The sequence below is a fragment of the Acidovorax sp. LjRoot118 genome (assembly GCF_964253575.1).
In the GTDB taxonomy this organism is placed as follows: Bacteria; Pseudomonadota; Gammaproteobacteria; order Burkholderiales; family Burkholderiaceae_C; genus Acidovorax.
This window is the reverse complement of record NZ_CAXURB020000001.1, coordinates 223,881-442,047: the sequence shown is the minus strand read 5'-3', so window position 1 is coordinate 442,047 and position 218,167 is coordinate 223,881. Positions and strand designations below refer to the sequence as shown.

The following is a 218,167-nucleotide window of genomic DNA, read 5'->3' as shown; positions in this document are numbered from 1 at the left end:
CATGCGTTCGCTGTAGCCCACGGCCAGGTCCAGCGACAGGTCTTCGAGCCCCTGCTCCAGCTCGCGCGAGCTCATGGACAGCACCACCGGCAGGATGCCCGGGTGCTGGGCCTGCAGCAGCGCTGCAAAGCGCGAGAGCATGGGGATCGCCGTGGGCGTGGCCGCCATGCGCAGCCTGCCGCGGGGTGCAGCCTCGGTGCTGCGCAACTCCTGGCGCAGCACCTCGTTGTCGCGCAGCATGCGCTGCGCCGTGGCCAGCACCGCTTCGCCTTCGTGCGTGAGGCCCGCATAGGTGCGCGCACGTTGCACGATGACCACACCGAACTCATCCTCCAGGGCCCGCAGGGCATTGGACAGGGCGGGCTGCGTGATGTGGCAGGCCTGCGCGGCCCGCCCGAAGTGGCGGTGCTCGTCGAGCGACACCAGGTAGCGCATGGCGGCCAGCAGGTTCATCGGATCAAGCGCCCTTCTCTATAGGAGTGGACCCGAAGATAACCGACCCCTGCACCCCGGCACACAGGCGCCTGAATCCTTCCCGCCCAAAAGGCCATTCAGGCAGCGGCCACGGCAAGTGTCAGGTGTCCTTGCTGACCGAGATGCTGGGGAACTTGGACGAAAAGTCCTTGGACTGCTGGGCGATCTTCACGGCCACGGTGCGCGCCACCTGCTTGTATATCTGCGCCACGTCGCCATCGGGGTCGGCCACCACGGTGGGCTTGCCGCTGTCGGCCTGCAGGCGGATCTGCATGTCCAGCGGCAGCGCGCCCAGGTAGTCCATGCCGTAGTCGGCCGCCATCTTCTTGCCGCCATCGGCCCCGAAGATATGCTCCACATGGCCGCAGTTGGTGCACACGTGCACGGCCATGTTCTCCACGATGCCCAGGATGGGCACGCCCACCTTCTCGAACATCTTGATGCCCTTCTTGGCGTCGAGTAGGGCGATGTCCTGCGGTGTGGTGACGATCACGGCACCCGTCATGGGCACGCGCTGAGACAGCGTGAGCTGGATGTCGCCGGTGCCGGGCGGCATGTCGATGATGAGGTAGTCGAGGTCCTTCCAGTTGGTCTGGCGCAGCAGCTGCTCCAGTGCCTGCGTGGCCATGGGGCCGCGCCAGATCATGGCCTCGTCCTGGTCGACCAGAAAGCCGATGGACATGACCTGCACGCCGTAGTTCTCCAGCGGCTCCATGGTCTTGCCGTCTTCGCTCTCGGGGCGGCGGCTGATGCCCAGCATCATGGGCTGGCTCGGGCCGTAGATGTCGGCGTCGAGCACACCGACGCTGGCGCCCTCGGCGGCCAGGGCCAGGGCCAGGTTGGCGGCGGTGGTGCTCTTGCCCACCCCGCCCTTGCCCGATGCCACGGCAATGATGTTCTTCACCTGGGGCAGCAGTTGCACGCCGCGCTGCACCGCATGGGCCACCACCTTGGTGGTGATGTTCACGGAGACGTTGTCCACCCCGGCCACGCCCTTGGCTGCGGCCACGAGGCTGCGGCGCAGCTCGGGCACCAGGCTCTTGGCCGGGTAGCCCAGCTCCACGTCGAACGCCACGTCGCCGCCGTTGATCTGCACATTGCGCAGCGCCCGCGTGCTGACGTAGTCCTTGCCCGTGTGCGGGTCTTGTACGCTGGAAAGTGCGGCCAGAAGGCCTTGTTCGGTGACTGCCATGCATTTAACTCCTGTGGGACGGGTAGTCTATCCAACGGACCCCGCCCTGCGTAAGTGCGGGACAATGCGCGTCGCCCACCCGCTTCCCTCCCGTTACAGACTCCCGAAAGACGCCCCGTGAAATTCAAGATGGCCGAGAAATCCCTGTTCGCCGTGCTGCTGCGCTCGCCCTGGTGGGTCAGCTTCCTGGTGGTGGGAGTGATCGCACTGGCGGCCGGCGCGCTGCTGCCGCGCGAGTACGCCTATGTCGGCGCCGTGGGCACGCTGCCGATCTTCGTGGTGGGCTGCATTGCGGCCTGGCGCCAGCTCAGGGCCCCGAGCCCCGCCAAGGTCGAGGAAATGCTGGGCGCCATCAACAGCATGCCCTGGCGCACCTTCTGCGATGCGCTGGAGGCCGCCTGGGTGCGCGATGGCTGCACGGTGGAAAAGCCCCGGTCCGGCCCCGTGGACCTGCGCGTGGCCAAGGGCGGCCAGGCCACCCTGGTCAGCGCCAAACGCTGGAAGGCCGCGACCCATGGCGTCGAGCCGATGCGCGAACTGCAGGCCGCCATGCAGGCGCAAGGGGCCTCGGCAGGGATCTATGTGATGACCCAGGGACAGCTCTCCGACAACGCCCGCCTGTTTGCGCGCGACAACGGCATCACCGTGCTGCAGGGCCCGGGCGTCGCCGCCCTCCTTCTCGCAAAGGCCTGATCTGGCCGCCCGCCATGCGGGTTTCCCCAAGTGGCGGCCTGCGGGCAACGCAGCACACTGGGCCCTGACGCCACACACCCCGTCCACCGATGCAATCACCCGACAGCCCCGCCGCGCCCGCCCCCCTTGCCACGGGCCTTCTGCTGACGGGCGGCGGCGCCCGGGCGGCCTACCAGGTGGGGGTGCTCGAAGCCATTGCCGATCTGCGCCTGGCCTGCGGCGCGGGTGACGAGCCCAACCCCTTTCCCATCATCACCGGCACCTCGGCCGGGGCCATCAATGCGGCGGCGCTGGCCTGCGGGGCCGACAACTTCGACCGGGCCGTGCGCCGCATAGCCCGCGTATGGCGCGACTTCCATGCGCAGCAGGTGTACCGGGCCGACTCGCTGAGCGTGCTGCGCAGCGGCGCGCGCTGGCTCTCGCTGCTGTCGCTGGGCTGGGCCCTGGCGCGCTGGCGGCGCATGCGCCCGCGCTCGCTGCTGGACAACGCGCCGCTCGAGAAGCTGCTGGTCAAGATGGTGCCGCTGGTGCGCCTGCCGCGCCTTTTGAAAAAGGGCCACCTCAAGGCCCTGGCCGTCACGGCGTCGAGCTACAGCTCGGGCGAGCACGTGACCTTCTTCGAGACCGATGCCCCGCTGCAGCCCTGGGTGCGCTCGCAGCGCAAGGCGGCACGCGACCGCATCACGCACGAGCACCTGCTGGCCTCCTCGGCCATCCCCTTCGTGTTCCCGGCCAAGGCCATCAGCATCGGGGACCACATGGAGTTCTTCGGCGACGGCTCCATGCGCCAGTCGGCACCGATTGCGCCGGCCATCCACCTGGGGGCCGAGCGCATCCTGGTGGTGGGCGCCGGCCGCATGCACGAGCCCAAGGGTGACGCGGCCGCCAACCCCACGCCCACCTACCCCTCGCTGGCGCAGATCGCAGGGCACGCACTCTCCAATATCTTCCTCGATGCGCTGTCGGTCGACGTGGAGCGCGTGCTGCGCGTGAACCAGACGCTGTCGCTCATTCCGCCCGAGGTGCGCGCCAAGAGCGCGCTGCGCCCCATCGAGCTCTTGGTGATCGCGCCCTCCCAGCGGCTGGACGCGGTGGCCGCGCGCCATGTGGGCAACCTGCCCACACCCGTGCGCGCCATGCTCGGCGCCCTGGGCGTCACCTCCAACATGGCCGACGTGCGCGGCGCGGCGCTGGCCAGCTACCTGCTGTTCGAGTCGGGCTACACGCGCGAACTCATGGCCCTGGGCCGTGAGGACACCCTGGCCATGCGCGCCGAGGTCTGCAAGTTCTTTGGCTGGACGGACACCGGCGCCGAAGTGAAAACACTCCAGCACGCCTGAGTTCTGCCAGGGTTGGCCCTGTGCGGCGGCGGTAGTTCAGCGTGCCCTAAAATTAGCGGTTCCGCCTGAAAGTGCCCGCAGAGAAAGCCGCCCCATGTCGTCGCCCGTACGCAAACTGTTCGTCACCACCGCCCTGCCCTACGCCAATGGCAATTTCCACATTGGCCACATCATGGAATACATCCAGGCCGACATCTGGGTGCGGTTCCAGCGCATGCAGGGCAACGCGGTCAACTTCGTCGGTGCCGACGACACGCACGGCGCGCCCATCATGATCGCGGCCGAGAAGGCGGGCAAGACGCCCCAGCAGTTCGTCGCCGACATCGCCGCCGGCCGCAAGCAGTACCTCGATGGCTTTCACATCAGCTTCGACAACTGGCACAGCACCGACGGCCCGGAAAACCACGAGCTGGCGCGCCAGATCTACCGCGACCTGCGCGACCGCGCCGACGGCTCGCTGATCGAGACCCGCACCATCGAGCAGTTCTTCGACCCCGAGAAGAACATGTTCCTGCCCGACCGCTTCATCAAGGGCGAGTGCCCCAAGTGCCACGCCAAGGACCAATACGGCGACAACTGCGAGGTCTGCGGCTCGGTCTACGCGCCCACCGACCTGATCAACCCGTTCTCGGCCCTGTCGGGCGTCAAGCCCGAGCTCAAGAGCTCGGAGCACTTCTTCTTCAAGCTCTCGGACCCGCGCTGCGTGGAGTTCCTGGAACGCTGGACGCAGGACGGCAAGCTCCAGCCCGAGGTGGCCAACAAGATCAAGGAGTGGTTCACCGTGCGCACCAACCCGGACGGCACGACCAGCGAGGGCCTGGGCGACTGGGACATCTCGCGCGATGCGCCCTACTTCGGCATCGAGATCCCCGACGCACCGGGCAAGTACTTCTACGTCTGGCTCGACGCGCCCGTGGGCTACCTGGCTTCACTCAAGAACCTGCTGGAAAAGCGCGGCGAGAGCTACGACGCCTACATGGCCGACCCGGCCCTGGAGCAGTACCACTTCATCGGCAAGGACATCGTCACCTTCCACACGCTGTTCTGGCCCGCGATGCTGCATTTCAGTGGCCGCAAGACGCCCGACAACGTGTTCGTGCACGGCTTCCTCACCGTGAACAACGGCGAGAAGATGAGCAAGAGCCGCGGCACCGGGCTCGATCCGCTCAAGTACCTGGGCCTGGGCATGAACCCCGAGTGGCTGCGTTACTACCTGGCGGCCAAGCTGTCCAACCGCAATGAGGACATCGACTTCAACGCCGACGACTTCATGGCCCGCGTGAACAGCGACCTGATCGGCAAGTTCGTCAACATCGCCAGCCGTGCAGCAGGCTTTTTGACCAAGCGCTTCGACGGCAAGCTCACCACGCAGTTCAGCACCGATGGCGCCGCCCTGCTGGCCGACGTGCGCAGCGCGGGCGACGGCCTGGCCCAGCTGTACGAGGCGCGCGAGTTCGGCAAGGCCACGCGCGAGATCATGCTGCTGGCCGACAAGGTCAACGCCTACGTGGACCAGAACAAGCCCTGGGACCTGGCCAAGGACGCCGCCAACAACGAAGCCCTGCACCAGGTGTGCTCGGTGCTGATCAACACCTTTGCCATGCTCACGCGCTACCTGGCCCCCGTGCTGCCAGGCCTGGCCCGCGCGGTGGAAGGCTTTGTCGGCAGCGACATGCAGCGCTGGGCCGTGGCCGGCGACCTGCAGGCCATCGCCCCCTACCAGCACCTGATGCAGCGCGTGGCGCCCGAGCAGCTCGACGCGCTGTTCGAAGCCCCGGCCCAGCCCGTGGAGGCTGCGCCTGAAGTGGCAGCGCCCGGCGGCGAGGAACTGGCGCCCACGATCACCATCGACGACTTCACCAAGATCGACCTGCGCATCGCGCTGATCGTGAACTGCGAACCCGTGGAAGGCTCGACCAAGCTGCTGCGCCTGACGCTGGACGTGGGCGAGGGCCGCACGCGCAACGTGTTCAGCGGCATCGCCAGCGCCTACCAGCCGGCCGACCTGATCGGCAAGCACACGGTGATGGTGGCCAACCTGGCACCGCGCAAGATGAAGTTCGGCGTCTCCGAGGGCATGGTGCTGGCCGCCAGCCATGGCGACGAGAAGGCCAACCCCGGCATCTACGTGCTCAACCCCTGGCCGGGCGCCACGCCTGGCATGCGGGTGCGCTGAGCATTGCAGCGGCGCGGGCGACCTGGATGACGCCACCGCGCCGCTCCATTGGCCGCCAGTGGTCCTACCTGCGGCAGCTGTGCTTTTCGGGGCTGGACAGCCGCATGATGGTGCCGGAAATCCTGCGCACGGTGAACCACATCGTTCCCAACGACGCGGGCTCGTTCTTCTGGACCACAGCGCAGGGTATTCCCACCGACATCTTCCACGAGCATTCGCCACCCGAAGTACAGCACCTGTTCCTCAACCACTTTGAGGAGCTGTTCATCGGACCCACCGAGCTGAACGTGCATTCGCTCATCCACCGGGGGCAAAAACTCGGGCAGTTGCTCGCGCCTCCGGCGTTCTACTTTGCCTCCAACACGCACCACTTGCTCGTCCGTGGCTCGGGGCATGAGCACACGCTGGACGCCCGCATCGACGCGCATGGCGCCACCGTGGGGGAGTTGATGCTGTTCCGGGGGCCCGGGCGGCAGTTCACTCAGGACGATTGCGACAACCTCGCCAAGGTGGTGCGGTACATCGAATTTGCGGTCGCCAATGAGAACACCCAGCCCGACACGTTCAGAGCGGTGCAAGACAATGCCACGATTGTCATGGACACCGATGACAGGCCTTTGTGGATGACGGACCCGGCCCGTCGGTTGCTGCAGCAAGCGTTGCAGGCGGGCAACAGCTGGGTGGACCTGCCAAAGTCCGGTCTGCTGCCGCCGTTTTGCCGGCACGTATGCCACCTGTTGCGGGGTGACCACGGCATTCCCGAAGTGACCTTCTCCGTTCCCCATGGCCGCCTGTGTGCGCGCGCGAGCTGGCTTACAGCGGCGGCCGCAGACACACCGGCGGGCAGGCCGCTGATCGCCATCCACCTGCAGCTGCAGGTGTCGCACAACCTGCGGCTGCTGCAGGCCGTGCGGGACCTGCCCGCCAGCCCCATGCAGCAGCAGGTGGCCTACATCCTGGCCACAGGGGCCTCGCGAGCACAGGCGCGTGAGCGCCTGAACCTGAGCGAATCGGCACTCAAGGAGCATCTGGGCCAGCTGTACCAGAAGCTTGGAATCGACTCGCTCGCGGCGCTGCAGCAGTTGCTCACCGCTGCCGCCAACGGCACGGGCTGAGGCGGTGTCTACCCCCCGGCCGGGGGGTATTTTTGGCGAAACGCATTTCTAGAATGGGCCGTGGACTCCATTACCTCCAAAAGAAAGAGCGCCCGCATGATCGGCCGCAAAACACTCGGCCTCGCAGGGCTCGCTGTTGCCCTGGCGTGCATCAGCGGTTGCGGCGACAAGCCAAGCCCTGCGCAAGCTGACAGCACCGCCCTGCGGATGGCCACGGTCAATGGCCTGCAGGCAGTGCAGATCCGCAGCTACCTGTCCCGGGCCGAGGAAACACCGGCCGCCAGGCTTGCCGTCACCTGGCACCCCTCGGTGGTCCAGGTGGACCGCGAAAGCGCCATGCGCTCGCTGCGGGGGGTAGACCGCAGCGGCTCCCACTTCGTGTTCGCCGCCAGCGAGCCCGCGCTGGCACAGCTGCAGCCCGGCAGCATCCTGTTCGTCTGGGGCATTGCCATCCGCCGTGTCACCGCCCTCAGGACAAAAGGCGACTATGTACTGGTACAAACCCGGCCGGTGGCACTGAACGAGGCGCTGAGCCAGGCCAGCATCGCCTTCGACACCCCGTTGGGTCTGGACCGGGCCTTCGTCTCCACCCATGCCGCGCGCACCCCGCCCGTACAGACCAGCCAATGGGGCGCACCTGGCAGCATCGTGCGCGTGAGCGACGAACTACCCCCAGGCATGATGGAAGAAGGCAGCAATCCTGGCGAAGAGCCCCTGGCCGACGTGGAGGCAACGCCCCAGTCCAGCTTCGCCGGCAAGGTCAGGGGCTTTGACTACGAGGTGGCGTACACCGTCGCGGGAACGAAGCTGCAGTTCGATCTGGAAGCGCGCAAGTCCGCCAATGATGGCGAGGATGACAGCGCCAAGGCCGTGCAGAAGATGTCGGCCAGGAACGCCGCCGTGGCGAAATCCGCCGGCGGCCTGGCGAAGGGGCTTTTTGACCAGGGCTATGACGACGTGGACATTCGCCTGAAGGTCAAGGGCCAGCTCGACGGCCTGTCGGAAAACGGCGCCATGCGGCTGGGAGGCAGGATCGAGATCGTCGACTCGAAGCTGCAACTGCTCAACACCGATTTCAAGAACCTGAGCGGCACGGCCAGCGTCGATGCGATCGCGCGGCTGGGCAGTGAGCGCGGCGTGTTCAACCACAATTTCAAGGTGCTGGACGTGCCGGTCACCTTCAACATTCCCATCATCCTGGCCGGCATTCCGCTGGTGGTGGAAGTGGGCTTCAACTTCCTCGTGCAGATCGGGCTCAATGGCAAGCACGCGGCGCTGCACACCTCGGGCGCAGTGCAGTTCCAGGGCAACGGCTCCACCACCTTCAGCGAAGGCCAGGTGCATAACGAGGGCGAGGTGCAGGGTGAGCCGCAACTGGGCGAGAAATCCGCCATCAGCCCCGGGGTCTCGGGCTTCGTGGTGGCCGTGCAGGTGCCCAAGGTGGGCCTGGGAGTGGGCATCACCAACGCCAGCATCATGTCCTACATCGACCATGTGAGCGTGGTCTCCATCGCCAACACGGCGGCACTGGGCTCAATTGTCCAATGCGCCCGCTACACACTGTCCTCCACGGCCCACGTGGGAGTGACGGCCAATTTCAGTCCGCTGCCCATTCCTGGCCTCGGGACGAAAAAGGATCTCTATGCCAAGGAGATCTTCAGCCGCCAGCAGCTCGTGGGCGTGCCTCCCACCAAGGCGTGCCAGTCATGAAGCGGCAGCACACCCGCAGCCCGCTGGCGATGTGCCTGTTGCTGCTCGCCGGCATTGGCACCGCCCATGCCGAAGACAGACCCCGCATTCTTCTGCGCCCGGGCGTATGGCAGCACAGCGCGCTGGACGCGCAGGGACGACCGGACCCCGCAGGCATGCTGACCGTCTGCGAATCCAGTCCGTCGCATGCCGACCTGTGGCGCTCCATCGCCAGAGAAGAACAGGGCGAGGGCTGCGGCCCACGCCGTATGGGCTGGCGCAACGGCCAGATCACGGTGGAGCAGACCTGCACGGAGGATGCCGACACCGTCGTGACACGCACCACCATGGCCCCCGTCAAAGCCGAGGACGGCAGCTGGACCGCCTACCGCACGACCAGCACCCGGACGGTCAGGAATCGCCAGGGGCGCACGCTGGCAACCGCCACCGAGGTGTCGCTGCACGCATGGCTGCGCACCTGCGCACTGCGCGACGAGGGCCAGACCGCCCTGCCCACCACCCACACACCCGAAGCGAAGACAAGATGAACCTGCGCCCCTGCCTGATTCCTGTCCTGTGGGCCTGCCTTGCAGGCGCCGCACATTGCGCAGCCACCACGCCCGACTGGTGGCCGCGCCCCGCACCGGGCCTGTGGAAGGCGGAGACCACCCTGAGGAGTGCGCGCACCGTCACCACGACCCAGTGCATCGACACCGCCACCCAGAAGGCCGCCGAGGCCGAGGCGCAAAAGCAGACCCAAGGCTGCAAACCCTCGGTGCACCAGCGCAACGGCAATATCTTCACCTCCGAGACGGTCTGCGGCGATACGACCACGCAGGTCAGGCTCACCGTCACCGACAACCAGAGCTACACCTCGGAAGTGAAAAGCCTGACCCATGGCAAGCCGTCCATGGTGGTGGTGCAAAAGCAGACACGCCTGGGAGATTGCGCCAGTGCCCAGTCCCCGGACGCATCCCTTCGGGTGAGCCCTGCAAAGTAGGCTGCGGCTGTCAAGCTGCGTTCCGGGAACGACCTCCTCAGGGCCTGCAGCGCAGATACCATTGCGCCGCCAGCAGGTTGGGCACCCAGCACAGCCAGGCAATGAGGGGGCAGGAGAGCGGCATCGTCGATGCCCGCAGCCATGCTGGCGCCCAGGTAGAAGCGCAGCGTGATTGCGGCGGCCGTGAGCGCAAAGCTGCGCAGCATCCAGCGCCGCTGCAGGGCGCGCGCCAGGCCCATGCCGGTCACCACGATCCACGCCAGGCCCAGCGCAAGAAAGCCGAGCGCAGCCACCCACCCCTCATGGCATGCAGAGCCAGGGCAGCGCACTGCGGAATGGGAAGGTGCACCCTTGCCACGAGACCTATCGCGCCACCATCGCGTGCCCAACTCGGCGTGAACCAGCAGGCCGGCGTGCGTATGGGCTGCACCCGCAGTGGTTTTTCGTGGACGTGGGTAGCACGCGCATGGGCCGTTCCATCAAGAACAGTTCACTGGCCACCGATCAAACCCGCCCGCAGTGACGGCCGACTACCTGTACAGGTTCTGACCGGCAAAGTCTCAGTGCCCCACGTAGCGCCCAGGCCGGTGGCTGATCCACAGAAAGCCGCTCATCACCAGCACCGCCAGCACCGAGTACGCCACCCGGTCGACGGGCACGATGAACAGTGCCAGCAGCACCACGGCGCAGTCGATGCCCATCTGCACCTTGCCGGCGCGAATGCCGTAGCGGTCCTGCATGTACAGCGAAAGCACCGTGGCACCGCCCAGGCTGGAGCGGTGCCGCGCCAGGAACAGGCAGCCCGTGCCCAGCAGCAGGCCACCGAGCAGCGAGGCGAACAGGGGGTTGAGGTAGTCCACATGCATGACATGGGGGAACAGCTCGGTCAGCCCCGACAGCAGCGCCACCGAGACAAAGGTCTTGATGGTGAACTCGCGCCCCATGCGCGTCCAGGCGAACCAGTAGAACGGCAGGTTGACCAGGAAGAACAGCTTGCCGAACGAAACGCCGGTGACGTAGTGCAGCAAAAAGGCGATGCCCGCCGTGCCGCCCACCAGCAGGCCCGCCTGGTTGAACAGCATGAGCGCCATCGCCACGAACAAGGTGCCGGCGAAGATGGCCTGGGCGTCCTCATAGGTGCCATGGCGCAACGACGGGGGGGTGTCGGTTTCGGTGGTCGGGGCGGGGGTGTCAGGCATGGTCGGTTCGTCAGGATACAGCGGCAACCCACCGTGGGGCATGCATTTGTACAAGCAAGCACTGCACCAGAAGGGTGGCGCAAGCTCCGGCACAGGACATGCTTGCATTCTCGGCGCACCCCACACCCGTCTGGCCCAGCGACCCATGGTTGCGCTCACCGGCCTGGGGAATACACTGGAACCCACCGCCCCATGCAGCTGTCCTTCGCCTTCCACCCCCGGCTGATCGATGCCCTGAGCGGCTACAACCGCAGCCGCTGCCTGGCCGATGTGGGCGCGGGCATCACCGTGGGCATCGTAGCCCTGCCCCTGGCCATGGCGTTTGCCATTGCCAGCGGCCTGCCACCGGGGGCGGGGCTGTGGACGGCCATCATCGCCGGCTTCCTGATCTCGGCCCTGGGCGGCACCAATGCGCAGATCGGCGGGCCGGCAGGGGCCTTCATCGTCATCGTCTACGGCATCGTCGAGCGCTATGGCGTGGCCAACCTGCTGATTTCCACCGCCTGCGCCGGGGTTTTGCTGGTGCTGCTGGGCCTGTTCCGCCTGGGCACGCTGGTGCGCTTCGTTCCAGTGAGCATTGTCATCGGCTTCACCAACGGCATCGCCGTGCTGATCGCGCTGTCGCAGGTCAAGGACTGGCTGGGCCTGTCCATCGCGCGCATGCCGGGCAACTTCTTCTCGCAGGTGGGCACGGTGGCGCAGCACATCGGCAGCTTCAATCCTTATGCCTTCGGCCTCGGCGCCGTGTGCCTGGTGGGGCTGTTCGTCTGGCCGCGCCTGTTCATGAGCGGCTCGCCGGTGATCAAACTCATGGACGGCTACCGGGTACGCAGCTTTGCACGGGTGCCGGCCCCTGTCGTGGCACTGGTCACGCTGAGCCTGCTGGCCTGGGGCCTGGAATTCCCGGTGGAGACCATAGGCTCTCGCTTTGGGGGCATTCCGCAGGGCCTGCCGGCCTTCGCGCTGCCCGACTTCTCATGGGAGACCGTGCGCCTGCTGGTCACGCCCACGCTCACCATCGCCCTGCTGGGCGCCATCGAATCGCTGCTGTGTGCCCGGGTGGCCGACCAGCTGGCCACCGACCCCCACCACCGCAAGCACGACCCCAACCAGGAACTCATGGCCCAGGGCCTGGCCAATCTGGTCGTGCCCTTCTTCGGCGGCATGCCGGCCACGGGCACCATTGCGCGCACCGTGACCAACATCCGCTCGGGCGCCACCTCCCCCGTCGCAGGCATCGTGCACGCGCTGACGCTGGCGGTGATCGTGCTGGCTGCAGCGCCGCTGGCACTGCACATTCCACTGGCCGTGCTGGCGGGCATCCTGCTGTTCGTGGCCTGGAACATGGGCGAGTGGCACGAGTTCGTGCGCCTGCGCCACTTCAGCAACCACTACCGGCTGCTGATGCTGGGCACCTTTTTCCTCACGGTGGTGTTCGACCTGACGGTGGCGGTGGAGGTGGGCCTGTTCATGGCCTGCGCACTGTTCGTGCGGCGCATGAGCCGGCTGTTCCGGGTGGAGCTGCAGCCCGAGGCTTCGGGGCCCCCGGCTGGCGGGCACCCCCGCATGACCTGGCGCCTGCACGGCGCGCTGTTCTTTGGCGCAGCCGGCAAGATCGACCCCATCGTGCAGGCGGTGGAGACCGGCCCTGCGGGCGTGGACGTGGTGCTTGATGCCAGCGAACTCGTGGCCCTGGACACCACGGGCCTGGATGCCCTCACGCAAATCCTCAAGGCGGTGGCCCAGCGCGGTGGGCGCCTGTACCTCGTGCACCTGCACGAGCAGCCGCGCTCGCTGATGGAGCGCTCTGGCTTTGCCGACCGCCTGGCCGCCCAGGGCGGTACGGGCGTGAACGTGTAAGCGCCGTTATTTGCCGCCCTTGAACTCCGGGGCATCCAGATCGGGCCCGGTCTCGGTGCGCAGCACCTGGGCGCCCGGCCCCTGGACCACGGTGAACACCTGCGGCTCGTTGCGCGCGTTGGCAAAGCGCCACTGCACATGGGTTTCACCCTTGAGCGGGTAGGGCACCACCTTGGCAGCCTTGCCCAGCAGGCGGCGCACGGCATCCATGCCCATGCCGGGCTGGACCTTGGCGAAGTTCTCGGGCGTGAGCACCTGGCGCACGGCGACCAGCTTGCCGTCTGGCCCGATGGCGATCATGTAGTTGACCAGGCCGGCGGGCTGGCGGTTGTACTCGAAGGTGCGGGTGCCGTCGGCCTCGTTCCAGGTGTTTTCGGGCACGCCGAAGCGGTCGCGCACGTCCGCCTCGGTGGACACGCCGGGCTGCAGTTCGCTGATGCGCTGGGGGTCGCAGCCAGCGGCGGCGAGCAGCGCCAGGGTGGTGATGGCGGCGGCCGCGGCACGAAAAAATGAGGGCATGGGGTCATCCCGGTAAAATCAAGGAAAAGAGGTTACCAGTCCATGTCCATTTTCCGCCGCCCCGATTACCAATCCGACACCACGCAGTTCATCAACCAGCTCAAGGCGAGCCGGCCCGAGCTGGACGCCCAGCAGGTGGCAGGCCGCGCCCTGCTGTGGGACAAGCAGGTGGACCGCAAGATCTGGGGCGAGTACCGCGAAGGCCAGGTCGAGCAAAAGCCCTACGTCTACCAGACCAACGCAGACTGAGCGATTTATCGGCATGAAAATGGCATCCAGCGCTTTCCTGAAAAGCGTTTGAAGCTCTCTATTTCATAGCAATTGATGAGCAGCGTGAGCGAAGCCGATGCGGCGGGCCAGAACCAGGGCATGCCCGACGTGGTGGACCAGGTCGCCCTGGCGCGCCTGTATGGCGAGCCCTTGTTCGCGCTGCCCACCGACCTGTACATACCGCCGGATGCGCTCGAAGTCTTCCTCGAAGCCTTCGAAGGGCCGCTAGATTTGCTGCTGTACCTGATCAGAAAGCAGAACTTCAACATCCTCGATATCCCCATGGTGGGGGTCACGAAACAGTACCTGGCGTATGTGGACGAGATCCGCAGCCGCAACCTGGAGCTGGCCGCCGAGTACCTGCTGATGGCGGCGATGCTGATCGAGATCAAGTCGCGCATGCTGCTGCCGCCCAAGAAGCAGGCCGAGGGCGAAGATCCCGTGGACCCCCGGGCCGAGCTGGTGCGCCGCCTGCTCGAATACGAGCAGATGAAGATGGCCGGCATGCGCCTGTCGCAGCTGCCGCAGTACGGACGCGACTTCCTCAAGGCCCAGGTCTACATCGAGCAGAGCCTGCAGCCGCGCTTCCCCGACGTGCACGTGGTGGAGCTCCAGGAGGCCTGGCGCGACATCATGAAGCGCGCCAAGCTGGTGCAGCACCACAAGATCACGCGCGAGGAACTCTCGGTGCGCGAGTACATGAGCATGGTGCTCAAGACGCTGCAGGGCCGCCGCTTCGTGGAGTTCGAGGAGCTGTTCGAGCCCGAGAGGGGCAGCACCGTGCTGGTGGTGACCTTCATCGCCCTCTTGGAACTGGCCAAAGAGACGCTGATCGAGATCACCCAGGCCGAGGCCTTCGCGCCGATCTACGTGCGACTGGCGTACACGCCCGCCTGAACACCGCCGCCTGATTTCTGGCCATGGCGGGCGGCCATGGTCCCACCACCTCTCCATCCCAGCAAGCCATGGCATCTCACGACTTCGACGTTCTCATCGTAGGCAGCGGCCTTGCCGGGCTTTCGGCCGCGCTGCACTTGGCGCCCACGCACCGCGTGGCGGTGATAACCAAGCGCCAGTTGCACGATGGTGCCAGCGCCTGGGCCCAGGGCGGCATTGCCGCCGTGCTGGCCGACGGGGACAGCTTTGGCGCGCATGTGGAAGACACCCTGGTGGCCGGGGCCGGCCTGTGCGACCTGGCCGCCACCCGCTTCGTGGTGGAGAACGCGCCCGATGCCATTGCCTGGCTGCAGCAGCTGGGCGTGCCCTTTTCGCTGGAAGACGGCGCCTTGCACCTCACGCGCGAGGGCGGCCACAGTGCGCGGCGCATCGTGCATTCCACCGACGCCACCGGTGCGGCCGTGCAGCGCACGCTGATCGACGTGGTGCGCGCCACACAGGGCATCACGCTGTTCGAGCAGCACACGCTGGTGGACCTGATCACGGCACGCAAGCTGGGTGCCAAGGGCTCCGACCGCTGTCTGGGCCTGTACGCGCTGGACGAAGCCACCGACGAGGTCCTCACCTTCCGCGCGCCGCAGACCATCCTGGCCACGGGCGGCGCGGGCAAGGTCTACCTGTACACCACCAACCCCGACACGGCCACGGGCGACGGCATCGCGGCCGCCTGGCGCGCGGGCTGCCGCGTGGCGAACCTGGAGTTCATCCAGTTCCACCCGACCTGCCTGTACCACCCGCACGCCAAGTCGTTTCTGATCACCGAGGCCGTGCGCGGCGAGGGTGGCCTGCTCAAGCTGCCTGCATCGGTCGGCGGCACGCGCTTCATGCCGCAGCACGACGAGCGCGCCGAACTGGCGCCGCGCGACGTGGTGGCCCGCGCCATCGACTACGAGATGAAGAAGCGCGGCCTCGATTGCGTGCACCTCGATATCTCGCACCAGAGCCCGGCGTTTTTGCAGGAGCATTTCCCCAACATCCTCGCGCGCTGTGCAGAACTGGGCATCGACATCACCAAGGAGCCCATCCCCGTGGTGCCGGCCGCCCACTACACCTGCGGCGGCGTGCTCACCGACCTGGCGGGCCGCACCGACCTGCCGGGCCTGTTCGCCATCGGCGAGACGGCCTGCACGGGCCTGCACGGCGCCAACCGGCTGGCCAGCAACTCGCTGGTGGAGTGCATGGTGTTCGCGCGAGCGGCCGCCCAGGCCATCGCCGCAGCACCGGCCGTGGAGTTGCCCGAGCTGCCCCAGTGGGACGACAGCCGCGTGACCGATGCCGACGAATGCGTGGTCATCTCGCACAACTGGGACGAGCTGCGCCGCTTCATGTGGGACTACGTGGGCATCGTGCGCACCAACAAGCGGCTCGAACGCGCGGCCCACCGCATTGCGCTGCTGCAGGGCGAGATCCACGAGTTCTACTCGCACTTCCACGTCACGCGCGACCTGCTGGAGCTGCGCAACCTGGTGCAGGTGGCCGAGCTCATCGTGCGCAGCGCGCAAATTCGCCGCGAGAGCCGGGGCCTGCACTTCAGCCGCGACTACCCCGAGCTGGCCGCCCCGGCCGCGCCCACCATCCTCGTGCCCCCAGTGGCCTGACAAGGTATGACCTATAGCGTCAAGGAAATTTTCTACACCCTGCAGGGCGAAGGCGGGCAGGCAGGCATGCCCGCCGTGTTCTGCCGCTTTGCCGGCTGCAACCTCTGGAGTGGCCGCGAGGCCGACCGCGCCAGCGCCATCTGCCGCTTCTGCGACACCGACTTCGTGGGCACCGACGGCACCCTGGGCGGCAAGTTCACCACGGCCGATGCCCTGGCGGAACGCATTGCGGCCCAGTGGCCGGCCCACGATGCAGATCACCGCCTGGTGGTGCTCACGGGTGGCGAGCCCTTGCTGCAGGTCGATGCGGCCCTGATCGAGGCCCTGCACGCACGGCAGTTCCGCATTGCCGTGGAGACCAATGGCACGGTGGCCGCACCGCCGGGCATCGACTGGCTGTGCGTGAGCCCCAAGGCTGGCGCGCCCTGGGTGCAGCAGCAGGGCCAGGAGCTCAAGCTCGTCTGGCCCCAGGTCGGCATGGACCTGGCAGCCATCGCCGCCACCGGGCAGTTCGCCCACCGATTTTTGCAACCCATGGACGGGCCTGACCAGGCCGCCCACATCGCCCTGTGCATCGCCACCTGCATGGAGCAGCCGGCCTGGCGGCTGAGCCTGCAGACCCACAAGATCAGCGGCATCCGCTAGTTCCACCGCGCCACCGCGTCCCGCCATGCAGTTCACCATTTCCCAGCGCTTCTTCTTCGACGCGGCCCACACCCTGCGCCGCGAGATCGAGGCCGAAGGCAGCCGCCGCATCCACGGCCATACCTACCACGCCGAGGTCTCGCTCAGCGGCCCGCGCGACCCCGCCACCGGCATGGTGCTGGACCTGGGCCTGCTGCGCCGGGGGCTGGAGGTGGTGCGCGAACAGCTCGACCACCACATGCTCGACGAGGTGCCCGGGCTGGGCATTCCCACGCTCGAAAACCTGTGCCTCTTCATCGCGCAGGCCCTGCCTGCCGAACTGCGCCCGCGCGTGAGCCGCGTGCGCGTGTGGCGCGAGGCGCTGGGCGACAGCTGCGCGCTCGACTTCACGCTGCAGTGATGGCGTTCACCACCGCACCCAAGACGGCCAGGAAAGACCTGGTCGCCCGCAGCCTGGCCCATGTCTGGCACCCCTGCACGCAGATGAAGCGGCACGAGGCCCAGCCGCCCGTGGCCATTGCCCGCGCGCAAGGCCCCTGGCTGTACGGCACCGATGGCCGGCGCTACCTTGATGGCATCAGCTCCTGGTGGGTCAACCTGTTCGGCCACAGCCACCCGCACATCAAGGCCGCCCTCGCCGACCAGATGGAGCGGCTCGACCATGTGATGCTGGCCGGCTTCACCCATGCGCCGGTGGTCGAGCTGTCGGAGCGCCTGGGTGTGCTCACGGGCCTGGGCCACGCGTTCTACGGCAGCGATGGCGCGGCCGCCACCGAGATCTCGCTCAAGATGAGCGCCCACTACTGGCGCAACACGGGCCGCCCGGGCAAGAGCCGCTTCGTGGGCCTGGCTGGTGGCTACCACGGCGAGACCGTGGGGGCATTGGCGGTGACCGACATCGCGCTGTTCCGCGAGGCCTACGCCCCGCTGGTGCGCCTGGCCGCCACCGTGCCCAGCCCCGATGCGCGCCAGGCTGCGCCGGGAGAATCCCCCGAGGACGTGGCGCGGCGCAGCGCCGCCGCGCTCGGGGCCTGGCTGGCCGAACACCATGCCGACACCGCCGCGCTGATCGTGGAGCCCCTGGTGCAGTGCGCGGCCGGCATGGCCATGCACGACCCGGAATACCTGCGCCTGGCGCGCGCGCTGTGCGACCGCTACGAGGTGCACCTGGTGGTGGACGAGATCGCCACGGGCTTCGGCCGCACGGGCAGCATGTTCGCGCACCAGCAAGCGGGCATACGGCCCGACTTCATCTGCCTGTCCAAGGGCCTCACGGGTGGCACCCTGCCGCTGTCGGCGGTGCTGACCACGGACATGGTGTACCAGGCCTTCTATGCCGACGAGGTGGCGCGCGGCTTTTTGCACTCGCACTCGTACACCGGCAACCCGCTGGCCTGCCGCGCAGCCCTGGCCACGCTGGAGCTGTTCGACCAGTTGGATGCGCTCACGGCCAATGTGGCACTGGCGCAGCGCATCGACGCGGCTTGCACACCCCTCACCCAGCACACGCGTGTGCGCCACGCCCGCCGCCTGGGCATGGTCTGGGCCTGGGACATCGACACCACCCTGCCCGATTTTTCGCGCCGCTACCACCAGCAGGCCATGGCGCGGGGGCTGGTGCTGCGCCCCATCGGCAACACGCTGTATGCCATGCCACCCTATGTGCTCGACGGCGAGGCGGTTGACTGCCTGGCCAGCGGCGCGCTCGACGCGCTGAACGCCACCCTGCAAGAGGAAACCTGTTGATGATTGGATGTTTTGTGACCGGCACCGATACCGGCGTGGGCAAGACGCTGGTGTCCGCCGGCCTGCTGCGTGCGCTGGCGCCGCACCACCGCCGCGTGGTCGGCATGAAGCCGGTGGCGGCAGGCGTTGTGCCCTGGGGCGAGGACTGGGCCAGCGAAGACGCCATCGCGCTGCGCGCCGCATCGACTGTGGCGGTGCCGGCCGCGCTGGACAACCCGGTGCTGCTGCCCGACCCGCTCTCGCCCCACATCGCGGCGGCCCGCGCCGGTGTGCAGATCGACATCGCCGCCATCGTGCACTGCTACCAGGCCCTGGCGGCCCTGGCCGACGCGGTGGTGGTGGAAGGTGCGGGCGGCTTTCACGTACCGCTGTCGGACACCACGACCGGCGCCGACCTGGCCCAGGCCCTGGCCCTGCCCGTGGTGCTGGTGGTGGGCCTGCGCCTGGGCTGCCTGAACCATGCACTGCTGACGGCCGAGGCGATCCGCGCGCGCGGCCTCACGCTGGCCGGCTGGGTGGCCAACCAGGTAGACCCCGCGATGCAAGCCGTGGAGGAAAACAAGGCCTACCTGGGTGCGCGCCTGGGAGCTCCCCTGCTCGCCGACGTACCTTACCAGGCCTTGCCGGAAGCGCGCGGCTTGGTCTTCGAACTGCCTGCCCACTGGCTATGACGACCCCTTTCGCCCCCTCTTCCCCACCCTCCTGGCTCGACGAGATTCCGGCACGCCTAGCCGACATCGAGCGCGCCCATCTGCTGCGCCGCCGCCGCGTGGTGCAGCCCGCAGGCGGCGCCCACCTGCTGGTGGACGGGCAGCCCATGCTGGCCTTCTGCAGCAACGACTACCTGGGCCTGGCCAGCCACCCGGCGCTGGCCGCAGCTGCGCGCGAGGCCACGCACACCTTTGGCGTGGGCTCGGGCGGCTCGCCCCTGGTCAGCGGGCACAGCGCCGCCAACGATGCGCTGGAGCATGAGCTGGCGACCTTCGTGCAACTGCCCCGGGCCCTGTACTTCTACGCCGGCTATGCCACCAACACCGGCATCATCCCGGCGCTGGTGGGCGAAGGCGATGCGCTGTTCTCGGACGCGCTCAACCACGCCTGCCTGATCGACGGTGCGCGCCTGTCGCGCGCCACCATCCACCGCTACCCGCACGCCGACCTGGCCGCGTTGGAGGCGGCCCTGGCCGCCAGCACAGCGCGGCGCAAACTCGTGGTCAGCGATGCCGTGTTCAGCATGGACGGCGACCTCATCGATATCCCGGCCCTGCTGGCCCTGTGCGAACGCTTCGATGCCCTGCTGCTGCTGGACGACGCCCATGGCTTTGGCGTGCTGGGCCCCCAGGGGCGTGGCAGCCTCGCCGAGGCAGGCCTCACGGGTGCCACCGCATCGCGCCGGGTGCTCTACATGGCCACGCTGGGCAAGGCCGCCGGGGTGGCGGGTGCCTTCGTGGCGGGCGATGGCGCGCTCATCGAATGGCTGCTGCAAAAGACGCGCACCTACATCTTCGCCACCGCCGCCCCACCGCTGCTGGCCAGTGCACTGCGCAAGAGCCTGGAGCTGATCGCGGCTGCGGACGACCGGCGCCAGCAGCTTGACGCCCGGATCGCGCAACTGCGCGCCGGGCTTGCAGCCCTGCCTGACGCACTGGGCTGGCGCCTGCTGCCCTCGCACACCGCCGTGCAGGCGCTGGTGATCGGCAGCAACGAGGCCGCACTGGCGGTGATGGAAAGCCTGCGCACAGAGGGCTTGTGGGTGCCCGCGATCCGCCCGCCGACGGTGCCGGCCGGCACTGCCCGGCTGCGCATTGCGCTGTCGTCAGCGCACACCGCCGAGGACGTCGACCAACTGCTGCAGGCATTGCACCGGCACGCGGCGCACGCACCCGCCGTGGCTTGAGTCCGTGCAGCCAGTGGCTGCACGGATCTTCCTGTCAAATCAGGTGCTCTCTTTGACCACGCGCCCATGCAGCGGTTGCAGCGGCCGCGCATTGGCGCTGTAAACCTTGCGGAACGACTGGATCTGCTGCGCGCTGAGCTTGACGGGCTCCTTGAGCACCATCCACTGCACGCCTTCGGAGCAGGGTGGCGTGGTCAGCGAACCTTCGAAGCTGTAGTAACCGTGCTTTTCCGGCAGCAGGGCGGCGGGATGCAGCGCCAGGCCATCGACCGTGACCTGCTCGCCTACGCGCGGCAGGTGCGCGAAGATGGGCTCCCAGGCCTGGTTCTTCTTGCCCGGCTGGATCAGCACGGCCACCACGCCCAGGCCGCCGTCCTCGGCCTTGTGCACGAAGTGGGCGACCATCGCGGCGCGCTTGCCGCCCACGGCCTCCTCGCTGGGCGTATGGAAGTGGAACTGCAGCAGCTCCAGCGCCCGGCCGCCCACCACCAGCTTGCTGCCGGCCGGCACGTTGACCTGCACCGTGTGGCCGTTGTTGACCAGGGTGGGTGCCCCGGATGCGTACTGGAAGTCGAGCGCCGGCAAGGCCTCCTTGACCGTCTTGCGGATGTCGACAGGGCTCTGGGCCGTGCCGCGGGCGCAGGCTTCGAAGCCCTCTTCCAGCGCGCCCCAATGGGCGGCGCCATGCTTGCCCTTGTACTCCCAATGCGCGTGCGGGCCCTGGGCATTCGCCAGGGTGGCACACAGCGCCAGGCAGGCAAAGGTCACGCGTCGGATCAATTTCTGTTGTGTCATGGTTATATTGAAGGCGAGAGTGGGAAATACCGCTGCTGCCCGAAGCAAAAAACATGCGCGCACGCACATCCGGCATCGTTCAGGGGTGGCGGGGGCAGGCAGTCGGACGAAGTAGGTCAACAACGCAAAGAGGCGTGCGCAGCCAGCCTGGGGACCATCCCAGACTGCCGCGATTCTGTACAGCAATGCCCGGTTTGCGGCCCCTGGGGACGAGAGCCCCTTGGCCCATGTCAACCATACGCCAGCGCTCCGGCCCACACGCCCCCAGTGCCAGCCCGGCCCCGGCTTGCCACACAATCCGCACCATGCCCCAACTGCTGCTGGTGGACGACCACCCCCTGTTCTGCGTCGGCTTTGCCCATGCGCTGGCCCATGCCTGGCCGGGCGCCCGCGTGGACACGGCCTGCACTCTGGAGGAGGGTCTGCTGGCTGCCGCCGGCCAGCCGGGGCTGGACATCGTGCTGCTCGACCAGCGCCTGGGGGCCCACACGGGGCTGCAGGGCCTGGCGCTTTTTGCCCGGCAGTTCCCGCTGGTGGCCCGGGTGCTGATCTCGGGGGATGAAGACCCGGCCCTGCAGGCGGCGGCGCGTGGCGCGGGCGCCAGCGGCTTTCTCGGCAAGTCGCAGTCCGTGCAGGCCATGGCCGCTGCACTGGGCACCATCGCAGCAGGTGGCATGGCATTCGACATGCCGCCTGCGGCAGTGCCAGGTGAGGTGCCAGGCGCAGTGGCAGGCCCCACGGCCCGGCAGATGGAAGTGCTGCTGCTGGTGGCCCAGGGCCAGCCCAACAAGCGCATCGCCCAGGTGCTGGGCATCGCCGAGCGCACCGTCAAGCTGCACGTCACGGCACTGCTCGGTGCGCTGCAGGCGCGCAACCGCACGCACCTGGTGGCGGCGGCGCGCGAAAAAGGGCTGCTGTAGATGGCTGCATCGGCCAGCGCCGCGCCCGACGCACAGGCCCTGGACACCCTGTACCGGGGAGCGCCCCTGTCGGCACTGGTGGGGGTGGTGGAGGCCTTCTTCCTGAGCGTGCTGTTCTGGCGCGATGTGCCGGCCACCGCCATCGCCCTGTGGCTGGCGGCGTTTGCAGCCTTGCGCTGCCTGCGCATCGGCCTGGGCATGGCCTACCGCCGCAGCGCTGCCGCACCCGGCACGCGCGCTGCATTCTGGGCGCGCTGGGTGGTGGTCAGCGCACTGGCGCAGGCCCTGGCCTGGGGCGTCGGCAGTTGGGTGCTGTGGGCGCCCGCCAACCTGGTGGCCGAGATGGCGCTGCACATCGGCCTGGCCGCCGTGGTGCTGGGCAGCGTGGCCCACCTGGCGCACCACCTGCCCGCACTGGGCGCCTATGCGGTCGGCGTTTTCGGCCCGCTGGCCGCGCGCGACCTGCTGGTGGGAGAACCGCTGCACACCCTGCTGGCACTGGCGTCGGTGCTGATGGCACTGTACGTCTGGCATGCCGGCCGGGCCCAGGCGCGCACCATCGCGCAGGCCGCAGAGCAGCAGCGCGAGCGGCAGGAGCTGATTGCCGCGCTGCAGCGCGAGAACCAGGCCACCCGGCTGGCGCGCCAGGAGGCCGAGGCAGCCCATGCCTCCAAGGCGCAGTTCCTTGCCGCCGTGGGCCATGACCTGCGCCAGCCGCTCAATGCCATGCAGCTGCTGGCGTACACGCTGCAGCAGCCCGCATCGCGCGAGCGGGTGGACTACCTCGCGGCCACCCTCATGGAATGCGCCGAGAGCATGGGCTCGCTGGTGGAAGGGCTGCTGGAGCTGTCGCGGCTGGACGCCCGCTCCATCACGCCCCGCCCCACGCGCTTTGCGCTGCAGGCACTGTTCGACGAAATGGCCGGCACCTTCGGCGTGCAGGCCCAGGCCAAGGGCCTGGCGTTCACGGTGGAGCCCACCACCGCCCATGTGGAGGGCGACCGCGCGCTGCTGGCGCGCGTGCTGTCCAACCTGGTCGCCAACGCCATTCGCTATACGCCAGCAGGCTTTGTGCGGCTGGGCGCCCGCGAGCAGGGCGCCGAGGTGGAGTTTTGTGTGCACGACTCGGGCGTGGGCATCGATGCCACCGAGCTGCCGCGCATCTTTGACGAGCACTACCAGATCGGCCATCCGGAGCGCGACCGCAACCAGGGGCTGGGCCTGGGGCTGGCAACCGCCCGGCGCCTGTGCGACTTGCTGGGGCTGGAACTCACCGTGCAATCGCAACCGGGTCAGGGCAGCCGCTTTGCGCTGTGCCTGCCGCTGGCCGCGCCGGAGCCCGGTGCCGCAGGCGCCGCCGTCACCACCACAGTGGAAGAAAATGCGACGCCGCAGCCAGGGCCACCGGCGCAGCGGGTGCTGGTACTGGAAGACGATGCCGGCTCGCGCCGCGCGCTGACCGAGGTCCTGCAGGGCTGGGGCTGCGAAGTCATCGCGGCGGCCAGTCTGCAGGAGGCGATGCAGCCATGGCCAGGGCAGGCGCGGCCCGATGCCCTGGTGGTGGACTGGCACCTGCCGCACGGCGTACAAGGCCCCGAGGCGGTCGCGGCCCTGCGCAGCGCCTTCGGCTGTGCCGTGCCGGCCCTGCTGGTCACCGCCGAGGCGACACCCGAGCTGCAGGCCCGTGCCGCAGCGGCCGGCCTGCCGCTGTTGCCCAAGCCGATTGCGCCCATGAAACTGCGCGCCTTTCTGCAAAGCCAACCGACCGGGTGAACGCAGCATGGGAGGGCAAAGCAGCCACCCGACCTGCCCTTTGGTGCTATTGGCAACAGGCCACGGGCTTTCTAAGCTCGGCGGGATTCCTTCATCCGGTTCGCACCCTTCCTGAACATGCCTCCACCTTTCACCATTGCGGCGGCCACGCTGGCCACCCTGGCCCTGCTGCTCACGGCCCTGTCCCTGCATGTCTCGCGCCTGCGCATGCGCCACCGCCAGACCTGGGGCGATGGCGGGCACAAGGACCTGGCCGTGGCGGTGCGCACGCACGGCAACACGCTGGAGCAGTCGCTGCTGTTCGGCCTGCTCGTGCTGGCACAGTCAGGCGGCACGGCGGCCACGGCACTGGCAGCCGTCTGCTGCACCTTTGTCCTGGCCCGCATCGTCTACTGCACAGCCGCTTTCGGCCGCCGCCTGCCCTGGCGCCAGGCGGCCCATGCACTCACGCTGCTGTGCCAGTTGGCGGCCACCCTGCTCCTGGTGCGAGCGGCATGGACCAGCTGACCCCCGCCCTGCAGCGCTGGCACGACCAGGGCCAGTTCGCTACCGTGCGCGGCCAGCGCCTCTTCGTTGCCGAGGCGGGCCAAGGCAGCACCCTGCTGCTGGTGCATGGCTACCCCACCAGCTCCTATGACTGGCATGGCGTGTGGAACGCCCTGGCGGCCCGCTACCGCGTGATCGCCCCTGACCTGCTGGGCATGGGCTTTTCGGACAAGCCGGTGGCGCACGCCTACCGCATACAGGACCATGCCGATCTGCTCGATGCCCTGCTCGCGCAACGGGGCGTGCACCGCTGCCACATCGTCGCCCACGACCTGGGCGTGAGCATTGCGCAGGAGATGCTGGCACGCCGGGTGGAGCGGCCAGAGGCGGGGTGCCGCATCGAAACGCTGCTGTTGCTCAATGGCGGCGTGTGCCCCGAAGCGTATGCGCCGCGCCCCATACAGCACCTGCTGTCGTCCCCACTGGGACGGTGGATAGGCCCGCGCATTCCGCGGCGGGCGTTCGAGCGCACGGTGGCAGGCCTGTTCGGCGCGCGCACGCAGCCCACGGCCGGGCTGCTCGATGATTTCTGGGCCCTGCTCAACCACGGCAACGGGCGGCGCATCTCGCACCAGGTGGGGCGCTTCTACATCGAGCGCATGGCCCTGCGTGATCGCCTGGTGGCACCGCTGGTGGCCGGGGCGGTGCCGGTGCGCCTCGTCAACGGCAGCGCCGACCCCAACTCGGGCGCCCACATGGCACAGCGCTACCGCGAGGTGGTGCCGCATGCGGACGTGGTCGCGCTCGATGGCATCGGCCACTGGCCACAGATCGAGGCCCCCATGGCCATGCTGCGGGCGGTGCATGGCTTTGTTCAGTCCATCGACGCGCCGACGCAGGCGGCGCAGGCCAATGCCGGCACCACCACGATAAGCCGATAAACTGGTGGGCCCTGCGCCGCGCACCCCGTGGCGCCTTCGCCCACCGCACCGGCCCTCTGCCGGGTGCACCGATTTTTCGTGGAACCGCCATGCCCCATCTCATCGTCGAGTACTCCGGCAACCTGCCGCACTACCCCGAGGCCGAAGCGCTGACCGCGCTCAACGCCGCGCTGTGCGCCCACCCCCAGGTGCTGGACGAGCTGGACCTCAAGACCCGCTTCGTGGTGGCCGACAGTTTCGAAATCGGCACCGCACCGGCGCAGCGCGCCTTCGTGCACGCGCAGCTGCGCGTGCTCTCGGGCCGCACGCCCGAGGCCAAGAAAGAGCTGTCGGATCTGATCGCCGGCGTGCTGCGTGAACTCACCCCCAAGCCGCAGGGAGTGCTGGTGCAGCTGAGCGTGGAGATCGTGGACATGGACCGCGGCTCGTACGCCAAGGAAAAGCTATAAAAATCTGCCTGGCAGGCAGTCCCCAATGACAAAGCCGCCCTGGGCACTGCCCTGGGCGGCTTTGTCATTGCGGTAACGCAGGAAAGTCCGTGCTGCGCCCCCCTCGCATCCCCACCAGGTGGAAGGCGCACAGCACGGCCTCAAGGCCAGGGCACCCGCTGCAACAGGTGCCCCGGCCCGTCCGCCATCAGAACGTGTGGCGCACGCCGAACTCGTAGCCCGTCACGTCGTTGCCGGCGCCGACCGTAGGGCTACCCAGCGACGAGGATGAGACGGCCAGACCGCGCGTGGCGGCGCCGTCGTTGCTGATGCGCGCCACGGTGGCGTACAGTTGCGTGCGCTTGGACAGGTTGTGCCCGTAGCCAATGGCGAACTTCTGCGAGTCGGCGTTGTTCACGTCCTTGCGCTTGAAGTTGGTGTACGACACGCGCAGCTCGCCCACGCCCAGCGGCACGGTGGCGCCCAGACCAAACATGTCCACGCGGCGGCCGTTGCCGCGCTCGGTGGCGAACAAGGCCATGGGCTTGACCACGCCGAAGCTGTAGGACATGCCCACGTTGCTGGCCTTGTAGTCGACCGAGTTGGCGGTGGCGGCGCCGCCGCGCGTCTCGCCGAAGGCCACGGCCACGTTCAGGGGGCCGTTGGCGTAGCCAGCGCGCAGGGCCAGCGAGTTGCCCATGCGGTCGTTGACCTGGTTGGACAGCTGCTCGCCCAGCGCGTACTGCAACTGGCCGTAGAAGCCGCCCAGTTCGGGCAGCAGGTAGTTCAGGCCGTTGCTGGTGCGCTTGGGAGCACTGCCTTCGGGCGTGCCGGCGGCCGAGGTGGCGCTGCCGACCAGGTTGGCGCCGTTGATGCCGCCCACGCCGGAGTCGCCGAAGGGATCGAATGTTTCGATGTTCAGGTAGGCGGGCGACTTGTCGCGGCCCAGGCGTACTTCACCGAAACCGCCCGAAATGCTCACGGTGGAACGGCGGTCGAAGCGGAATCCGGCGGCGGTGCCGTTGTCGGCGGCCAGGCCACCCTCCAACCAGAAGCCGGCCTTCAGGCCACCACCGAGGTCTTCCACGCCGCGAAAGCCCAGGCGGCTGCTGGACTGACCGCCGCTGGACAGGCCGGTGACGCTGTTGGTGTTGCTGGACATGTGGACCACCGAGGCGTCGACCACGCCAAAGAGGGTGACGCTGGACTGCGCGTGGGCGCCGGCGGCAAGGGTCAGGGCTGCGAGGGCAAGGAGCTTGAGTTTCATGGAGTTCACTTCTTCGAAATGGGCAGATCACCGGGACATGGGCATGCCGCAGGGCAGGCGTCTTACCGGTCGGCACCCCATGGTGGGGCGCTGGGCTCATTAGAAAAAAGCTGTGTGACAGTGCTGGGGTAAACCCTTGCATGCCAGTGCGGAAAATAAGCATGCATAGCGACCCCCTCGCAGCTTGGTGTATACGCACAGGCAAGCGCCCGAGCGCAAAGGCGAGTGCACAGTGCACGCAAGCGCGTGCAGCCCTGCGGCTCAGGCCACCAATTGCGCGGCCAGCCAGCCGCGCAGGCTGTTGATGAAGGCCCAGCCATCGACACGCGGCAGGTCGTCGAGCCGCACCACGGCCTCTGCCACGCGGCCCTCGCGCAGGGCCACCGCACGCCCCACGCCAGGCAGCAGGCCGCAGGCCAGCGGCGGCGTGACCCAGCGGTCATCGAGCCGCAGCGCCAGGTTGCCGAAGGTGCCCTCGGTGATCTCGCCGGCACGGTTCCACAGCACCGTATCGAACACGCCGGGCGCGGTGGGCGCAAAGGCCGCGTAGTGCGCGCGGCGCGTGGTCTTGTGGCGCACGAATTCGCTGTCGGCCTCGTCGAAGGCGCGGCCGGCGAGCTGCAGGCGCACAGGCACCTGCGTGGGCTGCAGCGCAAAGGCTTCGGCGCGGGGTGCGCCCCAGCTGTCCAGCAGCAGGCGCACGCGCCATGCACCACTGGCGTGCTGCGCGGCCAGTGCCTGCAGGCAGGCATGAACGCGGGCGGCATCCCACCCGTAGCCGAAGTGCGCGGCGGCCCCGGCCATGCGCGCCAGGTGCTCGCCCAGGTGGCGCAACTGCCCTCCCTCGAGCGCCAGGGTTTCGAGCAGGTCGAACGGAGCGCTGGCGCGCTCCACGAAGGCGCGCTTGTGGCGCCATTCATGCCATTCGGCCTCGGCCTCGGCACCCGAGGTGATGCCGCTGCCGATGCCGCAGGTGGCCTGCACCGTGCCATCGCGCGCCTGCAGCACCAGGGTGCGGATGGGCACGTTGAAGGTCGCGGCCACGCCGCCCTGGCCCGGTGGCCCGTGCGGGCGTACCACGCCCACGGCGCCGCAGTACACGCCGCGCGGCGCGGGCTCCAGATCGCGGATCAGCTGCATGGCACGCACCTTGGGCGCGCCCGTGACCGAGCCGCAGGGGAACAGTGCTGCGAACACGTCGCTCAGCGTGGTTCCTGGGCGCGTTCGCGCCTGCACGTCGGACGTCATTTGCCACACGGTGGGCAGGGCCTGGGTGTGGAACAGCCGGGGCACGCGCACGCTGTGCGGCTGCGCGATGCGCGAGATATCGTTGCGCAGCAGGTCCACGACCATCACGTTCTCGGCCCGCTCCTTGGGCGCCGTGCGCAGGTGCTCGGCCTGGGCGGCATCGGCGTCGGGCGTGGCGCCACGCGGGGCCGTGCCCTTCATCGGGCGAGCAAGGATGTCGCCGCCCGCCGCATCGGTGGTCCAGTCGAAGAACAGCTCGGGCGAGACCGACAGCACCTGGGTGTCGCCCGCGTCGATGTGCGCGCAGTAGCCCTCGGGCTGGGTGCGGTGCAGCGCCTCGAACAGCGCCTGGGCGCTGCCCTGCGCACGGCCCTGCAGGGGTGCGGTGTAGTTGACCTGGTAGACCTCGCCATCGCGGATGGCCTGGTGGATGCGGGCCAGCGAGGCATCGAAGTCGGCACGCGGCAGGCCATCGGCCCATGTCACTTCGGCGCTTGCGTCAGGCTGTGGTCCATCCGGCCAGGGCAGGGCTTCATCGTGCACCGAAAACCAAGCCAACGGGCCCTGCGCCGTGTGGGTCTGCAGGGCGGTGTCAAAGGCCGCCGCAGCCTCGTAGCGTACATAGCCCACGCACCAGGCCCCGCCCTGTGCGGCGGCGTGCACCGCATCGAGCACGCCGCGCACCTCGTGCAGCGCATGGGCCACCAGCACCTCGCGCGGCGGGCCGAAAGCGTGGCGCAGGCGCGGTGTGCCGGGCTCCTGCGGCTGGGTGAAATCGATGCGCGAATGGACAGTTGTGGTCACAGGAAGGAATCTCGCCACCCGGTTCTGCGGGCAGCCGTGTCTGCAGGTTCAGGCCGCGCCCAGGTGCGGCACCAGCCCCGCGGCGGGATGGCCGCCCTTGAGCGCGGCCGTGAAGGCCAGCATGCGGTCGATGGGCTGGCGGGCGCGCGGGATCAGCGCCGGGTCGACGTGGACCGCATTCGCACCCGTTTCCAGCACGCGCGCCACGTCGGCCAGGCCGTTCATCGCCATCCAGGGGCAGTGCGCGCAGCTCTTGCAGGTGGCGCTGTTGCCGGCGGTGGGGGCTTCGTAAAAGGTCTTGCCGGGGTTGAGGGTGCGCAGCTTGTGCATCATGCCGTTGTCGGTGGCGACGATGAATTCGCGCGCATCCATCTCGCGCGCGGCCTTGAGGATGGCCGAGGTGGAGCCCACCGCATCGGCCAGCGCCACCACGTCGGCGGGGCTCTCCGGGTGCACCAGCACCTTGGCCCCAGGGTGCGCCTGCTTGAGCGCCTCCAGCTCGAAGGCCTTGAACTCGTCGTGCACGATGCAGGCGCCGTTCCAGAACAGCATGTCGGCGCCGGTCTCGCGCTGGATGTAGGCGCCCAGGTGGCGGTCGGGCGCCCACAGAATCTTGTGGCCCGCCGCCTTGAGGGCGCCGACGATCTCGAGCGCGCAGCTCGACGTCACGAGCCAGTCCGCCCGCGCCTTCACGGCCGCACTGGTGTTGGCATACACCACCACGGTGCGGTCCGGGTGGGCGTCGCAGAAGGCACTGAATTCGTCGACCGGACAGCCCAGGTCGAGCGAGCAGGTGGCATCGAGGTCGGGCATGAGCACGGTCTTCTCGGGCGAGAGGATCTTCGCCGTCTCGCCCATGAAACGCACGCCCGAGACCACCAGGGTCTGCGCCGCATGGTCGCGGCCAAAGCGCGCCATCTCCAGCGAATCGCTGACCAGGCCGCCGGTTTCCTCGGCCAGGTCCTGCAGGTCGGGGTGCACGTAGTAGTGCGAGACCATGACCGCATTCTTCTCCTTGAGCAGGCGGCGGATGCGGTCCTTGAGCGCTGCGCGCTCGGCCTGCGAGGGCTCGGGCGGCACGCGGGCCCAGGCGTGCTTCGTCGAGCAGACAGCGCCGCCGTCCTCCAGCACCGCAAGCGGCTGGTCGTACTCGACGTCGATGCGGTTCAGCGTGGCCGTGTTGCTCATGACAGTTCCTGCAGCCGCATCGAAAAATCGGTGGCCTTCACGTCCTTGGTCAGCGTGCCGATGGAGATGCGGTCCACGCCGGTCTCGGCCAGTTCGCGCAGGCCATCGAGCGTGACGCCGCCCGAGATTTCGAGGATGGCGCGGCCGGCATTGGTGCGCACGGCCTCGCGCAGCAGGGGCAGGGGCATGTTGTCGAGCAGCACCATGGTGGCGCCTGCGTCGAGCGCCTCGGTCAGTTGTGCGAGCGTCTCGACCTCGATCTCGATGAAGGCGGCCTGCGCAGCCACCTGCTGCGCGGCGCGCAGCACGGCTGTGACGCCACCGGCGGCGACGATGTGGTTTTCCTTGATCAGCACGGCATCGTGCAGGCCGATGCGGTGGTTGGTGCCGCCGCCCACGCGCACGGCGTACTTCTGCGCCAGACGCAGGCCGGGCAGGGTCTTGCGCGTGTCCACGATGCGCGCGCGCGTGCCGGCGACCACGTCGGCATAGGTGGCCGTCTTGGTGGCCACAGCCGACAGCAGCTGCAAAAAGTTGAGCGCCGTGCGCTCGGCGCTGAGCAGCGCACGCGCGCTGCCCTCGATCTCCAGCACCACCTGATCGGGCGCGCAGCGCTGGCCTTCGGCCACCTGCCAGGTGAGCTGCACGTCCGGGTCGAGGGCACGCAGGGCGGCCTCCACCCAGGGCGTGCCGCAGATCACGGCGGCCTCGCGCGCAAGGATGCGCGCGCGGGCGCGGCGTGCGGGGTCGATCAGGCCGGCAGTCAGGTCACCGCTGCCCACGTCTTCTGCCAGGGCGCGGGCCACGTCGGCACGGGCCAGGGCGGCCACGTCGGCACTTTTTTCATCGTCGCTGGGATGGGTCATGGGGCGCGAGCATAGCGGCTTCTGGGAACGGGTTTTGGGACACCGCTGTCCCGGCTGCATACCCCCTACACTCGCGCCATTTTGTTCAGGGGAGCCCCATGACCGATCCAACGCCTTCCGCCACGCCCTACGGCACGCTGCCACCGGCCTCGCCCCTGCCCCAGCGCCGCCCCATGAGCCTGCCGCGCCTGGCACAGATGCGGGATGCGGGCGAGAAGATATGCATGCTCACGGCCTACGACGCCACCTTTGCAGCCGTCGCCGATGCCGCGGGCGTGGAGTGCATCCTCGTCGGCGATTCGCTGGGCATGGTCTGCCAGGGCCTGCCCAGCACCGTGGGCGTAACGCTGGACAGCATGGCCTACCACACGGCCAGCGTGGCGCGCGGCCTGCACCGGGTGCAGGGCACGGCCTGGCTGGTGGCCGACCTGCCTTACGGCACCTATGCCGAGAGCCGCGAGCAGGCCTTGCGCAGCGCCTGCGTGCTGATGCAGGCCGGCGCGCACATGGTCAAGCTCGAAGGCGGCGGCTGGACCACGCCCACGGTGGAGTTCCTGGTGCAGCGCGGCGTGCCGGTGTGCGCGCACCTGGGCCTGACGCCGCAAACGGTACACGCCCTGGGCGGCTACCGCGTGCAGGGCCGCAGCGACGACGCAGCGCGCACCTTGCGCAAGCATGCGCACGAGCTGCAGGACGCCGGCGCCGCCATGCTGGTGCTGGAGATGGTGCCCGCCGTGCTGGCCGCCGACCTCACCGGGGAACTGGCGCACTGCCACACCATCGGCATCGGCGCAGGCAACGGCACGGCCGGCCAGGTGCTGGTGTTGCACGACATGCTGGGCATGAACCTGGGCAAGAACCCGAAGTTCGTCCACAACTTCATGCAGGACGCCGGCAGCGTGCGCGGCGCCATCGAGGCCTATGTACTGGCCGTCAAAGAGGGGCGTTTTCCCGACAACGCCCTGCATGCCTGGTAGCCGGGCGTACACGCTTTTCCCCTTGCTCTTTTCTTTCTTCTTTCTTGCTTGCTGATTCGCCATGCTGATTGCCCACACCATCGACGACCTGCGCCAGGCCCTGGCGCCCTACCGCCGCCCGGCCTTCGTGCCCACCATGGGCAACCTGCACGACGGCCACATCGCGCTGGTGGAGCAGGCGCTGCCCCTGGGCGACGTCACTGTGGCCAGCATCTTCGTGAACCGCCTGCAGTTCTTGCCGCACGAGGATTTCGACAGCTACCCACGCACCTGGGAGGCCGACTGCAACCGCCTGCAGGCCGCAGGCTGCAAAGTGCTCTTCGCCCCGCGCGAGGCCGACCTGTATCCCGAGCCCCAGACCTTCAAGGTGCACCCCGACCCGGCCCTGGCCGACCTGCTGGAAGGCCATTTTCGCCCCGGTTTCTTCACCGGGGTGGCGACGGTGGTGATGAAGCTTTTTGCCTGCGTGCTAGGCCAGAGCGGCGGCACGGCGGTGTTCGGCAAGAAGGACTACCAGCAACTCCTGGTGATCCGCCAGATGGTGCGCCAGTTCGCACTGCCCATCACCGTGGTCGCCGGCGAGACCTGCCGCGCGCCCGACGGCCTGGCCCTGAGTTCGCGCAATGGCTACCTCAGCCTGCAGGAGCGGCAGGAGGCGGTGGCCTTGTCGCAGGCCTTGCGCCAGCTGGCTGTGCGCTGGGGACAGCAGCCAGGGGTGGAGTGGGAGCATCAGGCGATGGATGGGTTGCGGGCGCGGGGGTGGCAGCCGGACTATCTGACGGTAAGGCGGCGGGTGGATTTGCAGCCGGCCACGGCTGGGGATGCTGTGGGGGCGTTGTTGGTGTTGGGGGCGGCGCGGTTGGGGGCTACGAGATTGATTGACAACTTGGAGTTCTGACTCTTTGTTGGGGTGGCATGCTTGATTGAAGGGCGGAGGCCGGGGTGTGCGCCCGGCGGCGCACCTACCTTCTTTTGCGTCGCCAAAAGAAGGTAGGCCAAGAAAAGGCGACCCCGCTGCCCGTGTCCCCCTCGCACTGCGTACGAGGGGGCAGCCTGCGATGCTCGAAGCTGGGGTGCGCCTCGGAACTCGCTGCGTTCTTCGAACTCCGCTCAAACATCTGCGGCGAGCCAGATCACGAAGCGCGTGTGTCCTGCGGCACACGCGCCACCCCAGCTTCTGCGCTTCTCGGCACGGTCAGAAGGGGGTGGGAGCGGGCTCCACACGGGCCATTGCTTCGCTCGGCCTGTGGTCCTTCGCTGCGCTCGGCTCGCCAGAGCGATTGCGCCCGCACCGTCGGCAGCGCGTAACCGACCCCAGGCGCAGCTGCGAAGCAGCAGCCGTGTGGTACCCGCTCCCCACCCCTGCTGGCTGCGCCGAGAAGCGCAGGGCCTGGGGTGGGTGCGTGTGCCGAAGGACACACGCACTTCGTGATCTGGCTTGCCGATGCTGTCTGAGCGGAGTTCGAAGAACGCAGCGAGTTCATCGGCACCACCCCAGGACCGAGCATCGCAGGTTGCCCCCATCGCCCACCGGGCGATGGGGGACGCAGACTGGGGGCCGCCTTCTCTTTGGTGACTTTCTCTTGGCGGCCAAGAGAAAGTTACTGCGCCGCCGGGCGCACATCCCGGCTCCCTCCCTCAATCCAGGCATGCACCTACCACCACCAAACAGACGAACAGACGAACAGACGAACATCCCATCAAACCAACCGCCCAAGCCTCTCCGTCAAATCATCAGCCTCCAACCCCAAAGCCTCCACCATCCACCCCACCTCCTCCAACGCCGCCCGGTACAACGGCAACACCAGGCTCACACTGAACGGCACCGAAAACCCCATCCTGCGCACCACCACCCCCTGCTCCGCCACGGCCAGCGCCGTGAGCGGATTGACAACAGCCACCCCCAGCCCGCGCTGCACCATCGCGCACACCGCCACCGCGCTGTGCGTCTCCATGCGCATCAGCCGCTGTACGCCGGCTTCGGCGAACAGGGCGTCGATCTGGCGGCGGTAGGGGTCATCCGCTGAAAGGCTCACGAACGGCTGGTCGGCAAAATCCGCCAGCTGCAGCACCGGCCGCGCGGCCAACGCATGGCCTTCGGGCAGCACGGCCACCTCGTCCAGGGTCAGCAACAGCTGCGAGCGCGTGCCGGGCGGGTTGGAGATCTGCTCGCTCAAGCCCATGTCGAAGCGCTGGGCAGTCATCCACTCCTCCAGCAAAGGCGGCTCCTGGGGTGTGACGGAGACGCGGGCGCCCGGGTGGGCGGCGAGCATGCGCGCGGCCGCGCCGGGCAGCAGGGCATGGCTAAGGGCTGGCAGGCACAGCACCGACAGGGACTGCGCGGCGTCCGCAGAGCGCCCCAAGGCCAAGGCCCGGTCCACCACACGATCCAGGCCCTGCCAGGAGCGCTGCACCTCGTCCCACAGTGCCAATGCCCGGGCATGGGGGCGCAGCCGACCCTGCACGCGGTCGAACAGGGTGTAGCCCAGCAGGGACTCCAGGCGCGCCAGCTCGCGGCTCACCGTCGGTTGCGAGGTGTGCAGCAGCTCGGCGGCACCGGTCACGCTGCCGGCCACCATGACGGCACGAAAGATCTCGATGTGGCGGTGGGTGATGCGAAGGGCGTTGTCGTCGCTGGAGTTCATGACCAAGAAGCATATCTAAAATGAATGGATATGAAAAACAAGGCATTGGACTGAATGACTTCAGCGGGGCATGATTCTGCCCAGCCGTTCTCCCCTTCCCACTTTTTGAGCCTGGAGCCTGCCCGCCATGTCCAACCCTTTCTCGCCTGAACAACTGTGGTCCCTGGCCGACCAGTTCGGCACCCCGCTGTGGGTTTACGACGCCGCCACCATCCGCCAGCGCATCGCCCAGGTGTCCAACTTCGACACCGTGCGCTTCGCGCAGAAGGCCTGCTCCAACATCCACATCCTCAAGCTCATGCGCGAGCAGGGCGTGAAGGTGGACGCGGTCTCGCGCGGCGAGATCTTGCGCGCGCTGGCGGCCGGCTACCAAGCCGGTGGCGAGCCCTCGGAGATCGTGTTCACGGCCGACCTGTTCGATGCCGACACCCTGGCCTGCGTGGTCGAGCATGGCGTGCCGGTCAACGCTGGCTCCATCGACATGCTGCACCAGCTGGGCCAAGCCTCGCCGGGCCACGCGGTGTGGCTGCGCATCAACCCCGGCTTCGGCCATGGCCACAGCAACAAGACCAACACCGGCGGCGAGCACAGCAAGCACGGTATCTGGCACACCGACCTGCCCGCGGCGCTGGCCGCCATAAGGCAGCACGGCCTGGCGCTCACGGGCCTGCACATGCACATCGGCTCGGGCGTGGACTACGTCCACCTGGCTGAAGTCTGCGGCGCCATGGTGGAGCTGGTGCGCACGGCGCATGCGGCCGGACACGACCTGCACGCCATCTCGGCGGGCGGCGGCCTGTCCATCCCGTACCGCAGCGGCGACCCGGTGATCGACACGCAGCACTACCATGGCCTGTGGGACACGGCGCGCCAGCAGGCCGAGGCCATCGTCGGCCACAAGCTCGGGCTGGAGATCGAGCCCGGGCGCTTCCTGGTGGCCGAGTCGGGGGTTCTGCTGGGCGAGGTGCGCGCCACCAAGAACGCGGGCAACAACCACTTCGTTCTGGTGGACACGGGCTTCAACGAGCTGATGCGCCCCTCCATGTACGGCAGCTACCACGCCATGCAGGTACTGCGCCGCGATGGCGGCACGGCAGCCGCGCGCCCCACGGTGGTGGCTGGCCCGCTGTGCGAGTCGGGCGACGTGTTCACCCAGGGCGATGGCGGCGTGGTGCTGCCGCGCGACCTGCCGGCGGCCCAGGTGGGCGACCTGCTGGTGATCCATGACACGGGCGCCTACGGCGCCTCCATGTCCTCCAACTACAACACGCGCCCGCTGATCGCCGAAGTGCTGGTAGACGGGGGCCAGGCCAGGCTGATCCGCCGGCGCCAGACCGTGCAGGAGCTGCTGGCACTGGAAGAAGGTCTGTAAACACGGCGCGCAGGCATGGCGCCGCCCCCTGCAAGGCCGGTAGGCTCGGACCTACGCAGGGGTGCCGCGTTGGAGGACAGGCGAGTCCAGGAGGCGGGAATACAGTGGAGTCACTTATCCACTTCCACCCGTTTCCAAGGAGATCACCATGCCCATCATTCTCTGGCTGCTCGGCGTCCCACTGTCCCTCGTCCTGTTGTTGATGCTGTTCGGGGTGCTTTGATCCCGTGCCCCACGGGGCATCGTGCCCACCGCACAAAGCCGTATCCGCCTCCCAAGGGCGGATGCGGCTTTTTTGCTGTGCAGCACCGTTTGCGCAGGCCACTTCACCATTGATCGCCACCTGCGTTTTAATGTTTGCCGATGGCCCCCGTCGCCGCTACGCTGGTTGCTTCCATGCCCTGGTCTACGCCTTTCGGCGCGTCAGACAAGGTACATGGAGACACCGAAAGGAGCCTGCCATGCAAGTGGAAGAACGGACCATCTTCGAACTGGAATACCCGGGCGAGTACCTGAGCCGCCTGGGCACTACCGAGACCAAGACCTGCAAGATCCGCCTGTCGCGCAAGGGCCAGGGCCTTTTGGCGCGCATGTACGCCAGCAGGGGCTACAAAATGCAGGCCACACTGACGCACGACTTCGACCTGAGCAGCCTGGTTGTGCAGATCGATGGTCAGCCCGCAGGCACCATCTCCGTGCGGCTCGATGACGGAGACCTGGCTGCGGCAGAGCAGTTTCCCGAATTCATCGGCGAGTTGCGCGCGCGCGGCGCCCGCATCTGCGAGATCGGCAAGCTCGCCATGGACCCGGGCGTGCGCTCCAAGCAGGTGCTGGGCGCCATCTTCCACATCGCCTTCATCGTGGCCTTCCGCGCACGCCGGGCGACCGATATCGTGATCGAGGTGAACCCGCGCCATGCACCGTTCTACATGCGCATGCTGCGCTTCGACCCGGTGGGATCGGCGCGCCTGTGCCAGCGCGTGGGCGCCCCGGCCGTGCTGCTGCACATGGATGGCAACAAGGGGCGCCGCCTGATCGACCAGTTCGGCGGCCGTCCCGGCCTGTCGGCGCAGGAGCGCAGCTTCTATCCCTATTTCTTCCACCCCGATGACGAGGAGGGGCTGCTGCGCCGCCTCTCGGCGGGCAATTGATCAAATTTCTTCGCGCGGGCCGCGGCCCATGAGCTGCGCGACCGCCTCTGCAGGCTGCAGCCGGCCATCGAGCAGGGCTACCACGGCATCGGTGATGGGCATGTCCACGCCCAGCAGCCGGGCGCGCTGGGCCACCGTGCGCGCACTGTAGACGCCTTCGGCCACGTGGCCGAGCGATTCCACGGCCTGCGCCAGGGTCTGGCCCTGGGCCAGCAGCAGGCCCACGCGGCGATTGCGCGAAAGATCGCCCGTGGCGGTCAGCACGAGGTCACCCAGGCCCGACAGGCCCATGAAGGTATCGGCCCGCGCGCCCAGCGCCAGGCCCAGCCGCGTCATCTCGGCCAGGCCGCGCGTGATGAGCGCAGCGCGGGCGTTCAAGCCCAGCTCCAGCCCGTCGCACAGGCCGGTGGCGATGGACAGCACATTTTTTACTGCCCCGCCGACTTCCACGCCCACGATGTCCTCGTTGGCATAGACGCGCACGCTGGGGCTGTGGAATGCATCCACCAGGGCATCGCGCACGCTGGCGTGCTCGCTGGCCGCCACCAGGGCCGTGGGCTGGCCGCGCGCCACTTCCTGGGCAAAGCTCGGGCCACTCAGGGCCCCAGCCTTGAGCTGGGGTGCGACCTCGGCCCGTACTTCGTGGGCCAGCAGGCCGAAACGGCCAGGCGCGTCGCCGGCCACCGATTCAAAGCCCTTGCACAGCCAGGCCACGGGTGCCGAACAGTCGCGCAGCGCCTGCAGCATGCCACGCAGGGCCGACATGGGCGTGGCCACAATGACCAGATCGGCCGCGCCTGCGGGCGCGGCAAAGTCCCCGCCGGCCAGCGCCAGCGTCGGGGGAAAGGCCATGCCGGGAAGGTAGCGCGCATTCTCGCGGCCCGCCTGCATGCCGGCCAGTTGCGCGGCGTCGCGCGCCCACAGCGTAACGGCATGGCCGGCAGGGTGCTGCGCGGCGCCCATGGCCACGGCAGAGCCCCAGGCGCCAGCGCCCAGAACAAGGATTTTCATCGCGATAGGGAGATCAAGCGGCGGGGACGGCATGCTGCGTCCCCGCGAACCACGCTTACTGCGTGATGATGGGCGACGGATTGCCCGCAGCCGCAGCCTGTTGCTGTTCGAACATGGCCTGGAAGTTGATTTCGGCCAGGTGCACAGGCGGGAAGCCGGCGCGGTTGATCAGATCGGCCACGTTGCCGCGCAGGTAGGGGTACACGATCTGCGGGCAGGCGATGCCCATGATGGCGCCCATCTGGTCTTCAGGAATGTTGCGGATCTCGAAGATGCCGGCCTGCTTGGCTTCGACCAGGAACACGGTCTTGTCTTTGACCTTGGTCTGCACCGTGGCGGTCACGGCCACTTCGAAGATGCCTTCGGCCACGGGAGTGGCTTCCACGCCCAGCTGGATGTCCACGCTGGGTTGTTCCTGCTCCAGCAGGATGCCGGGCGAGTTCGGTTGTTCCAGCGACATGTCCTTGAGGTAGACGCGCTGGATCTGGAAAACGGGGTTCTCTTGGTCGGCCATGGTTGACAAGTCTCTTGTGCTCAGAACGAGCGTGTGTGGCAAAACAAAACCCGCCGGGGAAGAGCTCCCGCAGCGGGCACATGGGGCTGCATTATGCAGCGCCCGGGAACGGGCCTAAGCGATCACTGCGCACCCAGCAATGGCATCAGGCCACCGCGCCCATCCAGCGCCACCAGGTCATCGTGGCCGCCGACATGGGTGTCGCCAATGAAAATCTGGGGCACGGTACGGCGCCCGGTGATCTCCATCATGGTGTTGCGGGCCGCTGGGTCGGTGTCGATGCGGATCTCCTCGATCTGCTCCACGCCCTTGGACTTGAGGATCTGCTTGGCGCGGATGCAGTAGGGGCAGACGGCGGTGGTGTACATCTTCACGGGTTGCATGGCGGGCATCTTTCGTAGAGGGGCTGCGGCGGCGGAGGGGGGCGCCAGGCGCCCATGCCTTTTATCTAGGGGCTTCTCAGGCCTTTTCAACCGGCATGCTGGCTTCGCGCCAGGCCTTGAGGCCACCGGCCAGGGCCTGGACGTTCTCGTAGCCGAGCTTCTTGGCGATGCCCACGGCGCGGTTGGCGCGCGCGCCCGTGGCGCATACCAGCACCAGCGGCAGGGCCTTGTTCTTCACCGTGGTCGGCAGGCGCTCTTCGAGCTGGTTCAGGGGGACGTTCTTGGCACCACCCACGTGGCCGGCCGCGAATTCCTCGGTCTCGCAGACGTCGATGACGACGGCTTTTTCGCGGTTGATGAGCTGCACGGCACCAGCGGGCGAAAGCGTGCCACCACTGGCGTTCTTGAGCAAAGGCCACATCAGCATGCCGCCCGAAGCCAGTGCAACGAAGAACAGATACCAGTTGTCGATAATGAATTTCACGGGGATTCCTTGGGTTGGCGAACAGCGCAATTTTAGAATGTATGGTTTTGACCCGCTTCTCCAAGGGAAACCATGCACAAACTCGTACTGATCCGCCACGGCGAATCCACCTGGAACCTTGAAAACCGCTTCACCGGCTGGACCGACGTGGACCTGACCCCCACCGGCGTGGACCAGGCCAAGAACGCCGGGCGCCTGCTCAAGGCCGAGGGGTACGAGTTCGACGTGGCCTACACCAGCGTGCTCAAGCGCGCCACGCGCACCCTGTGGCACACATTGGATGAAATGGACCGCACCTGGCTGCCCGTGGTGCACAGCTGGCGCCTGAACGAGCGCCATTACGGCGCGCTGCAGGGCCTGAACAAGGCCGACATGGCCAAGCAGTACGGTGACGCGCAGGTGCTGGTGTGGCGCCGCAGCTATGACACGCCGCCACCGGCGCTGGAAGCCACGGACCCGCGCAGCGAGCGCAGCGACGTGCGCTACGCCCGCCTGGATGCCGGCCAGGTGCCGCTGACCGAATGCCTCAAGGACACCGTGGCGCGCGTGCTGCCCTTCTGGAGCGAATCCATCGCTCCGGCCATCCAGGGCGGCAAGCGCGTGGTGGTGGCGGCGCACGGCAACTCGATCCGCGCCCTGGTCAAGTACCTGGACAACATCTCGGACGATGCGATCGTGGGCCTGAACATTCCCAACGGGATTCCACTGGTATACGAGCTCGATGCCGACCTCAAGCCCATACGCCACTACTATCTGGGTGACGCTGAAGCGGCGGCCAAGGCCGCTGCGGCAGTCGCTTCGCAAGGCAAGGCGTAAGAAAGGGCGTGAAGCGGGTGTAAAGCCCGCTGATAAAACCCTTAAAACGCCTGAAAGCGAGTCCCGGCGCGGAACTGCGGCGGGTTTGGCCCTTCCAAGGTGTATATTGACGCGGCAAAAGGTGTTCTATGGGCCAAAAACTCAAAATTGCAGGATGGGTATCGGTAGGCGTGGTGGCCGGAGCGCTCACCACGGTGTCATTGCAGACCGTCGCGCGCGGCGCCATGACCCCACTGCCTCTGGAAGAAATCCAGCAACTCTCGGCCGTGTTCGGCCTGGTCAAGACCGACTATGTCGAGCCGGTGGACGACAAGAAGCTCATCACCGATGCCATCTCCGGCATGGTGGCCAGCCTGGACCCGCACTCGCAGTATTTCGACAAGAAGTCCTTCAAGGAATTCCGCGAAGGTACGTCGGGCCGCTTCGTCGGCGTGGGCATCGAGATCACGCAGGAGGATGGGCTCATCAAGGTGGTCTCCCCCATCGAAGGCTCGCCCGCGTTCCGCGCTGGCCTCAAGCCCAACGACCTGATCACCCAGATCGATGAAACGGCCGTGAAGGGCCTGGCGCTCAACGACGCCGTCAAGCGCATGCGCGGCGAGCCCAACACCAAGGTCACGCTCACCATCTTCCGCAAGGACGAGAGCCGCACCTTCCCGGTGACCATCACGCGCGAAGAGATCAAGACCCAGTCCGTCAAGGGCAAGGTGATCGAACCCGGCTACGCGTGGATCCGCCTGTCGCAGTTCCAGGAACGCACGGTCGACGACTTCGTGCGCAAGATGGAAGAGATGTACAAGCAGGACCCCAACATCAAGGGCCTGGTGCTGGACCTGCGCAACGACCCGGGTGGCCTGCTCGACGCGGCCGTGGCCATCTCCGCCGCCTTCCTGCCCGACAACGTCACGGTGGTCACCACCAATGGCCAGTTGGCCGAGAGCAAGTCCACCTACAAGGCAGCGCCCGAGTACTACCAGCGCCGCAGCGGCGGCGACCCGCTGCGCCGCCTGCCCGCCTCCATCAAGTCGGTGCCCATGGTGGTGCTGGTGAATGAAGGCTCGGCCTCGGCCAGCGAAATCGTGGCCGGCGCGCTGCAGGACCACAAGCGTGCCACCATCATGGGCAGCCAGACCTTCGGCAAGGGCTCGGTGCAGACCGTGCGCCCCCTGGGTCCGGACACGGGCATCAAGCTGACCACGGCGCGCTACTACACGCCGAGCGGCAAGTCGATCCAGGCCAAGGGCATCGTGCCCGACGTGATGATCGACGAGTCCGAGGAAGGCAACGTGTTCGCCGCCCTGCGCATGCGCGAAGCCGACCTGGACAAGCACCTGGGCAGCGGCCAGGGCGAGGAAAAGAAAGACGCCGCCCGTGAAAAGGCCCGCGAAGAAGCCCGCAAACGCCTGGAAGAAGAGGCCAAGAAGCCGGCCGCCGACCGCAAGGCGCCCGAGTTCGGCACCGACAAGGACTTCCAGCTCGTGCAGGCCCTGAACCAGCTCAAGGGCCGCCCCGTGCTGGTCAGCAAGACGCTGACCGAGCGCAAGGAAGACAAGAAGGAAAACTGAGCTCTTCGCTGAGCGCAGCCCAAACCCGCACAAGGCCGGCCTCCCCAGGGAGTCCGGCCTTTTTCACGCCTGCCATCGCGCGCAGGCAATCTCCCGCACAATCGCAGCCCGACCTGCAGCACCCAACCTCGCCCCATGACCGACGACCAACTCCTGCGCTATTCGCGCCACATCCTGCTCGACGAGATCGGCATCGAGGGGCAGGAGCGCGTGCTGGCCGCCCATGCCGTCATCATCGGCGCCGGGGGCCTGGGCTCGCCTGCGGCGCTGTACCTGGGCTCCGCCGGCGTGGGCCGCATCACGCTGGTGGACGATGACACGGTGGACCTGACCAACCTGCAGCGCCAGATCGCGCACACCACGGCGCGCGTGGGCACGCCCAAGGTGCAGTCGGCCGCGCAGGCGGTGGCGGCCATCAACCCCGAAGTCCAGGTCCGGGCCATCAAGGCCCGCGCCGATGCGGCCCTGCTCAACGAACTGCTGCCCGGCGCCAGCGTGGTGCTGGACTGCAGCGACAACTACGCCACCCGCCATGCGGTCAACGCAGCCTGCGTGCGCCACGGCGTGCCGCTGGTGGCGGGGGCGGCGATCCGCTTCGATGGCCAGATCACGGTGATCGACCCGCGCAACGGCAAGGCACCCTGCTACGCCTGCATCTTCCCGCCGGACGCGCAGTTCGAGGAGGTCAGCTGCGCGCTCATGGGGGTGTTCGCGCCCCTGGTCGGCATCATCGGGACCATGCAGGCGGCTGAGGCGCTGAAGCTGATCACCGGGGTGGGCACCACGCTGGCCGGGCGGCTGATGATGCTGGATGGCCGCTCGATGGAATGGAGCACCATGCACGTGGAGCGAGCACCCGGATGTGTTGTGTGTGCGTCACCGTAGGAGCACTCCTACACAGCCTGCGTGCAGCCGCTGTCAGAATGTAAGAGGCACTTCGGTTAAATTCAGAACCGGGCCAACGCTTGGCTGCACCGACCGTCACCTGGATCCGTAGTGAAACTCCGCACGTACATCGTTGAAGACAATGCCACCATCCGCGAGAACCTCATCGGTACTCTGGAAGAACTGGCATCCGTCGAGGCGGTGGGGGTGGCGGAAACCGAAGACGAAGGCAAGGGCTGGCTCACCGGCCACCAGGAACAGTGGGACTTGGCCATCGTGGACCTGTTCCTGCGCCAAGGCAGTGGCCTGGGCGTGCTGGCCGCCTGCCGCGACCGCAGGCCCCACCAGAAGATGGTGGTGCTGAGCAACTATGCCACCCCCGACATCCGCATGCGCTGCGCCCAACTGGGCGTGGATGCGGTGTTCGACAAATCCAACGAAATCGATGCCCTGGTGGACTACTGCATAGAGCATGGCAGCGTACACCCCTCCCCCGACGCCCGCACGCCCGTGCGCGGCACGCCTTGAGCGCGCTGGCGCACCGCCAGCACGCACTCTAGCCTTGATGAAGAAGCGCGCCTGCCTGGGCAGGGCAAGGGCGGCGCGGAAGCTGCGGCCCCCTTGCAGCCAGGTGGCCTTGCGCTCAATCGATCAGGCGGTTCTTGAGCGCGTAGTAGGTCAGGTCGCTGTTGGACGACAGGCTCATCTTTTCCATCAGGCGCGTGCGGTAGGTGCTTACCGTCTTCACGCTCAGCGACAGCGACTTGGCGATGTCACCGGCCGTCTCGCCCTTGGCCAGCTTGAGGAACACCTGGAACTCGCGCTCCGACAACTGCTCGTGCGGCGGGGCGTCGTCCTTGCGGTTGAGCTGCTGGGCCAGCAGGTCCGCCACGGCGGGCGTGAGGTAGCGTTTGCCCAGGGCGATGATGCGGATGGCTTCCACGATCTCGGAGGGGTCGCATTCCTTGTTCAGGTAGCCGCTGGCCCCCTGGCGGATGAGATTGATGGCGTAATGCTCCTCCGGGTAGCCGCTGAGGATCAAAATACCCATGTCGGGCGCCTTGGCGCGCAGCATGGCCAGCGCATCCAGGCCGCTCTGGCCGGGCATGGACAGATCCATCAGCAGCACGTCGATTTCGTGGGTGCGCACCAGGTCGATGGCTTCGCGGCCGTTGGAGGCCTCGCCTTCCACGCGCAGGTCCACGTGCTCGGACAGGAACTGGCGAAGTCCGGAGCGAACAATTGCATGGTCATCCACAATGCCGATCTTGATCATTGAGCGTTCTTTCGGGGAGAAGGCTTGCCCCTCCCAATCTTTGTTGAATGCACCTGCGTTCAGATCACCCGCCATTTGGCAGCGCCGTCAGCTGGTCTGTGGACATTATCCAGAATAACGCATATGAATTTGCATGAGATCTCCAAGGACTTGCTTCCCAAAGTCCGCAAAATGGCCCTGAGCCTGCCGATGGCACTGCTCGCGGCCATGGTGCTGGTGGGGATCAACGAGGTCGGCCACATGCGATCGCAGGGCGCCGTCACGCAGATGGCCCATGGCCAGGTGACGCACGGGGCCTTGAACCGGCTGCTGCAGAGCATGCTCGATGCCGAGACCGGGCAGCGTGGCTACCTGCTCACCGGCAACGACCGCTACCTCGAACCCTACGACAAGGCGCTGGCCAGCGTGCAGCAGGACCTCGACAACCTGCGCAACCAGTTCCTCGACTCGCCCGACGACATGCAGGAGCTGTCGCTGCTGTCGCGCCAGATCTCGCGCAAGCTCGCCGAGATGGAGCTCAGCCTCAAACTGCGCCGCCAGGGCAACGAAGATGCCTGGAAGTTCATCCTGCACACCGACGTGGGCATGGAGAACATGGAGGCCATCCGCAAGCATGCACAGGCCCTCATCGACCGCAGCGCCGTCGTTGTCAAGCAGGGGCAGGCGCAGGTGCTGCGCTCGCTGATGCTCTCGCGCATCGGCATCGCCACCGTCACCGCCATCGGGCTGCTGGCGTTCTTCATGTACCTGCGCCAGGCCACCGCGCTGCAGCAGTTCAGCCTGCGCGAGCAACTGCTGCTGGAGCGCGAGCGCGACCGGCTCGAAGGCCTGGTGCGCGAGCGCACGGCCACGCTGTCCGAGCTGGCCAGCCACCTGCAGCAGGTGCGCGAAGACGAACGGGGGCACCTGGCGCGCGAACTGCACGACGAACTGGGCGCCCTGCTCACGGCGGCCAAGCTCGACGTGGCGCGCCTCAAATCCAAGATCGACATCCAGGTGCCCGAGATCGCCGAGCGCCTGCGCCACCTGACCGAGACACTCAACAGCGGCATTGCGCTCAAGCGCCGCATCATCGAAGACCTGCGCCCCTCGTCGCTGTCCAACCTGGGGCTGACGGCCGCCATCGAGATCCTTGCGCGCGAGTACGGCGAACGCGCCGGCATCGAGGTGGAAACCAGCCTGGAGCCTGTGCAGCTGCCAGACACCACACAACTGACCGTCTACCGGCTGGTGCAGGAATCGCTCACCAACATCGGCAAATACGCCAAGGCGCAGAAGGTGCTGGTCTCTGTGCACAGCCACCCCAAGCACGTGGCCGTGCAGGTGCGCGACGATGGCCAGGGGTTCGACCCGGCCAGCGTGAACCCGTCCTCCCATGGCCTGGCCGGCATGCGCCACCGCGTGGAGGCGGCCGGCGGGCGCCTGACCATCACCTCGCGGCCTGGCAATGGCGCGCTGGTCTCGGCCATTCTGCCGCTGCAGCACAGCCCCGCCTGACCGGCGCGCAGCAGGCGCACCTGCCCCGTCCTGAAAGCCTTTTCCCCTGCCGCAACAGCAGGACTGGGGAAAGGGCAATCCCCCGGTTCGCCAGCCCACGACCCGCCCGGCTCCATCCAGCAAGCCGCTGTCCTACAAGGCGGGCGTCCAGCCACCGACAAAACGGCGCGCCGGCCACCGGCATCCTGCCCGACACCGGCCACCTACATTGGAGTCAGGCGCCAACGAAAGGCGCTAACTGAACCTCTCGCCGGATGTCCGGCCCCAATGGAGAAGCACATGCTGCACTACGCCGTCGTTTTTCTGGTCATCGCACTGATCGCAGCCCTCTTCGGCTTCGGCGGCATTGCCGCAGGTGCCGTGGGTATCGCCAAGATCCTGTTCTTCGTGTTCGTGATCATGGCCGTTGTCACCTTCGTCGTGGGCCTGCTGCGAAGGGGCTGAAAAGCCCCCTCCCAGCTTGCCGACCATCCCATCGTCTACACCAAGGAGTGAACCAATGACCATCCAATCCGCCACCAACAAGGTTGCCGAAAGCGCCCGCACCCTGACCGACGACGTGCTGCAAAGCGCCCAGGATGCAGTGCAAAGCACGCGCAACCTCGCCAATGGATCACTGGACAAGGCAGAAAGCAAGGTCCGTGCGCTGCGCCGGGAAGCCGACCCTGCCATCGACGATCTGGCCGCACGCGCCCAGGAACTGGCCAGCCGCAGCATCGACTACGCGGCCGAAGCCAGCGCCCGCGCCCGCCGCCAGGTGCAGGACGTGGCCGATGCGACCAGCAAGTACGTGGCCGAGCAGCCCGGCAAGTCGATCGTCATCGCTGCCGGCGTGGGGGCCCTGACCGCCAGCCTGATCCTGTGGGCATCGCGCCGCCGCAGCTATTGAATCCAGCCGGCGGGCAAGCAACCGCCGACGAACCCGAAATTTACTGGGACAGGGGCCACAGGCCAGTGTTCCAGAACCTACAGTCAGCCGGTCATGGAGGGTGCAAAAGACCGGTTGATTGAAATTGCCAAAGCACCCGCGTTCCCAATACCACTGAAGAAGGAAAAACCATGAAATACGCACGTGCCCTCGCCTTTGCCGCAGTTGCCGGCCTCACCATCGTCACCGCCACGGGCTGCTCGGTGGCACGCGACCAGCAAACTGTGGGCTCCTACGTCGATGACGCAGGCATCACCACCGCCGTGAAGGCCAAGATGGCTGAAGACAAGTCCGTTTCCGCCACCTCGATCAGCGTGGAAACGCTCAACGGCACGGTACAGCTGTCGGGCTTCGCCAAGTCCGCCTCCGAGAAGAACCAGGCTGAAAACATTGCCCGCAACACCAAGCATGTGCGCGAAGTGCGCAACAGCATCGTCGTTCGTCCCTGAACGACGCCCGCCATCGGCCGGTGAAAACCGCTGATGGCCCAAAAGCAGGCTCCGGCTTCACCGCCGGGCCTGCTTTTGCCATTGCGGCATGGCTTGGAGCCCCATTTGCATGGAAGACCCTCCATTGAGTCCACTGTCGCACGGCGTCTGGGTTTAAGCTCAGCCCATGCGGGTATTCAATTGCGACCACTGCGGTCATCTGGTGTTTTTCGATAGCGTGCAATGCCTGCACTGTGGCAGCGCGCTGGCCTTTCTGCCCGACCAGCAGACGATGGCGGCGCTGACGCCGGCCCCCCAGGATGGCCCGGACCTGTGGCGGCGCCTGGGTGAGCGGGGTACAGCGCAGTACAGCGGCCGGCTGTATCGCATGTGCCACAACCACACCACCTACGACGCATGCAACTTCGCCGTGCCGTCCAACGACTATGCCCAGCTGTGCGTGTCGTGCCGGCAGACGCGCCTGCTGCCCGATCTGTCGGACATGGCCAACCTGCGCCGCTGGAAACAGATCGAGGGCGCCAAGCGCCAGCTGTTCTACACCCTCGCCCGCCTGGGGCTGGAGCCGGCCCCAGGCCGCTACGGGCCGGTGTTCGAGTTCCTGGCCGATATGCTGGGGGGCCCCGCCATCCTCACCGGCCACCAGGGCGGCACCATCACCCTCAACGTGGCCGAAGCCGATGACGACGAGCGTGCACGCCGGCGCATCGCGCTGGGCGAACCTTACCGCACCCTGATCGGCCACCTGCGCCATGAGTCCGGCCATTTCTACTGGGACCAGCTGGTGCGCGATGGCCACCGGCTGGACGCGTTCCGCGCAGTGTTCGGTGACGAGCGGCAGGACTACGCCGCCGCGCTCGATGCGCACTATGCCAAGGGCAGCAATGGCAACGACTGGTTCCTGAACCATGTCAGCGCCTATGCCGCCGCCCACCCATGGGAAGACTGGGCCGAAACCTGGGCCCACTACCTGCACATGGTGGACCTGCTGGAAACCGCTGCCAGCTACCAGACCGCAGTGACCGTGCCCGACCCGCACATGGCCATGCGCCACCATGTGACCGACCCGTTCGTGGCCAACCACCCGGACTTTCACGACATGGTGCGCCAATGGGTGCCGCTGACCTTGCTGCTCAACAGCCTCAACCGCAGCCTCGGGCAGGACGATGCCTACCCGTTTGCCCTGTCTTCCGGGGCCATGGTCAAGCTGCGCTTCGTGCACGACATCGTGCAGGGAGCACAGTCCAGCGGCAGCAGCAACGCGCCATCCCACCCGGCCACCAGCGCTGTGGGATGAGCGGCAGGAAGGCCCCGCCCCTGCGCTGTCCCTGATGATGACGACCCCGACGACGATGACTGCCATGACGACCAATCCGCCTCCCAGCCCTGCTCCGCAACTGCTGCTGATTCCAGGCTTGGCGGGCGACGCGACCATGTGGCGCTTTCAGCGCGCGGTACTGCCAGCGGCCTTGCGCCCGGAGATCACCGAAGTGCACACCCGGCCCGAAGCCACGACCGTGCAGGCCATGGCGGCCCTGTTGCTCGCGCAATACCCCGGCCCCCTGCTGCTGTGCGGCGCCTCGATGGGCGGCATGATCGCCATGGAAGCAGCCCGGCAGGCACCGGGCCGAGTGGTCGGGCTGGCCCTGCTGGGCACCACCGCCCGACCGGAGACCCCCGAGATGCAGGCGCTGCGCGAAGCGGCCATCGCGCTGTTCGAGCAGGGGCGCGTGCGCGAGGTGATCGAGCCCAACGTGGCCTTCGCCTTTCACCCCAGCGGCGCGGCGCGGGCCGACCTGGTGCAGGACTACCTGGATTTCGTGCTGCGCGCAGGCGCCGAGCAACTGGTGCGCCAGAACCGCGCCGTCATCGTGCGCCCGGACGCCCGCCTGCACCTTCCCCAGGTGAAATGCCCCGTGCTGGTGGTCTGCGGCGAAGCGGACCAGCTCACGCCGCTGGTCTGCTCCGAGGAGATCGCGGGCCTGGTCCCTGGCGCCGAATTCGAGGTGGTGGCCGACTGCGGCCACATGCTGACCATGGAGCGGCCCGAGGTGGTCAACACGCTGCTCACCCAGTGGCTGCAGCGCGGCGGCTGGACGGGCTGACCCCTCAGGTCTGGGGCGCCAGGCTGCGCACCTTCACGGCCAGACGCTCCTGCACCGAGGGCGAGACGAACTTGGTCACCTCGCCGCCCAGCACCGCGATTTCGCGCACAAAGGTGCTGCTGATGAACTGGTACTTGTCGCTGGGGGTCAGGAAAACGGTTTCCACCTGGGGCATCAGGCTGCGGTTCATGCCGGCGAGCTGAAACTCGTAGTCGAAGTCGGTCACGGCGCGCAGGCCGCGCACCATGGCCTTGCCGCCGCGCGACACGACGAAGTCGCGCAGCAGGCCCGAAAAACTTTCCACCTGCACCTGGGGGTAGCCCTTGACCGCCTCGCGCACCATGTCGATGCGCTCTTCCAGGCTGAACAAGGTCTTCTTGTGGTGGCCGGCCGCCACGGCGACGATCACGCGTTCGAACAACTGGGTGGCCCTGCGCACCACGTCTTCATGGCCCAGGGTGATGGGGTCAAAGGTTCCGGGATAGACGGCGAGCACGTTCTGGGCCATGGCGGGTTGTCTCCTGTACGGCGGAATTGGCACTGGCCCCGGCCTCTTGTGGGCCTGCCGGGCCGCTTGGGCGCATTATGCAGTGCACTGCAACATGGAGCCTGGCTACAGCCTTTTCGGCGCTGCGTCGGAGCGAAATCGGGAGGGGTGGATGCTGCGGGTGCGCCGCATGGGCTACGCTCGTTCAAACAGCCGGAGCGTTCAATCGCCGATTTCGCCCCGACCCTTCGGGCAAGTGCCTTGCCGGGCGGTCTGCGGCGTTGCGGCGCTTGCCAATAGCCGCGCTATTGGCTGCGCACCGCGCCTAGCATCCCATCCCGGCAAGGCACATGCGCAGCGCCGAAAAGGCTGTAGCCAGGCTCTCGCCCCACCAGTTGACACATCAAGGCGCGCGCCAGCGCGAACGAAGCTCAGCCGGCCTCTCCAGGCACAGCCGCGGCGCCCACGGGCCGCAGCAGGTGGGCGTGCACCGCACCGGCCTTGAGGTGGCGGTAGACCACCAGGCCGCTGGCGGCCAGGCCTTCATCGGTCCAGGCGACCGGGGCCTCCAGGTACACGTAGCCGCTGGCGGCCACGGCCTTGCCAGCCGCCTCCAGCGCCGATTCGAACAGCTTGCTGTCGAAAGGCGGGTCGATCAGCACCAAGTCCAGGCTGCCGGGGGCGGCCTGGCGCAGCGCGGCAATGCCGTCGCCGCGCTGCACGCGCACGGCCCTGGCCTCCAGGCGCTGCTGCAGGGTGTGCAGTTGCGCCACCAGCGCGGCATCGCTCTCCACCAGTTGCACGGCCGCCGCGCCGCGCGAGGCGGCCTCCAGGCCCAGGGCGCCGGTGCCGGCAAAGGCATCCAGGCAGCGCCAGCCCGTCAGGTCCTGGCCCAGCCAGTTGAACAGGGTCTCGCGCACCCGGTCGGGCGTGGGCCGCAGGCCCGGGCGCTGGGCCACTGGCAGGCGGGTGCGCTTCCATTGCCCGCCAATGATGCGGATTTCGCCCGCACCCTTGGGCGCAGCCGCAGCGGCTGCCTTGTCCTTGGTGGCAGCGCCTTGCTTGGCGTTCTTGGCCGTGGGCGCGACAGCGGCTGCGGCCTGGGCCTTGCGGATCTCTGCGCTGATGGCGCCTGTGCGCAGTATGGAGCGGCTCATGGCTTGCCTCCCACCACCACGGTCACCATGCGCTCAGGCTGCAGCTTGCGCTGCATGGCGGCGCGGATGTCGGCCACGGTGAGGGCGTCAACGCGCTCGGTCCAGCGGTCCAGGTAGTCGAGCGGCAGGTCGTTCCAGGCGATGTTGGCCACATTGCCCAAGAGTTTCTTGTTGCTGTCGATGCGCAGCGCGAAGCCGCCGATCAGGTTGTCCTTGGCGGCGCGCAGCTCGGCTGCGGTGGGGCCATCGGCCACGAAGCGGGCGAGCACGTCGCGCGAGACCTTCACAGCCTGGGCCGCCTGGTCGGGCCGCGTCTGCAGGCCGATGGTGAAGGCCCCGGAGTGCAGGCCGCCCGCGAAGTAGCTGTACACGCTGTAGCTCAGGCCGCGCTTTTCACGCACCTCGTTGGTCAGGCGCGAGACGAAGCCGCCACCGCCCAGGATGTGGTTGCCCACCAGCAGTGCGATGAAATCGGGGTCGCGGCGCGGAAAGCCGGGTTGCCCGATCAGCACGTGCGCCTGTGCGGAGGCGAAGGGGATGGTCTTCTCCACCGGTGCGGTCAGCGCAGCAATCTCACCCACGGCAGGCAGAGGTGCGCAGGACGCCGATGCAGGCAGGCGCGACAGCAGCGTGGCCACCAGCGTCTGCGCCTGGGCCCGCGTCACAGCGCCGACGATGCTCACCTTGGCGCGGCAGGCCTCGATGGCGCTGGCATGGAAGGCCTGCATGTCCGGCACGGTGATGCGCGACAGCGTCTCTTCCGTCGTGCGCACGCCATACGGGTGGCTGCCGTACACCGCCGCGCCGAAGGCGTTCTCGGCCACGGTGGCGGGGCGCGTGTTCGACTCCTTGATGCTCGCGCTCCAGCGGGCGCGGTCGCGCTCCCAGATGTCGGCGGGCCAGCTGGGCTCGGCGATCTGGCGTGCGGCCAGGCGCGCGGCCTTGTCCAGCAGCGGCGGGTCGGTCAGCGAACGCAGCGAATAGTGCGTGGCATCGTTGTCGGCACCGGCCCCGAAGCTGGCGCCCAGGTCGGCCCAGGCCTCGCCCAGGGCGTTCTCGTCCAGGGCGGGCTCGGCGCCCTGCGCCTTCACGCCCTTGGAGGCCATGGAGGCCGTGGCGCTGGCCAGGCCGGACTGGCCGGCCGGGTCGCGGCGGCTGCCGGCGTCGAAGTCGATCTGCACGTCCACCATGGGGATGACCGGGCTTTCGACCAGCCACACCCGGGCGCCGTTGGCCTCGGTCCATTGCTGGATGGGCAGCAGCGCCCAGGCCGGGCTGGCGAGCAGTGCGCAGGTGCTGGCCAGCAAGGCGCTGGCCGCGAATTTCTTGAACTTGATCATGGAAGGGGACCCAGCTTTCTCAATGAACGGCAGCGCCGGGGGCGATGGCCGGGCGGGGACGGGCATTGGCGGCCAGCGGCTGGGGCAGCAGCGTCGCCACGGTCAGCTGATCGTCGCCGAAGTACTTGGCGGCCACGGCCTGCACCTGGGCCGGCGTCACCGTGCGCAGCAGCTCCAGCAGGCGCTCCTGCACGTCGAGCGGGTAGCCCTGTATCCAGTTGCCGCCCAGCTCCTGGGCCTGGCTGTGCACCGAATCGCGCTCGTACACGGTGGAGGCGATCCACTGCGTCTTCACGCGCGCCAGTTCGGCCTCGCTCACGCCTTCGCTGGCCAGGCGCGCCACTTCGGCGCGCAGGCCGTCCTCGACCTGCCGGGCGGTCTTGCCGTCGGCCGGCACCCCGGTCAGCATGAACAGCGAGGGACCGCGCCCGGTGAGCATGGCAGAGCTGTCGGCGCTGTCGGCCACGCGCTTGTCGCCCTGGCTCAGGGCCCGTTCAAGGCGCGCCCCGTCGTAGCCGCTGAGCACCGCCGACAGCACCATCAGCGACAGCGCGTCGCGGTCGGATTCCTGCAGGTTCTCCACACGGGAGAGGCCCGGCACGCGAAACGCCAGGGCCACGTAGGCCTGCTCGGCGGGGGCCTTCACCTCCAGCCGGCGCATGCCTTTCTGCTCGGGCTCGGTGCGCGGCTTGCGCTCGGGCAGCGCGTGCGTGGGCAGCTTGCCGTAGTATTTTTCGGCCAGGGCGCGGACCTTGGCAGGGTCCACGTCGCCCGCGACCACCACCACCGCATTCGTGGGCGTGTACCACTGGCGGTGGAAGGCGCGCACGTCGCCGGGTGTCATGGAGTCGAGGTCGCTCATCCAGCCGATGATGGGCCGGCGGTAGGGCGAGGCGTTGAAGGTGGCGGCAAACAGCTGCTCGGCCAGCACGGCGTGGGGCTGGTCCTCGGTGCGCATGCGGCGCTCCTCCTTGATGACCTCGATTTCCTTCTTGAACTCGGCGTCGGGCCACTGGTTATTGGCGAAACGGTCGGATTCGAGGCGCATCACGTCCTCCAGCCGGTTGGCCGGGATCTGCTGGTAGTAGCCCGTGTAGTCACGGCTGGTAAAGGCGTTCTCGCGCCCGCCCAGGGCCGCCACGCGGCGCGAGAAGTCGCCGGGCGGCACCTTCTTCGACCCCTTGAACATCATGTGCTCCAGGGCATGGGCCACGCCGGAGGTGCCGTCCACCTCGTCGATGGAGCCCACCCGCACCCAGACCATGTGCACCGCCGTGGGAGCCCGGTGGTCGGGCTGCACGATGAGCTGCATGCCGTTGGCCAGCGTGAATTGCTGCGCGCCGGAGGCCGTGGCACGCGGCCCGGCACCTCCCGGCCCCGGCGGCGCCACGACGGCCCCGCCCGCTGCAGACGATGGATGGGAACCCGGAGAAACCACGGTGGTGGTGGCTCCGGCGCCGAGGCAGGCCAGCAGGCCCAGTAGGGTGAAAGCGCGTTTCATAGAATGGCTGATTCTAAGAACCCGCCAATGTTCAGTTTTTTCAAGAAAAAGCCCCCCACCTCGCCCGCCCCTGCCGATGAGCCCTCATCTGCGGCCGCGCCCGGAGTCCTTGCACCCGTGGCCCAGCCCGAGCCTCCCGCGCCGCAACCTGCCTCGGCCCCAGCGCCCGCACCGGCCATACCCGGCCTGGGCTGGCTGCGCAATCCCTTTGGCGGGAAGGCGGAGCCCGCGCCAGCGCCGCCGATCGCCCCGGCACCTGCCGTACCCGCCCCGGCCACTGCCCCCTTGGCAGCGCCAGTGCCTGGGGCACCCGCACCCTGGACACCGCCTGTCACCATTGCGCCGGCGCCCGCCACGGCTGTGCCGCCGTCCACGCCAGCCCCCACGCCGGCAGCACCTGTCGCCTGGGTGCCCTCCCCCGAGCCGCGCCCGGTTGCGGCACCTGTGGCGGCCTCTGCACCGGTGGTGCCCCCCCCGGTGCCGATTCCCGCACCGCCGCCCGTGGTGGCCCCGGTGCCTGCTGCCCCCGTAGTGGCCGAGCGCAAGGGCTGGCTCGACCGGCTCAAGCTCGGCCTGCGCAAGACCGGCAGCAGCATCGCCACGGTGTTCACCGGCACGCAGATCGACGATGCGCTGTACGAGGAGCTCGAAGAGGCCCTGCTCATGGCCGACACCGGCGTCAAGGCCACGCAGCACCTGCTGGCCGACCTCAAGCGCCGCGTCAAGGACAGCAAGACCACCGACCCGGCCCTGGTCAAGGGCCTGCTGGCCGACGCCCTGGCCGATCTGCTGCGCCCGCTGGAAAAAGCGCTGGTCATCGGCCAGTACACGCCCACCGTGATCATGGTGGCGGGGGTCAACGGGGCGGGCAAGACCACGTCCATCGGCAAACTGACCAGGCACCTGTCTGGCGAAGGCGCGGCGGTGCTGCTGGCGGCGGCCGACACCTTCCGCGCAGCGGCGCGCGAGCAGCTCGGCGTCTGGGCCGACCGCAACACCGTGGAGATCGTCAGCCAGGAGGGCGGTGATCCCGCCGCCGTGAGCTTTGACGCCGTCACGGCAGGCAAGGCCCGCGGCAAGGATGTGGTGCTGGTCGATACCGCCGGGCGCCTGCCCACGCAGCTGCACCTGATGGAAGAGCTCAAGAAGATCCGCCGCGTGGTGACCAAGGCCGACGCCACCGCCCCACACGAGGTGCTGCTGGTGATCGACGGCAACACCGGCCAGAACGCCCTGGCCCAGGTGCGCGCCTTCGACGATGCGCTGCAGCTCACCGGCCTCATCGTCACCAAGCTCGACGGCACCGCCAAGGGCGGGGTGCTGGCCGCCATCGCGCAGGAGCGCCCGATTCCCGTGTACTTCATCGGCGTGGGCGAGAAGCTCGAAGACCTCGAAACCTTCAACGCGCGCGAGTTCGCCCAGGCGCTGCTGACCTGATCGGGGCGCCGGGAGGCGTAAACCCCACCAAATTTGCATTTACCGCTGGCAGCAATTGCCACATGATGGAACGTCGCCACAGGCTACGGGGAGGTTCCTTGTTCGTCGAACTGGTCAAAGGCGCAGCCCTGCTGCTCGCCCTATGCTTTCTGCACGGGGCCAACCTGCGGCTGTGGCGCAGGCAGCCACGGGTGGGCAAAGCTTTCTCGGGCTTGCTGTTTGGCGGCATCTGCATCGTGGGCATGCTCTCGCCCCTGACCATTGCCCCGGGCGTCATCATCGATGCACGCTCAGTGGTGCTGTGCATGGCGGGCCTGTTCGGCGGCACCACAGTGGCCCTGGTGGCCGGGGCCATGGCGGCCGGCTGGCGGCTGTGGCTGGGCGGCGCAGGGGCCTTCATCGGGGTGCTGACCATCACCACCTGCGTGGCCGCCGGCCTGGCCTACCGCTATGCGCGCCACCGCTGGCACCTGGGCGTGGGCATCTGGCCCCTGCTGGTCTTTGGCGTGCTGCTGCACCTGGCCGTGGTGGGGCTGTTCCAGGGGCTGCCGGCCGAGGTGGCGGCGCGCATCAACGACACCGTCGCCGTTCCCTACCTGATGATCTTTCCGGTCGCCACCGCCCTGCTGGGTGTGCTGCTGCGCGACGTGGAGCAGCGCCAGGCCACCGACTTCGCCCTGGCCGGCAGTGCTGCCCGCCTGCGGGCCATCACCCTGGCGATTCCCGATGCACTGATGGTGCTCGACAGCAAGGGCCGCTGCATGGAGCTGTTCTCGCGCAACGACGGCGTGCATGCTGCGGGGGCCCCCCAGCGTGTCGGGCAGCGCATGCACGATGTACTGCCCTCGAGTGAGGCGCAGCGGCTGGTGCAGCTGCTGCAGGACACGCTGGCTGCGGGCGTGCCGCGCAAGCTCGAGTACACGGTGTACACCGCATCGGGCATTCGGTACTTCGAAGGGCGGGCGCAGCCCCTGGGCACGAAGGTGGATGGCCAGGCAGCCGCCCTCTTTCTGGCGCGCGACATCACCGAGCGCTGGCAGGCGCAGCAGGCGCTGCACGAATCGGAGCTGCGCTTTCGCTCGCTGCTGCTGGGCATCCCCTCGGTGTCGGTGCAGGGCTACCGGGCAGACGGCACCACCACGTACTGGAACAAGGCGTCGGAAGAACTGTACGGCTACACCGAACAGGAGGCCCTGGGCAGGAACCTGCTGGAGCTGATCATCCCCGCTCCCATGCACGATGCCGTGACGGCCCAGGTCGCGCACATGTTCAGCTCGGGCGAGCCCATCCCCGCAGGCGAGCTGCGCCTGCAGCGCAAGGATGGCTCACCGGTGGATGTGTTTTCAAGCCACGCCTATGTGCACGTGCCAGGCCAGGAGCCAGAGATGTTCTGCATCGACATCGACATCTCCCGGCGCAAGGCGGCCGAGGAGGAGGCGCGCCACCTGGCCCTGTACGACACACTCACCCAGTTGCCCAACCGTCGCCTGCTGACCGACCGCCTGGAGCAGGTGATGGCCGCCAGCAGCCGCAGCGGCCAGATCGCCGCCACCCTGTTCGTGGACCTGGACCATTTCAAGGCCCTGAACGACAGCCGCGGCCACGCCATGGGTGACCTGCTGCTGCGCGAGGTGGCCACGCGCCTGCGCACCTGCGTGCGCGAGCAGGACACCGTGGCCCGCCTGGGCGGGGACGAATTTGTCGTGCTGCTGCAAAGCCTGGGCAAGGAAGCCCCCGAGGCCACGGCCAAGGCACGGGCGGTGGGCGAAAACATGCTGGCAGCGCTGCGCGAACCGTACGCGCTTGCAGGCGAGCCCTACCACTGCGAAGCCAGCATCGGGGTGAGCCTGGTGTCCGGCCACACCCAGACGGTGGACGAGGTGCTGCGCCAGGCCGACAACGCGATGTACCAGGCCAAGACCATGGGGCGCAACCGGCTGTATGTGTACCTGGCTGATGCGGGCTGATCTGCGCGCGCATCCTAGCTGATCCGATGCACCTCGCCGTTGTGCGGCATGGCGCTTTCATGGAACAGATCGGCCAGGTACTGGGCCAGCTCATCCGCCTCGATGAAGTCGGGCACCACCCAGCCCGCCGGTGCGCGCTTGCCGTCCATGCCGATCAGATAGGACTGCCACTGCGCGCCCTGGCGCTGCACTTCGACGATGCGGCCGAAGACGTTGAAGCGGGGGTGGTGGGACATCGGCTCCTCCAGAAAAACGTCGCGACCAGAGCGCAGGCCGTCCGGGGGTTGTAGCAGGTTCTTGGTGGAGCAACCCTCACCAGCCCAGCAGCGCCTCCAGGTTGATGGCCTGGGCCATGGCCCGGTAGCCCGCATCGCCCGGGTGCAGGTGGTCGCCGGAGTCCATGGCCGCGCGCAGGTGCGAGGGACGGGCCGGGTCGCGCAGCAGCGCGTCGAAATCCACCACCGCGTCGAAGGCGCCGGCCTCGCGGATCCAGCGGTTCACGGCCTGGCGCACGGCGTCCTTTTCGGGCGAGTAGTGGCCTGCCAGCGGCGTGCCGGCCAGCGCATCGCCGAACGGCGGGATGGTGCCGCCCACCGCACGCACGTTGTGGGTGCGGGCCATGGCGATGAGCTGGCGGTAGCCCTGCACCAGTTCGTCGGCGCGCACGGCACGCTCTTCGGGCGCGAAGGGGCCGCCGGGCCAGCCGATGTCGTTGGTACCCAGCAGCACGATGAGGGCGCGCACGCCCGGCTGGCCGAACACGTCCTGCGCGGCGCGCGTGAGGCCGGCGCGGCCCATGCCGTCGCGCAGCAGGCGCCCGCCCGAGATGCCGGCATTGAGCACGGCCACGCCCTGCCCCGCCAGGCGCTCGGCCAGCACATCGGGCCAGCGCACGTGGGCACCGGGCGTGGCGCCGTTGCCATCGGTGAGCGAGTCGCCCAGCACGACCACGGCTGCCGGCGGCGTGGCGGTCTGCACCACCAGGCCGATCACGTAGGCGCGGGTGCTCCACTCGGTGGCCGATTCGGGCAATTGCAGGGCCGCCGTGTGGTCGCCATTGGCCACATAGGCCGTCTGCCGCGCATCGAAGTGAAAGCCCGCAGGCTGGCTGGGCCGTGGCAGGTACAGCGATACTGCGACCTCGGCCAGCGCGGGCAGGGGCAGGTCCACCGGGTCGCTGACCCAGAGCGCACCGGGCGGCACCACGGTGGCGGCCTGGCCGCCGAAGAGCAGCGGGCGGTCAGTGCCCGGCACGGTGGCAGATCCCCGGGCATGGCGCGCCACGCGGGCCGCGCCGATGTACAGCGGCACCGCGCTGCCCTCGTTGCTCAGCACCACGCGCAACTGCGTGCCGCCCACGCTCAGGCGCACCACCTGGCGGATGGTCTGCTGCTGGTACTGCAAGGGCAGGCCCAGCGACAGGATGAAGTCGCCGCCCCACAGCGGCTGGGTGGCAGCCATCCAGCTCGGGCTCCAGTGTTCGGCGGCTGCGGGCAGCGTGACGGCAGCCATGGCCAGTGCCAGGACGGCGCGGCGCAGGTGCGCGGTGAGATTCCAGGGCTTGTTCATGTCGGTCGATCCTCGTGGGGGCTGAAAGAAGGGCCCACTGTCTTGCATTCCGCGATCCATGAACAGACGGCAAAATGGCATTCCACCCATTCGATATCGGAATACCCATGGACACCCTGCGCGCGCTTGCCGCCTTCGTTCACAGCGTGGAGCTGGGCAGCCTGTCGGGCGCGGCGCGCGCCATGGACACCACCCAGCCCACGGTGAGCAAGCTGGTGGCCGGACTGGAACAGTCGCTGTGCGTGCGCCTGCTGCGCCGCGCCCCGGCGGGGCTGAGCCTGACGGAAGAAGGCCAGCGCTTTCACGAGCATGCGCGGCGCATGCTGGAGGGCTACGACGAGGCGGTGGCCGACGTGCGCCAGCGCACCACACACCCCCGCGGCCTGCTGCGCGTGAGCGCACCGGTGGCGCTGGGCCAGTGCCGGCTCAATGCCATGGCCGGTGAGTTCCTCGCCACCTACCCTGACGTTTCGCTGGAGCTGGTGCTGGACGACCGCTTCATCCACCCGCTGGAGGAGCGCATCGACGTCTCGCTGCGCCTGGGCGGCCCCCTGCCCCCGGACCTGGTCGCCCGCCACCTGGGCACCTGGCCGCGCGTGCTGGTGGCCTCGCCCGCCTACCTGGCTGCACACGGCAGGCCGCGCCAGCCGCAGGACCTGCTGGCGCACGGCTACCTGCGCTATGCGGCCGGTGACGACGGCGTGCTGCTGCAGGGCCCTGCCGGCCCCGTGAGCGTGCCGGTGCACAGCCGCTACCGCGTGAACCACGCCGTGGCCCTGCTCGACAGCGTGCTGGCCGGTGCCGGCATCTCGCTGCAGCCCACCTGGATGGTGGCAGACCTGCTGGCCGATGGCCGCCTGGTGCGCGTGCTGCCCAGGTACACGGGCCCGGCGCAGCAGGCCCACCTGCTCTACGCCGCGCGCCCCTACCAGCCTCAGCGCGTGCGCGTACTGGTGGAGTTTCTGAGCGAGCGCGTGGCGCGGCTACCGGGCAAGGCCAAGGCAGCGCCCTAACGAAGTCCAAGCCGCGCCAGCTTCTTGATCAGCCCCACGCGCGAAATGCCCAGGCGCCGCGCCGCTTCGGACTGGTTGCCGCTGGCCGACTGCATGGCATCGCGCACCAGCCGGCGCTCCAGCTCGGCCAGCGCTGCGTCGAGCGGCCCCAGCCCTTCCAGCGGGGCTGCGGATTCGGTGGCGCCATGCTCCTCGTCCGCCTCGCCTGCGGCCAGCCGGAGCAGCGGTGCATCGACCTCGCTCTGGTCCTTGAGCAGCAGCGCGCCTGCGGCCTCGACCAGGGCCTTGAGCTCGCGCACATTGCCCGGCCACTCGCGCGCGGCCAGCCAGGCCAGGGCATTGCCCGACAGGCCGGCACGCGGCGCCACGCGGTGCAGGAAGCGGGTGGCCAGCAGCGGCACGTCGGCCGGCCGCTCGCTGAGCGCGGGGGTGCGCAGCACCACGCCCTTGAGGCGGTAGTACAGGTCTTCGCGAAAGCTGCCGTCGCGCACCATGGCTTCCAGGTCGCGGTGGGTGGCGGCCACCACGCGCACCTCGGCCTTCTTCTGGCTGCGCCCGCCCACGGGCACGAAGCTGCCCTCCTGCAGAAAGCGCAGCAGCTTGACCTGCATGGGCGGGGGCATCTCGCCCACCTCGTCGAGGAACAGGGTGCCGCCATGGGCCACCTCGACCAGGCCCGGCTGGTCGCGGTAGGCCCCGGTGAAGCTGCCCTTGAGGTGGCCGAAGAGCTCGCTCTCCAGCAGCTCGGCCGACAGCGCGCCGCAGTGGATGGCGACGAAGGCGCTGGCCGACTGCGGGCTGCAGGCATGCAGGGCGCGCGCCACCAGCTCCTTGCCGCTGCCGGTGGGCCCCAGCACCAGCACACTGACCCGCGTGGGCCCCACGCGCCGCACCATGGCGCGCAGCTGCACGGTGGCATGGGCCTGGCCGGCCAGGCCCATGTCGTCGTCGCCGGCCTGCGCTGCGCGCAGGCTGCGCAGCTCGGCGTCGAGCTTGGCCTTGCGCATGGCGCGCGCGATGACGAAGCGCAGCATGTCCGGGTCGATGGGCTTGGTCAGGAAGTCCCAGGCGCCCAGTTCGGCCGCGCGCAGGGCCAGCTCGTGGTCGCCGTGGCCGGACCAGACGATCACCGGCACCCGCGCGAAGCGGGGCACCAGCGCCAGCCCGGCCTCGGGGTCCATCGATGGCGGCATGGCCAGGTCCAGCAGCACCAGATCGGGCGCCGGTTGCGAGGCGAAGGCGGCCAGGGCCTGCTCGGCGTCGCCGGCAACCACCACCTCGTGGCCCAACCCGCGCAAAAAGTTGGCGCCCAGGCGCTGGAAGGCCGGCTCGTCGTCGACCAGCAGGATGCGGCCACGGTCTGCAGCGTCAGGAGGGGTTTGCATCTTTGAGGGGGAAGGTCAGAGTGAAGCAGGTGGTCCACGGCGGCCGCTGTGTGAGCGCCACCGAGCCCCCATGGGCGGCCAGGGTGCGCGCCACGATGGCCAGGCCCAGGCCGGTGCCACCGGGGCTGCGCGAGGCGAAGGGCTCGAACAGCCGGTGGCGAATTTCCTCGGGCACGCCCTGCCCGTCGTCGCAGACATGCAGCAGCACGGCATCGGCGCGCTGCTCGGCGTCGATGTGCACGGCGACCGGGGTGTCGGCACCGGATGCGGCGCGCGCGTTTTCCAGCAGGTTGGTCAGTGCCTGCTCCACGCGCCGCGAGTCGCCGTCGATCAGCAGCGGCGCCTGCAGCGCGGCCCCCAGCGTGCAGTGCGGCAGTCGGCCGGCGGCGGCGCGCACCTGGGCCGCCAGGTCGTAGCGCTGGGGCACCAGCTTCCAGGGCTTGGCGTAGTCCAGCAGGTCGCTGCTCAGGTGCGCGATGCGGCCCACCTGGCCGGCCACCTCGCGGCGCACGTCGGGCGAGGCCGTGGCCACCGCCATGGCGATGATGTTCAGCGGGTTGCGGATGTCGTGCGCCACGGTGGCTGCCAGCGAGCCGAGCTCGGCCAGACGCGCCTGCAGTTGGCGCTCGCGTTCGCGCGCGGCGATCTGCTCGCCCTGGGCCACGCGCTCGGCGGCATCGGCCACCACGGTGCCGAAGAGCTCGGCCACGCGCCGCGGCCCAGGGGGCGCGGCCTCCCAGCCGTGCAGCGTGATCGTCCACCCCTGGCTGGAGGGCGCGCCCAGCAGGCAGGGCGCGGCCGCCGGGGGCTGCACGCCCTCAGCGCCCAGCAGCACCCGTACCTCGGTGCCCGTGCGGCGGCTGAGCAGGGTGCTGGCTTCGCTTTCCAGCGCCGCCATGCTGTCGGCCGATTGCAGCGCCTGGCGCCAGACTTGCAGGTCGCCGGCCGAGACCGCACCGCCCGGGTACACCAGGCGCTCGGCGAACTGGCGCACGGGCCCGTTGAGCGCGATGCAGCTGATGGCCACCACGAAGCCGCCGATCCAGCGCGACTCGATGGGCAGCAGCGGCGTCAGCGCCACCACCACCGCCCCCAGCGCCAGCAGCAGGGCCCAGGCCAGCGCGCGGCGCGCCCAGGCGTTGGACACAAACACGCCATAGCGCAGGATGCCGTAGACCAGGATCACCGGGTAGAGCGGCATGCCCAGCAGGGGGAAGGGGTAGAGCGGCAAGTCGAGCACCACGATGCCGTAGCCCGACAGGCAGCCCACGCCCCACAGGCAGGACGCGGTGACCGCCGCGATCTGGTTGAAGGCCGGGCGCCGGGCGCGCGCCAGCGCTGTGAGCAGCACGGCGATGCCGCCCAGGCCCAGCAGCACCCAGGCCATGCTGGCGACCATGCCCACGGTGTTGGCGATGGCGATGAGACCCACGTGCTCGCGCCAGACCAGGGCGCCCGGCGTCAGCAGCTGCACGGCCAGGGTGGCCGAGCCCCCCAGCAGGTACGCCGCCACCACGCCCCAGCGCGGCAGCCGCACACCGCAGAACACCACGCAGAAGTGAAAGAAGAACGCCGACGTCAGCGGCGAGAAGCCGATCATCGCCATGGCGATGTCGCCGCTGCCTGGCCCCAGCCAGTTGGGCAGCTCGTTGCCCGCCATCCACAGCGCAATGCCGCTCAGGAAGGCGGCCAGCAGCCGGGCGCCGGCCACCCGGTCGGCCCACCACAGCAGCATGCCCGCCAGGGCCAGGGTTTCGATGATGGAGAAGCCGAGGACGGCGCGGATAAGCATGGGATGAAAAGCGGTGCCGGCGAGGGGGTGACCTGTTGCCAGCGTTGACAACATAGCCTGCGCGCACTGTAAACGAAGTATGCAGGCCATTGGTGAAAAGTCCAATGAATCAACGACTTGCAGTGGTGTGGAGGGTTGGCCCGGTTTTCGCAGAAGAGGGATCAAGCAACCCACAGGAAACCCGCCATGCCCTCCACCGCCCTGACCTCCTTCGCCCCCGCAGCCGACGCCGCCCGCCACCTCGACCTGGCCGACTACGTGGGCGCCGCGGGCTGGGCCCGCCTGCCGGCCGCCGTGCGCCGACGCTTCGGTGCAGGCCACCCGGACGTGGACTACGCCGGCCGCATGGACCTGCGCTGCTCCGCCATCGGCCGCATCTACGCCAGCCTGTCGCGCGCCTTCGGCAGCCCGCTCACCAGCCTGCAGGCCCGGGGCCTGGCGGCCACCGTGCGGGTGCGCGGCAATGGCCAGGGCGGGGTGGTGTGGGAGCGGGTGTTCGGCGAGGCCGCCAATGGCGCCACCGGGGCGGCCATCGTGCGCTCGACCAAGGAGCCCGGAGCAGAAGGCCAGTTGACCGAGCGCACGGACGGCGGTCTGGCCATGGCGCTCGATGTGTTCGAGGAGAACGGCACGCTGGTCTTCCAGAGCCGCCGCTTCTTCCTGGCGCTGGGGCCGCTGCGCATCCCCGTCCCGCAGTGGCTGTCGCCCGGCCAGTGCCGCGTGACCCACACCGACCTGGGCGGTGGCGACTTCCGCTTCACGCTGTCGATGCGGCACCCGCTGTGGGGAGAGACCTTCCACCAGTCGGGCATCTTCACCGATCCCCTCCAAGTCGAATGACCACCATGCAGGCCGTTTTCATCCTCATGTCCGTCCAGTCGGTGCTGGGCGCCTTCGACAACCTCTGGCACCACGAGTGGCAGGCCCGCCTGCCGCAGCGCGTTTCGGCCCGCCACGAGCTGGCGCTGCATGCGGCGCGCGAGGCGCTGTACGGCCTGGTTTTCCTGGGCCTGGCCTGGTTCGAATGGCGCGGCGCCATGGCCGGCGTGCTGGCGCTGGTCCTGGCGGCGGAAATAGGGGTCACGCTGGCCGACTTTCTGGAAGAAGACCGCACGCGCCGGCTGCCGCCGCTCGAACGCCTGCTGCACACGGTGCTGACCATCAGCTACGGGGGCTTCGTGGCGCTGATGGTGCCGGTGCTGCATGATTGGGCCTCCATGAACACCGCATTGCACTTTCGCCCGCATGGCTGGATCTCCTGGCTTTTCACGCTGTATGGCCTGGGCGTGCTTGCCTGGAGCGTGCGCAATGTGCGCGCCGTGCGTCGGCTGGCGCAGTCTGCCGCGCTGCAGGAGTCATCGCCCTCCCTTATGGCCAATACACCGTCCCGGGGGCCGACGGTGCTGGTCACCGGCGCCACCGGCTTTGTGGGCAGTGCCCTGGTGCGGCAGTTGCAGGCCGATGGCCGGCGCGTCATCGCCCTGTCGCGCGACGCACGGCAGGCGCAGGCCCTGTTCGGCAAGGGCGTGTGGGTGGTGGAGAGCCTGGACCAGATTCCGTCCGAGACGCGCATCGACGCCGTGGTTCACCTTGCCGGGGCGCGGGTGGTAGGCCGGCCCTGGACGGCGGCACGGCGGCGTGAGTTGCTGGACAGCCGGGTGAAGGTGGCTCAGGCCCTGGTGCAGCTGATGCGGCGGCTGCAGCAGGTGCCCGAGGTGCTGGTCAGCGCATCGGCGGTGGGCTACTACGGTGCGGCCAACCTTCTGTCTGGCGAGGCACTCACCGAGGATGGCCCGCCCCAGCCTGGCCAGTTCCAGTCCGACCTGTGCGTGGCCATCGAGCACGAGGCCCGGCGCGCCGAGGCCCTGGGCGTGCGCGTGGTCCGGCTGCGCCTGGGCGTGGTGCTCGGCCGGGGCGATGGGGCCTACCCCATGCTGGCCCTGGCGGCCCGGTTGGGCATGGGCTCCGTGCTCGGCTCCGGCCGGCAACCGGCCCCGTGGATCCACCTCGACGATGCACTGGGGCTGATCCGCTTCGGTTTGGAACACCAGGCGCTGGCGGGTGCGGTCAACGCCGTGGCGCCGGACACCCCGTCGCAGGAGGGCTTCAGCCGCGCCCTCGCGCAGTCCTTCGGCGGCAGGGTTTTCCTGCGCATGCCCGGGGCGCCACTGCGCTGGCTCATGGGCGAAATGGCCACGCTGCTGCTGGACGGGCAGAACCTGGTGCCCAGAGCTGCGCTGGACGCCGGCTACCGGTTCCAGCACCCGACCCTGGCCGGGGCGCTGCGCGACCTGGCCGGGTGAGGGCACAGAGGCTGGGAATGTTTTGACCGTGCCCGGAAGGCGCGTCACAACGCCCCGGATCTAGGCGCGAAGCACAGCCATAGCTCGGGCTATGGCGAGCATTTGCAACGACGAGCCGGGGTGTTTTGGCGTGCAAGGCGGACATGGACGAAATATTCTCAGCCTCTTAGGCGCGTGCTGCGCGTGCACGGCCGCGCTGGTTCGACACCACGACGTTGTCCTTGGCCAGGGCCTGCCCATCGCGCACCGCAGCCAGCCAGCCCTCAGTGCTGGCCACCGCCGCGAAATTGCTCTGGAAGACGACGCTGAAGACCCGGTGGATCTCCTCGGCGCTGGCGTAGCCGGCCTCGTTCTCGTACGGCAACGCGCCCGTGGCGTCCGACAGGAACTCCACCGCCAGCCCGCGGTGCATGGCCTCGAATGTGGTGGACGCATCGCAGTTGTGCGTCATGTAGCCGGCAATGCTGAGCGTGTCGATGCCGTTGTCGGCGACCCACTGCGCCAGGTCGGTGCCCGTGAACGCGCTGGGCGTGGCCTTGGTGATCAGGTGGTCGCGGTGGCGGCGCGCCACTTCGGGGTGCAGCTGGCCATTGTGCGCATCGGCCTGGAACACCGGCGCGCCCTTGGGCGCATGGTGCTGCACGACCACCACACTCACGCCGGCCGCATGGGCCTCGTCCATAGCGCGCAGGATGTTGGGCAGGCTTTGCGCCACGGGCGGGTATTCGATGGGCAGCAGGCCGCCTTCGAAGTATTCGTTCTGCACATCGATGACGATGAGGGCGCGGCGGGGTGGGTTGGACATGGTCGGTGTTTCCATTGGGTTGCGATGGATTGGATCTTAGGCAGCGACACGCCTGGCCGATAGCGGCCCGAATGCCAATCATCGATAGAATCGGGCCATGATCGCCCGCCAGCCCGAAACCGTCGCCGTGGTCGCCTTCGACGGCATCAGCCCCTTCCACCTGTCGGTGCCCTGCCTGGTCTTCGGTGAGGACCGCGACGAGGACCGCCGCCACCGCTTCGCGCTCTCGGTCTGCGCCGCGGTGCCCGGCGCGCTGCGCACCAACGCGGGCTTTGCGATCCATGTCGCGCATGGGCTCGAGATACTGCGCCGGGCGCAGATCATCGTCGTGCCCTCGTGGTTCGACGACACCCGGGCGGCACCCGTAGAGTTGCTGGACGCGCTGCGCCGTGCCCACCGCCGCGGCGCCACCATCGTGGGCCTGTGCCTGGGGGCCTTCGTGCTGGCCGAGGCGGGCCTGCTGGAGGGGCGTACGGCCACCACCCACTGGTACCTGGCCGGGAGATTTGCCGAGCGCTACCCGCAGGTGGTGCTGCAGCCCGAGGTGCTGTACGTGGACCACGGCGACGTGCTCACGTCCGCAGGCACCGCTGCCGGCATCGACTGCTGCCTGCACCTGCTGCGTATGCGCCACGGTGCGGATGCGGCCAACCGAGCAGCCCGCCGCATGGTCGTGGCCCCGCACCGCCAGGGTGGCCAGGCACAGTACATAGAGACCCCGGTGCGCGCCGCGCCCGAACGCGACCGCCTGAGTCCCGTGGTCGATTGGATGCTGCAGAACCTGCAGCAGCCGCACGACCTGGACGCCCTGGCACAGCGCGCCCTCATGAGTCGCCGGAGCTTCACCCGCAATTTCCGCGAGGCCATGGGCACCACCGTCGGCCAGTGGCTGCTGCACCAGCGCCTGGCCCTGGCCCAGCGCCTGCTGGAGACCACCGAGGAATCCATCGACGCGGTGGCCGACCAGGCAGGCTTTGGCACCCCGGCCTCGCTGCGCCAGCATTTTGCTGCGGCCATGAAGGTCTCCCCCCTGGCGTACCGCAGGCAGTTCCGCACGACCTGAGGGTGGGGAGCCGCGGGAACGGCTGGGTAGCGAGCGCCATCAGCCTCTGGTTCACCACAATCGTCCGGCCTCGGCTCCTACAGGTGACACGAATCGACCCGCCTAGACTCATTGGCTAGTGCAAAGGTCCGATCAAGGGACAGCCAGTACCTGGCCCCGGCCAGAGACGGTCAGGGCATCGAAATCCCTGCCAAAGCACCCAGAAAAAGCAGGGGGAACTTCGGCCTTAGCACTCACTCCAAGAGAGTGCTAATATCATGCCTTAGAGGAAAGGATTCCCGGAATGAACATTCAATCTGGAACCGCTACGACGACTTTGGCGCCCGCAAACCCGTGGGCGCTGGTGCCCCCGCTGGGCAACCTGGACGCCTATATTTCGGCCGTCAACCGCCTGCCCCTGCTCACCCACGAGGAAGAGCAGTCCTATGCACGCGCGCTCAAGGACAACAACGATCTGGACGCCGCCGGCCGGCTGGTGATGTCGCACCTGCGCCTGGTGGTCTCCATCTCGCGCCAGTACCTGGGCTATGGCCTGCCGCATGGCGACCTGATCCAGGAAGGCAACGTGGGCCTGATGAAGGCCGTCAAGCGCTTCGATCCCGACCAGGGCGTGCGCTTGGTGAGCTACGCCATGCACTGGATCAAGGCCGAGATCCACGAGTACATCCTCAAGAACTGGCGCATGGTCAAGGTGGCGACCACCAAGGCCCAGCGCAAGCTGTTCTTCAATCTGCGGTCCATGAAGCAGGGTTTCAAGGCCGACGCGGCCGCTGCCGACGCTGCGACGCACCGCGACACCCTCTCCGAGAGCGAAATCGACTCGGTCGCGCAGCAGCTGAACGTCAAGCGCGAAGAAGTCATCGAGATGGAAACCCGCATGTCGGGCGGCGACGTGCTGCTCGACCCGGCCCCTTCGGATGACGGCGAGCAGGCCTTCGGCCCCATCGCCTACCTGGCCGATGCCGCGCACGAACCCACGGCCATGATCGAGTCGCGCCAGCGCGATTCCCTGGCCACCGATGGCATCGCCACCGCCCTGTCCAGCCTGGACGAGCGCAGCCGCCGCATCGTGGAGGAGCGCTGGCTCAAGGTGAACGACGATGGTTCGGGCGGCATGACGCTGCACGAACTGGCAGCCGTGTACGGCGTGAGCGCCGAGCGCATCCGCCAGATCGAGGTCGCCGCGATGAAGAAGATGAAGAAGACGCTGGCCGAATACGCATAAGCAGCGCCACGCTTTGGCACAGAGGCCGCGTTAACATCGCTGCTTCGCGGCTGAAGTACCTTCGAGAAAGGGCCCCGTCGGGGCCCTTTTCTTTTGCCCTTCCGCCTCCGGACGATAAATTCCAAGGAGATGCTCTTGTCACGCCCTGTTGTTCCCCGCCGTGCCGCGCTTGCGCTCGCGCTCGCTGCCCTGTCGTCGCCCTGGGCCATTGCCCAACAGACCCCGCAAAAAGCCCCGGCAGCCAAACCTGTCGGCGCCGCGCCAGCAGCAGCGGCAGCCCCCCTGGCCTGGCCGACCAAGCCGGTGCGCATCATCGTCGGCTTCCCGGCCGGCTCGTCGCCCGACCTCACGGCGCGCACCATCGCCGAGCCCCTGTCCAAGGCGCTGGGCCAACCGGTGATCGTCGAGAACAAGGTGGGTGCGGGTGGCAACATCGGCGCCGACGCCGTGGCCAAGGCGCGCGACGACCACACCATCGGCCTGATGATCAACGGCAACATGACCATCGCCAAGATGCTCAACCCCGCCGTGCCCTACGACCCCATCAAGGACCTGGCACCGTTGAGCCTGATCGGCACCTCGCCCCTGGTGCTGACCGCGCCCGTGAGCCAGCCCGGCGTATCGGCCACGGCCGATGCGCGCGAGTTCTTCGTGGCCGCGCGCAACGGCGGCGACAAGTGGAGCTATGGCACCCCCGGCGTGGGCACCGTGGGCCACATCGGCACCGAACTGCTCAAGTCGCGCAGCAACATCAACCCCGTGCATGTGCCCTACCCTGGCTACCCCCAGGTGGCCACGGCCATGCTGGGTGGCCAGCTGCAGATGGCGCTGCTGCCGCCGGCCCTGGCCCAGGCCCAGATCAAGGCGGGCAAGCTGCGCGCCATTGGCGTCACCTCCGCCGGCCGCAGCCCGCTGGTGCCCGACGTGCCGAGCCTGGCAGAGGCCGGCATCACCAACTACAACCTGGAAATCTGGAACGCCTTCGCCGCCCCGGTCACCATGCCCAAGCCCATCCAGGCCAAGGTGGCGGCACTGATCAGCGAGATCGCGCGCAGCCCCGACGTGCGCAGCAAGCTGTTCCAGCAGGGCTGGCAGGTGGTGGGCACTTCACCCGAGGGCCTGGCCAACCGCATCAAGGCGGACACCAACCTGCTGGGCGGCGTGATCGCCATGCGCGGGATCAAGGCGGAATAAGCCCACCGGCCCCAACGGCCCTCCCCACGCCTGCAACGGCGACGGAGGGCTTTTTTGTGGGTGCGTTCAGGCGGCGCTCAGCAGCGCGCGCACATCCTCGGTCAGGGCCTGGGCGCCGCTGCCATAGCGGCTGTAGATGCGCAGGCGCCCGGCCGGGTCGTAGATGTAGCTGCCGGCCGAATGGTCCATGCTGTAGCTGGTGGGGGTCTTGCCCTCGACCTTCTTGTAGTAGATCTTGAAGTCCTTGGCCACGGCGGCCAGTTGTTCGGGCGTGCCGCGCAGCGCGAGGAAGGTGGGGTCGAAGTTGGCCATGTAGGCCTTGAGCACCTCGGGGGTGTCGCGGTCCGGGTCAACGGTGACGAAAATGCCCTGCAGGCGCTCGCCGTCCTTGCCCAGGGCCTTCTTGACTTCGGCCAGCTCCTGCATGGAGGTCGGGCAGACGTCGGGGCACTGGGTGAAACCGAAGAACACCACCACCACCTTGCCCGCAAAGTCCTTGAGGCTGCGTGCCTGGCCGTTGTGGTCGGTCAGCGGCAGGTCGCGGGCGTAGTCGGCGCCGGTGACGTCCACGCCACGGAACTCCAGCTTCTTTTCGGAGCAGGCACCCAGCAGCGCACTGCCAGCGAGCGCGGTTGCGCCCATGGCGATCATTCGGAGAGCATGTCGTTTGTGCATGGTGTGGTCGTTCAGAGCACGTAGTGGTCCACCAGCAGCGCGGCGAACAGCACGCTCAGGTGGATGAGGGAAAAGCGGAAGGTCTTGCGCGCCAGCGCGTCCGAGTAGTTGCGCCACAGCGCGAAGCCATAGCCGCAGAAGCCCGCGGAGAGCACCACAGCCGCCACCAGGTAGATCCACGAGCTCATGCCGTAGATGAAGGGCATCAGGCAGCCGGCGAACAGGATCAGCGTGTAGAGAAACACCTGCAGCCGCGTGAACTCGTTGCCGTGCGTCACAGGCAGCATGGGCAGGCCTGACTTGCGGTAGTCCTCGACCCGGTACAGCGCCAGGGCCCAGAAGTGCGGCGGCGTCCACAAAAAGATGATGAGGAACAGGATCAGCGCCTCGGGGCCCACGTCGCCCGTCATCGACGCCCAGCCCAGCACCGGCGGCATGGCGCCCGAGGCCCCGCCGATCACGATGTTCTGCGGCGTGAGCGGTTTGAGGATGACGGTGTAGACCACGGCGTAGCCGACAAAGGTGGCGAAGGTGAGCCACATGGTCAGCGGGTTGACGGCAAAGTACAGCAAGGCCGAGCCGGCGCCGCACAGCACGGCCGAGAACAGCAGGGTCTGCGAGTTGGACAGCTCGCCCTTGGCGGTGGGGCGCCAGGCCGTGCGCTTCATCTTGGCGTCGATGCCTTGCTCGACGATGCAGTTGAACGCGGCAGCGGCACCGGCCACCAGCCACACGCCCACGCAGGCGATCACCATCAGGCCGAACTGCGGCGCGGTGGGCATGCCGGGCACGGCCAGCACCATGCCTATGAGCGCGCAGAACACGATGAGCTGCACCACGCGCGGCTTGGTGAGGGCATAGAACTGGGCCACGCGCGAGGGCGGCGAGGAAAGGGCGGGGGCGACACTCATGCGGACACTCTTCTCGATGCGCGCGAAGGCGCTGGGGTTTCGTCTCGTTGCGGTGCGGTGGCCGCGCGGCTGGCCGCCAGCGCCCAGGTCAGCACCACCACCATGGCGGCCGCACCGCCGGTGTGCAGCACGGCGGCCAGCAGGGGCCAGCCGAGCACCACGTTCGACAGGCCAGTGGCCAGCTGTGCCAGCGCCAGCGCCAGCAGCCAGCGCGCCTGTACCGGTAGCACGGCTGCCTTGTAGAGGCGCCAGACCAACGCCAGCAGCGCGGCCAGCACCACATAGGCCATCAGCCGGTGCACGTAATGGATGGCCGTGAGGCCGGCAAAGCTGATGTGGCTACCGTCCTGCAGCAGGCCCAGCTGGCGCCAGACCTGGAAGCCCTGGGCAAAGTCCATGGCCGGCCACCAACTGCCCTGGCAGGTCGGAAAGCTGGTGCACGCCAGCACCGCGTAGTTGGTGCTCACCCAGCCGCCCAGCACGATCTGCACGGTGACCAGCACGGTGGCCCACACCAGGCCCTGGCGCAGTGCGGGCGCGATGCGCTCGGCCACCCTGCCCTGCGCCCAGTGGGCATGGCGCACGGCCTGCACGCACAGCAGGGCCAGCAGCACCAGGCCGCCGATCAGGTGCAGGGTGACGATGGCCGGGAAGAGCTTCATGGTGACCGTGAGCGCTCCGAACGCGCCCTGCAGGCACACCCAGAACAGCGTGAAGGTGGGCCACCAGGGGCTGATGGGTGGCTCGGCCACGCCCTGGCGCCTGGCCTGTCGGCGCTGCACCCAGGAGGACACCGTGATCACGATGATGAGCACGCCCACGCCCGTGGCCAGGTAGCGGTGCACCATCTCCACCCAGGCCTTGCCGTGGGTGACCGGGCCCGTGGGCATGGCGTCCTGCGCGGCCGCGATGTCGGCGTGCGCGCCCACCGGGCTGGCGTTGCCGTAGCAGCCCGGCCAGTCGGGGCAGCCCAGGCCCGAATCGGTGAGCCGGGTGAAGGCGCCGAACAGCACCAGGTCGAAGGTGAGGAACAGCGTGAGCACGGTGAGCGCCTGCAGGCGCTTGAGCGGCGTGCTGTTGCGGTTGCGCAGCCAGACCCAGACCAGCGGGCCGAGGGCGATGAGCACGCCCAGCAGCATGAGCCGGGCCAGCGGCGCCAGGTCGTACAGGGGCTGTGCGTCGGTCATGGCTTGGCGGGCCGGCCGGCCTCATCCCACGAGGAGGACGCACGCAGCAGGCGATCCAGGTCGCGCTTGGCCTTGGCCGCGCCGCTGCTGTCCATCGCAGCGGGAAAGCGCATCATCCAGTTGCCCATGGGGTCGACCACGTAGAGGTGGTCCTGCAGCGCATGGCCTTCGGCGGGGGCCAGCCAGGCCGCTACGCCCTCGGGGGGCAGGCGCAGCACGGTGGCCTGCTGCAGGGCCGGGGCCAGCAGCGGGGGCGGCAGGGCGGCATCGTTGACGAGCCAGACCCATTCCACGCGGTCCTTTTCCTTGCCCAGGGTTTCGCGCAGCTGGCGCTGCAGGTACAGGTGCTTCTGGCAGGCGTCGTTGCAGTCGCCGCCGGCCACGCTCACCAGCAGCCATTGGCCCTTGAGCGAGGCCAGGAGCGCGGGCTTGCCGTCCAGCGCGGTGCCCACCAGCTCGGGCATGGGGCGCTGGGGGTTGACCAGTTCACCGTAGACGCGGCGGCCCTCGGGGCGGATGACGTAGTAGGTGAAGTACGAGGCGACCACGGGCGCCGCGCAGATCAGCAGCACGCCCAGCATCTTCAGCCGGCCATGGCGGGTGCGCTGCGTGCCGGCCACGGCATCGCGCGCCTCGGGCAGGCTGTGCACGGTAAGGCCCAGCGGGTGGGCCCCGCCGTTGCTGTGCTGCTCAGGTGCCTGGCTGGCTGCGTGGGCGAATGAAGCGTCGGACGATTTGGAACCAGACATAGAGAAGTGCAATCAGGCCGCAGAGCCCGAACCATTGAAATGCGTAACCGTAGTGTTTGTCGACGCCCGCGCCGATGACGGGCCAGTCGCGCGACAGCCCTTCCGCAGCATCCCCGGTCTGCAAGACCGTGAGGGGCGCCAGCGCCAGGCCCGTCTCTGCCCGAAAGGCAGCCAGGTCGAGATTTTGCCGGATGCGGGAAGACCCCTTGGCGCTATCGCCGCCCTCGAACTCGTACAGGCGCGAAGGCGGCAGCGCTACGCGGCCCGCGACCTGCACCGTGCCATCCGGTGTCTGCACTGGCGGCAGCTGCATGCGGTCCTGGAAATTGCGTGGCGCCCAGCCGCGCTGCACCAGCACCACCGCATTGGAATCGACCAGTTGCAAGGGGGTGAGCACGAAGAAGCCGGGGCGGCCCTGCATCTGCCGGTTGTCCAGGTACACCGTGTGCTGGGGCAGCCAGCGGCCTTGCAGCGCGACGGAGCGGTGTACCAGCGCTTGCTGCGCCTCGGGCCCGGCCGGGGCCAGCAGCGAGCGGCCGTCGATGGCCGGCTGGCGCGTGCGCTCGTCAATGCGGGCCTGCAGCGCCTCCTTCTCGGCGGCGCGCGCCAGTTGCCAGCGCCCGAGCGAGGCCGTGGCCAGCATGGAGGCCAGGGCCGCGATCAGAATCAGCCAGAAAAGCGGGCCCAGGGCGCGTCGCGTGCTTGTCACAGGATAATGTGCTCCATGAAATACCTCGTTGTGCTGGCCTTCATCGCCATTCTGGCCAGCCTGGCCTCGGCCCTGTTCTTCATGATGCGTGGCGGCAAGGATGCCGGCGCCGACAAGGCCAAGGGCCACCGCATGGCGTGGGCGCTGGCCATACGGGTGGGGCTTTCCATCGCGCTGTTCCTGTGCATTCTCGTCGCATGGCAACTGGGCTATATCCAGCCCACCGGCCTGCCTGCCGCCTCGCGCTGAAGCCCCGACGGAACGGAACGCCTTCGCGGGCTTCGGCCGGCACAAAAAAAGCGCCTCGCGGCGCTTTTTTCTTTGGAGGCCGCGCCGGATTACATCCAGTAGACCAGAACGTACAGGCCGAGCCAGACCACGTCCACGAAGTGCCAGTACCAGGCGGCGCCTTCGAAGCCGAAGTGCTTTTCGGGGGTGAAATGGCCCTTTTGCAGGCGCAGGGTGATGAACAGCAGCATCAGCATGCCCAGGAACACGTGGAAGCCGTGGAACCCGGTCAGCATGAAGAAGGTGGAGCCGAACACGCCGGAGCTGAGCTTCAGGTTCAGGTCGGTGTACAGGTGGTAGTACTCGTAGCCCTGCACGCACAGGAAGACGAAGCCCAGCAATACCGTGGCCCACATGAAGGCGATGGTCTTGCCGCGGTGGTTTTCGCGCAGGGCGTGGTGGGCGATGGTCAGCGTCACGCCCGAGGTCAGCAGCAGCGCGGTGTTGATGGTGGGCAGCCAGAAGGGGCCCACGGTCTGGAAGGGCTCGACGATGCCGGCGGGCGATGCCGTGACGCCGGCGGCAAGGCTGGGCCACACGGCCTTGAAGTCGGGCCACAGCAGCGCGTTGTCCAGGCTGCCCAGGGCCGGCACCGAGTGCGCGCGCGCCCACCACAGGGCCGAGAAGAAGGCGCCGAAGAACATCACTTCGGAGAAGATGAACCAGCTCATGCTCCAGCGGTACGACAGGTCGATCTTGTGGCCGTACAGGCCGCCCTGGCTTTCGCGGATGGCGTCGCCGAACCACTGGTACAGCACGAACAGCCACCAGACCATGCCCAGCAGCAGGGAGTACTTGCCCCAGTCGTGGCCGTTGATCCACTGGCCCGCGCCCAGGATCACGAAGAACAGGCCAATGGCCGCCATCACCGGGTGGCGCGACTCGGCGGGCACGTAGTAGTACGGGGTCGTTCCGTGGGTCGATGCACTCATTTCAGCTCCTGAATCTCAAAATCTTTTGTTATCGTAATCGCGGGAACACTTGGCTGGCAGCGTCAGACAATGACGTTCACCAGCGTGATCAATGAAATCACCAGCAGGAACACCGCCACCAGCCCGACCACGATGATGTGCACCGGGTTGAGCTTCTCGACGTCCTGCGCATATTCGCTGCCCTTGCGCAGCCCGATGAACGACCAGGCCACCGCACGGATGGTGCGCAGCAGCGAACCCTTGCGCTGCACCGGCGAGGGTGCCACGGGCTCAGCGGGGTGCGGTAGAGGCTTGTCGGTCATGATCCGGCTCCTTCGACGGCAGGGTGCTGCAGCGCGGGCGCTGCAGCCGTGGATTCGGGCGCCGCAGGCGTCTTGCCACCCACCTCGAAGAAGGTGTAGGACAGCGTGATCGTCGTGACGTCCTTGGACAGGCGCGGGTCGATCACGAAGGCCACGGGCCATTCCTTCTTCTCGCCGGGCTCCAGCACATACTGGTTGAAGCAGAAGCACTCCAGCTTGTTGAAGTGCGCTGCCGCCTGGCGCGGTGCGTAGCTGGGGATGGCCTGGGCGGCCATGCGGCGGTTCTGCACGTTCTGGAACTCGTACATCACCGTCGTCAGCTCGCCAGGGTGCACCTGCACCGAGCGCTGCGCGGGCTTGAAGTCCCACGGCCCGCGCGAATTGGCGTCGAACTCGACGGTGATGGTGCGGCTCTTGTCCACTTGCGTGTTGGCGGGCACCTTCACGTCCTTGCCGGCCACGCCGTTGCCGGGCACCTGGCGCTCGGACAGCGACAGGATGTTGATCCCCGTCATCTCGCAGATGTGCTTGTAGATGGGGATCAGCACGTAGCCAAAGGCGAACATGCCGGCCGCAATCACCAGCAGCTTGCCCACCATTTTGGCGTTTTCGTGGCGCAGGTTCATGGCATGGAGCCCTGTGTCTTCTCTTCAGCGCGAGGACAGGAGGACCATCTTGACCATGAACCCGATGAAGAACACCGCAGCCACGGAGGCCAGGATCAGGCCCAGGCGCAGGTTGCTCTTCTTTTGTTCGGGGGTCATGGGCATGGTGTTCAGCCGATCACGCGGGTTGCCGTGGCGTCCAGCTTGGGTGGGGTCTCGAAGGTGTGGAACGGTGCGGGCGATGGCACTTCCCATTCCAGGCCTTCGGCGCCGTCCCATGGCTTGGCGGGGGCAGCAGGGCCCTTGCCCATCATGGCAGGCAGCACCACGGCCAGGAAGAAATACACCTGCATCAGCCCGAAGCCGAAGGCGCCCACCGAAGCGATGGCGTTGAAGTCGGCAAACTGCATGGGGTAGTCGGCATAGCGGCGGGGCATGCCGGCCAGGCCCAGGAAGTGCATCGGGAAGAAGGTCACGTTGAAGGTGATCAGCGAGCCCCAGAAGTGGATCTGGCCGCGCGTTTCGGAGTACATGTGGCCGGTCCACTTGGGCAGCCAGTAGTACACGCCTGCGAACATCGAGAACAGCGAGCCGGCCACCAGCACGTAGTGGAAGTGGGCCACCACGTAGTAGGTGTCCTGCAGCTGGATGTCGATGGGCGCCATGGCCAGGATCAGGCCGGTGAAACCACCCATGGTGAACACGAAGATGAAACCCACGGCGAACAGCATGGGGGTCTCGAACGTCATGGAGCCGCGCCACATGGTGGCGATCCAGTTGAAGATCTTCACGGCCGTGGGCACGGAGATCAGCATGGTGGCGTACATGAAGAACAACTGGCCGGTCACGGGCATGCCGGTCGTGAACATGTGGTGGGCCCACACGATGAACGACAGGATGGCGATGGACGAGGTGGCATACACCATGGAGGCGTAGCCGAACAGCTTCTTGCGCGCGAAGGCGGGCACGATCTGGCTGACGATGCCGAAGGCCGGCAAGATCATGATGTACACCTCGGGGTGGCCGAAGAACCAGAAGATGTGCTGGTACATCACCGGGTCGCCGCCGCCGGCGGGGTTGAAGAAGCTGGTGCCGAAGTGGCGGTCCGTCAGCGTCATGGTGATGGCGCCGGCCAGCACGGGCATCACGGCGATCAGCAGGTAGGCGGTGATCAGCCAGGTCCAGGCGAACATGGGCATCTTCATCAGCGTCATGCCGGGGGCGCGCATGTTCAGGATGGTGACGATGATGTTGATCGAGCCCATGATGGACGAGGCGCCCAGGATGTGCATGGCGAAGATGCCGGCATCCATGGAGGGGCCCATCTGCAGGGTCAGCGGTGCGTACAGCGTCCAGCCGGCAGCAGGGGCGCCGCCGGGCATGAAGAACGAACTCACCAGCATCAGCGCTGCCGGGATCATCAGCCAGAAGCTGAAGTTGTTCATGCGCGCAAAGGCCATGTCGGATGCGCCGATCTGCAGCGGGATCATCCAGTTCGCGAAGCCCACGAAGGCCGGCATGATGGCGCCGAACACCATGATCAGGCCGTGCATGGTGGTCAGCTGGTTGAACAGCTCGGGGTTCACCAGCTGCAGGCCGGGCTGGAACAGCTCGGCGCGGATCAAGAGGGCCAGGATGCCGCCGACCATGAGCATGGTGAAGGCGAACAGCAGGTACAGGGTACCGATGTCCTTGTGGTTGGTGGCGTACACCCAGCGGCGCCAGCCGGTGGGGCCGTGGTGGCCATGGTCGTCGTGTGCGTGGTCGCCTGCGTGCCCATGCTTGTCGTCGAGAACTGCGCTCATTTTGTACTCCTCAATGCGATGGGGCGGTGATTACTTGCCACGCTGGGCCAGGACTTCAGCAGGCTGCACCAGCTGACCGGTCTTGTTGGACCAGTTGTTCTTGGTGTAGCTGACCACGGCGGCGATGTCCGTGTCGCTCAGTTGCGCCCACGAAGGCATGGCGCCGTTGGCCGCGCCCTTGAGCAGGATCTGGATCTGCTTGGCATGGTCGGTGTCGAGCACGATGGCCGAGCCGTCCAGGGGCTTGATCGGGCCGGCACCCTTGCCGTTGGCCTGGTGGCAGGCGGCGCAGTTGGCCGCGTAGACCTTCTCGCCACGCTTGGTGATATCTTCCAGCGTCCAGACCTTGGTCGGGTCGTCAAGCTTGGCGGCGGCCTTCTTCTTCTGGGCAGCAACCCAGGTGGTGTAGTCCTCGGCGGACACGACCTTCACATGGATGGGCATGTAGGCGTGCTCCTTGCCGCACAGCTCGGCGCACTGGCCGTAGTAGTCGCCGATCTTCTCGGCGCGGAACCAGGTGTCACGCACGAAGCCGGGGATCGCATCCTGCTTGATGCCGAAGGCGGGCACCATGAAGGCGTGGATCACATCGTTGGCGGTGGTGATGATGCGGATCTTCTTGTTGACTGGCACCACCATCGGGTTGTCCACCTTGAGCAGGTAGTCGGCGGGCGCGTCCTTGACGTTGCCGCTGTCGGACATCACGCGGTGGCTGCTGTCCAGCGTGGAGATGAAGGCCAGGCCCTCACCCTCGCCGGTGATGTAGTCGTAGCCCCACTTCCACTGGTAGCCCGTGGTCTTGATGGTCAGGTCGGCATTGGTCGTGTCCTTCTGGGCCACCAGCACCTTGGTGGCGGGCAGGGCCATGAGGATCACGATGATGAAGGGGATGATGGTCCAGACCACTTCCACGGTCACGGACTCATGGAAATTGGCCGCCTTGGCGCCTTTGGACTTGCGATGCTTCCAGATGGAATAGAACATCACGGCGAAGACGGCTACGAAGATCACCGTGCAGATGACCAGCATCATCCAGTGCAGGAAATGCTGCTCCTCTGCAATCCTGGTGACAGGGGGGTGCAGATTGAGCTGGTTGACTGCGGGACCGCCAGGCAGGTCTTGAACGGCATGGGCCACGCCGCCCACCCATGCACCGGCGATCAGGAGCAGAGAAGCCAGCTTGTTGGAAATGCTCTTCATAGTTCTCATTTACTTCTAAGCCTCAAATTAACCAATCCCTGCTGGCGCGCCTGCGTGGGGTCAGGCTGCGCGCAAGGCCATGCGTATCTCCGATGCCAGGGCCGGCCGAAGCTCGGGGCGCACGTAGCGCCCCACTTCCACCGATCGGCCCTGTGCAGACAAGGTGATCAACGACCGGTCGCCGGTCTTGGGTTCCACGCGAACCCAGCTCCGGTCGAATTCGGCGCGCTCGAGCTTGCCTGCTGTCTCCAACTCCACCACCAGGCGCGAGCCCTGCAGTGAAATCCTCTCGCCATCGGCCGCATGACGTCCGTACATGGCGAATGCCAACCCAACCACCACCATCTCCAGCCATGCGAAGGGCATGACCAGACGGGCCCCGAGCATCCAGAAGAACGTTGCAATGCCCAGTGAAACCGAACACAGCGACAGGTACATCCAGCCCATCTGCGCGGGGGTGACCGAGCAGTTGCGGGCCAGGCGCCAATCGATGCGCTGACCCGAGACAGTGGCAAAACGAAAAACCAAGCCTGTCACCGGAGGTGCCCACAAGACTGCCGGCTGCAGACCACACCAGAAAAGCCACTGGCGCGGTATGCGCAGCCCGCTACGTTGCGCGGGAAGATGCCCGAAATCCCAATAACCCTGAATTGTAGCGTGCCTTGTTCCATGTCATTGACACGAGCCTACCCGGTACTTCTACCTGTACCTGTGGCCAGCATGGCCCGCATGTCCTGCAGCGAAACGGCACTGCTGGCGCTCATTTTCAGGCGCGGCGCAGGTTTGAAGGCATGGCCGTAGATGATCTCGAAAGTCAGTGCCAACTGTCCGTTCTGCGCAGGGTCGGCCAGGTGCTCCACCAGCGCCGCATGCAGGCGCTCGCGCCAGCCGCGCCCGCGCAAGGCGCCAAAGCGGTCAGGGTGCAGGTTGCAGCCGAGCTCACGCAGCTCCTGCAGCAGGCGCTCGGGCGTGGCGAAGGTGAGCGTGATGCGCTCCATGTCCATCACCGGCTCGGCAAAGCCGGCGTGCACCAGCATGTCGCCCCAGTCGTGCATGTCGGTGAAGGCATGGCCGGCCGGCGGCCAGCCCATCGCGGCATACACGCCGTGCAGCTCGCGCGCGGTGTCGGGCCCCAGGCAGGAGAACATCAGGTAGCCGTCGGTCGCCAGCGCGCGGTGCCACTGGCCGATGAGGGCCTGCGGGTCGGCCGCCGTGTGCAGCGCCATGTTGGCCCAGAGCATCTGCACGCTGGCATCGGGCGGCAGGCCGAACTGCGGCGCCGGGCCGCTCCAGCGTGCCGGGCTCCACCAGGGCCGGGCCAGCGCCTGCTCGGCCACCGGCACGCAGTGAGCGGCGGTCTCGGCCACCTGGCAGGCGGCCTTGGGATAGCGGGCACTCACCAGCGCATGGCCCTGCAGGCCGCCGCGCACAGGATCCCAGTGGCACCAGGACGCGGGGGCCTGGCGTATCCACTGCAGGCGGTCCTCCATGCGGCGGGCCACCTCTTCGTGGAGCCAGGGGGCCATGGCAGGCGCGGCGGCATGCCAGCGGGCAGCAGCAAGGGGATCGATCGTGGGGGGGCGCTCTGTGGGCATGTCGTAGGAACCGGGCCCCACGCAGGAACCGGGGGCCCAACGAGTATATTGACTCATGCAGTTCAAGGCGTTCACAGGGCTATCGGGGGTGGGGCGCAGGCTCAGGGCGCTGGCCGGCGCCCTGCCCAGCCAGTGCGCCGTCTGTCATGCCTGGCCTGCCACGCGCGTGTGCAAGGCCTGTACGGCCCGCTTCGCCCAGCCGGTGTCGCGCTGCACCCACTGTGCCCTGCGTGTGCCCGAGGGAGTCACGGTGTGCGGCGCCTGCCTGCGCGCGCCACCGGTCTTCGAGCGCTGCCTCGCCGCCGTGGACTACGCCTACCCCTGGTCCGGCGTGCTGGCCGATTTCAAGTTCCGCGCCGACCCCGGCTGGGCCGCCACACTGGCAGCGCTGATGCGCGGCAGCCCTGGGCTGGCGCAGGCACTCGACGCGGCCGACCTGGTGCTGCCCATTCCCTTGTCGCCCGAGCGGTTGCGGGAGCGGGGCTTCAACCAGGCCCTGCTGCTGGCCCGGCAGTTGTCACCCCACAAGGCACACCCCGCCATGCTGCTGCGGCTGCAGGCGGGCGATACCAAGGTACACCAGGCGCAACTGACGCGCGCCGAGCGGCTGCGCAACCTGCGCGGCGCCTTTGCCGTGGAGCCCGCCCGGGCCGCCGGCCTGCGGGGCCAGCGCATCGTGCTCATCGACGATGTGATGACCACCGGCGCCACCTTGCATGCCGCCGCCACCACGTTGCGCGAGGCGGGCGTGGCATCCATCAGCGCCCTGGTGTTGGCCCGCACGGAACCGCACCGGGACCACACCGCAAGCCTCCCATGATTTGTTACAAAGCCCGGCCGCAAAGGACCAGGTTCGCAGCAAAATACCGCCCATGTTCCATATCGTCCTGGTCGAGCCCGAGATTCCGCCCAACACCGGCAATGTGATCCGGCTGGCGGCCAACACGGGGTGCACCCTGCACCTCATCGAGCCGCTGGGCTTTTCCATGGAAGACCGGCTGATGCGCCGCGCCGGCCTGGACTACCACGAGTACACGGCCGTGCTGCGCCATGCGGGCTGGACGGCCTTCCTGCGCGATGCGCAGCCCGACCCGGCGCGCATGTTCGCCATGACCACGCATGGATCGCAGGACCTGTTCGACAACTGCTTTCTGCCAGGCGACTGGCTGGTGTTCGGCGCCGAGACGCGCGGCCTGCCGCCCGAACTGCGCGAGACCTTCCCTCCCGCCCAGCGGCTGCGCCTGCCCATGATCGCCGGGCAGCGCAGCCTGAACCTGTCGAACGCGGTGGCGGTGTCGGTATTCGAGGCCTGGCGCCAGAACAGCTTCGGCGCCGCTGGCGCTGTAGCCGCCCCCTCTCCAAGCGAACTGGCGCAGCTTCAGCCGGGGTGATACCTTTGGTCCGCAATGGCCTGGGGCCCCTGCTCGGACATGAAGTCCAGGAACACTTTGGTGCGCGCGGGCAGCATGCGACCCGAGGGCAGCGCGGCATACACCGTGTAGCGCGAAACGATCCACTCGGGCAGCACATGCACCAGCTCGCCGCTGGCCAATTGCTCCTCGATCAACAGGCGCGCGGTGACCGCCACGCCCGCGCCATCGATGGCCGCGCGCAGCAGCACGCCATTGCTGTCCGACTGCAGTACCGGCGGCGCATCCACCTCCTGCGAGGGCGCATCGCCCGTGGCCGGGTACAGGCGCAGCTTGCGCCCGCCGCCCATTTCCGAGCGTGCGGGTGCGCCCGTATCGCGCAGGTACTCGTGCTGCAGCAGGTCCATCGGCACCTGGGGCACGCCCTTGCGCGCCAGGTACTCGGGCGACGCCACGACGATGGCCTCGCCATGCAGGAGAGCGCGGGCCACGATGTTGGCATCGAAGTCCTCGCCCGCCACCATGATGGTCACGTCGAACTCGTCGATGCGGCGCAGGGCCAGCGAATCCACGCTGATGTCCAGCATCAACTTGGGGTAGCGCGCATGCCACAGCGCCGTCAGCGGCGCGAGGAAGTTGGTGGTGAGCACCGGCGGCGCCACGATGCGGATGGTGCCGCGCAGGTCGCGCGTGCTGGCCACGGCCTCGGCCTCGGCATCGTCGATCTCGTTGAGGATGCTGCGCACCCGCTGCAGGTAGACCTCGCCGGCATCGGTGAGCGCCACCTTGCGCGTGGTGCGCTGCAGCAGCCGCGTGCCCAGGTGCTGCTCCAGCTCGGCCACCATGCGCGTGACCACGGGGGGCGACATGTCGAGCGCGCGGGCGGCGGCGGCAAAGCCGCCCTCGTCGACCACGCGGTCGAAGACTTTCATGGCTTGCAGGCGGTCCATCGTTCAGCCCTCCTGCCAAATGTGAAAGAGCGCCGGGTGAAAGGGCGCCGGGCGCCCTGCCCTCAAGGCTTGGCGCCGTAGTTGCGGGCCAGCGACTCGGCCACGCACACGGGCTTGTCGCCACCCTCGCGCTCCACGGTCACCAGCCAGGTCATCTGCATGCCGTCCGGCGCCAGCGGCTCTGCGGCCTGCAGGGTCAGGCGTGCCCGCACGCGGCTGCCCACCGGCACCGGCGAGGTGAACCGCACCTTGTTCAGGCCATAGTTGACGCCCATGCGCGCGCCCTCGATGGCAATGCCCGACTCGAAGAAGCGCGGAATCAGCGACAGCGTGAGAAAGCCATGCGCAATCGGCGCGCCGAAGGGCCCGGCCTTGGCACGCTCGGGATCCACATGGATCCACTGGTGGTCGCCAGTAGCCTCGGCGAACAGGTTGACCTGTTCCTGCGTGATGGTGATCCAGTCGGTCACGGCGACCTCCTGGCCCACGCAGGCGCTGACTTCGGAGTAGGAGCGGAAGATTTTCATGGCACCAATGTAGCGCTGCGCCACAGCCCGCCTTGTCGGCCGGGTGACAGGTAATAACCCTCAGGCGAGCAGCGCTCATGCGTCGAGCCACTCGCAGATACCCTGCCACTGCTCCAGGTCGCGCGCCACGCGGCCCGGTGCCACGTCGAACAGCGTGAGCCCGTGCGCCGCCAGGTGGATGTAGTTCTGCGTGTCGCGCAGGTAGCCCAGCACCGGAAACCCCAGGTTGTCCACGAACTGGTGCAGTTGGTCGGCGGCACGTGTGCGCGCATCCACGCGCATGCCCACAATGCCCACCTGTACCCCGGCGGAGCGCTTGTGCTCGGCCAACTGGTCCAGAAATTCGCGCGTGGCGAAGATGTCGAACACGCTGGGCTGCAGCGGCACGATGATCTTGTCGGCCACCTTGAGCACGTCGTTCAGGCGCCAGCCGTGCAGGCCGGCCGAGGTGTCGAGCACCGCATGCGTCGTGCCCTTGGGCGGCTTGCTGATCACGTCGGAGTTGACGTCCCACACGCCGATGGGCCGCGCTGCCGGCGGGCGCAGGCCCAGCCACAGGCGCGCGGATTGCTGGCGGTCGGTATCGCCCAACAGCACGGGGTGGCCGTGGCTGGCGTAGTAGCCCGCCACATTGGTCGACAGCGTGGACTTGCCCACGCCCCCCTTCGGGTTGGCAACGACGATCACTGGCATCACGAAACTCCTTGCGTTGGGTCTGGCAATGAAATCGGCTGGAAAGACAAAGGCAGGCGCTGGCTCCGACTCGCCCGGTCATGCTACCCAATCGATAGCAAGACGCAAGCCCGTCATGCGTGCTGGCCGCCGCGCTTGACGAAGAAGAGCCCGGCGCCCACGGCCATCAACAGCCCGCCGAAGACCCGATTCTGCACACGCAGGGCCCGGGCGCTGCGCATCAGGCGGCGCATGGCGCTGGCGCCGGCGGCGTAGCCGTGCATCACGGTCACGTCCACGGCCACCGTGGTGGCGGCCATCACCAGCAGCTGCGTCCACAGCGGGCGCGTGTCGGTCATGAACTGCGGCAGCACGGCCACCATGAAGATGATGCCCTTGGGGTTGGTGGCATTGGTCAGAAAGCCGGTGAGGCAGCGCTTTTGCCATGTGCCCGCAGGCACCTCGTCGTCGCCCTGCAGCGGCGAGGCATCGCCCGAGCGCCACTGGCAAAAGCCCACATAGATCAGGTAGCCGGCGCCCAGCACCTTGACCACGCTGAAGGCCAGCTCGGACGCCAGCAGCAGCGAGCCCACGCCCGCCCCCGCCACCAGCAGGATCAGCAGCAGGCCCAGTTGCAGCCCGAGGATGGTGGCGCCCGTCTTGCGCACGCCGAACGACAGGCCATGGCTCATCGACAGCACCGCGCCCGAACCGGGGGACACCGCAATCAGGCACGAGGCCGCGAAAAAAGCCAACCAGGTCTGGAAATCCATGGAGCAACCACCACACAAAAGCAAGGGCGCGTATCTTATCAACCATGGTCGGCCCGCACAGCATGTCGGCCTATTGCGCTACCAAAAACAGAGCAAAGCGCAGCGATGCCAAAATGTACACGCCGAGGGAACACACATCCCCAACACAACAGACCACCCCCGGCCCGACCTGCCCCCATGGAACACGCACCCACCTGGCTCACCTACGGCTTTCTGTACCTCACGGCCGCCGTATTGGCCGTGCCCATCGCCAAGGCCCTGGGCCTGGGCGCCATCATCGGCTACCTGGCGGCCGGCATCGCCATCGGGCCCTGGGGCCTGGCCTTGGTGAGCAATGTGCAGGACATATTGCATTTCGCCGAGTTCGGCGTGGTGCTGATGCTCTTTCTCGTCGGGCTGGAGTTGCAGCCCAGCCGGCTGTGGGCGCTGCGCCGCCCCATCTTCGGCATGGGCAGCGCCCAGGTGCTGGGCTGCGCGGCGGTGCTCTTCGTGCTGGCCAGCCTGGTGGGCCTGCCCTGGCGCGTGGGCCTGGTCGGGGCGCTGGGGCTGGCACTGTCGTCCACGGCCATCGCCCTGCAAAGCCTGGCCGAGCGCAACCTGATGCGCACCAGCAGCGGGCAGGCAGGCTTTTCGATTTTGCTGTTCCAGGACGTGGCGGCCATCCCCATTCTGGCGCTGCTGCCGCTGCTGGGCGCCGCAGCCGGCGCGGGCACCAGCCACTCGCCGGGCGAGGTGGCGCTGGAGGTGGCCAAGATCGTCGGCGTGATCGCCGCCATCATCCTCGGCGGGCGCCTGCTGCTGCGGCCCGTGCTGCGCTGGATCGCCAAGAGCAAGACGCCCGAGGTCTTCACCGCCGCCGCGCTGCTGCTGGTGGTGGGCATCGCCATGCTGATGGTGATGGTCGGGCTGTCGATGGCGCTCGGCGCCTTTCTGGCCGGCGTGCTGCTGGCCGACAGCGAGTACCGGCGCGAGCTGGAGGCCGACATCGAGCCCTTCAAGGGCCTGCTGCTGGGCCTGTTCTTCATTGCCGTGGGCATGAGCATCGACTTCGGCGTGCTCATGCGCTCACCCTGGCTCATGGCGGGCATCCTCTTCGGCTTTCTGGCCTGCAAGGCGGTGGTGATCTATGCGCTGGCGCGCGCGGTGAACATCCCCTACCAGGAGCGCCCCGTGTTCACGTTGCTGCTGGCACAGGGCGGCGAGTTCGCCTTCGTGGTGTTCCAGGCCGCCGCCGGCGCCCAGGTGTTCCCCGCCGAAACCGCCTCGCTGCTCATCGGTGCGGTGGCGCTGTCGATGCTGCTGAGCCCCTTGCTGCTGGTGGTGCTGGACCGCGTGCTGCTGCGCCGCTATGCGCACGTCAAGGCGCCCGAGGCCGACGAGATCTCGGAGCCGCAGGAGGCGCCCATCGTGATCGCAGGCTTCGGCCGCTACGGCCAGATCGTGGCGCGCGTGATGCTGATGCAGGGCATACGCACCACCGTGCTCGACCACAGCGTGGAAATGCTGGAGGTGGCGCGCACCTTCGGCTACCGGGTGCACTACGGCGACGCCACCCGGCTCGACCTGCTGCGCATCGCGGGTGCCGGGCAGGCGCGCATCCTGGTGATCGCCGTGGACGACCCCGAGCAGTCCGTCAAGATCGCCGTGCTGGCGCGCAAGCACTTCCCGCACCTGCAGGTGGTGGCCCGCGCGCGCGACCTCACGCACTGGAACAATCTGCGCGACGCCGGCGTGACCCTGGTGCAGCGCGAGCTGTTCGAATCGAGCATGCACAGCGCCCGCACGGTGCTCGAACTCATGGGCCTGCCACCAGAAGAGGCCCATGAGATGACCCGGCGCTTCAGGGAACACAACATCGCCCTGTCCGACCGCATGTACCCGCACCACCGCGACCGCGCCAAGATGATCGCCGTAGCGCGCGAAGGGCGCAGCCAGTTGGCAGAGCAGATGGCGCGGGAGCGGCAGGAGGCTGCGGCGGCGGGGGAGGACGGGGCATACCCCGGGTATGCGGGGCCAGACACCAACGCCCCTGCGGGCGGTGAAGAGCGCTGAGACAAGCGACCAAAGACGCCGCGGTGGATCGGCACTTGCAGGGATGGAATGGGTCCCGCCGAAATGGGCCGATGAAATCCAGCGAGCCCCGGCCGACACACTGAAAGCAGTACGCGAGAGGACGAACCCAACCGTCTTTGCAAATCTTCGCAAACAAGATTCATTCGCATTACAATCCATACCCTCACGCAAGCCAAGTGTCCCGTCAGGATGCCCGCCAGCGCCCGCTGCTCCTACTGTCTCGGACTCTTTCCATGCACCCCCTGCCCCAACGCGCTGCGCTGCGCCTGCGCACGCCTGCCCTTTCGCCCGCCCGCACCGCCGGCCTGTTCGCCCTGACCCCGCTGGCCCTGTGCCTGGCGCAGTCCGCCTTTGCACAAGCTGCCGCCGATGCCCCGGCCACCACTGCGCCCCAGCTGCAGGAAGTGCGCATCAACGCCAGCACCGAAAAGGACATGGGCTTTGCGCCTGTGGAGGCCCAGACGGCCGGCAAGGCGCCCATGCGGCGGTTGGAAACCCCGCAGTCCGTCAGTGTGGTGACGCGCGAGCAGATGGAGTCGCGCCAGATCACCAACGTGCAGCAGGCGCTGCAGACGGTGGCGGGGGTGAGCCCTGTGAACTTCGGGCGCCGGGGCTTTGACGACCTCAACATCCGCGGCTTTCGCTCCACCGAATCGATCCTGGTCGACGGCCTGGTGCAGAGCCCCGGCATGTGGGCCAAGCTGCAGCCCTATGGCTACGAGCGCTTCGAGGTGCTCAAGGGCTCGGCCTCGGTGCTGTATGGCCAGGTGCAGCCGGGCGGCATCGTCAACGCCGTGAGCAAGCGCCCGCGCAAGGAGCCGCTGAACGAGGTGGGCATCGAGGTGGGCAGCTTCGGCCAGCGCACGCTGCAGGCCGACGTGAACCGGCCGCTGTCCGAATCGGGCAAGACAGCGCTGCGCATCAATGCGCAGGTGACGGATGCCGACGACCCGACGCAGTTCATCTACCGCAAGGACCGCTGGTTCGCGCCGTCCCTCTCCATCGACCTGGGGGCGCAGACCGACTTGGTGCTCTTCGCCACCTACAGCCGCAGCGAGTGGATGCGCCAGCAGGGCATCACACCCTATGGCACGCTGCTGCCCAACCGCAACGGCACACTGTCACGCACGCTGTTCACCGGCGAGCCCGCGTTTGGCGTGTACGACGTGGAGAGCACCACGCTGGGCTACGCGCTGGAGCACCAGGTCTCGCCGACGATGACGTTCCGCCAGAACGTGCGCTACGAGACCGAGAAGGGCACGGGCAACTTCGTCTCGAACCAGGCGCTGCAGGCCAACCAGCGGCTGCAGAACCGCAGCGCCTCGCGCCAGTACATGGACTATGACCTGCTGGCCACCGACACCTCGCTGCTCACGCGCTTCGAGGCACTGGGCGCAAAGCACCAGTTGGTCACGGGCCTGGATGTGCGCAGCGGCCACAGCCTGCTGGCCAGCCGCACCTGCTCCATTGCCGCGCTGGACCTGTTCGCGCCGGCCTACGGCGTGCAGGCCAACTGCCCTGCGGCGCTGACCAGCGACGCGCCCGGCAAGCTCACGGTGGCGGGCCTGTATGCGCAGGACCAGATCAAGTTCGGCCAGGGCTGGACGGCCCTGGTGGGCCTGCGCCGCGACTGGTCCACCAACGACATCGACAACCGCGTCACGCGCGTGCAGACGCAGCAAAAGGACAGTGCCACCACGCTGTCGGCCGGCCTGGTGTACGAGTTCACACCCGGCTGGGCCGCTTACGGCAGCTACGGCGAGTCCTTTTTGCCGACCTCGGGCCTGGCGTTCAACGGCACGCCCTTTGTGCCCGAGACCGGCAAGCAGTGGGAAGCCGGCCTGAAGTACGAGGCCCCGGGCGGCCAGCTCACGGGTGCACTGGCCCTGTTCGACCTGGTGCGCGAGAACGTGACCACGGCCGACCCGGTAAACACCGGCTTCAGCGTGCAGACCGGCCAGCAGCGGGCGCGCGGCCTGGAGGTGGAGCTGGGCGCCGACATGAAGAACGGCTGGAAGCTGACCAGCGCCTACACCTATACGCAGACCAAGGTCACGCGCGACAACAACGCCGCCATCGTGGGCCTGCCGCTCAACCTCACGCCGCGCCACACGCTCACGGCCTGGGCCACCTACAAGCTGCCGCAGTACCAGCGCGTCACGCTGGGCCTGGGCGGGCGCTATGTGAGCGAGCAGATCGGCTCGTACCCGTTCACGCTGCCCTCGTACGTGGTGGCCGATGCCTCCATCAGCTACGCGGGCGAGAACTACCGCCTGACCGCCGGGGTGAAGAACCTGTTCAACAAGGCGTACTACGACGGCGCGATCAACGCCAACGTGGTCTCGCCCGCGCTACCGCGCAACTTCAGCCTGGGGCTGACGTACTTCTTCTGACCTGGCCTTTGCACTGCCAGCCACCACCATGACCAGCCAGCGCACGCTGAACCGCCTGTTCGTCCTGCACTCGTGGGCGGGCATCGTCACGGGGCTGTTGATGTTCATCGTCTGCTTCTCGGGCGCGGTGGTGGTGTTCAAGAACGAGATCGACCTGTGGGCCAACCCGTCGCTGGCGGGGTTGCCGCGCACCGAGCCGCCCGCGCCGCTGGCCACCGTGCTGGCGCAGTTGCAGGCGCACTACCCGGGCGCCACGGTGGAGACCATCGCGTTGCCCGACGCAACCAACCCCAGCTACTTCGCCCATGTGCGCGAGCGCGGCGCCCCCGCCAGCCAGCGCACCAAGGTGGCCCTGCGCTCGGACACGGGCGCCGTGATGGGCCCGGTGGACAGCCAGCTCGGCCAGTACCTGCGCATGCTGCACGTGTCTCTGTTCTTCGGGCCGCGCTGGATCGTGGGCTTTCTCGGCGCGGCCATGCTGGTGCTGATCGGCACGGGCATCGTGATCCACCGCAAGATATTGGCTGAGCTGTTCACCCAGCGCTGGGGCCGCAGCTTTCGCGTGGTGATGTCGGACCTGCACAAGTCCGCCGGCATCTGGGGGCTGGGCTTTCACGTCCTGATCGCGGCCACGGGGGCCTGGCTGGGGTTGGCGCCGCTGTTCGAGCAGGGATACAAATACGTGATGGCGGGCGCGCCAGCCGCCAGCGCCGCGCGCAAGCCACCACCGGCCGCCGAGCCCGCGGCAATGCAGTCCCTCGACACCCTGTACCGCAGCGCGCAACAGGCCGTGCCGGGGCTTCAGGCACGCTATGTGTCGCTGCGCCGCTGGGGCACCACGGCGGCAGAGGCCAGTTTCACCGGCACCCTGTCTGGCCACCTGGCCAGCACGGCCAGGGTGGACATGAACGCCACCACGGGTGAGCCCAAAAAGGCGCTGGACCCGCGCACGGCCGGCTTCTGGTCGCTGGTCAACGGGCTCATGGAGCCGCTGCACTTCGGCGACTTCGGTGGGCTGGCATTGAAGTGGCTCTACTTCATCCTGGGCATGACGCCGGCGTTTTTGTCCATCTCGGGCACGCTGATCTGGCTGGACTCGCGCCAGCAGCGGCGGCGCGAGGCGCAGCAACAGGCGGGCGTTCCGCCGGGGCTGCAGGCATGACAAAACTTGCCACAGGCCCTTCCGCCTCCTTCATGGCGCGCTGGTTCCTGGCGCTGCACGCCACCTTGCCCGCTGCGGTGCTGGTGGCCGTGCTCGTGCACTTGTGGCCCCCGGCCGGCCTGCCGCCGCTGGCGCAGCGCCCGGTATGGGCCGTGTGGACGCTGATCGCCACCTGGCTCGCCGCCTCGCTGCTGGCAGCCTGGGCGCTGCGCCACATAGCGCTGTGGCGTGTGTCGCTGGGCGCGGCCGGCGTGCTGCTGGCGCTGGCCGGCGCGGCGGGCCTGGTGTTGGGCACGCCGCTGCAGTGGCCCATGCTGGTCAGCCTGGTAACGCTGGGCGCCGTGCTGGCGGGGCTGGCCGCCTTCATCGGCCCGGCGCGGGTGCAGGCGAATCGCCGCCGCGACAACGGCAACCACCCACCGCGCCGCGCCGCGCGCGGGGGATGGCGCTGGCCCGCCATGCCCTCCACGCAGACCCTTTCTTTCTGGCTGGCGGGCCTGCTGGCCATCGAGTCGTTTCGCATCGCGCACATCGTGGCGGCCGAGCCGGCGCGCTCGGCCGGCATGCTGGGCCTGCTGGTGGCCTTCTTCCTGGTGCTGCCGGCCGCCACGCTGCAGGCCTGGTGGCCGCGCGCCGCAGCGGTGCTGGCAGCGCTGGCCGCAGCGGCCCTGGCGGGGCTGGCCTGGCGATCGGGCATGGCAGTGTGGGGCGGGGCTGCGGCCCTGTGCCTGGCCATGGGCATCGCGGTGCTGCACCGCATGCATCGCCAATCGCGCCACCGCGCAGCATCGGCGCCCGGCACCGAGCCTGCGCAGCGCGCGGAGCCTGCGGCATGACCGACACCCTGGCCCTGGCCTGCGCGGCCGCCGCCTGCCTGCTGGCCCTGGTGCACTGGGCGCAGGCCATGCCCACGCGGGCCTGGGGCGATGCCCCCGCCGGCGCGCCCACGCAGCGCCGCGCCTGGGGCCTGGCGCTGGCCACGCTGGCGCTGCAGTGCGCGGCCGCAACCATGGCTGCCGGCCTGGCGGCCGGTGTGGCGATTGCGCTGGCATCGTGGATGGTGCTGGGCTGGGGCCTGGTGCTGGCCATGAACCAGTGGCCAGAGGGCAGCCTGCGCTGGGCGCGCCGCATTGGCGCGGTGGGCTGGGCTGGCTGCGTACTGGGCCTGCTTATTCACGCACTGGCCTGGTGACAGGTCGCGCGGCACAATCGCCGCCATGGACCTGCTCGACGCCCCCTGGATTCAGACGCTGCGCTTTTTTCTCGAAGTGGCGGCGACCATCGCCTTCGCGCTGTCGGGCGTGATCGCTGCGGCGCGCAAGCGCATGGACGTGGTGGGCGTGTGCGTGGTGGCCTTTGTCGCGGCGTTCGGCGGCGGCACGCTGCGTGACCTACTGCTGGACCAACGGCCCTTCTTCTGGATACGCCACACCGGCTTCATCTGGGGGCTGCTGGCGCTGTGCGTGTGCGCCATGCTGTTCATGCGCCAGCGGCATTTTCAGCCCACCGAGCGCGCCATGCTGCTGCCCGACGCCATCGGCCTGGGCCTGTTTGCCGCCGTGGGCATCGACACCGCCACCGCCGTGGGCATGCCGCCCATCATCGCCGTGATGATGGGCGTGACCACCGGCGTCTTCGGCGGCGTGCTGCGCGACGTGCTGTGCAACGAGGTGCCCCAGGCCTTCAGCGACCACCGGCCCTACGCCCTGTGCGCGTTTGCCGGCGGCTGGATCGACGTGGCCCTGCGCCAGCTGGATGCGCCGGGCTGGGCACCGCTGCTGGCCTGCGTGGTGGCCACCGCCGGGCTGCGCGGCCTGGCGCTGTGGCGCAATTGGGAGCTGCCGGCGTGGCGGGTGTGATGCTCCGGCCACGCGGCAGCTCCATCGCCATCAACGACGATCCACCATGACCCCAACGCCCCCCACCGCCGTCCTCCGCCTGGCCTTCTCCCTGCTCGCACTCGCCGCCATCGGCTGGCAACTTTGGCTGCATGTGGGGCTGGGCTACAGCGCGCTCAACTTCTTCAGCTACTTCACCAACCTGTCGAACCTGTTGGCCGCTGGCGTCTTGATCGCTGGTGCATGCCGCCAATGGATGCACGCGCGGCCCTCGGCCGCTTTCGAATCGCTGCGCGCCGTGGCCGCAACCTGCATGCTGGTGGTCGGCGTGGTGTTCGCGCTGCTGCTGCGCGACGTGGATCTGGGCGCGCTGAGGCCTTGGGTGAACTCGGTGCTGCACCATGTGATGCCCGTCGTGGTGCTGCTTGACTGGCTGCTGTGGCCGCCGCGCCCGGCCGTGGGCGTACGGCCGCTGCGCTGGGTGGTGGCGTTTGCGGGCTTGTACCTCGCGTATTCAATGGTGCGCGGCGCTGCCGTTGGGTGGTATCCCTACCCCTTCCTGAATCCAGCAAAGGTGGGCGGGTACGGCGGCGTGGCGGTGTATGCAGTGGGAATCGCGGTCGTCGTCGTGGTCGCAGGGTGGGCGCTGCTGGCCTGGGCACGCCGGCGTGAAAGAGTACAAACGTAGTGTGGGACAGGTCGAATCCTGTCCAAAACCCCATCTCTGCGAAGTTGAGTGCCCGACAGCGATCAAAATCCGCAATGGCCCGTCACGACACTGCCATCATCCCCGGCACCACCAGGATGCACGCCCCGAACGCCAGCCCCTGCAGCCGGATGGTGGTCTCGGCGGACATTACGGTAGGGCGTTTGATCAAACCCTTTGCCTCGGACGTGCCCAACAACTACAGTTGATTGGCTGTTGGCAGAAACATCGGATTGGCGCATCACCTGAACGGGTGGGCCCGCCACGGCCCGGCGCGCGCCCTGTTGTAACAGGTAGAAACTGAGCACCAGCCTCAGTGATAATGATTTTCCGATTGCCACCACCCGTCCCTGGACACCCCCAAGCCTCCCATGCTCTGCGCCGTTGTTCTATGTATCGCAGCCCTGGTTGGGGGCCAGCAACCACCAGCGCAACCGCAGCAACGGCCCGTTTCATCGGATGGCTGGTTCACGCTGAGCGGTGACCGCGCCGAGGCGGGCAAGAACCTGATCGAGATCCTGCCCGAGCCCATCGGGGTGGACCAGCGCGTGGTGCTCGACCTGCGCGTCTCGCGCGACCAGCAGCGCACCTCGTTCCGCGGGCAGAAATACCGCTCCTATTACGCCAAGGTGGTAGTGGACTGCCCCACCCGCAAGGCCTGGTACCTGTGGCTCTCGTACTACGCGCAGCCCGAGTGGGGCGGCCCCATCGTCGGCCGCGAGGAGTACAAGGAAGGCGAGGCGCCGGTGCTGTTCAAGGACATGTCGGGCGAATGGTCGCGGCGCATGATTTCGGCGGCGTGCAAGGTGCGCAATCTCTAGCCAGGCTCCCCCATCGCCCGCACCATGAACTCGATGAAGCGCGCCAGCTTGGGTAACTGGCGCCGGTCTGGCGCATAGACGAGATGCACCGGGCGCGCTGCCGGCACGCAGCGGGTGAGCACGGGCACCAGCCGCCCCTCGCGGATCTCTTCGGCCAGCAGCACCTCGGGCTGCATGATGAGGCCCAGGCCGCGCAGCGCGGCCTGGCGCAGGCCGTCGCCCTGGTTGCAGGTGAAGCGCGCCAGTTCCGGCCACTGGAAGGCCTTGCCGCCATCGTCGTACAGCGTCCACTCCACGCGCCGCTGCCAGACCGAATGGCTCAGGCACTGGTGCTGCGCCAGGTCGGCCACGCGCTCGGGGTGGCCGTGGCGCGCCAGATAACCGGGCGTGGCGGCGATCACCATGCGGTAGGGCTTGAGTGGCCGGGCCACCAGGCCCTCGTCGGCAATGGCGCCGATGCGCACGGCGGCGTCGAAGCCCTCGCCCGCCATGTCGACCACGCTGTCGGTCAGTTGCAGCTCCACACGCACCTGCGGGTGGGCGAGCAGAAAATCAGCCACCAGCGGCGCGATCACCTGGTTGCCCAGCGTGAAGGGTGCGCTCACGCGCAGCAGGCCCTGGGGCACGGCGCGGTTGCGCTCCACCGCCGATTCGGCCCAGCGCACCTGCTCGAGCACGCGCCTGCAGTCCTCGTAGAACGCGGCGCCCACCTCGGTCAGGCTGTTCTGGCGCGTGCTGCGCTGAAACAGGCGCGCAGCCAGGTGCTCCTCCAGCTGGCGGATGTGCTTGCCCACCATCACGGCCGAAATGTCGAGTTGGCGCGCGGCGCCTGCAAAGCTGCCGGCTTCGACCACGGCCACCATGATCTCCATGTTGCGCAGCTTGTCCATGCGATTGCAAACCCTGGGTTAGTTCAAGAAGAACTTCACTGTACTTTATGCGCTGATTGATTCACAAAACAATCCAGGCTTCTTCAACGCTTTCGGGTAACACCCGCAAAAGGAACAAGCCATGTCCTCCACCAGCAAGGTTCTTCTCATCGGAGCCAGCGGCACCATCGGCCAGGCCGTTCTGGTCAATCTTTCGGCACGCCACGAGGTCATCACCGTGGGCCGCACCAGCGGCACGCACCGTGCGGACTTCTCGCAATCAGGATCGGTGGCGGCCTTGTTCAAGGCGGTCGGCAAGGTGGATGCCATCGTCAGCACCGCCGGCAACCTGCACTTCGGCCCGCTGGCCGAGATGACGCCCGCGCAGTTCAACCTGGGACTGCAGGACAAGCTGCTGGGCCAGGTGCAGCTGGCGCTGCTGGGCCAGCATTACCTGAACGATGGCGGCTCGATCACGCTGACCAGTGGCATCGTGGGGATCGAGCCCATCCGCAACGGGGCCAACGCCACGGCGGTGAACGCCGCCATCGACGGCTTCGTGGCGGCTGCCGCCATCGAGCTGCCGCGCGGGCTGCGCATCAACGCCGTGAGCCCCACCATCCTGACCGAATCGGTGGGCAGCTACGGCCCCTTCTTCCCGGGCTTCGAAACCGTGCCCGCCGTGCGCGCCGCCCTGGCCTACCAGCGCAGCGTGGAAGGCGGGCAGACCGCGCGGGTGTACCGCGTGCACTGAGAGGCTGAGAACATGATGTGTGCAAAGCCCCGCTGGCCGGCCCCTGCCAGCGAGGGCTTTTTGTCGATCAGTCGAGGCTAGCGCCCGACTCCTGAACGACCTTGCCCCACTTCACACTCTCCGTCTTGATGAAGGCGGCGAACTGCTCGGGCGTTTCGCTATACGTCTCGGCGCCTTGCTCGTTGATCTTCTTCTTCACCTCGGCCTGGTTGAGCACCTTGACCAGGGCGGTGTTGAGCTTGGCGAGCACCGGCGCGGGCGTGCCGGCCGGGGCGAACATGCCGAACCACGAGGTGGCCTCGTAGCCGGGCACGCCGGCTTCGGCGATGGTGGGCACGTTGGGCAGCTCGGGCGAGCGCTTGGCGGTGGTCACGGCGATGGGCACGAGCTTGCCCGAGCGCACGTGCTGGATGGCCGAGGGCATGTTGTCGAACATGATGCCGATCTGGTTGCCCAGCAGGTCGGTCACAGCGGGGGCGCTGCCCTTGTAGGGCACGTGCACCATGTCGACCTTGGCCAGCGACTTGAACAGCTCGCCCGACAGGTGGATGGAGCTGCCGTTGCCCGACGAGCCGAAGTTCACCTTGCCGGGGTTGGCCTTGGCGTAGGCAATCAGTTCCTTCACGCTCTTGTAGGGCTGGGCCGGGTTGGCCACCAGCAGGTTGGGCACGTTGGCCACGCGCGTGAGGGGCGCAAAGTCCTTGACCGGGTCGAAGGGCATCTTCTTGTACAGGCTGGCGTTGATGGCGTGGGTGCCCACCGTGCCCATGAACAGGGTGTAGCCGTCGGCCGGGGCCTTGGCGGCCAGGGCGCCGCCGATGTTGCCGCCCGCGCCTGCGCGGTTGTCCACGACGACCGGCTGGCCCAGCTCGCTGGTCAGGGCCTGGCCGATGATGCGCGCCAGGATGTCGGTGGTGCCGCCCGCCGCAAACGGCACGACGATGGTCACGGGCTTGCTGGGGTAGGCGGCTTGTGCCAGGGCGCCGGCAGGGATCGCAGCGCCGACAGCGGCGGTGGCCAGTGCAGCCAGCAGGGTGCGGCGGGTGGAGGGAAAGCGGATGGGGTTCATGTGTCTCCTAGAACAACGGTTGCATGGAAAAGGGATAGAGGGATGGCGGCTTCACAAAGCACGCCCTGCAGATTTGCATTCAGCCGGATAACTAGGCGGGGAGCCGCAGACAGTGCTGTTGCACGGCAAGGCTCCCCAACGACGTTAGCCGGTTGAAGGCAAATCTGCGTCAGACGCCAGCGACGCCGACGGTCATGCCGCCACAGACATAGAGGACTTGCCCGGTCACAAAGCCGCTGCGCGCGTCGAGCAAATAGGACACGGCATGCGCCACGTCGTCCGGCGTGCCCACGCGCTTGACGGGCACGGATTCGATGATGGCGCGCGTGCGCGGTGCGTCGGGCGGGTTGGCGCGGTCGAACAGCTCGGTGCGGATGGGGCCGGGGCCGATGGCGTTGGCCGTGACGCCGTGGCGCCCCAGCTCCAGCGCCCACACGCGCGTCATGCCGATCAGGCCGGCCTTGGTGGCCGAGTACGCGGTGCGCAGCTCCTTGCCCAGCGCGGCGCGCGAAGACATGTTGACGATGCGCCCGAACCCCGCCTCTTTCATGCCGGGCAGCAGGGCCTGCATGCACTGCAGGCTGCAGCGCAGGTTCAGCGCCACGGCCAGATCGAACTCGTCCAGCGTCTGGTGCTCGGCATCGGCCGGCACCACCACGCCCACGTTGTTCACCAGCCGCGTGATGGGGCCGCCGGCCAGCGCCTGCTGCAGCGCGCGCGCCGTGTCGGCCGTGTTCGACAGGTCGGCCTGTATGCCGCCGGGCACGTGGTCGACCACGCGGTCGATGACCACGGGCTCGTAGCCGTCGGCCCGGCAGCGCTCGGCCGTGGCCGCGCCGATGCCGGCACCACCGCCGGTGATGAGAACGCGCTCGCGCTGGGTGCTGGGGTGGGTCATGGGGATTCTTCCTTCACAGATTCAAGGGGCGGCCAGGGTTGCGCCCAGCCAGCGGGCGCCACATGCGCCATTCGGCGCGGTGGCGGGGGCGGCGTGTTCCGGTGCTCAGGCCACGAAGGCGGCCAGCGCGGCGTCGAATTCGGCCGGGGCTTCCAGGTTGGACAGGTGCGATGCCGGCAGCTGCACCAGCTGCGCGCCGGGGATCGCGACCTGCATGGCCTGGGCGTCGGCCACGGTGGTCACGGGGTCGGCCGCGCCGGCAATCAGCAGGGTGGGCACGGCGATGCGCGCGATGCTGCTGCGCAGGTCAGCCCGGGCCAGGGCCTCGCAGCAGGCGGCATAGCCCTCGGGGGCGATGCCGGCGATCCAGCCCTGCGCCTGGCGCACCAGCGCGGGCTGCGCAGCCACAAAGGCCTCGGTGAACCAGCGGCCGGGCGACGATGCGGCCAGCTCGGCCATGGCGGCGGCGCCCTTCTCGCGCACCAGGGCGGCTCGGGCGCGCCAGCCCTCTTCGGTGCCGATCTTGGCGGCGCTGTTGGCCACCACCAGGTGGTTCAGCCGGTGGCCGGCATGCACGCCCAGCCACAGGCCGGTGAAGCCGCCCATGGAGATGCCGCAGAAGCTGGCGCGCTCGACCTGCAGGGCGTCGAGCAAGGCCAGCACATCACCGCCCAGTTGCTCGAAGCGGTAGGGGCCAGGCGGCACCACGCTGCCGCCGTGGCCGCGCGTGTCGTAGCGCACCACGCGGTGGCTGGTGGCAAGGCGCGCGGCCTGCGCGTCCCACATCTCCAGGGTGGTGCCCAGGGAGTTGGAGAGCACCAGCACGGGCGCGCCCTCGGGGCCGTCGATGGCGACGCGAAAGGCCCCGGCGGGGGTCTGCAACAAGGTAGGGGTGGGCGTGGGCACGGCCTGGCTCCCGGGGTCAGACGCGTTCGAGAATGATGGCGATGCCCTGGCCCACGCCGATGCACATGGTGCACAGCGCGTACTGGCCGGCGTGCTCGTGCAGGCGGTTGACGGCGGTGGTCACCAGGCGCGCACCGCTGGCACCCAGCGGGTGGCCCAGGGCAATGGCGCCGCCCCAGGCGTTCACACGGGCATCGTCGTCCTTCAAACCCAGGGCGCGCAGCACCGCCAAGCCCTGTGCGGCGAAGGCTTCGTTGAGCTCGATCACGTCCATGTGGTCGATGGTCAGGCCGGTTTGCGCCAGCACCTTCAGGGTGGCGGGCGTGGGGCCAAAGCCCATGATGCGCGGCGCCACGCCGGCCGTGGCCATGCCCACCACGCGGGCGCGGGGCTTGAGGCCGTACTTGCCGGCGCTGGCCTCATCGGCCAGCAGCAGGGCGCAGGCGCCGTCGTTCACGCCGCTGGCGTTGCCGGCGGTCACCGAGCCGTCAGGCCGCACCACGCCCTTGAGCTTGGCCAGCGCTTCCAGGCTGGTTTCGCGCGGATGTTCGTCGGTGTCGACCACGATGGCATCGCCCTTTTTCTGGGGGATGGTGACGGGCGTAATCTCGCGCGCCAGGTGGCCGGCCTTCTGCGCGGCCACGGCGTTGAGCTGGCTGGCCAGGGCCATGCGGTCTTGCGCCTCGCGCTCGATGCCGAACTCGGTGGCCACGTTCTCGGCCGTCTCGGGCATCGAATCCACGCCGTACTTTTCCTTCATCAGCTTGTTGATGAAGCGCCAGCCGATGGTGGTGTCGTACACCGCGTTGTTGCGGCTGAAGGCTGTCTCGGCCTTGGGCATCACGAAGGGGGCGCGGCTCATGCTCTCCACGCCGCCGGCGATCATCAGGCCCGCCTCGCCGGCCTTGATGGCGCGCGCGGCCGAGCCCACGGCGTCCAGCCCCGAACCGCACAGGCGGTTGATGGTGGCGCCGGGCACCTCGATGGGCAGGCCCGCCAGCAGGCTCGACATGTGCGCCACGTTGCGGTTGTCTTCGCCGGCCTGGTTGGCGCAGCCGTACAGCACGTCGGTCACCGCCGCCCAGTCCACGCCGGGGTTGCGCGCCATCAGCGCCTTGAGGGGGATGGCACCCAGGTCATCGGTGCGCACGCTGGACAGCGCGCCGCCGTAGCGGCCGAAGGGGGTGCGAATCGCGTCGCAGATGAAGGCTTGCTGGCTCATGGTCTTGTCTCCTGAGGATGGTTGTGAAGCGTCTATTGAAAAGGGGTCAGGCTGCGAGCAAGGGCAAGCCCACCAGGCGTTCGAGCTCGGCATGCGTGAGCCCGTCCACCGTGTCGATGACCTGCAGGCCCGCTGGCGTGCAGGCCAGTGTGCACAGATCGGTGTAGATGCGCTTGACGCAGGCGACACCGGTGAGCGGGTAGCTGCACTGCGCCACCACCTTGCTGGCGCCCTGCTTGGTCAGCAGGTCCATCATCACCCAGGTCTGCTTGGCGCCGATGGCCAGGTCCATGGCGCCGCCCACGGCGGGGATGGCGCCGGGCTCGCCCGTGCTCCAGTTGGCCAGGTCGCCCGTGGCCGAGACCTGGAAGGCGCCCAGCACACAGATGTCGAGGTGGCCGCCGCGCATCATGGCAAAGCTGTCGGCATGGTGAAAATACGCGCCGCCGGGCAGCAAGGTCACGGGCTGCTTGCCGGCGTTGATGAGGTCATAGTCTTCCGCGCCTGCAGCCGGCGCCGGGCCCATGCCCAGGATGCCGTTCTCGCTTTGCAGGATGACCTCGCGGCCCGCGGGGATGTGGTTGGCGACCAGGGTCGGCTGGCCGATGCCCAGGTTCACGTAGGCGCCGTCGTGGATGTCCTGCGCCACGCGGCGGGCCAGGTCGTCCTTGCTTCGTTTTTGGTAGCTGGTGGTGGTCATGGTGGTGTGCACTCGGTCCGCTGGGTTCAGGCTGTCTTCTTGATACCGCCGGCTTGCGTGGCAACCCGGTCGATGCGCACCACGTGCGTGACGTGGATTCCGGGCGTGACGATGGCCTCGGGGTCCAGCGCGCCCAGCTCCACCACCTCGTGCACGGTGGCGATGGTGGTCTTGGCCGCCGTTGCCATCACGGGCCCGAAGTTGCGTGCCGACATGCGGTAGGTCAGGTTGCCCCAGCGGTCGCCCTTCTCGGCCTTGATCAGCGCCACGTCGCCGTGGATGGGGTACTCCAACACGTAGTGCTTGCCATTGATCTCGCGCGTCTCCTTGCCTGCGGCCAGTTCGGTGCCATGGGCCGTGGGGCAGAAGAAGGCGCCGATGCCGGCCCCTGCGGCGCGCAGGCGCTCGGCCAGGTTGCCCTGGGGGACCAGTTCGAGTTCGAGCTTGCCGCTGCGGTACAGCTCGTCAAAAACGTAGCTGTCCACCTGGCGCGGAAAGCTGCAGATGATCTTGCGCACCTGGCCGGCCTTGAGCAACGCGGCCAGCCCATGGTCGGCATTGCCGGCGTTGTTGTTGACCACGGTGAGGTCGCGCGCGCCCTGGGCGATGAGCCCATCGATCAGCTCGCCAGGGATGCCGGCCGTGCCGAAGCCACCGATCAGCACCGTGGCGCCGTCCTTCACGCCAGCCAGCGCCTGGGCCACCGACTCTGCAATCTTGTTGATCATCGATCTGCTTTCCTGAGAATGGAGGGAAGCTGCGGCGGGTTTGTCTCACACCTGCAACTTCTTCTTGATTTTGTTCGCCTAAAGAACAAATGTTCGCTAAAAGAATTATAGTCACACCGTCCATGAACACCCAAATTGCGCCCGCCAAAGACCCCAAGCCCAGCGACAGCTACGTGCAATCCTTTGCGCGTGGGCTGGAGGTGATTCGCTCGTTCAGCGCCAGCGCGCCGCAGCAGACGCTGAGCGAGGTGGCTGCGCAAACCGGCCTCACACGCGCCGGGGCCCGCCGCATATTGCTCACGCTGCAGACACTCGGTTATGTGGAGACCGATGGCCGGCAGTTCCGCCTCACGCCGCGCATCCTGGACCTGGGGTTTGCCTACCTGTCGTCGCTGCCCATCTGGAACCTGGCCGAGCCGGTGATGGAAGACCTGGTGGAAGAGGTGCGCGAGTCGTCATCGGCCGCCGTGCTCGACGGCCTCGACATCGTCTACGTGCTGCGCGTGCCCACGCACAAGATCATGCGCACCAACCTGGGCGTGGGCTCGCGCCTGCCCGCATGCTGGACATCGATGGGCCGCATGCTGCTGGCCGCCCTGCCCGACGACGAACTGCAGGCGCGCCTCGAAGCCCACCCCCTGCAGCGCTGGACCGAGCACACCGCCACCGATGTGCCCACCCTGCTCACCCGCATCCGCCAGGCGCGCCAGCAGGGCTGGTGCCTGGTGAACCAGGAGCTGGAGGAGGGCTTGATCTCGATTGCCGCGCCGCTCACCAACCGCACCGGCCAGACCGTGGCCGCGCTCAACATCAGCGGCCAAGCCAACCGCACCAGTGCCGAGGTGATGCAGGAGGCGATGCTGCCGGCGCTGCTCAAGGCGGCCAAATTGATTTCCAGAATGATGGGCGCACCCCGGACCTGATTCGTCCGATTTGTCACGGAAACCGGCGCCACATGGGCGACGTGGTGCGTGCGGCGCGTTGGCCTGCGTCTATCGTGCGGCTCTGCCCACTCCAGAGCACGCGATGACCATGACCAAGAACCTTGCCCCTGCACCCGCGCACCGCCGCCCCTGTCAGCGCCCGCTGCTCGGCATTCTGTGCGCACTGGCCCTGCTGCCCTTGGCTGTACCCACCCAGGCCCAGCCGGAGCAAACGCAGGCGCCCGCACAGACCCCGCAGCGCTTTCGAGTGATGCCCACGCCGCAAGCTCTGACACCGGCAGAGGTGGCGCAGGTACAGGTACACGCACAGGAAGTCCTGGCGAGAATGAAAGCCGCGCAGGCGCAGACGCAACCGCAGAGACTGCTTCCACGCGTCCTCACTTGGCAGACACCCGCAGCAGCCACGCCCATCGAGCTACGCCGCCTCGACGTGCAGGCCACCATCGTCGGGCGCACGGCGGCCACGCGCATCGAGCTGGAGCTGTTCAACCCCAATGGGCGCCAGCTGGAGGCACAGCTGCAGTTCCCGCTGGCCGAGGGGCAGAGCGTGACCGGCTTTGCGCTCGACATCGACGGCGAGCTGCGGCCCGCAGTGCCTGTGGAAAAAGCCAAGGGCCGCCAGGTCTTCGAGGACATCACACGCGCCCGCGTGGACCCGGCCCTGCTCGAATCGGTGGGCGGCAACCACCACCGCCTGCGCGTCTACCCACTGCCCGCCCAGGGCAGCCGGCGCGTCGTGCTGGAGCTGAGCGAGGTGCTGCCCAACGCCGCCGCGCCCGTGTGGCGCCTGCCCGTGGGTCTGCAGGCGCCGGCCACTCGGCTCGATGTGTCGGTGCGCGTGGCGGGCGTGGCGCCGGGCGGCGTGTCGGCCCAACTGGGCACGCTGCGCATGCCGGCCCGCGCCGAGGGGGCCGACACGCACATCGCACTGGTGGGCGCGCAGCACAGCCGGGGCGAAGAGCTGCGCGTGGAGCTGCCGGCGCAGGCATCCACCTGGTTCTCCAGGCCCCAGCCCCTGGTGACCACGCAGCGCTTTGAGGGCGCCAGCTACTTTTATGCCGAGGTGCCCGTAGCAGCGCGCAGCGCCGAGCGCGCACGGCCCGAGCGCGTGGGCCTGGTGTGGGACGCCTCGGGCTCGGGCGCAGCCCGCGACCATGCGCGCGAGCTTGCGCTGCTGGACGGCTGGCTGCGCCGCCTGGGCACGGTGGAGGTGCTGCTGCAGCCCGTGCGCGACGTGGCCGGGCCGGTGGAGCGCTTCAGCGTGCAGGCCGGCAACTGGACTGCGCTGCGCGACCGGCTCAAGGGCATGGCCTACGACGGCGCCACCCAGGCCGCCGCGCTGCGCGCCCCCGATGGAGTGCAGATGGCCCTGGTCTTCAGCGACGGGCTGGGCAACTGGGGCAGCGGACCCGACGCCGCTGCCCTGCCCGCGCAACCCGTGCCGACGTATGCCGTGACCGCCAGCGCCGGCAGCAACGCAGCCGGGCTGCGCCGCATGGCCGATGCCAGCGGCGGCGGCTACCTGGACCTGCTGGCCGTGTCCACCACCCAAGCGCTCGACGCACTGGCCCAGCAGGCGCCGCGCATGGAAGTGGCCGCCAGCGAGGGGGCCGAGGATGTGGAGCTGGCCTCGGCCCTGCCTGAGCAAGGCCGCATCGCACTGGCCGGGCGCTTCACCGGGCCCGAGGCGGTGGTCACCCTGCAATGGCCGCAGCCCGGCGGCAAGAGCGAAACCCGCACGCTTCGCATCGCAGCGCCCGCAGCCGACGCCACCACCGACCCGACCCCCGGCGTGGCCGCCCACCGCTGGGCCGCGCTGCGCATGGCGCGGCTCGAATCCGAGGGCGAGCGCCAGCGCGCCGCCGTGCGCCGCCTGGGGCAGGCGTTTCGCATCGCCGGCCGCGAGACCTCGCTGATCGTGCTGGACACCGTGCAGGACTATGCACGCCACGACATCGAACCACCGCCTGCGCTGCGTGCCCGCTGGGCCCAGCTGCGCACCGACACTGCCAGCCGCGAGGCGGCCACCCGCGCCCAGCACCTGGACCGCATCGCGCGCCAGTTCGACGAGAAGCTGGCCTGGTGGGACAAGGACTTCCCCAAGGACGAGGCGCCGCCCAAGCTGAAGGAGCAGGCGCGCGGAGGTGCGGTGGGCATGTCGGCGGCACCGCCACCGCCTGCGCCTGCAGCGCTCCCCAAGCTGGAGTTCGCCCAGCAGCGCACCAGCCCGATCGCGCCCACCGGCACCCGCGGCCTGAGGCGAGAGGCAATGCCCTTCGCGCCCGGTGCAGACGCCCTGGCCGCAGCCCCTGCGCGGTCTGCTGGCGCACCACCATCAGCCTCCATCCAGCTGCGCGCCTGGCAGCCCGACGCGCCCTACCTGCGCCGCCTGCGCGCGGCCAGCTTGGTGCACGACCTGGAGGCCATCTACCTCGACGAGCGGCCCTCACACACCAACAGCACGGCCTTCTTCCTCGACGTGGCCGACCTGCTGTACGAGCGCGGCCATAGTGCCCTCGCGCGCCGAGTGCTGTCGAACCTGGCGGAGATGGAGCTGGAAAACCGCCATGTGCTGCGCATCCTGGCCTACCGCCTGCTGCAGGCGGGCGACACCGCCGTGGCCCTGCCCGTGCTGCGCAGCGTGCTGGCGCTGGCGCCCGACGAGCCCCAGTCCTGGCGCGACCTGGGCCTGGCCCTGGCCAAGGCGGGGCAGCCCCAGGCGGCGGTGGACCAGCTGTGGCAGGTGGTGGCCAAACCCTGGGCCGGGCGCTTCCCCGGCGTGGAGCTGATCGCGCTGGCCGAGCTCAACGCCATCGCCGCGCAGGCCCAGGCCGCAGGCCAGCCGGTGAACACCAGCGCCGTGGACCCGCGACTGCTGCGCAACCTGCCGCTGGACCTGCGCGCCGTGCTGTCATGGGATGCAGACAACACCGACATCGACCTGCACGTGCTGGACCCCAATGGCGAAGAGGCCTACTACGCCCACCGCCTCACCTACCAGGGCGGGCGCATGTCGGCCGACTTCACCGGCGGCTACGGCCCCGAGGAGTTTTCACTGAAAAATGCCAAGCCCGGCACCTACACCGTGCGCGCCCGCTTCTACGGCCACCGCCAGCAGGTGGTGGCCCCGGCCACCACGCTGATGCTGCGCCTGAGCACCGGCTTCGGCACCCCCGCGCAGAAGGACGAGGACGTGGTGCTGCGGCTGACGGGCCAGGGGGATATGGTGACGGTGGGGAGTTTCACGATCGGGCCGCGGCCGTGAGGGGCAGGCACGGCGCTGCTGGCGCCACAGGGGGCTGAGTGCACTCCATGCTTTCAGCCCGGTCCCTCACCACCGGATAGTCTCGGAAAGACCTCCACACCGATCAATACACCCAGCTGGGCTGCGAGCAACGCAGTTTCCGGCCGCATGCTGCTTCCAATGTTGGCACCCCCATGCAACTGGGCAACGACATGCAACTCGCCTCCACCCAGCTTCAGGCGATCCAGAAAGGCACTGCGCTCTTGCAACCACACAAGCACATCGTGAACCTCACCAAAGAAGTCCCTCTCCCCTTTTGTCCAGGTCACGGAGCACCACATGGAGGCAGGATATTTTTCGAGTTCGCCAAGCTCGCGTGAATAGTCAGGCGCCCTGTCCAAGGCTGCACTGATTTCTTCCACTGGCAACTGAGATTGGTTGACCCAGACTCTGATGCTGTAAGCGTATTGGCTTTCGTCGGACGACAATCCCTTTTCACCCTCACCCATCGCTGTGCTCCTCACTGTTTTTTTTGGACAGCAATCGTGTCCACCCGCCATCAGCCGTGCTTCATGAAAACTCGCGCTCATGCTGCCCTATGGCCTCCTCCAGCGAGTCGAACCATGTGCAGCGTTCATGCGGCGGAACTTCGATGAAGAGTTCAGCAAATTGCCTTGCAAACCCCTCGTTCGGATTCACCCCCAGGGGCCGCCGGAAAAAATCCGCGCTCTGAACGGCAAATTGGCCAGTTTTCAGATCACGCAGGCAGGAATACCGGACAGCCGACGCATTGTCCACAGCCTTCCAGATCATGATTTCCATATATAGATCGCCCATGCCCTACCCCGTTGAACGCAACGCAACGATTGTGGCGGTCACGGAGGCCTTTCGCCCCCCGCCACCTGGGCCCGGACGCGGGTGGCCAACAAAAAGCCATGCGCCCGCCGCTGGCGGACGCATGGCGCCGAGCGAAGGGAGCGGGCCGCGCCTCAGCTACGGCGCCGAAATCCCAGCACCAGCACCACCGCGCCCAGCGCCATGGCGCCCACGCTCAGCCACTGGGGCACGTTGACGGACTCTTTCTCCTGCACCTTGAGCTCCAGCGGGCCGAGCTTGGCCTGGGTGGTTTCCTTGGTGAAGCTGAAGCCGCCGGTGAAGAAGCCGGCCAGGCCGACGACGAGCAGCAGGGCTCCGATGATGCGCATTGCGTTGTTGTTCATGGCAGTTTCCTTTGATGGATGGTGGTGACTTGAATTGTTCTGGGATGTACCGTGCGGTGACAAGCTGTGTCTCCTGCGGCTCAAATGTAGGTGCGCCCCCCGGGCAACTGCGTAGGACAGATTCGCCCCGCCCTGTGCAGCAAATTCGCCAGCCAGGACACCGATACCGCGCCGGGCGCCCTGGGCCGCATACCCCCGCGCCCCACCCCGGCACACCGTGCGTGCTACGCTGCTGCCCCATCATGTTCAACCCGTCCCAAGCCGACGTGCGCCGCTTTCTCTGCGGCGTGCACGCCAAGTCCCAGAGCGGCGCCCCCATGGAGGCCATCGAGACGCTGGCCAGCCTGTGGATCGCCGAGCACCCCGAGTACCACGCCGATTTCTCCGATGCCGAGGCCGCCGTGGCCCGCAACTACGACGAGACGCCGGACCGCACCAACCCCTTTCTGCACCTGTCGATGCACCTGTCGATCAGCGAGCAGTGCAGCATCGACCAGCCGCGCGGCATCCGCCAGGCGGTGGAGCTGCTGGCCAAGCGCCTCGATTCGCTGCACGATGCCCACCACGCCACCATGGAGTGCCTGGGCCAGATGCTGTGGGAGAGCCAGCGCTCTGGCCGCCCGCCCGATGGCGATGCCTACATCGCCGCCGTGCAACGCAGAGCCACCCGAGACTGAGACTGAATCGCCCATCAAAAAAGCCCGCAGCTGCGGGCTTCTTGCTTTGAGGGCTGGCCCGGCAAAGGGCCTGCACATCAACGGAAGGGCGATTGGCGCACCGTGTGCAGGTCGCCTTCCAGGCTGCCCAGGTAACCGGCCAGTGCCTTCAGTTCGTTGTTGGTGAACTGCTTGGCCACGCCGGCCATGATGGCGTTGTTGCGGCCCAGGTTGGGGTTCTTCTCGGCCTTGTACGACTTGAGCGCCACGAACAGGTAGTCGGCGTGCTGGCCGGCGATGTGCGGGTACGAGGGGTCGATGGGCTTGGCGAAGTTGTCGCCGTGGCAGGACACGCAGGCGCCCTTCTTGAGCAGCTCGGCCACCTGCACGCTGGGCTCGCGCTTGGGCTTGGCGGGCAGCTCGGCGGCGCCGGCCTTGCCGTGCTGCGCGTAGTAGGCCGACACGTCGGCGATGTCCTGGTCGGACAGCGAATCGGCAATGCCGCGCATGGTGGGGTGCTTGCGGTCGCCCTTGCGGTAGGCATCAAGCGCTGCGGAGATGTAGGCACCGCTCTGGCCCGAGATCATGGGCACCTTGTGGATTTCAGGAAAGCTGGCCTGGTAGCCCACAATGCCATGGCAGCCGATGCACATGGCGATCTTCTTTTCCCCCGCTTTCACATCGCCCTTGACTTCCTGAGCGTGGGAGAAGGCGGTCACGGAAGCGACAGCCAGGGCAAATATCGTGGTCAACGTCTTGTTCATTTTGCGCGCACAATCTCGTGGAAGTTCAGCCTGAGGGCTCTGCTTAACCGGGCAATTATAGCCAGCGCCTGTCAAGCCCATTCATCAACGATCCGGTGTTTTCCCTGCCATGAAATTCCAAGGTTCCCAGAACTACGTTGCGACCCAAGACCTGATGCTGGCCGTGAACGCTGCCATCACCCTGCAACGCCCGCTGCTCATCAAGGGCGAGCCGGGCACCGGCAAGACCATGCTGGCCGAGGAAGTGGCCCAGGCGCTGGGCATGCCGCTGCTGCAATGGCACATCAAGTCCACCACCAAGGCGCAGCAGGGCCTGTACGAGTACGACGCGGTGAGCCGCCTGCGCGACAGCCAGCTCAACGATGGCGACAGCAGCCAGCGCGTGAAGGACATCCGCAACTACATCATCCAGGGCGTGCTGTGGCAGGCCTTCACGGCCGACCGGCCCGTGGCGCTGTTGATCGACGAGATCGACAAGGCCGACATCGAGTTCCCGAACGACCTGCTGCGCGAAATCGACCGCATGGAGTTCTACTGCTACGAGACGCGCGAGCTCATCAAGGCCAAGCACCGCCCGCTGGTGTTCATCACCTCCAACAACGAAAAAGAGCTGCCCGACGCGTTTTTGCGCCGCTGCTTCTTTCACTTCATCAAGTTCCCTGAAGCCGACACCATGCGCCAGATCGTGGCGGTGCACTTCCCCACGCTCAAGGCCGACCTGCTCAGCGTGGCGATGAAGACCTTCTACGACGTGCGCAACCTGCCGGGCCTGAAGAAGAAGCCCTCCACCAGCGAACTGCTCGACTGGCTCAAGCTGCTGGTGGCCGAAGACATTCCGCTATCAGCCCTGCAAAGCGCCGACAACAAGGTGGCCGTGCCCCCGCTGGTGGGCGCGCTGCTCAAGAACGAGCAGGACGTGAGCCTGTTCGAAAAGCTGGTGTTCATGAACCAGAGGAACCGCTGAAAAACTGTTGACCCCACGCCGCGCCGCCCTGGGGCGGCGCGGCGGCGGGCCGTACCGCGGATCTCCACACGAACCACTCACCCACCCATGACCCAAGCAAACACCCCCTCGCTGATCGACGGCGTAGCCGACGCCATCGGCTTTCTCGGCGGCGCGCTGGCCGGCTTCTGGCTGGGCCAGTGGATGGGCCTGGACATCTTTGCACCCGGCTACGGCGCCACCACGCTGGGCGGCATTGCCCTGGTGAGTGTGGGCGGCGGCCTGGGCCTGCACGCCGCACGGCGCTGGCAGCTGCAACGCCGGCAAAAGCAGGCTGCTGCTGCAGCAGCACAACCCCCCAAGGAATAGGCCGCATGTCGATGTTGTTCGTGCAACCCGTCACCCTGCGCGACAAGGGCCTGCGCCTGGAGCCTCTGGCCCTGCACCATGAAGCCGGCCTGCAAGCCGCCGCAGCCGACGGCCAGCTGTGGACCTTGCGCGTGACCTCGGTGCCCGAGCCGCAGGACACGCGCGCCTACATCGAGACGGCCCTGGCCACGCGCGACCGCTTTGCGTTTGCCGTGGTCGACGATGCCAGCGGCACCGTGCTGGGCAGCACCAGCTACCACGACATTTTGCCCGCCGTGAAGCGCGTGGAGATCGGCTACACCTGGTACCGCCAGAGCGTGCAGCGCAGCCACGTCAACACCACCTGCAAGCTGTTGATGCTGGGCCACGCCTTCGACACCCTGGGCTGCAACGTGGTGGGCTGGCGCACCGACAACTACAACTTCGCATCGCAGCGCGCCATAGAGCGCCTGGGCGCGCACAAGGACGGCGTGCTGCGCGGCCACGCGCTGCGCCGCGACGGCACCATCCGCGACACGGTGATGTACAGCATGCGCGCCGGCGAATGGCCCGAGGCCCGCGCCCAACTCATCTACCTGCGCGCGCGCCGCGACACCGCGGCCTGACACCGCCCGACGACGACCCTGCTGCCCGAGGAGGCACCCCACCATGCTCATCGACTTTTTCTACACCCTGCGCGCGGCCAAGCTGCCCGTGTCGGTCAAGGAATACCTCACCCTGCTGGAGGCGCTGGAAGCCGGCGTGGTGGGCCCGCGCTCCGACGACTCGTGGAGCCTGGACGATTTTTACAACCTCTCGCGCCTGACCCTGGTCAAGGACGAGAAGCACTACGACAAGTTCGACCGTGCCTTCGGCGCCTACTTCAAGGGCGTGGAAATGCTGGCCGACTTCACCAAGGAAGTGCCCGCCGACTGGCTGCGCAAGATCCTGGAAAACGAGCTGACCCCCGAGCAAAAGGCCGCCATCGAGAAGATGGGCTGGGACGAGCTGATGGAGACGCTGAAAAAGCGCCTCGAAGAGCAGAAAGAGCGCCACGAGGGCGGCAGCAAGTGGATCGGCACGGGCGGCACCAGCCCCTTTGGCCACGGCGGCTACAACCCGCAGGGCGTGCGCATTGGCGGCGCCGGCAAGAACAAAAGCGCCGTGAAAGTGTGGGAGCAGCGCGCCTACAAGGACTACGACGACCAGCAGGAGCTGGGCACCCGCAACATCAAGGTCGCCCTGCGCCGCTTGCGCAAGTTTGCGCGCGAAGGCAACGAGCTGGAACTGGACCTGCCCGACACCATCCGCAGCACCGCGGCCAACGCCGGCTACCTGGACATCAAGATGGTGCCCGAGCGCCACAACAACGTGAAGGTGCTGCTGCTGATGGACGTGGGCGGCACCATGGACGAACACATCCAGCGCGTGGAAGAACTGTTCAGCGCTGTGAAGACGGAGTTCAAGCACCTGGAGTTCTATTACTTCCACAACTGCGTCTACGACTTCATGTGGAAGAACAACCGCCGCCGCTTTGCCGAGAAGTTCCCCACCTGGGACATCATCCGCAAGTACAACAAGGACTACAAACTCATCTTCGTGGGCGACGCCACCATGAGCCCCTATGAGATTTTGCAGCCCGGCGGCAGCGTGGAGTACAACAACGAAGAACCGGGTGCCGAGTGGATCCAGCGCCTGACCCACGCCTTCCCCAAGTTCGCGTGGATCAACCCAGAGCCCCAGGGCGTGTGGCAGTACCGCCAGAGCATCAGCATCGTGCAGCAGCTGATCGGGAATCGGATGTTTCCGTTGTCGTTGAAGGGGTTGGAAGAGACGATGCGGTTGTTGTCGAAGTGAGGGGTGGGGGGGCTATAGTGCTTTGACACGTGCTTGCCCAAGGGGTCTCGTGGGCGACCTAAATCTCCCTCGCCATTCTCAAAAATACTATGGAAAAACGCTACCAAGTCTTTATCAGCTCGACCTTCGCCGATCTACAAGAAGAGAGGCAAGAGGTGATGCAAGCGCTCCTGGAACTTGACTGTATTCCTGCAGGCATGGAGCTTTTCCCGGCAGCTAATGAAGACCAGTGGACACTTATCAAAAAGGTGATAGACGACTGTGACTATTACATGGTCATCGCGGCTGGTCGTTATGGTTCAATTGGACCTGGAGGGTTGAGCTATACCGAGATGGAGTATCGATACGCGGTTGATTCAGGAAAACCTGTAATTGGCTTCGTGCACCGCAACCCTGGAAGCTTAGCAGCGGACCGCTGCGAAAGTACTGACGAAGGTAAGGCCAAGTTAGCTACATTTCGGGAATTGATCCAAGCGAAAATGTGTCGCTTCTGGGAAAGTCCGGCTGACTTAGGAAGTCAAGTAAGTCGTAGTCTTGTCAAGCTCATCAAAACCCACCCCGGCATTGGCTGGGTACGAGGTGACATGGTCCCCGAACAAGGCGCGACAGAAGAAATACTAAAACTGAGAAAGCGAATTGAGGAGCTTGAGGCAGAGGCCCAGGCGACGCGCGTTACCGGCCCCGCTGGTTCAGAAATCCTTGCGCAAGGGGAGGATGACTATAACCTTCAATTCTCATTTGTGGCGTCTCCTAACGAATATCGCCGCTACGGCACGAATTACCGCCATAACGCGAACCTCACGTGGGATGAAATATTTGCATCGATTTCTCCACTGCTGATTAGTGAAGCTTCAGAGGAGCAATTGCAAGAAGGGTTGAACGTCCTTGCACGCGACAGTGCGATCCAAGAACTTCGTCAGAAAAAGGACTTAAAGGATCAACACCTAATGGATTTCGAGGTGTTTCGCGATGACTTTCAAACGGTCAAAGTCCAACTGCGCGCTTTGGGCCTGATTGCAAAGAGCATGAAAAGCCGGAGCGTCAAGGACAACAACACCTATTGGGCTCTCACACCGTACGGCGACACCGTTATGACTAAGCTTCGTGCTATTCGGCGAGGATCGGAGGCTATCGGAACGAAGGCTGCTGAAGAAACGCCTACCACTTCGAAGAGTGAAGTTTAGGTGAGACGTGTCCGTAGCTAGCTGTTCTGGGCAACATGGGGATCACCATCAATCACTGATACTGTTATGGCGCAGCCATCCTCAGCACAGGATGAGCTCGAGGTGCTCCTCCACCGGCATATGCGGAAAACAAAACGTGATCCCCGATCGCCAGCTTGGGCAGCGGACCAAAGACGCTATCCATGTGAAAAAATACTTGCTTGCCTTCTGAGGTGATGAAACCCCAGGCACCATATTCGACCCGGCTCACTAAACCTTCTACCCGCTGCGAAACGGTGTAGCAGAGCGCCCCACAGCGAGCGACAAGCTCGTCTGCAGTTGGGCGTGCGGACGGATCTTTCTGCATACAGGCGTATGCCATTTCAAGCAGTTCGCTCGCCAAGGGCGAGAACTGAGGATTCTGCAGCACGAAGGACGGAGGTTCTGGCCTCGTTGCCTCCATGATTTTTTGCACGGCCCGAAGGCCCGTCCCGAATGGCTGCGCTCCGGTTTGCAAATGAAAAATCATTGCGCCCAGTGACCAGACGTCCGCTGCCCTTGTGACTGATTTTGGGGTATCGATAGCTTCTGGAGCCATGTAAGGCAATGCACCAACCGCCGTCTGCGAAGTCGAGAGCGTTTGCTCACCGCCCTCAGCCGCTTCTACAAGTTCATCTTCGGCCATCTTCGCAATCCCAAAATCAGTAATTTTGATTTCGGAGGCCGAATATCCACCAATCATCATTACGTTTGTCGGCTTCAAGTCGCGATGGATGACACCTGCATGGTGCGCGGCGGCTAGGCCCTTGGCCATGTGGTGGAATATTTTGGCGACCAGATAGGGGTCGAGAAATGAAGTCTTCCGCAGCAATGCTTTGCTAAGGTCAGCCCCGTTTATAAACTCCTCAATCAAGTAGCGCTTATCGCCTTCTCGAACATAGTCCAGCGTTTTGGCGACATTGGGATGATTGACCTTTGCGGCGACCACCGCGCTGCGCCGAAACCGTTTGGTGGCAGAGTTATTTTTGGGTGTTTTTAATGCGACCACTCGATCGGCGAGCTTGTCCTTAGCTGCGTAGACAAATTGCATCCCCCCTTCGTCGATATAGCTCTCGATCTCATATCGATTGCCGATCACATCGCCCACATTCAGTGGTCCAGTCATAAAACGATCTCCGGGTGCGAGATATCGAAAGTGATGAATCGACGTTCAATTGCTCGTCGATTTGGCGCGCCAAGTGCAATCACACATGCACCTGGCAGAACAGCCCCCGTGGTCACGGGCTGATAGTTGATCTGCACCTCTCCTGATACGCTGACCACAACGAACGAAAGACCGTTGTACTGAATTTCAATCGAACCGATCGTTCCTAGGGCGAGCTTGACAGAACGGTTGGCAGCGCTGATTACGGACGCTCGCGAATTGTGGACAAGCAAAGCACGGTGCTGGTCAAAAAGGATGTGGCGTCCCAACGCATCACGGATTTCGCGCATAGCAGGGCGAAATGTCGCAATAGGGTGCATGCAGGAGTTTAGAAGCTCGGCGAACTCAAGGGCTGTCCCCGCCGGCAAAAGGTGGGAATAGCCCGTCAAAGCTGTTCTCGGCGGCTGTTCAAGCAATTCAGCCGGGAGTCCACCAGTTGCGAGAAAAATAGCCGTCGCTCCGAAAGCGTAAGTATCGACTGCGTTGGTGAATGCAAAAGGCCGATCGTAGAGCTCAGGTGCGGCAAAACCCCGTGTTCCAACGAATCCCTGCGTCATGGCACCCGGCCCATCGTCTCGAGCCAGTCCAAAATCGAAGATTTTGATGACCTGCTCTGGGTCTGTCTTCATGTTATTCGGCTTAATATCTCGATGAATAACTCCGAGCTCATGGATATCTGTAAGCCCAGACGCAATCTGCCAAAGCTGCTTGTAATAAGCTGTCAATGATACGGGTGGAGCATAGGACTCAAAAAGGTCCTGCCCGTTTATAAACTCTTGAACGAGGCCTATTTCATTGGCAGAAGATCGAAGCACATCATAGACCTGCACGACGTGTTTGGAACGCAGCTTCAACAGAGCAGCGACTTCGTCAGCCATCCTATGCCTGTGAGCAGCGCTGCTGACAAACTTAATTGCAACTGAACGCTCGAGAACTGTATCTGTGCAGACGATGACACTACCCATGCCTCCCGCCATATGATGGCCGACGGGAATGTAGCGAGGAGGCAAGGCGCTCATGGTCAGAACTTCTTGTTAGGGAATTCGATGAACAATTGCAGATCATCAACTTCTTTGCGCTCCTCAACGTCGGCAGCGCCTTGTTGTATCTTCTTCCTAGGGCTTCTCGCCTTTTTCTGATGACCCTTACCCTTCGCCGCACTACGCTCATCGATAGGAGGTGCCTGGGGTTCAGTTGCAGGCGTAACTCTTTTCCCGGGGCTTGTGGGTGGAGACAAAGACGAAGCGGAGGACTGCTTAGGTGATTGAGCCGCAGGTGCTTTCTGCGGAGAAGCAGCGGCATATCGACGCGGCCCACGCTCAAACATTACTTGTAGCTCGCCGAATGGATCCCACACTTCGCAGACATCATGTATTTGCGTCTCTTCATTGACCGCAATGGCGTCGAGGCTCAGCGCTGCTACTGTCGCGTTATCGGGCCCACCTAACATCTTTGCCAATTCAGTCAAGCGCCGAACGCAAAAACCAAGGTCAGGGGCATGATGAACAACCTTAGCCAAATATTCGGCGTCGATGAAATGCACACCATCGGAGGTCAGAAGCATTGACCCACTGGAACTGTCGATTGCTGCAATGTGCGGTTCGAGAGCATCGCCGATACCGACAAACTGTAAAAGGTCACGACGGCGACCTCCATCAGATTTCCCAAGCTGTCCGTCAATAGTGTCATCGAGGGAAAGCTGGCTCAGCTTTCCGCTCTCAGCTTGATAAACTCTGCTGTCACCGATACTCAGCCAGTGTGGCGGGCATCCCTTTACCAACAGCGCGGCTACCAAAGTTGAACCGCCTTCGCCGGCAAACTTGGTGTGAACTGCCCGATTTGCGCGGTGCGCGCCGTTCAAGAGCCAACCGCCAGGGTCTCGAGAAAGCTGAGCGTCGCTAACAACTGATTCGATAAGGGTGCCGAGCGTCACAGCCGCGCATTCGGCGCCTTGTTTCATGCCACCGATGCCATCGGCTAGAGCTGCAAGCATGAAGTTAGCTCCGGTGCGGTCACGCCCACGGACAAGCGCCACTCGATCTTGGTTCTCCTCGCGCACGGAGCCAACATCTGTTGCCACAGCTCCGTTGAGTTGCGCAACGCGACGCACTCCAATGCTAGGAGTGCGCCTCATCAACCATGCCGTAAGCATCGCCGCAGGTGTGGTAGGGCTGAAATTCATCCGTCGATTTCTTTGATTCAGAATGCTATTGGAACAATAGTAGCGCGTCCTTTACGCAAGCCCTAGTACGTATTCACAAGTCCGTGCCTACTGCAACCAAGCGTCCTGCCGCAGCAGATCGCCCAAACCCCACCCCAAGTGACCCCCATCACCACCCCTCCCCTCCCCTCCACCACAATGGCTGGCACAAACCCGAGATAGTGAGAGGCGAGGCCATGAAGACAAACGCCATCACGGCATGCCCAGACAAGGGCTCTCAAACACGCCATTGGAGTAACCCGAATCGTCTTCAGGCAGGCTGATTCGAGCCTGCCAACATCTGCATGCAATGGATCTTGGGGCGCAATTGCCGGCAGAGGCCGAAGCAGAGCGGCGGATTCTCTTGAAGCGCGCGTAGAGGCTGCGCGCATGACAGCGCCCCACAAGGCATCCCCTCTGACACGCGCCCCCGATTTCATCGTGACAATGGCCCCTGGGTGCCGGCCGTTGGCGCCCCTCTACCCACTGGTTCAATCAACGCTGGAAGGATGGACTGACCGCGCATGGACAGCAGCACCGCATGGATCACCGAAACCCTCACCCACCCCCTGGCCTGGGCCACCGTGCGCGCCCAGGCCCTGGACGCAAGGGACTGGCTGGTGCTCGCCGGCATCCTCGTCTTCCAGCGCCTGTGCGTACACATCGGCATGTGGTCGTACTGCCTGGCGGTGCTGCCGGGCACTGCGCTGCATGAGGCCATGCACTGGGTCGTGGCGGCGCTGCTGGGCGCCCGGCCCACCATGCCCAACCTGGTGCCGGTGCGTACGCACGGGGGCTGGCGGCTGGGGTCGGTGCGGTTCCAGGCGGGGTACTTGCGCTCGCTGCCCATCGCGCTGGCACCGGTGGCGCTGGCACCCTTGAGCTTCTGGTGGGCCACCACCTTCATGCCCGGAGCCGGGTCGGGGCTCATCTACGGGCTGCATGCCTGGCTGGCCGCATCGGCATTCGGGGCCAGTGTGCCGTCCACGCAGGACTGGTCGGTGGCCGCGCCGGCCTTGCTGGTGGGCGCGGTGGTGGCCGTGACCTTGTGGGTGGTGTTCTGATCGGGCGGCCTGCCTGCCAATCATTGATCGCTCTCGCCAAAGGCTGCGGGTACCATGCCCGCCATGTCGAGCCAGCCTGAACCCCTCAAAGCCAACCCCCTCGGTGCGGGTGTCTTCACCATCGATGGTTTCTTGTCGCCCCAGGAGTGCGCCCAGTACATCGCCGACAGCGAGGGCCTGGGGTACGAAGAGGCGGCGATCCGCACGGACGATGGCGAACTGCTGTACAAGGATGCGCGCAACAACGACCGCGTGATCTTCGAACGGCGTGAGCTGGCCGCCAAGCTGTTCGAGCGGGCGCGCCCGCTGCTGCCGGCGGAGCTGAAAGGCCTGCTGCTGAGCGGGCTCAACGAGCGGTTTCGCTACTACCGGTATGAGAAGGAACAGAAGTTCACCTGGCACCAGGACGGCACCGTGCGCGTGGGGACGGACCAGGAGAGCCTGCTCACCTTCATGGTGTACCTGAACGCCGATTTCGAGGGCGGCAGCACCGACTTTGGCTGGGAGCGCGTGCAGCCCGCGCAGGGCACGGCGCTGGTGTTTCCGCACCGGCTGCGGCACCAGGGATCGGTGGTGACGGGTGGGGTGAAGTACGTGCTGCGCACGGATGTGATGTACCGCGACCCACAGGCCTGACCCAGTTGCCCCTGGTGGCCCGCGCACGGCGGCCCCTACCCGAGCCAGACACACCCCGATACGCTGCGGGAATCTGTCTTACAAGGAAACGCGGGTTTTGCGGCGATAGTGTGGCATCGCTGGCAGGCCTCCTGCGCCCTGTGCATGCCTTTGCACCCCACGGTGCCGCTGTGCCTGCCGTGTGTGCCCAGTGCCGTACCATGAAATCGTCCATCCCAACCGAAGCTGTTTGCCGTGTCCCGTAGCCCCCTCTCGCACACTGCCCTTTTTTCAACGCCGGCCCGATGGTCGGCGTTGCTGCTTTTCAGTGCCGCCTCGTCGCTGCTGCTGCAGGGCTGCAGCCTGCTGCCCGGGCGGGGGGGTGAGGAGGCGCCGCGCGATGCGGCGTCGAGCCCCATCGAGGCGGACAGCGATGGCAGCCCCTCGTTTGCGGTGGAGGTGCGCGGGCCGGACTCGGTGCGAGAGACGCTGGAGCGGCACCTGGAGCTGCAGCGATTTCGCCAGTTGCCCGACCTGCAGGCCAGCGAGCTGCAGCGCCTGCTGGGCGCTGCCGATGCCAATGCGCGCGAGCTGCTGGGCACGCTGGGCTACTTTGCACCCACCATCACGGTGGAGCTGACCGAGACGCCCGATGCCAAGCTGGCACCGCGCACCGTGGTGATCACGGTGGACCCAGGCCCGCAGACGCACATTGCCAAGGCCGATATCACCTTTGCCGAGGCGGTGAGCAACGCGCAGGACGGCGAGGGCCGCGCGCGCCAGCTGAGGCGGGTGCAGAACGGCTGGGGGTTGCCGCCGGGCAAGGCCTTCACCCAGTCGGCGTGGGACGGTGCCAAGAACGATGGCCTGCGCCAGCTGCAGGTGCGCCGCTACCCCACGGCGCGCATCACCAACAGCCGTGCCGAGGTGGATGCCGACAAGCACGAGGCCAACCTGAGCGTGGCCTATGACACCGGGCCGCTATACCGCTTTGGCCCGCTGCGCGTGGATGGCAACCAGCGCTACGACCCCGATGGCGCGCGCCGCCTGGCGCGCCTGCCCACGGGCGCCATTTACGACGAGACGGAGTTGCTGGATGCACAACTGCGCCTGGCCAGCAGCGGCTACTACGACGCGGTGTTTTTGACGCTGGACACCGAGGGCACCGACCCGCTGGCCGTGCCGGTGGTGGCCCAGGTGCGCGAGGCGCAGTTGCAAAAAGTGGTGTTTGGTGCAGGCCTGTCGACCGACAGCGGGCCGCGCCTGACCGTCGACCACATCCACAACCAGATGCCCTTGCTGGGCTGGCGCGCGGTGAGCAAGCTGTCGCTCGACCGCAAGAACAAGCTGCTCAGCACCGAGTGGACCGATCTGCCCGGCGAGAACGGCTGGCGCTGGTTTGCCGGCGGCCAGGTGCAGCGCGAGGACACAGGCGACTACGAGACCAACAGCGCCCGGCTGCGCGGCGGGCGCAGCAAGAGCACCAAGAACATCGACCGCAATTACTTTCTGCAGTACGACTACGCCAAGAGCCAGGGGCTGAACGCCCCGCCCTCGGGCACGGCGCTGAGCGTGAACTACGGCTGGACGGGCCGCTACTTCAACAACAACACCGCCCCCACGCGGGGCCACGGCATTGCGGCCGAACTGGGCGTGGGCACCACCCTCACGCCCGAGCGCGACCCCTTTGTGCGCACGCTGCTGCGCTGGCAGAGCTTCATCGCCGCGGGGCGTGTGGAGGCAGACGACGGTGCATCGCGCGCAGCGCGGCTGTCGGTTCGGGCCGAGGGCGGGGCGGTGTTTGCACGCGAGGGCGCGCAGTTGCCGGTGACGCAGCTCTTTTTGACCGGTGGCGACACCACGGTGCGCGGCTATGGCTACCGCAAGATCGGTGCTCGCACCGACAACGGCCAGCTCTACGGCGGGCGCTACATGGCCGTGGGCAGCCTGGAGTGGCAGCGCCCCATCGTCTACAAGGGCAGCATGACGGACTGGGAGAGCACCCTGTTCGTGGATGCCGGCGCCGTGGCCGACAAGGTGGGTGACCTGGACCCGCGCGTGGGCGTGGGTGCCGGTGTGCGCTGGCGCAGCCCGGTGGGCCCGCTGCAGGCCGACCTGGCCTATGGCGTGCAGGCCAAGGAGCTGCGGCTGCACCTGCGGCTGGGCTTCAGCTTCTGACCGGACCCTTCTCTTTTTACCCCTCACCGCCCGCCTGATCCTCTGACCGATTGATTGATGTCCGCACGCAACCCGCCTTCCTCCGCCACTGCCAACCGCTCGCCCGATTTCAGCGCCGGGTCGTCGGCACCGCCGCCACCGCCGCGCAGGCGCCGCAGTTGGCTGCGGCTGCTGGCCTGGCTGGTGCTGGGCCTGCTGGCGCTGGTGCTGGCCGTGGGCGGGGGCGCGTGGTGGTGGGCGGGCAGCAACACATCGCTGGCCCTGGCGCTGGCGCGGGCCGCGCAGTACTTGCCGGCGGACCAGAAGCTGGAGAGCCGCGACGTGAGCGGATCGCTGCGCGCGGGCGGCAACATTGGCTGGCTGCGCTGGAGCAGCCCTGCCATGGTGGTGGAGGTGGACGGCGCGCGCATCGGCTGGCAACTGGCCCCGCTGCTCAGCCGCAAGGTGGAGCTGGGCGAGGTACATGCCGCGCGCGTGCGCATCACCCCCCAGGCCACGGCGCCCAGCAGCACCGAGCCCCTGAAACCGCTGGAGCAGCTGGTGCTGCCGGTGCAGGTGAGCGTGCCCTTCAAGGTGGACAGCCTGGAGTGGGCGGGCTCGCCCGAGCAGCAGATCAGCCTGGCCGGCCAACCGCCGCAGCAGGAAGGGCGGGCCGGCCGGCCCGCCGTGCAGGCCCAGAACCTGGCCGGCGACTACCGCTACGACGGCAGCGAGCACCACCTGAAGATTGACAATGTGGAGCTGGCCCAGGGCCGCTACAGCGCCCGCGTGAAGCTGCAGGCCCAGGCCCCCATGGCCATCGACGCCACGGTGGACGGCACGGTGCAGACCACGCCCCCGGGCGGCGGCAACCCGCTGCAGGTGGGCGCGCACGCCACGCTGCAGGGCACGCTGGCCACGGCGGCGGCGCAGCTGGAGCTGGCAGCGCGGCTGCAGCCGGTGGCGGTGGCGGCGCAGGCGGCGGCCTCGTCCGCATCGGCACCCGCCGCTGCACCGCGCAAGAACGCGCCCGCAACTGCCGCCAAGGCAAGTGCACCTACAGCCCCCGCCGAGCCCATGCAAGCCGATGTGCAGGCCACCATCCTCCCCTGGGTGCCCCAGCCGCTCAAGCAGGCTGCCGCCACCCTCAAGGCGTTGGACCTGGCGGCCCTGTGGCCCCAGGCGCCACGCACCCTGCTGCATGGCACGGTGAAGGTGGACCCGGTGGCGGCTACGGCTGCTGCCCCTGCTGCCCCTGCCGCCCCTGCCGCACCCTCGGCCCCGGCATCCAGCCCCCCCTCGCCCGCTGCGGCCCCGTCGCTTGCCGGTGTGGGCTGGAACATCGAGGCCGACCTGCGCAACGACCTGCCCGGCCCCTGGGACACCAAACACCTGCCCCTGGCCGCGCTGCAGGCCCGCGCGGGCTTTGACGGCGCGCGCTGGGATGTGCCCGCCGCCACCGCCACCATCGGCACCGGCAAGGCCGCGGGCACCATCGCCCTCAAGGGCCAGTTCACCCCCGCCACCGGCGCGGCCGAAGGCCAGGCCGAGCTGCGCAACCTGCGGCCTGACGCGCTGCACACCGCGCTGGCCGCAGCGCCGCTGGGCGGGCGCATCACGGCCCAGGGCCAGGCAGACCAGGCCGTGCGCTTTACGGCTGATATCCGCGCCACGGGGCCTGCCCCTGCGCAAGCCCCCGTGCAGGCTGCGGGCAAGAAAGGCGCCCCGCTGTTGCGCATCAACACCTTCACCGCGCAGGGCCAGTACCTGGCGCAGACCGGCGGCGGCACGGTGCAACTGGACCGCCTGCTGCTCGACGCCCTGCAGGCCAAGGTCGAGGCCACGCAGTTGCGCGTGGCCATTGGCGAGCAGTCGGCCCAGGGCCAGCTGCGCGCCACGGTGCCGGGCGCCACGGCCAGCGCCAATGGCCAGATCGCACCCACCAAGGGCGCGGGCGAGCTGCAGCTGCAGCTCGCCGATGCCGAGCGCACGCAGGCCTGGCTGGCCAGCCTGCCAGGCCTGGGCGATGCCATGAAAGGTGCCACGGCCAAGGGCCAGGCGCAGATCAATGCGCGCTGGACCGGGGGCTGGCAGACGGCTGCGAGCCAGATCGAAGCCCTGGCGGCCGGCAAGGCCCTGCCAGCAAGCGGCAAAGACGCGAACAACTTCACCCTGCAGGCCCGCGTGAACGCACCCCAGCTCGACGTGGCCCTGCCACCGGGCAAGGGCACTGCAGGGGGTGCAAGCCCCATGTCCGCGATCCAGCTGCGCGGGGTGAATGCCGAGGTGGCGGGCTCGCTCGCCCAGGCCACGTTGGCGCTGGATGGCGAGGCCCGCACCGGCACGCAGTGCGCCACGGTGCGCACGCGCCTGTCGGGCGGCATGGGCGGCGCCAATGAGTGGCAGGCCCAGGTGACCGAGTTGCGCCTGCAGGCGCAGGACACGCAACTGCCCGGCCCCTGGGCTGTGCAGTTGGCCGAGCCGGTGACCGTGAAGCTGCGCATGGGTGCGGCCCCTGCTGCCGCGGCCCCTTCGGCATCGGGCACCACCGCTGCCAGCCCCGGTGCAGCCCTGTCGGTGCAGGCCACGGCCGGCCAGGCGCGCATCACCGGGCCGGTGCCGGGCACCGCCACGCTGCGCTGGCAGCCCATCACCTACGCCGGTGGCGGCGGCAGCCCGCTGCGCCTGCAAACGCAGGGCAGCTTGCAGGGCCTGCCCATGGCCTGGGTGGATGCCTTTGGCGGTGGCAGCGATGCTGCCGGCAAGCCCGCCCAGCCCCTGCTGGCCCGCCTGGGTCTGGCGGGCAACATCGTGTTCGACGGGCAGTGGAACGTGGACACCACCAATGCATTGCGCGCCAGCGCCAGCGTGCGCCGCGCCTCGGGCGACCTGCGCATTCTGGCTGGCGACAGCACGGCCGCCATCACCACCGTGCAGAGCAGCGGCCAGGGCACCGGCGCGGGCAGCCCCAAGGCCACCGTGACCGAAGAGCCCGGCAGCGGCAGCAATGCCGGCGTGCGCCAGGCCGAGCTGAGCCTGGAGGCTGAGGGCGATGCCCTACGCGCCAAGCTGGTGTGGGCCAGCGACCGCGCCGGCGAGGTGGACGCCACGGCCAGCACCCGCCTCACCCTGGGCAGCACCCTGGCACAGACCACGCTGGCGCCCGACGCACCGCTGGCCGCCACCCTGCGCGCTCGCCTGCCCGACGTGGGCGTGTGGTCGGCCCTGGCGCCGCCGGGCTGGCGCGTGCGCGGCACGCTGGATGCCAACGCCACCTTGTCGGGTACCCGCGCCGCGCCGCGCTGGGCCGGCACGCTGGGGGCCGACGAGCTGGCCGTGCGCTCCGTGCTCGACGGGGTGGATCTGCAGGGCGGGCGCCTGCGCGCCGCGCTCAACGGCAACCAGCTCGATATCACCGAGTTTCGCTTGAAGGGCGGCAGCGGCAGCAAGGCGCGCATCCCCGGCTACAGCGGCAACCGCACGGCGGCCCCGCAGGACGGTGGCAGCCTCACCGGCACGGGCCGTGTGACCTGGGGCGATGCGGCAGCCAACAACAACAGTGGCATGTCGGGCCTGGCCATGAGTTTTCAGGCCGAGGCCAAGGCCCTGCAGGTGCTGGGCCGGGCCGACCGGCAGGTCAGCGTGTCGGGCAAGGTGCAGGCGCAGTTGCAGCAGGGCCAGTTCAGCGTGCGCGGGCAGCTGACCACCGACCGCGCCACCATCATCCTGCCCGACGAGACCGCGCCCAGCCTGGGCAGCGACGTGGTGGTGCGGTCCGCCGCCAAGGACCGCGAGGCCCAGGCCAAGGCCCAGGCAGTGGCCAAGGCGACGCAGGCCGCCGCGCAGCCCGCCACCGGCACCACACCCACCACGGCCAAGCCGCCCGACATCGCCATCACGCTGAACCTGGGGCGCGACTTCGCGCTGCAGGGCCAGGGCATCACCACGCGCCTGACAGGCGAACTCGACATCCGCAGCAGCTCCGTGCCCGGCGCGCCCCCGCGCGTGATCGGCGAGGTGCGCACCGAGCAGGGCCGCTACCGCGCCTGGGGCCAGGTGCTGGACGTGGAGACGGGGCTCATCCGCTTCAGCGGCCCGTACAACAACCCCTCGCTCGACATTTTGGCGCTGCGCCCCAACATCAGCGTGCGCGCCGGCGTGCAGGTCAGCGGCTCGGCCCTGGCGCCGCGCGTGCGCCTGTATTCGGACCCCGACCTGCCCGACGCCGAAAAACTCTCGTGGGTGGTGCTGGGCCGCGACGCCGCCGCCGGCGGCGCCGAAGCCGCCGTGCTGCAACAAGCCGCCCTGGCCCTGCTCGGCCGCAAGGGCGGCGGCGGCACCGCCAACGTGGCCAGCCGCCTGGGCCTGGACGAGATCGGCTTCAAGGGCCCGGGTTCGGGCGACGACGCCACCGGCGCGGCGCTGACCTTCGGCAAGCGCCTGTCCACCGACCTGTATGTGACGTACGAGCGCAGCCTGTCGGGCACGCTGGGCACGCTGTACATCTTTTATGACCTGTCGCGCCGCCTGACCCTGCGCGGGCAGACGGGGGCGCAGAGTGCGGTGGACATCATTTACACGCTGAAGTACGACTGATGCGGCTGTGCCTTCAACCGCCTGGCGTCGTTGGTTCGCCTTGCCGTGCAAAGGCACTGTCTGCAGCTTCCCGCCTAGCCATGCGGCTGAAGGCAAAACCGCATGCGGGGGGCCGTTCCATGGCATTGCACGGCGCAAAAGGAAGGCATTGCCGGGACCACCTCGCACTGCCCCTACAATCGCCCGCTGCGTCCTCCTCGTAGTTCACGGAGTCGCTATAGAGGGCGAACAGTCACTCCGTATCAATTTCGTATCACCGGACCGCAGCGCTCGAACGTGACCCCTCGATCCGCTCAGGATTAGAAGTAGAAGCAAAACAACTGTATATTTGCCCAGTGTTTTGCGAAGTCACCCAACTCCGAAAAGACGGGATGCGTCTGCGTCCCGAGGAGTGGCCCGCGCCTGTGCGGGGTGAACTGCAGATGAACTACTGGGACGGCACGCGCAACAGCTCAAGGCGCACGCTGCGGGATGTTGCCTTGATGGTGAGATGGGGCACCAGCACCGTGCCCAACATCCGCATGGCAGATCCCGAATGGATCGACGTGGTTGGCGGCGCGCTGTTGATGCGGGGGATGGGCCTGCACATGGTGGACGGGCGCGTGTACGAGCACGAGGAGGTGTGGCTGATACGGGCCCTGGAGTCGCTGCAGAGCCCACCCCTGCCGCCGTTTGATGCACGCCCCTGGCTCAAGGCCAATCGCCTGCCGGTGGGCGACCCGCCGGCGGTGTACACCTCGGCCCAAGAGCATGCCAAGATTTCAAAGGAGCCACGCTGATGACGCCCCCGACCATCCTGCGCCTGCCCCAGTGGTTTGGCGAGCCAGAACAGATCCTGCTACCGCTGCCGGCGGCCGAGTACCAGGTGCAGCAGGAGCACCCAGACTGGTGGCGCGTGGTGGCCAGGCCGACAGGGCAGACGGTATATTCGGGGTTGGGGCCAATTTGCCTTGAACCGACCAGAGGCGCATCCCCTATACGTTCGTGCGATGGCGCATGACTGCATTCCAGTCAATCGCGTAGCCCGCTGCTTCAAGTTCGCGAGCAACGGCCATCTTCCATGCACCAGCGTCATCGAGTGCCTCCCATACAACTCCGGCGAAATCTGTCGGAATCTCCAGGTCCCCCTTAGCCAATGCGCATACTCTTGCACGAGTCAGTTTGGCCATGAAGTAGCCCAACTCAAGCAGTACGTTTTGGCGAGCTCGCGGCCTTAAGCTCTCTAGGGTCTTGCCCCCAAGGTCGTCACCAGTCAGCAGAACAATGGCGAATCCAACGTCATCATGTGCCTCAATTTTTTCAATAATTGTTCGACCCTGATTGGCCTGCTCACTCAGAATGATTGCCTGAAAGCCCAACCGCTCCACGAACCGCGCGACAAGCTGCTTCGCAGATTCATCATGGCCATGGACGATAAAGATCTTGTTGGACGGTGCTGCGGGTGATGAAGCCGGCTGGCCCGTTACGGTCGCGGGCTCTGCGGCATTGGCGATCTCATCCTCAAGCCATTTGATGGCAGACCGAAGAATATCGATTGCAGCCACCTTACCCTCAGCAAGGAACTTTTGAGCCCGCGCCGCCTGCTGTGCAGCTGGCAGCGGGCCCATCGACATCACTATCTCGCCTCTATCAAGCCTGGTAGCTCGGCGGTAACGCTCATACTCGATGGTGTTGTGGCCAAACACTGAAGTAAGCGTACCTTCAATATTCGCCTCCATGGCCTCTTTGGCAGATGATGATCGGGTAGTGATACCCGATATATCGAACCCCTCGATTTCAGTGATCAACCGCTGCAGTCGCGTAACTCCGCGCTGCATATGTTCCGGACTCAGATGTGCCGAGACAGGCGAAGAAGGCGGGGGAGTGATTTTTCGTGCCATGGCGATTGATAGTGCAAAAGCCCATTGTCTACAAAACTGTAACAACGGGCCATACAAAGATCGCAGCCACACGGTCGTACCGCTCCTGCAGCTAGGCCGCGAGCTCGCGCAGGTGTCGCCTTTGGCGCACGTCGACTTGTCGTGCCGTGTGGCGGTTGCGGGCGGGCCTCCAGGCGCCTCCCACCGGCAAAGTGGTGCGGGCACCTGGCTGCTGCCCATGCAGAGATGGAACCCGGCTGCGCGCGGACGAATATCCTGTGGAAAACCTACTACTCCATCGCTCAAACCCTCGCAGCAAAAAATATTTTTTTGTGCGAAAGCACGAACCACGTCATTCAATAGCCATGCGGCCTACAGAGCGAAATCGTGTCGCATCCCGCATATTCAATGAGATCAGCCGGAAGAACCTAGACTCACATTGGCTTGAAGGGCCACTAGGAAAAAATGTTTTCCACAGCTTGAAACTTGTTGTTTCGGATTCTGGGTAAGTCGGCGGCGGTACACTACCGGTAGCGTATTGAACGCAACTGACACACCATATATAGTGTGCGACAGGCCAGAGACAAAAGAGTCTCCGCAAAGAGATTGGCCGATGGGAAGCTTGCAACAACCCATCGGCCAGATACCGAAGACCGGGTGAGGTATCGGCAGCATTTTTTCCAAAAGCAAGTTGAGTTTACGCTCAACGGTGCTCTGCTGCAATAAATCCCGGTGCTCAAGATGTAAAGGACAAACATGAGCACTACGTCAGATGATCCAACTACCAGCGGACACTGGGTCTACAGCCCATACGTCACGCGCAACGGGAAACGCATCTACCGCAAGGGCGGTGGTGTCTACCGCTTCTGGGTTGAAGATTGAGCGCAACCCGGCCATGCCACCGGCTATGACCGGTGGTTCCGTCTAGCATCGGACACTCTAGCCCTCTGGCCTCGAAGCCAGAGGGCTTTTTACTTTGCAGACGCCGCGCTCAGAAGAGCCCGGCTGGCTCGGCGCTCCGATCCCAGCTGTAGATGATCAGCTCTAAGCGGTCGACCGTCTTAGCACCGCCCCCGACGATGTAAGAGATCGGTACCTCTTCCATCTGAAATTCGGCAAAGCATCGCCGTATATCAGGGTGATCATTGATGCTCAAGATGGCCTTCCCTTTGATGCCCCGCATCAGATCGGCCATCATTTCGTACTCGGCCCATGCAAACGGCACGCCATACCCTTCGGTCTCCCAGTAGGGCGGGTCCAGGTAGAAAAGCGTGTGTGCTCTGTCGTACCGGCGGATGCACTCTTTCCAGTCCAGGCGCTCGACGTACGTGCTGGACAAACGTAGGTGAGCCGCGCTGAGCGTTTCCTCGAGGCGCAACAGATTCATAGGCGGTGCCGTCGTCGCAGTGCCCCAGGTCTGGCCCTGAACCTTGCCACCGAAGGCGTGGTGCTGCAGATAGAAGAACCGGGCCGCCCGCTGTAGGTCGGTCATGGTCTCGGAAGGCGTGTCCTGCATCCACCTGAACACCTCGCGGCTGCTCAGCGCCCATTTGAACTGGCGCACAAACTCCTCAAGGTGGTGCTTGACCACGCGGTAGAGGTTGACCAGCTCGCCGTTCACATCGTTGATGACCTCTACGTCGGCCGGGGGGCGCAGGAAATACAGCGCCGCGCCGCCGGCAAAAACCTCCACGTAACAGGTGTGCGCTGGGAAGCGCGGAATAATGATATCGGCCAGGCGGCGCTTGCCGCCCATCCAAGGAATGATTGGGTTTGCCATTAGGGCTCCAGGGTCGTCGTTTACACTCGCCCCGCCTGTACAGGTGGGCAGGGCCTTGGCTTGACTTACTGGCTTGGACAGTGGTCAGGTGGCCGGTCTGGTGTTAGCGCACCAAGCCGGTCGCCTTGTTCTTTTTTTCAGTCGATGCGGGGCGGAGGCCCTTCATCGTTGCGCGGGATGGCCTGCCGAGCTGCTCGCTCGGAGATCTCCCGCGCGCGGTCGCGCAGATCGCGGCGCTCGCGCTCGCGGGCACGTCGTTCTGCCTTGCGGTTGCGCTGCTGGCCAGCGGCCGGGGATGGCATGGGTCAGTCCTCCGGGGCCACGCTGAAGACCGGCACGCCGCCGAAAAAGCGGTAGAACCAGGCCACCGGCACGCCGTCGCGCCGAATGGTCACGTCCTCGCCGGCAAGCACCTCCAGCGTCAATTCGCCCTGCAGCAGGGACACCGGCTGCCCGGGCAGCGTGCGGCAGTTGCCGTAGCACTGGTCTGCTGACATCCAGCCCGCTGTCTGGCTGTAGCCGAGCACGGTGCCGCCGGGGTTGGTGGCCGTGTAGGTGACGGGGTACGGCGTGGCCGGGGCGGTCATGAAGACCGCCCACAGCACCCCCTGGAGGGTGATTTCCAGCATCACACGCTCTTGCCGGTTCCGGCCGCGATTTCGGTCTTGCGCTGGCTGGAGAAGCTGGTGCCCAGCCAATACGCGCTGACCATGCCCAGCAGGCTCAGAATGGCCGTGATGATCTGCGTGCGCAGGCTGGCGTCGTAGACGGCGCGATTGAAGAACAGCATGTCCAGCAGGATCAGCACGACCATCAGCAAAAAGCCGACGCTCACCCAGAAGGCGGGATTGAGCCAGAACCCGGCAGCGCCTGGCTGCAGGTAGACGGCGTTGGCCTCACGCGCGCCAGCGATGCCCCCGCCCACCTCTTCGATCCGGAACCACTGCGACTCGATCGCGGTGCGCACGTCAGCCGCTGCCTGGGGGTCGGCCTTGATGGTCTCCAGCAGCTCTTGCTCGTTGCGCGCGCCGATGGCCTCCTTCGCGACAGAAACCACCAGCTCAGCGGCCTTGATGTTGCGTTCGGCAACTTCGCTGCCGGATGAAAAGAGCTTGCCCAGCTTGGGCACGAGATCTACCAATGCGGGCAGGACAGCAGCGATGAACGGGGCCATAGGCTCCTCCTTTTGGGTTGGGGTGATGGTGTCGGCCGCCAGCGCGGCCGGGTTGATGAGATCCAGCACGCTGGTGGCGGCTGCAGGCACATCTGGCGCGAAGGTGCCGCCGTGCGCTTCGTAGACCTTGCGGATCTGCGCCATGGTCTTGACGGGCTGGCCGTAGGGACTGCCAGGCAGGCTGGCCCATTCCTTGTTGCACTTGCGCACCGCTTCTTCGAAGCGGCCGGCGATCACGTCATCGAGCGCCTTGCGGCCCAGAATCAGCCCCACGGCGCCCAAATCCTGGTTCTTGGGGCTGAAGTCCGTGAATCCATACTGGGTGGCCACGCCGGTCCACGTCTGCAGCAGGTACTGGTAAGCGCCAGCTGCCGTGCTGGTGACCGTGAGGCCGCCCTTGAAAGTGGCTGTGCGCTTCTCTCCTGGGTGCTTGTCGAAGCTGTCGAACAGCTTGCCGCCGAACATGCGCCGGTAGCCGTCTTCGTCGGGCGTGCCCTCGCAGTAGCGCAGGGTGTCGAGGAAGGCCTGCACGTTGGAGTGCGTGAGCGCCTCGACCAGAACGATGGGATCTTTGGCGCTCATGGTGATGCAGGCGCCGGGTTGAGTGGTTTCAAGGAAAGCTCCTTTCGGGGTGGTTGCAGACGACAAAAAGCCCGCCGGTGTTGCCACGGGCGGGCGGGATGGATGATTGGGCGTGGGCTAGATCTCGATGCGCACGGGTGCGCGGGTGGGAGCCTGACCGGTGATCACGCCGGACTGAAAGAACACCCACTGGCCCACGGCCACGCCGGGCGGATTGCGCACATTCTGGGTGCCGCCACCAGGCTGGGCGACCTGCACAAGGCCGTCGCCCAGGTTCTCGACGATCTGCCCGGTGAGCAGGGGCGCAGGCCCCTGCAGGCCCTGCAGGCGCTTGAAAAGGATTGCGGCGTTCATGGCAGGTAGCGCTCCACTCTGAGGGATTGGCGAACGGTGGGCATGCCGGCCGTGATGGAGATGCTTCGCACCAAGCCGCGCCACACCTCGGATGGCTCGCTCACCTTGAGCAGGTAGCCGGGCAGGATCAACCCGGGGTTGGTGCCACCGGTCAACAGCGGAACCGTCATAGGGTGCATGTACCGCTTGCCCTGGGCTCCAAGGATGGCGCGCCCGCGCTCCTGCACCACGTCGACGTGCGTGAGGAGTGCATCGGTCACCTGTGGCGCCAGCAAAGCCTCGGCCGTGCCCAGGCGCACCACGTGGCCCCAAACGCCCTGCTCTTCCCCCATCAGGTGGACGGCCTCCCATGGTGGGTTGTGCGCGGCCTCCAATGCATCGGACGTGATGATGCGGCTGGGCATGTCCACGTTCGGCGTGGCCGTGGCCCATTGCCAGGGGAGATGCCGGTACCGCGATTCGAATTGCAGGCGGGGCAGCGTTCGGTGGCTGCGCACGACTGCACCGGCCGCCTCAGCGATGCGCATGGCCGCAGCGAGCGGGGTGCCTTGAAAGTTCCAGACCCCGGCCGGGATCAGCCAGTCCGGGATATCCCAGTCCACGCCCACACCCGTGGTGTCCAGCGCCTCAAGCACCAGCTGCTGGGCCGTGCGAGGCTCGGTGTTCGTCCACGTGCCTGCCGGCATGTACGGATCGCCCAGCAGCGAGGTAACGCTGCTGCCCCGGATCTGGGCGCCGCGCGAGCCGAAGCTGCGCGAGCGGCCTGGTGGGTCAATCGCAAAGATCCACTCGATGCCGTCGATCGTTACACGCACCTGGGCCGGCAAACCACCCACGGGTGCGAGCTGATCCATCAGGCTCATGGGCCCTGCCGCAGTCATGGTCCACCCAAAGCCTTCGTCTTCGGCCTCGATCGTGATGTTGTTGAGCGGCACCCGCTCATTTCCGGGCAGCAGCTCTGCCTTGATCGTATGGACTTGCATGTAGACCCTCAGAAGGGGGATGACGTATTGCGGCTCTTCGGGCTCTGGCCCAGGGCCATGGCGCTCGCAGATGAAGACCAAATTGGCTGGCATGCCGGTAATCGAGGGCTCCGAGAAAACCAGGAGCGCCGGCAGCTCGGGCAGGTAGCACGGGTCAATGGGCGGCTCTGGCGGCACAACCACGCTGCGCCCGGGCCTGGGGGGCCAGGCTTCCTGATAGCGGCCACCGAACACCCGGTGCAACGGCATGGCAACGCCCATGCCATCCACCCAACCCGCCGCCACGCGCTCGGCCTGCTGGAAGCCTTGGCGCACGATGGCGCGACGATCACGGTGCGCTTCCTGAAACCGCTGGCGCGCAGCCACCGGCATACGCACAGCCTCTTGGAACCGCTGCACTGTGCCGCGCTGCAGCTGCAGCGCAGTCTGAAAGTAGGAGCGAATTGGTGCGGCTCCCAGTCCCTGGGCCTTTTGGTAGGCGCTGGCCACCACTCGCTGCAGCTGCAGGGTGTCTTGCCAGGCCGAGCGCACGCCGACGGGCAGGGCCTGTCCTTCCTGCCAGCCAGAGTGCACACCCACTGGCATGGGCCCCGACTGCTGCCAGCGGCTGCGGATGGCCACCGGCAGGGGCTTTGCGTCTTGCCAGCCGCTGAGCGTTTGACCCACCGTGGGGCGCGACACGTTGACATCGTAGGCAACGGCCATGCGCCCGCGCATGCCAGAGAGCACGCGAGCGCCGGACACCACCAAGGCAACCCGCACAGACATGCGGCCACGCATGCCCGAGAGCCGGCCACCACCGCCGACAGCGACCGGCGGAATGCCCGGCCCGCTGCCATCCGCGCCGAAGACAAGATCGACGTGCCCCCCGCTGGTGGGGGGCTGGCTGAAGACAAGATCAGAGTCGGCCACATCGCACCCATCACAGGAAGGTCAACGCGCCGAGCAGCACCAGGCCGCCGGCCTGCAGCGTCGGGCTCTCATCGCCCGGCAGCGTGGTGCCGCCGATGATCTGGAAAAAGCCGTCGTGGTCGGGATCCGACGCGGTGCCGTCCACCACCAGCAGCCCGTCGCTGCGGTCCCAGCGTCCCCACAAGGGCACGCCGCTGATGAGCACCATGCCACCCTCGGGCGTGGCGGGGTGCAGCGTCATGACGCCATCGGAGAGAGTGGCGCACGGTTTGCCCAACACGATCTCGGCCATGGGGTCACCACCTGGCGCCCCCCCCACCGTGGGTTTGGTGGTGCCGTAGAAGCGGATGCGAGAGGGCCCGCTGGCGCCATCTGCGAAGACGATGGACGCGGCCAGCTGCGCGGCTGCGTGCTCGGGGCCAATCTCGGCGATCAGGTCGCTCATGGGGCCACCTCGGGTGTAAGGTTGTCCGCGATCACCGCCCGGTAGTCGTGGTTGTGGTCGCGCGCGGTGGCGCTGTACTTGTAGTCGAGCGAGAGGTCGGTGAACTCGTATGCCCCAGCCGAGTTGCTCCATGTCTCCCGGATGGCTAGGCTGTCAACGTCACGCTGCAGGCGCACGCGGGCGATTGCGGGGAAGTTGGCCGGAGTGCCTTTTTTGAACACGTTGCCGTAGATCCGCCCCGGGCCGCCGTGCACGAAGTCCCGCGATTTCAGGAGCTTGTGATCCACCGCAGCAAGTGGCAGAAACACCGTAGGGGCAACCAGCTCTACCGAAGTGGGCAGCATGTGCTGCACAGCGGGTTGAGGCCCAGGCAGGACCTCGTAAATTCTGGTGGTGGCTGCAACCAGACTCAGCCCTGCCAGTACAAACGCTGTCCACGGACCTGAGCCGCTGTTGGCCGCCTCCAACCGAATGCCGCTCGGCAAGTAGCTGGAAGAAGCTGCAAAGCGAATACTCAGCTTGGCGACGTCCACCCCCGCCCCTAGCGCGTATTGAATCCAGATGTCGGTGTCTCCGGCTGCAGTAGCCCACTCAGTGACGTCGTTTTTATCGAAAGCATTGCTCGCTGGGAACGAACCGCTGAAAGTGGAACTGGCAGAAGGTGTACCTCCGACCGACAAATCGGTGCCGCCTGCGCCCAGGAGAGTCATCTCCCCCAGTTGCACGTAGGTGCTGCCCGCGCCCAGCCCGCAACGCAACCTCCAGTGGGTGTACGTTGCCATGCTTACCGCCAAGGGCCCGTGATGTCGATCCAGCAGTAGCCTGACGTGCCGGCGGTCTCGGTAGTAGCAACGCCCTGCCGCACTGACACCAATACCCTGCCGTCAATTGCTATGCGGGTGCCGCGCGGGAAGCTGGTGCCGCCGCCAGTCAACGGTACGTAGGAGATGCCTGGGAACAAACCACGGGGCAGCACCACCGCATTGGCAATGGCTGCGCCCTCCGTGGCGTGTATCTTCGTCAACCGCAATTTACCGTCGATGGTGGGGAAAGAACCCCATTGCGTATCTACCCCAGAGACAGAGCTTTGCGCTCCCGACTGAGGTACACCCCAAGCCTGAATGGCGAGCCCAAGGCCAGTGTAGGAGCGCAGCAACCTGGCACCCGCTTGCGAGTTTCCGCCCTGCTGCCCCAAGGCCACACTACCGTAGGTCTGAGTTGCGTTATTTGAGGCCGCAATCCACACCGCGTAAGGGTCAACACTACGGTATGTGATCAAATCCCCGAAGTAGTAGGTGGGCTGGGACTGCACCGTGTTTACCGCCCCATAGCCAGGCGTCGGGCATAAGTAAAAGCCTCTGCTGTCTCCGAACAAATCCCAGGTGTTGGCCGTGCTGTTAGCAGCAGTGGACTTGACCCACCACGGAGTAGCCATGTCGGCTACGGCTGGGGCTGGATTGGTGCCGGTGCCGAAGGCCGACATGGTTTCGTACATTCGCACCGTTGCCGTGGTGGTGCCGGTGTCGGTCACCTGCAGGAACGCGCCCAATGTGGCGGGGTCCGTGCTGCGGTAGCACGCGATGTTGGTGCTGCTGTAAGTCTTTTCCCAATACGGCACCGGGGCCTGCTTGATCGTGATCGTGCCCGTTGCGGTCCCGTTGGCCACGGCTGTGGCGAAGGTCAGCGTAGTGGCCGTGGCACTGGTGATCTTCTGCTCGCCGTTCAGGTTCGCGAATCCAGTCATGCCACCGGCGACCCCGGCGATCAACTGCACCGAGTCCACCAGGTTGAGGTTCTTCACATCCGAAGCCACCGCGACCGTGGCCACGCCAGAGGAGACTGTGATCGTGCAAGCGCGCAGGCCGAAGCCAGTGATCAGGCAGGCGTCGAAAAGCGCGATCAGCGCGCCGGCCACGCCGTTCAGGACCGGTGCGCCCGGCATGCCTTCGTTGAAAAATTTGACCGAGGTATCGACTGGGGAAGTCATTTGTGTTTTCCTTTCGAGGCTGCTTTATGGGTTGCTTGGCTCGCGATCAACGTCGCCACGGCCGAGAATTTCGAACTCGTAATCAATGCCGGCCGCCGGGCCCATCTGCACGGTGCGGATGGCGGCGAAAGAGGCCTGCGCACCCACCGTGTGCAGAAAGTGCACGTTGTTCGGAATCCAGCCTTCGCCCCAAGCGGGCGGCATCGTGAAAAAGGGCACGCCCACATCGGGATTCATGGGAGCGAAGGTCGCATTCATGCTGTGGGTGCCGAGCGAGCCGGTGTACTCACCAAAGCATTCGAATGTGCTGCTGGTGCGCACGATGAAGGCATAGCGCTGCGTGACGGCGCCGGCATTGGTGACGGTGACGGTGCCGCTGTAGTTGGCCAACGCGGGCGAGCCCACGATGCCGTCTGTCCACACCTGGTTCCAGGTGGACTGGTCCCACATATTGGAGACACGGGCCTTGAGGTTGCCCGCCACCAGGGCACTGCTCACCACGCTGCCCACAGGGAAGTCGTGGGCGAGTTGCCCCACCAGGCCCAGCGTGCCGTCGATCTGCACATCGCCCACCCGGATCAGCTGCTCGATGCGGTGCTCATAGGTGACGGGCTGCGCCCAACCCGTGACGTCCACCACATTCAACGTGCCAGCATTGAGGTCCACGGTGTAACCGGTCTGGATCACCTGGCCATTACTGCCCTTGAGACGGATGCGGGATAAGCGCTCCCGGCCCATGTTGATGGTCTGCCCATTCGACGCGGTGGCGGGCCCGACGAAGCCAGAGTGACCGATGACGATGTGCCCACCCTTGCGCACCATCGGCACGCGGCCATCCTGGGGCAACCGCACCGGGTCGAGGCCCAGGATGTCCGCATCTATGGGCAGGTAGTAATAGGCCACCGAGTTGTAGCGCAGCGTGGTGGGATCCACGGGCCAGGGGCGCCAGATCTTGTCGGCCTGTACGGCGCCCACATCGTCGGCGTCGTACCACCACTCGGCTTTCTGCGCGGGGGTGAGGGAGCTGTCGAGCACGAAATCACCGAACTGGATCTCGGCCACGCCGGTCTGGTAGTCCAGGCGGCCCAGCATGTGGGCGCCGACCAGCAGGCCGTCAGGATCTGCGGTTGCGCTCAGCGAGTTGCCCACGGTGTCGGTCAGCACCATGACGAAGCCGCCAGGCGCGAGCGGCGCGGCCTGGGTGCGCATCATGATGGTGGCCGTCTTCCACGCCTGGCGGCGGGTCCACAGGCTGTCCAGCGTGAAGGCATCAGGGCTGCCGCTGACCACCCAGTCGGTCATGTGGGCCAGGCCCTGGGAATAGTCCATGGTGCCCGAGGCCACGCCCGGGCTGACGTCCGTGCGGCCCCGGTAGATCACGCCCTCGAAGTCGCGGTAGACGTGGCCCATCCAGGTGAACTGCACAGAGCCCGGCACCACGTAGTCGGCCGAGAGCGGGCACAGGTCGATGGTGAGCAGCGGGGGCGCAAAATTCTGGGTGTGCTCGTTCGTGACGGTGAACCCCGTGCTGTAGATCACGTACACGTTGCCGCCGGCCAGCAGTTCCTCGCTCACCGCAGCGGTGGTGTAGACGCCGCCCTTCGCACTGTCGCTGCCACCACCGCCCTGCCCCGAGCCGCCCAATTGCGCGAAGATCTCGGCGTTTTCGTAGTCGGTGCTGTAGCTCTGCGTGCGCGAGTCCTGCGAGGCCACGCGGACCTGCAGGGTCTTGGCGGTGTAGTTCACGACGCCGTGATAAGGGCCGAAGGTGCCGGCGCCGTTGTCGTGCAGCTCGTGCGCGATCAGGTCCTGTGTCTTGGACGTAGAGGCCCGGGTTACGTTGTGCACGGCCTTGGCGCCGCTGGTGCCAAAGGCCTGTTGGGTGGTGGTGTAGGTCATTTGGGTGGGTTCCTCAATCGCTGCGGAGAGCGTTGCCCGCAGGCATCCAGCTCTGCAGCTGGCCGTAGGCCACGTTCGTGGTGGAGCCGGGCACGACCGACGCAGGCGCGCTGGCGGTCGTGGTGACGACTTCGGCGGGCGTGGCCACGCCGCCCGAGTACGCCAGGCTGGGCTCTTTCTGCAGGTTGGTGCCGGCGTTGCTGCCCTCGGTCGCGGAGACCGTGCGCGTGGTGAGCCAGAGCACGACCATGGTCCCGGGTGTGGGCACCTGGGCGAGGGTCATGTTCACGAAGCCCGAGCCGTCGGGCGCGAGACCTGAGAAGGTCTCCACCTCGGTCTCGGAAAACTCGAATGCGATCTGGAACTCGGCGCCCGGGTCGGGCATGGCCGCGGGCCGGATGCGCAGGCGCCCGGTGGCGTACAGGATCTGGCCAGCGGCGTCGCCCGTGAGCCCCCCGGTGCCGTTGTCTGTGGCGCTCTTCGTGACGCCGCCAGAGAGCCAGGTCACAACCAGCGTGCCGGGCATCACCTCGTCGTGCTCGAGCACGATGTCGAACTCTGGCTTACGGAAGGTGGCGCCGCCCGAGCGGTTCGTGTAGCCGACCTTCTCGCCCCATTGGATGATCACGCTGGATCCAGCGTCGGGCATCTCCTGCAGGGTAATGGCCACGCTGCCGGTGGTGTAGATGATCTGGCCCGCGCCGGGCCCGGTGAAGCCCCCCAGGCCGTCGTCAACCACCGTGTACCAGTTGCCCAGGGCCATGTAGCTGATCACCACCGTGCCAGGGTGTGGCAGGGGCAGCAGCATGTCGGTGTAGCTGCGGCGGCGGTTCTCCTGGCCGATCTTGATGCGGCGTGAATGCGGGGCCGCCCCCACTTCGATGCGGCGCGGAGTCTCGGCCAGCACCATGCTGCGCATCGACGCCGGGCGCAGGTCGAGCGCGACCGTCTCGGTGCGCGCGCTGGGCACCAGCTGCGTGTAGACGCTGGCCACCTTGATGGACGCCGCACCCAGGTCGGCCGCGTGCGTCAGCGTGCTGGCGCCGTAGAAGGTGGCCGCATCGGCGACGGTGGTGTCGCGCACGATGGTGCGGGCCGACACGCGCGTGAACAGCCGATCAGGCGGGCTGCCTGGGAACGCAAAGCGCAGATCGTCGCTCAGCTCGCACTCCACCACATCGGCCAGGTAGTCAACGATGCCATTGCCCAGCGAGTAGCTGAAGGTGCGCGTTTCAACTTCCACCCGGTTGACCCGCACATACTGCCTGCGCTCCGTAGGCTGGTCTTCGTTGTAGACCAGCACCAGGGTGCGGCCGATGGCCGGCGTCACGCTGCCAGGGCGCTGGAAAAGCTGGATGCTGTTCTGCCCCACCACATGGTTTTCGAGCAGGTAGCCCGACCACTCCGAGGACTGGATCAGGTAGCTTTCGATGGCGTTCGCGATCTCGGTGCGGCGGGCGAACGGCGCGCACTTGGCCAGGGTGATGGAGACATTCGCATCGTTGGGCGGCTTGGACACGATGATCGTGCTGCCCAGGTAGGTGTCGGTGTTTGCGGTCTGTATGGCCAGATGCAGTTGCCGAATGGACACGTCGCCGTTCGAGCGGTTGAGTTCCGAGACATCGTTGAAGATGCCGTTGTCTCCCCCGTCAGCGATCACGGTGCCCGAAGGGCCACCGCCGCCGTTGGGCACGTCGTCCATCACCTTGGACGCGAGCAGCTTGACATCGCCTGCAAGAATTGTCATATGGGGTTTGCCTCAAGAAAGCGCAGCATCAAGCTGCAATAGAAATCGCCGTCTTCCATGTCGGAGTAATCGACCACCGGTGACATGGCCATGGCACGGGTTTCTTCCTCCCCGCCGTGGTCGAAGACGACGGTGAAAACCTCGCCTCGAAGGTCCAGCTCGAAAAGCTGCAAGGGCACCTTCGCCCAGGCCTTGAGCGCGATCAGCGTCGAGCGCTGGATCCACGCGCTGTTGCCGTCGCCGCTGAGCGTGATGGGCCTGCCGCCGCTGCGCACCATGGCTTCGAGGATCAGATGCCCCTCGATGCCGCGATCAGCGGACTGGGCCACGTCGGACCACGAGAATTCGTCGGACCACAGGAGGTCCTCGGGAAGCTCCAGTACGTCGGAGCCTTTGGTAAGGGTGATGGTCATGGGGTTACCTGCCAGTGCGGCGCTTGCCTTCTTCCAGCACCGACAGCACTTCGTCGGCCAAACCTTGCAGGTTCTGCTCGCCGACGCCGTTGGTGGGGACGGGGAACGACCGGCGGCCGATCCCGAGGTTGATGTTCACGATCCGGTCGCGCGCGGGCGCTGGAGCGCCCGACGAGACGCCACCGCCGGTCGATCTGCCTGAACGGGTGGCCGAGTCACCAGAGGGCGATGGCGCTGGGCTTGGAGCGGTGCGGGAGGGCGCTGTCTTGGCGCGCTCGGATTCGGCCTTGACTCGCGCCTTCTCGATCTCGCCCTCAACCCGCGCCAGTTCGTTCCGAATGTTCCGCTCTTGATCGAGGCTCTGCTGGCTGCGCGTCACGTTGCCGTAGCTCTTTTGGTAGTTGGCCAGCTGCCCACGCAGCTCCCAAGCCTTGCGCGTGTTCGGATCGTTCAGGGCTTCGGCGCCATAGCGCTTGACGATGTCCTGGTTGATGTCGGTCTCCATCACGGCCGCCTCGCGGACATCGCCGGACTTGCCGATCAGTTTTGAACCGTCTCCGACCACGTTGCGTTCGAGGATCTCCTGCAGAGGGCTCTTGCGGTCACCCTCGGGGGTGAGTTCCTGCGACAGCCGGTGGCGGTCGTAAATCTTCTGCAGGGCCTTGTTGTTGATCTCGGCAGCTGCGGTGGCAGCAGCGCCAGCGCCCTGGGCCGCATTGCCGACCGACTGCCACCCCTTGGTCATCGCGTCGGTATCACGCAGTGAGGATCTGCTGACGTCCCCTACTGCTTTCTCATACCCGCGAAGCACGCGCAGCTGCCTTTCGAGTTCCGCAACGCCAGCCGCTGTGGCTGCGGCCTGCTGCCGCTTCAGCTCGGCACTTTGACGCAGCAGCTGCATCTCTGCGGCCAGGGCCTCATTCCACTTGCCTTCTGCGATGGCGGCTTCGATCTTCTTGGCGGTCACGAGATCCATTGCGTCGGCCTCAGCGATGGACGCTGCGACCGTCAACTTCAGCATGGCGATCTCGATTTCCTTTTGCTTGATGCGGGCCTGCGAGGCCGCATAGTCGCGTCCCTCTGCGACGGCCTTTTGCTCAGCTGCACGAGCCAAGGCCATTGCCACGTCCAAGCCCGCACGCTCCAGCTGCATGGTGGATTGGGTCGCCGCACCTTTGCGCTGTTCGGCCGCTACTGCATCATTCAGCGCATCGGTGTAAACGCGCTGCGCCACCGCTGCCCGGCGCCTGGCATCCTCGACCTGCTGGTCTGTCGCAATGCCCTTCCTGCGGGCGTTCTCATAGGCCTGCTCGACAATCTGCGCTTGCTCCATGGCGAGGCGCAACTCAGCCACAGCAAGCGAGTTGTCTTTGTAGGATGCAACCGCCGCCCGGCGCTCGGCAGCATCGTTCTTTGCGGCCTGTGCTGCGGCGCGGGTGGTGGCGGCTTCCGCCGTCATGGCGTCTATCTTTTTTTGGATCTCTTCCAGCTCCAGGGCCCGTGCTTTCTGCTCTTCAGCGTTGCCGGCGATCAGGGCCTGTTTGGCGCCCAGTTCGGCCTGCAGTGTCGCGAGCTGTGCCTCGCGGGCGTCTGTAACTCGCTGCAGGGCTTCGGCGTTGCCATCAGCCGCCTGGGCTGCGGCATTGAGAGACTCAAGGTCGTTGCCGCGCAACTGGGCCAGTGCCACCAAGCTATCGCCTTCGATCTTGGCAGCGGCCGCGAGCTTGACCGAGTTGTTTGCCTGGCGCTCCTGGGCTGCGGCTACCTCGCCCAACCGCACACCCAACTGCACCCACTTGGAGCTGGCTTCCAAGCTTGCATCGCCTGCGATCTTCGTGGTGATGGCAAGGGCTGACTGTGCGGTGGAGTTCGATTGCGCAGCTGTACCGGCGGCGGTGTGCGCCAGAGCCGATTGCTGTACGCCAGTTGCACTGGCGGCAGCGCTCGCACCGGCTTGGGCAGCAGCGACTCCAACCCTACCCTGTGCCTGTGCAGCTGCGTCGGCCCCATTCACCAATATGCCGAAGGCGTCGGACAGGGCGCGCTGCCTGGCCGATGCGTCGTCAACGATCTTTCCCAATGCTTCGAGCGGATTGCTCAGCGTGGCAATCGCCCCCACCAGAACGCCTGCAGCCTTGGCAACGCCAAAGATCACCTCGGCGAACGCGGTGAGAGGGAGAACGACCGCCGCGACGACAACTCCCAGGGCCTTGAGAGCAAGCGTAAGCACCTGCATGAAGCCAGCATCGCCCACGTTCTGCGAAGCGAGGGTCAGGCTGTTCTTGAAGCGCTCCCAAGTGGTCGTGACACCGTCCGTTTCGCCCTTGAGCTGTTGGAGCGACTTCGACAGCGCGGGGAACAGATCCCGGGCGGCAAGCTTGCCCGACTCCACTAACTTGATCAGCTGCGCCTCGGTCAGGCCAAGACCCTGCGCCGCCAGTGACATCGCACCGGGGAGCGATTCGCCGAGCTGCTGACGCAGCTCTTCCATCGACACGGTGCCTTTGGCGGCCATCTGGCCCAGCGCCTGCAGCACCAGGCTGACGCGTTCACCGGAGAGTCCGAGCGATGCCCCGGCCTGCGTAACGCTGGCGAAGAGCGAGTTGGTCACCCCCAGCGGGATATTGGCTGCGTGCGTGGATGCCGCGAAGGACTTGAATGAGTCCGCAAGACCGCCTGCAGATACGCCAGCATCGTTCGCTGTCTTGCGAAGGAAGTCGATCTGGGTGGCAGTGACGTTGGCATCTTTATAGACCGCGTTCAAGCCACGGCGCATGCCTTCCAACTGCAAATTGGCCGCAAGGAAGTCGCGTCCCATCTCTGCGGCCTTGCTCCCGATCAGCCCGATCGCGTTGGCGATGAGGTTACCGCCGGCGATCTGCGCCAGGCCCCCGCGCAACAGGCCTGAGGCCTTGTCAGTGAGAGTCAGCTCGCCTTGCACGCCGCGCAGCTCGCGCTGCAGCTCTTTCAGCCGGTCGTTGCCCCCGGAAAGGGCTGTCTTGAGGGCATTGCCGGCCAACCCCGATTCGACCTCGACGGTCTGCAGTGCTGCCTTGACCTGGGCAATCTCTGCCCGCAGATCTGCGGCGCTGCGCACGCCAAGGGTAGAGAAGGCTGTTTGGATGCGCTGGCCTGCTGCGGCTGCAGCGGTTGCGGCTGTGTCCGCAGCGGCTTTGGTCGCGTTGAGCGCTTCGGCCTGTGCTCGGGCGCTGGCGGCTGCTGCCTCCTGCTGTTTGCTCAGCTCCAGCACCTTTGCGCGGGCCTGATCCATGCCTTGCGCGAGCGCCAGTTCCTCCTGGCGCAACTTCGCGGTGTCGACGCCCAGCTGCTGGGCTGCGATGCGCGCGGCATCGAGGGCGCGATTCTTTTCGCCGTAGGCAGCGGACAGACTCTTGGCCGAGGTGACCGACTGCTGGTAACTGGTCTCCAGTTCCTTTTCAGCCAGGGCCGCGCTACGGGTGCCGGCCTCAGCTGCCTTCAGCTCAGTTTTCTTTAGCGAGATGGTCGTGCGCAACTCGGCGATGCTGCTGCGCGCTTGCGCCACCGAGGCGCGGTACTCGTCGGTGCCACGTGCAGCACCTTCGTTGCCAGCGCGGAGGTCTACCAGCGCCTGGCGCATGGTCTTGAGGCTCGCTTGCGCTTCCACGACCTCGGTCCGCACGCGGCGCTCGGATTCGGCGAAACGCTCGGTCGCGGCGGCGGCGGCGGGCAGTTGGGCTCCCAGTTCCTCAACGCTGCGCGTTGCGCCGTCCAGTGCTTGGCTGACGTCTGCCACCTCGCGCTTGAGTGCGGCGAAGGACTGGGCGGCCTGATTGCGATCACTCAGTTCGCGAAGGGCTGCAGCTGCTGCAAGGGCGCCGGTTTTGACGTCACCGTCCAGCGTTTCACCCAGGGCATCCAACGACTTGGCCAGCGCTTCGACATTCGAACCCCCAATAGTCTGGGCTTCAATGTCGTACTTGATCTTTGGATCGGCCATTTATAGCTCTGGTGATGAACGGGTTGGTGTGATGCTTCGCATGGCGGGCGCCGTACAGACGTCTGTACGGCGCCGCCGATCAAGTGGTGGCGTTGGGCAGGCGGATTTCGTAGCCCTCGGTCTTGCCGGGTGGCGTAACGATCTTTCCGCTGAGCGTGATGGCCGAATAGTCGGAGCCCAGGAAGTCGAAGCCGTTGTTGGAGCCGAGCACACACTCCCACACGTCGGCTTCGACAGGCGAGCCATCGACCATGTTCTTGCCGTCGAAGAACATCTGGCAGCGCACCTGGGTGACCCGACCGCCGAGGATCTTTTTGCCGTTCACGGCCCCATACGCGCCAGTCAGCTTGAGCACCGCGGCGGCAGCTGGTCCATCGACAGCGGCCGACTTGAAGCGAACTTCGCCGCGCAGCCAGTTGACTTCGTAGTGGTCGTCCACGTCGTACTCGACGGTGTTCCCTGCATTCGTGAACTTGAAGCCTTCGTCCGAGACATTTCGTTTGGGCAGCGGCAACCATTTGTCCAGGGCGGTCACGGTGAAGTCCACGGCGGCCCAGGTGCCGCTACCCTGGGTAAGGTTTACCACCAGACCTTGGAACTGCATTGCCAGCGCCTGCACGCTCGCAGCGGACAATTCCACCGTGATTTCAGTGGGCTTAGGCAGCACCACGGAAGCGCGTGCCTGGCCGTAGTCCAGGTGCGAGCGCGATTCGCTCACCTTCTCTTCGAAGTTGGGTTTGATTTCGAACTTGTCGGCGTCGAACGGGTCGCCTTTGCCGGCGTAGGCAAGTGCAACGGTGTCCCAGATGTTGAAGGACACGAGGCCCCCGGCCAGAATGGCACGTGCTGTTGACATGATCATTTCCTTCTGAAATGCAAAAGGCCCGCACGGTGGCGGGCCCAGGGATAAAACAAATCGAACCGAAGGGCTACTTCGGCTCGCGGTAGTCGAGCGTGAACATGCCGAGCACCAGCCCGCCACCCACGTCGATGTTTTCAAGGCGGTAGTGCACCTCGCCTTCCAGCAGCCCGCGCCCCTCGATGCGAACCAATTGCTCAATGGCTGGCATCGAGGCCTTCACCACGCGCTTGGCGGCGCGGTAGTCGGCGTGCGCACCTTCGCGGGGCACAGTCGTCCGGTTGATCACCCCCACCGCGAAGGAATAGGTGCGCTTGGGCGACTGGCCTTCGTTGGAAATGGGCGTGTCGCGCTGGTCCTCGAAAAAGACGATGCGGCTTCCCTCCGACAGGGCCGAAGCCCGGGCAGGGTTGTCCAGTACCGCCACACCATCGAGGGCAGGATCTGCGCGCAGGGCGGCAACGATGGCCGCGCCGATGGCGAAGGGAGCGCCCTGGGGGCACGTGTCAGGCTTGAGGCTCATGGTGCTCAAACGCTGCCGAGCAGCGCCTCCATCTCGGCCCCATCGCCGACACGCATGGGCTTGTCGAGCACGCGGTAGCGCGCGCCCAGCGCCACGCCCAGGTCGGGGATCGCCACTGTGGCCATCAGCACGTCATCAGCAAGCACATCCGCAATGGATGGCATGCGCAGGACGCGTGCGGCTGCGATGGCGTGCCCGTCCAGGGCCTCCGCATCTGCGACGCCGAAGATGCCCACCACCACCTGGTCAGCGGCCGGGGGCCGCTGGCGCAGCCAGGTGGAGGCAAAGTCGGAGCCGTAGAAGACGGTGGACATGTCGTCGGTGAGGTCGAGCATGGTGCGTCAGGCCTGGGGTTCTGCGAGGCCGCCGGCTGGTGGCTGCTGCTGGGCACCCGCTTCCGCCAGCTTGCCGCCGTCGCCAGCGGACTGGTCGGACACGGACTTTTCAGCCTTGGGCCTTTCGGCCGAGATCGCGTCTGAACCGCGCAGCTTCTCGGCCTCGTCCTTCGACAGCTCGATGGTGGCACCGGGTTCGTACCGCTTCCCATCGTGCTTGATGGGCTCCTTTGCGATGTACTTTGGCATGATCAGGCCACCGCATCCTTGAACAGGAAGCCCGCCGAGGGGCCCGCAAACACGGGCTGGTAGGCGTCCGACGTGGGGTAGTACCACGTGTTGGTGTTGTCGTCGAAGTAGCCCTCTTCGACCATGGGGCGGCTGCTCAGCTGGTAGGTGTAGCCGTAGTTGGGGGCGCCCATTTCCTGCATGCTGGCGGGCGTGGTGAAGGCCAGGATGGCATCCTTACCCCACACGTCCTGGAACTGCGTGCCGTCATGGTAGACGGCCTCGCCTTCCACGATCTGCTGCAGCTCGAACAGTGCCTGGAGCTGCTGCAGGGTGGCGGGCGGACGATCTGACGCGGTGCTGAGGCGGTCCAGCACCTTGGGGTGGGTGCGCAGTGCTGTGAGCACCTTGGGGCCCAGCGTCAGCACGTTCGGCCGCTCGCCCGTCTTCGCGCGGATCACTTCCTTGCCGTCCATGATGTCGGTGAAGGGATCGCTGGCGGTGTTGCTCCACTGGCTGGTGCCGCTGAGCGTTTCCTTGTTGGCCGCGTCGTACTTGCTGGCGTCGCGAGCGAGCTTTGCAGCATCGTTCTCACGCTCCAGCGCCATGACGTTCTGGACCTGACGCACTGCGCCGGCCGCCAGGTCGATGCCGGGCACAGCGGCGGCCTCTTCCTGCAGCTCGACCGGCACGGATCCTTCCAGACGGTGATCCACCAAGGCAAACGGATCGCTTGCGTAGCCGTACTGCACACGCTTGGTGTTCGCGCCGGGGGCGCGCTTGGTATTCACCAGCCGGAAGTCATCGGTGCCGAACACGATGATTCGGCCTGCGCGCTGGCCCACGGAGACGATGGGGAACAGCACGTTCGCCACCGGGGCCTTGGGGCTGCGGTAGCCGCGCGCAACGGCGCTGAGGATGGGGTCAACGACGCGCGCCTGACCGGGGGTTGCTTGTGGCATTGAAATGCTCCTATGTTGTTACGGATGGGTGCGCGTCGATCAGGACGCTGCGGAGACCAGGCCGGCGCTTGGCACGAGCAGGATCTCGATGAAGCCGCCAGCGGCGGCTGCGGCTTCCATGGCCCGGCCCACGGGGGCCTTGCTGCCCACGGTGAGCGGCACCACGCGGCCGGTGGCATCGACCATGAGTGCGGCGTCGAGGGTGACGGCGGCGCCGGTCTCGACGACGGTGGTGCCCTGGACGTCCACGGGCACCAGGTCACCGGCTGCGCCGGCAGAGGTGCGCGTGACCCCGAAGGCTGCGGCGCCGGCTGCGGCATAGGCGCCGGCCTGGGTGATGAAGCGTGCCTGTGCGAGCGCGCCAGCTGCTGCCACCGTGAGGGTGAGCGTTGCGATATTGCCTGATGGCATGACGGGTACTCCTTGAAGTAAATGGGTTGTGGGAAGTGCCCGCGATCAGCTCGCGTAGCCCAATTCCTTGAGGGCCGCCACCAGGTCGATGCCCTTGGCCTTAGCGTGTGCCTGGGCTTCAGCGACCTGCTCGGCCTTGGTCTTTGCACCCTTGTCGGGCGGGGTGGCGCTGGCCCGGGCAGGGTTGGGCGCGTCGTCCTCGTGCGCTTTGATGGCAGCGGCGCGCGCATCGCCCTCGGCTTTCAGCACGGCCATGGACGCCTCGGGCGCCGTGGTCTTCCCGTCGAAGGCCATGGTGGAGAGCAGCTTGTCGTGCCCGGGGAGGTTCGCGCCCAGGGCCAGCACGGCCTGGATGCGATCGCGTTCCTGGGTTGCGCCCAGGGCGGAGAATTCGCCGCGCAGTTGGGCGAAGAGTGGCGCGTGGTCCTGCTCGAAAGACGCACGCGTGATTGGGGTCTTGGTGTCATCGGACATGACGGGTTCCTTTTCACGGGTTGGAGTTTTGTCTTTGGGCGCAGCACCGGCGCTTGGGGACGGAAGGGCCGCCACGGCGAACACAGCCTTGCGGCGCGATGCGAACGGGGCGGGGTCGGTGGCCATGCGTTCCACCAATGCGTCGAGGGTGGAAACACCGTCCACCAGCCCCGCATCAATGGCCTGCTGGCCTCGGAACACACGGCCATCGGCCATGCGGTCCAGAACTTGTTGTGATGTGGTGTCGCGGTAGCCGGCCACCGCGTCCACAAACAGCGAATACACGTAGTCCACATCGGCTTGAACGATGGTGCGGGCCTCTTCGCTCAGCGGCTCGTTGGACTTGACCAGGCGCTTGTAGCGGCCGGCCACGATACTTTCCTCGCGCGTCGCGCTGTTGGGGTTGAAGGTGCGGTCAATGACCACACCGATGCTGCCGGCCTGCACCGTTGGCCCGCTGATGTAGACCGCATTGGCTGCGCTGCCGATCCAGTAGCCCGCGCTGGCCAGCGCGCCATCGCTGTGGGTGACGATGGGTTTGATCTTCGCCAGCTCGTGTACAGCAGCGGCCATCTCAGGGGTGCCGATGACGCTACCGCCAGGGGTATCCAGGGCCAGGACCATGGAGCGCACCCGGGCGTCCACCACGGCGCTTTCGAGCTGCTTTGTCGCCATCTGGGTGCTGAGGCCGCCGCTGACCTGCATGAACAGGTTGGCCTTGGGAGCGATCACGCCAGACATGCGCAGCACGGCCACGCCGCCGGGCTCGACGGTGTAGGCCTGCTGCTCGCTGGAAAGGGGGCGGCCCAGACGGGCTTCCAGCGCCTGCAGGTCGATCTTGTCGCCACGCAGATGGGTGGCATAGATGGTCTGCAGCTCGCGCAGCTTGTCGGGGTCGATGGCCCAGGCGCCCGTAATGAGGTCGAGCAGTGTCATGGGTTGTTGCCTTTGGGTGGTTGGGGCTGGGAGCGCCCTCCAACGATGAATTCAAGGATGGAGAGCCGGTTTTCATGCCGGTTGTCCTGGCTCTGCAGGCCACGCAGTTCGGTGTAGGCCCAGCCAACCAGGCCGAGCGAGGACACTGCGACCGTGCCCACGAGCTTCCAGGTCCAGCTGTGCACCTTCAGCTCAGAGCTGATCTGCTTAATCGAGTCGGCGTGCTCGTCCGAGAGCTGGAACAGGCGCCGCTGGTTGGAGTCGAACGACACCAGGCGCTCTTGCAGAATGGCCGAGCTGTTGCTCAGCGTGTTCTGCTGCGCGCTCATGCCCTGAATCAGGCCTTCCATCTTGGAGAGATTGATCAGCAGGGTGTCCACGCGATCGGCCAGGATGGCGACCTGTTCGGCGGAGATGGTCTTTTCGGTCATGCGGGAACAGCCTCGCGGTTGTCGTCTTCACCTTCCGCTGGCGGCGTAGCGGCGTCATCGGGTTTGGTTTGTGGAGCTGCTGCGCCAGCCTTGGGGGTAGGCAGCATGTCGTCCTTTTTCAGCTTGGTTTGCTCGTTCAGCTTCTGGCCGTAGGTGTCGTTCCAGTCGGTGCCGAACAGCTCCCACTCGGCCCGCTCGCGCGTCATCAGCCGGTTTTCGATGGCGGCCACGTAGGCGGCCACTTCGTCCTTGGGGTTGATGGAGCCCATGGAGTCACCAGGCCAGGCGGCACGGGTGTAGGCCCAGCGCAGCAGCGGATCCGAGAAGTAGCCGATGGCGGGGACGCGGCCAATGGCCACCGCTTCGGTCAGCCAGGTTTCATAAACGGGCTGGCAGAAGCTGAGGCCCAGCCAGTTGCGCACGGTGCGGAAGTACACCCAGGCATCGAGCAGGGCCGCCTTGCTGGCGGAATAGCTGGCGTTGAATTGCTTGATCAGCAGTTCGTAGGGAATGCTCAGCGCCATGCCCATCTGCTTGATCACGGCCAGGATGAAGGGCTCGAAGTTGGGATTGGGACGGCCGGGGTCAACGAAGGTCGGCTTTTCGCCCGGGGCTAGGTCGATGACTGCGCCAGGGGCAAGACCGATCTCCTGGCCCAGATTGCCCGCGCCTGCGGAGTTGGCACCAAACACAGGGGCCGAGTTGGCGCTTGGCGTCTCGATGAATACGGTGAGGTAAGCCGTCACCACGGCCGCCATGATCTCGGCCTCGGTGTAGCGCGCGATCTGTTTGATGCTGTCGACGATGGGCGCCAGGTAGGGCACGCCCCGGGGCATGCCGGGCCGGAGCTTGCGGAAGTGGTGAAGCATGCGGCGCCGGCCGCTGCGGCCCACGAACTGCATCCAGTCGCCCTTCATGAATGCGCCCGCGCCCTGCCCTGGCAGGTAACCCCCTGGGTGCTGGTCATAGACGTAGCAGGACTCGGGTGCACCGCTGTCGTTCAGACGGATGCCGCCGCTGATTCGCGCCGTGTCCATCTGGCCCAAGGGGTTGCCGATGCGATCGGCCTCCAAAACCTGCAGGCGCAGTTTGTAGGGCATCAGGCGGGTGCGCTCACCATCGGGCATCAGGGTGAAGCAATCGCCGCTCTCCAGGGTGGAGCGCAGCACCAGGGCCTGCTGCTGGTAGAAGTTAAGAGTGTTCTCGATGTCGCACGCAGTGCTGTCAGCCCACAGGCTGAATTCAGGCTGCACCACCTTGGCCTTCCACTCGGCGGCCTGGTCGGCTGTCCAGCCCAGGATGGCCAGGTGTGGCTGTGCACTGAGGGCCAGACCGGTGCCCACCACGCGATCCACGTTGGTGTTGATCGCGCCCACGGCAATGGGGCTGGTGCGGGCCAGCTCGCGCGAGGCACCGCGCTGCGTGGGCAGCTGGCGCACGGTGTCGCTGCGCGCGTCGCGCGGGGTGCTGCGCCACCACCGGCCGCCTGCGCGGCTGGGGTCGGTGTAGCCGCCATCGCTGCCACCCATACTGGCCGATGCGGCGCCGTCCTGGGGCATCAGGGCCTGCAGCGAGTGGATGGCATCGAGGCGGGCGCGCGACAGCTCGCGTTTGGCCGCCCAGGCTGGCGCCACCGCTGCGATGGAGCGGTCAAGAATGTTCATGGGCATGGTCTCAGTAGGGGCGCAGGTACTTCACGCGCCGGCCACCGGGCTGGGTGGCGGTCTGCAGGCGGTCAATCTCGGCGCGGACTTCACGGATGCCGGCCTGCACCTGTTCCAGATCGGCGCGGCGATTGCGGCGGGCCGTGCCGCCCTGTCCTACGGAGTACTCTTGCGATTCGAGGATGCGCTTCTCCGAGGCAAGGTAGGTCGCCAAGCGCTCTTGCGCCTGCTGCAGCTGCTCGGCGCTCATGCGCGCACCCCGCGTGCCAGCATCGCGCCGAGGGCGCGATCAAACTCGGGCTGGAAGCGCTTGAGCACCACGCGCTGCACCACGCCAGTGAAGTCCAGGCGCTGGCTGTACGTGGGAGCGTCGGACGTGAAGACGAACAGGGCGCGCAGGCGCTTGCCCTCGCGGCGCCAGATCCCATCGGGCCGGTCGCCACCGAGTGGCTTGCCCACGAACAGATCGTTGGCGAGCTTCTTGCCCTTGCCGGTGCCACCACCGCGAATGTTCTTCAGGGCGGCCAGGATGGTGCGCACTTCCGCGCCCTTGACGTTGCCGGCGGCATCGAGCGACAGGCCCGCGCCAGGCATGGCGAACTGGTTGCTGCGCAGCACCCCCGCGTAGCGCATGGCGGCCTCGGCGCGCTTGTGCTTGCGGCCCCCGCCCTCGACCTGGGGCAGCAGGAAGTTTTCAGGCGCCACGCCGGCCGCCTGGTTCTTGACCATCACTCGGGCGGTGAGGGAATCCTTCGTGGCTGGCTCGATGCGCAGGGCATTGAGCGTGTAGGCCACCGGGCTCTGGAACTTGGTGCGCATCTCGTTTGGCACCTCGGTCTGGGCCGCGTACTGTGCCGTGCGCGTGAGCGCCGTGGCGGCGGCATAGGGCACGATGCGCGCGGGGATGGCGCGCACAGAAGCCGTCAGGTCGGACATGGATCCTGACTGGCGGATATTGAGCATCTGGTTTCCCCAAAAGAAAACCCCGGCACCTTGCGGATACCGGGGTTTTTAGCTTCACAACTGCGCTGCGAATGGTGAGTTTTTCAGGCTGGCGGAGTTTTGAGACCTACCTGAATTGGGGTCAATTTTGGGGCAAAGTGTGATGTGTTGGCGAGCTCTAAAGTGTGATCTCTGGAGGTCACAGAATAGGGTTTGACATAGCTCTATGTGCCCGTTACCCCAAAGCGTGATGCGGCATGCTTTGGCAGAATGTAAACGTCCTTGATCAGATGATCGACTACCTCCATCGCAAGTGCAAGCTGCTCGCTTGAGTGCGGCTTTACTTCATGCGCGGACTTGTTTCCCAGTGTTCTCACATGGTGAAGAATGATGGCCCCGTTTGGTGTAAGCACCTTCATCTCAGCTAGCTTGTCAATTTTCTCTTTCAGATCCCTACCAGACGCGCCCTTCTCTTTGCAGACGGTCTCTACGATTGCACGCATACCAATTCCTGCGAGCACCGGTAGGCCGCTGAGCAGAGCTACGTTCGTTTCGTGATAAATCGCTCTGAGTTTTTCTTCGAGAAGCCAGAGATCCATTTCCGCGATGCCCTTCCGACCTTCCAGCCGCGGGGGATAGACATCTGTCGAAGAGAAGTAGGTAGGCTTTCCATCAGTGTCGTGGTCCACTTCTTCAGAGGTGCTACGCCAAAGTCGGAAACATATGGAATCGCAACCACGACACCTAACAATGAAGTATTGGCGAGTTGACCAGTACCCAACTTCATCAATCTCCTCGGTATCTTTAACACTGCACAGAATGTCATGACTGGTTTGGCCGGTGCATCGATGGCACGCAACGGCGACGGATTCACCTTCAGGCGTGTCGACAATCATTTCTCGCATACGTGCCTCAAAAATTAATCTTTGACTTCACTATATGCTCTGATTCGGCCCTGCTCGCTGGCAATGTCACGTGAAGTGCGGAACACACGAGATCTGAAAGCCGCAAGAACCCGATGGAAGTGCTCGCGTGATATGCCCAATGCCGCTGCAGCTGACTTAATTGGTTTGATTCGATACACGTAATAGAGCGCGAATACGCGTTTGTCCAACGCATCAGGTTGACCGATGTACGCAAGGTGAAACGCAGCCAACTCAGCGCTGTTTGGGGCGTCAGGCCCTCCCGCCTGCAGCGGCCTCAATGATGACCCAGTAAGCTGTCCCAGGACGGATCTCAGTTCCGGCGCGGGGCTGTAGAAGCGCCTGGTGCGAGTCCATTCCACCCAGCGTTCGCACAGGTCGTCGAGGTCGCGCTGCTCGCCCTGCAGCTCTGGCGGGGTGTCATCGTCGCTGGCCGGGCCCGGTGCGGCCAGGCGCAGGGCTTCGGTGTCGTACTGGTTGGGATCGGTCATCATGAAATTCCTCGTGATCTGATGCGGCGTTGGGGTGGCGCGGGCACTGGCATGGGCGGCAGGGCCGGCGGCATGGGTGGGGGTACAGACGTCTGTACGGTCTGCGGGCGTGCTGATGCTGTCCGGGTTGGCTCACTTGGAGCTGTATGAAGGTCCGCAACAACCGAGACCGGCGCCGGTGGCGCGGGCGGCGGCTGCACAGGAGTGGCAGGGGCGAACAGGTCTGCAGTCTTGGGGATCAGCTTGTCGCGCAGCCGCTGCCAGTCGAGTGCAGACCACTTGTGCAGGCCCAGGCGGTAGGCCATGGCGAGGTTGTAAACGGAGAGGTCCAGCGGCTCGTTTCGCGCGCCGTTGGGCTTGATCCAGTCGCGCACGGCACGGCCCTTGACGTAGCGGGTTCTGGGCTGCTCGACCACCAGGCCCGCGAACCACTCGGGTGGCAGCTTGTCGTGGAAGCGCATGGCGCCCGGGCCCTCGGTGATGTGGAAGCGGTTGAACAGGTAGTCTTTGGCGACGTCGGTACCGACTTGCCAGCGCTCCACGCCCCCGGGGGTCTTGGTTCCGCCCCACTCGATGTCTACCTTGGTCGGTGAGTTGCTGATGATGGGGCGGTTGGGGCGCGTTGCCCCGCCCAGCACGGTGCAGCCCAGATGGACGCGGGCGGAGCCGTAGTTGTACACGTCCTGTGTGTTGGAGCCGCCCGCGTCGATGCCATCGGCGCTGATGTAGATGGCCCTGCCGCTGGCGTGCAGCAGGGGCGTTTTGCGGATCTGGTCCAGCTGCGCCCATACGCTGTTGGGATCCTCGGGCGAGTCTGATGGCGAGCCGGGCAGGGGGATGTAGTCGATCACCCAGTGCTGCATGCCCGGTCCCCATGCTTCGATCTGGGCCTCAAGCCGGTTGCCTTGGGTGTCAGTCGCCATGGTCACCACCAGGGCTTCGTCTGGGATGACGCGCGGGGGGTAGGCCTCGGCACGGTCCTGCAGTTGCTTGGCGGTGGTGCTGGACTCGCTGTTCTTGTAGCTCAAGCCCAGTCGGGTGTTGTAAAACACCTGCATGCCTTCGTGGTCGCCGCGCTTGAGGCGCTCTTTGGCTCGGGCGTACTGCCTGGCCAGCGACAGCCAGGTGATGGCGCCGATGGGCATGTAAAAGGCCGAGAGCGTGAAGCTGACGGTCTCGCCATCACCTGTCGAGGTTGGAACCCATCGCGCCAGGCCACCCATGCCCACGTCAGGCAGCAAGGTGGTCTTGTGGTGTTCGTCAATGTCGCAGCCGCAGCTGGGGCACGTGAACCACGCGCGGTCCATATAGCCGGTGTCTGGGTCGCGCTTGTAGTGGAAGTTCTCCAGCAGCAACTGGTGGAGATGGCCGCAGTGGGGGCAAGGGACGTGATACACCTCCTGCGTGCCCATGGCAAACAGGTCATCGATCTTGGAGAAGCCCTCGACGCTTGGGCTGCTGGTGTAAAAGAACTTGCAGTCGTTGGCGTACTGGGTGGCCCGGGCCTCGGCCAGCTCGACAGGGTCGCCTTCGTCATCGACGTTGAGTTCAAGGCGGTCGATCTCATCTACGTAGATGAACGGCGCGGACACTTCGGCCAGGTTGGCGGCCGAGCCGGCGGTGTTCATGTAGAGCGTGGCGTCGCCCAGGAAGTCTTTTGCCTGGACGGTGTTGCGGCTGTCGCGGCTTTTGACGGCAGCGACGCGCTCTCGCAGCGCGGGCACGTTGCGAATCATCGTGCTCACCCGGGCGCTGAATCGCTTGACCAGGGTGTCGGTGGGCTCCAGCGCCAGGATGTTGCGGGGTTTGCGATGGATCAGTGCACCGATCCAGTTCAAGGCAGTCTGCGTCTTGAACATCTGCGAGGCCACCTTCGCCACCACGCGCTTGCAGGGATCACCAGGTGACAGAACCTGGTGCACGCGGCGCGCGGGCGGACTGCGGTCGAAACGGAACGGGCCGGGCTGGGGGCCGCTCTTTGGCAAGACCATGAACTCTTCGGCCCATTCGTCCACGCGCAGCTCTGGGTCGGGGCGCGCGGCCTCGATGGCGGTGAGCAGCACCAGGTCGTAGCCGTCTGCCATATTCATGCGGCATCCTTTGGCGGCAGCATCCCTTGCAGCCGCTCCTCAAAGCCCTGCAGCGCCTTGCGCGTTTCCTCTGCGATCACGTGCTCAATGTCGCGCGCATCGCCCAGGCCGATGCACCTGGGGGCTGCGCGCTGGGCAATGGTCATCACCGCATCGCGGAATGCGCGCACCACGTCGAAGGTTCCGCGTTCGACCCTGGTCCGCTCGACCAGCAGACCTGCGTCTTTCAGGTTCGCCCGCTGTGCCATCTCGGCGTCAGCCTTTTCGCGGATGGTCCGGTAATCGGTGTATCCCGGTGAGGCTGTTCCGGCATCCGGGCCAGCGGGGCCGCCGGTTGCGATTTCGCCCTGGACCCTGCCTACCCCTTCCCCATCGCTGTTTGCGGCCCCGCTGCGCTTGCTGTCGGCCCGGGCGCGGGTGTTCTTCGCCCACTGGATGTCCGCTACTTCCGGGTCGATCTTGCCGTCGATGGTGCTGATCCGCCCCTCAGAGATGGCTTTGCGCACCGCCTTTTCATCGCAGCCACGGTGGCGCGCATAGGCGGCCTTGCTCAAAAGCTGCACGGCCATCGGACTATTTCCCCGCCTTCGGACCAAACACCGGACTTTTCCAACCCCCAGCCACTGGCGCGAGCGCGGGGGTCGAATTACCCCCCTGAGTTCCGGCGCTGGGAGTACCTATAGGGGGGGCGTGGTGCGCCCGCAACGGCGGCCGAACACCCTGGCTACCACGCGTGATCAGGCCCTTGAGGCTGGCGGCCGTCACTCGATCGGCGTGGTTCGTTCGGACAGGTTGCCCCTCCACCACCATGAACCGGCGGTCTCCAGTCTCAGGTTCGAGGAAGTCCACTGCCCCCGAGCAAAACACGATGTTCATTCCCATTTCCTTTTTCCTTTTCTTTCTTTAGAGAGAAGAGAGTGAAGAGTTACGCGCTTACACGCACGCGTAACCATGCAACCCGCGCCGCACCTAGCGAGTTACGCGGTTACGCTGTTACGCACACATGCATCACGCGCACCTGCACGCACCCACAGGCGCGCCCCTGCACCCACGCACACCCACACCCGCAACCCTGCGTAACCACATAACCGCGTAACAACCCGCACCAGTGCTCAATCTCAGCGTTACGCACTGGCGTAACCGTGTAACCCAAGCGCTTCATTCATTCCCCCCTGCTGGCTCTGCACCATCGTGGGAGGGGGAGCCCGAGCCATAGCCGATGTACTTGCGCAGTGCCGTGCCAAAGTCGGTCACCGAGCTGCTGGCCCACTCGGTTTCGGTCATGGCATGCTCTGCATCGGGGCCTTTCAGCACAGGCTCAGCCACCAGCAACATGCGGGTGGTCTTCTTCGCCTCACCCGGGCGGGTGACGTTCATGGCCTTGATCCACACGCGCCGCTTCTGCCCCTCCGAAAACCGGATCAGCGTGGGCGTGAACTGGTTGCGCTTGAACGGGTAGCGGTCGCCGGTGCGCTGGCACCACTTCAGGTAGGCCGAATAGGCTTGCTCCACAGCACAGGCCTGGTAGGGAAGATCCAGCTCACCATCCGCCCACTCGACCCAGAACTGTTCAGGGCTCTTGCGGTTGATCTCGATGAGCGCCTTTTTCGCTTCGGTCAAAGGGGCCGGGGAATAGGGCCCGAAGCCATCGAGCGGGTAGTGCAGCAGGTAGTGATAGAAGGCCTCCGCGCCCCCGGAATCACGCCACTTCCCCAGGGCGATGTAGTACTCCGGCTCCTGGGCCGAGGGGGTGTAGACCACCAGGTAGCGCCGATCCGAGTTGTCCAGCGCCAATGGCTGCAACTCGTTCGACAAGAACGCAATGTTCATGTGGTTCTTTTCTTCCCGCCGCGCCAGGTGCTTCGGGTTGATCTGCACCGTGGGCGAGGTGATCAAGGCCTTGAGCCGGTTCTTGTTGTGCACCAGCTCAGCGCGGCTCGACACCTCATCGCCCACCACCAGCAGCTTGCCGCTGCGCCAGTCGTTGTGGTTGTCCTCCAGCTCGTCCTGGCCGACCAGCGAGCCGTACTTCCCATAGATCGACACCATCATGTCGAACAGGAAGTTCTTGCCGGCGCCTTCATCGCCGTGCATCACCACCGCCGTGCGAAGCTTCGCCCCAGGGTGTTGCAGGGGGTAGGCTAGCCATCGCAACAGCCAGTGCATCACCTCTTCACACCCATCCTCGTGCTCGTGGGCGCGGCTCACCAAGAAGCGGATCAGGTCCAGGATCGGATCGACGTTGCCCTCTTTCGGCACCATCTCGATCCCGTCGTACAGGTTTATCGTGGTTTCCGGGTCACACGTCATCGTGGGGTCAAACAGCACGTCATCCAGGCGCACCGTGCGCCGGCGCTCGCTGCCCTTCCACATGCGCACCATGTCCGCCCCATGGGCGTGGCCCATATTGGCGATCTTCATCTGCATCCGTTCGGAGCCATCCCACACCGTGTCGGTGCCATAGATCAGCACGAAGTGCTCCACCAGGTGGTTGAACTTCCCCCAGTCGATGGTTTTCTCTTTCTTGCGTCCCTTCGCCGGCTTGTCGGCTGCATCGCCCTTGGCATCGTCGGGCGGTGCTGATTCGTCGCCAGGGTCTCCACCCCCATCCCCCGACTTGAGCGCAGCTGCGCTACTTTGGGGGAGGGGGGGAGGGGTCGAGCCGGGGCCAGCCGAAACATCCGACTTCGACACAGCACCGCCCTGCCCCTTGCCCGCGCCAAAGTCCACGCGAACGACAGAACTATCGTGCGGCGCTGGCGCGCCGGTGGCAACGTGCGCATGCACTTCTTCGAGTGCATGCGGTGCGGGCTCTACCGCCCCGCCCTGTGGGTCGCTGTCTGGCGTCATTTCAGCCATAGCGCCTCGCCATCATCTCGACCACGCCATCCAACTGCTTTCGCACCGCATCGAGGCCCTCGCGCGCCTGCAGGTCGTTGTAATCGGTGTCCTTGTCCCCGCGCGTGCCCGCAGCAAAGGTGGGCCAGACCAGGTCGCAGCCGTCCACCTTCTTCGCGATGGCCCGGGCAGCAGTGCGGCCGGGGTTCGTAAGGTCGCCCGAGACCGGCTCGCGCGTCTTCCAGTCGTCGTCGGCCAGGATCAAGATCCGCGTGATCGGGTACAGGCTGCGCAGCAGCGGCACCACGTGCGCCAGGTTGCCCGCGTCCAGCGCCACGAACACCGGGTGCGCGCGATCGAGCGCCGCCCGGGCGGTCAGGCCCGTGGCATAGCCCTCGGTCACCAGCAGCAGCGGCGTCGTGGCGGCATCGATATCACCCAGGCGCAGACAGCAACCCGGCTTGTCCATGCCACGCAGATAGAACTTGCCACCATCGGGCTTGATGAACTGCAGCGCTCGCAAGGCGCGGTCCTTCGGCATGTCGTACCGCAACAGCGGCACAAGCACCGTGCCAGCCACCAGGCGCACCACCGTGTCTTCTTCACCAGGGTCGCCCGGCCAGCGCAGCACCAGCTGGTTGCTCAGGTAGCGGCAGGCCTCGCCGGCAACGCCCTTGCGTTCCAGATAGGGCGACTGCCCTTCCTTCTCGCCCTTGCGCCAGATGGCAATCGCTTCGGCCGCAGCGTTCTCAATCTCCTGACGGCGCTCGGCCGCGGCGCGCGCACGCTGCTCGCGCAGCTCGGCTGCACGGCGCTCACGCTCCTCAGGGGACAGGGGCACCCACCCAGGGTCCACCTTCTGCGACGCACCGCCGTGGCGGTACGTGCCGAACGTGCCGACGATGTACGCCCCGCCGCCCTTGTCCTGATCGCGCTTGAACAGGTACAGCTTGTACCAATCCTTGCCGCCCTTGCCGCACGTCACGCTCTTGCGGGTGTCCAGCTTGAGGGGCAGATCCTTGTTCTCTCGCAGCTCGATCCCGAAGGCGCTCATCTGCAGCAGCACCTGCTGGAGGTTGTCCATCAGCGGCCAACCCCCTGCAGGCGTTCCAGGCGGCCGGTGATGTTGGCGAACTCGCCCAGCATCGACTCCAGCCGGCGCGACAGCACTTCGGCCTCGGTCTGCGGTTCCACGGGGATCGGGGGCGCGTAGCCTGCCTCTCGCATGATGTAGGCAGCCAGGCCATGAAAGCCCACCTCGCGCGCCAGGCGCATCAGCAGCAGCAACTGCGAAGGGCTCAGCCGCTCAGCGCGCGACACATTCAGACAGTCGAGCAGGTATCGGCTGGCCGCCTCAGGCGTCTTGTCGGGCCACACCATGGGGCCCACCTTCTTGGCGCCCCCCAGGTGCTTCACGGCGTCACGGGCCGCGTCCAGTTCGTCTTCATACAGAAGGGGATCATTCATCGCTTGCCACCTCTCCACTGTGGGCGCCTAGCCGTTCCGAACGGTTCCGAATCTTTCGGAACCTGTCGGAATGCTTTTTTTGGGCAAAAAAAAGAGACTTCAGTACATGCAAAGGACTGAAGCCATCACCAATAGAAAAACCGCCGGCCGCGCCACCCAGGGAGAGAGGGAGGGAGGAACGGAAAGCACAGCCACCGCTGCAAGCGGCCACGTGGCGGAAAATGCCCTGGGCGGCCTGCAAGCCCCCAGAACAGAAACTGAGAACACCGAAAGAACACATGGGCAACGACAACAACCAGCTGCAGGAGCTGACCGATGCACTGCGCACCGCACTTGCACGGATCGACGCCATCGAGAACACGCTGGGAGCGCTCACGATGCTGGCGGTGCGGCATATGCCGATGGACAAGCGCCCCGGCTTTGCCGAAGCACTGGCCGCGCTGGCAGGCATGGCAGAGAAACAGAAGGACATGGCCAGCGCTACGCTCCTGACCCAGCTGCAGGGGGCTGCTGTCCATGGATCCGGCGGGTAGCCGTCCACGCGGACCACCGCGCGGTGAGGTCGTGGTCTTCCAGCAGCGCGCCCGCATCCGGCTCCAGACCCATTTCCTTCATGACGGCCTGGCCCTCGCTCGTGGCGCCCACCAGGTCGTGCAATTCGACGGCCGCGGCGAGCAGTGCCCGCTCTTCGGGCCTGCGGGTGACCGTGAACACCACTGGGGTGAATGCCTTGCGGTTGCGCAGCGTAGTGCCGGCGCCTTCGGCCCAGCTCTCTGCCATCTCCAGCAATTGGAGGATGAAGGCTTCAGACATGGGCCACCTCCGCCGCTGCGCCCTGGCTGACGTCGTACTGATCCGCGTACTCAGGCCACAGGAATCGCCAGTCCTTTACCAGCTCCCGGCGCGTGACGCTCCCTTCCGAGGCGCGCTCAATAGCGATCGCCAGCTTGGGCGCGCATTCTCGAAAGCTACTCGCGACGTTGCGAAGATGACCGAGGGAAGCTTTCGGCTCCAGCTCCCGCACGCGGTCCGCAAAAGCCACCTTTTCGGCGGGCTTCAATGTCCGGAGGTATTGGATCAATTCCATAAACCCGAGCATACATCATTCGATGTACATCGAACAATGTTGCGCCGGTATTGAAATGCGTCTATGCCTGCAAACAAAGACCCGTTAACGCAAATCCGACGCGATGCACTTCAAGCCTACGGCCGCTCAAAAGGCTGGCAGAAGGATGATGGCACCTGGGAAACCGCCAAGGCCGCCAAGGCCATGGGCAAAGCCAACAGCAAGGCCAGCGACCTCCTGAATGGACGCGGGAGCTTTGGCGCCGCCATCGCCCGAGAGCTGGAAGAAGCTCTCGGTCTGGACCGCTTCCTGCTGGACGGCCTGGAGCCGCCGACAGGAGCCAAAAAGGCCAGGCCACCTGCTGTGATGGACACAATGCCAGAGGGTACGGAGGGTGACATTGAAATCCCTCAGTTCGACGTTATCGGCTCTATGGGCAGTGGTCGTTTGCTGCTGGAAGATCAGCCTGGGCTGATCAAAAGCTGGCGGGTCAACCATGAATGGATCCGGCAGAACGTCAAGAGTTACACCAGCCTCAAAAACCTCTGCATCGTCACAGGCTTCGGAAACTCGATGAAGCCAATGTACAACCCCGGGGATCCATTGCTGCTGGACACCGGTGTGCAGAAGGTTGATCACGAAGGGGTGTTTTTCTTCGCCATCGGCGAGGAGGGCTTCATCAAGCAGCTGCAACGGATCCCCGACCCCCATGGCGCGGGCATGATGCTACGCGCCAAGAGCCGGAACCTGGACTACGACCCCTTCGACATAAGCCCAGCGAATCCGCACTTCGTGGTACTGGGCAAGATCCTCACAGCCTGGAAAAGCGAGCAGTACTGAGTTTCAGGCACACGCAAATTTGCGTTTGCGATCAATGAACTACCATGCCATGCTCAAAGGGAGGGGGAGTTCACATGGTCGATATGGAAGAAGAGTTGCCTCGGTATGCCAAGATCTGCAAGCAATGCGGCACGGTGAACGAGGACGGTGACGCTCTGCCCGGGAGCGGCTGGATAGAACTGCTGCTCTGGCTCTGCTACATCGTCCCAGGCGTGATCTATTCCATCTGGCGACGCACCAAGAAAAATGGCGCATGCACCGCCTGTGGCAGCCGAGACATAGTTCAGGTAGGCACCCCGATCGGCGCTCAGCTGCTGCGCCAGTACCACCCAGGCGCAAGCATTGATGCAGCTACGCCCATGCAAGCACCCGTAGCTCAGCGGCCAGCGCCATCAGGCACCCGGATCGCTAAAGTACTTGGCGCGGTCTTGCTTGCTGTTTTTGCGCTTGCCTTCCTGCAAGGCTTGCTGCATCGCTTTGGCTAGTTCCTAGCCGGTCCAAAACTCGAAACCAACACCTACGGGGTTGATTTTCAAAGAATTTTTCGCCAGTACATCGAATGATGTTGACCTGATGTACACCATTTGATGTAATGCCTTCACGCCCACCCCGGGCGATGGAGGTTTTCATGTCATTCCCAACCAGCGCCGCCGCCTCGGGCACCGAGGTCAACGCGGCAAACGCCACAGCCCAGCGCGATACAGACGCATTCAGCTCGGCTGCCTGGCACGCCACCCAAGCCCGCAGCTTCAGGGCCCAAAAGGCCAAGCTCTCCGGCACTGACACCCTGCCCTGCACGCGGGGCCACTGCGAAAGCATGGCCCGCAAGCACGAGCAGCGCGTCCGCCAAATCGCCCTGCAGTCCGAAATCACGCTGGCAGACCGTGCGCGGCGCCAAGGCGGTGCCGCATGAGCGCCGCCGTCGCCACCATGGCCGCCCGTCCCCAGGGCCAGGCCCACCACCACCCGCGCCTGGGCTTCGAGATCTGGCACCTCGTGGGCCCGCTGGGCTGCGGCAAGAGCCTCTTCGCCCGCCAGGCCGTGGAGGTCATCAACGCGCGCGGCAAGGCCGCCGTTTGGCTGGAGTCCGGTGAGCTGGCCGAAGCGTTCGACGGCAACCCCGCGCGGGCGGCGGAAGGCCTCACCGTGCCGCTGGTGATCCTGCTGGAGGCCAACGATTGGGAGCTGGGTGAACACCCCCGCTACTGGATGCAGGGTGATCGCGTCATCGACCTGACCCACTACGCCACCAGCATCCAGCGCCGCCCCGGCCTGGACCGCATGCTGGTGCTGGCCATGCTCAAGCAACCCACGCTCAGCATGGACTACCTGATCAGCCAGGCCAAGACGCAGTACTGCGACCTGCAGCGTTCGATGATGGATCTGTCGGGCATCGCCACTCAGCGCGCAGGCGGTGCGGCATGAGCGCCGAAGCCCAAACAACAGCGCAGCGGCCACTGTGCGTGGACTGCAAGCACTTCACCACCGGTGATGTGAAGTACGAAGCGTTTGAACGCTGCGCACATCCGTCCCACGGGGTGAGCCTCGTGGACGGTAGACCCGTTCAGCTCAGCTGCGCACGGCAACGCACCACCAGCGATCGCTACCCCGGTGCATGCGGGAAGGAAGGACGATTCTTCGAGGAAGGGCCTGCGATCCGCCACGCATCAATTCCACCATGGATGCAAAACGGCTTCCTGTTGGCTCTGGCAGTGAAAGCTCCTGCCGACTACGGCAACGACGCCATTGCCATTGCTGACAACCACGGCAACACGGACTACTACTTCCGTCGACGCATCTGCCCGCCCACCTGGGGCCCGGAAATGGACTGGCATCCATCGCAATATCGCCGACACCAGCTGCGGGTTGATTCGGCGGGCCGTGAATGGAGATGCGGAACAACCACGGTGTTTGTCTGCAATGACTTCGGCGACCTTGTCGAGGTGGCATCTTGACCGCCGCCCGCCTCTCCCCAGCCATGCGCAACATGCTGCGCGCCGCCATCGCTGGCAAGCCCGTGCCGAACGGCGAGACGCGTGCCGCGCTGATCGCACGCAGCATGCTGACGGATGCCGGCCAGCCCACGGCCGCCGGCCGCGCGGTCTTCGCCCCACAACAGCCCACGGCCTGCAGGGAGCCAGCATGCTGACCTTCCGCATCAAGGTGCCCGGGCGCATCGCATACGACGGCATCTTCGCTTCTTACCAGGCAGCCCAGGCCGACGCCGAGCGCCAGTTTCCGGGCTCGCACCCGGCCTGCGTGATCTGCCTCTCGCGCAAGCAACAAGGCGGTGCATCGTGAGCGCCCCCATCGAGCTCGACGGGCCGCACGTCAACCGCCGCCGCCAACGCCGCCGCGCGATCGCACTGGCGGTACTGGGCGCCCTGCTGCTGGCCTCGCCCTTCATTGCCACGGCCATCGCCGCAGGCCTGCGAGGTTGAGCATGCCCGACGTCATCGTCTTCGCCGCGCTCTATCTGCGCAACCTCGTGGAGATGGACGGCATCCACGTCCGCGCGCTGGCCGCCACGCACATGGACATGGACCTGCGCCGCTATCGCAAGACCCACCCGCTGAAAGGCCCCAAGCCATGACCACCAGCACCTTGCAGCTGCGCATCCGTGGCCCTGTCACGGCCTGCGAATACCGCACCACGCGCGCCGGCATGCCGGTTGTCGAGGTGCACCTCACGGACACGGCCAGCGGCCAGGCGATCCACGCCACGCACGCCTACCCCGACAAGAGCCCGGCCAACTTCATCGCCGCGCGCTCGCTGGCCAGCAGCCTGCGCGGCCAGGTCGCCGAGTTCGACGCCACCAACCCGCGATTTCGCGCCAAGCGCCTCGACTGCGACGCCGCGCACATCGCCCTGCCCCTGCAACACCACCAATCAACACGCAAGGACCTGGAATGAGCCAGATCGAAAGCACCAGCACGCGCTGGATCCTCACCGCCGCCGGCACGCAGCACTTCCTCGGCGGGAGTGATGTCGCCTTCAACGAATTCGACATCCGCTGGATTGCCCACAGTTGCGCCCAGATCAACCGCTACACCGGGCACACCAGTCGCCCTCTGTGCGTGGCAGAGCACCAGCTTCTCTGCGCCGATATCGCAGCGCAGATCAAGCTGCCTGCCGTCGTGCAGTTGGCCTGCCTGATGCACGACGCCCACGAGGCCATTACCGGCGACTGCACCTCGCCAGTCAAAGCCGAGCTGGGCCAGGTCTGGAACGACTTCGAGGCACCGCACGCCCAGGCGGTGCGCCGCTGGTTCGGCCTGACCGCGACCTTCGTGGGCTACCGCGAACACATCCGCCAGATCGACCTGATGGCGCTCGCCACCGAGCGCCGGGATCTGATGCTCTGGCACAGAGGGGCGCGCCTGCCTTGGGCGGTGCTGGACACGCCTGGGGCCGAAGTCCCGGCCGCCGACTGGATCCGCCTCGACACCGATGCTCGCGCAGACACCAGCTGGGCTACGTGGTCGACGCTCTATCTGGAGCGATTCCACCAACTGCGCAGCGAGGTCGCCGCAGCGGCTACCGCCCTCATCAGCCAACCCCACCAGGCCCAAGCATGAACCCCCGTCTCCCTCACATTGCCGGCCTCAGCGCCATCGGCACCCAGCCCAGCACCATCAAGGGCGTGCCCCAGATCAGCCCTATCCCATCGCAGGCCGAGATCCACGCGCGCCGCCTCAGCGAGCGTCTGGAGCTGGCCAGTAGCGAGCTGCCCGTGCGCAACAGCACCATGCGCCAGGCCTACACCGGCGCCGAGCTGCGCACGCCCCACCGCCCGGGCTGCATGGATGCCTTCGCCCTGCCCAGCCAGACGTGCTTTGGCAAGACCACTCCACGGGGGCACTGACCATGGCACCCAAGCTACCCAAAGACCCGCTGATCGGCCGCACGGCCCTCATCAGCCGCGACGCCACCACTACAAAGGGCAAGCCGCACCCGCACGCGGGCGCTGAGGGCCTGATCGAAGGCAGGACGCCCAACGGCCGCCAATACCAGATCGTGATCGGCGATGAAATCTTCAACTTGCCCATGGACCAATTCACGGTGGTGGGTGCGATGGAACCGGCGGCGAACGAGAACGTTCTCGCCCTGGATCTGCTGGTGCCCAGCAAGACCAACCGCGAAGTGGTCGAGGACGAAGAGCTGCTGGCAAGCGCTGCCACCGTCAAGCTGTACGGCATCCTGCAGCCCCTGCTGGTGCGTCCAATCCCACCCGAGCGCCTGCAGGACACCTTCGAAGATCCGGCCACCAGACGCGCCACGCACGAGATCATCGCGGGCGAGCGCCGCTATGTGATGGCCCGCATCGCAGGCCTGCGCGCCGTGCCGGTGCTGATCAAGCATGCGGATGGCGTCACGGCCGCCACGATGCAGCTGGTCGAAAACATCCATCGCAAGAACCTCAACCCGCTTCAGGAAGCGAGCCATATCCAGCATTTGATTGACGCCTACGGCCTCACCCGTGAAGCCGTGGCCGACGCCATCAACATGGGCCGAACACACGTGTTCGAAACCCTGCGCTTGCTCAACATCTGCCCCGACGCCATGGCCGCGCTTAAGGCCGGCACCCTGAATCGCAGCCTGGCCCTGCTAGTGGCTCAGCGCCCCACGCCAGAGCTGCAGGTCGAATTCCTGAAGAAGGTGCTCACGGACGGGCCCGATGGCGGTCCGATGAGCCACAGTGCCGCCAAAGCTCTGGCAAAGCAGCACTACATGACGGACCTCACAAAGGCCCCGTTCGACACGAAAGATGCGGACCTGGTGTTCGTGGCCGGCGCCTGCACCACATGCGCCAAGCGCACCGGCGCCAACCCCGAACTGTGGGACAAGGCCGGTACAGACGTCTGTACTGACACCGCTTGCTTCAAGGTCAAGAAGGATGCCCATTACGAGCAGTTGACCAAGGCCGCCCAAGCCAAGGGCCGCAAGGTCATCACCGGCCGCGAGGCCCGCGAGCTGATGCCCACCGAGAACAGCACGCCCGTTGGCTATCTGCTGCTGGACAAGCCCACCCACGGCAGCGGCGAGCCCGTGCGCCAGCTGCTGGGCCAGGACGTGCCCGCCGGCAAGGTCGTGCTGATCGAGACCCCCAGCGGCGCCATGGTCGAAGCCATCCCCCAGCGCGCGGCCGGCGCCGCCTTGGAGGCCAAGGGCAAGGCCGAGAAGCCTGCCAAGGGCAGCAAGCCCGCCGAGCGCACAGCCGAGGAGGTGCAGCAGGAGCACAGCACGCGCTGGCGTCGGCGCGCGGTCATGGAAACCATTGAGGCGCTGAAGGACTTCGACGGGCCGGCGACCATACCGGCGGTGGTGGCCTGCCGCTACATACTCAACGAAGCCCGCGAGACCGACGAAGCGGTGGTGGCGAAGATCTTCAATCTGCAGCCGAACTTCAACGACTCTGAACTCGCCGAGGCGGTAGAGAAAGTCGGGGGCATGCCACTCAAGGTGCAGCTGCAGGCGCTGATGATGCTGGCCTGCGCGGTGGACCTCACCGAGCTATTCGACCGCCCGACCTACGAAGCCCGCCAACTCAGCGCGTGTGCCGAGATAGTCGGTGTAGATATCGACATCATCATGCGCCAGGTTGCCCAGGAAATGGACGATGAAGCCATGGACCGCGCAGCCGAGGCAAACACGCCAGCTGCACCGCCCGACCAGGCCACGCCCAAGCTCAAGCCCCGGGGCAAAGGCAAGGCGGTGGACGGCACCGGCAAGGCCAGCAAGGCCGAGGTGATGCAAGGCATCGCGGAGGCAATGCAGCAAGCCGAGCAGCTCAACAATTTCTCTGATGGGCAGGCAGTCAAGATCAAGACCGACATCAGGGGCCTTACGGGCGACGTGCTCTCCACCAAGGGCGCCATCGCAACCATCGTTCGCGCGGAGGGCCGGCAGTGGGTCGTGTCGGTGCCTGATCCATGGCCCTTCCCTGGCACTGCCGGCCAGCCGATGGAATTGACGGTGGACTACACCGATCTGGAGGCCGCGTAATGGAGATCGTCAAACACTTCCACATGGCGGGTGGCGTCGGCAGCGGCGCGGCTGGCTTCAATGATGCGGATCCCTCCATTGGCCCCATCAAGGGCCAGATGGTGTGTGTGGGCGGCATGGACGTGGATCCGCGCGCCTGCCGCGACTTCAAGCGCCTCACGGGCGTGGAACAGGCCTGCGTGGACCTGTTCACGCTGGGCATGTATCGCCGCTTTCACGGCACCATGCCGCCCGCGGGCTGGCGCGAGGCCATGCCCGACGATGTGCGCAAGGCAGCGCACGGGCACTTCCCCGACATCATCTTCACGAGCATGCCCTGCAAGGGGTTCTCGGGCCTGCTGAGCGCACAAAAGGCTGACACCGACAAATACGCCGCGCTCAATGAGCTGGTGCCCCGCTCCATGATGCTTGTGATGGAGGCGTTCGCCGACAACCTGCCCGGGCTGTTCGTCTTTGAAAACGTGCCGCGCATCGCCAGCCGGGGCCGCGAGCTGCTGGACCAGGTGGACAGCCTCATGAAGTACTACGGCTTCGTGGGGGCCGAGACCGTGCACGACTGCGGCCTGTTGGGCGATGGCCTGGCGCAGAGCCGCAAGCGCATGCTCAAGGTGTTTCGCCACGTGAAGAAGGTGCCGCCGTTTCTGTACGAGCCGCACCGGGCCCGGCGCCTTCACGCTGTCGGCGACGTGCTGCGCCACATGCCCCTGCCGGGCGACGTCGATGCCGCAGGCCCCATGCACCGCGTGCCCGCGCTGCAGTGGAAGACCTGGGTGCGCCTGGCCTTTGTGGAGGCGGGCAGCGACTGGCGCAGCCTGAACAAGCTGGCGGTGGAGGATGGCAAGCTACGCGACTACCTGCTGGTGCCCGAGATGCACCACGGGGTGTTGGGCGTTAACGAATGGACCGCCCCTACCGGCACAGTCACCGGTCGCACTGGCCCGCTCAACGGCAACAACTCGGTGGCAGACGTGCGCTTCGACCAGTCCGCGAAGTGGAAGGACGGCCAGGCCCTGGGCGTGCGCCGCTGGAGCGACAGCACTGGCACCGTGGCCGGGCAGACCGGCCCCCTGCAGGGCGCCTACAGCGTGGCCGACGTGCGGCACCAGGGCGCGCCCAAGCACTCCAATGAGTTCCGCATCGTCGCATGGGACCGCGCCGCAATGGCCGTCACCAGCGCGCACGGCTCGGGCCAGGCCGTGGCAGATCCACGCCCTCAGCGTGATGGTCCTCTGTTCTCGAAATACCCAGTCACGCAGTGGGACCAGCCCACGGGAACCGTTATCGGCGGCGATGACATGGGCGCCTATGCGGTCGCAGACCTGCGCCGCGAAGGTCCGGCCTTTGCGAAGTACGCCGTGACGGCATACGACGAACCCGCAGGCACGGTGATTTCGGGCAGCACCACGGGCCAGGGCGCTTTCGCCGTGGCCGACGTGCGCGCAGGCCTGCAGCGCGCGGCCGGCGATCACTACCTCACCGGCGGCCACTACGGCGTGGTGCCTTGGGCCGCGGCCAGCGGCGCCGTCAGCGCCTCGGCATGCCACGACAACGGCCCGTGGTCCTGCGCAGATCCGCGCACAACTGGGGGTGAGGGCTGCGAACCCGTGGGCTTTGTCATGCCCGCAGCCAACGCGAAATTGGTGTGCCGCATCCAGGCGCTGGACGGTACATGGCACCGCCCTTTCACAACGATGGAGCTGGCGGCGCTGCAAAGCCTGATCGATCCGGAGGAGTGGTTCTCCCCTCAGGGGCCCGGCGGCCGTGGCGAGCACTTCGTTCTAGACGGCGCGAGCGACCAGCGCTGGCGTGAAGGCATCGGCAACGCCGTGCCCCGCAAGAGCGCCAAGGCCATCGGCCAGGTCATGGGCCAAACCATCCTGCTCGCCCGCTCGGGCGAGACCTTCGCCTTGGGCAGCACGCCCATCTGGGTGCGGCCCCTGGCGGTCGCGCTCAGCGTCGATCATGCGGGGGGGCTGCATGCCTAAAGCTCAGCATCCAGCCTGCGCACTCCCGATCACAATGCGCGTGGCACGCGCCCGGGCTGCCCGCCTCTCCAAGGCCGAGATCACGGAAGCGATCACGCCCATGCGGGATAGCGCGAAGTACTTGCGCGCCGGCGTGGCCAGCGAAGACCATTTCGTGGTCTACCGCAGCTATGTACGCATCGCCCGTGCGATCGAGGAGCTGCGCTACTTCCGTGGTCTGTCCGAGCACATCACTGCGGCCTTATGCGCCTGCAGCGCCATCGATCAGCGGGCCACCGCAAGAGGCGTGTGGTCCCCTGTCGAACTCACTCTCGAAGAGTGCGACGCCATCGACTGCATGGTGGACCTGCACGACGTGCAGCTTCACCAGCTCACTGCCGGCGAGCTTCACACCGCCGTGCACCGCGTCATCGCCGAAGCCATGGGCGAAGTCGTGCTCGACCCGGCCGGCGCCACCATCACCCCCCTGGAGGCATCAGCATGATCCCCGCAATAGACAGGCCCGGGACCAAGCTGCCCGCGCTCAGCATCCGCCAGCCCTGGGCATGGCTCATCGTCGCCGGATTCAAAGACATCGAGAACCGCACGTGGCCGACCAGCTTTCGCGGAGAGCTGCTGGTGCACGCGGGCAAAACGATGTCCCGCCGCTACTACGACCAGACCTGTGAAGAGCTGTTCCGCATGGGCCTTCTTCCCGAGTCCACGCCGGCATTCGAAGCGCTCGACCTCGGCGGCTTCGTCGGCTGGACGCGCATCGTGGACTGCCGGGTAGTGCACCCCTCGCCTTGGAAGCAAGAGGGCTCACACGGCTTCGTGCTGCGCGACAGCCGGCCCATGCCCTTCGTGCCTTACACCGGCCGCCTGGGCTTTTTCGACGTGCCGAAGTCCGCGCTTGCGATGGAGGCCCAGCCAGCATGACCACGCCCGCAACCAAACCCCAGCGCATCCAACTCTCACGCGCGAAGGGTTGGCGCATGCCGCCCAACACCGTGAAGGTGGACCGCACCACGAAGTGGGGCAACCCCTGGCGCATTGTGAAGCGTGACGACGGTCGTTGGTGGTGCGAAGGCCCTACCGGCTACTGGCAAGTGCCGACCAAGGCTGCAGGTCTTATCCAGGCAATCGAACAGCACGCTGCAGACGCAGAAATACACGCGGAGCACTTCGGGTTCGATCTCATCCTTCGCGAATTGCGCGGCAAGAACCTCGCATGCTGGTGCCGGCTGGACCAGCCCTGTCACGCCGACATCCTCCTAAAGCTCGCCAACCCGGAGCCCACACCATGAGCGCGCCCACAACCACATCCAGTCTGCTCACCCAGGCATTCATCGCAGAAAAGTACGGCCTGCGGCTCAACACGCAACAGCTGGCAGAGGTCATGGGCATCACGCGCCCGGCGGTGCTTAACCAGATCTCGGCGAACACCTTCCCCATCAAAACCTACAAGGACGCCGGCCAGCGCTGGGCCGACTACCGCGACGTGGCGGCGCACTTCGACCAGTGCCGCCTACTCGCCGCCTGAAGTTTCTTCGGCCGCACCGCCTGGAGCCGGCGGGCGGCGCTTCTCGGCCAGCTTGCTCTGCAGCACGCTCTCGGGCTTGAGGTTGGTATAGCGCTTGAGGTGGGCCCACGACTTGTGCCCGGTCACCAGCGCCACCTCCTGGATCTGAAAGCCCAGCTCGAACAGCGCACTGGTGCACTCGTGCCGCATGTCATGCACGTGCAGGTCTTCAACGCCGCACGCATCGCACGCCTCCTTGAAATACTTGCTCAGCGTCTGCGGGTGGATCGGAAAGTACCGGTCATCCTCAGGGTCCGCGCTGGGTGGCTGACGCTGCAGCAACTCCCACACATCATCGAACAGCGGCACCCACTGATCGTGCCCAACCTTCTGCCGTGGGTGCTTGCGGTCTTTGACCAGCAGCATGCGCTTGCTCGGGTCAACGTCGCGCCGGCGCGCACGCACCACCTCGCCGCGCCGCATCGAGGTGCCAACCGCAAACCGCACCGCATCGGCATAGATCAGGCCGCGCCTTTCGGTCAGTGCCTGGAGCACCGTCAGCAATTCATGCTGTGTGGGCCTGCGCGTGCGTGCGTTGCCCGGGCCGATCAAATGGCTGTGCGACAGCAGCGGCCGCGCTGCAGCCACTACATCGGGCAACTGCACCTTCAGCGCCATGGCTCCATATCGCATCACGGTGCCAAGTTTGGAGATCTCCATGTTGATCGTGTAGGGCAGCACCTGCTCCTCGGCCCGCATTTCGCAGTACCCAACCAAGTCGGTGGGCGATATCCGCATGGCATCGAGAAACCCCAGCTCCTTCTCCAGCCGGTTGATCACGTAGTGCTCGCTCGACGTCGGCAGGATCGGCCGTGAGCCATTGCGCAACTTGCGATAGGACCCAATCAGGTCAGACACAAGCAGCGCCCGCCCCATGACGGCCGCAGGCTTCGGCGCCAGGTCGCGGTCTATGTCGGCCTCGATCCCACGCGCCCAAGCCTCGGCCTGCGCCTTGACCCTGAAGGTCTTGCAATATGATGGATGGCCTTTGCGGCGGACCAGCGCCCGCCACTTCTCGCCCACCTGGATGATGCTCGCCACATGCGCCCCTTGTAGGGAGTGATACCCGTATCACTCCGTATCACTGACTGAATGAGACAGCATGATACGAGGTTAGCTCTACATAGGAGAAGGCCCGGCAACCGTAAGCTAGAATCCTTACACCCTCCTCGTAGTTCAATGGATAGAACGAGTGCCTCCTAAGCGCTAGATACAGGTTCGATTCCTGTCGAGGGGACCACCCCATGCCTTGCAAATCAATGATTTGCAAGCGCGTCACAGGCTCTGGGGACATACCGGGGGCACGGCACCATCGGCTACATCTCCCCCCAGCCGCCTCGCTGCGGACTGCCTTCACAGCACGCCCAGCATCTGCACCGCAGGCCGTGACTCCACAGCCGCCAGCCGAACTGGTAAAAAATGCCCGCCCCGAAGGGCGGGCAAAAGATAGGCCGGCTGTGATACCCGCAATCGCCTCGGCGCCTATCCGGCCACGTCTGCCCACGTGGCACCGCACCATGAAAGCGGCACTTCCACTATGGCGCGCTGCGCACGCACGGGGTGTAGGAGCAGGGGCCCCACCCAGGGCCTTCAAGCCCGCGCCTTGCAGGCCCTGCTGTCCTACATTCATCTTTCGCCGTACTGGCAAGGGGGTATCGAAGTCGGTCTCAGGGCAGCGTGGACAGCGCCCCCTCGCGTGCAGCCTCCTCCATCAGCCATGCAGTGACCTCGTCCAGCAGCACCCCATCGCCGCGTGCCCGCTGCGGCCACACGAGGTGGTAGTCGGTGCCCGTGCGCAGCGCCACCTGCGGCAGCACCCGCACCAAGCGGCCGGCGGCGATGTCGGGGGCGACGAAGAAGGGGCTGGCCAGCGCCAGGCCCTGGCCGGCAATGGCCGCGTCGATGGCCAGGCTGATCTGGTTGAAGCGCGTGCCGCCCGGCGGCGGGGCCGGCATGCCCGCCTGCGCAAAGAACGCGAGCCAGGAGCCATGCGCGTCGTGGACCAGCGGCAGCCGGGCCAGGCGCTTGGCCGGCAGAGTGCCCGACGGGCCCACCAGCGCCGGGCTGCCCACCGCGATCAAGGTGTTCTCGAGCAGCCGCTGCACATGCAGCCCCGGCCCGAACGGCGGCTGGCCATAGCGGATGGACAGATCCACGCCCTCGGCATGGAAGCGCGACACGCGCTCGGTGGCCAGCACGCGCAGCTCGGTGCCGGGGTGGCGCTCGGCAAAGCGTGGCAGGCGCGGCAGCAGCCACTTGGCGGCCAGCGTGGGCGCCACGCTGATGGTGACCTGCCGCTCGCCCGGGCGCAGCTGGCGCGTGGCGTCGGCGATCTCCTCCAGCGCGCGGCGCACGCGCAGCGCGTAGGTGCTGCCCACCTCGGTGGGCGCCAGGCCGCGCGCGTGCCGCTCGAACAGGCGCACGCCGAGCTCGGCCTCCAGCGCACGCACCTGCTGCGCCACGGCGCCTTGCGTCACATCCAGCTCCTCGGCCGCGAGCCGAAAGTTCAGATGCCGCGCAGCGGCCTCGAAGGCGTGCAGCGCCTTGAGCGAGGGCAGGCCCTGCAGGGAAGTCGTGTGAGGGTTGGCGTTCATGCAATGGCAGTAGTTTTTCTACCGAGTGAATGCAGCGGGGCTGGCTCGCTGGGGCAGCATGCAGATGCTAACCTGCTCGCCAATGTAGACAAGTTTCTGCACTGCAATGGGCCGAGCGGCAGGTCGCGGCGATGAACCTTGGGCCGATGGCAGTAGAAAAATTCGCTTCTCATATGCCGCTGCCTGTCGCTGGTCCTGCAGCCCTCATGGGGCAATGAACGAACAAATCCATCAGTAAAAGGTCTCCACCCATGCACGCACTCGTCTTCCACCAGTTCGGCGATGCCGATGTCCTGCGCCATGAAGTGGTGCCCGAGCCGGCCCCGGCGCCCGGCCAGGCGCTGGTGCGCATGCGGGCCGTGGGGCTGAACTTTGCCGATGTGTACCGGCGCAGGGGCAACTACCACCTGGCCGGGTCGCCGCCGTGGGTGCTGGGCTACGAGGGCGCGGGCGAGGTGGTGAGCGCGCCGCCGGGCAGCGGCCTGCAGCCGGGGCAGCGGGTGGGCTTTGCCGACAGCCCGTTTGCCAATGCCGAGCTGTGCGCGGTGGAGGTGGACCGGTTGATCCCCCTGCCCGACGCCATCTCCTTCGAGACGGCGGCGGGCAGCCTGCTGCAGGGCCTGACGGCGCAGTACCTGTGCCGCGACAGCTATGCGGTGCGCCCCGGGGACTGGGCGGTGGTGCATGCGGCGGCGGGCGGCGTGGGGCTGCTGCTGGTGCAGATGCTGAGCCGCCTGGGCGCGCGGGTCATCGCCATCGCATCGACCGAGGCCAAGCGCCAGGCGGTGCGCGAGGTGCTGGGCGCGGACACCCGCGTGGCAGCAGTCATCCCCGCCGAGGGCTGGCTGCAGGCAGCGCAGACCCTCACCGGCGGGCGCGGCGCGGACGTGGTGTACGACTCGGTGGGCACCACCTTGCCCGACAGCATGGCGGCTGCGCGCACCGGCGGCACCATCGTTTTCTACGGCATGGCGGCGGGCGACCCGGCGCCGGTGGATCCGCGCCTGCTCATGGACCGCTCGCTGGCGCTGGTCGGTGGCGACCTGTGGAACGTGCTCACCAGCGCGCAGGAGCGCCGCTCGCGCGCGGCGCAGCTGTTCGCGGCCATCGAGGCGGGCGAGGTGCAGCTGCGCATCGCCCACCGCTTTGCGCTGCGCGACGGCGCACAGGCCCACCGCGCGCTGGAGGGCCGCCAAGCTATCGGCAAGGTGCTGCTGTTGGTGCCGTGATGGAAAGAGGGGGCAGGAGCGATATGCTCGGGCCCTGCCCCTAGAATGAGCACCATGGCCCGATCTACTCTAACCGGCCCCTTGCGCGCGCTGCTGGCCGCCTGCGCTCTGGCCTGCGCCATGGCGCAGGCCCAGGCGGAGCCTTTCACAGCCTTGGGCAGAACACTGCAGCTGGAACCACCAGCGGGGTTCTGCACTCTGGGCGACTCCGCTGCGGAGCGGGAGTTCCTTGCAGTGCGCAAGCGCTACGCGGCAAGCTACGGCGAGCTGGCGCAGTTTGCAGTGCCCTGCAGCGAGCTGGCAGAAATACGGGCGGGCCGACGCGACCAATTCACGCGCTGGGCACAGGTCCTCGTGCTGCCGTCCAATGGGCAGTTGGTGCATTACCAGCGGGCGGAGTTCGTGCGCCAGATGGCCCGTCGCTTTACCGCGGCGCCGCCCGATTCGGCGGCCCTCGAGGCCCGCGTGCGCAAGGACCTTGAGAAGTCGGGTACCTCCTTCCCGGTCACCAACCCGAGTGCGCAACTGCTGGGCGCGTCGCCAGACGCCTACTATGCCGAGTTCCGCCTCACCCAGCAGATGGATTCGGGGCCGCAGCCCACGGTGGGCGTTTCCGCCATCACGACGGCCCGCCAGCTTCCGCTGGGCATCTACGCCTACGCCTTCGTGGGGGCCCCGGGAGAGTCGGCCTTCGAGACCGCCCAGCGTTACCTGCGCAGCGTGATCGCGCGCAACTGAGCGGGCAGGCCAGGCGCGCGCCGCCCATCCGCGGTGGCTGCTGCCGGTGCCTTGAGGCGGGGCTGCTGGGCCGGCGTGAAGTACCCGGCAAGGGCTATGACGTGCCCGCGCTCGATTTGGATGCCGTGCACGAATCGCTGCCCCACCCTGCCCGCCTGTGCATCGCCGCCTGGCGCGATGCAGCTCTGGGGCACCTGCGGCGCCTGTGGCCCGCAGGGCATCGACGAAAAGACCCGGCGCCAGGGATATGGCAGGCTTGAGGACGGCCAGGGCTGGGCGAGTCCTGGCCCGCCCTCCACTACGCCGGCTGCAGCTTGCCCGGCTCGGCGCGCCGCGCTGTCATCGCCGTCCCCATCGACGCCGACATCACCAGGCCAATCGCCAGCCACTGGTTGAACGTCAGGTACTCGCCCAGCAGCACCAGGGCCAGCAGGGCGGCCACGGCGGGCTCCATGCTGATCATGATGCCGAAGGCCTCCTTGGGCAGGCGCTTCAAGGCCATCATCTCCAGCGAGATCGGGATGGCGCTGGACACGGCCGCCACTGCCACGCCCACCAGCAGCACGTAGGGCGACAGCAGCGCGGTGCCGGCATGCACCACGCCCACGGGCACCACCACTACGGCTGCGGCGAGCAGGCCCAGCGAGACGGAATGCCCGGCGTGCAGGTGCCCCACGCGCTTGCCGAACACGATGTACAGCGCCCAGAAGGTGGCTGCCGCCAGGGCGTAGGCCACGCCCACGGGGTCGAGCGTGCTGCCGTTCATGCCCAGGGGCAGCAGCATTCCCAGGCCCACTACGGCCAGGGCCACCCATACGAAGTCGATGGCCCGGCGCGAGGACAGCACGGCCATGAGCAGCGGGCCCGAGAACTCAATGGCCACGGCCAGCCCGAAGGGCAGCGTGCGCAGCGACATGTAGAACGTGAGGTTGGTGGCGCCCAGCATGGCACCGTAGAGCACGATGGCGCGCAGGTCCTTGCGCGACAGCTGCCAGCGCCAGGGCCGCCACAGCAGCAAGAGCAGCAGCGCCGAGAAGCCCACGCGCACGGCCGTGGTGCCCTGCGCGCCCACCAAGGGAAACAGGTAGTGCTTGGCCCACGAGGTGCCAATACCCAGGGCCGTAACGGCGCCGAGCACGGCGAGAAAAGGAACAAAACGCTGGTAGCGGATCAACAGAGAGGACATGGTTGAAAATATAGTGCGAGTGCGGCTTGCTTTTGACTCGAATTAGGGCTTCACCACGCAACTTTCGCTCACCCACGCCGCAGGAAGGAATGCCATGCCCGCCTCACCCGCCATCGACGCCTTCGACCTGGCCATCCTCGACATCCTGCAGCGCGACAACACCACACCCCAGCGCGCGATCGCGCAGGTCGTGCACCTGTCGGCGCCGGCGGTGCAGCGGCGCATCCAGCGTCTGGAGCGGACCGGCGTGATCCGCGCCAACGTGGCCGTGATCGACCCCGAAAAGGTGGGCCTGCCCCTGACCATCATGGTCGAAGTGCACCTGGAGAACGAGCGCCCCGACCGCACCGCCCCGCTGCGCGCCCGCATCGCCACCGAGGCCGCCGTGCAGCAGTGCTACTGCGTGACCGGCGAAGCCGACTACCTGCTGGTGGTGACGGTGGCATCGATGGCCGACTACGACGCGTTGACGCGGCGCCTGTTCGAGGGGGACGAGAACGTGCGGCGGTTTCGCACGTCTGTGTCGCTGGGGTGTCTGAAGGCGGGGTTGCAGGTGCCGCTGGATTGGGGCGGGCAGGCGTAGGCGGCGCGCTCAGCGCCCAGCCCAGCGGGACTCGGCGGCGCCACGAGCGCTGGTGGCCTACCAGAGCTCGGCCGCGGGCGTGCCCTGGTGGTAGATGAGCTGCCACCTGGCGTCCTGCTGCACCCACACCGAGGAACGCAGGGTGTGGTTCTCGAGCGTGGCGTCTGGTCGGCGAAGCGCCGAGCGGTAGGTCAGCAGGGCGATTTGCGACCCCAGCTGTTGCAGCGCGAAGTGGTCCGAGATGACCGGGGGCGATGCCACCTGCTCGCCCAGAAAGCGCATGACGGTTACTCGGTCGTACTGCCGGCCCGAGCGGCCCACTTCATGAAAGTCGGTGTGCAGCAGTTGCGCAAGGCGCTGGGCATCGCAGCGTACACCGGGGTGGTGCAGTTCCACCTCGAGCGCCTGGAGGATGGCAAGGAGTGCGTTGGTCATCGGCGCACATCTTCCCATGCGGCGTGCATCAGCGGCGCCAGACGGCCCACCACACCTTGCGCGGGCCAGCTGTGCGCTCCGGCATCTCCTGCACTTTGGGCTCCGTCTTTGGCTGCAATACGTCGCACAGACCTTGCTCCTTCACGGCGATGAATTTCTTCAGAATTTCCGGGTCATTGCCAGCATAGCGAATACAACCCGACTCAGACACCCAGGCCGCGTTGGCCATGCGGTCTGCTTCCTGCGGTGTGAATGGCTGCTTGCAAACAAAGCAGTGCCCATCTGTGTCGTACTTGAAGTGCCCGGGCGCCTCGACGGATGGGACATCGCAACTGGTGCAGCAGCCATCTTCGACGTAAAAGTCGCCTGGCGCGTTCTTGGTGTGTCGAGGGTACATAGGGTGTTACTGCGAGGCATCCCGCAGAACCTGGGCGGATTGGTCGATACGGAACATTCTGAACACGGATTTTTCCTAAAAATTTGCTGCCTTGAGCAAGGCAGCGCTTGCTCGCGTAAGGCCCTTGGCTGGTTCGGCGTTGCACTGAACTCGACGGTAAACGCACTGCACCCTTGTTCTTTGATTCAGCCCCGGAACTGCAGGGTCGGCGCTTCACCATAGATGGCCGCGAGCTTCTCGAACACGGCATAGATCTCCAGCGTCTTGGCGGCTTCGAGGTAGCCGGCATCTTCCATGAAGGGCGCGACATTGCCGTCGCAGAACACGCCGATGCCACGGATCTCGCCCAAGCCGTCTTCGCCGTCTGCGCTCATGAAGCCGATGCTCACGTGCCCGTACACGTCCAGGGTGTAGTCGATGTCGTTTTGCTCGCAGAACGCGGCCATGTGGTCCTGCAGCTGCTGCGTCAACGCGTTGATGCCCGGCAGCCTGCCCTGGCCCTCGCCGTCCTTGTGCTCCGGGCTGTGCTGGCTGAAACCAGCATCGAAGTTGATCTCATCGGTGCGGATACCGTCGAGCGCGTCGCGCAGCGCCCCCAGCGTGGCGTGCGGCAGTTGCTCCTCGCCGTGCTCATCTTCCTCGCTGTCGTAGGGATAGCTCCAGACATCGGTGGTCTGGTCAAGGGACACCAGGCCCCGCTGCACCAGCAGATCGATGGCTCGCCGGGTGTTGGCCGGGTTCGCGAACGCCTGCTTGCTGAGGGGCATGAGCAGGTAGAGGGAAATGGACATGGGTTCTTTCGCGTATTGGCGGGTGTGTGTGGCGGCCAGCATCTGGCAGGCCGGTACGGTAGCGCATCCCAGGCCCGCAGAATGCAAGAGAGATCAATCACCAATCAAGCAGACAACGGGACTTCGCGCCAAAGTCGGTCCGATGGTAGGCAATCGCAGCCTCTTGGCAGTGGACATTCTGTCCAGTCCATTGCCGCTGCGGCGCGCGCGGCCGCCGGTGCGAGCCGCGCAGAAGGCAGCCGGCGGGCAGGGCCCGGTCAAGCTGCGCACGTGGCCGGACAGTGGGCCGATGCATACCACTGGCCACCACGTCGGCACATGGCAGAAGGAGGCGCGCAGCCAGCCCCCCTGGCGGCCCGCTACTTGCCCCGCGCCAGGTACGCCGCCACCAGCGCATTGGCATGACCATGGCCCAGGCCGTGGTCAGTCTTGAGCAGGGCGACGTACTCCATGTGCTTGAGCGCGCCCGCCGCGCGCAGCACGTCCATCCAGTGGCTGATGGGCTGGCCGTACCTGGACTCGATGGAGGGGAAGTACGAGGCGGGGCCTTTGACAGGGGTGGTGCTGGCGTTGGTGCTGGACTCGGGCATGGGCTGGCTCCTTGGTGGATGGGCATGGGGGCAGACGGGGCACACGGTGCGTGCCATGCGACCCTATTCCTGCGGCCTCCTGTTCCTACGACGAACGAAGAGGGTGGATATCGACAAGCCGTTGCCAAAATTTTGATGGGTTGGCTGCTGTCGAACGCTCGCGGCCATCGTAGCTTTTGTGGGCAGCCGCGCGGCGACAAGCGAGACTGTCCTACGGCTGTCAGCGAGTTCAAGGCACACCTGCCATGCCAGCTACCCCCGACGATTTCCCATCTGCATCACCGATGGAAAACACATGAAAACGCCAAGTTTGCTCTGGTCCGCGCTCATTGGGGCGGTTGCCAGCGCCCGCTCGATGACACCGATGGCCACGCTGTCGGCAGCAAGGCTTCTGGGGCACTCCACGCCTGGCAGGCTCGCACTGCTGGACCGACCCTTGTTCAAGTACGGCGCGCTCGCGATGGGCGCCGGGGAACTGGCGGGCGACAAGATGAAGACGGCACCTGACAGGACCGTTGCCCTGGGCCTGCTGGCGCGGGTCATGAGCGCCGGCATTGCCGGTGCGGCACTGGCCCCGCGCGGCCGTGAGCAGGCCGGGGCGCTGGCAGCGGTTGCTACCGCGGTGCCTCTGGCCTACGTCACGCTCGATGCCAGAAAGAGCGCCATAAAACACATCGGCCAGACGAACAGCGGCCTGATCGAGGATGCGTTGATCATCGCTGGCGGTATCGCCATCGTCGCACTGGCAGTCAGGCCCGCAAGCCGCCTGTGAACGCGCGCACAGGGCGTCAGGGCACGGTGTAGTTCGAGCAGTCGGGCACGGGGGTATCCGGCACGTAAGCGCGGGCTTGCGGGGCGAAGCGGTACACCCGCTGGTAACTGCATTGGGGATCGGTCACGGTGACAAGGTCGCGTTGGCGAAGAGGCCGCGCCGCCAGCGAGTCTTTGGACCGCGACACGCGCCCCGGAAAAGAGGTTGCCTTGCTGCTGTAGCGCAGCACCGGCATGCCCGCAGCGGATGTGCCTGCCAGGGCGAGGGTGGCATCGAAGCTGTACTCGTCGTGGCAGGCGTCGGCGCGCTGCTTCATGTCACGCTCGCTGAAGCACGCCCGGATCGTCGCGCTGCCGCTTTGCGTAACGCTCAGCACCTCGAACGGTGGCTGGCCCGGCACAAAGGCGATGAGGTGCAGCGTGGTTGCACTGGCCCCACCGCCGGAATACATGGTGCTCTCGCGCGCCTGTACTCCCGCCAGGAAGCCGCCCTCGAAGCGGATGATCCTGGGCCACGGCTCCACGGACGCATTGTCGCCAGAGGATGCCAAGCCAGCCATCCGATAGGCCACCTGGGCCGGATCACGTTGGCCGCCAGGCAACTGCAGGCCCACGTCGGTGGTACACGATTGGCCTTCGCAGCCGGGTTGGGAGGGAGCGATTTCGACGCAGAGCTGGTCAGGCGCACAAGCGCGCGCCACGCCGTTGTCTGATGGACTGACGACCACCAGCGTGTCCATGCGCGGTGGCGCGGCAAGGGCGGGTAGCGATGACACCAGAAGCGTCGCGGCGAAGAGTATGGATTTGCGCATGGTCAGGAATGGGGTGTGCTGGCAGCATGCATTTCAGCACAACGCTCTGACTGGAGCGCAGCGCGGCAGGCGGGCCCATCGCCTGCCGGGAGGGCTCACCCCAGCCGCAGCGCCCGCTTCATCTCCACTCCCGTCAACCGCAGCCTCGGCCCCGACAACAGCTCGCACATGCGCGCACTGAGCGGCGCCTGTGCCCCATGCTGCGCCGCCAGCCGCACCACGGCGCCGCAGATGGCGTCGATCTCGGTCACGCGGCCGGCTTCGAGGTCGTCCCACATGGAGGAGCGGGCCGTGGCGTCGATCTGCAGCATGCGCCTGGCCAGGCGGGTGAACAGCCAGTTGGGCAGGCGCATGACCTTGGGCAGCATGCGGGGCGAGACGGCGGTGACCTGGGCGGGGGTAATGCCGGCGCGTTCCATCACGCCCAGGGCCTCGGTCTGCAGGGCGGCGAAGACTTGGCGGCAGTCGCGGTCGAGCAGCTCGTCGCGCAGGGGCAGGTTGGACAGGGCGTTGACCGGGTTGTTGAGGTTGAGCAGCAGCTTGCCCCACTGCACGGCGCGAATGTCGTCAGGCAGAACAGTGGCCAGGCCGGCGGCGCTGAAGACTGCCGCCACGGGCTCGGTGGCGGCATCGCGCTGCAGCTGGATGGCTCCGGCCGTGGCGCGGTGCACCTGGGCGCCGCGCAGCACCACGTTGTAGGGCACCATGCCGGCCAGGGCCTGGAGCGCCGGGGCTTGGGCTGCTATGCGGGCCACGTTGTCGACGCCGTTCTGCAGCGAGATGACGGGCGTGCCGGGCGCGCACGCAGCAGCCAGCTCGCGCGCGGCGCTTTCGGTGGCACCGCTTTTCACGCAGAGCAGCACCACCGTATCTGGACCCGGCGCAGCCTCTGCCAGCGTGCCAGCCAGGCGCAGCTGCGCGGCGGGCACATGGGCGCGGTAGCCGTCGAGGTCGGTGACGGTGAGTCCTGCGCGCGCCAGGGGCTCCATGGCGTGGGGGCGGCCGACCAGGCATACGCTTTGCCCCTGCGCGGCCAGGCGCCCACCCACGTAGCAGCCGATGGCGCCTGCGCCCAACACGATGAAGTTCATACGATGCAGCCCCCTTGATGTTGAGGCGCATTGTGCGGCCAGGATGCCGCCGCCGTTGCTGCCTATGCGACGCTTGTGACCACCCCAGCAAACCGCACCGTCACCCGCAGCCCGCCCAGCCGAGGCGATGCATCGAGCCCCACGCTGGCGCCATGCGCCTGGGCAATAGCCTGCACGATGGCCAGACCCAGGCCGCTGCCGGGGGCGCTGTCGGCGGCTTCGCGCACGAAGCGCTGCATCACGCGCTCGCGGTGCTCGGGGGCGATGCCAGGGCCGCTGTCTTCGACCACCAGCTCCACGGCGTTGCCGGCCTTACGGTGCAGCTGCAGGTCCACCTGGCCGCCTGGGGGCGTGTACTTCACGGCGTTGTCGAGCAGGTTGCGCACCAGCATGCGCAGGGCCTCGGGGCGGCCGGGCACGGGGGCGGGGTCGGATTCGAGCAGGCCCATGTCCATGCCGCGCGCCTGCGCGGCGGGGGCCACGTCGGCCAGGGCGAGCTGGGCCACGGCGCGCAGGTCCACGGCCTCGGTGGGGGTGGAGCCGGCGGCGCTGGCCTCTTGCCGGGCCAGGGTGAGCAGTTGCTCGACCAGGCGCGTGGCGCGGTCGATGCCGGCGGACAGGCGCTCCACCGCGACGGCGCGGGCACCATCGTCGCTGGCGCGCTGCAGGCCCTGCAGCTGCAGGCGCAGCGCGGCCAGGGGCGAGCGCAGTTCGTGCGCGGCATCGGCCACGAAGTGCTGCTGCGCGGCAAAGGCGCCCTGCACCCGCTCGAACAACAGGTTGAGCTCGGTCACCAGGGGCTGCACCTCGTCGGGCAGCGCAGCATCGCTCACGGGCGAGAGGTCGTCGGCCTGGCGGCGCGCGAGCTGGCGGCGCACGCGCTCCACCGGTGCCAGCGAGCGGCTCACGCCCCACCACACGGCCAGTACCAACAGGGGCGCCATCACCGCCAGCGGCGCCAGAGTGCGCAGCGCCAGGGTGCGCGCCATGCCGCTGCGCACTGCCATGTTCTGCGCCACCTGGATGACCTGCGAGCGCGTCTGCAGCGAGAACACGCGGTAGGTGCCGCCGCGCGCCTGCACGTTGGCAAAGCCCAGCACCGCGATCTGCGGCAGCGCGGCGCCCACGGCCGATTCGAAGATGCGCAGGCCCTCGTTGGTCCACACCTGCACGATGAACTCGTGGTTCTCGTCCTCGCCCGAGAGACCCTGGCCCAGCTCGCGCGCGTCGGGCGGCAGGCCCGAGCGCAGGGCCAGCGCGGTCTGCTGCATGTGGTAGTCGAACAGCGAGTCGGCCTCATCCAGCGCGCTGCGGTAGGCCAGCACGCCCTGCACGGCGCCCGCGAGCAAAATGGCGGCGAGCAGGAAGATGAGCAACTGCGCGCGCAGCGAGCGCGGCAGCAGGGACTGCAGTGCCGTGGGCCAGGACCTGGGTTGCGTCGTCATGCCTTCGGTACCAGGTAACCGACACCGCGCACATTGAGCAGGATGTCGGGCCCGAGCTTCTTGCGCAGGCCGTGGATATACACCTCCACCGCGTTGCTGCTGACCTCGTCGCCCCAGCCGTAGAGCTTGTCTTCGAGCTGCTGGCGCGACAGCACCAGGCCGGGGCGCGCGAGCAGGGGCTCCAGCACGGCCCATTCGCGGCCCGAGAGCACGACGGGCACGCCATTGACGCTGGCCTCGCGCGTGCTGGGGTTGATGCTCACGCCCTTGTGCTCGTACACCGGCTCGGCCCGGCCCGAGGCGCGGCGCAGCAGCGCGCGGATGCGGGCCAGCAGCTCGTCCAGGTCATAGGGCTTGAGCACATAGTCGTCGGCCCCGGCGTCGAGCCCCTCGATGCGCTGGGCCACGGCGTCGCGCGCGGTGGCCACCAGCACGGGCGTGCGGTCCTTGCGCGTGCGCAGGTCGCGCAGCACGGCGATGCCGTCGCGCTTGGGCAGGCCCAGGTCCAGCATCACCAGGTCATAGGCGTTGGCGCGCAGGGCCGTGTCGGCAGCATCGCCATCGCGCACCCAGTCCACGGCGTAGTGCTCGGCGCGCAGCAGGTCCTGCACGGCTTCGCCGATCATGGGGTCGTCTTCTACGAGGAGCAGGCGCATGGTGGGGCAAGCATAGCGAATGAATGAATGACAAGGGGCTGCCGAAGCAGCCCCTTTCATGGCGGAACGATCAACCCAGTCGCACCGGGACGAAGATCTTGTCTCCGTTGCGCTCAATCAGCAAGGCGACCGACTTGCCCGCCTTGGCCATGGCCGCGCGCACCTGCTCGATGTCCTTGGCCGGCGCGCCGTTGATGGCCAGCAGCACGTCGCCCGCCTGCACACCTGCGGCGGCGGCCGGGCCGCGTGCCTGCTCGACCACCAGCCCTGCGCTCACGCCTACCTCGCGGCGTTCATCGGCATCCAGCGGGCGCAGCGACAGGCCCAGCTGCCCCTTGCCCACGGCCTCGTCGGCCTTAGCCAGGGCATTCTTGCCCTTGTCGCTGGCATCGCCCAGGGTGGCGGTCAGCTCCACCGACTTGCCCTGGCGCCACACCGACAGACGCGCCTTTTGCCCGGGCTGTGCCTGGCCCACCCAGGCCGGCAGGTCGCCCGACGCCACGATGGGCTGGCCGTCCACCTGGCGGATCACGTCGCCCGCCTGCAGGCCGGCCTTGTCGGCCGGGCTGTCCTTGGTGACGCTGGCCACCAGCGCGCCCTCGGGCTTGTCGAGCTGGAAGGATTCGGCAAACGCCTGGTTCACCTCCTGCACCGCCACACCGAGCTGCGCATGGCGCACCTTACCGGTGGCCACGATCTGCTCCTTGATCTTGTCGGCCAGCTCGATCGGGATGGCGAACGACACGCCCTGGTAACCGCCCGAGCGGCTGTAGATCTGCGAGTTGATACCCACCACCTCGCCACGGCCGTTGAACAGCGGGCCGCCAGAGTTTCCGGGGTTCACGGCCACGTCGGTCTGGATGAAGGGCACCAGGCTGTCGTCGGGCAGCGAGCGGCCCTTGGCGCTGACCACGCCGGCCGTCACGCTGTTCTCGAAGCCGAAGGGCGAGCCGATGGCCAGCACCCATTCGCCCACCTGCAGGTCACGCGTGCTGCCCAGGCGCACCGTGGGCAGGTTCTTGGCCTCGATCTTGAGCACGGCCACGTCGGTCTTGGGGTCCGAGCCCAGCACCTTGGCGCGGAACTCGCGCCGGTCGGTGAGCTTCACGGTGACGTCGCTCGCGCCCTTGACCACGTGGGCATTGGTCAGCACCAGCCCGTCGGCACTGACGATGAAGCCCGAGCCCTGGCCGTGCGTGGGCACATTGGGCTGCGCGCCGCCGCCGCCCGCGCCAGGCACGCCGAAGCGGCGGAAGAATTCGTAGAACGGGTCGTCGGGGTCGATGCCGGGCGCCTGGCGCTGCTGGCGCGCCGTGGGGCGCTCGTCGTCGTCATCGCCACCGGCCTGGGCACCACGGGTGCTGCCCGTCACGCTGATGTTGACCACGGCCGGCCCGTTCTGCGCGGTGATCTGCGCAAAGCTGGGCAAGGCCGTGCCCGCGGGCAAGGCGGCCTGCGCCACCAGGGGTACGGGCGCTGGTGCCGAGGCCCGCGCCTGGTGCCCGCTAATGAGCCCGACGCTCGCGGCGCCCAGAGCCCCGGCGGCCACCAGCGCGGCGATCAGGCGGCGGGGGGTGGATGCGACAAAGCTGGAGGTGTTCATGGTGAATCTGCCTTTCCGTTCAGTAGCAAGGAGTTGCTGTGATGGAGGGCAGTGTCGGCACCGACACTTAGGCGAAACTTAGGCGGGCAGCACGGTCTTCGCCGCCCCACGGCTCAAAGAAACCGGTACACGATGGCCCCATGCTCCACCTCGCCCGGCGCCAGCCAGCGCATGGGAAAGGCCGGGTGGTTGGGCGCATCGGGGTACTCCATGGGCTCCAGGCAGATGCCGTCGCCGGGCTGCCAGAGCCAGCCGTTCGGATTCTTGCCGCCGCCCCGCCCCAGGTCGCGCGCCGGGTCGGCCTTGAGACCATGGCCCGCGTAGACCTGCACGCCGGGCGCCGTGCTCCACACCTGCATGCTGCGCCCGCTCGCGGGCTCGCGCAGGCGCGCGGCCAGGCGCAGGCCGGGGCTGCCGGCCGGCAGGGCAAACGGCGCGCGGGCCGAGACGCCGCTGTCGAGCACCAGGTAGTGGTCCAGCCCGCCAGCCAGGGCCAGTTGGTCGCCGTGCTGTGCAATGGCCTCGCCCACCGTGCGCAACTCTCGAAAGTCGAACGCCGTGCCCTGCACGCCATCGAGCTGGCCCAGTGGACACAGGTCCAGCGCCAGCGGCACATAGCGGCTGGCCGGCACCTGCAACTGGTGGCGGTGCGTGCTGCCGGCACCGGCCAGGTTGAAGAAGGCATGGCCCGTGATGTTGACGATGGTGGGCGCGTCAGCCGCCTCGGCGGTCCAGGCCATCTGCAGCGCGTTGTCGGGCGTGACGGCAATGCGCACCGTGAGCCGCACAGTGCCGGGCACGCCATCGTCCTCGGTGCGGAACACATGGCTCAGCGTGATGGCGTCGCCCTGCACCTGGTCCACCGCAAACACCTGGAAGCGGCTGCCGCGCGGCCCGCCATGGTGGTGGTGCGGGCCGCTGTTGGTGGGCAGTTGCAGCGTCAGGGTGCCGCCGGGCAGCGCCAGTTGCCCCTGGCGCAGGCGCCCGGCCCAGCGGCCGATGAGCGCGCCCATGGAGAGCTGCCCGTTCAGATAGCCCTGCAGGCTGTCATAGCCCAGCGCCACATCCACCAGCCCGCCCTGCCCGTCGGGCACGGCGATCTGCACCAGTCGCGCGCCGTAGTTGCTGATGGCGACCTGCAGCCCGCCTTCGCCCCGCAGGGTGAACAGGTCGGTGCGCTGGCCGTGCAGGGTCTGCTGGAATGCGTCGCGGTGAAGGAGGTGGGCCATATGACGAGTCTATTTGTTCCCGGCAGGAGGCGCATCGCGCGTGACGAGCCAGATCCCCCCGCACACCAGCACCAGTGCCAGCAGGTTCTTCCACTCCCACAGCGCCTCGCCCAGGAAGAGGGCCGACAGCCCGGCGCCGAACACCGGCACGGTGAAGTTGAACACCGTGACCTGGCTCACGCGGTTGTGCTTGAGCAGCAGGCTCCACAGCGAGAAGGCGGCCGAGGACAGCAGAGCCAGGTAGACCAGCAAGGTGGTGGATGCGGGCGTGAAGCCGGTGAGCGACCCGCCCGCGCCCCAGCCCATGGCCAGCAGGGCCACGCCGCCGATGGCCAGTTGCCAGCCGGTCATGACGACCGAGTCCATGCGCTGCGAGAGCTGCTTGCCGTAGATGCTGGCAGCGGCCAGCACCAGGGCGGCGAGCACGACGAAACCTTCGCCGAGCAGGGTGAAATCGAGGTCGAGCGTGCCGCGCCCCAGGTTGACCACCATGACGCCGGCAAAGCCCACCAGGCAGCCCCAGAGCTTGGCGTGGCTCAGGCGGTCGTTGTGGTAGACCCAGTGCGCCAGCAGCACGCTGAAGAAGGTGCCCGTGGCGTTCATGATGGAGGCCTTGACGCCGGTAGTGTGCGCCACACCCACGTAGAAGAACACATACTGAAGCGCGGTCTGCGCCAGGCCCAGCACCACCAGCTGGCGCGCCGAGCCGGGGCCCAGGGCCACCACCTTGCGGCCGCTGGCCAGGGCCCAGGCCAGCAGTACCAGGCCCGCGCCGACGAAGCGCCAGCCGGCAAAGACGAGCTGGGTCGGCACGTCGCTCTTGGCGATGCCGAACCAGGCGTAGCCGGTCTTGATGGCGGGGTAGGAGCTGCCCCAGAGCAGGCAGCACAGCAGTGCCACGGCCACGACGACCCTGCGGTCGGAAAATCGGGAAACTGCCCCCATGCGGAAATCTCTCAGTCAAAAAAGGAAACGAGGCGCCCAGGGGCGCCCAAAAAGGCAAGAGGCGCCCGGAGGCGCCTCGTGGATGCTATCGGTCAGTGGAGGACAAAAAGACGCAGGAGACCCGGCCTCGCCGCCGGGCCCCCTGCGCTTCACCCACCACCCTTGAGAACCAGGTCCGGCAGCCACATGGAGAACTGCGGCACATAGGTCACCAGCATCAGCGCGACGATCAGGGCGCTGTAGAACGGCCAGATGGTTCTCATCACCTCGCCCACGGAGATGCCGCCGATGGTGCAGCCGATGAACTGCGTGGTGCCCACGGGCGGCGTGTTCAGGCCCAGCGCGCAGTTGATCAGGATCACGATGCCGAACTGCTCGGTGCTCATGCCGAATTGCTGGCAGATGGGCAGAAAGATCGGCGTGCAGATGAGGATGGTGGCCGCCATGTCCAGGAAGGTGCCCAGAATGAACAAAATGATGTTCACGCTCAGGAAGATGACCCAGGGCGAGGTGCTCATGGACTTGAGTGCCTCGCCGGTGAGCTCGGCCACGCCGTACAGGCCGATCAGGTAGCCGAACATCGACGAGATGCCGATCAGCAGCAACACGGTGCCCGTGGTCTTGACGGCCTTGGAGGCTGCCTTGAGGAACTGCTCGCGCGTAAGCTTCTTGTAGACGAAGACCGAGAGTACTAGCGCCCACAGCACCGCGACGGACGCCGACTCGGTGGCCGTGAAGGCCCCCGACAAAATGCCCGCGATGATGATGACCACAACGGCCAGACCGGGTACGGAGGCGCGGAACGAGATCCACACGATCTCCCAGCCGGGGAAGGTGCCGGCGGGGTAGCCGCGCTTGACGGCCACGAGGTAGGCGGCCGCCAGGTTGCAGACCGTGAGCAGCAGCGCGGGCACGATGCCAGCGAGGATCAGCGCGGCAATGCTCACCTTGCCGCCAGCGGCCAGCGTGAAGATGATGAGGTTGTGCGAGGTGGGCATGAGCGCGCCCACCAGCGAGGCGTGGGTGGTCACGTTCACCGCGTAGTCGGCGTGGTAGCCCTCTTTCTTCATCTGCGGGATGAGCACGGCACCCATGGCCGACACGTCAGCCACGGGCGAGCCCGAGACGCCGCCGAACAGCGTGCAGGCGAGCACGTTGCTCATGCCCAGGCCGCCGCGCACATGGCCCGCCACGCTCTTGGCGAAGTTGACGATGCGGTCGGCAATGCCGCCGTACATCATGATTTCGCCGGCAAAGATGAAGAACGGAATCGCCAGGAACGAGAACGGGTTCATACCCGAAATCATCTGCTGGAAGCCCACGGCCAGCGGCAGGCCTTCGTAGAGGATGGTGGCCAGCGAGGACAGGCCGATCGAAAAGGCCACGGGCACGCCCAGCAGCAGCAGGAGCGTGAAGGTCACGCAGAGGATGGTCAACGCCATGGTGGTGGAATCTTTATGAGGACGTTAGGGTGCAGGGGACAGGCGGGCATGGGCGAGGATTCCCAGTCTCTTAGTGCCAGGCGGGTTCGACCTCGACGCCGCGCAGGATGGCGATGATGTGCTCCAGCGAGAACATGGCCACCAGCACGCCGGCCATGGCGGGCGGCACGTACTTGAAGGCTTCGGAGATACCGAGCGTGGGGATCTTGTAGGGCGCCACCGACTCGGCCAGCACACCGCAGTTCCAGGCCATGACCACGCCGAACAGCAGTACCAGCGCGTGGATCAGCAGTTCGAGCTTGGTGCGCAGCCAGTCGGGCGCCAGCACCAGAAAGGATTCGAGGCCGATGTGGCCTGCATCGCGCACCCCCACCGCCATGCCGAGCATGGTCACGTAGAGCACGAGCAGCACCGCGCCGCTCTCGGCCCAGGTGGGTGTGTCGTTGAACACATAGCGGCCGATGACCTGGTAGAGCACCGCGCAAACCAGCAGGACGAGCCCCCCTACCCCGAGTTGAAGGCAGGTGCGCGCAATGAAAGCGCAGAGTCGCGTGTACATAGTGGACATTCAAAAACAACTGGAAGTGGGCAGGCGGCGGACTGCTCTCTGTGCCGCCGGCCCTGGAGACTCTGGCTTTTTCTTACTGCACGGCGTCGATGCGCTTGACCATGTCCTGCAGCTTGGGGTCCTTCAGGAACTTGTCGTACACCGGCTTCATGGCGGTCTTGAATGCAGCCTTGTCGATCTCCACGATCTGCGCGCCGCCAGCCTTCACGGTGGCCAGGGATTTCTCTTCGCGCTCGTCCCAGATCTTGCGCATGAAGCCCACCGACTCCTTGGCCGCGGCGCGGATGGCCTTTTGCTCATCGGCGCTCAGGGTGTCCCACACGCGCTTGCTGAACAGCAGGATCTCGGGCGCCATGGAGTGCTCGGTCTTGTTGAAATACTTGGCCACTTCGAAGTGGCGCGAGCTCTCGTAGCTGGGGTAGTTGTTTTCGGCAGCGTCCACCAGGCCGGTCTTGAGCGCGGTGTAGACCTCGCCGAAAGGCATGGGGGTGGCGTTGGCGCCCATGGCTTCGAGCAGCGACACCCACAGATCGCTCTGCTGCACGCGCACCTTCAGGCCCTTGACGTCGGCCAGGGTCTTGACCGGCTTCTTGACGGTGTAGATCGAACGCGCGCCGCTGTCGTAGAAGGCCAGGCCCACGAAGCCCTGCGATTCGCAGTCCTTCAGGATCTCGTCGCCGATCGTGCCATCCAGCACCTTGCGCATGTGTTCCTTGTCGCGGAACAGGAAGGGCATGGTGGGCACCATGGTGGCGGGGCAGATGTTGTTCATGGGCGCGACGTTCACGCGCGTCATGGCGATGGCACCCAGCTTGGTCTGCTCGATGGTGTCCTTCTCGATACCCAGGGAGCCCTTGGCGTAGACCTTGATGCTGTGCTTGCCGCCCGTGGCCTTGGACAGCGTCTCACCCATGTGGCGCACGGCCAGCACGGTGGGGTAGTCCTCAGGGTGGATGTCGGACGAGCGAAATTCGGTGGCCTGCGCGGCCAGGCTGCCGATCAGCATGCCGGCGGCCAGCGCCACGCGGCCGATGAGGTGTGGAACGTTCATGGTGGTTTGTCTCCAGGGTTGAAAGGGGTGTGCGGTGCTGCGGTCTTCAGGCCGTGCGGTACGGGGCTTCTGCGAGCCCGCGGGCGCCGGGGCGGGTCACGAAGACCGCGCCGCCGTGCAAAACGTCGTTGCCCTGGGGCTGGCCGGGGCGGATGGAGGTGATGAACAGCAGGTCGAGGTCGGGCCCACCGAAGCTGCACATCGAGGGCTTGCTGACCGGCACGCTGAGCGAGCGGTCGAGCACACCCTGGGGTGTGAAACGGTGCACCATGCCGGCGTCGTTGCCGCAGATCCAGTAGCAGCCGTCGGTGTCGATGGCGGCGCCATCGGGTCGGCCGGGCAGCTCGCGCATGTCGGCGAACAGGCGGCGCGGGCCCAGGCTGCCGTCGTCGTGCAGGTCCAGCGACCAGATCTTCTGCACGCTGGGGTGGCTGTCGCTCAGGTACATGGTGGCGCCGTCGGGGCTGAAGGCCAGGCCGTTCTGCGTGACCAGGCCTTCGACCTGGGGCACCGACAGGCCGCGCGCGTCCTGGCGGTAAAGGCCGCCGGCGGGCTGCGCCAGGGCCATGTCGCGCACCATGGTGCCGGCCCAGAAGCGGCCCTGGCGGTCGCAGCGGCCGTCGTTGAAACGCATGCCCTCTTGCGGGTGCTGCACTGTAGACACCAGGGTGCAGGCCAGCGTGTCGTCATCGGCCGGGCGCAGGTGAAAGAGGCCCGTGTCCATGCCGGCGATGAGGCCGCCGTCGGCATGCAGGGCGATGCAGGCCAGGCGCTCGGGCGCGGCCCAACTGGTCAACTGGCGGTCGGCCCAGCGCAGGCGGCGCAGCGCGCGGCCTTCGATGTCCACCCAATACAGGGCCTGTTCGGTGGCAGACCACAGCGGGCTCTCGCCCACCTGGTCGCGGTGGTCGGGCAGCAGCAGTTCCATGGCGGTCGTGCTCACTCGAACGGGCCGGTGCGCACGAAGGGGCCACCCTGGTAGATGACGGCCGGGTCGCTCATGTCGGGCGTGGGGTCGGCGGCTTCCACCTTGGCGCGGAAGGGCTCGGAGCTGTCCTGCGGGCGGTAGCCGATGTGGCGCGCCAGCGTGTTGTCCCACCAGGTGGTGGTGTTGTCGCCCATGCCGTAGATGGTGCTGTGGCCCACCACGGGCGCGGTGAGGCTGGCGATGACCAGGCGCTCCAGGTCGTCGTAGCTCATCCAGGTGGCGAGCATGCGGCGGTTGCGCGGCTCGGGGAAGGAGGAGCCGATGCGCAGGCACACGGTCTCGATGCCGTAGCGATCAAAGTAAAAGCGCGAGAGGTCTTCGCCGAAGGCCTTGGACAGGCCGTACAGGCCGTCGGGCCGGGCCGGGTCCCGAAGGCCCACGACCTCGTCCTGGCGGTAGAAGCCGGTGACATGGTTGCTGCTGGCAAACACCACGCGCTTGACGCCCTGCTTGCGGGCGGCCTCGTACAGGTTGTACACACCGACGATGTTGGCTGGCAGGATGGCGTCCCAAGGCTGCTCGGTCGACACACCACCCAGGTGCACCACGGCGTCCACACCGGCCAGCAGTTCATGGATGGCGGCGGCGTCTTCCAGCCTGGCGGGGCGCACTTCTTCGCCTGCGGCCTCGGCACCCAGGTCGGCGATGTCGGACAGGCGCAGGCTGGTGCAATAGGCCTTCAGGCGGGTGCGCAGCTCACGGCCCAGACCGCCGGCGGCACCGGTGAGCAGCAGGCGGTTGAATCGGATCGGTGTCGGGTGACAAGGCATGGAAATCGAGGAGGTTCTTGGTACAGTGGCGGTATGCTCTGTTGCACGTCATCAGTTGTCGTACAACGCGAATGCAATGTACTCCCAAGCGCCCCACGATCACATAGGGATAACACCGAGAAATGAACACCGCCATCGCCCTTCGCCGCAAGCCCCGCACCCTGGCCCTGGAGCTGGTTGAATCCCTGGGCGACCGCATCCGCGACGGGCGCCTGGCGCTGGGTGACAAGCTGCCCACGGAGGCGGCGATCATGGCGGAGTTCGAGGTCAGCCGCACCGTGGTGCGTGAGGCGATTTCCAAGCTGCAGGCCTCGGGCCTGGTGGAAACGCGCCACGGCATCGGCACCTTCGTGCTGGGCCTGGGGCAGGCGCCGGGCTTCAAGATCACGCCCGACCAGTTCAGCACGCTGCGCGACGTGATCGCCGTGCTGGAGCTGCGCATCGGCGTGGAGACCGAGGCCGCCGCGCTGGCTGCGCAGCGCCGCACCGACGCCAACATCGCCGCCATGCGCGTGGCGCTGGACGCCGTGACCAAGGCCGTGGACGAAGGGCGCGACGCGGTGGCGTCGGACTTCCAGTTCCACCTGGAGATTGCGCGCGCCACGCAGAACAGCCATTTCGCGGAGCTCATGGGCACGCTGGGCAGCATGATCATCCCGCGTGCGCGGCTCGAGGCCGGCGACAGCCAGAGCGACCTGCGCCAGTACCTGCGGCGCGTGAACGGCGAGCACGAAAGCATCTACGACGCCATCGTCGGCCAGGACCCCGATGGCGCGCGCGCAGCCATGCGCACCCACCTGGCCAACAGCCGCGAGCGCCGCCGCCGCGCCCAGGCCGAGGCCGGCTGATCCCCCGGGGGCCCACGCCCCCACCCTGCCTCCAACGCTCAGCCCAGCGCCTGCGCAGGCTGCTGGCCGCGCCGGCGTGGAGCCGCGCCCCGGACCAAGACCGTCAGTAATAACCCGAGGCCCCACGCTCGCATTTTGTTGTACGATGACATACAACAAATCAACGCGTTGAGGCTACCGCCCTGCCCCCGAAAGCACCGGCACACGCCAGCGCACGCCTCATTGCCTGGGAGCCTTCGTCCATGACCTCACCAAAATGCGCGCCGCCGATCGGCATGGGACCTTGTGAGGTCAGACATCTGCCCGCCCCGATGGCAGCAGCCACCGGGCGCTGAGCACTTCGCCACCCTGCGGCCCCGGGCCGCCCCCTTTCAGCACGACAGCCCCTGACCGCGCCGCGCTGGCGTGCTGCCCTGCCATGCCCATCCACCCCTGAGGAGCCCCACCGCCCATTCCATCCCCGCTTTCATCAACCCTGAAGAAAACAAGAGCCGAGAACGAGAGAGAGACAAAAAAACCATGAAGAAGACGACGCAAATTTCCAACCTGTCCCTGGCCGCCTGCGCGGCGCTGCTGGCCGCTGCGCCCGCAGCCCAGGCCCAGTCGAGCGTGACGCTGTTCACCCTGGTCGACGTCAACGTCAGCCACTACAGCGCGGGCTCGCGCTCGGGCGCTGGCAGCATGACGGCCATGAACGACGGCACGACCAACGGCCTGAACGGTTCGCGCTGGGGCATCCGCACGGTCGAGGACCTGGGGGGCGGCCTCAAGGCCGGTGTGCTGCTGGAAAACGGATTCAACGCCGACAACGGCACCTTCGGCCAGGGCGGCCGGGCCTTCGGGCGCCAAGCCTTCGTTTGGCTGTCGTCGTCCACAGTGGGTGAATTGCGCCTGGGCCGCCAGTACATCCTGGAAGACTCGGTCATGGGCCTGAGCAACCCGTTCACCAACGCCCTCACGCTGAACCCCGGCACCGGCGTGACCAACGCCGGCAAGGCCCTGCCCCTGTGGCTCAACGCCCCGCGTGCGGACAACGTGCTGCAGGTGCAGACCATCAACTATGGAGGCTTCCAGGCGGCCGCCCAGGTGGCGCCCGGCGAGGGCACGGCCGACCGCTTCTATGGCGTCAAGCTGAGCTACGGCCAGGGCCCGTTCAACAGCGCGCTATCGTATGAATGGAACCGCTCGCGCACCACGGGTGACAACGTGAACAAGTCGCTCACGGTGGCGGCCAACTACAACTTCGGCGTGGTCAAAGTGCTCGGCGGCGTGCAGCGCAACCGCGACCTGGCCACCACCTCGGTCAACGGCGCCTTCACGGGCAACAACCTGACCGTGACCGGCACCAATACCTTCGCCATGGACCACAGCGACGGCACCACCATCGGCGTGGAAGTGCCCGTGGGCTCCTTCGTGCTGCTGGGCGCCAACTACACCCGCGTGAAGTACGCCAACGCGGCAGGCCAGAATGACACCCTGGGCAAGGTCGCCGTGGGTGCGCGCTATGCGCTGTCCAAGAACACCTTCCTGTATGCGTCGGCGTCGCAAGCCACCGGCGGACTCAAGGATTTCGTCAGCCAGAAGGGCGTCACGCAGATCGGCGTGCGCACGGCTTTTTAAGGCACGCCAGAATGGGCCACCAGCCACCGCGCACCGACCGCTGCACAATGCACTGCCCCGCGCAGGCGCTGTGCAGTGGCCGGGCCTGCGCGGTGCGCCGGCGGCCTGTTCGGCACTGTTGCCACCACTTTCCCACTACCCGCACCACACCATGCATGCAAACCTGATTGGCGGAACCTGGACCGAAGGCGTCCGCGGCTACCGCAACACCAACCCCTCGGACACCCGCGATGTGATCGGCGACTACGCCGTGGCCAGCCGCGAGCAGGCGCTGGACGCTGTGGCGGCTGCCCAGGCCGCATTCCCGGCGTGGAGCCTTTCCACGCCCCAGCAGCGCTTTGACGTGCTGGACGCCGTGGGCAACGAAATCATCGCGCGCAAGGCCGAGCTGGGTGACCTGCTGGCCCGCGAAGAGGGCAAGACCCTGCCTGAAGCGATTGGCGAAGTGGGCCGCGCGGCCGCCATTTTCAAGTTCTTTGCCGGCGAGGCACTGCGCCCCGGTGGTGAACTGGTGCCCTCGGTGCGCCCCGGCGTGGGCATCGAGATCACGCGCGAGCCCCTGGGCATCATCGGCATCATCACGCCGTGGAACTTCCCCATCGCCATCCCGGCCTGGAAGATCGCCCCGGCCCTGGCCTATGGCAACTGCGTGGTGTTCAAGCCCGCCGAAGTCGTGCCTGGCTCCGCCTGGGCGCTGGCCGACATCCTGCACCGCGCGGGCCTGCCGGCCGGCGTGTTCAACCTGGTGATGGGCCGCGGCTCGGACGTCGGCCAGGTGCTGCTCGAAGACGAGCGCATCGCCGGCGTGAGCTTCACCGGATCGGTGGGCACGGGCCAGCGCGTGGCGGCGGCCTGCGTGCCGCGCGGTGCCAAGGTGCAGCTGGAGATGGGCGGCAAGAACCCCTTTGTGGTGCTCGATGACGCCGATCTGGCCGTGGCCGTGGGCGCCGCGGTGAACAGTGGCTTCTTCTCCACCGGCCAGCGCTGCACGGCCAGCAGCCGCGTGATCGTGACCGATGGCATCCACGACCGCTTCGTGGCCGCCGTGATCGAGAAGATGAAGACTCTGAAGGTGGACGACGCGCGCAAGGCCGGCACCGACATCGGCCCCGTGGTCGACGACCGCCAGCTGGCGCAGGACCTGGAGTACATCGGCATCGGCCAGCAGGAAGGTGCCAAGCTCGCCTACGGCGGCGAGGCACTGGAGAAAAACGCCGATGGCGCGCCCGGCTTCTACCTGCGCCCGGCCCTGTTCACCGAGACCACGCCCGGCATGCGCATCAACCGCGAAGAGATCTTCGGCCCCGTGGTGAGCGTGCAGCGCGTGAAGAACTACGACGAAGCGCTGGCCCTGGCCAACGACACCCCCTTCGGCCTGGCCAGTGGCATCGCCACCACCAGCCTCAAGCACGCCACGCACTTCAAGCGCCACGCCCAGGCCGGCATGGTGATGGTGAACCTGCCAACCGCCGGTGTGGACTACCACGTGCCGTTCGGCGGCCGCAAGAGCAGCAGCTACGGTCCGCGCGAGCAGGGGCGCTACGCCGCCGAGTTCTACACCACGGTGAAGACGGCGTACACGCAGGCCTGATTCCGCACGCGTGATCCACCAGACCTGGTCCATCCAGGCTTGGTGCAAAGCATCGGGCGCCCTCGGCGCCCGATGCTTTTTTGCGGCGGCGATGCATAATCGCGCCCCATGTACGCCCTGCGAACCTTCTCCGTCCTGCGCCTCTGGGTGCTGGCCTGGTTCGTGGCGTCCATGGGCGTGGCCATCGCCTCGCCGCTGGTGAACCCCCAGTCCATCGAGGTGATCTGCTCGGGGGCCGGCACCATCAAGCTGCTGGTGCAGACCGACGACGGTACCGTCGAGATGGGCAGCATGGGCATGGACTGCCCGCTGTGCAGCATCGCAGGCGCCCCGCCTGCCGTTCCCTCCGCCTTCCTTCCCCTGCCGCAACCGCTGGCGCACGCCGTGCAGCCCGTGGAGGCGGCGCGCATTGCCGCCATCACCGCGGCACCGCTGCCCGCGCGCGGCCCCCCCACCGCTCTCTGACCCGACCGCCGCTCGCGCAGGCCCCTGGACGCCAGGGCTGCGTGGCCTTCCTGTCCGTGTTGCGGGCAGTGCGCACCTGCCGCTTGTCTTGCCGCCAGGTGCCGCCGTCCGCCAGAGAGTCCTGCCATGTCCCGTTCCCTTCCGGCCGGTGTTGCCGCACCCGCCCTGTTGTTCCCCCTATCGCCGCTGCATGCGGCCCTCTTCCTCGTCCTGGTGCCCCTGTGCGCGGCCGCCCAGCAGGCCGCCCCCACACTGCAGGCCGTCGAGGTGATCGATGCCGCGCCGCAGCCCAATGGCAGGCTGCAGCTCGACACCCCCGTGGCCACCGGCAGCCGCCTGGGCCTGACGGTGCGCGAGACGCCGGCCTCCGTCACGCTGGTGGACCGCGCCACCATCGACGCGCGCGGCGCGCAGGACACGCAGGAGATCCTGCGCGCCGTGCCCGGCGTCAGCGCGCACAACGCGCCCGGCTCCATGGCCGCGAGCTACCGCGGCTTCACCGCCAACTCGGTGGCGCAGCTGTACAACGGCATCAACCCGCAGTACGGCAGCGCCACGCGAGCGGTGGACAGCTGGATCTACGACCGCGTCGAAGCCATCGGCGGGGCGTCGAGCTTTCTCTACGGCTCGGGCGGCGTGGGCGGCTCGATCAACTACCTGACCAAGACGGCCGAGCGCGGCAACTTCGCCGAAGGCCAGCTGCGGCTGGGCTCGTACGGACTCAAGGAAGTGTCTGTGGGCCTGAACCGCCGCATCGCGGGCAGCAGCGAAGGCGCCGGGCCCGCGCACTTCGCGCGCATCGACCTGAACCACCGCGACGCGGGCAGTTGGACCACGGGCACGAAAACCCAGGCCACGCAGCTGGCGACATCGCTGCTGTCCGACCTGGGCGGGGGCTTCACGCACACCCTGGCCTATGAGTACCAGAAGGACCATGTGGACCGGCCCTACTGGGGCACGCCCGTGCTGAATCCCGCGCTGGGCGCGCTGCGCGTTGATCCGGCCACGCGCTTTGCCAACTACAACAGCGCGGACGGCCTGTACGAGCACCGCGTGCAGTGGCTGCGCTCGGTGGCGCAGTGGCGCGTGTCCGATGCGCTGCAGTTGCGCAACACCTTCTATGCGTACGACGCGCTGCGCGACTACCGCAACGTAGAGATCTACACCTTCAACGCCACGAACACGGCCGTGGCGCGCACCTCGCCCTACCTGCAGCGCCATGACCAGACGCTGCTGGGCAACCGCATCGAAGGCACCTACCAGGACCAGTTGGCGGGCCGGAAGAGCGACTGGGCCTTTGGCCTGGACGTGAGCGTGAACAAGCAGACGCGCTTTCCGCAAGGCCCCGCCGTCACCGTGAGCACTGTGGACCCGACCCGCTTTGCGACCGAGAACTTCTTCGACATCCCGGGCCTGTCGCCGGTCTGGAGCGCTGACAAGGACAACAAGGCCACCACCACCGCCCTGTATTTGGAGAACCGCACGGCGCTGGTGCCCGGGCTGAACCTGGTGACTGCGCTGCGCCATGAACGCATAGCCCTGGACCTGGTGAATCGCCGCGCGGTGACGGCCGCCGCGCCCGCCACCTTCAGCCGCGACTACCACCCCACCACCGGGCGCCTGGGCGTGGTGTGGGACATCGCCCCCGGCGCCAAACTTTACGCCCAGGCATCGAACGCAGCCGACCCGCCATCGGGCTCGCTGGCATCGGCCTCGTTCGCCGACGTGCGCAACAACAGCGAGCTGACCACAGGCCGCCAGATCGAGGTGGGCAGCAAGTTCGACTTCTGGGACGGCAAGGGCAGCGCCACCGTATCGGCGTTCGAGATACGGCGCCAGAACATCGCCTCGCAGGACCCGGCCAACCCTAACCTCACGGTACTGGTAGGCGAGCAGTCGTCGCGCGGCATCGAGCTGTCGGCCGGCCTGCGCCCCAGCGCCCAGTGGCAGCTGCAGGGCAACCTGGCGTTGACCCGCGCGCGCTACGAGAACTTTGTGCAGGGCGGCGTGTCGATGGCGGGCAAAGTGCCGGCCCTGGTGCCGCAGGCCGTGGCCAACCTCTGGGTGTCGTATGCCATCACCCCCACGGTCACGGCCAGCGCAGGTCTGCGCCATGTGGGCAAGGTATACGGCAACGCGGCCAACACCAAGTTCTGGCCCTCGTACACGCTGCTCGACTTTGGCCTGGGCTGGAAGCTCGGCCCGGCCACCACGCTCACGGCACGCATCCGCAACGCCACCGACCGCACCTATGCGGCCGAGGTGCGCGACCAGGTCTACCTGGGCGCCCCACGCACGGTTGACGTGGCTCTGCACACCGCATTCTGACGAGGGGCCGCAGCATGCCGCACGCCAAGCGCTGGCTCTACCTTGTGCACCGCTGGGCAGGCGTGGTGCTGTGCGCCTTATTCGCCATGTGGTTCGTCTCAGGCGTGGTGATGATGTACGTGGGCTACCCCAAGCTCACGGCCACCGAGCGGCTGGAGCACCTGGCACCGCTGCGCACGGCCGCCATCGCACTGGAGCCCGCGCAGGCCCTTCGCGCAGCAGGTATCGACGGCAAGCCCCTGTCGGACCTGCGACTGGCCGTGGCCAGCGGCGGGCGGGCGGTCTACCTGGTGCTGCCGCAGGGCGCACCCAGGCGCGGTCCCGCCACCGTGGTCGATGCCAGCACCGGCCAGGTGCTGCGCGGGGTGGACGCGGCCTGGGCCACAGCATCGGCCCAGGCCTTTGCCGGTGCGCCCGGCAGCGCCCCGCGCTACCTGGGCAGCCTGGACGAGGACGCCTTCACCCACTCGCGCGCCCTCGATGCGCACCGACCCCTGCACCGCCTGGCACTGGGTGACGCGGCGGACACCGAGGTCTACGTCTCGGGCACCACGGGCGAGGTGGTGCGCGACGCCACGCGCACGGAACGCGGCTGGAACTACGTGGGCGCCTGGATCCACTGGCTCTACCCGTTCCGCGGCAATGCCTTCGATGCCTGGTGGGCCGACATCGTGAACTGGCTGTCCATCGCCGGCATCGTGCTGACTGTCACCGGCACGGTGGTGGGCATCATGCGCTGGCGCTTCACAAGGCGCTACAAGAGCGGCTCGCGCTCACCCTACCGGGGCTTCATGATGCGCTGGCACCATGTCTCGGGGCTGCTGTTCGCAGCGGTCACGCTGACCTGGATCTTCAGCGGCCTGATGTCCATGAACCCTTGGAAGGTTTTCGACAGCGGCGCCCCGGCCTTGCGCACGCAGGCCATGCACGGCGGCCCGCTGCTGCTGCCCGCGCAGCCCGCCAGTGTGCAGGCCCTGCTGGCTGCCGCCTCGCCCAACACCCGGGAGCTGCGCTGGGTGCGCACGGCCGGCCACACGCTGGTGCAGGCAGGCAGCCCCACGGGCGCGCCGGCCCTGCTCGATGCCGCCACCGCCCAGCCCCACGCCATGGACCCAGAAGCGCTGCAAGCCGCCGCGGCACGGCTGCTGCCCGACCCGGTGGCGCGCACCGAGCTGCTGCACGACTACGACCTGCACTACTACAGCCGCGCCGCGCACACCATGACGGGCGGCGGCGACAAGCCCCTGCCAGTGCTGCGCGTGGTGTTTGCCGATACCCACGCCACCTGGGTGCACATCGACCCGCACACCGGCGCCGTGCTGGACAAGAGCGACACCCACCGCCGCGCCAGCCGCTGGCTGTTCGCGCTGCTGCACAGCTGGGACTGGGGGCCGCTGCTGGCGCGACGCCCGCTGTGGGATGGGGTGCTGATCGTGCTGAGCCTGGGCGGGGCGGTGCTGAGCCTCACGGGCGTGGTGGTGGGGTGGCGACGGCTGGTGCGGCCGTGGCGGGGCACAAGGCAGGCCGCCAGGAAGGGTGCAAAATAGTACCGAAACCTTTTGTTTCACAAAGCTACACTGTGCAACACCCGGGTGCTACGCAGCAGCCTTGCCGTTCGTACCCGGGCCCCGCCGTCTTCAACACCAAAAACCACCTGGCAGAGGTCCCCCATGCAATCGATCCGTACCGCGCTCACCGGCGCCCTTCTCGTCCTGGCTGCAGGCACGTCCGCCCTGGCCGCCACCGACTACAACAAGCCCCCTGCAGGCGACGCCCAGTACCGGCAATGCCTGGGCTACGCCGCCAAGCTGTACGAGGGCGGCGACGAAAAGAGCCCCATCAAGGGCCAGACCAAGGCCCAGGCCTGGTGCACCTGCATGTGGAACGAGACGCCTGACGACTTCAAGGGCAACCTCGTGACCTTTGGCGAGACCCGCAAGGGCAAGGAGACGAACAAGCTCTGCGAGAAGCACTCCGACTGGAGCGAGTGAGCAAGCAAGCGCCCCCGCCTGCTTCCCCCCACCCAGCCAGCCGCCTTCGGGCGGCTTTTTCGTGGGCGGGGTCAGGCGGGCTCGTCTTCCTCGCGCTCGCGCCCTGGCAGCACCAGGTTCAGCACCACCGCCACCAGCGCGCCCACGGTGATGCCCGAGCCGAAGACCTCGCGCACGAAGGCCGGCATGCGCACCAGCAGGTCGGGGCGCACCGTCACAGCCAGGCCGCAGCCCAGCGAGACGGCGATGATGAGGCTGTTGCGGCGCGAGGGCGCGCTGCTGGCGAGCATGCGGATGCCGGCCGAGACGATCATCGCGAACATCATCAGGCCCGCACCGCCAAGCACGGGCTGCGGAATCGTCACCACCAGCGCGCCCAGCACCGGGAACAGCCCGGCCAGCAGCAGCATGACGCCCGTGAGCATCACCACGTGGCGGCTGGCCACGCCGGTCAGCGAGACCACGCCCACGTTCTGCGCGAAGGTGGACAGCGGCGGGCTGGACATCACCGCCGCAAAAGCCGAGCCCACGCCGTCGCACAGGATGCCGCTGGCCAGGCGTTTGTTGGGGATGGGCGTCTGCGTGGCCGCGCCCAGCGCCATGAAGGTGCCCGTGGTCTCGACGATGGTGACCAGGAAGGCGATGGACATGGCAAAGATGCCCGCAACCGGGAAGGCCATGCCGAAGTGCAGCGGCTGCGGGATTGCGAAGACAGGGGCCTCGCGCACCTGCGTGAAGTCGATCAGGCCCAGCGCCAGGCACAGCACGTAGCCGCAGGCGATGCCCAGCACCACCGCGCTGGCCGAGACGATGCCCTTGCCCCACTGCACGAAACCGATCACCAGTGCGAGCACGAAGCCCGCAATGGCCAGGTTGCCGATGGCGCCGTAGTCACCGCTGCCCACGCCGCCCGCCGCCCAGTCCACGGCCACGGGCGTGAGCGACAGGCCGATCATGGTCACGACCACGCTGGTCACGGTGTGCGGGAAGAAGCGGCGGATCGCGGGCATGAAGAAGCTGCCGACGATCATCACCAGCGAGCCCACGAGCGAGGACCCCAGGATGCCGGCCACGCCATGCTCCAGCCCGACGCTGATGCCCGCGCCGACAAAGGCAAAGCTGGTGCCCATGACGCAGGGCAGGCGTACGCCCACGGGGCCCACGCCCTTGCACTGGATGATGGTGACGACGCCCGAACCCAGCAGCGCGGCATTCACCAGGGCCACGACCTGATCGGCCGGCAGCTTGAGCGCGCCGCCCACCACCAGCGGCACGGCGATGATGCCGCCCAGTGCTGCCAGCAGGTGCTGCAGCGACAGTAGCACCGCCGTGGCCAGCATCGGTGGACGGTCTTCCACCTTGTAAAGCAGTTGTTCCATTGTCTTGTCTCCTTGTCCGTTGGCCTTTGCAAAGGCACTTGTCGTCATGTGAAGGAATGCGATGGCGGGTAGGAATGGCGGGTCGGCGCTTCTTGCGTGCGGTGATGGACGGCCAGCGCCCAGGCCAGGCCAGCCCCCGAAGAGGCAGCCTGGTGAGGCAGCCTGGTGGTGGATGAAGGGGATCAGTGGCCGGCCGAGGCCCGCTCGAACAGCGTCTTTGCCAGTGCGTTGTGCCGCCCCAGCACCACGGGCAGGTCGGCCGTGAGCAGGCGGCCGCCTTCGATCACCACGCGGCCGTTGATGACGCTGGTGTCGGCATTGGCTGGCGTGCAGAACACCAGCGCCGCCACCGGGTCGTGGCCCGCACCCGCAAAGCCCACGGCGGACATGTCGAAGGCCACGAAGTCGGCCGACATGCCGGGCGCCAGCGCGCCGATGTCGTCGCGGTTGAGCACGCGCGCGCCGCCCAGGGTGGCGATCTCCAGCGCCTCGCGCGCGCCCATGGCGGCGGGGCCGTGGCCCACGCGCTGCAGCAGCAGGGCCTGGCGCGCCTCACCGAGCATGTGGGCGCCGTCGTTCGACGCGCTGCCGTCCACCCCCAGGCCCACGGGCACACCCGCATCGCGCATGCTGCGCACGGGCGCAATGCCCGAGGCCAAGCGCATGTTGGAGCAGGGGCAGTGGGCCACGCCTGTGCCGGTGCGCGCGAACAGGGCAATGCCCTCGGGGTCGAGCTTCACACAGTGCGCATGCCACACGTCGCGGCCCACCCAGCCCAGGCTCTCGGCGTACTGGGCGGGGGTGAGGCCGAACTTCTCGCGCGAGAAGGCCACGTCGTTGTCGTTCTCGGCCAGGTGGGTGTGCAACGACACGCCGTGCGCGCGCGCCAGCAAGGCCGATTCGCGCATCAGCCCGCGCGTCACCGAAAACGGCGAGCACGGCGCCAGCACCACGCGCAGCATGGCGTGGCGCGAGGCGTCGTGGTACTGCTGTATCAGGCGCAGGCTGTCGCGCAGGATGGCCTCTTCCTCCTCTACCACCGCGTCGGGCGGCAGGCCCCCCTTGCTCTTGCCCAGGCTCATGGAGCCGCGCGCTGCGTGAAAGCGCATGCCCATCTGCTGCGCGGCGGCGATGGCATCGTCCAGCCGCGCGCCGTTGGGGTACAGGTACAGGTGGTCGCTGGTGGTGGTGCAGCCCGACAGCATGAGCTCGGCCATGGCGGTCTGGGTGGAGACATGCACCATCTCGGGCGTGAGGTGCGACCACAGTATGTAGAGGTTGGTGAGCCACGAGAACAGCTCCGCATCCTGCGCCGCAGGCACGGCGCGCGTGAGGCTCTGGTACATGTGGTGGTGGGTGTTGACCAGGCCCGGCAGCACCACGCGCCCGCGCATGTCAAGCACCCGCGCCGTGCCCTCGTCCACCATGCGGCGGTACTGCAGCGGCAGTTCGGCCGTGGGGCCCACCCACTGCACGGCCGGGCCATCGGCTACCAGGGCGCCATCACGGATCTCGCGGCGCTGCGCGTCCATGGTGACGAGGACATCGGCGTTCAGGGCTATCAGGGTAGTCATGGGGCTTCTCGTTCTTCGCTAATCGATGACGCCAGTCTAGGAACGGCAGTGCATCTGCGATAGCGCCGAATTGCGCCTGGGGTGTGCACAAAATGTGGACACATGAACCTGCGGAGTTCAGCGCGCGGTAGCGAACAGCCGCGCCAGCGCGTCGCCAATGTTGGCCGCCATCAGCTCGGCCGCGGCGCTCAGTTGCCCCTTGGCGCGCGCCGCCAGCACCAGGGTCTGGCGCGCGAGGTGGGCGTCGCGCAGCGGCACGAAGACCAGGGCATTGCGGGCGCGCTCTTCCATCACGTCCAGCGGGTTGAGCAGGGCGATGCCCTCGCCCAGCGCCACCAGGCGCAGGATCAGTGCCATCGAGGTCGATTCGGCCACGGGCGTGACCTTGATGGCATTGCGCTCGAAGGCCTCATCGAGCAGCGTGCGGATGGTCAGCTGCGGCGCGGGCAGGATCAGCGCATGGCCGATGCAGTCGCTGAGCAGCACCGAGGCCATGCGCGCCAGCGCATGTTTGGGCGGCACCACGGCGCCGATGGGCCATTCGCTGGCCGACAGGGTGCACAGGGCGGGTTTCAACGACAGGTCGTAGCCCAGCCCCAGCTCGGCATCGCCGCGCTCCACGGCAGCCGGTATCTCTGCAATCGGCAGGTCGATGATGCGCACAGCGATGCCTGGGTAGCGCTGGCGAAAATCGTGCACCAGCGAGGGCAGCAGCGAGCCGGCCAGGCCCGCCGTGGTGGCCACCGTGATCTCGCCCCGGCGCTCGTCCTTGAACTCCGCAATGCGCTCGCGCAGCGCGGCATGCTCGCGCAGGGTGCTGCGCACATGGGCCAGCACCATCTCGCCCAGCGGTGTCAGGCGCAGGCGGTTGTGGATACGGTCGAACAGCGGCGCACCGAGCTCCGCCTCCAGGTCGAGGATCTGGCGGTTGACCGCCGTGGGCGCCACGTGCAGGTGCTCGGCCGCCTTGCGGATGGAACCGCGGCGGACCACTTCGTCGAGGTAGCGCAGGACTCGGGCGTGCATGGGGCGCAGGTTACCCGGTTTGCCGGGCGATGCTGCGTCCGGCACGGCTTCAAGCGGCTCACAAAACTCAGCGAAGCGGTTCTGGCTAGGCGTCGCGTCGCAGGCAGTACGGGTAGTACGACAAGACTCGGCAACGACGCCAGAAGAGTTTTTTGAGCCGCGCTCAGCGCTTGGCGGAGCGCAAGGTGCGGCTGAGCAATATCACCGGCACCAGCCCCACCGCCACCAGCGCCAGCGAGGGCAGCGCCGCCTCGCCCAGGCGCTCATCGCGCGCCAACTGGTAGGCCACCACGGCCAAGGTGTCGCTGTTGAAGGGGCGCAGCACCATGGTGGCGGGCAGCTCCTTCATCACGTCCACGAAGACCAGCAGCGCGGCGGCGGCGGTGGAGCGCTTGAGCAGGGGCCAGTGCACGCGCGCCAGCAGGCCGGCGCTGCCCGTGCCCAGCATGCGCGCCGAGTCGTCCAGGCTTTGCGGAATGCGCGCATAGCCGCTTTGCATGGACTGCAGCGCCACGGCGCAAAAGCGCACCAGGTAGGCCCAGACGATGCCCACGGCCGTGGCCGTGACCAAGGCACCCACGCCCCACTGTGGCACGGCCGCCTGCAGCCAGCCCACGGGCAGCAGCAGGCCGACCACGATGACGGCGCCGGGCACGGCGTAGCCCAGGCTCACCAGTTGCACCACGCCCCGGGTCACGGCATCGGCGCTGCGGCGCACGGCGAATGCCAGGGACAGGGCCACCACCACGGCCAGCGCGGCGGTGATGCCGCCCAGCCGCACGCTGTTCCAGGCCCACTCGATGAAGCGCCCCCAGGGCAGCACCGACCAGTCGGCCGCCAGCGGCCGCAGCATGAAGACCACCGGGGCCACGAAGCCCATGAGCACTGGCACAGTGCACACGGCCCAGGCCAGCACCCGGCGCCCGCCGCGCAGCGCCAGGGGCTGTGCCTCGGCCGAGCCGGCGCGGCCCAGGCCGCCCGCAAAGCGCATGCGCTTCTGTGCCCGCTGCTCCAGGTGCAGCAGCGCCATCACCACCACCAGCAGCATGGTGGCCAGCTGGGCGGCGGCGAGCCGGTTGTCCATGGACAGCCAGGCCTTGTAGATGCCGGTGGTGAAGGTCTGGATGCCGAAGTAGCTGGCCACGCCGAAGTCGGCCAGCGTCTCCATCAGCACCAGGGCCACGCCGGCGGCCACGGCCGGGCGCGCCAGCGGCAGGGCCACGGCGCGGATGCGCCGGGGCAGCGGCGCACCGAGCATGCGCGCGGCCTCCATCAGGTGGGCGGCGCGCTCGCCCAGCGCCGTGCGCGCCAGCAGGTAGACATAGGGGTACAGCGAGAAGATGAACACCCAGACCGCGCCGCCCAGGCTGCGCACCTCGGGCAGCAGCCGGCCTTCAAGCCCGAAGCTGGCGCGCAGTCCCACCTGCAGGGGGCCGCTGAACTGCAGGAAGTCGGTGTAGGCGTAGGCCGTGACGTAGGCGGGCATGGCCAGGGGCAGCAGCAGCAGCCACTCGAAGGTGCGCCGGCCCGGGAAGTCGAACAGCGTCACCGCCGCCGCCGCCGCCGTGCCTACGGTGGCCGCGCCCAGCGCCACCAGCAGGCTCAGCCACAGCGTCGTCCACACATAGCCGGGCAGCACGGTGGCAGCCATCTCGCGCAGGATGGGGCCGGCCAGCGCATCGGTCTGCCCGAACGGCAGCCACGAAGCCAGCACCGCCAGCACGGGCAGGACCATGATGCCGGCGAGCAGGACCAGGGGGCTGGTGTGGAAGAAGCGAAACGGTGTGCGGCGCAAGGCAAAAGGGCTCGGCAAAGGGGTCAGGGCATGCCGGCCCCGCGCCCGGGGCCGCAGGGAAGTTCGGAAATGCAAATGCGAATTTTAAGCATTCGAGCCCATCCACCTAAAATGGGGCCATGTTCCTAGAGGTCTCCCAACTTGAAGTGCGCTATGCAGGCCGCCCCCGCGCCGCCGTGCAGAACGTGTCCCTGGGCCTGCGCGCGGGCGATATCGGCGTGCTCATCGGCCCCTCGGGCTGCGGCAAGACGACCCTGCTGCGCGCCGTGGCCGGGCTCGAACCCGTGTCGGGCGGGCAGATCAGCCTGACGCAGAAGGTGGTCAGCAGCGCCAGCGTGAGCGTGCCGCCCGAGCAGCGGCGCATCGGCATGGTGTTCCAGGACTATGCGCTGTTTCCGCACCTGTCGGTGGGGCGCAACGTGGCCTTCGGCATCCACCACCTGCCGCGCGCCGAGCAGGCGGCGCGCGTGGCCGAGGTGCTGGCGCTGGTGGGGCTCGAAGGCAGCGAGCAGCGCTTTCCGCATGAATTATCGGGCGGGCAGCAGCAGCGCGTGGCGCTGGCGCGCGCGCTGGCGCCGCGCCCGCAGCTGATGCTGCTGGACGAGCCGTTCTCGAACCTCGACGTGGACCTGCGCGAGCGCCTGGCGCACGAGGTGCGCGGCATCCTCAAGGCGGCGGGTGCCACGGCCCTGTTCGTCACGCACGACCAGTTGGAGGCCTTTGCCATTGGCGACGTGATCGGCGTCATGCACGAAGGCCGGCTGCACCAGTGGGACGATGCCTACACCCTGTACCACCGCCCGGCCACGCGCTTCGTGGCGGACTTCATCGGCCACGGCGTGTTCGCCCCCGCCACCCTGGTGCAGCGCGGGGACAACGTGGTGGCGCAGACGCCGGTGGGCGAGCTCACCGACCTGGCCGAATGCCCCCTGCCCGCCAGCTACCCCGGCGGCGAATGCGATGTGCTGCTGCGCGCCGATGACATCGTGCACGACGACGCATCCCCGGTGCAGGCGCAGATCGTGCGCAAGTCGTTCCGCGGCTCGGAGTTCCTGTACACCCTGCGCCTGGCCAGCGGCCAGAGCGTGCTGGCGCATGTGCCCAGCCACCACGACCATGCCGTGGGCGAGTGGATCGGCATACGCGCCGAAGCAGACCATGTGGTGACCTTCCCCCGTGAGGCAGAAGCCGGCACCGCCTGAGCTGCCACAAAGGGCGTCACGGCGCCGTCATGCAAGGCGGCAAGAATCGGTGGCAATTCGCAGCATCACCGGTTCTTCCTGCATGTCTTTTCTCGCCAGTCGCCTGGCCGCTGGCGCCTTCGTCCAGGCGGCACTGCCCTTTTCCCTTGTGGACCCAGCCGGAGCCGGCGCATGAACGGCCCCGATTTCGAACGCTTTCAGGCCAACGCGCAGGACTGCGGCGTGTTGTTCTACTACGCCGGTGAGTTCACGCCTGCCGTGGTGGCCGCAGCGGCCGACTCGCTCAAGCAGCGCCTGGCCACCGAGGATGCCTCCGGCCCGGCCAAGCGCAAGCTGTTCTCCACCTTCGTGGAGATGGCGCACAACATCCTGCACTATGCGGTGCCGCCCGACGACGACGCGCAGACAACGGCAGCGGCTGATGTGCCCGCAGCGCCCGCCCCCAAGGGTGCCATCGGCGTGGGCAAGGACCTGCCTGCCGCCGGGCTGGAGGGCGATGGACCACCACAGTACTGGATCGTCTGCAGCAACGCCGTGGACATCGCCCACGTGCCCCGGCTTACCGACAAGCTCGACGCCCTGCGCGCCATGAGCCTGGAGGAGATCAAGCAAAGCTACCGGGAGCAACTGCGCAACCCCGACCACAACGCCACCGACACGCTGAGCAAGGGCGCCGGCCTGGGCCTGCTGACCATTGCGCGCGATGCCAGTGCGCCGCTGGAATACAGCTTTGCGCCCAGCCCCGATACCGAAGGCCGCACGGCGCTGTTCCACGTCAAAGCACGGATTTGAGCGCGTCCGGCACGTCCTAATCGAGAAACCGCCCCGCGTGTTCGGGCGCGGGGAGCATGCAGGTCTCCGACCGCCCCCAGATGCGATAACGGTTGCGTGCCACCAGCCGGTACAGCGCATCGCGCAGCGGTGCCGGCACCAGCCAGCCCACCCACGCCAGGCGCCAGGGCCAGCCCAGCGCGTGCAGGATGCGCAGGATGGCGGCGGTGTGCTGCCAGGTGCGGCCACCGTCTTCCTTGTCCTCCACCACCAGCAGCGTCTGCAGGCCATCGACTTGGAGGCCCGCCTCGTGCAGCAGGCGCAGGCCCTCTTGTCCCTGGATGGAGGCAAAGCGGATGCGGCCCGCGCGGTCATGGCGCAGCAGGAACTGCACCCAGCCATTGCACAGCAGGCACTTGGCGTCGAAGACGACAATCATCGCAGTGCGGTGTCGAAAACGACAATCATGTGGGCTTGGCGTCGGCAGGCACCCGCAGATGCCCCCGGTAGGCCACCACCTGACCGATCCAGGGCACGGTGGCCTGCACGTCGAAGTGCAGTTGGTCATCGCCCTGCCCCGTCTCGCGCGCCACGATGGCGGGCTGCAGCCATCGCGGGCAGGGGATGCCCAGAAAACGCATGCGCACCAGGCGCATCTCCAGCCGGCCGCCCTCGACCGCCGTGAGGCCAAAAAGCAGCCGCGCCGCACCCATGTGCTCCTCGACAAAGCCCGGCGCCTCGCGCAGGGTGGAGCGCATGGTGCGGGTGGGGAAGATGCGCGTCCAGACCTCGGCACCCGGCGTGGCATCGAGCTCGAAGCGGATGGCGCCCTGCCCCGCCTGCTGCGGCGCTCCAAGCCCCCAGGCCAGCACCCGACCCAGCAGCGACGCGGGGGCCTGCACCTGCACCTGGCCATGCAGCACCTGCGCCCCCGCCAGGCGGTGAAAACGCGCCACCGGCGACGCCAGGCGGTCGAAGTCCACCCCCATCACACGCTGGTACAGCGTGGCGGGTGCGGCAGGGGCAATGGTGTAGTTCATGGTGCTTGCATGCAGGGCACAGGTCTGCGTGCATCCAGTCTACCCGCCTGGGGCGCAGGCAAAAAATGCGGGCCGGAGCCCGCGCATTCCCCCAGGGTGGACTGCCTCAACCTTTTGGCTTGCGCTGCAGGCCTTCCAGGGCATTGAGGTCCACCTGCGACAGCATGCCGCGCAGGTCCTGCACGCCCACACGGTCGCCTTCGATGCCGACCACCAGTCCGTTCTTGAGCACGGTCTTGAACTCGGCGCGGCTGCCGTCCTTCTGGTAGCTCTGGTGCAGGGTGCGGCCGTTTTCCTGCCAGGTCTTTTCGGCGCTGCTCTGGTCTTCCTTCTCGCCCTGGCCCATGCCCATGGCGAGGGCCGCCATCTGGCCCAGACCGCCGATGTCGATGATCTCGATGCGCACGCGCTTGTCGCCGCTGCCGTAGGAGGCGCTGGCCTGGCTGGTGGGCAGGCCCAGGGCCGCGCCGTCCTGCACGTCGAAGCCCGTGCGTGGCATGCCACCCAGTTGCTCGGGCAGCGCGGCCTTGAGGGACTGGGCCGCCACGGCCTGCCCGCCACCCATCATGCTGGCGGCTGCCGCAACGGCACCGCTGTTGGCTGCGGCAATGGCGGCGGGGTCCTGGCTCTTCTGGGCCTTTTCCATCTGGCGTGCGGCCTCTTCCATCTTCTTGCTGGCGGCTTCAAGGCCCGCAGTGTCGATGGTGACCTTGCCGCCGGGGGTGTTCACCGAGATCGCAGGGGCATCGGATCCGCTGAACATGGCGCCGCCACGGGGCATGAAGAGCGAACTCACGGCACCGATGATGACGCCCACCACGATGCCTGCGACGATCACCACGGCCGTGTAGGCGATGGACTTGTCGGGGTTGCTGCGCATGAGCACCGGCAGACCCAGGTAGACCAGGTAGATGGAGTACAGCGCCGCGACGAAGCCCAGCATGGCCAGGGCCGGCAGCAGGCTGAAGATGCCGCCCAGCAAGGCTGCCGTGCTGCCGTAGACCGCGACCTTGAGCGCCTGGATGGAATTCTTCTGCCCGCCGAAGGTGGGCGCCAGCGCATCGATGATGAGACCCAGCACGAACACGCCCACCAGGCTCAGCACGTACGAGACCACCATGTTGATCAGGCCCGAGAAGATGGGCACCCGCATGGTGAAGCCAAAGCCGCCGAAGCCGATCAGCGACATGCCGATGAAACCACAGACCGCCGGAATGATCGCCAAGATCATCAGGTACTGGGTGTAGAGCCCCGCCACATCGGCCGGCTCGGACTCGATGGTGACCCAGGTCTCCTTGGGTTTGAGAAGAATGCTCTTGACGCGTTCGATCAGGTTCATGGCGGTGCCCTCCCGGCAGTGTGAATGGAGCCCTGCGCCCCCGACATGGGATGCAGGCCTGTTGTCAACTGGTGCGGACGATAAGGCAATTGGGAGCACTTGCACGCAGGTGCAAAAGCCCGTGGCGCCGCAAATGTGGAATATGCACGGTTTCGGGCGGGCAGGCTACTCCGGCTGTCGTGCAGCAGGCAACGTGAACGGGAAAGGTTGATGCCGGGATGCCCCCCCCGGCGGGTATGCGCTCAGCCCTGCACGGGCGGCGCGGCAACCGGCTCGCGCGGTGTCTCGGAGGGTGACTGGGAAGGCGGTGGCTCTGGCGTCTGGGCCGGGGTCAGGCTGGGCGCTGGCGCAGGGGTCTGCTGCGGCGTACTGCTGGTCGTGGGCACAGGGGGCTGGTACGGGGACGATGCTGGCATGGCCGGCCGTAGCCCGGGCACAATGGCGGGCGTGTTGACGCCCTGTGCCACGGCGGCCATGGAACTGAAGACCAGAACCATCCACACGCTGAGCTGTTGAATGAATCGCATAGCTGCTGCCTCCATCAAGGATAGAGGCCAGTATCGCGCATGCCGCCTGGGCGCCAAGTCGGACAACTGCCCAATCGGCTGCCTAGCTTCGCCGCAACCGATCCACTACCCCCTGCAAATCCTGCGTAAACACCCGCCGATCCCGCCCCGCAGGCAGCTCCGGCTCGCCATAGTGCACCACGGCCTCGATGGCCGGGGCGCTCAGGGTGCGCCAGATGGAGCCGACCAGGGTTTCGTCGCCGATGTAGCTGGGGGCGAAGCTCAGGTCGCCGGTGGTGCGGTCGACGAAGCGCAGGCCCACGGGTTGCACGGGGGCGTTGGCGGCGATCGCGGCCTGGATGAGATTGGCGTGGAAGGGCAGGATGTCGCGCCCATCGCCGGTGGTGCCTTCAGGGAAGACGGCGAGCACCTCGCCGCGCTCGAGCGACTCCTGCATGGTGCGCACCATGCGCAGGGCGTCGCGGCGGGAGGCGCGCTCGATGTACAGGGTGCCGGCAGCAGTGGCCAGGCCGCCGATGACAGGCCAGGCCTTGACGTCGGACTTGGAAACGAAGCGGCAGTGGCGGGCCGCGTGCATCACGGGGATGTCGAGCCAGGAGATGTGGTTGGCCACCAGCATGACCGGGCCGGCCACGGGGGGCTGGCCCTGCAAGCGCAGCGAGATGCCGATCTTGGCCAGCAGCTCCATGGACCAGGCCTGCACACGGGCGTGCTGCTGGTCGGGCGAGAGCGCGGGAAAGCGCAGCGCCACGATGGCCAGGCCCTTGGCGATGTGGCCCAGCATGCGCAGAAGGCGCCACAGGGCGCGCAGGGCCTTCATCGCGCGGTTGTGAACAGCATGGTACCGACCGGACCGCTCAGCCGCCGCGGTCGAAGGCGACCTGCCCGCCGACCAGGGTGGTGCGCACACGACCCGGCAGCTCGTAGCCAAGGAAGGGGGTGTGCTTGCCCTGGCTGCGCAGTGCGTCGCCATGCACCGTCCACGCGGCGGCGGGGTCGAAGATGCACAGGTCGCCCACGCCGCCTTCGACGATCTGGCCCACGCTGGCCTGCAGCGTACCCAGGGCACTGCCCAGCACGCGGGCCGGGTCGGCCGTGACGGCCGAGAGGGCGCGGCGCAGGGGAATGCCGCTGTCTTGCGACCACTTGAAGGCCAGGCTCAGCAGCAGCTCCAGGCCGGTGGCGCCAGGCTCGGCCTCGGCGAATGGCAGGGTCTTGGCGTCTTCGTCCACGGGGGTGTGGTCGGACACCAGCACGTCGATGGTGCCGTCGGCCAGCGCGGCGCTGAGCGCGTCGCGGTCGCGCTGCTGGCGCAGCGGGGGCGACAGGCGGGCGCGGCTGTCGAAGAAGCCGATGTCCACGTCGGTGAGGTGCAGCGAGTTGATGCTGACGTCGGCCGTGACCTTCAGGCCATCGGCCTTGGCGCGGCGGATCAGCTCCACGCCGGCGGCACTGCTGATGCGGCACAGGTGCACGTGCGCACCGGTGCTGCGCTGCAGCTCGAAGATAGTGTGCAGGGCAATGGTCTCGGCCGCCACGGGCACGCCCGACAGGCCCAGGCGCGTGGCCAGCGGGCCGCTGGCGGCCACGCCCTTGCCCAGGTGCAGCTCTTGCGGGCGCAGCCACACGGTGTAGCCGAAGGTGGCGGCGTACTGCAGCGCGCGCTGCGTGACCTGGGTGCTGGCCAGCGGCACCTCGGCCTGGCTGAAGCCGACGCAGCCGGACTCGGTGAGTTCGGCCATTTCGGTCAGCACCTCGCCGGCCAGGTTGCGGGTGAGCGCGCCCAGGGGGAACAGGCGGCTTTGGTGCAGTTTTTCGGCGCGGAACTTGAGCATCTCCACCAGGCCGGGCTCGTCGAGCACAGGGTCGGTGTCGGGCGGGCAGACCAGGCTGGTCACGCCACCGGCCACGGCGGCGGCCATCTCGGATTCGAGCATGCCTTCGTGCTCATAGCCAGGCTCTCGCAGGCGCGCGGCCAGGTCCACCAGGCCGGGCAGCACGTAGCAGCCGGCGGCATCGATCACGCGGTTGGGCGCAAAGTCAGGCGGCACGCGGTTGATGCCAACGATGCGGCCTGCCGCCAGGGCGATGCTGCAGGTCTGGTCAAAACCGGATGCGGGGTCGATCACCCGACCGTTCTGGATCAGTATCTTCATGCTTCATTTCCTGCAACGATGGACATGACGGCCATGCGCACTGCAATGCCGAAGGTCACCTGCGGCAGGATCACGCTCTGCTGGCCGTCGACCACGGCAGAGTCGATCTCCACGCCGCGGTTGATGGGGCCGGGGTGCATGACGATGGCGTCGGGCTTGGCCAGCTGCAGCTTTTCCTGCGTGAGGCCGAAGCTCTTGAAATACTCCTGGCTCGATGGCAGCAGCGCGCCGCTCATGCGCTCGTTCTGCAGGCGCAGGGTGATGACCACGTCGGCGTCCTTGATGCCTTCTTCGAGGGTGTGGCACACGCGCACCCCCATCTGCGACATGTCGGACGGCACCAGGGTGCGCGGGCCCACCACGCGCACCTCGGCGCAGCCCAGGGTGGTCAGGCCGTGGATGTCGGAGCGCGCCACGCGCGAGTGCAGCACATCGCCCACGATGGCCACCGTGAGGTTGCTGAAGTCCTTCTTGTAATGGCGGATGGTGTACATGTCCAGCAGCCCTTGCGTGGGGTGGGCATGCCGGCCGTCGCCTGCGTTGATCACGTGCACGTGGGGGGCCACGTGCTGGGCGATGAGGTAGGGTGCACCCGATTCGCTGTGCCGCACCACGAACAGATCGGCCGCCATGGCCGAGAGGTTGGCGATGGTGTCGAGCAGCGATTCGCCCTTGCTGGCGGAGCTGCGCGCGATGTCGAGGTTGATCACGTCGGCCGACAGGCGCTTGGCCGCGATCTCGAAGGTGGTGCGTGTGCGCGTGCTGTTCTCGAAGAACAGGTTGAACACGCTCTTGCCGCGCAAGAGGGGCACCTTCTTGACCTCGCGGTCGTTGACGCTCACGAAGTTGGCGGCGGTGTCGAGGATGTGCGTGACGATGTCGCGCGGCAGGCCTTCAATGGACAGCAGGTGGACGAGTTCGCCGTGGCCGTTGAGTTGGGGGTTGCGCTTGTGCAGCACGGTCAGGCCTCTTGGACGGGATGGACTTGGAATTGGAAGACACCCTGCTCGTCGCGCGCCAAGGCCAGCGATTGGGTGGCCGGCAGCGCCACGCGGGCGGCGGCAAACTCGGCATGCACCGGCAGCTCGCGCCCGCCGCGGTCGACCAGCACGGCCAGGCGCACACTGGCGGGGCGGCCGTAGTCGAACAGCTCGTTGAGCACGGCGCGGATGGTGCGGCCGGTGTACAGCACGTCGTCGAGCACGATGATGTCGGCGCCGTTGACGTCGAAGGGCAGTGTGGTCTGCGCGCCGGCCGACAGGCCGCGCTGGGCAAAATCGTCGCGATGCATCACCGACGAGAGCACGCCGGGGGCGCCTTCGAGGCCCAGGTCTTTCTGCAGGCGCTCGGCCAGCCAGGCGCCGCCCGAGGCGATGCCCGCCAGGCGCGTGCTGCCGGGGCTCATCATGCTGCGCACGCCGCGCAGCAGCTCGCGGTACAAGGCCTCGGCGTCGAGCACCAAGCTGCCGCCGGATGCGGCAGGTGCGCCCGATGAGGGGGTCGTCGTCGTCATGGAAGATTCCTCAAAAACTGTTCCAGGATGATGCAGGCAGAGGCGGCATCGGCATCCTTGGCGCCGCCGGCAAGGGCTTCGGTGGTGCTATAGCGCTCGTCCACCTCGAACACCTGCAAGCCAAAGCGGCCGCGCAGCTGGCGCCCGAACTTGAGGGCACGCTCGGTGTTATCGTGGCTGGCGCCGTCGGGGTGGAAGGGCACGCCGATCACCAGGGCGTCGGGCTGCCACTCCTTGATGCGCTGGGCCACCTGCACAAAGCGGGCGTCGCCCTCGGCCTTGATGGTCTCTTGCGGGCTGGCGCTGCGCAGCAGGCGGTTGCCAGTGGCCACGCCCGTGCGCTTGAGGCCAAAATCGAAAGCTAGAAAGGTCTGGAAATGCGCAGGCACGGCCGGCTGGGCGGGCAAGCCGGTCATGCGTGCCCCGCCTCGGGCGAGAGCATCCAGGCCTGCAGGCCCAGCAGGGCCAGTGCACGGTCGTAACGCTCGGCCACGGGGGTATCGAAAATCACCGACAGGTCGGCCGCCACGGTGAGCCAGGCGTTTTCGCCCAATTCGGACTCGAGCTGCCCTTCTCCCCAGGACGAATAGCCCAGGGTGATGAGCACCCGGCGCGGGCCTGCGCCCGTGGACAGGGCTTCGAGCACGTCCTTGGAGGTGGTCATCTCCAGGCCGCCGGGAATGGTCATGGTGGAGGCGTAGGCCGATTCGTCGGTCTCTGCCCGGTCCATGAGCATGGGTTCGTGCAGCACGAAGCCGCGCTCGGTCTGCACCGGGCCGCCGGAGAAGACGGGCGCCGTGCGCAGGTCTTCCCGGCGCAGGGACAGGTCGACCTTGTCGAACAGGCCCTTGAGGGTGATGTCGGTGGGCTTGTTGATGATGAGCCCCAGCGCGCCACGCTCGCTGTGCTCGCACAGGTAGACCACACTGCGCGCGAAAGACTCATCCTCCAGACCGGGCATCGCGATCAGGAAGTGATGCGTCAGGTTGATGGGCGCAGAATCGATAGACATATGTGCCAATTTTAACGGTGAACATGGAGCCCTCTTATTCCACCGGACTCGTCTGGTTCCGCCGCGACCTGCGAGCGACCGATCACGCCGCCCTCTACCACGCCCTGACCGCATGCCAGAAGGTGCACTGCGCCTTCGTTTTCGACACGGAAATCCTCGACCCCCTGCCCAGAAAGGACCGGCGCGTGGAGTTCATCCGCGAGTCGCTGGTGGAGCTGGACGAACACCTGCGCACCCTGTCGGGCCACTCCAGCGGGGGACTGATCGTGCTGCACGCGGTGGCCAGCGATGCCCTGCCCGCCCTGGCCGAGGAACTGAAGGTGGATGCCGTCTACACCAACCACGATGACGAGCCCCAGGCCCTGGCACGCGACAGCCGGGTGCGCACCCGGCTGGCGGCGGCCGGGCGGGCGTTTCACACCTACAAGGACCACACGCTGTTCGAGCGCAGCGAGGTGCTCACCCAGACCGGCAAGCCCTACAGCGTGTTCACGCCCTACAAGAACGCCTGGCTCCGCAAGATCGACGCCTTCTACCTGAAGAGCTACCCCGTGGAACGCCATGCGGGCCGCCTGGCACCCCGGCCCGAGGCACACCGCAGGGCGGTACCCGGTTTGCAGGCCCTGGGATTCGAGCCGGCAGGGCTGTCGCAACTGGCCCTGCCTGCGGGGGCCAGCGGCGCGCAGCGCCTGTTCGAGGATTTTCGCCAGCGCGTCGCGCGCTATGAGGACACACGCAACTTTCCGGCCGTCAAGGGGCCCAGCTACCTGAGCGTGCACCTGCGCTTTGGCACCATCTCCCCGCGCCTGCTGGCCCGCACGGCCCATGCGCTGATGGTGCAGGGCAACCAGGGCGCCGCGACGTGGCTCAGCGAGCTGATCTGGCGCGACTTCTACCACCAGATCCTGGCGCACCACCCGCAGGTGGTGGAGCACAGCTTCAAGCCGGCCTATGACGCTATTCGCTGGGAGAGCGGCCCGGAGGCCAAAGAACTTTTTGCCGCATGGTGCGAGGGCCGCACCGGCTACCCGCTGGTGGATGCGGCCATGGCCCAGATCAACCAGACGGGCTACATGCACAACCGCCTGCGCATGGTGGTGGCCAGCTTTCTGGTGAAGGACCTGGGCATCGACTGGCGCTGGGGCGAGGGCTACTTTGCCACCCACCTCAACGACTTCGACCTGGCGGCCAACAACGGCGGCTGGCAGTGGGCCAGTTCCAGCGGCTGCGATGCACAGCCCTATTTCCGCATCTTCAACCCGGTGAGCCAGAGCGAGAAGTTCGACGCCAAGGGCCAGTTCATCCGCAAGTACCTGCCGCAGCTGGCCGGCCTGCCCGATGCGGCCCTGCACGCGCCGTGGGCAGCCAAGCCGCTGGAGCTGCAGGCAGCCGGGGTGGTGCTGGGCAGCACCTACCCGCACCCCATCGTGGACCACGACGAGGCGCGCAAGCGCACGCTGCAACGGTATGCCGTGGTGAAGGCTGCGGCGGACTGAGAATCATCGCCAACCTTAAAGAGTGGGGTGAGCCAGAAGGCTATCCACCTGGCGTAAACCACCAAAACTGGCGCTGCCCAGGCCAGTGCCCCCGTGCAAGGGCCGCCCCGCCGCACTGGGGGCGTCCCCCTGGGGGCTGAGTGCCGCGGCTCCAAGCCTGCCTGCGCAGGCTTGGACGGCAACGAAGAGCGTCCGCCTCTGGCGGGCGCACTGAGGCGCGAGGCGACTCAGGGGGTATCAAAACCTCGAGTCGCGCGGCTTCTCGGCCATCTGCATGCCGCCATCGTCGATGGCCAGTGAATTGCCCGATGCCAGGCGCAGGCGCAGGGTGACGTCGGTGCGGTTGTCGGCATTGGCCACGGCCTCGGCCGGGGTGATGGAGCCGGCCTCCACCAGGGCCAGCAGCGACTGGTCGAAGCTGCCCATGCCCTGCTCGGTGCCGCGGATGATGGCAGTCTTGAGCTCGTCAACCTGGCCCTTCTGGATCAGGTCGGCCACATAGGGCGTGAGCAGCATGACCTCGGTGGCAGGCACCAGGGTGCCCTTGACGCTCTTGATCAGGCGCTGCGCGACGACGGCCTTCAGGCTCAGCGACAGGTCCATCAGCAGTTGCTGGTGGGCGGTCTCGGGGAAGAAGTTCAAGATGCGCTGCACCGACTGGCTGGCGTTGTGCGCATGCAGGGTGGACACGCACAGGTGGCCCGACTGGGCGTAATGCAGCGCATGCTGCATGGTGGCGCGGTCGCGGATCTCGCCGATCAGGATCACGCTGGGTGCCTCGCGCATGGCGCGGCGCAGGGCCTCGTCGTACGACAGCGTATCGAGCCCCACTTCGCGCTGGGTGACCAGGGACTTCTTGTGGTTGTGCAGGTACTCGATGGGGTCCTCGATGGTGAGGATGTGCCCGTTGGCGTGCTCGTTGCGGTGGTCCAGCATGGCCGCCAGCGTGGTGGTCTTGCCCGAACCGGCGGCCCCCACGGTCAGGATCAGCCCGCCGTTCAGGAACGCCAGCTGCTTGAGCACGGGTGGCAGGCCCAGTTGGTCAAGCTGCGGAATGTTCGACACCACATGCCGCACCACGATGCCGACCTGGCCGCGCTGCATGTGGATGTTGAAGCGAAAGCGCTCGCCGTCCGGCGTGGTGTACGAGAGGTCGCACTCCATGGTGGCTTCGAACTCCTCGCGCTGCGCCTTGCGCATCACCGAGTAGGCCATCATGCGGATATCGTCGGCGCCCAGCACCTGGCGCGAGATGGGCACGTAAAGCCCCTGGCGCTTGACCGTGGGCGAGGCGCCCGCGAGCAGAAACAGGTCGGACGCGCCTTCGCGCGCCACCAGGCCCAGGCAGGCCAGCAGCCGGCTGTCGCCGGCAGGTGAAGTCGACTCCATCGGTACCTCTGATCAGGCTGACAGACACAAAAAAGCCGCAGGTCCCCACAAACACCAACGCCTGCACCGGTGAGGGATGCAGGCGTCGGGTGGTTTGTCAGGCCTCTGCGGCAGCGGCGATGCGGGCGTAGTGCTGAATCAGGCTGAGCAGCTCTTCGTCCGAGTAAGGTTTGCCCAGGTAGTGGTTCACCCCGAGTTCCATCGCGTGCTCGCGGTGCTTCTCGGCAATCCGCGAGGTGATCATGATGATGGGCAGGTCACGCAGTGCACCGTCGGCGCGGATGTTGCGCGCCAGATCGAAA

225 protein-coding genes and 1 tRNA gene (2 of these 226 only partly in view) are annotated in these 218,167 nt (G+C 67.1%); 102 read left to right on the top strand and 124 right to left on the bottom strand.

Features of this window, described 5'->3' with window-relative positions; genetic code table 11:
• A protein-coding gene (locus ACSQ9E_RS02155; RefSeq protein ID WP_436216771.1) for a LysR family transcriptional regulator crosses the window boundary here: on the bottom strand, positions 1–453 show its start. It extends 492 nt beyond the left edge of the window; 453 of the gene's 945 nt are visible here — the first part of the coding sequence; the start codon lies at positions 451–453; its stop codon lies off the left edge, out of view.
• A gap of 121 nt (positions 454–574) precedes the next feature.
• Complete coding sequence (apbC, locus tag ACSQ9E_RS02150) at positions 575–1,666, bottom strand: iron-sulfur cluster carrier protein ApbC (RefSeq protein ID WP_057201899.1); 1,092 nt, start codon at positions 1,664–1,666, stop codon at positions 575–577.
• A gap of 117 nt (positions 1,667–1,783) precedes the next feature.
• Between apbC and ACSQ9E_RS02145 the strand changes: the two genes are divergently transcribed.
• The 7 genes from ACSQ9E_RS02145 (at position 1,784) to ACSQ9E_RS02115 (ending at position 9,679) form a co-directional block, all read left to right on the top strand.
• A complete protein-coding gene (locus tag ACSQ9E_RS02145; protein WP_436179522.1) occupies positions 1,784–2,359 on the top strand; it encodes a restriction endonuclease in 576 nt (191 codons plus the stop codon).
• Between the two features lie 89 nt (positions 2,360–2,448).
• A complete protein-coding gene (locus ACSQ9E_RS02140; protein WP_057201898.1) occupies positions 2,449–3,699 on the top strand; it encodes a patatin-like phospholipase family protein in 1,251 nt (416 codons plus the stop codon).
• A 94-nt stretch (positions 3,700–3,793) separates the two neighbouring features.
• On the top strand, positions 3,794–5,875 hold the full coding sequence (gene metG, locus ACSQ9E_RS02135) for a methionine--tRNA ligase (RefSeq protein WP_436216770.1): 2,082 nt from the start codon (positions 3,794–3,796) through the stop codon (positions 5,873–5,875).
• Between the two features lie 26 nt (positions 5,876–5,901).
• A complete protein-coding gene (locus tag ACSQ9E_RS02130; protein WP_436216769.1) occupies positions 5,902–6,990 on the top strand; it encodes a helix-turn-helix transcriptional regulator in 1,089 nt (362 codons plus the stop codon).
• Positions 6,991–7,086: 96 nt separating this feature from the next.
• Complete coding sequence (locus ACSQ9E_RS02125) at positions 7,087–8,700, top strand: hypothetical protein (protein ID WP_436216768.1); 1,614 nt, start codon at positions 7,087–7,089, stop codon at positions 8,698–8,700.
• Positions 8,697–9,227, top strand: coding sequence for a hypothetical protein (locus tag ACSQ9E_RS02120; RefSeq protein WP_057201894.1), 531 nt, complete (start codon positions 8,697–8,699; stop codon positions 9,225–9,227). The genes ACSQ9E_RS02125 and ACSQ9E_RS02120 overlap by 4 nt, the downstream gene beginning before the upstream one ends.
• Positions 9,224–9,679, top strand: coding sequence for a DUF3617 domain-containing protein (locus ACSQ9E_RS02115; RefSeq protein WP_436216767.1), 456 nt, complete (start codon positions 9,224–9,226; stop codon positions 9,677–9,679). The genes ACSQ9E_RS02120 and ACSQ9E_RS02115 overlap by 4 nt, the downstream gene beginning before the upstream one ends.
• A gap of 560 nt (positions 9,680–10,239) precedes the next feature.
• Here the strand turns inward: ACSQ9E_RS02115 and ACSQ9E_RS02110 are convergent.
• The gene (locus ACSQ9E_RS02110; protein ID WP_057202508.1) at positions 10,240–10,878 is read right to left on the bottom strand and encodes a YitT family protein; all 639 of its coding nucleotides are present in this window, start codon (positions 10,876–10,878) and stop codon (positions 10,240–10,242) included.
• Positions 10,879–11,070: 192 nt separating this feature from the next.
• Here ACSQ9E_RS02110 and ACSQ9E_RS02105 point away from each other — a divergent pair, with 192 nt between their 5' ends.
• The gene (locus ACSQ9E_RS02105; protein ID WP_436216766.1) at positions 11,071–12,738 is read left to right on the top strand and encodes a SulP family inorganic anion transporter; all 1,668 of its coding nucleotides are present in this window, start codon (positions 11,071–11,073) and stop codon (positions 12,736–12,738) included.
• A gap of 6 nt (positions 12,739–12,744) precedes the next feature.
• Here the strand turns inward: ACSQ9E_RS02105 and ACSQ9E_RS02100 are convergent, their stop codons facing one another.
• Positions 12,745–13,257 carry an outer membrane protein assembly factor BamE gene (locus tag ACSQ9E_RS02100; RefSeq protein WP_436216765.1) on the bottom strand — a complete coding sequence of 171 codons (513 nt, stop codon included), beginning with the start codon at positions 13,255–13,257 and terminating at the stop codon, positions 12,745–12,747.
• Between the two features lie 42 nt (positions 13,258–13,299).
• On the opposite strand from ACSQ9E_RS02100, the gene ACSQ9E_RS02095 reads away from it, so the two are divergent.
• The 8 genes from ACSQ9E_RS02095 to bioF all read left to right on the top strand — a co-directional run bounded on the left by ACSQ9E_RS02095 (position 13,300) and on the right by bioF (position 20,370).
• Positions 13,300–13,506: a DUF3460 family protein gene (locus tag ACSQ9E_RS02095; RefSeq protein WP_007861239.1), complete on the top strand. Its 207-nt coding sequence runs from the start codon at positions 13,300–13,302 to the stop codon at positions 13,504–13,506.
• 75 nt (positions 13,507–13,581) lie between these two features.
• Positions 13,582–14,424, top strand: coding sequence for a segregation and condensation protein A (locus ACSQ9E_RS02090; RefSeq protein ID WP_436216764.1), 843 nt, complete (start codon positions 13,582–13,584; stop codon positions 14,422–14,424).
• A 68-nt stretch (positions 14,425–14,492) separates the two neighbouring features.
• Positions 14,493–16,082 (top strand): L-aspartate oxidase, encoded by a 1,590-nt coding sequence (gene nadB, locus ACSQ9E_RS02085; RefSeq protein ID WP_436216763.1) that lies wholly within the window; start codon positions 14,493–14,495, stop codon positions 16,080–16,082.
• Positions 16,083–16,088: 6 nt separating this feature from the next.
• Positions 16,089–16,727, top strand: coding sequence for a 7-carboxy-7-deazaguanine synthase (gene queE / locus ACSQ9E_RS02080; protein ID WP_436216762.1), 639 nt, complete (start codon positions 16,089–16,091; stop codon positions 16,725–16,727).
• 25 nt (positions 16,728–16,752) lie between these two features.
• Complete coding sequence (locus ACSQ9E_RS02075) at positions 16,753–17,127, top strand: 6-carboxytetrahydropterin synthase (RefSeq protein ID WP_436216761.1); 375 nt, start codon at positions 16,753–16,755, stop codon at positions 17,125–17,127.
• Entirely contained in the window at positions 17,127–18,473 is a 1,347-nt protein-coding gene (bioA, locus tag ACSQ9E_RS02070) for an adenosylmethionine--8-amino-7-oxononanoate transaminase (RefSeq protein ID WP_436216760.1), read from the top strand. Before ACSQ9E_RS02075 ends, bioA begins: the two co-directional genes overlap by 1 nt.
• The gene (gene bioD / locus ACSQ9E_RS02065; protein ID WP_436216759.1) at positions 18,473–19,144 is read left to right on the top strand and encodes a dethiobiotin synthase; all 672 of its coding nucleotides are present in this window, start codon (positions 18,473–18,475) and stop codon (positions 19,142–19,144) included. Before bioA ends, bioD begins: the two co-directional genes overlap by 1 nt.
• Complete coding sequence (gene bioF / locus ACSQ9E_RS02060) at positions 19,141–20,370, top strand: 8-amino-7-oxononanoate synthase (RefSeq protein ID WP_436216758.1); 1,230 nt, start codon at positions 19,141–19,143, stop codon at positions 20,368–20,370. Before bioD ends, bioF begins: the two co-directional genes overlap by 4 nt.
• Before the next feature lie 39 nt (positions 20,371–20,409).
• Here bioF and ACSQ9E_RS02055 read toward each other — a convergent pair whose 3' ends face one another.
• Positions 20,410–21,165: a carbonic anhydrase gene (locus tag ACSQ9E_RS02055; RefSeq protein ID WP_436216757.1), complete on the bottom strand. Its 756-nt coding sequence runs from the start codon at positions 21,163–21,165 to the stop codon at positions 20,410–20,412.
• A gap of 305 nt (positions 21,166–21,470) precedes the next feature.
• Here ACSQ9E_RS02055 and ACSQ9E_RS02050 point away from each other — a divergent pair, with 305 nt between their 5' ends.
• The 5 genes from ACSQ9E_RS02050 to ACSQ9E_RS02030 all read left to right on the top strand — a co-directional run bounded on the left by ACSQ9E_RS02050 (position 21,471) and on the right by ACSQ9E_RS02030 (position 25,734).
• On the top strand, positions 21,471–22,085 hold the full coding sequence (locus tag ACSQ9E_RS02050; RefSeq protein ID WP_436216756.1) for a response regulator transcription factor: 615 nt from the start codon (positions 21,471–21,473) through the stop codon (positions 22,083–22,085).
• Positions 22,086–23,858 (top strand): ATP-binding response regulator, encoded by a 1,773-nt coding sequence (locus ACSQ9E_RS02045; RefSeq protein ID WP_436216755.1) that lies wholly within the window; start codon positions 22,086–22,088, stop codon positions 23,856–23,858.
• Positions 23,859–23,975: 117 nt separating this feature from the next.
• Entirely contained in the window at positions 23,976–24,365 is a 390-nt protein-coding gene (locus tag ACSQ9E_RS02040) for an MAPEG family protein (protein ID WP_436216754.1), read from the top strand.
• A complete protein-coding gene (locus ACSQ9E_RS02035) occupies positions 24,353–25,285 on the top strand; it encodes an alpha/beta fold hydrolase (RefSeq protein ID WP_436216753.1) in 933 nt (310 codons plus the stop codon). Before ACSQ9E_RS02040 ends, ACSQ9E_RS02035 begins: the two co-directional genes overlap by 13 nt.
• Positions 25,286–25,374: 89 nt before the next feature.
• Positions 25,375–25,734, top strand: a complete 360-nt coding sequence (locus tag ACSQ9E_RS02030) for a 5-carboxymethyl-2-hydroxymuconate Delta-isomerase (RefSeq protein WP_057201879.1) — start codon at positions 25,375–25,377, stop codon at positions 25,732–25,734.
• 187 nt (positions 25,735–25,921) lie between these two features.
• Here the strand turns inward: ACSQ9E_RS02030 and ACSQ9E_RS02025 are convergent, their stop codons facing one another.
• From ACSQ9E_RS02025 to nadC, 4 genes are all read right to left on the bottom strand, one after another.
• Positions 25,922–26,980 carry a porin gene (locus ACSQ9E_RS02025; protein WP_436216752.1) on the bottom strand — a complete coding sequence of 353 codons (1,059 nt, stop codon included), beginning with the start codon at positions 26,978–26,980 and terminating at the stop codon, positions 25,922–25,924.
• Between the two features lie 261 nt (positions 26,981–27,241).
• Positions 27,242–29,032, bottom strand: a complete 1,791-nt coding sequence (locus tag ACSQ9E_RS02020; RefSeq protein ID WP_436216751.1) for a chorismate-binding protein — start codon at positions 29,030–29,032, stop codon at positions 27,242–27,244.
• 48 nt (positions 29,033–29,080) lie between these two features.
• Positions 29,081–30,220, bottom strand: a complete 1,140-nt coding sequence (gene nadA, locus ACSQ9E_RS02015) for a quinolinate synthase NadA (protein WP_436216750.1) — start codon at positions 30,218–30,220, stop codon at positions 29,081–29,083.
• Positions 30,217–31,086, bottom strand: coding sequence for a carboxylating nicotinate-nucleotide diphosphorylase (gene nadC, locus ACSQ9E_RS02010; RefSeq protein WP_436216749.1), 870 nt, complete (start codon positions 31,084–31,086; stop codon positions 30,217–30,219). The genes nadA and nadC overlap by 4 nt, the downstream gene beginning before the upstream one ends.
• Positions 31,087–31,184: 98 nt before the next feature.
• On the opposite strand from nadC, the gene panB reads away from it, so the two are divergent.
• Together panB and panC are read left to right on the top strand one after the other, a co-directional pair.
• Complete coding sequence (gene panB / locus ACSQ9E_RS02005) at positions 31,185–32,063, top strand: 3-methyl-2-oxobutanoate hydroxymethyltransferase (protein ID WP_436216748.1); 879 nt, start codon at positions 31,185–31,187, stop codon at positions 32,061–32,063.
• Between the two features lie 61 nt (positions 32,064–32,124).
• Positions 32,125–32,961: a pantoate--beta-alanine ligase gene (panC, locus tag ACSQ9E_RS02000; RefSeq protein ID WP_436216747.1), complete on the top strand. Its 837-nt coding sequence runs from the start codon at positions 32,125–32,127 to the stop codon at positions 32,959–32,961.
• 802 nt (positions 32,962–33,763) lie between these two features.
• Here the strand turns inward: panC and ACSQ9E_RS01995 are convergent.
• A complete protein-coding gene (locus ACSQ9E_RS01995; RefSeq protein ID WP_436216746.1) occupies positions 33,764–34,708 on the bottom strand; it encodes a LysR family transcriptional regulator in 945 nt (314 codons plus the stop codon).
• A gap of 127 nt (positions 34,709–34,835) precedes the next feature.
• Here ACSQ9E_RS01995 and lysA point away from each other — a divergent pair, with 127 nt between their 5' ends.
• Both lysA and ACSQ9E_RS01985 read left to right on the top strand, forming a co-directional pair.
• Positions 34,836–36,080: a diaminopimelate decarboxylase gene (gene lysA / locus ACSQ9E_RS01990; protein ID WP_436179547.1), complete on the top strand. Its 1,245-nt coding sequence runs from the start codon at positions 34,836–34,838 to the stop codon at positions 36,078–36,080.
• 461 nt (positions 36,081–36,541) lie between these two features.
• Positions 36,542–37,231, top strand: coding sequence for an N-acyl amino acid synthase FeeM domain-containing protein (locus ACSQ9E_RS01985; protein WP_436216745.1), 690 nt, complete (start codon positions 36,542–36,544; stop codon positions 37,229–37,231).
• On the opposite strand, the gene ACSQ9E_RS01980 is transcribed toward ACSQ9E_RS01985, so the two are convergent.
• The 4 genes from ACSQ9E_RS01980 to ACSQ9E_RS01965 all read right to left on the bottom strand — a co-directional run bounded on the left by ACSQ9E_RS01980 (position 37,232) and on the right by ACSQ9E_RS01965 (position 39,623).
• On the bottom strand, positions 37,232–38,242 hold the full coding sequence (locus ACSQ9E_RS01980) for an NAD(P)H-dependent glycerol-3-phosphate dehydrogenase (protein WP_436216744.1): 1,011 nt from the start codon (positions 38,240–38,242) through the stop codon (positions 37,232–37,234). It abuts the gene before it with no gap.
• A 55-nt stretch (positions 38,243–38,297) separates the two neighbouring features.
• A complete protein-coding gene (gene secB / locus ACSQ9E_RS01975; protein WP_057201869.1) occupies positions 38,298–38,756 on the bottom strand; it encodes a protein-export chaperone SecB in 459 nt (152 codons plus the stop codon).
• 122 nt (positions 38,757–38,878) lie between these two features.
• Positions 38,879–39,139, bottom strand: a complete 261-nt coding sequence (gene grxC / locus ACSQ9E_RS01970) for a glutaredoxin 3 (RefSeq protein WP_057202502.1) — start codon at positions 39,137–39,139, stop codon at positions 38,879–38,881.
• Between the two features lie 76 nt (positions 39,140–39,215).
• Entirely contained in the window at positions 39,216–39,623 is a 408-nt protein-coding gene (locus ACSQ9E_RS01965) for a rhodanese-like domain-containing protein (protein WP_179683659.1), read from the bottom strand.
• Positions 39,624–39,695: 72 nt separating this feature from the next.
• On the opposite strand from ACSQ9E_RS01965, the gene gpmA reads away from it, so the two are divergent.
• The 4 genes from gpmA (at position 39,696) to ACSQ9E_RS01945 (ending at position 43,417) form a co-directional block, all read left to right on the top strand.
• A complete protein-coding gene (gene gpmA / locus ACSQ9E_RS01960; protein ID WP_057268010.1) occupies positions 39,696–40,439 on the top strand; it encodes a 2,3-diphosphoglycerate-dependent phosphoglycerate mutase in 744 nt (247 codons plus the stop codon).
• A gap of 128 nt (positions 40,440–40,567) precedes the next feature.
• Positions 40,568–42,004, top strand: a complete 1,437-nt coding sequence (locus tag ACSQ9E_RS01955) for a S41 family peptidase (RefSeq protein ID WP_057201866.1) — start codon at positions 40,568–40,570, stop codon at positions 42,002–42,004.
• Between the two features lie 135 nt (positions 42,005–42,139).
• Positions 42,140–42,889: a HesA/MoeB/ThiF family protein gene (locus tag ACSQ9E_RS01950; protein WP_057268009.1), complete on the top strand. Its 750-nt coding sequence runs from the start codon at positions 42,140–42,142 to the stop codon at positions 42,887–42,889.
• Positions 42,890–43,000: 111 nt separating this feature from the next.
• Entirely contained in the window at positions 43,001–43,417 is a 417-nt protein-coding gene (locus tag ACSQ9E_RS01945; RefSeq protein WP_057201864.1) for a response regulator, read from the top strand.
• Positions 43,418–43,532: 115 nt separating this feature from the next.
• On the opposite strand, the gene ACSQ9E_RS01940 is transcribed toward ACSQ9E_RS01945, so the two are convergent.
• Positions 43,533–44,165: a response regulator gene (locus tag ACSQ9E_RS01940; RefSeq protein WP_057201863.1), complete on the bottom strand. Its 633-nt coding sequence runs from the start codon at positions 44,163–44,165 to the stop codon at positions 43,533–43,535.
• 123 nt (positions 44,166–44,288) lie between these two features.
• Between ACSQ9E_RS01940 and ACSQ9E_RS01935 the strand changes: the two genes are divergently transcribed.
• From ACSQ9E_RS01935 to ACSQ9E_RS01910, 6 genes are all read left to right on the top strand, one after another.
• Complete coding sequence (locus tag ACSQ9E_RS01935; protein ID WP_436216743.1) at positions 44,289–45,662, top strand: sensor histidine kinase; 1,374 nt, start codon at positions 44,289–44,291, stop codon at positions 45,660–45,662.
• A 279-nt stretch (positions 45,663–45,941) separates the two neighbouring features.
• The gene (locus ACSQ9E_RS01930) at positions 45,942–46,106 is read left to right on the top strand and encodes a DUF1328 domain-containing protein (RefSeq protein ID WP_082604153.1); all 165 of its coding nucleotides are present in this window, start codon (positions 45,942–45,944) and stop codon (positions 46,104–46,106) included.
• 55 nt (positions 46,107–46,161) lie between these two features.
• Entirely contained in the window at positions 46,162–46,551 is a 390-nt protein-coding gene (locus ACSQ9E_RS01925; RefSeq protein WP_057201861.1) for a DUF883 family protein, read from the top strand.
• Between the two features lie 170 nt (positions 46,552–46,721).
• Positions 46,722–47,039 (top strand): BON domain-containing protein, encoded by a 318-nt coding sequence (locus ACSQ9E_RS01920; RefSeq protein ID WP_057201860.1) that lies wholly within the window; start codon positions 46,722–46,724, stop codon positions 47,037–47,039.
• A gap of 166 nt (positions 47,040–47,205) precedes the next feature.
• Complete coding sequence (locus tag ACSQ9E_RS01915) at positions 47,206–48,333, top strand: zinc-binding metallopeptidase family protein (protein ID WP_436216742.1); 1,128 nt, start codon at positions 47,206–47,208, stop codon at positions 48,331–48,333.
• Positions 48,334–48,397: 64 nt separating this feature from the next.
• Positions 48,398–49,141 (top strand): alpha/beta fold hydrolase, encoded by a 744-nt coding sequence (locus ACSQ9E_RS01910; protein ID WP_057202500.1) that lies wholly within the window; start codon positions 48,398–48,400, stop codon positions 49,139–49,141.
• A gap of 4 nt (positions 49,142–49,145) precedes the next feature.
• Here the strand turns inward: ACSQ9E_RS01910 and coaD are convergent, their stop codons facing one another.
• The 4 genes from coaD to ACSQ9E_RS01890 all read right to left on the bottom strand — a co-directional run bounded on the left by coaD (position 49,146) and on the right by ACSQ9E_RS01890 (position 53,626).
• Positions 49,146–49,649 carry a pantetheine-phosphate adenylyltransferase gene (gene coaD, locus ACSQ9E_RS01905; RefSeq protein WP_057201858.1) on the bottom strand — a complete coding sequence of 168 codons (504 nt, stop codon included), beginning with the start codon at positions 49,647–49,649 and terminating at the stop codon, positions 49,146–49,148.
• 410 nt (positions 49,650–50,059) lie between these two features.
• Positions 50,060–50,785: a 16S rRNA (guanine(966)-N(2))-methyltransferase RsmD gene (gene rsmD, locus ACSQ9E_RS01900; protein ID WP_057268008.1), complete on the bottom strand. Its 726-nt coding sequence runs from the start codon at positions 50,783–50,785 to the stop codon at positions 50,060–50,062.
• Positions 50,782–52,125 (bottom strand): M16 family metallopeptidase, encoded by a 1,344-nt coding sequence (locus ACSQ9E_RS01895; protein ID WP_057268007.1) that lies wholly within the window; start codon positions 52,123–52,125, stop codon positions 50,782–50,784. Before ACSQ9E_RS01895 ends, rsmD begins: the two co-directional genes overlap by 4 nt.
• Before the next feature lie 19 nt (positions 52,126–52,144).
• Positions 52,145–53,626, bottom strand: coding sequence for a M16 family metallopeptidase (locus tag ACSQ9E_RS01890; protein WP_428003708.1), 1,482 nt, complete (start codon positions 53,624–53,626; stop codon positions 52,145–52,147).
• Between the two features lie 27 nt (positions 53,627–53,653).
• On the opposite strand from ACSQ9E_RS01890, the gene ftsY reads away from it, so the two are divergent.
• Together ftsY and ACSQ9E_RS01880 are read left to right on the top strand one after the other, a co-directional pair.
• Entirely contained in the window at positions 53,654–55,063 is a 1,410-nt protein-coding gene (ftsY, locus tag ACSQ9E_RS01885; protein WP_436216741.1) for a signal recognition particle-docking protein FtsY, read from the top strand.
• Between the two features lie 98 nt (positions 55,064–55,161).
• Entirely contained in the window at positions 55,162–57,030 is a 1,869-nt protein-coding gene (locus ACSQ9E_RS01880) for a diguanylate cyclase domain-containing protein (protein ID WP_428003706.1), read from the top strand.
• A 14-nt stretch (positions 57,031–57,044) separates the two neighbouring features.
• On the opposite strand, the gene ACSQ9E_RS01875 is transcribed toward ACSQ9E_RS01880, so the two are convergent.
• Entirely contained in the window at positions 57,045–57,266 is a 222-nt protein-coding gene (locus ACSQ9E_RS01875) for a DUF7661 family protein (protein WP_436216740.1), read from the bottom strand.
• Positions 57,267–57,342: 76 nt separating this feature from the next.
• Positions 57,343–58,599 (bottom strand): SGNH/GDSL hydrolase family protein, encoded by a 1,257-nt coding sequence (locus ACSQ9E_RS01870; RefSeq protein WP_436216739.1) that lies wholly within the window; start codon positions 58,597–58,599, stop codon positions 57,343–57,345.
• A 107-nt stretch (positions 58,600–58,706) separates the two neighbouring features.
• Here ACSQ9E_RS01870 and ACSQ9E_RS01865 point away from each other — a divergent pair, with 107 nt between their 5' ends.
• Entirely contained in the window at positions 58,707–59,612 is a 906-nt protein-coding gene (locus ACSQ9E_RS01865; protein ID WP_436216738.1) for a LysR substrate-binding domain-containing protein, read from the top strand.
• Here ACSQ9E_RS01865 and ACSQ9E_RS01860 read toward each other — a convergent pair.
• Positions 59,609–60,997, bottom strand: a complete 1,389-nt coding sequence (locus ACSQ9E_RS01860; protein ID WP_436216737.1) for a sigma-54-dependent transcriptional regulator — start codon at positions 60,995–60,997, stop codon at positions 59,609–59,611. The two genes, ACSQ9E_RS01865 and ACSQ9E_RS01860, sit on opposite strands and share 4 nt — an antisense overlap.
• Entirely contained in the window at positions 60,981–62,789 is a 1,809-nt protein-coding gene (locus tag ACSQ9E_RS01855) for a sensor histidine kinase (RefSeq protein WP_436216736.1), read from the bottom strand. The genes ACSQ9E_RS01860 and ACSQ9E_RS01855 overlap by 17 nt, the downstream gene beginning before the upstream one ends.
• Before the next feature lie 186 nt (positions 62,790–62,975).
• On the opposite strand from ACSQ9E_RS01855, the gene ACSQ9E_RS01850 reads away from it, so the two are divergent.
• Positions 62,976–63,629 (top strand): DUF4166 domain-containing protein, encoded by a 654-nt coding sequence (locus ACSQ9E_RS01850; protein WP_436216735.1) that lies wholly within the window; start codon positions 62,976–62,978, stop codon positions 63,627–63,629.
• 5 nt (positions 63,630–63,634) lie between these two features.
• A complete protein-coding gene (locus ACSQ9E_RS01845) occupies positions 63,635–65,092 on the top strand; it encodes a TIGR01777 family oxidoreductase (RefSeq protein WP_436216734.1) in 1,458 nt (485 codons plus the stop codon).
• Between the two features lie 166 nt (positions 65,093–65,258).
• On the opposite strand, the gene ACSQ9E_RS01840 is transcribed toward ACSQ9E_RS01845, so the two are convergent.
• Positions 65,259–65,897 (bottom strand): cysteine hydrolase family protein, encoded by a 639-nt coding sequence (locus ACSQ9E_RS01840; RefSeq protein ID WP_436216733.1) that lies wholly within the window; start codon positions 65,895–65,897, stop codon positions 65,259–65,261.
• Between the two features lie 97 nt (positions 65,898–65,994).
• Here ACSQ9E_RS01840 and ACSQ9E_RS01835 point away from each other — a divergent pair, with 97 nt between their 5' ends.
• From ACSQ9E_RS01835 to ACSQ9E_RS01825, 3 genes are all read left to right on the top strand, one after another.
• Positions 65,995–66,960 (top strand): GlxA family transcriptional regulator, encoded by a 966-nt coding sequence (locus tag ACSQ9E_RS01835; protein ID WP_057267997.1) that lies wholly within the window; start codon positions 65,995–65,997, stop codon positions 66,958–66,960.
• A gap of 283 nt (positions 66,961–67,243) precedes the next feature.
• Positions 67,244–68,185 carry an RNA polymerase sigma factor RpoH gene (gene rpoH, locus ACSQ9E_RS01830; protein WP_057201846.1) on the top strand — a complete coding sequence of 314 codons (942 nt, stop codon included), beginning with the start codon at positions 67,244–67,246 and terminating at the stop codon, positions 68,183–68,185.
• Positions 68,186–68,314: 129 nt separating this feature from the next.
• Positions 68,315–69,379, top strand: a complete 1,065-nt coding sequence (locus ACSQ9E_RS01825; protein WP_436216732.1) for a Bug family tripartite tricarboxylate transporter substrate binding protein — start codon at positions 68,315–68,317, stop codon at positions 69,377–69,379.
• Positions 69,380–69,445: 66 nt separating this feature from the next.
• Here the strand turns inward: ACSQ9E_RS01825 and ACSQ9E_RS01820 are convergent, their stop codons facing one another.
• Genes ACSQ9E_RS01820 through ACSQ9E_RS01800 form a run of 5 tightly spaced genes read right to left on the bottom strand, consistent with a single transcriptional unit; the run spans position 69,446 to position 73,610 of the window.
• Entirely contained in the window at positions 69,446–70,054 is a 609-nt protein-coding gene (locus tag ACSQ9E_RS01820) for an SCO family protein (RefSeq protein ID WP_057201844.1), read from the bottom strand.
• 11 nt (positions 70,055–70,065) lie between these two features.
• Complete coding sequence (gene cyoE / locus ACSQ9E_RS01815) at positions 70,066–70,965, bottom strand: heme o synthase (RefSeq protein WP_436216731.1); 900 nt, start codon at positions 70,963–70,965, stop codon at positions 70,066–70,068.
• Entirely contained in the window at positions 70,962–72,152 is a 1,191-nt protein-coding gene (locus ACSQ9E_RS01810; protein WP_436216730.1) for a COX15/CtaA family protein, read from the bottom strand. Before ACSQ9E_RS01810 ends, cyoE begins: the two co-directional genes overlap by 4 nt.
• A complete protein-coding gene (locus ACSQ9E_RS01805) occupies positions 72,149–72,901 on the bottom strand; it encodes a hypothetical protein (RefSeq protein WP_057201841.1) in 753 nt (250 codons plus the stop codon). The genes ACSQ9E_RS01810 and ACSQ9E_RS01805 overlap by 4 nt, the downstream gene beginning before the upstream one ends.
• Complete coding sequence (locus ACSQ9E_RS01800) at positions 72,843–73,610, bottom strand: SURF1 family protein (protein ID WP_436216729.1); 768 nt, start codon at positions 73,608–73,610, stop codon at positions 72,843–72,845. Before ACSQ9E_RS01800 ends, ACSQ9E_RS01805 begins: the two co-directional genes overlap by 59 nt.
• Positions 73,611–73,625: 15 nt before the next feature.
• Here ACSQ9E_RS01800 and ACSQ9E_RS01795 point away from each other — a divergent pair, with 15 nt between their 5' ends.
• Positions 73,626–73,859 (top strand): twin transmembrane helix small protein, encoded by a 234-nt coding sequence (locus ACSQ9E_RS01795; RefSeq protein ID WP_057201839.1) that lies wholly within the window; start codon positions 73,626–73,628, stop codon positions 73,857–73,859.
• A gap of 89 nt (positions 73,860–73,948) precedes the next feature.
• On the opposite strand, the gene ACSQ9E_RS01790 is transcribed toward ACSQ9E_RS01795, so the two are convergent.
• From ACSQ9E_RS01790 to ACSQ9E_RS01755, 8 genes are all read right to left on the bottom strand, one after another.
• Complete coding sequence (locus ACSQ9E_RS01790) at positions 73,949–74,830, bottom strand: cytochrome c oxidase subunit 3 (RefSeq protein ID WP_057201838.1); 882 nt, start codon at positions 74,828–74,830, stop codon at positions 73,949–73,951.
• Positions 74,831–74,892: 62 nt separating this feature from the next.
• Complete coding sequence (locus ACSQ9E_RS01785; RefSeq protein ID WP_057201837.1) at positions 74,893–75,132, bottom strand: DUF2970 domain-containing protein; 240 nt, start codon at positions 75,130–75,132, stop codon at positions 74,893–74,895.
• On the bottom strand, positions 75,129–75,758 hold the full coding sequence (locus tag ACSQ9E_RS01780) for a cytochrome c oxidase assembly protein (protein WP_057201836.1): 630 nt from the start codon (positions 75,756–75,758) through the stop codon (positions 75,129–75,131). Before ACSQ9E_RS01780 ends, ACSQ9E_RS01785 begins: the two co-directional genes overlap by 4 nt.
• A gap of 24 nt (positions 75,759–75,782) precedes the next feature.
• Positions 75,783–75,896: a cytochrome oxidase small assembly protein gene (locus tag ACSQ9E_RS01775; RefSeq protein WP_218885856.1), complete on the bottom strand. Its 114-nt coding sequence runs from the start codon at positions 75,894–75,896 to the stop codon at positions 75,783–75,785.
• A gap of 11 nt (positions 75,897–75,907) precedes the next feature.
• Entirely contained in the window at positions 75,908–77,542 is a 1,635-nt protein-coding gene (gene ctaD / locus ACSQ9E_RS01770) for a cytochrome c oxidase subunit I (RefSeq protein ID WP_436216728.1), read from the bottom strand.
• 30 nt (positions 77,543–77,572) lie between these two features.
• Positions 77,573–78,742, bottom strand: coding sequence for a cytochrome c oxidase subunit II (gene coxB, locus ACSQ9E_RS01765; RefSeq protein ID WP_057201834.1), 1,170 nt, complete (start codon positions 78,740–78,742; stop codon positions 77,573–77,575).
• Between the two features lie 60 nt (positions 78,743–78,802).
• The gene (locus ACSQ9E_RS01760; protein ID WP_057201833.1) at positions 78,803–79,279 is read right to left on the bottom strand and encodes a DUF2244 domain-containing protein; all 477 of its coding nucleotides are present in this window, start codon (positions 79,277–79,279) and stop codon (positions 78,803–78,805) included.
• A gap of 149 nt (positions 79,280–79,428) precedes the next feature.
• Positions 79,429–80,337: a class I SAM-dependent methyltransferase gene (locus tag ACSQ9E_RS01755; RefSeq protein ID WP_436216727.1), complete on the bottom strand. Its 909-nt coding sequence runs from the start codon at positions 80,335–80,337 to the stop codon at positions 79,429–79,431.
• 55 nt (positions 80,338–80,392) lie between these two features.
• Between ACSQ9E_RS01755 and ACSQ9E_RS01750 the strand changes: the two genes are divergently transcribed.
• Positions 80,393–81,157: a phosphoribosyltransferase family protein gene (locus ACSQ9E_RS01750; RefSeq protein ID WP_436216726.1), complete on the top strand. Its 765-nt coding sequence runs from the start codon at positions 80,393–80,395 to the stop codon at positions 81,155–81,157.
• A gap of 52 nt (positions 81,158–81,209) precedes the next feature.
• Positions 81,210–81,728, top strand: a complete 519-nt coding sequence (locus ACSQ9E_RS01745; RefSeq protein WP_057201831.1) for a tRNA (cytidine(34)-2'-O)-methyltransferase — start codon at positions 81,210–81,212, stop codon at positions 81,726–81,728.
• Here ACSQ9E_RS01745 and ACSQ9E_RS01740 read toward each other — a convergent pair.
• From ACSQ9E_RS01740 to ACSQ9E_RS01725, 4 genes are all read right to left on the bottom strand, one after another.
• The gene (locus ACSQ9E_RS01740; RefSeq protein WP_057201830.1) at positions 81,716–82,657 is read right to left on the bottom strand and encodes a LysR family transcriptional regulator; all 942 of its coding nucleotides are present in this window, start codon (positions 82,655–82,657) and stop codon (positions 81,716–81,718) included. The genes ACSQ9E_RS01745 and ACSQ9E_RS01740 overlap by 13 nt on opposite strands.
• Before the next feature lie 62 nt (positions 82,658–82,719).
• Positions 82,720–83,184: a MaoC family dehydratase gene (locus tag ACSQ9E_RS01735; protein WP_057202490.1), complete on the bottom strand. Its 465-nt coding sequence runs from the start codon at positions 83,182–83,184 to the stop codon at positions 82,720–82,722.
• A gap of 75 nt (positions 83,185–83,259) precedes the next feature.
• Complete coding sequence (locus ACSQ9E_RS01730; protein WP_057267936.1) at positions 83,260–83,877, bottom strand: ParA family protein; 618 nt, start codon at positions 83,875–83,877, stop codon at positions 83,260–83,262.
• A 113-nt stretch (positions 83,878–83,990) separates the two neighbouring features.
• Positions 83,991–84,629, bottom strand: a complete 639-nt coding sequence (locus ACSQ9E_RS01725) for a LysE family transporter (protein WP_428003601.1) — start codon at positions 84,627–84,629, stop codon at positions 83,991–83,993.
• Between the two features lie 177 nt (positions 84,630–84,806).
• Here ACSQ9E_RS01725 and kefC point away from each other — a divergent pair, with 177 nt between their 5' ends.
• The 8 genes from kefC to ACSQ9E_RS01685 all read left to right on the top strand — a co-directional run bounded on the left by kefC (position 84,807) and on the right by ACSQ9E_RS01685 (position 93,622).
• Positions 84,807–86,681 carry a glutathione-regulated potassium-efflux system protein KefC gene (kefC, locus tag ACSQ9E_RS01720; RefSeq protein ID WP_436216725.1) on the top strand — a complete coding sequence of 625 codons (1,875 nt, stop codon included), beginning with the start codon at positions 84,807–84,809 and terminating at the stop codon, positions 86,679–86,681.
• A 254-nt stretch (positions 86,682–86,935) separates the two neighbouring features.
• A complete protein-coding gene (locus tag ACSQ9E_RS01715; RefSeq protein WP_436216724.1) occupies positions 86,936–89,095 on the top strand; it encodes a TonB-dependent siderophore receptor in 2,160 nt (719 codons plus the stop codon).
• Positions 89,096–89,123: 28 nt separating this feature from the next.
• A complete protein-coding gene (locus ACSQ9E_RS01710) occupies positions 89,124–90,257 on the top strand; it encodes a PepSY-associated TM helix domain-containing protein (RefSeq protein ID WP_436216723.1) in 1,134 nt (377 codons plus the stop codon).
• Complete coding sequence (locus ACSQ9E_RS01705; protein ID WP_436216722.1) at positions 90,254–91,093, top strand: hypothetical protein; 840 nt, start codon at positions 90,254–90,256, stop codon at positions 91,091–91,093. Before ACSQ9E_RS01710 ends, ACSQ9E_RS01705 begins: the two co-directional genes overlap by 4 nt.
• The gene (locus ACSQ9E_RS01700; protein WP_428003597.1) at positions 91,090–91,449 is read left to right on the top strand and encodes a hypothetical protein; all 360 of its coding nucleotides are present in this window, start codon (positions 91,090–91,092) and stop codon (positions 91,447–91,449) included. Before ACSQ9E_RS01705 ends, ACSQ9E_RS01700 begins: the two co-directional genes overlap by 4 nt.
• A gap of 25 nt (positions 91,450–91,474) precedes the next feature.
• Entirely contained in the window at positions 91,475–92,116 is a 642-nt protein-coding gene (locus ACSQ9E_RS01695; protein ID WP_436216721.1) for a trimeric intracellular cation channel family protein, read from the top strand.
• A gap of 46 nt (positions 92,117–92,162) precedes the next feature.
• On the top strand, positions 92,163–92,783 hold the full coding sequence (locus ACSQ9E_RS01690; protein WP_436216720.1) for a Pr6Pr family membrane protein: 621 nt from the start codon (positions 92,163–92,165) through the stop codon (positions 92,781–92,783).
• A 389-nt stretch (positions 92,784–93,172) separates the two neighbouring features.
• Positions 93,173–93,622, top strand: a complete 450-nt coding sequence (locus tag ACSQ9E_RS01685; protein WP_436216719.1) for a surface-adhesin E family protein — start codon at positions 93,173–93,175, stop codon at positions 93,620–93,622.
• On the opposite strand, the gene ACSQ9E_RS01680 is transcribed toward ACSQ9E_RS01685, so the two are convergent.
• Positions 93,619–94,512 carry a LysR family transcriptional regulator gene (locus ACSQ9E_RS01680; RefSeq protein WP_436216718.1) on the bottom strand — a complete coding sequence of 298 codons (894 nt, stop codon included), beginning with the start codon at positions 94,510–94,512 and terminating at the stop codon, positions 93,619–93,621. The two genes, ACSQ9E_RS01685 and ACSQ9E_RS01680, sit on opposite strands and share 4 nt — an antisense overlap.
• 121 nt (positions 94,513–94,633) lie before the next feature.
• Here ACSQ9E_RS01680 and ACSQ9E_RS01675 point away from each other — a divergent pair, with 121 nt between their 5' ends.
• The gene (locus ACSQ9E_RS01675; protein ID WP_436216717.1) at positions 94,634–95,245 is read left to right on the top strand and encodes a short chain dehydrogenase; all 612 of its coding nucleotides are present in this window, start codon (positions 94,634–94,636) and stop codon (positions 95,243–95,245) included.
• Positions 95,246–95,312: 67 nt separating this feature from the next.
• Here the strand turns inward: ACSQ9E_RS01675 and ACSQ9E_RS01670 are convergent, their stop codons facing one another.
• The 6 genes from ACSQ9E_RS01670 to ACSQ9E_RS01645 all read right to left on the bottom strand — a co-directional run bounded on the left by ACSQ9E_RS01670 (position 95,313) and on the right by ACSQ9E_RS01645 (position 100,768).
• Positions 95,313–96,314 carry a Bug family tripartite tricarboxylate transporter substrate binding protein gene (locus tag ACSQ9E_RS01670; RefSeq protein WP_436216716.1) on the bottom strand — a complete coding sequence of 334 codons (1,002 nt, stop codon included), beginning with the start codon at positions 96,312–96,314 and terminating at the stop codon, positions 95,313–95,315.
• A gap of 169 nt (positions 96,315–96,483) precedes the next feature.
• Positions 96,484–97,212: an SDR family oxidoreductase gene (locus tag ACSQ9E_RS01665; RefSeq protein ID WP_322596167.1), complete on the bottom strand. Its 729-nt coding sequence runs from the start codon at positions 97,210–97,212 to the stop codon at positions 96,484–96,486.
• 105 nt (positions 97,213–97,317) lie between these two features.
• A complete protein-coding gene (gene pcaD / locus ACSQ9E_RS01660; RefSeq protein ID WP_436216715.1) occupies positions 97,318–98,118 on the bottom strand; it encodes a 3-oxoadipate enol-lactonase in 801 nt (266 codons plus the stop codon).
• Between the two features lie 16 nt (positions 98,119–98,134).
• Complete coding sequence (pcaF, locus tag ACSQ9E_RS01655; protein WP_436216714.1) at positions 98,135–99,340, bottom strand: 3-oxoadipyl-CoA thiolase; 1,206 nt, start codon at positions 99,338–99,340, stop codon at positions 98,135–98,137.
• A gap of 46 nt (positions 99,341–99,386) precedes the next feature.
• Positions 99,387–100,040, bottom strand: a complete 654-nt coding sequence (locus ACSQ9E_RS01650) for a 3-oxoacid CoA-transferase subunit B (RefSeq protein WP_436216713.1) — start codon at positions 100,038–100,040, stop codon at positions 99,387–99,389.
• Positions 100,041–100,066: 26 nt separating this feature from the next.
• Positions 100,067–100,768: a 3-oxoacid CoA-transferase subunit A gene (locus tag ACSQ9E_RS01645; RefSeq protein ID WP_436216712.1), complete on the bottom strand. Its 702-nt coding sequence runs from the start codon at positions 100,766–100,768 to the stop codon at positions 100,067–100,069.
• A 122-nt stretch (positions 100,769–100,890) separates the two neighbouring features.
• Here ACSQ9E_RS01645 and ACSQ9E_RS01640 point away from each other — a divergent pair, with 122 nt between their 5' ends.
• Both ACSQ9E_RS01640 and ACSQ9E_RS01635 read left to right on the top strand, forming a co-directional pair.
• The gene (locus ACSQ9E_RS01640; RefSeq protein WP_436216711.1) at positions 100,891–101,691 is read left to right on the top strand and encodes an IclR family transcriptional regulator; all 801 of its coding nucleotides are present in this window, start codon (positions 100,891–100,893) and stop codon (positions 101,689–101,691) included.
• Positions 101,692–101,800: 109 nt separating this feature from the next.
• Positions 101,801–104,977 carry a VIT domain-containing protein gene (locus tag ACSQ9E_RS01635; RefSeq protein WP_436216710.1) on the top strand — a complete coding sequence of 1,059 codons (3,177 nt, stop codon included), beginning with the start codon at positions 101,801–101,803 and terminating at the stop codon, positions 104,975–104,977.
• Between the two features lie 53 nt (positions 104,978–105,030).
• Here the strand turns inward: ACSQ9E_RS01635 and ACSQ9E_RS01630 are convergent, their stop codons facing one another.
• The 3 genes from ACSQ9E_RS01630 to ACSQ9E_RS01620 all read right to left on the bottom strand — a co-directional run bounded on the left by ACSQ9E_RS01630 (position 105,031) and on the right by ACSQ9E_RS01620 (position 106,176).
• The gene (locus ACSQ9E_RS01630; protein WP_436216709.1) at positions 105,031–105,546 is read right to left on the bottom strand and encodes a hypothetical protein; all 516 of its coding nucleotides are present in this window, start codon (positions 105,544–105,546) and stop codon (positions 105,031–105,033) included.
• On the bottom strand, positions 105,527–105,778 hold the full coding sequence (locus ACSQ9E_RS01625) for a hypothetical protein (RefSeq protein ID WP_436216708.1): 252 nt from the start codon (positions 105,776–105,778) through the stop codon (positions 105,527–105,529). The genes ACSQ9E_RS01630 and ACSQ9E_RS01625 overlap by 20 nt, the downstream gene beginning before the upstream one ends.
• A 167-nt stretch (positions 105,779–105,945) precedes the next feature.
• Complete coding sequence (locus ACSQ9E_RS01620; protein ID WP_436216707.1) at positions 105,946–106,176, bottom strand: hypothetical protein; 231 nt, start codon at positions 106,174–106,176, stop codon at positions 105,946–105,948.
• A 242-nt stretch (positions 106,177–106,418) separates the two neighbouring features.
• Between ACSQ9E_RS01620 and ACSQ9E_RS01615 the strand changes: the two genes are divergently transcribed.
• On the top strand, positions 106,419–106,853 hold the full coding sequence (locus tag ACSQ9E_RS01615) for a DUF1841 family protein (protein ID WP_322596172.1): 435 nt from the start codon (positions 106,419–106,421) through the stop codon (positions 106,851–106,853).
• 77 nt (positions 106,854–106,930) lie between these two features.
• On the opposite strand, the gene ACSQ9E_RS01610 is transcribed toward ACSQ9E_RS01615, so the two are convergent.
• Complete coding sequence (locus ACSQ9E_RS01610; RefSeq protein ID WP_436216706.1) at positions 106,931–107,596, bottom strand: c-type cytochrome; 666 nt, start codon at positions 107,594–107,596, stop codon at positions 106,931–106,933.
• Positions 107,597–107,705: 109 nt separating this feature from the next.
• On the opposite strand from ACSQ9E_RS01610, the gene ACSQ9E_RS01605 reads away from it, so the two are divergent.
• From ACSQ9E_RS01605 to ACSQ9E_RS01585, 5 genes are all read left to right on the top strand, one after another.
• Positions 107,706–108,560, top strand: a complete 855-nt coding sequence (locus ACSQ9E_RS01605) for an AAA family ATPase (RefSeq protein ID WP_057201805.1) — start codon at positions 107,706–107,708, stop codon at positions 108,558–108,560.
• Positions 108,561–108,647: 87 nt separating this feature from the next.
• Positions 108,648–108,908 carry a hypothetical protein gene (locus ACSQ9E_RS01600; RefSeq protein WP_436216705.1) on the top strand — a complete coding sequence of 87 codons (261 nt, stop codon included), beginning with the start codon at positions 108,648–108,650 and terminating at the stop codon, positions 108,906–108,908.
• 11 nt (positions 108,909–108,919) lie between these two features.
• Positions 108,920–109,513, top strand: a complete 594-nt coding sequence (locus ACSQ9E_RS01595; RefSeq protein ID WP_436220171.1) for a GNAT family N-acetyltransferase — start codon at positions 108,920–108,922, stop codon at positions 109,511–109,513.
• A gap of 43 nt (positions 109,514–109,556) precedes the next feature.
• Positions 109,557–110,744, top strand: coding sequence for a vWA domain-containing protein (locus ACSQ9E_RS01590; RefSeq protein ID WP_436216704.1), 1,188 nt, complete (start codon positions 109,557–109,559; stop codon positions 110,742–110,744).
• Positions 110,745–110,833: 89 nt separating this feature from the next.
• Entirely contained in the window at positions 110,834–111,928 is a 1,095-nt protein-coding gene (locus tag ACSQ9E_RS01585) for a DUF4062 domain-containing protein (protein ID WP_436216703.1), read from the top strand.
• 64 nt (positions 111,929–111,992) lie between these two features.
• Here ACSQ9E_RS01585 and ACSQ9E_RS01580 read toward each other — a convergent pair whose 3' ends face one another.
• Genes ACSQ9E_RS01580 through ACSQ9E_RS01570 form a run of 3 tightly spaced genes read right to left on the bottom strand, consistent with a single transcriptional unit; the run spans position 111,993 to position 115,293 of the window.
• The gene (locus ACSQ9E_RS01580; protein WP_436216702.1) at positions 111,993–113,072 is read right to left on the bottom strand and encodes a protein kinase domain-containing protein; all 1,080 of its coding nucleotides are present in this window, start codon (positions 113,070–113,072) and stop codon (positions 111,993–111,995) included.
• Entirely contained in the window at positions 113,069–114,130 is a 1,062-nt protein-coding gene (locus tag ACSQ9E_RS01575; RefSeq protein WP_436216701.1) for a serine/threonine-protein kinase, read from the bottom strand. Before ACSQ9E_RS01575 ends, ACSQ9E_RS01580 begins: the two co-directional genes overlap by 4 nt.
• 2 nt (positions 114,131–114,132) lie before the next feature.
• Positions 114,133–115,293, bottom strand: a complete 1,161-nt coding sequence (locus tag ACSQ9E_RS01570; RefSeq protein WP_436216700.1) for a PP2C family protein-serine/threonine phosphatase — start codon at positions 115,291–115,293, stop codon at positions 114,133–114,135.
• Positions 115,294–115,835: 542 nt separating this feature from the next.
• Between ACSQ9E_RS01570 and ACSQ9E_RS01565 the strand changes: the two genes are divergently transcribed.
• The 5 genes from ACSQ9E_RS01565 (at position 115,836) to ACSQ9E_RS01545 (ending at position 124,522) form a co-directional block, all read left to right on the top strand.
• Complete coding sequence (locus tag ACSQ9E_RS01565) at positions 115,836–116,375, top strand: hypothetical protein (protein WP_436216699.1); 540 nt, start codon at positions 115,836–115,838, stop codon at positions 116,373–116,375.
• 54 nt (positions 116,376–116,429) lie between these two features.
• The gene (locus ACSQ9E_RS01560) at positions 116,430–117,011 is read left to right on the top strand and encodes a 2OG-Fe(II) oxygenase (RefSeq protein WP_436216698.1); all 582 of its coding nucleotides are present in this window, start codon (positions 116,430–116,432) and stop codon (positions 117,009–117,011) included.
• A 234-nt stretch (positions 117,012–117,245) separates the two neighbouring features.
• The gene (locus tag ACSQ9E_RS01555) at positions 117,246–119,168 is read left to right on the top strand and encodes an autotransporter assembly complex protein TamA (protein ID WP_436216697.1); all 1,923 of its coding nucleotides are present in this window, start codon (positions 117,246–117,248) and stop codon (positions 119,166–119,168) included.
• 57 nt (positions 119,169–119,225) lie between these two features.
• Positions 119,226–123,743 (top strand): translocation/assembly module TamB domain-containing protein, encoded by a 4,518-nt coding sequence (locus tag ACSQ9E_RS01550; RefSeq protein WP_436216696.1) that lies wholly within the window; start codon positions 119,226–119,228, stop codon positions 123,741–123,743.
• A gap of 371 nt (positions 123,744–124,114) precedes the next feature.
• Entirely contained in the window at positions 124,115–124,522 is a 408-nt protein-coding gene (locus tag ACSQ9E_RS01545; protein ID WP_436216695.1) for a hypothetical protein, read from the top strand.
• Positions 124,523–124,717: 195 nt separating this feature from the next.
• Here ACSQ9E_RS01545 and ACSQ9E_RS01540 read toward each other — a convergent pair whose 3' ends face one another.
• The 32 genes from ACSQ9E_RS01540 to ACSQ9E_RS01385 form a co-directional block, all read right to left on the bottom strand.
• Positions 124,718–125,623, bottom strand: a complete 906-nt coding sequence (locus ACSQ9E_RS01540; protein WP_436216694.1) for a TIR domain-containing protein — start codon at positions 125,621–125,623, stop codon at positions 124,718–124,720.
• 970 nt (positions 125,624–126,593) lie between these two features.
• The gene (locus tag ACSQ9E_RS01535) at positions 126,594–127,382 is read right to left on the bottom strand and encodes a DNA adenine methylase (protein ID WP_436216693.1); all 789 of its coding nucleotides are present in this window, start codon (positions 127,380–127,382) and stop codon (positions 126,594–126,596) included.
• A 137-nt stretch (positions 127,383–127,519) separates the two neighbouring features.
• Positions 127,520–127,684 carry a hypothetical protein gene (locus ACSQ9E_RS01530; protein WP_436216692.1) on the bottom strand — a complete coding sequence of 55 codons (165 nt, stop codon included), beginning with the start codon at positions 127,682–127,684 and terminating at the stop codon, positions 127,520–127,522.
• A 3-nt stretch (positions 127,685–127,687) separates the two neighbouring features.
• On the bottom strand, positions 127,688–128,011 hold the full coding sequence (locus tag ACSQ9E_RS01525; protein WP_436216691.1) for a hypothetical protein: 324 nt from the start codon (positions 128,009–128,011) through the stop codon (positions 127,688–127,690).
• Positions 128,011–129,138 (bottom strand): glycoside hydrolase family 24 protein, encoded by a 1,128-nt coding sequence (locus ACSQ9E_RS01520; RefSeq protein WP_436216690.1) that lies wholly within the window; start codon positions 129,136–129,138, stop codon positions 128,011–128,013. The genes ACSQ9E_RS01525 and ACSQ9E_RS01520 overlap by 1 nt, the downstream gene beginning before the upstream one ends.
• Before the next feature lie 117 nt (positions 129,139–129,255).
• The gene (locus ACSQ9E_RS01515; RefSeq protein ID WP_436216689.1) at positions 129,256–129,492 is read right to left on the bottom strand and encodes a hypothetical protein; all 237 of its coding nucleotides are present in this window, start codon (positions 129,490–129,492) and stop codon (positions 129,256–129,258) included.
• Positions 129,489–131,387, bottom strand: coding sequence for a hypothetical protein (locus ACSQ9E_RS01510; RefSeq protein WP_436216688.1), 1,899 nt, complete (start codon positions 131,385–131,387; stop codon positions 129,489–129,491). Before ACSQ9E_RS01510 ends, ACSQ9E_RS01515 begins: the two co-directional genes overlap by 4 nt.
• A 10-nt stretch (positions 131,388–131,397) precedes the next feature.
• A complete protein-coding gene (locus ACSQ9E_RS01505; protein WP_436216687.1) occupies positions 131,398–131,832 on the bottom strand; it encodes a hypothetical protein in 435 nt (144 codons plus the stop codon).
• On the bottom strand, positions 131,829–132,614 hold the full coding sequence (locus ACSQ9E_RS01500; protein ID WP_436216686.1) for a discoidin domain-containing protein: 786 nt from the start codon (positions 132,612–132,614) through the stop codon (positions 131,829–131,831). The genes ACSQ9E_RS01505 and ACSQ9E_RS01500 overlap by 4 nt, the downstream gene beginning before the upstream one ends.
• A gap of 2 nt (positions 132,615–132,616) precedes the next feature.
• Positions 132,617–133,819 carry a hypothetical protein gene (locus ACSQ9E_RS01495; protein WP_436216685.1) on the bottom strand — a complete coding sequence of 401 codons (1,203 nt, stop codon included), beginning with the start codon at positions 133,817–133,819 and terminating at the stop codon, positions 132,617–132,619.
• Positions 133,820–133,843: 24 nt separating this feature from the next.
• Positions 133,844–135,718 carry a hypothetical protein gene (locus tag ACSQ9E_RS01490; RefSeq protein ID WP_436216684.1) on the bottom strand — a complete coding sequence of 625 codons (1,875 nt, stop codon included), beginning with the start codon at positions 135,716–135,718 and terminating at the stop codon, positions 133,844–133,846.
• Between the two features lie 13 nt (positions 135,719–135,731).
• Entirely contained in the window at positions 135,732–137,465 is a 1,734-nt protein-coding gene (locus tag ACSQ9E_RS01485; RefSeq protein WP_436216683.1) for a hypothetical protein, read from the bottom strand.
• Positions 137,462–137,878, bottom strand: a complete 417-nt coding sequence (locus tag ACSQ9E_RS01480; protein WP_436216682.1) for a hypothetical protein — start codon at positions 137,876–137,878, stop codon at positions 137,462–137,464. The genes ACSQ9E_RS01485 and ACSQ9E_RS01480 overlap by 4 nt, the downstream gene beginning before the upstream one ends.
• Positions 137,879–137,882: 4 nt before the next feature.
• Complete coding sequence (locus ACSQ9E_RS01475; RefSeq protein ID WP_436216681.1) at positions 137,883–141,857, bottom strand: tape measure protein; 3,975 nt, start codon at positions 141,855–141,857, stop codon at positions 137,883–137,885.
• A 79-nt stretch (positions 141,858–141,936) separates the two neighbouring features.
• Positions 141,937–142,713, bottom strand: coding sequence for a hypothetical protein (locus tag ACSQ9E_RS01470; protein WP_436216680.1), 777 nt, complete (start codon positions 142,711–142,713; stop codon positions 141,937–141,939).
• A gap of 73 nt (positions 142,714–142,786) precedes the next feature.
• The gene (locus tag ACSQ9E_RS01465) at positions 142,787–143,239 is read right to left on the bottom strand and encodes a hypothetical protein (protein ID WP_436216679.1); all 453 of its coding nucleotides are present in this window, start codon (positions 143,237–143,239) and stop codon (positions 142,787–142,789) included.
• A gap of 5 nt (positions 143,240–143,244) precedes the next feature.
• On the bottom strand, positions 143,245–143,574 hold the full coding sequence (locus ACSQ9E_RS01460) for a hypothetical protein (RefSeq protein WP_436216678.1): 330 nt from the start codon (positions 143,572–143,574) through the stop codon (positions 143,245–143,247).
• 6 nt (positions 143,575–143,580) lie between these two features.
• Positions 143,581–143,823: a DUF7210 family protein gene (locus tag ACSQ9E_RS01455; protein ID WP_436216677.1), complete on the bottom strand. Its 243-nt coding sequence runs from the start codon at positions 143,821–143,823 to the stop codon at positions 143,581–143,583.
• A 2-nt stretch (positions 143,824–143,825) separates the two neighbouring features.
• Entirely contained in the window at positions 143,826–144,764 is a 939-nt protein-coding gene (locus tag ACSQ9E_RS01450) for a hypothetical protein (protein WP_436216676.1), read from the bottom strand.
• 39 nt (positions 144,765–144,803) lie between these two features.
• Positions 144,804–145,175 carry a capsid cement protein gene (locus ACSQ9E_RS01445; protein ID WP_436216675.1) on the bottom strand — a complete coding sequence of 124 codons (372 nt, stop codon included), beginning with the start codon at positions 145,173–145,175 and terminating at the stop codon, positions 144,804–144,806.
• A gap of 45 nt (positions 145,176–145,220) precedes the next feature.
• Positions 145,221–146,585 carry a S49 family peptidase gene (locus ACSQ9E_RS01440; protein WP_436216674.1) on the bottom strand — a complete coding sequence of 455 codons (1,365 nt, stop codon included), beginning with the start codon at positions 146,583–146,585 and terminating at the stop codon, positions 145,221–145,223.
• Complete coding sequence (locus ACSQ9E_RS01435) at positions 146,582–147,016, bottom strand: hypothetical protein (protein WP_436216673.1); 435 nt, start codon at positions 147,014–147,016, stop codon at positions 146,582–146,584. Before ACSQ9E_RS01435 ends, ACSQ9E_RS01440 begins: the two co-directional genes overlap by 4 nt.
• Positions 147,013–148,680 (bottom strand): phage portal protein, encoded by a 1,668-nt coding sequence (locus ACSQ9E_RS01430; RefSeq protein WP_436216672.1) that lies wholly within the window; start codon positions 148,678–148,680, stop codon positions 147,013–147,015. Before ACSQ9E_RS01430 ends, ACSQ9E_RS01435 begins: the two co-directional genes overlap by 4 nt.
• A gap of 10 nt (positions 148,681–148,690) precedes the next feature.
• On the bottom strand, positions 148,691–148,930 hold the full coding sequence (locus tag ACSQ9E_RS01425; protein WP_436216671.1) for a hypothetical protein: 240 nt from the start codon (positions 148,928–148,930) through the stop codon (positions 148,691–148,693).
• The gene (locus ACSQ9E_RS01420; RefSeq protein ID WP_436216670.1) at positions 148,927–149,616 is read right to left on the bottom strand and encodes a hypothetical protein; all 690 of its coding nucleotides are present in this window, start codon (positions 149,614–149,616) and stop codon (positions 148,927–148,929) included. The genes ACSQ9E_RS01425 and ACSQ9E_RS01420 overlap by 4 nt, the downstream gene beginning before the upstream one ends.
• Positions 149,617–149,846: 230 nt before the next feature.
• Positions 149,847–150,518 carry a DUF4145 domain-containing protein gene (locus ACSQ9E_RS01415; protein ID WP_436216669.1) on the bottom strand — a complete coding sequence of 224 codons (672 nt, stop codon included), beginning with the start codon at positions 150,516–150,518 and terminating at the stop codon, positions 149,847–149,849.
• Positions 150,519–150,541: 23 nt separating this feature from the next.
• Positions 150,542–151,036: a hypothetical protein gene (locus ACSQ9E_RS01410; protein WP_436216668.1), complete on the bottom strand. Its 495-nt coding sequence runs from the start codon at positions 151,034–151,036 to the stop codon at positions 150,542–150,544.
• On the bottom strand, positions 151,036–153,126 hold the full coding sequence (locus tag ACSQ9E_RS01405; RefSeq protein ID WP_436216667.1) for a phage terminase large subunit family protein: 2,091 nt from the start codon (positions 153,124–153,126) through the stop codon (positions 151,036–151,038). The genes ACSQ9E_RS01410 and ACSQ9E_RS01405 overlap by 1 nt, the downstream gene beginning before the upstream one ends.
• Positions 153,123–153,695, bottom strand: a complete 573-nt coding sequence (locus ACSQ9E_RS01400; protein WP_436216666.1) for a hypothetical protein — start codon at positions 153,693–153,695, stop codon at positions 153,123–153,125. Before ACSQ9E_RS01400 ends, ACSQ9E_RS01405 begins: the two co-directional genes overlap by 4 nt.
• A gap of 589 nt (positions 153,696–154,284) precedes the next feature.
• Positions 154,285–155,985, bottom strand: a complete 1,701-nt coding sequence (locus tag ACSQ9E_RS01395; RefSeq protein ID WP_436216665.1) for a primase-helicase family protein — start codon at positions 155,983–155,985, stop codon at positions 154,285–154,287.
• Positions 155,978–157,048, bottom strand: coding sequence for a toprim domain-containing protein (locus tag ACSQ9E_RS01390; RefSeq protein WP_436216664.1), 1,071 nt, complete (start codon positions 157,046–157,048; stop codon positions 155,978–155,980). Before ACSQ9E_RS01390 ends, ACSQ9E_RS01395 begins: the two co-directional genes overlap by 8 nt.
• Positions 157,048–157,431, bottom strand: coding sequence for a hypothetical protein (locus ACSQ9E_RS01385; protein ID WP_436216663.1), 384 nt, complete (start codon positions 157,429–157,431; stop codon positions 157,048–157,050). The genes ACSQ9E_RS01390 and ACSQ9E_RS01385 overlap by 1 nt, the downstream gene beginning before the upstream one ends.
• Positions 157,432–157,709: 278 nt before the next feature.
• On the opposite strand from ACSQ9E_RS01385, the gene ACSQ9E_RS01380 reads away from it, so the two are divergent.
• Positions 157,710–157,964, top strand: coding sequence for a hypothetical protein (locus tag ACSQ9E_RS01380; protein ID WP_436216662.1), 255 nt, complete (start codon positions 157,710–157,712; stop codon positions 157,962–157,964).
• Here ACSQ9E_RS01380 and ACSQ9E_RS01375 read toward each other — a convergent pair.
• Positions 157,912–158,244 carry a hypothetical protein gene (locus ACSQ9E_RS01375; RefSeq protein ID WP_436216661.1) on the bottom strand — a complete coding sequence of 111 codons (333 nt, stop codon included), beginning with the start codon at positions 158,242–158,244 and terminating at the stop codon, positions 157,912–157,914. The genes ACSQ9E_RS01380 and ACSQ9E_RS01375 overlap by 53 nt on opposite strands.
• Entirely contained in the window at positions 158,237–158,518 is a 282-nt protein-coding gene (locus tag ACSQ9E_RS01370) for a hypothetical protein (RefSeq protein WP_436216660.1), read from the bottom strand. The genes ACSQ9E_RS01375 and ACSQ9E_RS01370 overlap by 8 nt, the downstream gene beginning before the upstream one ends.
• 63 nt (positions 158,519–158,581) lie before the next feature.
• Between ACSQ9E_RS01370 and ACSQ9E_RS01365 the strand changes: the two genes are divergently transcribed.
• The 18 genes from ACSQ9E_RS01365 (at position 158,582) to ACSQ9E_RS01280 (ending at position 168,850) form a co-directional block, all read left to right on the top strand.
• Entirely contained in the window at positions 158,582–159,337 is a 756-nt protein-coding gene (locus tag ACSQ9E_RS01365; RefSeq protein WP_436216659.1) for a S24 family peptidase, read from the top strand.
• 74 nt (positions 159,338–159,411) lie between these two features.
• On the top strand, positions 159,412–159,822 hold the full coding sequence (locus ACSQ9E_RS01360; protein WP_436216658.1) for a hypothetical protein: 411 nt from the start codon (positions 159,412–159,414) through the stop codon (positions 159,820–159,822).
• Positions 159,823–159,965: 143 nt separating this feature from the next.
• A complete protein-coding gene (locus ACSQ9E_RS01355; protein ID WP_436216657.1) occupies positions 159,966–160,250 on the top strand; it encodes a hypothetical protein in 285 nt (94 codons plus the stop codon).
• A complete protein-coding gene (locus ACSQ9E_RS01350; protein WP_436216656.1) occupies positions 160,247–160,762 on the top strand; it encodes a hypothetical protein in 516 nt (171 codons plus the stop codon). Before ACSQ9E_RS01355 ends, ACSQ9E_RS01350 begins: the two co-directional genes overlap by 4 nt.
• A complete protein-coding gene (locus tag ACSQ9E_RS01345; RefSeq protein ID WP_436216655.1) occupies positions 160,759–161,292 on the top strand; it encodes a hypothetical protein in 534 nt (177 codons plus the stop codon). Before ACSQ9E_RS01350 ends, ACSQ9E_RS01345 begins: the two co-directional genes overlap by 4 nt.
• A complete protein-coding gene (locus ACSQ9E_RS01340) occupies positions 161,289–161,486 on the top strand; it encodes a hypothetical protein (protein WP_436216654.1) in 198 nt (65 codons plus the stop codon). The genes ACSQ9E_RS01345 and ACSQ9E_RS01340 overlap by 4 nt, the downstream gene beginning before the upstream one ends.
• Positions 161,480–161,638 (top strand): hypothetical protein, encoded by a 159-nt coding sequence (locus ACSQ9E_RS01335; RefSeq protein ID WP_436216653.1) that lies wholly within the window; start codon positions 161,480–161,482, stop codon positions 161,636–161,638. Before ACSQ9E_RS01340 ends, ACSQ9E_RS01335 begins: the two co-directional genes overlap by 7 nt.
• Complete coding sequence (locus ACSQ9E_RS01330) at positions 161,635–161,778, top strand: hypothetical protein (protein ID WP_436216652.1); 144 nt, start codon at positions 161,635–161,637, stop codon at positions 161,776–161,778. The genes ACSQ9E_RS01335 and ACSQ9E_RS01330 overlap by 4 nt, the downstream gene beginning before the upstream one ends.
• A 2-nt stretch (positions 161,779–161,780) precedes the next feature.
• Entirely contained in the window at positions 161,781–161,930 is a 150-nt protein-coding gene (locus tag ACSQ9E_RS01325) for a hypothetical protein (protein ID WP_436216651.1), read from the top strand.
• On the top strand, positions 161,927–162,250 hold the full coding sequence (locus ACSQ9E_RS01320; RefSeq protein ID WP_436216650.1) for a hypothetical protein: 324 nt from the start codon (positions 161,927–161,929) through the stop codon (positions 162,248–162,250). The genes ACSQ9E_RS01325 and ACSQ9E_RS01320 overlap by 4 nt, the downstream gene beginning before the upstream one ends.
• Positions 162,247–162,915 carry a hypothetical protein gene (locus tag ACSQ9E_RS01315; protein WP_436216649.1) on the top strand — a complete coding sequence of 223 codons (669 nt, stop codon included), beginning with the start codon at positions 162,247–162,249 and terminating at the stop codon, positions 162,913–162,915. Before ACSQ9E_RS01320 ends, ACSQ9E_RS01315 begins: the two co-directional genes overlap by 4 nt.
• Positions 162,912–163,202, top strand: coding sequence for a hypothetical protein (locus ACSQ9E_RS01310; protein ID WP_436216648.1), 291 nt, complete (start codon positions 162,912–162,914; stop codon positions 163,200–163,202). Before ACSQ9E_RS01315 ends, ACSQ9E_RS01310 begins: the two co-directional genes overlap by 4 nt.
• 2 nt (positions 163,203–163,204) lie before the next feature.
• Positions 163,205–165,343: a ParB/RepB/Spo0J family partition protein gene (locus ACSQ9E_RS01305; RefSeq protein ID WP_436216647.1), complete on the top strand. Its 2,139-nt coding sequence runs from the start codon at positions 163,205–163,207 to the stop codon at positions 165,341–165,343.
• Positions 165,343–167,328: a DNA cytosine methyltransferase gene (locus ACSQ9E_RS01300; RefSeq protein WP_436216646.1), complete on the top strand. Its 1,986-nt coding sequence runs from the start codon at positions 165,343–165,345 to the stop codon at positions 167,326–167,328. Before ACSQ9E_RS01305 ends, ACSQ9E_RS01300 begins: the two co-directional genes overlap by 1 nt.
• Before the next feature lie 34 nt (positions 167,329–167,362).
• On the top strand, positions 167,363–167,812 hold the full coding sequence (locus ACSQ9E_RS01295) for a hypothetical protein (protein ID WP_436216645.1): 450 nt from the start codon (positions 167,363–167,365) through the stop codon (positions 167,810–167,812).
• Positions 167,809–168,246, top strand: a complete 438-nt coding sequence (locus ACSQ9E_RS01290; RefSeq protein ID WP_436216644.1) for an ASCH domain-containing protein — start codon at positions 167,809–167,811, stop codon at positions 168,244–168,246. Before ACSQ9E_RS01295 ends, ACSQ9E_RS01290 begins: the two co-directional genes overlap by 4 nt.
• A complete protein-coding gene (locus ACSQ9E_RS01285; RefSeq protein ID WP_436216643.1) occupies positions 168,243–168,614 on the top strand; it encodes a DUF4326 domain-containing protein in 372 nt (123 codons plus the stop codon). The genes ACSQ9E_RS01290 and ACSQ9E_RS01285 overlap by 4 nt, the downstream gene beginning before the upstream one ends.
• A complete protein-coding gene (locus tag ACSQ9E_RS01280) occupies positions 168,611–168,850 on the top strand; it encodes a hypothetical protein (protein ID WP_436216642.1) in 240 nt (79 codons plus the stop codon). Before ACSQ9E_RS01285 ends, ACSQ9E_RS01280 begins: the two co-directional genes overlap by 4 nt.
• Here ACSQ9E_RS01280 and ACSQ9E_RS01275 read toward each other — a convergent pair.
• Positions 168,836–169,930, bottom strand: coding sequence for a site-specific integrase (locus ACSQ9E_RS01275; RefSeq protein ID WP_436216641.1), 1,095 nt, complete (start codon positions 169,928–169,930; stop codon positions 168,836–168,838). The genes ACSQ9E_RS01280 and ACSQ9E_RS01275 overlap by 15 nt on opposite strands.
• A gap of 124 nt (positions 169,931–170,054) precedes the next feature.
• Between ACSQ9E_RS01275 and ACSQ9E_RS01270 the strand changes: the two genes are divergently transcribed.
• A tRNA-Arg gene (locus ACSQ9E_RS01270) sits at positions 170,055–170,129 on the top strand.
• 427 nt (positions 170,130–170,556) lie between these two features.
• Here the strand turns inward: ACSQ9E_RS01270 and ACSQ9E_RS01265 are convergent.
• On the bottom strand, positions 170,557–171,483 hold the full coding sequence (locus ACSQ9E_RS01265; protein ID WP_436216640.1) for a LysR substrate-binding domain-containing protein: 927 nt from the start codon (positions 171,481–171,483) through the stop codon (positions 170,557–170,559).
• A 251-nt stretch (positions 171,484–171,734) separates the two neighbouring features.
• Here ACSQ9E_RS01265 and ACSQ9E_RS01260 point away from each other — a divergent pair, with 251 nt between their 5' ends.
• Both ACSQ9E_RS01260 and ACSQ9E_RS01255 read left to right on the top strand, forming a co-directional pair.
• On the top strand, positions 171,735–172,712 hold the full coding sequence (locus ACSQ9E_RS01260; protein ID WP_428003575.1) for a quinone oxidoreductase family protein: 978 nt from the start codon (positions 171,735–171,737) through the stop codon (positions 172,710–172,712).
• Positions 172,713–172,766: 54 nt separating this feature from the next.
• Positions 172,767–173,450, top strand: a complete 684-nt coding sequence (locus ACSQ9E_RS01255; RefSeq protein WP_436216639.1) for a hypothetical protein — start codon at positions 172,767–172,769, stop codon at positions 173,448–173,450.
• 298 nt (positions 173,451–173,748) lie between these two features.
• On the opposite strand, the gene ACSQ9E_RS01250 is transcribed toward ACSQ9E_RS01255, so the two are convergent.
• Complete coding sequence (locus tag ACSQ9E_RS01250; RefSeq protein ID WP_428003573.1) at positions 173,749–174,636, bottom strand: EamA family transporter; 888 nt, start codon at positions 174,634–174,636, stop codon at positions 173,749–173,751.
• Between the two features lie 94 nt (positions 174,637–174,730).
• Here ACSQ9E_RS01250 and ACSQ9E_RS01245 point away from each other — a divergent pair, with 94 nt between their 5' ends.
• On the top strand, positions 174,731–175,219 hold the full coding sequence (locus ACSQ9E_RS01245; protein ID WP_436216638.1) for an Lrp/AsnC family transcriptional regulator: 489 nt from the start codon (positions 174,731–174,733) through the stop codon (positions 175,217–175,219).
• A 57-nt stretch (positions 175,220–175,276) separates the two neighbouring features.
• Here the strand turns inward: ACSQ9E_RS01245 and ACSQ9E_RS01240 are convergent, their stop codons facing one another.
• The 4 genes from ACSQ9E_RS01240 to ACSQ9E_RS01225 form a co-directional block, all read right to left on the bottom strand.
• Positions 175,277–175,654, bottom strand: a complete 378-nt coding sequence (locus ACSQ9E_RS01240; RefSeq protein ID WP_436179642.1) for a DUF4440 domain-containing protein — start codon at positions 175,652–175,654, stop codon at positions 175,277–175,279.
• Positions 175,655–175,682: 28 nt separating this feature from the next.
• Positions 175,683–175,883, bottom strand: coding sequence for a hypothetical protein (locus tag ACSQ9E_RS01235; protein ID WP_436216637.1), 201 nt, complete (start codon positions 175,881–175,883; stop codon positions 175,683–175,685).
• Between the two features lie 353 nt (positions 175,884–176,236).
• Complete coding sequence (locus ACSQ9E_RS01230; RefSeq protein ID WP_436216636.1) at positions 176,237–176,842, bottom strand: hypothetical protein; 606 nt, start codon at positions 176,840–176,842, stop codon at positions 176,237–176,239.
• A 359-nt stretch (positions 176,843–177,201) separates the two neighbouring features.
• Positions 177,202–177,432 carry a DUF4287 domain-containing protein gene (locus ACSQ9E_RS01225; RefSeq protein ID WP_436216635.1) on the bottom strand — a complete coding sequence of 77 codons (231 nt, stop codon included), beginning with the start codon at positions 177,430–177,432 and terminating at the stop codon, positions 177,202–177,204.
• Between the two features lie 295 nt (positions 177,433–177,727).
• On the opposite strand from ACSQ9E_RS01225, the gene ACSQ9E_RS01220 reads away from it, so the two are divergent.
• Complete coding sequence (locus tag ACSQ9E_RS01220) at positions 177,728–178,204, top strand: hypothetical protein (RefSeq protein ID WP_436216634.1); 477 nt, start codon at positions 177,728–177,730, stop codon at positions 178,202–178,204.
• A 16-nt stretch (positions 178,205–178,220) separates the two neighbouring features.
• On the opposite strand, the gene ACSQ9E_RS01215 is transcribed toward ACSQ9E_RS01220, so the two are convergent.
• The 12 genes from ACSQ9E_RS01215 to ACSQ9E_RS01160 all read right to left on the bottom strand — a co-directional run bounded on the left by ACSQ9E_RS01215 (position 178,221) and on the right by ACSQ9E_RS01160 (position 190,803).
• Positions 178,221–179,015, bottom strand: a complete 795-nt coding sequence (locus ACSQ9E_RS01215) for a hypothetical protein (RefSeq protein WP_436216633.1) — start codon at positions 179,013–179,015, stop codon at positions 178,221–178,223.
• 95 nt (positions 179,016–179,110) lie between these two features.
• A complete protein-coding gene (locus tag ACSQ9E_RS01210; protein WP_436216632.1) occupies positions 179,111–180,106 on the bottom strand; it encodes a 2-dehydropantoate 2-reductase in 996 nt (331 codons plus the stop codon).
• Positions 180,107–180,168: 62 nt separating this feature from the next.
• Entirely contained in the window at positions 180,169–181,551 is a 1,383-nt protein-coding gene (locus ACSQ9E_RS01205) for an ATP-binding protein (protein ID WP_436216631.1), read from the bottom strand.
• Positions 181,548–182,207 carry a response regulator transcription factor gene (locus ACSQ9E_RS01200; RefSeq protein ID WP_057201778.1) on the bottom strand — a complete coding sequence of 220 codons (660 nt, stop codon included), beginning with the start codon at positions 182,205–182,207 and terminating at the stop codon, positions 181,548–181,550. Before ACSQ9E_RS01200 ends, ACSQ9E_RS01205 begins: the two co-directional genes overlap by 4 nt.
• A gap of 70 nt (positions 182,208–182,277) precedes the next feature.
• Positions 182,278–183,810 carry a DegQ family serine endoprotease gene (locus ACSQ9E_RS01195; RefSeq protein WP_436216630.1) on the bottom strand — a complete coding sequence of 511 codons (1,533 nt, stop codon included), beginning with the start codon at positions 183,808–183,810 and terminating at the stop codon, positions 182,278–182,280.
• A gap of 113 nt (positions 183,811–183,923) precedes the next feature.
• Entirely contained in the window at positions 183,924–185,039 is a 1,116-nt protein-coding gene (locus ACSQ9E_RS01190; protein WP_436216629.1) for an aldose epimerase family protein, read from the bottom strand.
• A 9-nt stretch (positions 185,040–185,048) separates the two neighbouring features.
• A complete protein-coding gene (locus ACSQ9E_RS01185) occupies positions 185,049–185,984 on the bottom strand; it encodes a DMT family transporter (protein WP_057201775.1) in 936 nt (311 codons plus the stop codon).
• 149 nt (positions 185,985–186,133) lie between these two features.
• Complete coding sequence (locus ACSQ9E_RS01180; protein ID WP_436216628.1) at positions 186,134–187,426, bottom strand: TRAP transporter large permease; 1,293 nt, start codon at positions 187,424–187,426, stop codon at positions 186,134–186,136.
• A gap of 70 nt (positions 187,427–187,496) precedes the next feature.
• The gene (locus tag ACSQ9E_RS01175) at positions 187,497–187,985 is read right to left on the bottom strand and encodes a TRAP transporter small permease (RefSeq protein WP_007853074.1); all 489 of its coding nucleotides are present in this window, start codon (positions 187,983–187,985) and stop codon (positions 187,497–187,499) included.
• Between the two features lie 82 nt (positions 187,986–188,067).
• Positions 188,068–189,045: a TRAP transporter substrate-binding protein gene (locus tag ACSQ9E_RS01170; protein ID WP_057201773.1), complete on the bottom strand. Its 978-nt coding sequence runs from the start codon at positions 189,043–189,045 to the stop codon at positions 188,068–188,070.
• A 46-nt stretch (positions 189,046–189,091) separates the two neighbouring features.
• Complete coding sequence (locus ACSQ9E_RS01165; protein WP_057202488.1) at positions 189,092–189,973, bottom strand: SMP-30/gluconolactonase/LRE family protein; 882 nt, start codon at positions 189,971–189,973, stop codon at positions 189,092–189,094.
• Positions 189,974–189,984: 11 nt separating this feature from the next.
• Positions 189,985–190,803, bottom strand: coding sequence for an NAD-dependent epimerase/dehydratase family protein (locus tag ACSQ9E_RS01160; protein WP_057201772.1), 819 nt, complete (start codon positions 190,801–190,803; stop codon positions 189,985–189,987).
• A gap of 122 nt (positions 190,804–190,925) precedes the next feature.
• Here ACSQ9E_RS01160 and ACSQ9E_RS01155 point away from each other — a divergent pair, with 122 nt between their 5' ends.
• The 7 genes from ACSQ9E_RS01155 (at position 190,926) to ACSQ9E_RS01125 (ending at position 199,646) form a co-directional block, all read left to right on the top strand.
• Complete coding sequence (locus tag ACSQ9E_RS01155) at positions 190,926–191,651, top strand: FadR/GntR family transcriptional regulator (protein ID WP_007853081.1); 726 nt, start codon at positions 190,926–190,928, stop codon at positions 191,649–191,651.
• Between the two features lie 519 nt (positions 191,652–192,170).
• Positions 192,171–193,271 carry a porin gene (locus ACSQ9E_RS01150; RefSeq protein ID WP_436216627.1) on the top strand — a complete coding sequence of 367 codons (1,101 nt, stop codon included), beginning with the start codon at positions 192,171–192,173 and terminating at the stop codon, positions 193,269–193,271.
• 151 nt (positions 193,272–193,422) lie between these two features.
• Positions 193,423–194,862, top strand: a complete 1,440-nt coding sequence (locus ACSQ9E_RS01145) for an aldehyde dehydrogenase family protein (protein WP_057269175.1) — start codon at positions 193,423–193,425, stop codon at positions 194,860–194,862.
• 108 nt (positions 194,863–194,970) lie between these two features.
• Positions 194,971–195,327, top strand: a complete 357-nt coding sequence (locus ACSQ9E_RS01140) for a DUF2946 family protein (RefSeq protein WP_436216626.1) — start codon at positions 194,971–194,973, stop codon at positions 195,325–195,327.
• Between the two features lie 126 nt (positions 195,328–195,453).
• Positions 195,454–197,655 carry a TonB-dependent receptor gene (locus ACSQ9E_RS01135; RefSeq protein WP_436216625.1) on the top strand — a complete coding sequence of 734 codons (2,202 nt, stop codon included), beginning with the start codon at positions 195,454–195,456 and terminating at the stop codon, positions 197,653–197,655.
• 14 nt (positions 197,656–197,669) lie between these two features.
• Complete coding sequence (locus ACSQ9E_RS01130) at positions 197,670–199,202, top strand: PepSY domain-containing protein (protein WP_436216624.1); 1,533 nt, start codon at positions 197,670–197,672, stop codon at positions 199,200–199,202.
• A 123-nt stretch (positions 199,203–199,325) separates the two neighbouring features.
• On the top strand, positions 199,326–199,646 hold the full coding sequence (locus ACSQ9E_RS01125) for a hypothetical protein (RefSeq protein ID WP_057201766.1): 321 nt from the start codon (positions 199,326–199,328) through the stop codon (positions 199,644–199,646).
• 71 nt (positions 199,647–199,717) lie between these two features.
• Here ACSQ9E_RS01125 and ACSQ9E_RS01120 read toward each other — a convergent pair whose 3' ends face one another.
• The 4 genes from ACSQ9E_RS01120 to ACSQ9E_RS01105 form a co-directional block, all read right to left on the bottom strand.
• Positions 199,718–201,025, bottom strand: a complete 1,308-nt coding sequence (locus ACSQ9E_RS01120; RefSeq protein ID WP_436216623.1) for a nucleobase:cation symporter-2 family protein — start codon at positions 201,023–201,025, stop codon at positions 199,718–199,720.
• 182 nt (positions 201,026–201,207) lie between these two features.
• The gene (locus ACSQ9E_RS01115) at positions 201,208–202,599 is read right to left on the bottom strand and encodes an 8-oxoguanine deaminase (protein ID WP_436216622.1); all 1,392 of its coding nucleotides are present in this window, start codon (positions 202,597–202,599) and stop codon (positions 201,208–201,210) included.
• 117 nt (positions 202,600–202,716) lie between these two features.
• Positions 202,717–203,625 (bottom strand): LysR family transcriptional regulator, encoded by a 909-nt coding sequence (locus ACSQ9E_RS01110; protein ID WP_436216621.1) that lies wholly within the window; start codon positions 203,623–203,625, stop codon positions 202,717–202,719.
• A gap of 163 nt (positions 203,626–203,788) precedes the next feature.
• Entirely contained in the window at positions 203,789–205,360 is a 1,572-nt protein-coding gene (locus tag ACSQ9E_RS01105; RefSeq protein WP_436220170.1) for an ABC transporter permease, read from the bottom strand.
• A 179-nt stretch (positions 205,361–205,539) separates the two neighbouring features.
• Here ACSQ9E_RS01105 and ACSQ9E_RS01100 point away from each other — a divergent pair, with 179 nt between their 5' ends.
• Entirely contained in the window at positions 205,540–206,622 is a 1,083-nt protein-coding gene (locus ACSQ9E_RS01100) for an ABC transporter ATP-binding protein (protein WP_436179665.1), read from the top strand.
• A 171-nt stretch (positions 206,623–206,793) separates the two neighbouring features.
• Positions 206,794–207,414, top strand: a complete 621-nt coding sequence (locus ACSQ9E_RS01095; protein ID WP_436216620.1) for a DUF6272 family protein — start codon at positions 206,794–206,796, stop codon at positions 207,412–207,414.
• A gap of 16 nt (positions 207,415–207,430) precedes the next feature.
• Here ACSQ9E_RS01095 and ACSQ9E_RS01090 read toward each other — a convergent pair whose 3' ends face one another.
• From ACSQ9E_RS01090 to ACSQ9E_RS01045, 10 genes are all read right to left on the bottom strand, one after another.
• Positions 207,431–207,832, bottom strand: coding sequence for a thiol-disulfide oxidoreductase DCC family protein (locus ACSQ9E_RS01090; RefSeq protein ID WP_057201760.1), 402 nt, complete (start codon positions 207,830–207,832; stop codon positions 207,431–207,433).
• Between the two features lie 25 nt (positions 207,833–207,857).
• Positions 207,858–208,433, bottom strand: coding sequence for a DUF4166 domain-containing protein (locus tag ACSQ9E_RS01085; protein ID WP_436216619.1), 576 nt, complete (start codon positions 208,431–208,433; stop codon positions 207,858–207,860).
• 106 nt (positions 208,434–208,539) lie between these two features.
• The gene (locus ACSQ9E_RS01080; protein WP_436216618.1) at positions 208,540–209,772 is read right to left on the bottom strand and encodes a Yip1 family protein; all 1,233 of its coding nucleotides are present in this window, start codon (positions 209,770–209,772) and stop codon (positions 208,540–208,542) included.
• 242 nt (positions 209,773–210,014) lie between these two features.
• Positions 210,015–210,299 (bottom strand): hypothetical protein, encoded by a 285-nt coding sequence (locus ACSQ9E_RS01075; protein ID WP_157422129.1) that lies wholly within the window; start codon positions 210,297–210,299, stop codon positions 210,015–210,017.
• An 82-nt stretch (positions 210,300–210,381) separates the two neighbouring features.
• Complete coding sequence (locus tag ACSQ9E_RS01070; protein ID WP_057269010.1) at positions 210,382–211,119, bottom strand: lysophospholipid acyltransferase family protein; 738 nt, start codon at positions 211,117–211,119, stop codon at positions 210,382–210,384.
• A 37-nt stretch (positions 211,120–211,156) separates the two neighbouring features.
• Positions 211,157–212,455 (bottom strand): dihydroorotase, encoded by a 1,299-nt coding sequence (locus ACSQ9E_RS01065; RefSeq protein ID WP_436216617.1) that lies wholly within the window; start codon positions 212,453–212,455, stop codon positions 211,157–211,159.
• Entirely contained in the window at positions 212,452–213,414 is a 963-nt protein-coding gene (locus ACSQ9E_RS01060) for an aspartate carbamoyltransferase catalytic subunit (RefSeq protein WP_057201754.1), read from the bottom strand. Before ACSQ9E_RS01060 ends, ACSQ9E_RS01065 begins: the two co-directional genes overlap by 4 nt.
• Positions 213,415–213,416: 2 nt before the next feature.
• Positions 213,417–213,968, bottom strand: coding sequence for a bifunctional pyr operon transcriptional regulator/uracil phosphoribosyltransferase PyrR (pyrR, locus tag ACSQ9E_RS01055; RefSeq protein ID WP_057201753.1), 552 nt, complete (start codon positions 213,966–213,968; stop codon positions 213,417–213,419).
• Entirely contained in the window at positions 213,965–214,384 is a 420-nt protein-coding gene (gene ruvX, locus ACSQ9E_RS01050) for a Holliday junction resolvase RuvX (RefSeq protein ID WP_057269012.1), read from the bottom strand. Before ruvX ends, pyrR begins: the two co-directional genes overlap by 4 nt.
• Positions 214,381–214,980, bottom strand: a complete 600-nt coding sequence (locus ACSQ9E_RS01045) for a YqgE/AlgH family protein (protein ID WP_057201751.1) — start codon at positions 214,978–214,980, stop codon at positions 214,381–214,383. The genes ruvX and ACSQ9E_RS01045 overlap by 4 nt, the downstream gene beginning before the upstream one ends.
• A gap of 23 nt (positions 214,981–215,003) precedes the next feature.
• Between ACSQ9E_RS01045 and ACSQ9E_RS01040 the strand changes: the two genes are divergently transcribed.
• A complete protein-coding gene (locus ACSQ9E_RS01040) occupies positions 215,004–216,476 on the top strand; it encodes a cryptochrome/photolyase family protein (protein ID WP_057269013.1) in 1,473 nt (490 codons plus the stop codon).
• A 237-nt stretch (positions 216,477–216,713) separates the two neighbouring features.
• Here ACSQ9E_RS01040 and ACSQ9E_RS01035 read toward each other — a convergent pair whose 3' ends face one another.
• Positions 216,714–217,865, bottom strand: a complete 1,152-nt coding sequence (locus ACSQ9E_RS01035) for a PilT/PilU family type 4a pilus ATPase (RefSeq protein WP_057201749.1) — start codon at positions 217,863–217,865, stop codon at positions 216,714–216,716.
• A gap of 97 nt (positions 217,866–217,962) precedes the next feature.
• Positions 217,963–218,167 carry the 3' portion of an Hpt domain-containing protein gene (locus tag ACSQ9E_RS01030; RefSeq protein ID WP_436216616.1) on the bottom strand. It continues 6,056 nt past the right edge of the window, so only the last 205 of its 6,261 coding nucleotides appear in the window; the start codon falls outside the window, past its right edge; its stop codon occupies positions 217,963–217,965.

Bases quoted from the DNA above. Each gene is read 5' to 3' on its own strand.
- apbC (WP_057201899.1), bottom strand. From the start codon at position 1,666: ATGGCAGTCACCGAACAAGGCCTTCTGGCCGCACTTTCCAGCGTACAA.
- ACSQ9E_RS02140 (WP_057201898.1), top strand. From the start codon at position 2,449: ATGCAATCACCCGACAGCCCCGCCGCGCCCGCCCCCCTTGCCACGGGC.
- metG (WP_436216770.1), top strand. From the start codon at position 3,794: ATGTCGTCGCCCGTACGCAAACTGTTCGTCACCACCGCCCTGCCCTAC.
- ACSQ9E_RS02130 (WP_436216769.1), top strand. From the start codon at position 5,902: ATGACGCCACCGCGCCGCTCCATTGGCCGCCAGTGGTCCTACCTGCGG.
- ACSQ9E_RS02125 (WP_436216768.1), top strand. From the start codon at position 7,087: ATGATCGGCCGCAAAACACTCGGCCTCGCAGGGCTCGCTGTTGCCCTG.
- ACSQ9E_RS02120 (WP_057201894.1), top strand. From the start codon at position 8,697: ATGAAGCGGCAGCACACCCGCAGCCCGCTGGCGATGTGCCTGTTGCTG.
- ACSQ9E_RS02115 (WP_436216767.1), top strand. From the start codon at position 9,224: ATGAACCTGCGCCCCTGCCTGATTCCTGTCCTGTGGGCCTGCCTTGCA.
- ACSQ9E_RS02110 (WP_057202508.1), bottom strand. From the start codon at position 10,878: ATGCCTGACACCCCCGCCCCGACCACCGAAACCGACACCCCCCCGTCG.
- ACSQ9E_RS02105 (WP_436216766.1), top strand. From the start codon at position 11,071: ATGCAGCTGTCCTTCGCCTTCCACCCCCGGCTGATCGATGCCCTGAGC.
- ACSQ9E_RS02100 (WP_436216765.1), bottom strand. From the start codon at position 13,257: ATGCCCTCATTTTTTCGTGCCGCGGCCGCCGCCATCACCACCCTGGCG.
- ACSQ9E_RS02095 (WP_007861239.1), top strand. From the start codon at position 13,300: ATGTCCATTTTCCGCCGCCCCGATTACCAATCCGACACCACGCAGTTC.
- ACSQ9E_RS02090 (WP_436216764.1), top strand. From the start codon at position 13,582: ATGAGCAGCGTGAGCGAAGCCGATGCGGCGGGCCAGAACCAGGGCATG.
- nadB (WP_436216763.1), top strand. From the start codon at position 14,493: ATGGCATCTCACGACTTCGACGTTCTCATCGTAGGCAGCGGCCTTGCC.
- queE (WP_436216762.1), top strand. From the start codon at position 16,089: ATGACCTATAGCGTCAAGGAAATTTTCTACACCCTGCAGGGCGAAGGC.
- ACSQ9E_RS02075 (WP_436216761.1), top strand. From the start codon at position 16,753: ATGCAGTTCACCATTTCCCAGCGCTTCTTCTTCGACGCGGCCCACACC.
- bioA (WP_436216760.1), top strand. From the start codon at position 17,127: ATGGCGTTCACCACCGCACCCAAGACGGCCAGGAAAGACCTGGTCGCC.
- bioD (WP_436216759.1), top strand. From the start codon at position 18,473: ATGATTGGATGTTTTGTGACCGGCACCGATACCGGCGTGGGCAAGACG.
- bioF (WP_436216758.1), top strand. From the start codon at position 19,141: ATGACGACCCCTTTCGCCCCCTCTTCCCCACCCTCCTGGCTCGACGAG.
- ACSQ9E_RS02055 (WP_436216757.1), bottom strand. From the start codon at position 21,165: ATGACACAACAGAAATTGATCCGACGCGTGACCTTTGCCTGCCTGGCG.
- ACSQ9E_RS02050 (WP_436216756.1), top strand. From the start codon at position 21,471: ATGCCCCAACTGCTGCTGGTGGACGACCACCCCCTGTTCTGCGTCGGC.
- ACSQ9E_RS02045 (WP_436216755.1), top strand. From the start codon at position 22,086: ATGGCTGCATCGGCCAGCGCCGCGCCCGACGCACAGGCCCTGGACACC.
- ACSQ9E_RS02040 (WP_436216754.1), top strand. From the start codon at position 23,976: ATGCCTCCACCTTTCACCATTGCGGCGGCCACGCTGGCCACCCTGGCC.
- ACSQ9E_RS02035 (WP_436216753.1), top strand. From the start codon at position 24,353: ATGGACCAGCTGACCCCCGCCCTGCAGCGCTGGCACGACCAGGGCCAG.
- ACSQ9E_RS02030 (WP_057201879.1), top strand. From the start codon at position 25,375: ATGCCCCATCTCATCGTCGAGTACTCCGGCAACCTGCCGCACTACCCC.
- ACSQ9E_RS02025 (WP_436216752.1), bottom strand. From the start codon at position 26,980: ATGAAACTCAAGCTCCTTGCCCTCGCAGCCCTGACCCTTGCCGCCGGC.
- nadA (WP_436216750.1), bottom strand. From the start codon at position 30,220: ATGAGCAACACGGCCACGCTGAACCGCATCGACGTCGAGTACGACCAG.
- nadC (WP_436216749.1), bottom strand. From the start codon at position 31,086: ATGACCCATCCCAGCGACGATGAAAAAAGTGCCGACGTGGCCGCCCTG.
- panB (WP_436216748.1), top strand. From the start codon at position 31,185: ATGACCGATCCAACGCCTTCCGCCACGCCCTACGGCACGCTGCCACCG.
- panC (WP_436216747.1), top strand. From the start codon at position 32,125: ATGCTGATTGCCCACACCATCGACGACCTGCGCCAGGCCCTGGCGCCC.
- ACSQ9E_RS01995 (WP_436216746.1), bottom strand. From the start codon at position 34,708: ATGAACTCCAGCGACGACAACGCCCTTCGCATCACCCACCGCCACATC.
- lysA (WP_436179547.1), top strand. From the start codon at position 34,836: ATGTCCAACCCTTTCTCGCCTGAACAACTGTGGTCCCTGGCCGACCAG.
- ACSQ9E_RS01985 (WP_436216745.1), top strand. From the start codon at position 36,542: ATGCAAGTGGAAGAACGGACCATCTTCGAACTGGAATACCCGGGCGAG.
- ACSQ9E_RS01980 (WP_436216744.1), bottom strand. From the start codon at position 38,242: ATGAAAATCCTTGTTCTGGGCGCTGGCGCCTGGGGCTCTGCCGTGGCC.
- secB (WP_057201869.1), bottom strand. From the start codon at position 38,756: ATGGCCGACCAAGAGAACCCCGTTTTCCAGATCCAGCGCGTCTACCTC.
- grxC (WP_057202502.1), bottom strand. From the start codon at position 39,139: ATGCAACCCGTGAAGATGTACACCACCGCCGTCTGCCCCTACTGCATC.
- gpmA (WP_057268010.1), top strand. From the start codon at position 39,696: ATGCACAAACTCGTACTGATCCGCCACGGCGAATCCACCTGGAACCTT.
- ACSQ9E_RS01955 (WP_057201866.1), top strand. From the start codon at position 40,568: ATGGGCCAAAAACTCAAAATTGCAGGATGGGTATCGGTAGGCGTGGTG.
- ACSQ9E_RS01950 (WP_057268009.1), top strand. From the start codon at position 42,140: ATGACCGACGACCAACTCCTGCGCTATTCGCGCCACATCCTGCTCGAC.
- ACSQ9E_RS01940 (WP_057201863.1), bottom strand. From the start codon at position 44,165: ATGATCAAGATCGGCATTGTGGATGACCATGCAATTGTTCGCTCCGGA.
- ACSQ9E_RS01935 (WP_436216743.1), top strand. From the start codon at position 44,289: ATGAATTTGCATGAGATCTCCAAGGACTTGCTTCCCAAAGTCCGCAAA.
- ACSQ9E_RS01930 (WP_082604153.1), top strand. From the start codon at position 45,942: ATGCTGCACTACGCCGTCGTTTTTCTGGTCATCGCACTGATCGCAGCC.
- ACSQ9E_RS01925 (WP_057201861.1), top strand. From the start codon at position 46,162: ATGACCATCCAATCCGCCACCAACAAGGTTGCCGAAAGCGCCCGCACC.
- ACSQ9E_RS01920 (WP_057201860.1), top strand. From the start codon at position 46,722: ATGAAATACGCACGTGCCCTCGCCTTTGCCGCAGTTGCCGGCCTCACC.
- ACSQ9E_RS01915 (WP_436216742.1), top strand. From the start codon at position 47,206: ATGCGGGTATTCAATTGCGACCACTGCGGTCATCTGGTGTTTTTCGAT.
- ACSQ9E_RS01910 (WP_057202500.1), top strand. From the start codon at position 48,398: ATGACGACCAATCCGCCTCCCAGCCCTGCTCCGCAACTGCTGCTGATT.
- coaD (WP_057201858.1), bottom strand. From the start codon at position 49,649: ATGGCCCAGAACGTGCTCGCCGTCTATCCCGGAACCTTTGACCCCATC.
- rsmD (WP_057268008.1), bottom strand. From the start codon at position 50,785: ATGAGCCGCTCCATACTGCGCACAGGCGCCATCAGCGCAGAGATCCGC.
- ACSQ9E_RS01895 (WP_057268007.1), bottom strand. From the start codon at position 52,125: ATGATCAAGTTCAAGAAATTCGCGGCCAGCGCCTTGCTGGCCAGCACC.
- ACSQ9E_RS01890 (WP_428003708.1), bottom strand. From the start codon at position 53,626: ATGAAACGCGCTTTCACCCTACTGGGCCTGCTGGCCTGCCTCGGCGCC.
- ftsY (WP_436216741.1), top strand. From the start codon at position 53,654: ATGTTCAGTTTTTTCAAGAAAAAGCCCCCCACCTCGCCCGCCCCTGCC.
- ACSQ9E_RS01875 (WP_436216740.1), bottom strand. From the start codon at position 57,266: ATGTCCCACCACCCCCGCTTCAACGTCTTCGGCCGCATCGTCGAAGTG.
- ACSQ9E_RS01870 (WP_436216739.1), bottom strand. From the start codon at position 58,599: ATGAACAAGCCCTGGAATCTCACCGCGCACCTGCGCCGCGCCGTCCTG.
- ACSQ9E_RS01865 (WP_436216738.1), top strand. From the start codon at position 58,707: ATGGACACCCTGCGCGCGCTTGCCGCCTTCGTTCACAGCGTGGAGCTG.
- ACSQ9E_RS01860 (WP_436216737.1), bottom strand. From the start codon at position 60,997: ATGCAAACCCCTCCTGACGCTGCAGACCGTGGCCGCATCCTGCTGGTC.
- ACSQ9E_RS01855 (WP_436216736.1), bottom strand. From the start codon at position 62,789: ATGCTTATCCGCGCCGTCCTCGGCTTCTCCATCATCGAAACCCTGGCC.
- ACSQ9E_RS01850 (WP_436216735.1), top strand. From the start codon at position 62,976: ATGCCCTCCACCGCCCTGACCTCCTTCGCCCCCGCAGCCGACGCCGCC.
- ACSQ9E_RS01845 (WP_436216734.1), top strand. From the start codon at position 63,635: ATGCAGGCCGTTTTCATCCTCATGTCCGTCCAGTCGGTGCTGGGCGCC.
- ACSQ9E_RS01840 (WP_436216733.1), bottom strand. From the start codon at position 65,897: ATGTCCAACCCACCCCGCCGCGCCCTCATCGTCATCGATGTGCAGAAC.
- ACSQ9E_RS01835 (WP_057267997.1), top strand. From the start codon at position 65,995: ATGATCGCCCGCCAGCCCGAAACCGTCGCCGTGGTCGCCTTCGACGGC.
- rpoH (WP_057201846.1), top strand. From the start codon at position 67,244: ATGAACATTCAATCTGGAACCGCTACGACGACTTTGGCGCCCGCAAAC.
- ACSQ9E_RS01825 (WP_436216732.1), top strand. From the start codon at position 68,315: ATGCTCTTGTCACGCCCTGTTGTTCCCCGCCGTGCCGCGCTTGCGCTC.
- ACSQ9E_RS01820 (WP_057201844.1), bottom strand. From the start codon at position 70,054: ATGCACAAACGACATGCTCTCCGAATGATCGCCATGGGCGCAACCGCG.
- cyoE (WP_436216731.1), bottom strand. From the start codon at position 70,965: ATGAGTGTCGCCCCCGCCCTTTCCTCGCCGCCCTCGCGCGTGGCCCAG.
- ACSQ9E_RS01810 (WP_436216730.1), bottom strand. From the start codon at position 72,152: ATGACCGACGCACAGCCCCTGTACGACCTGGCGCCGCTGGCCCGGCTC.
- ACSQ9E_RS01805 (WP_057201841.1), bottom strand. From the start codon at position 72,901: ATGTCTGGTTCCAAATCGTCCGACGCTTCATTCGCCCACGCAGCCAGC.
- ACSQ9E_RS01795 (WP_057201839.1), top strand. From the start codon at position 73,626: ATGAAATACCTCGTTGTGCTGGCCTTCATCGCCATTCTGGCCAGCCTG.
- ACSQ9E_RS01790 (WP_057201838.1), bottom strand. From the start codon at position 74,830: ATGAGTGCATCGACCCACGGAACGACCCCGTACTACTACGTGCCCGCC.
- ACSQ9E_RS01785 (WP_057201837.1), bottom strand. From the start codon at position 75,132: ATGACCGACAAGCCTCTACCGCACCCCGCTGAGCCCGTGGCACCCTCG.
- ACSQ9E_RS01780 (WP_057201836.1), bottom strand. From the start codon at position 75,758: ATGAACCTGCGCCACGAAAACGCCAAAATGGTGGGCAAGCTGCTGGTG.
- ACSQ9E_RS01775 (WP_218885856.1), bottom strand. From the start codon at position 75,896: ATGACCCCCGAACAAAAGAAGAGCAACCTGCGCCTGGGCCTGATCCTG.
- ctaD (WP_436216728.1), bottom strand. From the start codon at position 77,542: ATGAGCGCAGTTCTCGACGACAAGCATGGGCACGCAGGCGACCACGCA.
- coxB (WP_057201834.1), bottom strand. From the start codon at position 78,742: ATGAAGAGCATTTCCAACAAGCTGGCTTCTCTGCTCCTGATCGCCGGT.
- ACSQ9E_RS01755 (WP_436216727.1), bottom strand. From the start codon at position 80,337: ATGCCCACAGAGCGCCCCCCCACGATCGATCCCCTTGCTGCTGCCCGC.
- ACSQ9E_RS01750 (WP_436216726.1), top strand. From the start codon at position 80,393: ATGCAGTTCAAGGCGTTCACAGGGCTATCGGGGGTGGGGCGCAGGCTC.
- ACSQ9E_RS01745 (WP_057201831.1), top strand. From the start codon at position 81,210: ATGTTCCATATCGTCCTGGTCGAGCCCGAGATTCCGCCCAACACCGGC.
- ACSQ9E_RS01740 (WP_057201830.1), bottom strand. From the start codon at position 82,657: ATGGACCGCCTGCAAGCCATGAAAGTCTTCGACCGCGTGGTCGACGAG.
- ACSQ9E_RS01735 (WP_057202490.1), bottom strand. From the start codon at position 83,184: ATGAAAATCTTCCGCTCCTACTCCGAAGTCAGCGCCTGCGTGGGCCAG.
- ACSQ9E_RS01730 (WP_057267936.1), bottom strand. From the start codon at position 83,877: ATGCCAGTGATCGTCGTTGCCAACCCGAAGGGGGGCGTGGGCAAGTCC.
- ACSQ9E_RS01725 (WP_428003601.1), bottom strand. From the start codon at position 84,629: ATGGATTTCCAGACCTGGTTGGCTTTTTTCGCGGCCTCGTGCCTGATT.
- kefC (WP_436216725.1), top strand. From the start codon at position 84,807: ATGGAACACGCACCCACCTGGCTCACCTACGGCTTTCTGTACCTCACG.
- ACSQ9E_RS01715 (WP_436216724.1), top strand. From the start codon at position 86,936: ATGCACCCCCTGCCCCAACGCGCTGCGCTGCGCCTGCGCACGCCTGCC.
- ACSQ9E_RS01710 (WP_436216723.1), top strand. From the start codon at position 89,124: ATGACCAGCCAGCGCACGCTGAACCGCCTGTTCGTCCTGCACTCGTGG.
- ACSQ9E_RS01705 (WP_436216722.1), top strand. From the start codon at position 90,254: ATGACAAAACTTGCCACAGGCCCTTCCGCCTCCTTCATGGCGCGCTGG.
- ACSQ9E_RS01700 (WP_428003597.1), top strand. From the start codon at position 91,090: ATGACCGACACCCTGGCCCTGGCCTGCGCGGCCGCCGCCTGCCTGCTG.
- ACSQ9E_RS01695 (WP_436216721.1), top strand. From the start codon at position 91,475: ATGGACCTGCTCGACGCCCCCTGGATTCAGACGCTGCGCTTTTTTCTC.
- ACSQ9E_RS01690 (WP_436216720.1), top strand. From the start codon at position 92,163: ATGACCCCAACGCCCCCCACCGCCGTCCTCCGCCTGGCCTTCTCCCTG.
- ACSQ9E_RS01685 (WP_436216719.1), top strand. From the start codon at position 93,173: ATGCTCTGCGCCGTTGTTCTATGTATCGCAGCCCTGGTTGGGGGCCAG.
- ACSQ9E_RS01680 (WP_436216718.1), bottom strand. From the start codon at position 94,512: ATGGACAAGCTGCGCAACATGGAGATCATGGTGGCCGTGGTCGAAGCC.
- ACSQ9E_RS01675 (WP_436216717.1), top strand. From the start codon at position 94,634: ATGTCCTCCACCAGCAAGGTTCTTCTCATCGGAGCCAGCGGCACCATC.
- ACSQ9E_RS01670 (WP_436216716.1), bottom strand. From the start codon at position 96,314: ATGAACCCCATCCGCTTTCCCTCCACCCGCCGCACCCTGCTGGCTGCA.
- ACSQ9E_RS01665 (WP_322596167.1), bottom strand. From the start codon at position 97,212: ATGACCCACCCCAGCACCCAGCGCGAGCGCGTTCTCATCACCGGCGGT.
- pcaF (WP_436216714.1), bottom strand. From the start codon at position 99,340: ATGAGCCAGCAAGCCTTCATCTGCGACGCGATTCGCACCCCCTTCGGC.
- ACSQ9E_RS01650 (WP_436216713.1), bottom strand. From the start codon at position 100,040: ATGACCACCACCAGCTACCAAAAACGAAGCAAGGACGACCTGGCCCGC.
- ACSQ9E_RS01645 (WP_436216712.1), bottom strand. From the start codon at position 100,768: ATGATCAACAAGATTGCAGAGTCGGTGGCCCAGGCGCTGGCTGGCGTG.
- ACSQ9E_RS01640 (WP_436216711.1), top strand. From the start codon at position 100,891: ATGAACACCCAAATTGCGCCCGCCAAAGACCCCAAGCCCAGCGACAGC.
- ACSQ9E_RS01635 (WP_436216710.1), top strand. From the start codon at position 101,801: ATGACCAAGAACCTTGCCCCTGCACCCGCGCACCGCCGCCCCTGTCAG.
- ACSQ9E_RS01630 (WP_436216709.1), bottom strand. From the start codon at position 105,546: ATGAGCGCGAGTTTTCATGAAGCACGGCTGATGGCGGGTGGACACGAT.
- ACSQ9E_RS01625 (WP_436216708.1), bottom strand. From the start codon at position 105,778: ATGGAAATCATGATCTGGAAGGCTGTGGACAATGCGTCGGCTGTCCGG.
- ACSQ9E_RS01620 (WP_436216707.1), bottom strand. From the start codon at position 106,176: ATGAACAACAACGCAATGCGCATCATCGGAGCCCTGCTGCTCGTCGTC.
- ACSQ9E_RS01615 (WP_322596172.1), top strand. From the start codon at position 106,419: ATGTTCAACCCGTCCCAAGCCGACGTGCGCCGCTTTCTCTGCGGCGTG.
- ACSQ9E_RS01610 (WP_436216706.1), bottom strand. From the start codon at position 107,596: ATGAACAAGACGTTGACCACGATATTTGCCCTGGCTGTCGCTTCCGTG.
- ACSQ9E_RS01605 (WP_057201805.1), top strand. From the start codon at position 107,706: ATGAAATTCCAAGGTTCCCAGAACTACGTTGCGACCCAAGACCTGATG.
- ACSQ9E_RS01600 (WP_436216705.1), top strand. From the start codon at position 108,648: ATGACCCAAGCAAACACCCCCTCGCTGATCGACGGCGTAGCCGACGCC.
- ACSQ9E_RS01595 (WP_436220171.1), top strand. From the start codon at position 108,920: ATGTTGTTCGTGCAACCCGTCACCCTGCGCGACAAGGGCCTGCGCCTG.
- ACSQ9E_RS01590 (WP_436216704.1), top strand. From the start codon at position 109,557: ATGCTCATCGACTTTTTCTACACCCTGCGCGCGGCCAAGCTGCCCGTG.
- ACSQ9E_RS01585 (WP_436216703.1), top strand. From the start codon at position 110,834: ATGGAAAAACGCTACCAAGTCTTTATCAGCTCGACCTTCGCCGATCTA.
- ACSQ9E_RS01580 (WP_436216702.1), bottom strand. From the start codon at position 113,072: ATGACTGGACCACTGAATGTGGGCGATGTGATCGGCAATCGATATGAG.
- ACSQ9E_RS01575 (WP_436216701.1), bottom strand. From the start codon at position 114,130: ATGAGCGCCTTGCCTCCTCGCTACATTCCCGTCGGCCATCATATGGCG.
- ACSQ9E_RS01570 (WP_436216700.1), bottom strand. From the start codon at position 115,293: ATGAATTTCAGCCCTACCACACCTGCGGCGATGCTTACGGCATGGTTG.
- ACSQ9E_RS01565 (WP_436216699.1), top strand. From the start codon at position 115,836: ATGGACAGCAGCACCGCATGGATCACCGAAACCCTCACCCACCCCCTG.
- ACSQ9E_RS01560 (WP_436216698.1), top strand. From the start codon at position 116,430: ATGCCCGCCATGTCGAGCCAGCCTGAACCCCTCAAAGCCAACCCCCTC.
- ACSQ9E_RS01550 (WP_436216696.1), top strand. From the start codon at position 119,226: ATGTCCGCACGCAACCCGCCTTCCTCCGCCACTGCCAACCGCTCGCCC.
- ACSQ9E_RS01545 (WP_436216695.1), top strand. From the start codon at position 124,115: ATGCGTCTGCGTCCCGAGGAGTGGCCCGCGCCTGTGCGGGGTGAACTG.
- ACSQ9E_RS01540 (WP_436216694.1), bottom strand. From the start codon at position 125,623: ATGGCACGAAAAATCACTCCCCCGCCTTCTTCGCCTGTCTCGGCACAT.
- ACSQ9E_RS01535 (WP_436216693.1), bottom strand. From the start codon at position 127,382: ATGGCAAACCCAATCATTCCTTGGATGGGCGGCAAGCGCCGCCTGGCC.
- ACSQ9E_RS01530 (WP_436216692.1), bottom strand. From the start codon at position 127,684: ATGCCATCCCCGGCCGCTGGCCAGCAGCGCAACCGCAAGGCAGAACGA.
- ACSQ9E_RS01525 (WP_436216691.1), bottom strand. From the start codon at position 128,011: ATGCTGGAAATCACCCTCCAGGGGGTGCTGTGGGCGGTCTTCATGACC.
- ACSQ9E_RS01520 (WP_436216690.1), bottom strand. From the start codon at position 129,138: ATGAGCGCCAAAGATCCCATCGTTCTGGTCGAGGCGCTCACGCACTCC.
- ACSQ9E_RS01515 (WP_436216689.1), bottom strand. From the start codon at position 129,492: ATGAACGCCGCAATCCTTTTCAAGCGCCTGCAGGGCCTGCAGGGGCCT.
- ACSQ9E_RS01505 (WP_436216687.1), bottom strand. From the start codon at position 131,832: ATGAGCGACCTGATCGCCGAGATTGGCCCCGAGCACGCAGCCGCGCAG.
- ACSQ9E_RS01500 (WP_436216686.1), bottom strand. From the start codon at position 132,614: ATGGCAACGTACACCCACTGGAGGTTGCGTTGCGGGCTGGGCGCGGGC.
- ACSQ9E_RS01495 (WP_436216685.1), bottom strand. From the start codon at position 133,819: ATGACTTCCCCAGTCGATACCTCGGTCAAATTTTTCAACGAAGGCATG.
- ACSQ9E_RS01490 (WP_436216684.1), bottom strand. From the start codon at position 135,718: ATGACCTACACCACCACCCAACAGGCCTTTGGCACCAGCGGCGCCAAG.
- ACSQ9E_RS01485 (WP_436216683.1), bottom strand. From the start codon at position 137,465: ATGACAATTCTTGCAGGCGATGTCAAGCTGCTCGCGTCCAAGGTGATG.
- ACSQ9E_RS01480 (WP_436216682.1), bottom strand. From the start codon at position 137,878: ATGACCATCACCCTTACCAAAGGCTCCGACGTACTGGAGCTTCCCGAG.
- ACSQ9E_RS01475 (WP_436216681.1), bottom strand. From the start codon at position 141,857: ATGGCCGATCCAAAGATCAAGTACGACATTGAAGCCCAGACTATTGGG.
- ACSQ9E_RS01470 (WP_436216680.1), bottom strand. From the start codon at position 142,713: ATGTCAACAGCACGTGCCATTCTGGCCGGGGGCCTCGTGTCCTTCAAC.
- ACSQ9E_RS01465 (WP_436216679.1), bottom strand. From the start codon at position 143,239: ATGAGCCTCAAGCCTGACACGTGCCCCCAGGGCGCTCCCTTCGCCATC.
- ACSQ9E_RS01460 (WP_436216678.1), bottom strand. From the start codon at position 143,574: ATGCTCGACCTCACCGACGACATGTCCACCGTCTTCTACGGCTCCGAC.
- ACSQ9E_RS01455 (WP_436216677.1), bottom strand. From the start codon at position 143,823: ATGCCAAAGTACATCGCAAAGGAGCCCATCAAGCACGATGGGAAGCGG.
- ACSQ9E_RS01450 (WP_436216676.1), bottom strand. From the start codon at position 144,764: ATGCCACAAGCAACCCCCGGTCAGGCGCGCGTCGTTGACCCCATCCTC.
- ACSQ9E_RS01445 (WP_436216675.1), bottom strand. From the start codon at position 145,175: ATGCCATCAGGCAATATCGCAACGCTCACCCTCACGGTGGCAGCAGCT.
- ACSQ9E_RS01440 (WP_436216674.1), bottom strand. From the start codon at position 146,585: ATGACACTGCTCGACCTCATTACGGGCGCCTGGGCCATCGACCCCGAC.
- ACSQ9E_RS01435 (WP_436216673.1), bottom strand. From the start codon at position 147,016: ATGACCGAAAAGACCATCTCCGCCGAACAGGTCGCCATCCTGGCCGAT.
- ACSQ9E_RS01430 (WP_436216672.1), bottom strand. From the start codon at position 148,680: ATGAACATTCTTGACCGCTCCATCGCAGCGGTGGCGCCAGCCTGGGCG.
- ACSQ9E_RS01425 (WP_436216671.1), bottom strand. From the start codon at position 148,930: ATGAGCGCCGAGCAGCTGCAGCAGGCGCAAGAGCGCTTGGCGACCTAC.
- ACSQ9E_RS01420 (WP_436216670.1), bottom strand. From the start codon at position 149,616: ATGTCCGACCTGACGGCTTCTGTGCGCGCCATCCCCGCGCGCATCGTG.
- ACSQ9E_RS01415 (WP_436216669.1), bottom strand. From the start codon at position 150,518: ATGATTGTCGACACGCCTGAAGGTGAATCCGTCGCCGTTGCGTGCCAT.
- ACSQ9E_RS01410 (WP_436216668.1), bottom strand. From the start codon at position 151,036: ATGACCGATCCCAACCAGTACGACACCGAAGCCCTGCGCCTGGCCGCA.
- ACSQ9E_RS01405 (WP_436216667.1), bottom strand. From the start codon at position 153,126: ATGAATATGGCAGACGGCTACGACCTGGTGCTGCTCACCGCCATCGAG.
- ACSQ9E_RS01400 (WP_436216666.1), bottom strand. From the start codon at position 153,695: ATGGCCGTGCAGCTTTTGAGCAAGGCCGCCTATGCGCGCCACCGTGGC.
- ACSQ9E_RS01395 (WP_436216665.1), bottom strand. From the start codon at position 155,985: ATGGCTGAAATGACGCCAGACAGCGACCCACAGGGCGGGGCGGTAGAG.
- ACSQ9E_RS01390 (WP_436216664.1), bottom strand. From the start codon at position 157,048: ATGGACAACCTCCAGCAGGTGCTGCTGCAGATGAGCGCCTTCGGGATC.
- ACSQ9E_RS01385 (WP_436216663.1), bottom strand. From the start codon at position 157,431: ATGAATGATCCCCTTCTGTATGAAGACGAACTGGACGCGGCCCGTGAC.
- ACSQ9E_RS01380 (WP_436216662.1), top strand. From the start codon at position 157,710: ATGGGCAACGACAACAACCAGCTGCAGGAGCTGACCGATGCACTGCGC.
- ACSQ9E_RS01375 (WP_436216661.1), bottom strand. From the start codon at position 158,244: ATGTCTGAAGCCTTCATCCTCCAATTGCTGGAGATGGCAGAGAGCTGG.
- ACSQ9E_RS01370 (WP_436216660.1), bottom strand. From the start codon at position 158,518: ATGGAATTGATCCAATACCTCCGGACATTGAAGCCCGCCGAAAAGGTG.
- ACSQ9E_RS01365 (WP_436216659.1), top strand. From the start codon at position 158,582: ATGCCTGCAAACAAAGACCCGTTAACGCAAATCCGACGCGATGCACTT.
- ACSQ9E_RS01360 (WP_436216658.1), top strand. From the start codon at position 159,412: ATGGTCGATATGGAAGAAGAGTTGCCTCGGTATGCCAAGATCTGCAAG.
- ACSQ9E_RS01355 (WP_436216657.1), top strand. From the start codon at position 159,966: ATGTCATTCCCAACCAGCGCCGCCGCCTCGGGCACCGAGGTCAACGCG.
- ACSQ9E_RS01350 (WP_436216656.1), top strand. From the start codon at position 160,247: ATGAGCGCCGCCGTCGCCACCATGGCCGCCCGTCCCCAGGGCCAGGCC.
- ACSQ9E_RS01345 (WP_436216655.1), top strand. From the start codon at position 160,759: ATGAGCGCCGAAGCCCAAACAACAGCGCAGCGGCCACTGTGCGTGGAC.
- ACSQ9E_RS01335 (WP_436216653.1), top strand. From the start codon at position 161,480: ATGCTGACCTTCCGCATCAAGGTGCCCGGGCGCATCGCATACGACGGC.
- ACSQ9E_RS01325 (WP_436216651.1), top strand. From the start codon at position 161,781: ATGCCCGACGTCATCGTCTTCGCCGCGCTCTATCTGCGCAACCTCGTG.
- ACSQ9E_RS01320 (WP_436216650.1), top strand. From the start codon at position 161,927: ATGACCACCAGCACCTTGCAGCTGCGCATCCGTGGCCCTGTCACGGCC.
- ACSQ9E_RS01315 (WP_436216649.1), top strand. From the start codon at position 162,247: ATGAGCCAGATCGAAAGCACCAGCACGCGCTGGATCCTCACCGCCGCC.
- ACSQ9E_RS01310 (WP_436216648.1), top strand. From the start codon at position 162,912: ATGAACCCCCGTCTCCCTCACATTGCCGGCCTCAGCGCCATCGGCACC.
- ACSQ9E_RS01305 (WP_436216647.1), top strand. From the start codon at position 163,205: ATGGCACCCAAGCTACCCAAAGACCCGCTGATCGGCCGCACGGCCCTC.
- ACSQ9E_RS01300 (WP_436216646.1), top strand. From the start codon at position 165,343: ATGGAGATCGTCAAACACTTCCACATGGCGGGTGGCGTCGGCAGCGGC.
- ACSQ9E_RS01295 (WP_436216645.1), top strand. From the start codon at position 167,363: ATGCGCGTGGCACGCGCCCGGGCTGCCCGCCTCTCCAAGGCCGAGATC.
- ACSQ9E_RS01290 (WP_436216644.1), top strand. From the start codon at position 167,809: ATGATCCCCGCAATAGACAGGCCCGGGACCAAGCTGCCCGCGCTCAGC.
- ACSQ9E_RS01285 (WP_436216643.1), top strand. From the start codon at position 168,243: ATGACCACGCCCGCAACCAAACCCCAGCGCATCCAACTCTCACGCGCG.
- ACSQ9E_RS01280 (WP_436216642.1), top strand. From the start codon at position 168,611: ATGAGCGCGCCCACAACCACATCCAGTCTGCTCACCCAGGCATTCATC.
- ACSQ9E_RS01265 (WP_436216640.1), bottom strand. From the start codon at position 171,483: ATGAACGCCAACCCTCACACGACTTCCCTGCAGGGCCTGCCCTCGCTC.
- ACSQ9E_RS01260 (WP_428003575.1), top strand. From the start codon at position 171,735: ATGCACGCACTCGTCTTCCACCAGTTCGGCGATGCCGATGTCCTGCGC.
- ACSQ9E_RS01255 (WP_436216639.1), top strand. From the start codon at position 172,767: ATGGCCCGATCTACTCTAACCGGCCCCTTGCGCGCGCTGCTGGCCGCC.
- ACSQ9E_RS01250 (WP_428003573.1), bottom strand. From the start codon at position 174,636: ATGTCCTCTCTGTTGATCCGCTACCAGCGTTTTGTTCCTTTTCTCGCC.
- ACSQ9E_RS01245 (WP_436216638.1), top strand. From the start codon at position 174,731: ATGCCCGCCTCACCCGCCATCGACGCCTTCGACCTGGCCATCCTCGAC.
- ACSQ9E_RS01240 (WP_436179642.1), bottom strand. From the start codon at position 175,654: ATGACCAACGCACTCCTTGCCATCCTCCAGGCGCTCGAGGTGGAACTG.
- ACSQ9E_RS01235 (WP_436216637.1), bottom strand. From the start codon at position 175,883: ATGGCCAACGCGGCCTGGGTGTCTGAGTCGGGTTGTATTCGCTATGCT.
- ACSQ9E_RS01230 (WP_436216636.1), bottom strand. From the start codon at position 176,842: ATGTCCATTTCCCTCTACCTGCTCATGCCCCTCAGCAAGCAGGCGTTC.
- ACSQ9E_RS01225 (WP_436216635.1), bottom strand. From the start codon at position 177,432: ATGCCCGAGTCCAGCACCAACGCCAGCACCACCCCTGTCAAAGGCCCC.
- ACSQ9E_RS01220 (WP_436216634.1), top strand. From the start codon at position 177,728: ATGAAAACGCCAAGTTTGCTCTGGTCCGCGCTCATTGGGGCGGTTGCC.
- ACSQ9E_RS01215 (WP_436216633.1), bottom strand. From the start codon at position 179,015: ATGCGCAAATCCATACTCTTCGCCGCGACGCTTCTGGTGTCATCGCTA.
- ACSQ9E_RS01210 (WP_436216632.1), bottom strand. From the start codon at position 180,106: ATGAACTTCATCGTGTTGGGCGCAGGCGCCATCGGCTGCTACGTGGGT.
- ACSQ9E_RS01205 (WP_436216631.1), bottom strand. From the start codon at position 181,551: ATGACGACGCAACCCAGGTCCTGGCCCACGGCACTGCAGTCCCTGCTG.
- ACSQ9E_RS01200 (WP_057201778.1), bottom strand. From the start codon at position 182,207: ATGCGCCTGCTCCTCGTAGAAGACGACCCCATGATCGGCGAAGCCGTG.
- ACSQ9E_RS01195 (WP_436216630.1), bottom strand. From the start codon at position 183,810: ATGAACACCTCCAGCTTTGTCGCATCCACCCCCCGCCGCCTGATCGCC.
- ACSQ9E_RS01190 (WP_436216629.1), bottom strand. From the start codon at position 185,039: ATGGCCCACCTCCTTCACCGCGACGCATTCCAGCAGACCCTGCACGGC.
- ACSQ9E_RS01185 (WP_057201775.1), bottom strand. From the start codon at position 185,984: ATGGGGGCAGTTTCCCGATTTTCCGACCGCAGGGTCGTCGTGGCCGTG.
- ACSQ9E_RS01180 (WP_436216628.1), bottom strand. From the start codon at position 187,426: ATGGCGTTGACCATCCTCTGCGTGACCTTCACGCTCCTGCTGCTGCTG.
- ACSQ9E_RS01175 (WP_007853074.1), bottom strand. From the start codon at position 187,985: ATGTACACGCGACTCTGCGCTTTCATTGCGCGCACCTGCCTTCAACTC.
- ACSQ9E_RS01170 (WP_057201773.1), bottom strand. From the start codon at position 189,045: ATGAACGTTCCACACCTCATCGGCCGCGTGGCGCTGGCCGCCGGCATG.
- ACSQ9E_RS01165 (WP_057202488.1), bottom strand. From the start codon at position 189,973: ATGGAACTGCTGCTGCCCGACCACCGCGACCAGGTGGGCGAGAGCCCG.
- ACSQ9E_RS01160 (WP_057201772.1), bottom strand. From the start codon at position 190,803: ATGCCTTGTCACCCGACACCGATCCGATTCAACCGCCTGCTGCTCACC.
- ACSQ9E_RS01155 (WP_007853081.1), top strand. From the start codon at position 190,926: ATGAACACCGCCATCGCCCTTCGCCGCAAGCCCCGCACCCTGGCCCTG.
- ACSQ9E_RS01150 (WP_436216627.1), top strand. From the start codon at position 192,171: ATGAAGAAGACGACGCAAATTTCCAACCTGTCCCTGGCCGCCTGCGCG.
- ACSQ9E_RS01145 (WP_057269175.1), top strand. From the start codon at position 193,423: ATGCATGCAAACCTGATTGGCGGAACCTGGACCGAAGGCGTCCGCGGC.
- ACSQ9E_RS01140 (WP_436216626.1), top strand. From the start codon at position 194,971: ATGTACGCCCTGCGAACCTTCTCCGTCCTGCGCCTCTGGGTGCTGGCC.
- ACSQ9E_RS01135 (WP_436216625.1), top strand. From the start codon at position 195,454: ATGTCCCGTTCCCTTCCGGCCGGTGTTGCCGCACCCGCCCTGTTGTTC.
- ACSQ9E_RS01130 (WP_436216624.1), top strand. From the start codon at position 197,670: ATGCCGCACGCCAAGCGCTGGCTCTACCTTGTGCACCGCTGGGCAGGC.
- ACSQ9E_RS01125 (WP_057201766.1), top strand. From the start codon at position 199,326: ATGCAATCGATCCGTACCGCGCTCACCGGCGCCCTTCTCGTCCTGGCT.
- ACSQ9E_RS01120 (WP_436216623.1), bottom strand. From the start codon at position 201,025: ATGGAACAACTGCTTTACAAGGTGGAAGACCGTCCACCGATGCTGGCC.
- ACSQ9E_RS01115 (WP_436216622.1), bottom strand. From the start codon at position 202,599: ATGACTACCCTGATAGCCCTGAACGCCGATGTCCTCGTCACCATGGAC.
- ACSQ9E_RS01110 (WP_436216621.1), bottom strand. From the start codon at position 203,625: ATGCACGCCCGAGTCCTGCGCTACCTCGACGAAGTGGTCCGCCGCGGT.
- ACSQ9E_RS01105 (WP_436220170.1), bottom strand. From the start codon at position 205,360: ATGGTCCTGCCCGTGCTGGCGGTGCTGGCTTCGTGGCTGCCGTTCGGG.
- ACSQ9E_RS01100 (WP_436179665.1), top strand. From the start codon at position 205,540: ATGTTCCTAGAGGTCTCCCAACTTGAAGTGCGCTATGCAGGCCGCCCC.
- ACSQ9E_RS01095 (WP_436216620.1), top strand. From the start codon at position 206,794: ATGAACGGCCCCGATTTCGAACGCTTTCAGGCCAACGCGCAGGACTGC.
- ACSQ9E_RS01090 (WP_057201760.1), bottom strand. From the start codon at position 207,832: ATGATTGTCGTCTTCGACGCCAAGTGCCTGCTGTGCAATGGCTGGGTG.
- ACSQ9E_RS01085 (WP_436216619.1), bottom strand. From the start codon at position 208,433: ATGAACTACACCATTGCCCCTGCCGCACCCGCCACGCTGTACCAGCGT.
- ACSQ9E_RS01080 (WP_436216618.1), bottom strand. From the start codon at position 209,772: ATGAACCTGATCGAACGCGTCAAGAGCATTCTTCTCAAACCCAAGGAG.
- ACSQ9E_RS01075 (WP_157422129.1), bottom strand. From the start codon at position 210,299: ATGCGATTCATTCAACAGCTCAGCGTGTGGATGGTTCTGGTCTTCAGT.
- ACSQ9E_RS01070 (WP_057269010.1), bottom strand. From the start codon at position 211,119: ATGAAGGCCCTGCGCGCCCTGTGGCGCCTTCTGCGCATGCTGGGCCAC.
- ACSQ9E_RS01065 (WP_436216617.1), bottom strand. From the start codon at position 212,455: ATGAAGATACTGATCCAGAACGGTCGGGTGATCGACCCCGCATCCGGT.
- pyrR (WP_057201753.1), bottom strand. From the start codon at position 213,968: ATGACGACGACGACCCCCTCATCGGGCGCACCTGCCGCATCCGGCGGC.
- ruvX (WP_057269012.1), bottom strand. From the start codon at position 214,384: ATGACCGGCTTGCCCGCCCAGCCGGCCGTGCCTGCGCATTTCCAGACC.
- ACSQ9E_RS01045 (WP_057201751.1), bottom strand. From the start codon at position 214,980: ATGTCTATCGATTCTGCGCCCATCAACCTGACGCATCACTTCCTGATC.
- ACSQ9E_RS01040 (WP_057269013.1), top strand. From the start codon at position 215,004: ATGGAGCCCTCTTATTCCACCGGACTCGTCTGGTTCCGCCGCGACCTG.
- ACSQ9E_RS01035 (WP_057201749.1), bottom strand. From the start codon at position 217,865: ATGGAGTCGACTTCACCTGCCGGCGACAGCCGGCTGCTGGCCTGCCTG.